Source organism: Thermosipho ferrireducens, assembly GCF_017358165.1.
Lineage (GTDB): Bacteria > Thermotogota > Thermotogae > Thermotogales > Fervidobacteriaceae > Thermosipho_B > Thermosipho_B ferrireducens.
The window spans coordinates 1,614,806-1,845,491 of the sequence record NZ_CP071446.1 but is presented as its reverse complement, the minus strand read 5'-3'; the positions used below and the strand labels follow the sequence as shown (position 1 = coordinate 1,845,491).

The window sequence follows — 230,686 nt, the reverse complement described above, 5'->3', positions numbered from 1 at the left end:
TTTTTACTGGTTTGAAGTTGTTATGGAAACGTATAATTTAGGAATTGATTTATTGGAAATGTGGGTTTCTTCTTTTTATAGAGATGATGAGAACAGTTGAGGCTAAAAAATGGATGCGAAAAAATTATCCATTCTGGAGTAACTTTTCGTATTTGTTTTTAAATAAAATTGGTGGAATAAAATTGGGAGAGTTACTTGTAAGATCTGTTATGAATGTCAGAAAATTTAAGAAAACTGATTATTTATTCAAAAAGGCAAAAAAGATTTTGCTGGGAAAATTGGATCCAAACAAATATCTTGTTGGGTACGAAGATTCTACCAGAATAGAGAAGGTCAATGGTGTTATAATGGGCCATATACATCATAATAATTTTAAGATTATTAATACAAAAGAAGATACAAAATTTTATGTAAACTGTGGTTCATGGAGACCTGTAGTGGAAAGAATTAAGGGGCGAATTTTTCAAAGGAAAGCCGAGTTATTTTACGCATTGTTATCTTTTAATGGTGATATTGAAATAACAACTGGTACAATAAATAAGCTAAAAAAACGGGAAGTGATAAGTTGAAAGTTGTCACAACACATGTTTCACCAGATTTTGATGGATTTGCAGCGGCAGTAGCTTACAGGAAACTTCACCCGGAATATGTTGTGGTTGTCTCTGGAAGGTTTCAACAAAATCTGGAAGAATTTTTGCATTTGTATGAGTTTGAATACATAAGAGATAATGAAATAAAAAATAATATAACAGAACTTGTTATAGTGGATAACGCTTCGCTTGATCGGGTAGGAAAAAAGATAGCTGATTTTGCAGCTGATGCAAGTATTAAGGTTATTGATCATCACCCTGATATAAAAAAAAGTGATATGTTTTCGGATATAATTCATGAAAATGTTGGGGCAGTAACAACTTTACTTGTTTTGATGTTGAAAGATTCAGGAATTAGATTAACTTCAGAAGAGGCTACGTTATTTGCAACTGCAATTTATGAAGATACAGGAAATTTTTTATATTCAACGACTACTCCGCGGGATCTAATGGCAGCTCAGTTTTTACTTGAGAATGGTGCGCGTTTGGAAGAAATAGCGCAGTTTGTAAAGCTTGATTTAAATACCGAGCAAAAAGTGTTATTTGAAACGTTGATAAATAATATCAAAGTTCATACAATTAAGGGATATGACGTGGCTGTGGCAAGCACTGAGATAGAAAAGTTTATAGGTGGTCTTAATATAATAACGAGTAAAATATGGGCTTTTGGGGAATACGAAACTTTGATAGTTGTTACGCGAATGGGGAAAAAAGTTTTTGTAGTTGGACGTACCAAGAGTCCAGACGTTGACTTAAAGAAATTGATGAATTTTTTTGGTGGCAACGGTCATAATAAGGCTGCTTCAGCAACATTAACAAACGTTTCTGTTGAAGAAGTAATTTATAAAGTTCTTGAGAAACTTCCTGAATGTATAAATGTTTCACTCAAAGCAAAAGATATTATGTCTTCTCCGGTAAGAACGATTTTTGCATACGAAACTATAAGAAAAGCGCATGAAATAATGCAAATTACCGGACATGGGGGTTTACCAGTTGTAGAAGGTAATAGATTAATAGGAATAGTTACAAGAAAAGCGGTTGATAAAGCGTTGAATCACGGATTTGGAGAACGTCCGGTAAAATCTATAATGAATACCAAATTAGTTACCGTTAACGAAGATGAGCCTATATTGAAGATAAGAGATGTGATGATTGAGCATGATATTGGCAGGATTCCGGTACTTAATAAAGACAACATTCTTTCAGGAGTAATAACACGTTCTGATCTTCTGAAGGCGTTTGATTCTTCTCAGGTTCAAAAGCAGCTCGTAAAAAACGTGTTGAATTTTGAAGACGTGAAGGATATTCTTATCAGAAGGTTACCAAGAAGGCTTTTGAATTTGTTGCGATTATTAGGAGAATATGGTGATGATGTTAATATGCCTGTTTATGTGGTTGGAGGCTTTGTAAGAGATTTACTTTTAGGTATAGAGAATCTTGATGTAGATATAGTTGTTGAAGGTGATGGGTTAAAATTTGCGGAATATGCAGCAAAACAAATAGGTGCTAAAATGGTTCCTTATGAAAAATTTCTTACTGCATCGTTATTTTTTAAAGATGGTTTTAGAATAGATATTGCTACGGCAAGAACAGAATATTATGAAAAACCTGCAAAACTTCCCATGGTAGATATAAGCACAATAAAGAAGGATCTTTACCGCAGAGATTTTACTATAAATGCTATGGCAATAAAGCTGAATCCGCTTGCTTTTGGAATACTTTTTGATTTCTTCCAATCGCGTAAGGATTTAAAAGAGGGAATTATACGTGTTTTACATAGGTTGAGCTTTGTGGAAGATCCGACTCGTATAATAAGAGCCGTTCGATTTGAGCAAAGATTTGGATTTCATATAGAAGAAACTACACAGGAAATTCTTACAGAGACTTTGGAAGGAGGTTATTTAGAGAAAGTTACTGGCTCAAGGATAAGGCAGGAAATAGAAAAGATTCTGGAGGAACAAAGCTCGCTCAAAGCTATTAGAAGATTAGCTGAATTGAATATATTGAAGCACATTTTTCCTAAGACGTATTATACAGGTGTTATGGATAAAAAGCTTGTAAATATGTATAACTTTTTTCAAAAACTTGGTGATATATATAAAAATTATAATAAGTTCTATTGCGTTCTCAGGGTATTATTAGAATTTTATGATGAGAATTCTTTGAAAGAGGTAGCCAGGCGTTATGGAATTCCTAAAAAGTTTGTTGAGGAAACTAAGTTTTCTGAAAAAATAGTTATACCTGTAAAGGAAATGATTCACGATAAAATGTTGTTTTCTGATATATACAAAGTATTAGGGAAGCCTTCACCGGAAACAGCCTGTTACATATCAGCGTACTTAGAATGTGATGATCAGGAATATTTTTACGAGTATTTGAAAAAGGTTTATGAAACGAAACTTGAAAAAGTTTCTGGAGAATATGTGATGAAAAAGTATGGAATAAAGGCTGGACCAATTATTGGAAAGATTATGAACGAGTTGTTTTGTAAAAAACTTGATGATATGAAAATCGATGAAATTTTTGAATTGGAGAGGATAATCAAAAATTTGAGAGGTGAAGACGAATGAAATATATGATGTTTTTATTGTTGTTATTAATGTCAGTTATAGTTTTTAGTGAAAACATTTTACCAGAATCAACATATACGGTGGGTGTGATTACGCATTACAGTACAGCTACGGAACATGTTTTTAACGATGCAAAGAAGATGCTTGATGAGTATTTAGAATATGGACAAATATTGTTTTTGCAAAGTGCCACAGAAGCAACAAGTAATGTGTACGTGGAACTTTATTTAGGTTATGATGCTACCAACAATATATATAAAGCAACTTACATAGATGGTAATTATAAAGTTACATCACAATATTCTCCAGGGGGGTTTAAGAAATATTCTACTTTTTTGAAAGAAATAATTTATTATCCTCTTGAAAAAATAGCATTGTACAGGTTTAAAACGGGAGATTTTGGAAAATATTTAAGACTTACTTATCATCCTGGGGTTGATGAATATGGAGACTATTCTCCAGAAAAAGGATTGTTTTTTTTCATAACTGATCGCCTTGCTGGTAATAGAAATATAGCTTATATGAATTTTTCAGATACTACTATTAATATTTTAGCGGTGTTTGGAAGTAGTGAATATTTTCCAAAACTTTCTCCAGATGGTAGCACTATACTTTTTCAGGGGTCTCTTCATGGTTTCTGGAATATTTATACTATGCCATTTTCACCTGACTATTATAAAAAGATAAGATTAGTTTCTTCAGGTAATAAGCCAGCGTACGGTCCCACCTGGTATGATGAAAATACTGTTTTATATTCTCAGGATACAAAAACAAAAAATGAAATGTTAATGAAATCACTGAAAGGTAATTTTGTAAAACCTTTAAAAACCTATGGTGAAATGTCTTTTACACCCTTTGTACATAATGGTGAGATTTATTATACAGCACTTCACGGAGCAAATTTTGGGATTTATAAGTTAGTAGATGGAACTAACACAGTTGTTGAAGATACTTTTTTTAATGAACACGATCCGGTTGTTACGCCAGATGGTTCCTACCTTGTATTTACTTCGAACCGCGATGGAATATATAGAATCTGGATGAAAGACTTAAGTACAGGAAGTGTAACTTGCCTTACCCCTGATATTCCGTATGATGTGTTTTATCCTGAAACTGATGGAAAATACGTATTTTTTTCAGTTTATAAAGAAGGAGAGGAGCCAGATATATATGTTCGAAGGCTCGAAAGAAAATAAAGTGGATTTAGATAGCTTTTTTTCTAAAGCTAAACTTGCAGTGGGTATTGTTAATTTTGAAGGGGAAGTTGTTTTCGAGAATGCAGCATTTAAGCAATTTGAACAATTTTTGCCAAAATTGATAAATAAATTTAGAGAAGCTATAGTTCTTGAGCGACACTTCCGGTTTATTGAAAATTATAAAGGAAGGACATACCTTGTTAATGTAGAACCTGTTGATAATTCTGTTCTAATAATAGTTGATGAATATATAACAGAAAATTACCTGAAGACACTCGAGATTGTAGCGAAAATCGCAAATAGTTTATGTCAATTGTATGCATTTAAAGGGAATTTGAACTACGAAAAATTTGGAGAAAAAATGTATGGTGTGTTATCAAAATATGTTGATACCTTTGGAGTGGCAGAGAAAATCACAGGTGGAATAAAATACATGTTTTTAAAATCTCCCAAAACCATTGTAATTGAAAAAGTTTTTAAGGAACTGACGTTGGAGAGTTTTGTATTTGACAAAAAGGAACCTGTATATTTTGAAGATGTTCGAAAGTTTTTTAAGGATTTTTATATAAATGTCCATTATGACAATCTCGATGCACCGAGAAGCTATTATGCTGTTCCTATCGATAATAAAATATATATTTTTGAAAAACACGGGTATGATGTTTTCGATGACATGCTGCGTAATTTTTTATTGATAATAGCAAATCTTATGCATCTTTTTATTAGTAATATAGAAACATTTTGACGATTAAAAACAAAATAGAAGTTTTAAATTATGTATCAGAAACTGATTTTGTCAGTGCCGTACAAACATAATGAGTTGATATTTGAATGGTTTAAACTTTAAATTCTAATCTTTTGATATTGCTATTCCATTCTTTAAATTTATCTTTTGAAATAATTACTCCTTTTTTTTCTTTTGCCAGAGATAGTATCAATTCATCAGCAGGAGAATGAAAATATGTGTTTGGATGCCTGAAATATTTTGAATTAAATTTGTATTTAATATTCTTGTCGAATACAATGTAAAATGGAAAATAAAAATCCCGAATAGTTCCGAGTTTTTCAATAACCAGTTCTATATTTGCTTCATTTGGGGGAAATGACCAGAATATTATATTGCTTCCGTCCAGCACAGCGGGGCCTTTTGGTTTAGAAAACAATGCCCTTTTTATGTAAGGATGCACAGTTAGTTTTCTAATTTCTTCTTTTGAAATAGGATCCAGATAAGTGATAAGTTCTCTTAGCCATTCTACATCGGAGAGATCTTCATATATACTAAGTCTTTTAACTTCTTCTTTGATACTTTTTAATAAAGAATCCTCATGTTTTGAGCAGGTGTCGTAAGCGTATAGTTCCAAAAAGTCTGAAAGATTTTCTTTAATGAGTCTCTTTTGTTCCTCTTTTAGAAATTTATAGAAACTTTTATAAGCAGGCTTTGGAAAAGGATATTTTTTTGGGTTTGCCCAGAATAATATTTCGGCAGCTTCGTTTATTGTAATTCCAATAGAATTAAATTCCAATAATCTATCTAACACTTTTCCTTTACCATACAATAGATTGTGGACATAAAAGGAAAACATTGTTGGGTCTACTTTCAATATTTTTTGAGTAATTGGTCCCTCCATATTTCGTTGAAGAACTTTAGCATAGTTTTTGTTGAACAAACTGATATTTTTTAAAATTTCATATATCACTGAGCGTTTAATCTGAAGTTCTTTGACTCTGTTTATAAAGGCATTTGAATATATCATCAAAGAACCTCCACGTGAAATTTTCCATTCACTTTGAAAGCGAATACGTCTTTGAAAATATCTAAGCCTTTGTTGTTTAAAAAAACTATTAGTTTACCATTGGAATAAATTATTCTTTTCGAAAACCCTACAGGTATATTTTTATAAAAGCCCAGAAATTTTATATTTCTTGAGCCTGCTGAGTTAAGAATTTTTTGTGTAGCTTTTATGACCTTGCTTCTGTCGACAAATTTTTCGGGATGAAACACTATAATTAATAATGGGGGCAATGCACTATTACTCAAAATCCTGGTTTGAAATTTTATTTTGCGTTCCTTTAATCCTGGGTTTAAATTAATCTTTTTTGAGAAAATTGTTACTTCCTCTTCTATTTTTGGAAGACTTTTTAAATCACTTTCTTGAATTTTTAAACTGCTATCATTTAGGATGAAAGATTCATTTTGAAATATTCCGCTTTTTATACGGATATTCGAACCTGTTATCTGAAAATTTTCATGGATGGTGACGCTGTTTTTTAAAGAAGAATCCAGTACTTTCGGACAGGAGAGAGAGATTTTAAAAAGGCTTACAGAATAATCAACCTGGATATTAAATATATCCGGCTTTTTAATCAGATTAGTCTGCTTTATGTTTATAAGTCCTAATTCCATTTTTAATGTATCTATTATGTTTCTTGCGATTCGCATACAAAATTCAACGCCTTTTCGAGTCTGTCGAATGGTTCAAGTACATCCATTTTTTCTGTAAGTTCTTTGATTTTTTCAACTATAGAAGCTGGATTTTCTAACCCAGAAACTCTAAAAAATCTGTTGTTTATTTTCAGCAAATTCTCTGTTTCCTGAACCCTGCTACCTGGGACTTCGTTTAAAAGAAAAGTTTTTTTGTCTATAATCAATCTTTGGTCATCTACAAGAACAAATTCCGGTTGATTTTCAATTTTTGAAAGTAATCCTTTTCCTATTATTTCACTACTTAAATACTCCTCGAGTGAAGAACCGTAAATAATTTTTTGAAGGCCAGTAGGAATTATTGGATCTGTGTATTTGAATTCTACAGGTATTCCACGTTCATTAACTATAAGAAGCCCTCCAATATACCTGTTGTCTAACTTTTTTACAGAAAGATAGCCAATCATAGTCTCACATCCAGAATATGAGAGGACTCCTGATTAATAATATTTTTATTTTTTTTCTTTTTACCACTTTGTGAATACTGAAAGTATTCACCTTTGCTTTTTCCATCTGTAGCACTTCTTGTTATATTTTGCTCTGTTTTTTGAATGATTGTTGGAGATGCTTGCTCTCGTTTAATTCTTTCATTAATTTGCTGCGCAGATATTTCTGCCGCAATATTACTATAGTTTTGTAATTGGCTTATTTGTTGAGATCTTTCCACACTTGATCTCAAATAGATGGGGTGAAGATCTATAGGTTCCATACTAACTTCCCCCTAAGAATTTTTTTAATTTTGCTATAGCAGAACTAATTATTTGTGATATTCTTGACTCTGTTACTTCCAGAATTTTTCCTATTTCTTTGAGTGAAAGTTCATATTCAAATCGTAAACTTAAAACCATTTGCTCTTTTTTGTCTAATTTTTTTATCGCCTCTTTCAGCTTTTCTTTCAATAACTCCTTAAACGCATTTTCTTCCGGATTATCATCTGAGGCTATAGTATCGACTGTGGTTAAATCTTCTGTAATATATTCATCGAGTCTTAGAAATTGCTTTCTGACCATTTCGTTATAAGCTCTAACAACGTTTTCCTTTGTCAACCCAGTTTCTTCTGCTAATTTTTCAAATGATATTTCCTTTCCTTTTTTTTCGAGGCTGAGTATCGCTTCTTCTACGAGTTTAATATTATGACGTAAATTTTTTGGCATCCAGTCAATACTTCTTAAATAATCATACATTGCCCCTCTGACTCTTGTAAGTATATAAGAACGAAGTTTTGCTCCTTTTCGCGGATCGTATTTTTCTACTGCCTGTAGTAATGCAAGAAGTCCTTCTTGCACTAAATCATCCACTTCAACGTTGTGAGGCAAGTTCTTTTTTAAATCTAAAGCGATTTTTTTTACATATGGTAAAAACTCTTTTACCACAGATTCTTTGTTGATCAAATTTCTTTTACCTCCACACTTTCCCCTGTTTTGACTTTCCTGACCATTAACTTTCCTGTTTCTATATCATATTCAATACTTCTTGCTTTATTTCCTCCTGTATCCTCAGCTACCAGCTTTACCCCGTAAATTTTCAGGTATTTTTTTACGGCTTCTATATTTCTTTTTCCAACATCTATGCTGGAATTTGCAAACATTGCAGCTCCACCTGCAATTTTTGCTTCAAGATGTGTTTTAGATGCACCTTTTTCCAGTAAACCTTCCACAACAGCTTTGATACCTGTGTCTGCATATTTTCCAGGGTTTTTAACCTGTTTTCCATCACTTTCAGGTAACATCACATGAACCATTGCCCCTATTTTGGCAACAGGATCTCGCACGCATACTCCAACACACGATCCGAGTCCAAGTGTAACCAATATCGTGGGATTTGAAGCAATAGCATACTCACCTATACCTATAACTAATTTTCTTTTCTGAGTCACAAATTTCACATCCCTAATTTTTCCAGGATTTTTCTGAGGGATTTTTTATCGGGAAGTAAAAGTAAATATCCTTTAAGGCTCCTTTCACTTCCCTCAATAAATATAGAAGTTTCAACAAGTAAAATATAATCTTCATCTGGGGATATGGAAAGTGAAACTTCAGCTATTACAGCGCTTATCATGTCAACACTTATTTCAGGTGGTTCTGGATTGATGTAAAACCCGGTAAAACCTGCAAGTGAAGTCACATATGAACCGCACATAATATTTCCAACTTCTTTCATCATGGAAAGGCTCATTTCATCAAGTTGAGTGATATCTTCAGGTCCTGCGCCCATGAAAGTGGCAGCGATTTCTCGCACGGTATCTGCGCTTAATATGAGTAATATTTCTCCAGTAACATCTTCTTGAAGTTTCATTTTTATGGCACAGACGATTTCTTCAGGTTTTTCAAATATAAAAGGTACTTTGGATATAGGAATCACTTTTGCATCTGGCACAGATATTTCCACTTTTTTATTGAGCATGGTAGAGAGAGCAGTTGCCGCGTTTCCTGTTCCAATATTACCAATTTCTTTTATCACATCCAGTTGAGCATCAGTCAATTTTTCCAGCATTTTTTTACCTCCATTTCTATTTAGCTTTTCTCATTTTTACTTCTTTTTGAAATACGAACCTTACAAGTTTGCTTTCCAGGTACATTGGAAGGTCAAGAAACTGTACCCCGTACGAAAATCCTTCCTCCTCTTTGGGATCTACTCTTACAACTTTAGATTTCCAATCAACAAGTTCCAGTTCGTCATCTAATTTAAGATTTACATATATTATATCATTTATATGAAGGACATAATTTGTGGTAATTTTCATTCCACCTGCGCTAAAATCTTTTGTCATGAAACTGATTTTTTCTGCATCTTTTTCTGGCGATAGCTTAAATGATCCGTAAATATATAGTGGAATTCTTGCAAAACGACGCCTTTCAGTTTTTCGAAGCTTTTCTGGAATCGGAACAGGGATCATATAGAGGTTATCACGTTTTATTACACCAAGTGAGACAGTATCAAACGTGTATAGAGAGCTTTTGTCAAAAATTCTTATAGACATTCGAATGCCTTTTGGTATGGGAATAAAACGTCCTTTAAATGTTGGAATGGAAAGAAAAAGGATATTTTTATTAAGATCTATATCACTAACGTTTGTTTTGTAAGAGCCCTCAAGTTCTTTTGACATGGTTATATCAATAATACCAGGAAGTCCTATCTTTAGTACCTTCTTTGCTTCAACAAGAGTTACATAAGCCATTTAATTACACCCTTTCGTTAAACCTTACGAATTTTTTTAAGAGATTTTTCCAGGATTCTGGGGGAGAGCTCATAAAAAAACCACATCTGTAAACTTCTTCTTCATTCATACTCCAGACTATTTTTATTTGAACGATTTCATTATTTATTGCAAGTTTATACTCCTCGTTTATTTTGGGATTCAACGTGGTTATTATTTGTCCGCCATTTTCTGAGATATCAATTAATACTCCTTTTTCATTTTCAAGACTTATATCTACAAAACATGCGTATCTTGGTTTTGTTCTTCTCTGGATTAATCCCGCTTTTTGATTCAACGTTAATTTATAGCGCTTATCGGTTGTTTCTGTAACCTGGCCAACAAATGCCGCCACAATCCCGTTTATAGGAATTTCGATTTTTATAGTTGATCCTATAAGAAGCTCTTTTTCACTTTCTATTTCAATAAATCCTTCTTTTTCTAATCTTATAAATCTTATAGGAAATTTATTATCCTGCAAATCTCTTGCCATTACATACATTCCACTTATGTTTTTGTTGAGATATTCACTGACTCTCATATACTCACCTTCTAACAGCAAAACTTAGAATCCTTTCAAGAATATTCTTTGTTTTTTCTTTTTGAATAGGTGTTTTTGTCAATATGGAAGCTATTCTATGCACAGCATAACTTGGTTGAATGTTTTCAAATTTTATAACAAATGGTTCTCTTAAATAAATACTCTTTTCAACGTTATGGTGTTTTTTTATAATTGTTAGTGAGCCAAGCTTTTCTCCAGTGAACTTTTCAAGAACTCTGGAAAATTGCTCCAATGTTCTTGTTGAATCCTGAACATTTTCTATCATGTTCCCTACAAGGTGAATATTGTTTGACAAAATTCCTTTCATTATCAGGACTTTCACGAAAGTATACGAATTTACAAGAGATGTTGGATGAATAGTAGTCATAACAAGTGTGTGGGAGGCTATTGTAAAAAATGGGGCATAAACTTCAGAATATCCAGGTGGTAAATCGATAATTATGTAATCATAGTTTTTGGCAATGTTTATAAAATGTGTGTAAAATTCCTTTACACTATTTTCATTAAAATTTATAATGCTTTCAATGTTACTTCCCATACTTACGAGATCTGGCCCATAACCTGTTGGGGTAATGACATCGAAAGTATTGCATGAACCTTTAATTAGATCATTCATGGTATGTTCAGGATGAAGATTAAGCAATACATCAGAGTTAGTAAAACCAACATCAAGGTCAAAGATTAATACCCTGTAACCCATTTTGTTTAAAACAACTGATAAATTAACCGAAATTAAGGTTTTTCCAACCCCGCCCTTTCCGCTTCCAATTAATATTACTTCTCCAAAATTCACAAGATTTTTAGCCTGATTTTGCATGTTTAAGCACCTCTCTGGCGATTATAATTGATAATTCTTTTCTGTTTGCTTCAAGTATGTCATCTGGAACCCTTTGTCCGTTAGTTATAAAAGCGATTGGTATGTGAGTAAAATGCGATACGTTCAGGAAATGTCCATAGGAGGAAGTTTCATCCATTTTTGAAAGTATAACGTGAGTGGGTGAAATTACACTGAACTTTTTAGTTATGGCTTCCATGTCTGTGCTTCTATACTGCATTCCAACCACAAGGAACCGATAATCAGGATTTATTATTTCGACCATAGCTTTAATTTCATTCATTTGCAATTCATTTTTTTGACTTCGTCCCGCAGTATCAATTAAAATCAGGTCAAAATCCGACATTGCTTCAAGTTCGAGTTTTGCTTCTTTTGGGGTATAAGCTATACGCATAGGGATATCCATAAGTGTAGCATAAGTTTTAAGCTGTTCGGTTGCTGCGATTCTATACGTGTCAAGGGTTAATATTCCTACTTTTTTATGTTCATTTAAAGAATATTTTGCTGCGAGTTTTGCAAGGGTTGTCGTTTTTCCTACACCGGTAGGACCGATAAACATTATTCTTCCAGTCATTTCCGGGAGCTCCGTTTGAATAAAAGGGAGGAATACCTCAGAAAGAACGAATCTACTATTTTCATCATCGAAGTCTAATTGCCCATATTTTATCCTTACATACTCAATTATTTTATCTATTATTTCTGTGTTTACATCATGGAAATTTAAAGCTTTTCTGAATAATTTTGCCCATTCTGGTTCATTTTCATTTCTTTGCACCGAAATCATAGACTTTAGTTCATACATCATTTTTTTCAGCTCTTGTAAATCTTCAGAAGATTGTGGTTGTTTATTTTTCACCAACAATTCTTGAAGTTTGTATATCTGATTTTTCTCCTGTTCGACATTTCGTTTCATTTCTGTCTCTTCAATTGCTGCTGTAACTTCTAAATATGTTTTTGCGCCTATTCCTAAAAATCCACCTTTTTTGATTTTTCTGGTGCTCAAGATAACTGCATCTTTTCCAAGTTCTATTCGGATTTTTTCAAGAGCCTCTTTTATATCTTTAACTGTGTATTTTTTTACTATCATAATCTCACCACACCTTCTATTCTAAGAGTCACATTTTCTGGAATTTCCTCGTATGAAATAATAATCACCCCCGGAATGAATTTTAATACCATATCTGCTATAGAAGAGCGTAGAGGACCCGAACATACAAGGACAGGACTATATCCTTTTTTCATTAAATTTTCTAAAGAATTAGAAATGCTTTCAATAAGTTCTCTCATTATTTCTGGGTTTATGTCAAGATATCTTCCTTCATCAGACTCTTTTAAAGATTCCATGAGATTTTTTTCAAAATTACTGTCAATTGAAACAGCATGTAAAGTTCCATCAGGTGAAACAAGAGGAGCAGTAATTTGACGCCTTAATGCTTTTCTGGTAGCTTCTGTTAAATAATCTAAATTTCTCGTTTTTTCGCCACTTTCCAGCAATGTTTCGAAAATTAGTGGCAAATTTCTTATGGAAACCCCTTCTTTTAGAAGTTTTTGTAAAACCTTTTTTACTTCCGTTGGTTTTAGAACGTTGAAAAGGTCATCAATTAATTTTTCAAATTTTGTTCTTAATCCTTCTACAAGCAATTCAAATTCCTTGCTTCCAAGGAGTTCAGAAGCATGTTTTTTTAATACTTCTGTTAAATGAGTTGCAAAGACTGTAGGAGGATCAACTACTGTGTATCCAAGTTTTGTAGCTTCTTCCTTTTTACTTTCGTCAATCCAGAATGCCTGGAGTCCAAAAGCAGGTTCTTTAACTTCAATTCCTGCGATTTTTTCTGAAACTGCTCCAGGATTTATAGCAAGCAATCTGTTAGGCATTAATTCATATTTTGCAACTTCAGCTCCGCGAACATATATAGAATATTCATTGGCTTTAAGTAACACACTGTCTCTAACCCGTATAGGCGTTACTACAAGTCCTAATTCATAGGCTATTTGCTTTCTAACCATTGTCACTCTTTCTAAAAGATCTCCTCCCTGACTGGTATCTGCAAGTGGGATTAATCCGTATCCTATTTCTACCTCAACTGTGTCAGTCTGAATAACTTCCGATATTTCTTGCGGAGTGGATAAAATAGGTCCACTTGGCGCCTGTGGCCCTGGCATCTCTCCAGTTGGAGCTATTCCTTCTGCTGGGACTAATTCTTCTTTTTGTTTTATCAAAATACCCATTAATATGAACAATCCACCCAACAACACAGCGGTGAATGGTATAGGTGTAAATATACCAAGAAACGCTAATATACCCCCGGTTAATATAATAACCTTTTTTTCTGCTGATAGTTCCTTTACAAGCTCATTTCCAAGATTATCTTCTGATGCTGCCCGTGAAACCAATATACCTGTTGCTGTGGACACCATCAGAGCGGGTATCTGGGTAACCAATCCGTCTCCAACTGTAAAGAGAGTGAAAGTTTGTGCTGCTTCTACAACAGACATTTTGTGAGTGATTACCCCTATTATAAGACCACCAATGATATTTACAAGTACTATTATTATACTCGCAATGGCATCACCACGAACAAATTTTGATGCACCGTCCATTGCCCCGTAAAAATCAGCTTCTCTTCTTATTTCTTCTCTCCTTTTTCTAGCCTCATCTTCTGTTATGAGACCAGCATTTAAATCGGCATCTACACTCATTTGTTTTCCAGGCATAGCATCGAGTGTAAACCTCGCGGCGACTTCTGCTATTCTTTCCGAACCTCGTGTTATCACTATAAATTGTATTATTACAAGAATTAAAAATACAACTAAACCTACGACATAATTTCCACCTACAACAAAGTCTCCAAAAGCCCTTATTACCTTTCCCTGAAAACCCGGCCCTTGCAAAAGTATTAACCTTGTAGAGGCTACGTTTAATCCCAATCTGAATAATGTGATTACAAGTAAAATAGTAGGAAAAGATGCAAGTTCTAATGCCTTTCTAATATACATTGTGGAAAACAAAATAACCAGCGACAAAGAAAGATTTAAAAGTTGAAAAAAATCCAGTAAAAATCCTGGAATTGGAAGGATCATTAACAAAACTATCGCGGCTATCATTACCGCAACAATTATATCCGAACCTTTACCCACATAACCACCTCACAAAGTATTTACAAACAATATTTTACCATAATTATCGAGATAATCTAATGTTTTTAGTGAGAAAAAACATAAAAAAATTTCGAATTAATAATATAAGCCGTTAATATTGTTAACTTCAGTTTGTTCTGTCTGTCAGTTAAACTTAACAGAAAACGACTTGACAAAAAAAGTTTTTCTGATAATATAGTTATTGGTTTTTCACTAACGCGATTTGAAATTAAGAATTTTAAAGCCCCCATCGTCTAGCGGTCTAGGACACTGGCCTTTCAAGCCAGAGGCACGGGTTCGAATCCCGTTGGGGGCGCCAGAAAGAAGGGCGCGTAGCTCAGAGGGAGAGCGCCTGCCTTACAAGCAGGAGGTCGTAGGTTCAAGTCCTGCCGCGCCCACCATAAGTTGTTTAAGTTAATAAATTAAAAACAAACCTAATGGTGGCGAGGTAGCTCAGTTGGTAGAGCAGTGGACTGAAAATCCACGTGTCGACGGTTCGATTCCGTCCCTCGCCACCAGATTTTTTATAAAAAATTTGCAACCAAAAATACCTTACCCCTGCCAATCTTGCCATTTTTTGTCATCCTGAGGAGCGGGTAGGCGGAGGATCTTATTTTACCAACACTTGTCAATCTCGCTAACCATCGCTAATAATAAGATTCCTTGTCACTACGTTCCTCGGAATGACACGAAGGGGAAATTCCTCGCCTTTCTCGCTTCCAGGTATGACATTCTCCTCTTTTGTCATCCTGAGGAGCGGGTAGGCGGAGGATCTTATTCCACCAACTCTCGCTAACACTTGCCAACCTTGCTAATAATAAGATTCCTCACCCTTCGGGTTCGGAATGACAGGGGCGATGGATTCTTCGTCGCTACGCTCCTCGGAATGACATGGGTGAAGGCTAACCTCGCCAAATTAACGTAATTTTATTTTCTATTCTTGTAATTTTCAGTGTGTTATAATATTTTTAAGACTTATCAAGGAGGTTGGTTTATGAATTTAACAGCGACGGTTTATGGCGTTGAATTGGCACCGCTTGGGCCAATAATATATTACACAGACAATGGAGAAAACATAGAAATTGGTGACATAGTAATTGTTATGAGTGAATTTGGCATGGATTATGGAAAAATTCGTGTAGGGAGACGTGAAATGAGTATAGATGAAATTGGTTATGATTTAAAGCCAATAATAAAAAAGGCTACTGAAACGGATCTTAAAGAGATAAAAAAGAATGAAGAAGACGCTGAAAGAGCAGTTAAAATTACAAAGGAGCTTGTAAAAAAGCATGAACTTCCTATGAAGATTTTATATGCAAAGATGATGGTAGATCGTTCAAGACTTGTTATATATTTCAGTTCGAAAAATAGAGTGGATTTCAGAGCGCTTGTCAAAGATATTGCAAAAGAATTTAAAATGAGGATAGAACTTAGACAGGTTGGTGTGAGAGATGAAATGAAACACGTTAAAGGCCTGGGATTATGCGGATTAAAGTCATGTTGTTCATATTGGCTCAGAAAGTTTGATAGCGTAACTTTAAAACATGCAAAAAGGCAGCAAATGATGATTAATACGGCAAAAATCACAGGCCCCTGTGGGAGGCTTCTGTGCTGTTTGATGTATGAGCATGATTTTTATATAAAAGCATTGAAAAATATTCCAGACGAAGGTTCAACAATTTTGTATGAAGGCAAACAAAGTAAAGTTATAACTGTGAATGTTTTTCTTTCAAGAGTTACTATATATACCAGTGAAGGTGAAACTATCTCTTTACCATTTTCCTATTTCAGAGGTGAGCAAAATGGGAATAGGAAAGTTACTGATAGTAACAGGGATAACGATACTGATAATAGGGATACTTTTCTATCTAATGGAGAAAGTTAATTTATTTCATTTACCAGGGGATATTGTGATAAAAAGAAAGAACATAACGATTTTTATCCCTGTAACGAGTATGATAATTATAAGCATAATTTTAACAGTGATATTTAATGTTTTGTTTAGAAGGTGAAAGTCCAAATGAAAGAAATCATATTTGATCTGGGAGAAATGACCAAAAAGGCTATGGAAACTTTTGCTTTTGAGTTTGCTAAAAATGTTGATGAACATAATCTTATACTTTTGATAGGCGAAATAGGCGCCGGGAAGACAACCTTTGTAAAGGCTTTTTGTAAGGGTTTTGGGGTAGACCCGGAAATTGTCAGTAGTCCCACTTTTACCCTTGTAAATGTCTATGAAACTTTATCAAAGTCTATTTATCATGTAGATGTTTACCGTTTGACGAATGTAGAAGATCTTTTTTATCTTTTAGAAGATCAGATAGAAGATAATGATTCTATTCTTATAGTTGAATGGGCAGATCTTTTTCCAGAATTTTTTCAGGGTGACAGGATAGAGATTTATTTAGAACATTCGAGTGATCATTTACGAAACGTTTCAATAAAGGTTGTAGGTGAAAGTGAGAGAATTTTGAGTTTTCTCAGGAGGTGGAGAAATGCCAAAAAAATCAAAATCTAAATTCGAGAAACTGGAAAAACAGGTGGCAAAGTTTAATGAAGAAGAAATAGAGATTCCTGATAAACTGCCTGCTATAGCGATGAGGAGTAACGTGGTTGTATATCCAAACACGGTGATGCCGTTTTATGTTGGTCGTGAAAAGTCACTTTATGCTCTGGAAGAAGCTATGGAAAACTATAATCAACTACTATTTGTTGTAAGTCAGAAAGATCCAGTAATTGAAAATCCAAAAGAAAAGGATCTTTACAAAATAGGAACTGTTGTTAGAATAATGCAGATAGGTAAACTTCCAGATGGCACATTTAAAGTGTTAGTTGAAGGATTGGTTAGAGCAAAAAGAAAAAAAAGTCTTGAAAAACGCTTTTTTAAATTTGAACTGGAAATCTTAAAGAAGCGTTATCAAAGAACAAAAAGGTTAATAGCATTAATGAGAGTGGTTCGAGATGAAATGCAAAAATATGTGCAATTCTCTCGTAAAATCCCCACAGAAGCTCTTATGTTTCTTGAAGATATGGAAGATCCAGATGTCTTTGCAGATTTAGCGGCTTCCATATGTCCTGGAACACTTGAGGAAAAGCAAGAATTGTTGGAAACGCTGCATCCAGCTGAGAGGTTGGAAAAAATATTAGCCCTCATTTCAAAAGAAACAGAATTACTTGAAATTGAGCATCAGCTGGATCAAAAGGTAAAACAAAGAATAGAAAAATCTCAAAAAGAATATTTTTTAAGAGAGAAATTACGAGTGATTAGAGAAGAACTTGGTGGCGAAGAAGACGCGGAGATTAAGGAACTTCGAGAGAAAATTGAAAAGGGCGATTATCCAGATTATGTTAAGGAAAAAGCAGTATTTGAACTTAATCGATTTGAAAAAATGTCACCTTATTCACCAGAAGCCAATGTTATAAGAAACTATTTAGATTGGATACTTAATTTACCGTGGAATGATGAAACAGAAGACAATCTTGATATAAAAAATGCTCGTAAAGTCTTGAACAAAGAACATTATGGCTTAGATGAAGCCAAAGAGAGAATTCTTGAATTTTTGGCAGTTAGGAAGCTTTCGACTTCGCAAAAGGCTCCTATCCTTTGTTTTGTAGGGCCTCCCGGAGTAGGAAAAACATCACTTGGACGTTCTATAGCAAATGCATTGGGAAGAAAATTTCTGAGAATGTCGCTTGGAGGATTGCGTGACGAAGCAGAAATAAGAGGACATAGAAGAACTTATGTAGGAGCTCTTCCTGGAAGAATTATTCAATTAATTCGAAAGGCCGGGGTAAAAAATCCTGTAATTTTACTTGATGAAGTGGATAAAATGGGAATCAGTTTTCAGGGAGATCCGGCTTCAGCTCTTCTGGAAGTTCTGGATCCAGAGCAAAACAAAGATTTTGTAGATTTGTACCTCGAACTTCCTTTCGATTTGTCAGATGTGTTATTTGTGACAACGGCAAATACATTGTATAACATACCAATTGCCTTAAAGGATAGAATGGAAATTATTGAAATACCGAGTTATACAAATGTAGAGAAGTTTTATATAGCCAAAGATTATATAATTCCAAAAGTTTTATCTGAATTGGGAAATGCAAAAAGTAAAATAAGATTCAGAAAAGAGGCTATAAAAAAGGTTATATCAGATTACACTCTGGAGGCTGGAGTTAGAGAGCTGGAAAGGAAAGTAAGAACAATAGTAAGAAAAGCTGCTCTTGAGCTGGTAGAAAGTAAAAATTCAATAATAATTACAAATAAAAAAGTGGAAGAATTTCTTGGAGCGCCTCGTATAAAAAATGAAGACAAATTACAGGAACCAACAGTTGGTGTGGCAACAGGTCTGGCGTGGACACCGTATGGTGGCTCAACACTATTTGTAGAAACTATATTGTATCCTGGCAAAGGAAATTTACTAATAACGGGCCAGCTTGGAGACGTTATGAAAGAATCGGCAAAATTGGCTTTGAGTTTAACAAGAAAAATATGCGGAAATAGTTTTTCTGAAAAATTCAGTCAAAACGACATACACGTTCATGTTCCTGAAGGTGCTGTGCCTAAGGATGGGCCAAGTGCCGGGGTTACCTTAGTCACCTCGCTTGTTTCTGCGGTAAAAGAAACTCCTGTTGATAATAACATAGCGATGACTGGTGAAATAACTTTAAGAGGTAGAATATTGCCAGTTGGAGGTATAAAGGAGAAAGTTTTAGCAGCTTACAGAAAAGGTATAAAGAAAATAATACTGCCAAAACAAAATGAAAGCGATATAAAAAAAGTTCCCGAATACATTTTAGAAGAAATTGAACTTGTTTTTGTTGAGAATATAGAGGAAGTTCTGGAGGTGGCTTTGTCAGGTGAAAATAAATGATATAAAACTTGTTAAAACAATTTATGGGAAGAATGACACATATCCACCCCCGTTGAGTGGTGAATACGCATTTGTTGGACGATCGAACGTTGGAAAGTCTACTCTTTTGAATATTTTAATGAATCGGAATATGGCAAAGGTTAGTAAAAAACCTGGTAAGACGAGATCTATAAACTTTTATTTGATTAATAACAAATTTTACTTTGTGGATCTTCCGGGATACGGTTATGCGAAAGCTTCGATTTCTGAAAGGGAGAGATGGAAAAAAATAATAGAAAATTACTTTAAAAGCAGAAAGTGGAATATAAAAATTTTGTTTGTTTTAATAGATGGAAGACATGAACTGCAAAAAAATGATAAAGTTTTAATCGAATGGTTGAAAAGTCTGGAAATTCCCTTCTGTGTTGTTTTAACGAAAATGGACAAGCTCAAAAATTCTGAAAGAAAAGGGTCAGTTAAATATTATCAAAATATTTTGAAAGAATTTGGTGAGTATATAATCATACCATACTCTTCTGTTACAAAAGAAGGTGTTGAAGAGATACTGGAACTTATAGAAACATTTGGAGGTGTTTAAATGCTCAAAAAGATGATCAAAGAAAAAGTTTTAAGTGTAATTTATGAAATGGGTGAAGAATACAATTTTAATGTAGAGATACCTGATGAGAAATTTGGAGATTTTTCTACAAATGCTGCTCTTGTTGGTGCTAAGTATTTCAGAAAGGCTCCCAGAGAGATCGCCAATATTTTTTCAAAAAAGTTGTCTGATAATCCTATGTTTGATGATGTTTCAATAGCAGGGCCGGGATTTATAAATTTTAAAATTTCTAAAGAGATTTATCGAGATTTATTAATAAAGATGTTAAATGAAAAAGTTAATTTCTGGAAGAAAAAACAAAATAATCAGAAAGTGCAGTTTGAATATGGAAGCGCCAATCCAACAGGTCCATTTACAGTGGGGCATGGAAGACAAATAGTTATTGGTGATGTTTTAGCAAATGTTTTCGAGTTTTTAGGGTACGATGTTATTAGAGAGATGTATGTAAACGATGCAGGAAGACAGGTGAAACTCCTTGGGCGTTCACTTTGGGTGCGATACAACGAATTGTTTGGAGAAAAGTATGAGCTACCAGAAGATGGGTACAGAGGAGATTATCTTATAGAAATTGCTGAAAAATTAAAAGAAGAAATAGGTGATAAATATAAAAATTTGTGGGATGAAGATGTTGAGAACTTTTTCAAGACATACGTTGTAAAAAATATTTTGGAAAAAATGAATGAAACTCTTAAAAGTATTGGAAGCGGATTTGATAAAATTACTCGAGAATCTGATATCATAGACGAAGGATTAGTTGAAGAGGTTTTGGAATTTTTTGAGAAAAAAGGGTATACTTATGAGAAAGAGGGGGCTTTATGGTTTAAAGTTTCTGATTTTGTTGACGATCAAGACAAAGTTTTGGTAAGAAGTGATGGCACATATACGTACTTTTTGACAGATATAGCTTATCATTATGATAAATATAAAAGAGGATTTGATATGGTTTATGATGTCTTTGGAAGTGATCATCAGGGACATATTCCCAGAATGATAGCTGCTATGAAGGCTTTAAACGTTTCAGAAAGTTTCTTAAACTTTGTTGTTCATCAATTTGTTACACTGAAAAGAGGAAAAGAAGTAGTTAAAATGAGCACAAGGGCTGGAAATTTTGTTACGCTCGACGATTTGACCAGAGAAGTGGGGAAAGATGCTACGCGATTTTTCTTCACAATGGTTGATGTTAATAGTCATTTAAATTTTGATTTAGAGCTTGCCAAAGCAAAGAGTAATGAAAATCCTGTTTATTATGTACAATATGCTTATGCGCGTATAAACAGCATTTTCAGAAATGCGAAAGAGAAAGGAATAGAATTTCATGAAATGGAAAATATAGAATTGTTAAACGAAGAGCAAGAAATGAGTATAATAAAAATGCTGGACGTATTTGAAGATGTGCTGCAAGAAATTAAAGAAAAACTTTCTCCACATTATTTGTCTAATTATTTGAAAGTACTTGCTGAGAAATTCCATAAATATTACAATGATTATCGAGTTCTGGATGAGAATAACAAAGCACTTTCAAATGCCAGGTTAAATCTTTTAAAAGCTGTGAAAATGGTATTCGAAATAGGATTTGAGCTTTTGGGGGTTTCGGCACCTGAAGAAATGTAGAAAAGTGGGTGATTATTTTGGAAATTGAAATGCTTTTTTCTACTTTTATGCTTGAAATATCAAAAGCACGTACCGAGAAAGAAGTTTATACTGCACTTTTAAAAACTATTAAAAATGTCATAAAATACAATAGAGCTTTTGTAATAAAAGATAGTAATGTTATCTTATCAGATCCTCTGGAAGCCCGTATAGATCTTTCTTCTTATGCTGACTATCTTGAGTGGTTAAAAGAAAGACTTTTGCCTGCTTTTGTTCCTGAAGATGAAAATAAAGTCATAGGATTTATTCCACTTGTTAAACAGGATAAACTTCTTGGAATTGCCGTTGTCGAGACAAATCAGGAGCCTACTTTTGAGGTGAGTAATACTTTGCAGACTTTTGCATTTTTGACAGGCATCACTGTTGAGAATCTCGTGCTTTTAGAGCAGGTCCAGGATTCTGAAAAATATATAAAAGAGATTTTAAATTCGTTATCCGATGGAGTGTTTGTTGTTGATAAAGGTGTAATAGAATTCAAAAATAAAAAGGCTTTAGAACTCCTGGAAAAATATAACGGGCTTGATGAGATAATCATAGAAATTGCACAAATAGGTGAAAAAACAGGGATATTAACAAAAGAAATAGGAAATGAATACTTTGCAATAATAAAGAATACAATAGATTATCTTGGAAGTGAGAAGCAAATTATAAATGTAAGTAACGTTACATCACAAATGGAATTAGAAAAATTAAAGCAGCTTGATCGAATGAAGACAGAGTTTGTTGCCAACGTTTCTCACGAACTTAGAACACCACTTGCAGCAATAAAAGCTTACACTGAGACTTTGTTGAATATGGAAGTTGATCCAGAGAGTAATAAAGAATTTTTAGGAACGATAATGGAGCAAAGTGAAAAACTTGAGATGTTATTGAATGATCTTCTGGATTTTACCCTTGTAGAGTCTGGAACTATGGAATTAGAATTTTCTGAATTTGAAATCTGCAAGTTGGTTGATTCTGTGGTAAAAAAGTTGATAAAACTTTCCGAAAAACTTGGAGTAAAGGTTCTTGTTAACTGTGATAGTTTTGAGGTTAAGGCCGATAAAAAAAGAATTTTTCAGGTAATTTATAATTTACTTGACAATGCTATAAAATTTTCCGATAAGCAGAAAGACGAAAGAATAGCAAAAATTGCAGTAAAAAAATCTGAAGATGATTTAGTTATAATTGTTGAGGACAATGGTATAGGAATATCACCAGAGGATAAAGAAAAGATTTTCGAGAAATTTTATAGAGGAGATAGAAGCTTAACTTATGAAGCTTCAGGGACAGGTCTGGGATTAACTATTGCCAGAGAAATAATAAGATTGCACGGAGGAACTATAGAAGTTGAATCTCAGAAAGGAGAGGGTTCAAAGTTTATTGTTAGGATTCCTCAAAGGGCGTGAGTATATTGTTAAAAGAATTTATTTTGGAAATTGAGGAGATACCTACCCCGGATTTTCAGGTACAACAAATAATAAATATTGCGTCAAATCCCGAGGCAAGTGTGAAAGATATAGAACGGGCTATTTCATTGGACGCAGCACTTTCTGCGAAAGTTCTGAGGCTTGTTAATTCTGCATATTACGGATTGCCTCGAAAAATTACAAAACTCAGCGAGGCGGTCATGATTCTTGGCTTTAAAACGGTTCGTAATCTGGCGTTGAGCATCTTTACTTATTCTACCCTTCAAAAAGGAAATTCTAATGTAAATAAGGAAAATCTCTGGAAGCATTTTATGGCTACTGCTATAATTTCTGAAACTATAGCCAAACATATAGGATATCCTGAGCGAGAAGAAGCGTTTATGGCGGGACTTTTACATGATATAGGCAAAGTGGCTCTTGACATTACTTTTCCAGAAGTTTTATCGTTGCTTGAAAAAGCAAGCCGCGAAACAAATAGACCGTTTCACGTTATAGAAAGAGATTTGGAGTTTGAATCGCATACCCTGTTGGGACAAACTTTATTAGAAAAATGGACACTTCCAGATTTATTTCAAGTTGTGTCACAATTTCACGAAACACCATCAGAAAATGAGAATAAAACGTATAATGAAATTTTGTATATAGTGCATCTTGCAAATTTTATATCTAATTTGATGTATGAAGGATATTCACTCTCTCATGGGCAGCCTATACTTGAATCTGAGACGTTTAATGTGTTTGGTATAAAACCTTCGAAATTGATAAGAATAGTGGAAGAATCTGAAAGAAATCTTTTGAAAGCTGGTGACCTGCTGGAAGGAGGTAAGGAAAATGAAACCTGAATATAGAAAAAAAAAGTTAGAGGAACAAATCCGTAATTTAATATTTGAGGCTTTAAGAAGGTTAAAAGAGCCAGAGGTAGAAAACTTCAAAGACTTTGTAGTTGTATCAAGAGTTGAGTTGTCAAAAGATAAAAGATATGCAGATATTTTTATAAGTTACATAGGAAATTCAGAAATGAGGGAAAAAGCAGTTAAATTTATGAAAGACAGGAAAGGATATTTTAGAACGTTTGTGGCAAAAAATACCAGATTATATGTGGCTCCCGAGATAAGATTTTATGAAGATAAAGGAATAGAGACAAGCATAAGAATTAACAAGCTCCTTGACGAAATATCATCTAAAAAACATGAAAAGGAATCCGATAATTAATATGAAGGATTGTGAGGGGAGGGAAACCCCATGGATGGGATATCTAAGATTGACAACAGTCAAATTGAAATCAAGCAGATGGAGAACCGTGTCAGTAATGTAAAAACTGTTAAACCTTCAGAGGAACTTCAAAGTGCCAATGTGGATCCGAAAAAGGCGGCGGAAAATTTTAAAGAAAATCTTGAAAAATTAAAAAAGCTTTTTAGAGGTGAAGCAGAATTTAAAATAGATAAAGAAACAGGAATAATAGTTGTGAAGATCAAGGACAAAGATTCAGGTGAAATTATCAGACAAATTCCGCCGGAAGTTGCGTTGAAATTGGCCAAAAATATAGCTGAGTTATTAGGAATAATATTTGACGAAAGGGCGTGAGATTATGGATCTTTCCTCCATTGCCCAAAATATAAATTATCGTTACACTTCAAGTCAACCGCTATTTCAGTTTGGTGGTGTAGCAAGTGGTTTGGATACTGCGTCTATAATTGATAAATTAATGGAGATAGAATCTCAACCGCTTAACAGACTTAATGAAAAATATACAGAGCTTGATAGGCAGCAAAAGGCGTATAACGCTGTTTCAGACAAATTGCGCGAATTTATGGATTATTTGTCTGACTTTAGATTGCAATCGAGTCTGCTGCCAAAAGGTGCTACCAGTACAAATGAAAATGTTTTAACAGCAACAGCTGCAGCTTCTACACCAGATGGAACTTATACAGTGAATGTGGTTCAACTTGCATCGAGAAGCTATTATATGGGGACCAAATTAGGGCCTGATATAACTACTACGACAGCTTTTTCTGATATAAATCATAATTATACTCCTCAAGATTCTTCGTTAACACTTACTGTCAATGGAAATACCGCATCTATAAATATTTTAACTACTGATACAATAAACGATATAATAACCAAAATACAAAATGCTTTTACAACAGCTGGAAGCTCTGCAACTGTTACTTATGATGATACAAACAACAAACTTTCAATCCAATCTTCAGATGTGTTTCAACTTACCCAGGATTCCGGTAACTTTTTAGAAGTTTTCAGGCTGGATAATGCGAATCTTGTAAGTTCTGGAGGAAATTATACACTTACAAGTACGGGGGATATAGGTGTATATAGCACTTCCAAACTGCTTTCTGATCTTGGAGTTACAGGTACTAACTCTTTTACAATAAATGGTACTACTATAAGTTATTCAGATACCGATACTATAGCTGATTTCATTAGTAACATAAATAGCAATGTGAGTGGCGTCACGGCAAGTTATGATGATATTAACAATCAAATATTAATAACAGCAGATGACACAGGTGACGTTATAATAAATATTTCTGGAGGGCCAGCAGAGCTTGGGCTTTCTTCAGGACAGTTTATTCTTGGAAATGTGGCTTATGCTCAAATTACAATGGATAACGGTGTTACATATGATGTTTATTCCGATACAAATACTCTTTCGTTTCAGGGAATGCAGATAGATGTTGTGTCAACCGGTACGGCAAATATAACAGTATCGACTGATATAGATGCCATTGTAGATAAAGTATCAGAATTTGTTGAAAAATGGAACGATACAATGGATTATCTTTATACTAAGCTTACTGAGAATGAGGTAAAAGATAAATCAGAAGATGAAATGACGGAAGAAGAGAAAATTCAAGGTGTTTTAAAGAACGATTCTTACTTGAGAAAAATATTCGATAAAATACGTTCATATTTGTATGAAGAAGTTAATGGGACATATTTGTGGGAATTAGGAATTTCTTCTGGAGATTCTGGCGGTAGCTATGAAAATACAATGAAAGGTAAAATAGAACTTGATGAAGATAAGTTAAGGGATTATATTTCGAACAATGGAGCAAGCGCCGTGTGGGAATTTTTTGGAAGTGATACAACCAGTGTTCAGGGATTTGCTACTCAGTTAAAAGATTATTTATACGATTTGACAAAGTTTAATGGTGAGATCGACCAGGTAGCAGGTGTTTCTGGTCGTATAGAAAGAGAGAAAAGATCTTTAGCAAAACAAATAGTAAATTGGATAGAGATTTTAGAAAAGAAGCAACAGGATTTGTGGCAAAAATTCAGTGCAATGGAACAGGCACTGTCAAGATTAAATATGCAGGGAGCTTATTTATCTCAGGCATTTTCTTCTGGAAAATAAATTCAATGATATTAGAGTAGATATTTAATTGCTGAAACTACAATCATTACAAATACAATAAATCTTACAAACTTTGCTCCGCTCTTGAGAGCAAAAGAGGTACCAATCTTTGCACCAGTCATTGTTCCAAGAGCAAGAATTAATCCTTTAATTATATCTACTTTCCCGTTCATAAGAAAGATTACAAAGGAAAATGTGGTATAACACATTACAATAAAGACTTTTATTGCATTAGTTTTCACAATATTATATCCCTCTATAAAAATAAGGCTCATTATTAAAAAAAAGCCTACACCTGCTTGAATGAATCCTCCATAAAAGCCAACAAAATAAAATGCAATAAAGCTAATAATATTATTTTTCTCTACTTTTTTTCCTTCCTCCCAGATTTTTGGTTTGTATAAAATGAAAACACTCATGATTAAAAATATTGCACCCACTATTTTTTCAAGTAAACTTTTGTTTATGGCGAGAACAGTAAACGTTCCAGAAATTGCTCCAAGGGTTGAAGGGATTGCCAGAAAAGTGGCCCTTTTCAGATCCAACATTTTACCTTTTTTAAATCCTGTGGATGCCACTATATTTTGCAAAAGAATTCCCACACGATTTGTTCCATTAGCGACTGATATATCAAGACCAAGTAAAGTTAAAGCGGGAAGTGTTAGCATTGACCCACCACCTGCAAGAACATTTACAAACCCCGCGCCCAATCCGGCCAGAAATAAGAAGAAATAGAGAATTATTCCCATTAAAAACCCTCCTCTACTATGGCTATTATTAATTTTTCTAAGTTTTCAAGGTCATTTTTATGTACCATTTCCACAGTGGAATGTAAATATTTTACAGCTACGCTTAGAGCAACCATGGGAATTCCTTTTTCAACAAATATGCTCGCATCTGTACCTCCACCAGTAGAACCAATTTGTACAGGGATGGATTTTTCATTGGCGATTTGCATAATTTTTTTGGCATGTTTATAAGAAACAATCCCTGAATTATCAACAAATCTTATCACTGGCCCTTTTCCAGGAATTATGTGATTATTTTGTTTTGAACAACAGGCAAAAGAATCCACAGCTATTGCAAGAGAAATATCACTGAGACTATTTGAAAGTGCTTTAGCACCTTTTAAACCTATTTCTTCTTGAACAGTCCAGGCGAATAAAACTTCATTTTTTGGATTCGATTTTTTGTATACTTCCTCAAGAATGTGGCACCCAAATCTATCGTCGAGCGCTCTGCATGAGACAAATTCTCCTATTTCGTGGAATTCTTTGGAAAATACCGCATAATCCATTATTTCAATATTTTTCATTTTTAATTCTTCTCTTGAAACAACACCTACGTCCGCCAATAACTCAAAATTTAAACCGTCTTTTTTTAGATGAGGTGGAACACTTCCTATAATACCCTTTACAGTTCCGCTGGATGTAATTATATCAATGAATCTGCTTTGAATAATCTCATCTGGAATTCCACCAACTTTTCTGAGAAATAATTTTCCATCTCTGGTTGTATTTATAATATGAAAACCTATTTCATCCATGTGTGCCATTAAGAGCAGCCTTTTACCTTTGCCTTTAGGAATAATTAGATTGCCTATATCATCAACCATGTGGTTTTCAGGATTTATTTTTGAAAGTATAGAATTTCTCACTTTTTCCTCACGAGAAGAGATACCTGGTATCATACAAAGTTCTTTTAACCTTTGAATGTCCATAATTTTCCCTCCTGAATTATTAGCTTTACTAACTTTATTTTACCATAAAATTAGTAGGAATTTTGTAAAATTATACGATGTCTCTGTCAGATAATTTGGTACTAATCTGGCGAGATTGGCAAGGGTTGGCGAGATTAGCGAGGTTGGTAAAAAGAATAAGATCCTTCGTCACTTTGTTCCTCAGGATGACATCCCCCTCACATACGTTCGGAATGACAACAAAAAAACTTTCGTTGCTATCGCTCCTTACCAGTGTACAGAACCTTCTTATTCACCCCATCCCACCGATTTGAGATAACGTGGGATTCTTCTTTGAAATTGAAAAGATTCTTGGAATCATCTCCATTATTGCTGTCAAAGTGGTCTAACGATGCTTTCTTTTAAACAATCCAAACCAGAGAATGATCAAGAAAATAACGTATAAGCTAAAGTAAGTCTCTCCTACAATTACCCATCCGAAAAATATTACAGAAGTGAACAAAGCCAGTGCGCTAATTATAAAGAAGAGAACTTTTTTGGAGCCTGAAAGGATTTTTTCAATTAATACCTCAAATCTGGCAATACATGAATAAGTTCCCATAACTATTGCGCTATATAAGAAATAACGCCACCATCATTAAGAAAACCAATAACGGCTCCACCAATAGCTCCAAGAGCTCCTGAATTCATACCTTTTTTTAAAGCAAATTTTGATACAGTTTTTCATGCATAAGCACGTGCATGCTGATACATTCTATTAAACCTTATATGTTCTATCTGCTCCCTCGTATAATATCCACGGTTACCCCCTAAAAAGCTTATCCTGCCTGACACTGGTATCGCCATTGCTATCCCTCCTCATGTATAATGTAGTAGAGAAATTTGTATTTTTAATCCAACTTTGAGTTATTATATGACTAAAGTAATTTAGTTACGTAATATCTGCCTGTTATTTGCAAAATAATTATATTCAAGTGTAATGTGATAATTCATACGATTTGAACATTTATATTATCTCAACAAAAAGATTACAAAATTGAAATCGATTTGTCAATGCCAAATAGTTAGTGATATTTTCAACTAAACAAAGCGAATACAGATAATGTTGCTATTCTTTAATTTTTATATACTTTTAACTCTCAAAAAATTTATATTTAATTCAAATGTAATTATAATGTTTTTTATAGAAGGCAAAATATCGAGGAGCATAGACTCTATTTTTCCAGTTCTTACTAACCTTGCCAGCATTTACAAGATCCTTCGTATTCCGTGTTCAGGACAGACCTTGCCAATCTTGCTAAATACAGGATTCCTCACCCTTCGGGTTCGGAATGACAAGGGCGGTGGATTCCTCGCCTGCCTGCTCCTCGGAATGATATGAGAAGGGGATTCCTTGCTTTCCTGCTCCTCAGAATGACATAAAAAGAAAGTGTCATCCCAAGGAATGAAATGATGAGGGGGATGTCATCCTGAGGAGCGAGAGCGACGAAGGATCTTATTTTTTTACTAACTCTCGCAAGATCCTTTGCACTTCGTGATCATGACAAGCTTTGCCAACCTCGCTAACTCTTGCCAATCTTGCTAACTTCGCCAGAATAGTGTCAGGTTACCTGACAGGAACCTGTTTTTTTAAGTAATTGACTTTTTAAATAAAATAGGTTATTATATTGAGTGACCCCTACTCGGTTGTGGGCGTTGGCCCCTACTTGGTAGAGGGAATATGAGTGGTGGAGGTGTTTTAAGTGAACAAAGAGGAAATTATCAGGGAATTTCAAATTCATGAAGGTGACACAGGAAGCGCGGAAGTTCAGGTTGCGCTGTTAACTGCGCGTATAAGACATCTTACTGAGCATTTGAAAAAACACCCAAAAGATTTTCACTCTCGAAGAGGGCTTATGAAACTTGTTGGAAGACGAAGAAAAATATTAAAATACCTCAGAAACAAAGATCCAGAATCGTACAAAAATGTTATTCAAAAGCTCGGATTGAGGAAATAATTCATGTGACAGGAGAATCAGGGGAGGGGAACCTCCCCTTTTTGTTAATTTGTTAAATGGAGGGATTTTATGGATGTAAAAGAATTTGACTACAACCTTCCAGAAGAACTCATTGCACAAAAACCTGTAGAACCAAGAGATTTATCGAGATTAATGGTTATGAATAGAAAAGATAAAAGTATAAAGCACAGGGTATTTCGAGAAATAATAAAATACTTAGGCCCGGGAGATTTAATGGTTAGGAATGTTACTAAGGTCATTCCTGCAAGACTATTTGGAAAAAAAGAAACAGGCGCTAAAGTCGAAGTGTTTCTTTTAGAAAAAATAGAGAATAGTACCTGGAAATGTCTTGTTAGACCGGGAAGTAAAGTGAAGAAAGGTACGAGGATAATTTTTAATGAGGTGCTTGAATCTGTATGTATCGATTGGGGAGAGGATGGCACAAGAATAATGGAGTTTAACACAAAGGACGACAGAGCAATTTTTTCTGTGGGGAATTTGCCTCTCCCGCCGTATGTGAATAATCCAGATATACCCTTTGAAAGGTATCAAACTGTGTATTCAAAAGAAAATGGTTCAGTTGCAGCTCCAACAGCGGGACTGCATTTTACTAAAGAATTGTTGAAAGATTTGCGGGAGAAAGGTGTAGAGTTTGCAGATGTGATTTTGCATGTAGGGATAGGAACATTTAGACCGGTAAAGACTGAAAAAGTAGAAGAGCATAAGATGCATTCAGAGTATTACTATGTTCCAGCAGAAACTGTTCGTAAAATCAGAAATTATAGAAAGAAACGTGGCAGGATTATAGCTATTGGTACCACAAGTGTTAGAACACTTGAAACAATAGCACGTCTGCCTGAAAAAGAATTTTATAGAGGAAAGACTGAAATTTTTATATACCCTCCTTTTGACTTTAAATTAACCGATGCACTGATAACCAATTTTCACCTGCCACGTTCCACATTGCTTATGTTAGTTTCAGCTTTTGCCGGTAAAGATTTTGTAATGGAAGCTTATAGAATAGCTGTTGAGCAGAAGTATAGATTCTTTTCTTTTGGTGATGCCTGTTTTATTTACTGAAAAGCAATTGTTTGAAAACGGAACGAAAGATTAGCTTCCCTAATTGTAACTTAGGTAGCCAAAATTTAATATTTTGAATCTAAAAGTGGTGTTTTGCTTATGCTATAATTGGTGTGAATATGCATGCAATTGGAGGTGGCAGTGTTGCTTATACAAAAAGAGTTACAAAATTTTGTTAATTATGTAAGCACTCAAAAAGTTTCCGATAAAACAAGAAAAAATTACATTGCAATGGTTGAATCATTTTTAAATTTTGTTGATGGAGAAGTAAATACAGAGAATGTAATGAAATGGATAGAGAAAATCAGAAGCACTTATAAGCCAACGGCATGGCGTCAATACTTTGTTCCTTTAAGATCGTTTTTGCAGAGATTTTATCCACTGGTTTTTTCAGAAGTTGTGGAAGAGTTAAAAGTTCCGTATAAAAAAGCAAATTATGAAATGATATCGTTTTTGGATTTCTGGAAGTTGTACGAAGAAGCGGAAAAAATGGCGAAAAAGGGTAATGAGAAATATGTATTGCTTGTGGGGCTTGCTGGTATTCTTGGCTTAAAATCTGGTGAGATTGTGGAATTGAAAGGTACTGATATAAAGAATGGTAAAATTTATGTTCAGAGTGATAATACATACGTTGATATAATACCTCCAATAGATAAGTGGATTTATAAGTATGAAGGGAAAGATGAATATTTGATTTCAACAGCAGATGGTAACCCGGTAAAACCTTCGTATCTTGCTCTAATGCTTCGAGGTCTTCAGAAAAAAACTGATATAAAGCTTGGCAAGCCATTGTCTGTTGAGATATTGAGAAATGTGGCTATAGGTAAACATGTAATTTCTCAACCATCACTTCCTTACGTGATGGATTTGTTTAAATACAATTCTACTAAAACAATAGAAGACATAGCAAGATATATGTCAGAAAGTGGAGATTTAAGAACAATTCTTTCTGTGGAAGTTGTGGATGATATACAGCCTATTGTTGAATTTTTTTCAAAGTTATCTATTCCGGTGAGAAAAATTGAACATGCTTACATTGTTTCAAGAACAGCTTACATAAGAAAAGGGGAAAAATTTTCAAGATTAAACACAATTTTTGTGGTTAGAAACCTGGACGAATGGCAAAAGTTTGTTGAAAAGCTTGGATATGAGACAAAAAGAAAACCAGGAGAAAATTACTTTATAACACTTGTTGGAAAATTAAGAGTAGGATTTTTAGAAGTATGATTTTTGCGATGTATAAACAAACTCCCGCAAATGCGGGAGTTTGTTGTTTTTGGTGTTATAATTATTATGTAAAAATTTTTCCAACATAAGGACTTGTAAAGGCTCGAAGAGCACAACCATAAGATAAACGGAATTTTACAATATCTCCAATATTATAGCTTGTTTCTGAATCAGTTATATCAATTAAAGTATGATCACTTGAAGCGTGTAATATATTTAATTTTTTATCGAATGGTTTCAAACCAGATGGATCAATATCCTGTTCTCCTATTGCAAGTATAATTCTTTTTCGCCAGCCTTTATCTTCGAAATGAGGAATTCTTCCCATGGCATCATGTCCAATTTCTCCCACAGGAACAGATGGTTTATAATCAACTTCTATTACTTCTGCTTCCAGTATTACTGTATCCTGTGAAAGATATGGGATATTCCTGTGGTTAGTTGCGTCTGTTCCAAGAATTATTGCCTCGCCTATTCTAAATTGAGTATCTCCTTCAAAAGTTATGTTGTTTTCCAGTAACCTGAGTGAAGCTGTATTACCTCCTGAAATAACTAATTTTTTGTTGAGCATATTTTCCAGTTCATTTTTTATTTGGGCTAATATTTTAGTATTTTCTTCACTTGGAATAACTCCACCAAAGCATCCAAGGTTCGTTCCTATTCCTCTAAGCGTGGCCTTTTTTAGCATAGAATCTACCCTTTGAATCTCTAAAGCAGCTTCTTCATACCACACGCCTTCTCTTAAATCACCAACGTCTATCATGTAAATGATTTGTATGTTTTTATCATATTTTTCTGCTATTGTGTCCACTGCCCTTGCAATTTCTGGTTGGGATACAAGAATTTCATCTACGAGGGCAACTGCTTTTTCTAATTCAGAAAGCATGGGAATTCTCAAAAGTTGAAATGGTCCTGGTACACCATTTTTTTTCATCTTTTCGATATTCTTGAGTCGTGAATCTCCTATTTTATCCACACCAGCTTCTTTGAGAATACGAGCTATTTCTGGATTTCCAAGAATAAGTTTGGTAACGGCAACGAGCTCAATGTGTTTTTCATGACATATTTTAGCAATTGTATAGGCATTTTGAAAGATTTTTTCAAGATTAATTATCAACCGTGGAAAACTCACAGAATCCCCTCCAGACTTTTGGTTAATGGTTGTTATATGCTATAATTAATTGTATCAGAGGAGGTGCAAAAAGTGAAGGAAAGTATAGAACGTGCAAAGAAATATATTACTGAAAAGGTAGAAATAACGCCAGAAATTGGTCTTATTCTTGGCTCTGGGTTAGGATTTGTGGCCGATGATATTGAAAACGCAGTTTTACTCGAATATACTGAGATACCTGATTTTCCTCATTCAACAGCACCTGGCCATGAAGGAAAGCTTGTTTTTGGAAAATTAAAAGGGAAAAATGTTGTGGCATTGAAGGGGAGATTTCATCTTTATGAAGGGTGGAATCCGGAAACAATAAAGTTTGTAATATACGTGTTGAAATCTTTGGGTGTAAAAAAATTGCTTATTACCAATGCAGCGGGTGCAATAAACAAATCTTACAATCCTGGAGAGATTATAATAGTTAAAGATTTAATAAATTTTCAGTTTAAAAATCCTTTAAAGGGTCAAAATTTAGAAGAATACGGTCCAAGGTTTCCAGATATGTCATCTGCAGTGGATTTAGAATGGGCCAGCAAATTAAAGGAAAAAGTTAGGAAGTTAAGAGAAGGAGTTTACATAGCGGTCCTTGGTCCAAGCTATGAAACACCTGCTGAAATAAAGGCTTTTAGAAAACTTGGAGCTGATCTTGTTGGGATGTCAACTGTTCCAGAGGTTATTGTAGCAAATCATTGTGGCATAAAGTGCCTGGTTCTTTCATGTGTAACGAACATGGCGGCTGGAGTCCTTGAAACTCCTCTGTCTCATCAGGAGGTTATGGAAGTGGCAAAGAAGGTAAAAGAAGAGTTTTCGAAAATAGTTTTTCATGCTCTGGAGGTGCTTTAATGAACGCAATGAACGAGTTTTTAAATATTGTTGCTGAGATAAATAATGCGAAAAAAGTTCTCGTCCTTGGTCATATAATGCCAGATGGTGATGATATAAGTTCTGTTCTTTCACTTACTATGGGGCTTGAAAAGCTGGGCAAAGAAGTTGAAGCTGCTATAGACTGGAAAATTCAATCTTATTTTTATGAACTACCTGAAGTTCAGAAGATAAGAAATTTTGAACAGGTAAAAAATTATGATCCAGATTTAATTGTAATAGTCGATGCATCAAGTCCTGACAGAATAGGACAATTTGCACAATTGTTGGAAAAATATAAAGTAATAGTAATTGATCATCACGGGACAAATACGTATTTTGGAAATTTTAATTGGGTTGATACATCCTTTGGAGCTACCGCACAAATGGTTTTGAGGATAAATAAAGAGCTTGGTGTAAAATATAATGAGAGATTAGCACTTATAAATTTAATGGGAATCCAAACAGATACGGGTTTCTTTAGATATGCAAATGCTGATGAAAGGGTTTTTCTGGACGCAGCAGAACTTATAAAATTCGGTGCCAGCCCAAATGTAATTTCCAGAATGATCCTCGAGAACAAAAAAATAGAACAATTTAGATTGCTGGCTACCATGGTAGATCATTTGAAGATCGATTGTGATGGACTTCTGGCTTATTCCTATTTATCTTCCGAGGATTATGCTGCTAACAATTGTACTGAAGAAGATAGTGGAGGATTTGTCAGTGAAATTAGATCAATAAAAGGTGTGGAAGTTGCAATATTTCTTTCAGAATATAATCCAAATGAAGTTCACGTTAGTTTTCGTTCAAAAGAGTGGTTTGATGTGAGCAAAGTAGCGGTAGTTCTTGGAGGCGGGGGACATCCAAGAGCAGCGGGTTGTACAATAGAAGGAGATATAAAAGATATATTAGAAGAAGTTGTTAAGATTACTCGTGTAACTTTAAAGAGTGAAAGTTTAAGGGGGCGCAGTTTTGGAAATTAAAAAACTTATAAGAGAAACCTATACGGGGGAAGAATACCTTGCAGAAGAAAACGGGAAGCTTAAAAGGATAAAAATATTGAAAGAAGGTATTATTACAAACACAAGAAAACTTGGTATATATTTTAAGCTTTTAAAAAGGATAGAGGGAGTTTTAACTCCCGAAAGTTATTCATTTGATGAAAGAATTACCCTAGTTTTTCCATATAGTGAAGAAAAAGAATTTAATGTGGACGAATATGATGTGAACGTGCGAAATTTTTATGCTACACGGCTTTTTCAGATTGCAAGGGAAGCATATCATGTTCCGAAGTTATATTTTGCTGTTTTATCACTTGATGATCTATTAATAACTAAGGAGAACATTTATCTTCTTCCGCCGTTGTGGATGAATTATGATATTTTGCCGGAAGAAAGCGAGAGCATATTTGTTGCACCAGAGGCAAAAAGAGAGAAAAAAGTTATAGAGAGTTCCACGCTTTATGTTTTGGGGAAAGCTATTGAAGCGTTAAGGCCAGGTGATGAAATACTGACTCTTGTAAAGAGATTAACTCACGAAAATCCTGAGAAGAGAACAATACATTTTAATATGCCTTTTTCTGTAAATTCTTTTTTAAAAAAATCATTTGTACTTCCTACGATAAAGAGATTTGAAGAAAATAAGATCATTGATATAGTGTGCAATAAATCTGGTATAAAGTTTGTTGGTGTGGTAGGACCACAAAGAATAGGGAAAACGACGCTTCTTGATTCAATTCAATCAACTTTGATACAAAAAGGAAAAACTGTCATCAGGCCTCAAAATGGTGAAGATTTGATATTGCAAATTCTTCAGGTAAGCTCAGACAAACTGGATGAAGGAAGCCTTATGGAACTCATGGGATGTTTGAATAGATCGTGCAAAATTGATACTATCTCCCCTCTAATAGGAGCGGCTATGGAAAGTCTGGAAAGCGTTGTTATAATGGTAGATGATTATCAGGAAATTTATGAGAATTTTAAAGCGTTACTTTTAAGTCTGAAAAGTCTGAGTTATAAGGGGAAGCATACCATCCTTGCGTTTTCCACAAAGGAGTTTGAGGATTTTGATTACGTGATAAATTTAGAACCTTTTGATAAAAATAGAGTTTTAGAGCTGGTGAACAACACGTTTCCGAAGCTAGATAACCCCAGTCCACTTGCATCTTATATATACAGGCTTTCCAAGGGATTTCCCGGATTGATTAGCGAAATATTAAGAATATTAGTTGATAGAGAAATTATTAGGAAAAATGTAGAGGATGGTAGCTGGACGTATGATGCTGATGCGCTTTCCCAGATAACTTTGGAACAATTTTCAATGGAAGTTTTTGATTTAGATGAAGAATTGAAGGAATGTTTAAAGTATATTTCAATTCTTGGACAGAAATTTTCTTACGATGATCTTGAAAGCCTTAAAAGTATAACAAACTGTAATATTACTCATGCGTTGATGGAAGCTCAAAAATACGGTTTGATATATAAAGAATATGAGCGATTTCGTTTTACACTGAATCAGTACTGGGAAGAACTTTATAATTTGATTCCTGAAAATTTGAGAAAAAAGTTGCATTTGAAGATAGCAGAAAGCGCTTTAAATTTTACAAAAAAGGGCTCCGTGTATTTAAGACAGGCCTGGCATTACAAAATGGCTGGGGAATTTCTAAAAGCACTTGTTATATATTTAAAGGTTATAAAAGATGGAATAAATAAATACTTTTCGCCGAGTTTTTTGCATAAATTAATAAATGAAGCCGAAGAATTGGTTCCAGAGGGCAAAATTTCTTATATGCTTGTTAGAATGAAAGTAGAAATTTATTATAGAATGGATAAAAGAATAGATTTTGAAGTTCCAGAAGGCGAAATTTTTGAATACTGGCGACTTGGGGCGAAGTTCGTGAATTATCAATATAGAGAAATTATTGAGACGTTTGAAAAGAATCCTGAGAAACTTAAAGGGTTAGGACCTATAGGAACTTTAAGAAGGCTTCTTTTGTATTACACTGCAAAAGTAAATTCAGGATGTATGTCTGAAGTTCAGGTTCACAAAGTGCAGGAGATTATTGAAAATTTAAATCCTAAGATTGAAACAACAGCAGATGTCCTTGCAAGGGCCTACATACTTCTTTCAAGATTGGTAAGTGATCGAGACGTTTCTATAAGTATGGATTATCTTGAAAAAGCAAAAAATGTGGCAATGAAATGGAACTTGCAACATTTGCTGCCAATGATTTATAACAATATAGCAGTTCAAATGAACAATTTAACATTGGCTATTAACTTTCTGGAGAAATCTATAACTTCCGCTGAGGAAGCAGGACTGCCCAATCGTTCATTGATGGCCAAGCTGAATAAAGTTCATTTTCTTCTTTATATGGGGAAGATTCAAGAATTTTTCGATCAACTTTCTCGATTGAGAAAATTATTAGAGTTAAAAGAGATGAAAAGAGAACTTGGATATTCTTATTTGTTAGAGGGGTATTACCATGCATACAACGGAGAGTACAAAGAAGGTCTTGAGGACCTGGAAAAAGCAAAAGAGATTTACGATACTCTTGGCGATGAACAGCCATATTTAAGGACGTTAATTTTTCTTAATTTATTTTCAGGACGTATTAAAGATGCAAAGCAAATATTGTTAGATAACAGGGATAATGTTTCGCTAAAAACAATGGGATTTGATAAGTTTTCAAAAATGATCCTTGCCCAAGATGATGCTCAATTTAAAAAAGCGTGGTTGGAATTCAGAGATTCAAATTATTTTTTGTGGCGTGAAGAAACATTTGCACTATTTGGTAAGAGAATCGCAAAAGTTGATCCGGAGGGTTTCAAAGAGCAGTTGAAAATGTTTGAGAGTGATTATTCTTCTCAGGATTTAAAACTTCCGTTAGCTCTTATATATGAAGGATATAGTTATTATTACAGGGAAGTGGGAAAAGAATACAGGGTACAAAGTTATCTTTCAAAAGCATATTCTTTATATAAAGAAATAGGTTTGGAAAATGCTGCGAAGCGTCTGGGGGAGCTGTATCCGGAGATAACAGAACAATGGAACAAAGTTTTAGAGTATAGTAAATTAGCCAGAAATTCTAAGTTTAGTAAAAGTATAAAAGAATTTTTCGAACGTGCGCAGTTCAGTTATTCGGTATTAGAAGGAATGAAAGCATTAGATCCATTGCTGGAACCAGGTTACATTATAAATTATTTTGCAGGTAAAATTTTGGAATATTTACCAGCTGAAGAAGTGTATATATTTGCTGAAGATAAAAGAATCGAACGTGATTTTCATTTCAGCAACGTAGAGGGTAAAATTCCTGATAAAGACATAGTTAATTCTAACCCTCTTGAAATTTTCATTACTGACGAAATAGATAGGTATCTTAGTTATGGAATCTATGTCTCTAATAAATCGTTAAAACTTTCCAAAGATGAAATGACGAAATTTCTTAGTTTACTTGAAATAGTAGAGTATGGATTAATAGCTATGTTAAAAGGTGCTTTTGCGCGTTTGAGAAGCCTTTCAGATCCACTTACCCTTCTCTTTACAAGGTATTATATAATAGAAAAATTGAACTCTGAGTTTGAAATGGCAAAAAGGTTTAATACTCCGCTTTCTGTGATAATGGCTGATATTGATCACTTTAAAAAAATAAACGACAGTTATGGACACCTGTTAGGTGACGAAGTTTTAAAAGAGATAGCAAAGGTTTTAAAAAACAATGTACGTTCACAGGATGTTGTTGGAAGATATGGGGGAGAGGAATTCATAATAATTTTACCTCATACAAATGTTAGAAGTGCAAAAGACATAGCTGAGAGAATAAGGGAAAAAATAGCGTCAATAAATAAATTTCCTGAGAAGGTAACAATGAGTTTTGGAGTCGCAGGATATCCAAACGTAAAGGTAGAAAAAGTGGAAGAACTTGTCAGATATGCTGATGATGCACTATACAGAGCTAAAGCACTTGGAAGGAATAGGGTGATACAGTTTGGAGAAAGTTCTTGAGAGGTTGATGCAATCAGGTATTGATGTGTATATTAATGAACCTCTAAGATGTCATACAAGTTTTAGAATAGGCGGGCCTGCAAAATATTATGTTGTTCCGTATACAGTTGAAGGATTAATTGAAACTCTGAATATTTTAAAAAGAATAATTCCAGTAAAAATTTTAGGACGAGGTACGAATGTTTTACCATCTGATGAAAGCATGGAATTAGCAGTAGTAAGCACCGAAAAGTTAAATAAAATTTCAATAGAGGGTAATTTTATAACATGCGAAGGTGGAGTTCCTTTAAAAAAACTTTGTCTGGTTGCCAAAGAAGCGTCGCTATCTGGACTGGAAAGAGCCTTTGGAATACCAGGAAGCGTTGGTGGAGCGATTTTTATGAACGCTGGAGCGTTTGGCTGGGAAATAGCAGAAACTCTGGTATCTGTGAGAATATATGATGGGAATAAGTTCGTGGATTTAAAAAAAGAAGAAATGCAATTTGGCTATAGGACAAGCATTTTCAAGAAAAGAAGGGATTTTTTAATATTGAGCGCTACTTTTAAATTAATAGAGGGAGATAGAAGAAATATAGAAAATGAAATGGTAAAAATAATGAAAAAAAGATATGAAAAACAGCCCTTAGAAATTCCAAGCGCTGGAAGTATATTTAAGAGACCTAAACCGGATTTTTACGTTGGAAGTACTTTAGAAAAACTTGGTTTTAAAGGTTTTAGAGTGGGTGATGCAAAAGTTTCTGAAAAGCACGCTGGTTTTATAGTAAATTGCGGGAATGCTAAAGCAGAAGATGTTAAAAAACTTATAAATATTATAAAAGAGAGGGTAAAAAAAGAGTATAATATTGTTCTTGAAACAGAAGTTGAAATCTGGTGAAAGGAGTGAAATAGGTGAATTTATGGCGTGAAAGAGATTTAGTTGAGATTGAAAAATTCAGCAAAGATTATAGAAACTTTATAGACACAGCGCTTACTGAGAGACTCGCGATAGACTTTTATAAAACTTTTCTGGAGATTCATGGATTTATAAGTTTGGACAATTACACTGGCAAGGAAGAAAAAGTGTATTATGTAAATCAAAATAAATCTTTAATTGCAGCGCGAATAGTTGGAGAACTAAAAGATGGGGTTAATATTGTTGCCGCTCATGTGGATGCTCCAAGGATAGATTTAAAGCCTAACCCTCTGTATGAAGATGAAAAGCTGGCTTTTTTCAAAACACATTATTATGGGGGGGTTAAACTTTATCAGTGGTACAATATTCCACTTGCAATTGTGGGAGTGGTTGTGAAAGAAGATGGAACAAAAGTTGATATAAAAATAGGATTAGAAGAGAATGATCCAATATTTGTAATTCCGGATCTTTTACCACACCTTGATCGTAAAGATGATAAAATAAGCGAAAAGTTTCAGGGAGAAAAATTAAATCTTCTGGTAGGTTCTATTCCTCTGGAAAAAGAGGAAAAAGAATCTGTTAAGAAAAATATTTTGAAAATTTTAAAAGAAAAGTATGATATTGAGGAAGAAGATTTTGTTAGTGCTGACCTTGAACTTGTACCTGCGTTTAAGTCACGGGAAGTAGGATTGGATAGAAGTTTTATAGGAGCATACGGTCATGACGATAGAATATGTTCTTTTGAAGCGATTAGAGCTTTAGTAGACGCGGAGAATTTGGAGAAATCTGCAGCAGTTATATTGTTTGATCGCGAAGAAATAGGAAGCGAAGGAAATTCTGGAGCTAAAGCCCGTTTTTATAAGCTATTTTTTAGAAGAATTTTAAAAATAAGTGGTGAGACAGATACAGAATATGCGTTTGATATTATGATTGAAAATTCGTTTGTTGTTTCAGCTGATGTTGCTGCGGTAATTAATCCAACCTTTAAAGATGTCCATGATAAATATAATGCCCCGGTAGTTGGTGGTGGTGTTACGCTTGTTAAGTACACAGGAGTTCGCGGAAAAGCAGGAGCAAGTGAAGCAGATGCAGAGGTTGTTGCTCACGTGAGAAAGGTATTGAACGAGGCGGGGATTAAATGGCAGGTTGGAACACTTGGAAAGATAGGAATAGGAGGCGGCGGAACGGTTGCAAAATTTTTGGCCCAGGAAGGTTTTAAAGTTATTGACATGGGGCCTGGTTTGATGAGTATGCATTCGCCATTTGAAATAGTATCAAAAGTGGATTTATACGAGAGTTATCTTGCATACAAAGAACTTCTTTCTAAGAGGTGATAGCGTGGCAAAAAATTTAGAAAAGATACTTAGAGAAATATGTTTCAAAATAAAAGTAAAAGGCCGAGAGGTATTGAAAGATTATCCTATTACACCTGCGCAATTTGATTTAATGCAAAATATATATTTTAAAGGGCCAAAAACCATGAGCGAACTCAGTAAAGCTCTTGGTATAGCCAAAAGTACAACTACCGGTCTTGTTTTCAGGCTGGAAAAAGATGGTTTTTTAACAAAAACTCGTATGGAAAAAGACAAAAGAATACATTTAGTTACTCTCACAAACCGTGGTGAGCAAATTATAGAGAAAGTAATTGAAAAAAGGATTATTTTTGTTAATAAGGTTATAGAGAATATGCCACAGAAATTTGGCGAAGAACTTACAGAAATGTTAAAAGAGTTTGGAAAAGCAATAGATAAGCTTTTAAGTGGTGACGATAAATGAAAAAAGCGGTGTTATTTTTACTCTTTTTAAGTTCCATTTTTATTGCTGGAACACTGGTTGTAATATCGGAGCCTGGCGCCCTTGTTTACTGGAATGAAAATTTAGTTGAAAAGATACCTGAAACTGGAAAACTTGTTATTGAAAATCTGGAGTATCCTGGCCTATTAAAAATAGTAAAGCCAGGATATGCTCCCTTTGAAACTTCTGTAGCAACAGATGGAGTTGTGAACGCCAGTCTTGTGTTACCGGCTTATCTTGCATTGAATACTATTCCATCAAGAGCGAAGGTTTATATAAATGGGAGTTTTTTAGGTGAAACTCCAGGGGTATTTGAGGTTAGTAGCGGAGAACTTATTCTGGAAATACAAAAAGAGGGTTATTTGAAAAAAAAGATGAGACTGAATTTAAAACCTTCCGAATTAAGAAAGATAGAAGTTACGTTAAAAAATAAGGTGACACTTATTTTAAAAAGCTCAAACAATATAAAAGCTTTGTTCAATAATAAAATAATTGATATTCCAGCAAAACTTGAAGTTGAGCCAGGGAGTTATACGTTGAAGATTCTTGAAACCTTTTATGCATCACCAGTTCAGGTTATACATGTGCCTGAGGAGGAAATTTATACCTATAATGTTAATGAAACGCAGTATTCGCATTTATTAATTTACGGATATCCGGAAAATGCCGTTGTTACAGTGAATGCAATTACTAAAAATGCGCCGGCGGAATTTGTACTTCTTCCAGGGACGTATACGATAAAAGTATCAAGTGATGGTTATAAAGAAATTGAAGAATCTCTTGAGATACAGAAAGGTGTTCAAACTTATAGTTATAATTTGCGAACAGCCGTTTTCTCAAAGATTAACAATAACATACAAATTTATCTTGATGGTGTGCCTGTAAGCAGCAAGAAAGTTCCGCAGAGACTTTATTTTACAAGGGTTGTATCAGAAAAGGGCCAGTGGTATGGGTTTACAGATGGTTCTATAGAAGAATATCCTGAGTCTTTAAGTGTTGTTGTCATGCAGGATGGTTATGTTGAATACAAGGGATTTAGGTTTAAAACACCTGCGTTGTTAAATGTTGAATCTGGTGAAAGTATAAGAGTTTTGAGCGATAAAGAAGAGAAGACTTTAACCATATTGAATAACATTGTTTTTGATGATAGTGATAAGTGTGCTGTCAATTTTTACGCTAACGGAAGATTTGAAGTTTATGTGGATGGGAAATTAATAGGAAGAACTCCAATATATATTTATCCTTTATCTTCTGGCAAACACAAGGTAGAATTTTATTATGGTGGAAGAGTTGTATCATCCAGAGAAGTAGTAATACAACAGGGAGTAATAAACGAGGTGTATGGAGGGGATTATAAATGAAAAAAATTTTAGTGTTTCTGTTTATTCTGACATTGGTAAGTGTATTTGCAGCTGAAGTTAGCATATCGGACCTTTCCCCGCTTGTTCCTGAGTATAAAGCGGTACAATTTTTAGTGGAGAGTCGTATTATGGAACTTGATGAAAATGGTAATTTTAAACCATCACTTCTCATCACGAAACTCGATGTTGCCAGGTATTTATATACAATTATTCAGAATTTCAATCTTCTTGCAATAAAGAATATAGAAAAAAGAATTGCTTCTATAGATGATGATATAAATCTCAATAAAAGTCTTATTTCAGGCGTGGATGAAAGATTGAGTAGAGTTGAACAACAGCAAAAAAATATGCTAAATGATTTATTACGTGTTGAAAAGTTTATGTCATCTGCGTCTGATGTGGTTCTAAAAGTGAATCAGATAGAAAGTATGCTCACGGCTATACTGGAAAAAAATAGTTATATTGAAAGTCAGATCAAAAATCAAAACATTGTTGAACTTTCAAAAAAAGTTGGTTTTATAGAAAATGAATTGAAATCTAAGTACGTAACACTTGATGATTTAAATTCTATATCTCTGGAACTTACAAGACTTTCTGAAGCTTATAGCGCACAATTTAGAAGCTTGGATGAAAGATTGAAGAAAGTAGAAGATCTGGGAGATTTAAGCAAGAGAATAAGTATCCTTGAAAAAGAAACAAACGAATTAAAAACAAATTTTCTTGAAGAACAGGCAAAGAATATGTCTTATATAAGTGATATAAACAAAAAAATAGAGAACCTTCCTGCAGAAGTGTCAACGTTAAATGAGAGGATAGCCGAAGTTTCAACAAGATTAGCGTTAGTTGAAAAGCTTTACACTTCTTTGAAAAACATAAAACCTTCACAGTTATCATATGTTAGTAAGATACCAGATCTGGAAAGTAAAGTTGATGAATTAGAGACAATGCTTTCAAACTTGCAGGCTATTTCCGGGGATCTCGATATATTGAGGAAAAAATTGGAGGGAATAGATGTTCTTACAGTTCGAAATGTTGTTAATAAATTCGCAATCATTGAAAACAGGTACGACCAGATAGAATCCAGAACGCAATTTTTGGAAAAAAAGATATATGATATTGATGCTATAAAAAATCAAATAAATGAACTAAATGCCCGTTTGTCTACATTCGAAAGTAGCGGAATTGGTGTTGAGAAACTCAGTACTCTGGTTGATGATGTTGAGCAATTAAAATCGTTTGATAAAAAAGTTGAAAATACTTTTGACGTAGTTACGGAAAAAATGACGAATTTAAGTGATGATATAAAAACATTGTGGACGTTAACTATTATTTCTGGAATAGCTGCTATTTCCGCTATTATATTAGTTTGGGTTAAACAATAAAATTTTTAGTAGGTGAGAGAATGATAATAGATGTGCAGATTTCCCAGGATAGAATGAGTGCAAGTGTTATGCTAAGAAAAACCAGGGATGACGATAAAGTTACTCCAAAAGAAATATATGAAGCTTTGTCAGAAAAAGGAGTTGTTTATGGGATAGATAAAAATGCTATTGTTAGGCTTTGCGAGTTTCCAGAATACGAAGTTCCTATAAAAGTAGCGGAAGGTACACCACCACATGATGGAAAAGATGGAAGGGTAGAATTTGAGGATTTCCATTCAGAAAATGTGGTAACTGATAAAAAGGTAAATTTTCGTGAGTTTCTGACACATAAAAGAATAATAGTAAAGCCAGGTCAGAGGATAGCTACTATTATTCCTCCAACCCCTGGTGAAGCCGGGAAAAATGTACTTGGTGAAGATGTTCCACCTACTCCAGGCAAAGAGGCTGAAATTAAATTAGGAAGCAATGTGGTGTTGTCTGATGATGGTAAAATTATCACTTCAAAGATAGAAGGAATGTTACGGGTTGACAAAGAAGAAAATTTTATAGATGTAGACGAAACTCTCGAAGTGGAGGGTAATGTTGATTATTCAACCGGCAATATAGATTTCCCTGGTACAGTTGTGATAAAAGGTGATGTGAGGCCGGGGTTTGTTGTGAGAGCAAAAAGTAATATAAACATAGAGGGTGTTGTGGAAGCTGCTACAGTCATTTCTCTGGAAGGAAACGTGACAATTTTTGGCGTGAAAGCACGTGAAAAAGGGTTAATAAAAGCCAGTGGTGATGTTTTTGTAAATTATGCGGAAGGGGCGAATATTGAAGCGAGAAATCTTTATTTTACTGATCAACTTTCAAACTGTCACGTGAAAGTAACAGGGAGTATAATTTCTAAAGATGGAAAGGGAGTTGTTGTGGGAGGAGAGTATATAGCTGGTCTTACGATAGAAGTTGATGAAATAGGCTCTGAAATAGCTGTTTCAACTCACGTGGAAGTAGGGATTCCTCCATATATTATTGAAGAAATGAGATTGTTGAAAACACAAATAGCATTAGACAAATCAAACGTGGAGAAGTTGTTAAAGGTTGTAAAGCAGTATAAAAAACTGAAAGAAGCTAAAGTAGATATTCCCGAAGATAAGATGAAACTTTTTTCAAAATCTGCTTCCACTTTAATAGCAGTTCGAGAGCAACTGGAAAAAAATATTAAGAGGTTGCATGAAATAGAAGAGATTATTACCAATACCAAAAGTAATGCGAAAATTGTGGCGAGAAAAATTATTCATCCAGGTGTAGAAGTGGTGGTTCAAAATTTGAAACATTATATAAACGTGGCTTTGAAAAAGGCCGTTTTAAAGTTAGAAAACAACAAAATAGTAGTGGGAGGGTACAAAGAATGAATCCTGCGCCGTTTTTTCGAAGAATGGTATGGGGTAATCCTGAAATTAATAATATTTTTGGATTGGACGGCGAACCAGTAGGTGAAATATGGCTCGTTTCAGGTCATCCACTTTTTACAACGATTTTAGAAGGAGAGAGTATTAACAAGAAAAGCCAGGAGATTCTGGGGAAAAAATTTTCTCGATTTCCGCTTCTGGTTAAATTAATATCTACTTCTTCCTGGCTTTCTGTGCAGGTACATCCAGATGATGAGTATGCAAAAGCAGTAGAAAATGAACCGTGGGGAAAAACTGAGGCATGGTATTTTTTAACAGATGGAAATATCGCAATATGTGAAGATCCATCGCTTATCCCTGAAGCAATTTCAAATAATACTTGGAGCAAGGCGTTGCGAATAGAAAAGATAAAAGCAGGAACTTTTGTATATATACCCGCAGGTACAATTCACGCTCTTGGTCCAAATTCAACTGTTATTGAAGTTCAACAGTCCTCAGACTTGACTTATAGAATATACGATTGGGGAAGACCCAGAGAAACGCATATTGACAAAGCACTGGAAGTATCAAAGCCTGTGAGATTTGAAGATTTAATAAAACATAAGATTTCTTCAAAATATTTTGAGATGTATTCGGTAGAAAATAGTGACGTTCAAGGATTCTCAATAACTGTTCCAAAAAATATTACAAAGGATTACTCTGCAAAGATAATACCTGTTAATGCTAAAAGCAAAGTCACAAACTCAATAGTAATCAGGCTTGGGGAATTCTTCTGGAGTTTATAAACAGCTTTGTTCCTTTAGGGACTCCAATGTAATTTGCTACTACTTCACATTTTGCAACAAGTGCAAAATAAAGATTTTCTCTTTTTTCATCTGAAAGTCCCTCAAAATTTCCCTGGCCTTTTGCGATTACAATGTCATAGTCAAAAAAAGCTCTCCGAAAACTATCGGAAGCTTTTTCGACAGTTGTTCCAGCAGTTTTTAATTCTGTATTTATTATTTCAGCAACACTGTTGATACCTGAATAAATTGCGTCATCAACAGTCGCGTCATTTATTATAGGAGCTCCTTTAACAGCTACAGCAATGTAGAGCTCTGGGTTAGTTTGTTTCATTATTTCAATAAAAAATTTATCGAACACAATTTCACCTGCATTGTCAGCTACATAAAGGAGCGTGGAAGAATCTAAGAGCCTTTCTTTAAATTCTTCTATGTCTTCCATACCAAAAGGTTCGTTCCATAATTCTAAAACCCTTGTAATTAATTTTTCGTGGTTCTCTTTGAAAGTTCCAAAATCAATAAGGTTACCTGTCACAGCAAGTTTTGCAGCTTCATACAAAGGATCAGCAGAATCTAAAATCTCATCTTCTAAGATTTCAACAGCTCTGGAAGCAATTTTGTTAGATAGTTCCTTTTCCTTTTTGTAAATATCATTTATACCTATGTATTCCTCTAATTTCGTATATAAAATTTCAGCAATCTCTATAGGTTTCAACCCGTATTTTGTGTTTGATAAATCTTGGAGAATCCTTTGCATTAAAACCCACTTTTCTTCTTCACTATGTATGAATTTATCTAAAACACGTTGTGCCTGCTCTACATGGCAGAGCAAGCACCGTGCTTTTGAAAGCATATTATTCCTCCTCTTTTTCTTTGAGCTTGTTTTCAATTATATCAATTACGTCTGATACGGAAACTATTTGTTCGAGCTCATCATCTTCTATCCTGATGCCAAACTCATCTTCTAAAATCATGATCAAGTCAACCACATCTAAAGAATCCGCTCCAAGATCATCGATTATATTCGAACTTTCATCAATTTCTTCAATAGGAATATCAAGTTTTTCCGCAAGTACTCTGCTAATTTGTCTGAGTAATTCTTCCCTTTCCATGCTATGACCTCCTTTAGAGTTTTATTTGTATCATTTTACATTAAACACTAAAATCTAATATTGTCAAGAGATGCTAACTGGAAAATTTGTTATAAATCTCTTTTATAAAAGATGTTATTAAAACTTTTTTTAATATAATACCATATAAGCGGGGATTTGAAAAAATAGTGGTAAGTTTGTCCTTCGTTGAGCAAAAAAAGAAAAAATGACGTAATTAGCGAAATGTATCCTGTTGCTTGAATTTGACATTAAAAACTGTACATAAGGTAAATATTAATAATTTTGAAATAATAAGAAATTTTGTATTAATTTGTAAGTAACAGGAAAAGGTTAAAATATAAATACCCCCCATATAGGGGGATAAATAATCTGATTTGGAAGGAGAGGACTTATGAAAAATAAAAATTTGTTCAATTTTATTATTAAGAATCGAATTTTGATTATCGTCATTTCAATATTTCTTACGATATTTTTTGGTTTTGTTTCTTTGAAAACCAAAATAGATATGGGGACGTATAATCTTTTACCTGGAAATGATCCTGAAGTACAAAAATTTGAGCAGATTGCGAAAAATTTTGGTGGATTTGATAATTTGATAATAAGCGTAAGTGGGAAAAATAATCAGAGGATGGAAATGGCAGTCGAAGAAATAGTAAACATAGTGAAAAATTTAAACAAATATGTCAAAGATGTAGATTATAAATTTCCTCTGACTTTTATAAAAAGCAATTTCCTGTTGTATTTGAGCGAGGATACATTTGATCATATCACCAAAATAATTGAAGATAATACAGAGCTGTTAGCTTTATCTAAGGACAGAAATGTTATATCAAAAATGTTGCTATACACAGTTTTAAAAAATAAATTTGATAAAGAAGTTATAGATTTTACATATGATTATTTAATCAATGGGAAGTTTGCAGGTAACGAAATAGAGAAAAATTTAGCAATGCTTAACAGCGAGTATTATTATAATAATATGCGAAATAACATTCTTATACTTTTAAGACCAACCAACGCAGAACATAATATGATTTTCTTCGAAAAAATGGTAAAAACAGTTGAGAATGCTTTAAAACCTGTGATTCAAAGATATTCAGATTTAAGTATTGGAATTACAGGTACGGCAAAGGTAATGCAGGAGCAACAGGAAAATTTAAATTCCAAATTATCCATAATCTCTTTGATGGCGTTGGTTATAATATTTTTCCTTTTTTTAATCTGGTTTAAAAAAATTTCCGCTCCATTTTATATTGTTATTCCGGTTTTACTTGCTATAATATGGACACTTGGAATAAATTATCTGGTGATAGGCAGATTGAATATAGTTACAAGTATATTTGCTGTTATGCTGCTTGGACTTGGAGTGGATTTTTCTCTACATTTTTTAACAAAATTTTATTATGAAATAAACGCTGGAAAAGATGTATTGGAAAGCATTAGAAAAGTATTTGAACACACTTTGCCAGGAATTTCAGCAGGAGCGATTACAACAGCTGTATCTTTTTATATTTTAATGTTCTCAAAATTCAAAGGATTGTATGAACTTGGCTTTATTGCTGGAACTGGCATTTTAATGTGTTTGTTAGCTGTAATGTTTTTGTTACCTTCGATATTGTATTATACAAAACCTAAAACAGAAAAAATCAGGTCGAATACGAATTTTGTTAAGAAGTACAGTAATTTTCTTTTAAACAACAAATTTTTAATAATGGTTATAATGTTTGTTGTAATATTTTTCCCGTTTTTTAATGGATTTGAAATTAAATTTAATTATAACGCATTTGATTTATTACCAGATATTCCTTCTGTTAGAATGCAAAATAAATTAAAAGAAGAATACGATAATTCTTTTGAATATAATATATTGAGAGCGTTTTCTATTGAAGAAGCAAGAAAACAATACGAAGCATTGAAAAACACGGATATTTATGCGACAATTGATTCTCCTGTATTGTTAGTGCCTGAGAATCAGGATAAAAAATTAGAGGTATTAAAAAAACTTTATAAAAAATACATTAATGCAAAACCACCGAAGCTGGCAAATGTTCCGCTGAAAATAGAAATTTCTATATTACTTAATCAGCTTGATAATCCGGCTTTAAAACAAAAATATTCTCCAGATACATTGAGTAAAATAAAGTCAATACTTGTTTATCTTAAAGGATTAAATAACAAAGAGTTAGAACAGCTTCAGGAGAAACTTGATACAGTCCTGAGCATGATAATAGAAAGTATGAGAAACAGTGTAGGTAAAGGGAAAATAACTCTTGAAACTCTTCCAGATTATGTTAAAAAGAAATATGTGGGAAAGGATGGTTCAATAGCAACATTTGTTTTTGTTAAAAGAAACATGTGGGATGAAGCGTCTATGAAAAAGATTTATAGAGTTCTAAAAAATATAGATGATGATGTTTCAGGAACAACATTTGTATGGATTAAGCTGCTTGATTATATCAGAAGTGATTTACTTCAAAGTACTATGATGGTATTATTAGCACTTGTTATAATAGTGGTTATACATTTTAAAGATTTAAAGCTGGCTCTTCTATCTTTAGTACCGGTAGTTCTGGGAACGTTATGGCTTTTGGGATTTATGAGTTTATTTGATATAAGATTTAATATTGCAAATATTGTTGCGATTCCTCTTATATTAGGGATAGGAATTGATGATGGAATTCACATGTTGCATAGTTACATATCGAATCGGAAAAATAGTATTATTCCAATGTTAGAGCAATCTGGAAAAGCAGTTATTATTACTTCGCTGACAAGCATGATTGGATTTGGCCTTCTTTATTTTGTCAAAGATCCATTAGTTTCTCAGCTTGGAGTTTTGTTGTTTTTTGGTATTTTATTTTGTCTGATAACATCCATAGTAATTCTTCCGATCTTTCTAAAATTGTTTGGAAAAAAGGTTGTTGAAAAGGTTTTTGATGCAAAAGTTTAACATAGAAGTTAAAATGTGACTTCTTATATTAATTTTGGTGGTATTGACGTGAGGATAAAGATATGATAAATTATGAAATGTGTTGTCTGGGGCCGTAGCTCAGCTGGGAGAGCGCTACCTTCGCACGGTAGAGGCCGTGGGTTCAAATCCCATCGGCTCCACCAGAAAAGCCCTCCATTACGGAGGGCTTTTAGTTTTGGAGAATATGCAAGTTTACAATTCCTGGAGAATTTTATCTACTATTATTTGTCCAACTCTTAACTGTGCTTCTTTTGTTGAAGCACCAATATGAGGGGTTGCTACTACATTTGGCAGGGAAAGGAGTTTTCTTCTTAATTCATCTTCAGGAGGTTCTACTTCAAAAACGTCAAGGCCTGCAGCATAAACTTTTCCTGAAACAAGTGCTTCGTACAGCGCTTCTTCGTCTAAAACTCCGCCACGAGCGGCATTTATGATAATCACACCGTCTTTCATTTTGTCTATAGCTTCTTTGTTAATAAGATGTTTGGTTTCAGAAGTCAAAGGAACATGGACGGTTATAATGTCTGCTTCTCTGTAAATTGTGTCTAAATCTACTAATTTTACGTCAAGATCAGTTTCTTTAATGAATGGATCATAAGCAAGTACGTTCATCTCAAATGCCAGCAATCTTTTGGCTACTTCCTTGCCTATATTACCAAATCCAATAATTCCGACTGTTCTTTTGTAGAGTTCATGTCCTTTAAGTTCTTTTTTAGTCCATTTGTTGTTTTTTAAATCTGCAGTACCTCTTGCTATGTGTCTGGAACAGGCGATCATAAATCCTATTACAAGTTCAGCCACAGAAATGCCATTTGCGCCGGGAGTATTTAGTACTTTGATTCCTTTAGATTTAGCAGCCTCTACATCAACGTTATCGAGACCTGTACCAGCTCTTGCAATAATTTTTAATTTTGTTCCAGCGTTTATAACATCTGCAGTAACTTTTGTGGCACTTCTTACAACTAACACGTCTATATCCGGGATTTCTTTTATAAGTTCTTCTTTTGCCAGATGTTCTTCGGTTACTATATGTCCAGAGTTTTTAAGCTTTTCCATCGCACTCTTATCAAGGGGATCGTTTACGTGAATTCTCATTGTTGGCCAACCTCCTTGAACAGCACCTCCTGTGCTGCCTTCACACCTTTTCCAAACTCTACTTTATATCCTAATTCATTGAGAACAAACTCAAGTGCAGCTATTCCAGTGATAGTATCAAAGATACTTAAGTAACCAAGAGTTGATATTCTAAATATTTTTCCTTTAACATGTGCCTGTCCACCTGCTATGGTAACACCGTATTTATCTCTCATTATTTTTGTTAATTTTTTACCATCTATTCCCTCAGGAACTTTAACTGCCGTTGCAACATTTCCAGGACGTTTGGAAAAGAGTTCAAGTCCAAGAGCCTTTACTGCACTTCTTGTGGCATCTGCAAGAACTCTATGTCTTTCCCATATATTTTCAATTCCCTCATCTTTTACCAGCTTTATAGCTTTTCTTAACATGTAAATAAGATTAACTCCTGGAGTCCAGGGGTTGTCCGGATAGGATTTTCTGTAAGCTTTCAAATTAAAGTAGTATTTTGAATTTTTAGATTGTTCTACAAGCTTCCAGGCTTTTTCGTTGAGAGTTATTAAGGCAAGCCCGGGTGGTAACATTAAGCCTTTCTGTGAACCTGTTACTACCACATCTATTCCCCATTCATCGGTTTTTAAAGGTTCTGCAAGGAGAGCACTAACGGCGTCTGTAACCAGAACAACATCTGTATTTCTGGTTACTTTAGCGATGCCTTCAAGATCTATAACTGTTCCTGTGGAAGTTTCACTGTAAGTTGTGAATACTACTTTAGCGTCTGGATTATCTTCGATAGCTTTTTTAATTTGTTCTGGAGTTACGGCTTCCCCCCATTCAAGTTTTATAGATACAACATTAACATTATATGCCTCAGCAATTTCTCTCCATCTTTCCCCAAATTTTCCAGCTTCAACAATAATAGCTTTGTCACCGGGGCTTAAAAGATTTGCTACAGCAGCTTCTAATGCGCCAGTTCCTGAAGAAAGAAAAGCAAAGACGTTGTTTTTTGTCTGGAACAAATATTTTGCCTCTTCAAGTGTTTCTTCCAGAATGCTTACAAATTGAGGAGTTCTATGATGAATTGTTTCGCGGGCTCCTTCCAGAAGTACGTCAAATGGTACAGGTGTTGGTCCTGGTGATAACAAATAGTTCTTTTTGATCATGTTTTCTCCACCTCCTGAGTATAAGTTTATACATTTAAAATTTTAAGGCAAAGCGTAAAAATACAAAACAATCTTAGCGTAAAATAAATGACAATAAAGACAGTTAATTAGAAGTATGTTAGCTATTTCTCACGTTTTTAAAGATTATCATGTTTCATATTATATTGTACAATTAAGTTGAAATAATTAAAAGTATTTTGATTTGCATATTTTTGCATGCAATTCATTGCAAAATGCATTTTTTTGCATAGTGGCAAAAAGGTGAGTTTTTGCAAGTTAAGATGGGATTATAAAAAAATATATGTTTGGCATGAAATTGCTATAATTAAAAGTGGAACGCAAAAATATTCTGGAGGTGATGTTTGTGGATTTTGAGACTAAGTATTCAAAATTGGGAAATAGTTTACAATCTTCGCTAATCAGAGAACTTTTAAAATACGCCTCTGTTCCAAATGCTATATCTTTTGGTGGTGGAGTGCCTGATCCAGAAACATTCCCAAGAAAAGAATTATCGCAAATAGCATCAGAGATAATAGAAAAAGAGTATGCTTACGTTTTGCAGTACAGTACAACTGAAGGCGATCCGGAGCTTGCCAATCAAATTATTGCTATGCTGGAACGAATTTATGGTATATCAAATCTTAGCGAGAACAACATAATGTTCACTACTGGTTCTCAAGAAGCTCTGGAACTTGCGGGGAAAATTTTTCTGGATGAAGAAAGTATAGCTATTGTTGAAGATCCTTTTTATCTTGGGGCAGCGAGTGCTTTTAAAATGAGATTTCCTAAATTTGTAACAATTCCTCTGGAAGATGATGGAATGAATGTTGATGTATTGGAGAAAGAGCTTAAAAGTCTGGATGAAAAAGGTCTTATTAAAAAGGTGAAGTTTATTTACGTGATACCAAACTTTCATAATCCTGCTGGTGTAACTCTTTCTTATGAAAAGAGAAAAAGAATAATTGAACTTGCTGAAAGGTATGATTTACCTATAATTGAAGATGATCCTTATGGATTATTAAGATTTGAAGGAGAACCGTTAGATCCTATTTTTAAAATGGCTGGACCGGAAAGAGTAATTTTACTCAACACGTTTAGCAAAATTTTGGCCCCTGGTTTGAGAATAGGTGTTGTAATTGGTTCTGAACAAGTTGTAAGAAAATTTGTTTTAGCCAAACAGGGAACGGACCTGTGTAGTTCTGCTCTGACGCAAAGATTAGCAGCGAGGTACTTTGAAAGATACGATATTCTTCAACAAATAACACCTACGATTAAACTGTATAAATCTAAAAAAGATACTATGATGCAGGCCTTTGAGGAATATTTTGGTGATATAAAAGGAATAAAATGGGTGAAACCTGAAGGTGGACTGTTTACCTGGGTAACGTTGCCAGAGGGTTTTGATACTATGGAAATGTTTGAGATAGCAAAGCAAAAGCTGGTTTTCTATATACCCGGACAACCATTTACTCCAGACAATAAAGTTTCTCCTTCTATGCGCATGTCTTTCTGCTTACCACCTCATGAAAAAATTGTAGAAGGAGTAAAAAGATTAAGGGATACCATCCTGGAATATGGTAAAACCAAGGGGTTGATATAAGTGTTGATACTGGTTATAAATCCTGGGTCTACCAGTACAAAAGTGGCCATATTTGATGGTGACAAAAAAATCGTCCAGAAGAGTTTGCGTCATGATATAAAAGAGCTTGAAAAATTTGACGATATTATGGAGCAGGAAGAGTTGAGAAAAAAAGCAATAATAGATTTTGTTAAAGAAGAAGGCTATGATATAGCAGATTTTTCAGCTATAGCATGCCGTGGGGGAATTCTTCCCCCGTTGCAAAGTGGTACTTATGAAGTAACAGCAGAGATGGTCGATTATTTGAAATTTAAAACACCAGTAAAACATGCCTCTAATCTGGCAGCGGTAATTGGTTATTCTATTTCAAACGGAAGTATACCGGTGTTTATTACTGATCCTGTTTCAGTAGATGAAATGGTAGAAGAGGCTCGACTTTCAGGAATACCAGAAATAAGCAGAAGAAGCCTTGCACATGCTTTGAATATAAAGGCAGTTGCAAGAGAGGTTGCAAAAGAACTTGGAAAAAAGTACGAAGATTTGAATATGGTAATAGCCCATTTAGGGGGAGGTATATCCGTTACTGCGCATGAAAAGGGAAAAATGATAGATGTAAATAACGCTAACGATGAAGGGCCTTTTAGTCCAGAAAGGACGGGAGAGTTACCTGTAGGTGATGTTATTAGATTGTGCTTTTCTGGAAAGTTTACTAGAAATGAGATTAAGAAAATGTTTGTTGGAAAAGGTGGAGTCGTAGCTTATCTTGGAACCAATAATATGCAGGAAGCTATTGAAATGGCAAAAAAGGATGAGAAAGCAAAACTTGTAGTGGATGCTATGGCTTACCAGATTGCTAAAGAAATAGGAGGAATGTGTTCAGTTTTAAAAGGTAAAGTTGATGCTATAGTGATTACTGGAGGTATAGCACATAACACAAAGTTTGTTGAGAAAATAAAATGCTATGTTTACAAATTTGCTCCGGTGTTTAACGTGCCAGGAGAGTTTGAAATGGAAGCTCTTGCAAAAGGCGCATTACGCGTATTAAAAGGTGAAGAAACAGCAAAAAAATGGGGTGAAATGTATGAAACAGCTTAGAGAACTTTTAGAAAAGGCGAAGAACTCGGGGCCAAAAACAGTTGCCGTTGCTGTTGCTGAGGATGACGTGGTTTTGAATGCAATTGAATCTGCAAGAAAAGAAGGTATAATAAATGGAATTTTGGTAGGTACCAGAAGTAAAATAATTCAGTTAGCAGAGAAAAATGGGATAGATCTTGGCAAATATGAAATTTTAGATGAACCTGTTGAGTCTAAGGCGGCGGATGCTGCAGTAAGACTTGTAGCTGAAGGTAAGGCAGATTTCTTGATGAAAGGAAAAATAAAAACAGGAGACTTAATGAGAGTGGTTTTAAAAGAAGAGTATGGGTTGAGAACCGGGAAAACATTGTCACTTGTGAGTATATTTGAAATTCCAAATTATCATAAACTTTTAGTCGTGTCTGATGCTGGAATGACAATAGCACCGGAACTTAAGCAGAAAGTCGATATTATTAATAATGCAGTATTGGTCTCCAGAAAAGCAATTGGTATTGACCTTCCTAAAGTGGCTGTCCTTGGAGCGGTTGAAATAGTGAACCCTAAAATGCCGGCAACAATTGAAGCTGCGATACTTACCAAGATGAATCAAAGAGGACAGATAAAAGGCTGTGTAGTTGATGGACCATTTGCTTTAGATAATGCAGTATCTATTGAGGCAGCCAGACATAAAGGAATAGAGAGTCCAGTTGCTGGAGATGCTGATGTATTGATAATGCCAGATATAGAAGCAGGAAATATATTCTACAAGGCAATGGTATTTTTATCAGGCGCAAAAGTGGCTTCTACTATTATAGGTGCAAAAGTTCCGGTAGCGTTAACTTCAAGGGCTGATTCTGATGAAGCTAAATTGTTGTCTCTTGCACTAACAAATTTAATGGTAGGTGGTTCTTGATGTTTAAAATTCTTGTAATAAATCCAGGTTCCACAAGCACAAAATTAGCTATTTTTGAAGAAGAAAGACAGATAGCGAGTGAAACTTTACGACATAAAGCTGAAGAATTAGAACCATTTGAGAAACTTATAGATCAATATGAGTTTCGATTTGAAGCCATTCAGAGTTTTTTGGGAAAAATGGGTTATAGTTTTGCAGATTTTGATGCTGTTGTTGGACGTGGAGGTCTTGTCCGGCCTATTTCAAGTGGGACTTATGAGGTTGATGAGTTAATGGTAAATGAATTGAAAGAGGGTAAATACGGAGAACATGCATCTAATTTGGGTGCTGTAATAGCGTATGAAATAGCAAGGAAATATGATATACCAGCTTTTATTGTTGATCCAGTTGTTGTAGATGAGATGGAGCCAATTGCCAGGATTACAGGGCATCCTCTTTTTGAGAGAAAGTCTATTTTTCACGCTCTTAATCAGAAGGCAGTTGCAAGAAAGGCAGCGGAAGATCTTGGAAAAAAATACGAGGATTTAAATTTAATAGTTGTTCATATGGGAGGCGGCATATCAATAGGAGCTCATAAACGGGGTAAAGTCGTAGATGTGAATAATGCACTTGATGGTGATGGACCATTTACTCCTGAGAGAAGTGGAACATTGCCTCTTACGCAAATAATTGATATGTGTTTTTCGGGAAAATATTCTTATGAAGAAATAAGAAAAAGAATAAAAGGTAAAGGTGGTCTGGTAGGTTATCTTGGGACCAACAATGCACAGGAAGTTCAAAACGCTATAAGAAAAGGTGATAAGAAAGCTTTGCTTGTTTATAAAGCAATGGTATATCAAATAGCAAAATGGATTGGGAAAATGGCAGCGGTGTTGAAGGGAGAAGTTGACGCAATAATTCTTACTGGTGGATTGGCTTATGATGAAGAATTTGTAGTTGCCTGGTTAAAAGATTATGTGAGTTTTATAGCTCCAGTGCTTGTCTACCCTGGTGGCGATGAAGAAAAAGCGCTTGCCTTGGGTGCCCTTAGAGTATTAAAGGGATTTGAAAAGGCAAAAAAATATGCAAAAGAGGTGCAAGATTGTGACTAAAAATTTTGTTTTTGTAGGATTGTTTGGGAGTGGAAAGACTGAAGTAGCTATTAACTATGCTTTGTTTTTAAGAGAAACATATGAAAAAGTAGCTATAGCTGATGTTGATACAATATCTCCTTATTTTAGAACAAGAGATGTGGTTGACGAGTTAGAAAATTCTGGAGTTAAAGTGATAACACCTCCAGGTGCGTTGAAGTATGCTGATCTTCCAATAGTTACAGGAGCTGTCGCCGGATATCTTAGTAATCCTGATTATAAAACTGTATTGGATGTTGGTGGCGAGGAAAATGGTATTGTTGTTGTGGGATATTTGAAACCATATTTGGAAAATGCGGAAATTTCTTTAGTAATAAATACTAAAAGACCTTTTACGTCAACCGTGGATGGAATTGTAAAAACATATGAACAACTTAGCAAAGTAGCAAACATAAAAATTAGTTATTTGATAAATAACACCAATCTTTCTTATGAAACAACTTCTGATGTTGTACTTGAAGGTGAAGATATTATAGCGAAGGCTTCAGAGATATTAAATATTCCTGTAAAATTTTCTGTTGTTCCTGATTTTGTTAAGACGTGTGAATGTCGCTTCCCGGTATTCAAAATTAAACGATTCATGAAGATGGAATTATAGTGTTGATAAGGAGGTTGTAAAAATGCCTAAGGTAAAAGGGTACATTGAAATTGACCAGGAAAGGTGTAAAGGGTGTGGGCTCTGTATTCATGCATGTCCAACAAAAGTGATAGATTTTGCAGAAGGTTTCAACACAAAGGGTTATCATCCAGCTGAGGCAAAATACCTTGAAAAGTGTATCGCGTGTGGTTTTTGCTACAGAATGTGTCCTGAAGTTTGTATAACAGTTTATAGGGAAGAGTAAGGAGGGGAAATAATGGAGAAAGTGATGGTTAAAGGAACAGAAGCAATTGGAGAAGCTGCTATTAGAGCCGGATGTAGGCACTTTTTTGGATATCCAATTACTCCTCAAAGTGAACTGCCTGAATATATGTCAAAACGCTTGCCAGAAGTTGACGGAGTTTTTTTACAAACTGAAAGTGAAGTAGCTACGGTGAATATGTTATATGGCGCGGCATGTACCGGGACTCGGGTTATGACATCAACTTCTTCGCCAGGGTTCAGTTTGATGATGGAAGGTGTATCTTACATTGCCTGTGCTCAATTGCCGGCAGTTTTTGTAAATGTTGTTCGTGGTGGTCCAGGATTAGGTGATATCCAGCCAGCCCAAGGTGATTACTGGCAGGCTACTAAAGGTGGTGGACATGGGGATTACAAACTTATTACGTTAGCGCCATCCACCGTTCAAGAAGCAGTTGATTTAACTGTGCTTGCGTTTGATCTGGCGGATAAATACAGAAATCCTGCTTTGATACTCGCTGATGGGCTTTTGGGTCAGATGATGGAACCTGTTGTTTTTCCAGATTTTAGAGATTTGTCGACTCTTCCTGATCATAGCAGCTGGGCAATGACAGGTGCAAAAGGTAGAAAACCTCATTTAATAACATCTTTTGATATAGATCCTTACGTTCTTGAGAAAATGAATCTTGTACTTGTCGAAAAGTATAAAGAGATTGAAAAGAAAGAAATTAGGTGGGAGGAATACAAAACAGAGGATGCCAATATAGTTATTACTGCATTTGGAACTATTGGAAGGATAGCAAAAAGTGTTGTTGATATGGCGAGAAAAGATGGAATAAAAGTAGGACTTTTCAGACCAATTACTGTTTGGCCATTCCCATATGAACCACTTGAGAAATTAGCTGATAAGGTTGATATGTTTTTCGATGTTGAAATGAATATGGGACAAATGTTGGAAGACGTTCTCATAAGTATAAAAGGAAGGAAACCTGTGAAATTTTATTCCAGAATGGGTGGAGTAGTTCCTACACCAAATGAGATTTACGAAGCGTTGAAAAAGGAAATTGGGAGGTGATTTTAATGCAGGTTATTTATAAAAAGCCTGAAGCACTTGGAGAAAAAGAGTTTACATATTGTCCAGGATGTCATCATGGAATTATTCATAGACTTGTTGCAGAAGTAGTTGATGAACTTGGTATAAGAGAGAAAACATTGGTAGTCGCACCTATAGGATGTTCAGTTTTTGCGTATCAGTTTTTTAACATGGATGGTACAGTAGCACCTCATGGTAGAGCTCCTGCAGTTGCTACTGGAATTAAAAGATCAAGGCCGGATTTAATGGTTTTCACATATCAGGGAGATGGAGATTTGGCCGCCATAGGAACAGCTGAAATTATTCATGCTGCAAATCGTGGAGAAAAAATTACGACAATATTTGTGAATAATGCAATATATGGTATGACAGGTGGTCAAATGGCTCCAACAACCCTTCTTGGTATGAAAACTACCACTACTCCATATGGAAGAAAAGCAGAGAATGATGGCTATCCAATGCATATGTGTGAATTTTTGAAAGAGGCTAAAGGTGTAGCCTATCTTGCAAGAACTAAAGTTACAACACCGCAGGATGTGGAAAAAACCAAAAAGGCTATAAAAAAAGCATTCCTTGCCCAGATTAACGAATTAGGGTTTGGAATGGTAGAAATACTTTCAACCTGTCCAACAAATTGGGGTATTGATCCTATAACCTCAATGAAGTGGCTTGAAGAAAATATGATTCCAGAGTATCCCCTTGGAGTCTTTGTGGATAAGGTTGGTGATGAGAAATGAGATTCATTTTTGCAGGTTTTGGTGGACAAGGTGTAATGTTAATGGGACAGATTTTATCATATGCTGGGATGATAGAAGGTAAAAATGTTACATGGATACCTTCCTATGGCCCAGAAATGCGCGGAGGAACTGCTAACTGTACAGTTGTAGTAAGTGATGAAGAAGTAGCTTCTCCTGTGGTGGATAAAGCTGATGTGGTTGTAGCTATGAATATCCCTTCTATGTTGAAATTCCAGAATTTTGTTACAAAAAATGGGTATCTGTTCCTTAATGAATCGGTTATAGATCGAGAACCTGATGTAAAAGATGGAATAAGCATCATAAAAGTTTCGTGTAACGAGATAGCGGATAAACTTGGAAATTTAAAGGTTGCAAATATGGTTATGTTAGGAGCAGTTATTGCAAAAACTGGTATCGTGTCTAAAGAAAGTATAGAAAAAGCTTTCCAGAAGAAACTTACTGGAAAAAAATCTCATCTTATAGATTTAAATAAACAGGCTATTGAAGAAGGTATGAAAATTGCTAAAGGCTAAGCGAGCAGTAGGCGGATGAGATAAAGCCCTCATTATCGGGACCGTTACGTCGGTCCCACCTTTTTTACAGAAAATCTGAGAAATAAGAAAAATTTTTTTGATTTTTGTTGAGAATCGTGTATAATTAATTTACAGGAGTGATAATTTTGCCAAAAAGTATGACGGGGTATGGAAAGTTGGACTATGTGGATGAAAATTACAGAATCTCATGTGAAATCAAAACGGTAAATTCAAAAGTCCTTGATGTTAGTGTTTCTTTGCCTTATTATTTAAGTGGAAAAGAAAATTTGGCAACTTCAATAGTGTCTAAATACGTTAAAAGAGGTAAAGTTCACGTAAAAATTAATACACGCTTTTTAAAGCCAGTTGAGTTAAAGATAGATTTTGCCATGGCAAGGTCGTATTTTGAAGTACTTGAAAGTATAAGAGAGAGCTTAAATATTCAATCTTCAATAAATTTGTCTGATATTCTTGTATTTCGAGAGATCTTTCATTCTGAGCTGGATTCTGATGAAATCGAGAGACTCTGGAATAAAGTTGTTAAAGTTCTTGAAAATACGTTAGAAGTGGTTGATAAGGAAAGGCAAATTGAAGGAGAAAAGTTATCTAAGGATTTAAAAAAGCTGGTAGATAAGCTTATGGATATTTCAAATGAGATAGAAAAATATTCCCATCTTTTAAAGCAAGAAATAGCAAAACGTATAAAGGAAAATGTTGAAGAAATATTACCGGAAAATGTAGAGCTTGATGCAAATCAATTTGAAACAGCTGTGGCTCTAATAGCAGATAAAGCTGATATTAGAGAAGAGATTGTAAGGTTGAAAAGTCATTTAAACAGGTGTAAAGAACTTTTAAACCAAAATAATCCAGTGGGTACTCTCTTGAATTTTCTTTCTCAGGAGATTCATAGGGAACTGAACACTATTCTTTCAAAAAGTCGTATGCTGGAAATTAGTAATTTAGCAATAGATGGGAAGTTTGTAAATTCTCAAATTAAAGAACAAGTACAGAATATTGAGTAATCCGGGAGGTGTTGGTATGTTTGGGCTCATAAATATAGGATTTGGTAATGTTATAGCAGGTGATAGAATTGTCGCAATTGTTAATCCTGAAAGCGCTCCTTTAAAGAGATTGAAAGAGGATGCAAAAGATGAGGGGAAACTTATAGATGCAACTTATGGTAGAAAAACAAGAGCGATACTTATATCAGATAGTAATCACATAATTCTCAGTGCAATTCAACCTGAAACTATTGCTCAGAGGTTTATGCAGTCTTTCTTTGAAATAGAAGAACAGCTTGATAAAATAAGAAGAAAGGGATAGAGATGAAAGGAACGCTTTTTGTAGTAAGTGGTCCTTCTGGAGTTGGTAAAACAAGCATAATTAGTTCTTTGCTAAACAAAATGGATAATCTTGTATTTTCGGTTTCCTGTACGACAAGGCCACCTCGACCTGGAGAGGTGAATGGAGTAGATTATTTTTTTATCGATAAAGAAACTTTTGTTAGAATGCAGCACAATCAGGAATTTTTAGAATGGGCAGAAGTTCACGGAAATTTGTACGGGACGCCAAAAGGATTTGTAGTTGATAATATAGAAAAAGGAAAAAGTATTATATTGGACATAGATGTGCAAGGAGCGTTGCAGGTAAAAAAGAATTTCGAAGAGGCGGTGTTTATATTTGTGGCTCCACCAAGCTACGAGGTTTTGAGAGAGCGTCTTATAAAGAGAGGAACTGAAAGGCCTGAGTCGTTAATGAAAAGATTGGAAGATGCGAAATGGGAACTTTCAAAAATGGTAGAGTTTGATTATCTTATAATCAACGACGATTTAGAGAAATCTATAATGGCAATGAAGTCTATTATAATAGCTGAATCACATAAATTAAGTAGAGTGCTGAAATCAGAGATAATCCGAAAACTTTTTAAGGGGGTATAATATGCAGCCAGTGATTAATTACGATGACTTGATAGAACGAATTCCTTACAAATTTGCAATACCTGTTGCTGCTGCAAAACGTGCAGAGAATTTAAGAGAGTTTGCACAACCATATGTCACAACATGGGATAAAAATTATGTGAGCATAGCTTTAAAAGAGCTTAGTGAAGGATATATAAGAATTAAAAACGAAGAAATTCTGAAAATCCTTATTCCAAATGTAAAATAGGAAAACAAAACAGGTAAAAAAAGGGCATGAAAGCTAAAAATCATGCCCTTTTGTTTATTATCTCTATTTTATTATTATATAGGACTTTTTTCGAGGAATGTTTTAATTAAGAGGTATGTATTATTGTAATCTGAAAGGTTTATTACCGAAAGAGGACTGTGAATGTATCTTGAAGGTATTGAAACAACACCGGCTGGTACACCGTAAATACTTCGAGCATATCTTGCTGCATCTGTTCCCCCGGCTGTTCTTCTTTTATACTGGAAAGGAATGTTGTGCTTTTGTGCTGTTTTGACAAGCGCTTCAAATATTCTATGATCTATTGCATAACCAGAATGTAAAAAAGTTATGGCTGGGCCATCTCCCAGATGTGTGGCCCAATGTTCTTTTTCAAGCTCAGGGTTATCCCCGGCAGTTGTTGTTTCTAAAGCAATTGCAAAGTCGGGCTTTATCTGTTCCGATACTACAGCTGCGCCCCTTAATCCTGTTTCTTCCTGTACAACAAAAGCAAAATATAGGTCATAATCACTCTCAATGTTATTAAAGATAATGTCTAAGAGAATACTGCATCCTCCTCTGTCGTCGAATGCTTTTCCCGTGGCAAAGTTACCAATCTCTCTGTATTTTGTGAGAAACGATACATAATCACCTATTTTTACCTTTTTTTCAGCTTCGCTTTTTGAAGAGACACCTATGTCTATACTGAGCTGAGAATATTCGGGTGTACGTAGATAGTCATCCTTTTGAAGGTGTATGGCTTTATAACCTATGACACCTTTTACTTTATCATTTATTATAACTTTTTTACCTATGATAACTCTTGGATCAACTCCTCCAACGGGAGCAAAAGCTAAACTTCCATCGTCATTTATATTAACTATCATAAGTCCAACTTCATCCATATGTGCATCTAAGACTACTTTTGCTTTCCCTTTTCCTTTTTTATAAGCTATAAGATTACCCATTCTATCTACCCACAACTTATCTACTTTGTCTTTTATTTTCTCTTTTATAAACTCTCTTACTTTCTCCTCATTTCCAGAAACCCCGTTTAATTCAGATAATTCTTTTAAAAACATTTATTGCACCTCCAATTCCATGATAGAGAATGTCATCAACTTTGCGGTGTTTTCTATATCGTTAATAGAAATTTTTTCAACAGGGGTGTGCATATATTTTAGAGGAATTGAAAGCAGTTGCGTTTTTATGCCTTTCCTCACAAGTTGCACAGCATCAGTATCTGTTCCAGAACGTCTTGGTATAGGTTCAAATTGTATTTTTATATTGTATTTTTTAGCAATATCCTGAACATGTTTGTTGAAATCTTTATTTATAACCGGGCCTATTCCAACTGCAGGCCCTTCACCTATCTTTATTTTTACATACCCAGGTACATTTTCATCACCGTGAGTTACATCAATTACAAAAGCATAATCTAAGTCGCAATAATAAGCACTTGTTGGTGCTCCAGGGCCTCCAATTTCTTCCTGTGTAGAGAATATGAAATAAACATCGTATTCGTGTGACATTTTTTGTAAAAGTTCTGCAGTTTTGATTATAGCTGCGCAGCTGGCTCTATTATCTAATGAAGGAGCAAATATAAAGTTATTTTGTTCAAACCCATCAACATCATCTAACGTTACAATATCACCAACCTGAATATCTTTCCAGTTGTCATTTATGCTTATATCAAGAAAAAGTCCATCTAAATCTGGCATTTTTTTTCTTTCAGAACTCTTTTGTAAATGTGGTGCAAGAAAGCCAAATATTCCTGAAAATAATCCTTTCTGTGAGTAAATTTTTGCTCTTTGTCCCGCAATAACTTTTGGATCCCATCCACCTATACTTGAAACGTAAGCGTAGCCTTTTTCATCTATTTTTGAAATTACAAAACCTAATTGGTCTGCATGGGCTAACATTCCTATTTTTCCTTTACCAGTTCCATTTTTTTTGCAAATTAAACTGCCAGTTTTTGTTATATAAGTTTCGTCTACATAGGGGCTCATTATATTTTTAATCTCTTCTATAACTTTGTCTTCATATCCAGATGGTCCATCAATAGATGTTAGTTTCAATACGAGTTCTTTTGTATCCAATGTCATCCCTCCCGTTATAAACGTTTAAAGCATCAACAATTAATTTTAACACAAATTTATAATACTCCAAAGTCTTAAACAGATATGTTTCTGCCAGAGAATGAGGATAAATCTGGCGAGGTTGCCCCCCACCCATGCCATTCCGAGGAGCGGATGCGACGAGGAATCTTAATTTGGCAAGATTGGCGAGATTAGCGAGTGTTAGCGAGATTAGCGAGAGTTGGCTCCCACTCATGTCATTCCGAACCCAGAGGGTGAGGAATCTTAATTTAGCGAGGGCTATTAAAAGATAAGATCCCTCGCATATGCTCGGGATGACAGGGCATTAGCAAGGCTGGCGAAGCCTGTCCTGAGGGACGTAGCGACGAAGGATCTTGCGATGTTGAGAAAAGAGTAAGAGCCTTATATAAAATGGGTAATTTTCATATTTTTTAAGTTCTATTAAAATATCTGATGGTATACTATATTCGAAAAAGGAAAAAGAAAAAGCATAAAGGAGGGAAAAGTTCTTTATGCAAAGACCTGAAATTGTAGAATTTGAGATTACTACTGCATGTAATTATTCATGCAGACATTGTTATTGTAATGCAGGAAAAAAATCGCGATATGAATTGACAACTCAAGAAGCAAAAAAGGTTATTAAAGATTTAGTGGATGCAGGTGTAAAGATTATCGATATTGTTGGTGGCGAACCTTTTTTAAGGCCAGATCTTGAAGACATTATACTTTATGGAAGATCTCTTGGTGCAAGAATGATGATAAATACAAATGGGTCTCTTGCAACCTGGGAGAGGGTGAAGAAATTAAAAGAGATTGATAAAGAAATATTGATAGGTGTTTCTTTGGATGGTCATATAGCGTCGCTCCATGAATTTGTTAGGGGAAAGAATACATTTCAACGAACGATGGAAGGCTTAATGAATTTTCTTAAAGCGGGTTTTGAAGTTACGATTTTACATGTTATAAACGCGAGAAATTATTCATATTTTGAAAATATGGTTTTATTTGCTAAAAAGCTTGGGGTAAATCTTTACGTTGACAGATTTGTCCCCGTTGGCCGTGGAGAACTTTATAAAGATGAACTTCTTCCAACAAGAAAGATGATAAAATATGTTCAGAGCATAATAGATAAATATCGAAATGATGTGGTTTTTTATGTTGAGGAAAATATCAAAGGAGGGCTCTGTACTGCTGGGCGTACCCATGCTTCAATTCTTGTTGACGGAACAGTCGTTCCCTGTGGACACTTTCGATTTGATAAAGAATTTTATATGGGAAATATAAAAAATAAAAGTTTTGGTGAGTTATGGAAATCTTACGATTCTGAAATTCTCATAAAGGATTGCAAAGAATGTTTGTTTTTTAACAAATGTTACGGTGGGTGTAGAGCATTTGCGTATAAGATAAATAAGAAAATCGATCCTATTTTTTGTCTGGTTGGTGATCAAAATGTTTGAAAAAGACATACAGTTTAGAAAATTTCAAATGTATGGTTTTTTAAAGAATCTGAGATTCTTTGAACCATTTCTTATTCTGTTTTTTCTGGAAAGTGGGTTAACTTATTTTCAAATAGGTATATTATTTTCTGTTAAGAGTATTACAACCAATCTACTTGAAGTTCCTACAGGAATAATTGCCGATGTATATGGTAGGAGAAAGTCTATGTTATTCTCAATGGGATCGTATATAATAGCGTTTCTTATTTTTTACTTTTTTCCGGTGTTTCATTTATATATTTTTGCAATGATATTGTACGCATTTGGAGAGGCATTCAGGACAGGTACGCATAAAGCGATGATTTTGGACTATCTTAAAATAAAAAATATGGAAAATTTAAAGGTTCAATATTATGGTGCGACAAGAGCTGCGTCTCAGTTTGGTTCAGCGTTAAACTCTCTGATAGCTGCCACAATAGTATTTTATAGTGGAAATTATAGAGTGATATTCTTTGCTGCTATTGTACCTTACATATTTAATTTTATTAATCTTGCTACATATCCAGCACAGTTAGATGGCACTTTAAGCAAGAAGACCAAAAAGGCAACCTTAAAAGATTTCATAAATGCTGTAGTAAATATTAGAGTCCTCAGGATATTGTTGAACACCTCTTCGTATAGTGCAGTATTTAAGAGTTTAAAAGATTACTTACAACCTATATTGGAAGCATTTGCATTGTCATTGCCTGTGTTCTTATTCTGGGAAGATAAAAAAAGATCCGCTGTAGTTATTGGAATAGTGTATTTTATATTGTATTTTTTAACGAGCATTGCTTCGAAAAATTCCTGGAGAGTAAACCAAAGGTTGAAACATCCTTCAAAAGCCTTAAACACTACTCTGATTGCGGGAGCATTAATTATAACGGCCGCTGGATTTGCGTATAAAATTAATTTGAGTATTCTTTCAATAATATTTTTTATATTACTTCATGTTTTAGAGAATATCAGAAGACCCATTTCTGTGGCATATGTTAGCGATAACGTTGAATCAACAGCTATGGCTTCCGTTTTATCAGTAGAGTCTCAATTCACAACGTTTTTGACTGCAATTTTTTCTCTTATAGCTGGTTATCTTGCAGATAAGTTTGGACTTCCATCGGCCATAATGATCGTTGGGCTAATTCTTTTGTCCCTTTCCATGATTTTAAGAATAAAACCTTCGACTTCCAAATGAGTCTTTCCTCACTTCTTAACATTTCTTAATAAAATATAATAGCTATTAAACAATAATATCCGACAATATAGTCGGCAACTGACTATTTGGAGGTGAGGATATGAAGCAAATTTTTATTCTGGTATTGATAGTTTTTTCAATTTTGTCTTTTTCAAAAACACTTGTGATTAAAGGTTCAAACACGGTTTTTCCTATTGCTCAACTCTGGATTGAAAAGTTTAAAAAAATGTATCCAGATGTTGAGGTTACTTTAGAAGGTGCGGGATCTTCCACAGGTATAGCAGCTTTGTTTAACGGAACAGCAGATATTGCTAATTCAAGCAGGTGGTTGAAAGAAAAGGAACTTAAAAAAATGAGTGAAAAAGGAAAATATTTTATCCCCATTGTGGTTGGTTATGATGGAATAGCAATAATTGTTAATCAAGAACTTAATATAAACGAGATATCTCTGGAAATTCTTTCGAAAATTTATACGGGAAAAATAAGATACTGGAATCAGGTTAATCCAAATTTGCCTAAGAAAAGAATAACAGTATATTCAAGAAATACTGCTTCGGGCACTTATGAAACATTTGAAAAGAAGGTTCTCAATAATTTGAAAATGGCTCCATGGGTGAGATTAGTTGAAAGTACTCAGTTTGAAATAGAAAGTGTTGCAAAAAATCCTTATGCAATAGCTTACGTGGGAGTGGGTTATGTTACGGAAAAGGTCAAAGTATTAAAGATTGGAGGAGTACTTCCTACAAAATCAAATATACTAACAGGAAAATATCCCATTTCAAGGCCTCTTTTCATGTTTATTGATGCGACAAAAGGATATCCTGAATCTGGTGTAATTAAAAATTATATTACCTTTGCTCTTTCTAAAGAAGGACAGGAATTGGTGGAAAAGGCAGGGTACGTTGCGGCTTACGGGTTCTAAATAGCAACACTTTAAAGGAGGGAATTGCATTTGCAAAGGAAATTAGGATATTATTTTCAAACTTCATTGATTTTCGTTTTGGCGGCCACAGCCACAGTGGCGCTGTTTTTTCTGATTTATTTTATGATAAAAGAATCATATCCTGCTTTTATAACTGTTGGAAAGGAGATATTTACAAGTACCAACTGGTATCCTACAAGTTATGAAGCAGAGTATGGAATGCTTGCAATGATAGTTGGGACATTTCTTTTGACACTTTTTTCCTCTCTTATTGTTTTGCCTCTGGGGTACTTTATAGCGTTGTATCTTCATACTTATGCATCTTCCTGGGAAAAAAATATTATTAAGTCAGGTGTGGAATTGTTATCTGGTGTTCCTTCAGTAATAATAGGCGCTTTTATTTTAATGTATATTTCCCCGATCCTTATTTATTTTGATATATGGTCAACTGAAAATTTTCTTTTAGCATCAACTGGGTTAATATTTTTGTCTCTTCCTTATGCAGTTTCGCTGATGACGGAAGCTATGGATGCAGTTGATCGCTCACTTGAAGAAAGTTCATTAGCACTTGGTGCGACTAAATTTATCACGACATTTAAAATTACCACACGGGCTTCTATTTCTGGACTTTTTAATGGGGCTGTTCTTACAGTAAACAGGATTATAGGCGAAACCATGGTTGTGTTGCTTGTTGGAGGTGGGGCTGCAATGATACCTCGATCTTTATTTGATCCTGTGAGACCGTTAACAGCGGTAATTGCAAGTGAAATGGGAGAAGTTGAACTTGGAAGTATGCATTATCATTCATTATTTGCTGCTGGGGCGATTTTGCTTGGAATTTCAATAGTACTAACATGTATTTCAAGGAAATTAACAAGAAGGTGGTCGATTTGAAAAAAGATATTATTTTTACAATAATTTTGAAAAGTTTATCTTATATTGTTTTAACAATAATAGTATTATTTTTTGGGCTGGTAATTATAAGTGGTGTAAAGTACTTCACACTTTCGTTTTTCACTCAATGGCCAAGTAATGGAATGAAAGAAGGAGGAATTTTTCCCGCGATATTAGGAAGTTTGTTGATGGTTTCGTTAAGTGTTTTATTTGCTGTTCCATTGGGGATTATAACAGGTGTTTTTCTTTCTGAGTATGGAACAAATAAAATAGCTCGTTTAATTGACATTTCTGTTACTTCACTGAGTGGTGTTCCTTCGATAGTTTACGGTCTTTTCGGGTTGTCTTTGTTTGTGATTACGATGAACTTTAGAACGTCGTTACTTTCTGGAGCATTAACTCTTTCATTGTTGATTCTACCTGTTATCGCTTCGGCAAGCGCAGAAGCGTTAAAAAGCTTACCAGAAGAATTGCGGGAATCTGCGTATGCCCTTGGTGCAAGAAAAAATGAGGTAATATTTAAGGTGCTTATCCCCGCAGCTAAGAAAAGAATAATTACAGCATCTCTTGTGGGAAGTGGGAGAGCTATTGGTGAAACTGCACCAATTATGTTAACAGGAGCAGTGTTTTACGCCACTCAGTTACCTAAAGGACTATTTTCACCTGTGATGACCCTGCCCACGCATATCTATTACATTGTGGCTGCTTATGGTGAAAGTGCTCAGTGGATGGCTAAAGCATCTTCTGCAGTTCTCATGGTGTTTGTCTTGATATTATATTCAATTGCATTTTTAATCAGGAGGGATGCAAGTGGAAAAAATAATAGAAGTAAAGGATTTTAGTGCATATTATGGAGATAAAGAAGCGGTGCGTAACATTACAGCGGATTTTTGTAAAAATAAGATAACAGCTATTATTGGTCCATCTGGGTGTGGTAAGTCTACACTTTTGAGATCAATAAATAGAATAAACGATACTATTCCAGGTTTTAGTGTAAAAGGAAAAATATATTTTGAAAACAAAGATATATATTCAGAGGATATAGACGTTACTTTGTATCGAAAACGGGTTGGGATGGTTTTTCAGAAACCCACACCGTTTCCAATGTCTATATTTGATAATGTTGCTTTTGGTCCAAGACTACATGGGATAAAAAATAGAAAAAAACTTGAAGAAATTGTGGAAAGGTCATTGAAACAGGCCGCACTCTGGGATGAAGTAAAAGATGAACTTCATAAACCGGGGACAGCTCTTTCGGGTGGTCAGCAACAAAGGTTATGTATAGCAAGAGCTCTTGCAGTTGAACCCGAGGTTCTTCTTCTTGACGAACCTACGTCTGCTCTTGATCCAATAGCTACTCAAAAACTTGAAGTACTTTTAGAACAACTTTCTGAAAATTATACTATAATAATAGTTACCCATAACATTGCTCAGGCAATCAGAATATCTGATTATTTGATTTTTATGTACAGAGGGGATTTAATAGAATCTGGTGAAACAGCCGAAATTATTAAAAAACCAAAAAATGAACTTACTGAAATGTATTTAAATGGAAAGATAGGATAATCAAAAATACGTAATTCTGGCAAAAAGGAGGAAAATATAATGGATGTAATGCATTATGAAAGAGAATTTACAATACTAAAAGCAGACATTTCAAAAATGCTTTCGCTGGTTTCAGATTCTTTTGAAATGTCAATCCAGTCTCTGGAGTTTTCAGATACTACTCTTGCAAAAAGAGTATTCGAATTAGATGATGATATAGATGCGCTGAATAGAGAAATAGAAGAAAAAGTTTATGAAATTATAGCAAGGTATAACCCTTTAACCAGAGATCTTAGATACGTAATAACAATGATAAAATTTGCAAACAACCTTGAACGTATAGCAGACCTTGGGTGCAATATGGCTGAAAAGGCTCTTAAAATCAGAGAAAAAAACATTCCCTTTAAATTAACAAAAGAATTAAAAGATATGTTTGGAACAGCATTGAAAATGCTTCACGATACGTTTCTTGCTTTTTCAAAAAGAGATGCAGAGCTTGCAAAGAAAATATGGAAGCAGGATGAAGAGCTGGATAATCTTGAACTGGATATAAGAGAATTTGTTATTTCAAATATTTGCGAAGAAGATTTTTCTAAAGAAGTTGGAACATTGTACGTTTTAATAGCACGAGATTTAGAGAGAATAGGAGATCACCTTACAAATTTATGTGAAGAAATAATTTATATAGAAACAGGAGAAAATACAAAAGATGTTTTTGAGGTGTAATGCATATGTTCAGGATATTAATCGTTGAAGATGATGCTGGCATCAGAGAAATTTTAAAAAAGTATTTGGTAGCTGAGGGTTTCGAAATAGAAGAAGCGGGGACTCTTTATGAAATGAGAGAAAAAATTTCTCAAAAAAGCTTTGATGTAGTTTTACTTGACATAATGCTTCCTGATGGTTATGCAACAAGTGAAATACCGGAGTTTAGAGTAGAATTTCCGGAGACAGGTATAATTATAATATCGGCAAGAGATACTGATATGGATAGAATATTTGGTATAGAGCTTGGGGCGGATGATTATATAGTAAAACCGTTTAACCCAAGGGAAGTTGTAGCGCGTGTTAAAGCGTTTATAAGAAGAACCAGAGGTGAAAGTGAAGTGATAAGGTTTCGAGAGTTAGAAATTTATTGCGATGAGTATTTAGTGAAACTCAATGGTAAAAAAGTGGATTTAACTGGAAAAGAATTCGAAATTCTCCGATTGCTTGCTAAAAATTCAAACAGGGTTTTTTCTCGCGATGAAATACTGGACAAAATATGGAAAGATGAGTTTATTTCAGACAGAGTCGTGGATGTTCACATAAGTAGTTTAAGAAATAAAATAGGGAAAGACTGGATAATTACAGTTCGTGGGATAGGCTACAAGTTTTCTACAAAGGGGACTATAAAGTGATAAGTAAAAATTGTCTGGATTATTTTGATGAGTTAATCCTGATGCTGGATGGAGTGAAAGTTACATATGCAAACAAACGAGCCAGAGAATATGGAATAGAAATTAACATGGAGATTTTTACAATTTTTACGTTTAATTATATTGGGGAATATACCGAAAAGATACTCGATGAGCAAAGTTTTGAATTAGAGACGAGGGTGTATTTTTTCAAACTTTCCGCCTATAGAGATGTGGTTATAAAATACTTTCACAAAGATAAATTGATGATAATAAAGGATATTACAGAGGTAAATCAATTAAAACAGGCCAAAAGCGATTTTACAACTGCTATTTCTCATGAACTTTTTAACCCGCTTTCTGTAATAGAAGGAAATGTCTATAATTTATTGGAACAAAATCTTCCGGAAAACATTAAAGAATCTTTGCTTAACATAAAAAGGGCATCTAAAAGAATGGAAAGAATCATAAGACAGCTTAAAATGCTTTCTATGGTGCAGCTTGGTTTGTATCAACCAAAAAGTGTTGATTTAAGCTCTCATAAGGTTTTGAAAGAAGTCATTGCAGAATTGTCAGACAAAATCTCTCAAAAGAAAATGGAAATAATCCCTGTCATAAAAACAGAAGTAATAAAAGGAGATACTTTTGTAATATATACAATTTTGAAGAACCTGTTATCAAATGCTATAAAATATTCATACCCAAATTCGCAAATTTACGTAACTTTAGATTCAGATAAAATAGAAGTACAGGATAATGGCATAGGAATAAAAAAAGAAGAATTGAATAGGATATTTGAAAGGTTTTACAGAAGCGCTGATGCTGTCAAAATGGCTACAGGTTCCGGGTTAGGCCTATCGATTGTGAAGCATCTTTGCAATTTATGTGATTATACGTTAAAGGTTGAAAGTGATTATTTAGTCGGTTCCAGATTTTCTGTATTTTTAAACCCTAAAGATCAGTAAAAAGTATGTGTTCTCTTAAAGCGTCAAGTGCACTGCCATATTCTATATTATTTTCCAGTCCCCTGTGTACTATTCCAAGTGTTAAACCAGAAACTGCATAAATTTTCTTTTGAAGACTCTGCGTAAACCATGGAGAAGTACCCTCTCCACATATTACAACTTTGTCTGGCTCTAAAAGTCTCACAATGTTTCCTAAAAACACAGATAGGTGATTAAGTGTCTCTTCATATAATATTTCAGCTTTTCTTCTATAATATTTGTACATGTGTCTTATTTCTTCAAGATCTTTTTCGAAATCTTCCTGGTGGAGTATAAAATGCACAATATCCAGATTCCTGTATTTGTATTTTTTCAGAACCGCATAATCTGATGCAACAGTTTCAAAACAACCAGTGCGCCCGCAATAACACTTTTCATTACCCCCAGCGTAAAAATGCCCCAGATCTATGACTTTCCTTTCACTTTTTTGGTAAATTCCATGAGACTCATAAAAACAGGCTCCTATCCCTGTACCGTAATTTATAACTAAAATTTTCTGCCCACCGTGCAATACAAATTCTTCTGTGGCGATTGCTTCTACATCGTTCAAAATTGTTACTGTTGAGTCTGGAAAAACACTCTTTACAATTTCTTTTGGATTAAAATTTTCTAATTTCAATATATGTGAGTTTACCGTGTCAAAACTCACTTTCCCTGAAAATGCCAGGCCTACTGCGTTTACTGGGACTTTTGAAATTTTTTCAAGATTTTGTTTTAATAATTCACCAATTCTTTTATTTCCCATATCACTGCTGGTTAATCTTATGCTTATTTTTTCTTTTACGTCAAAAATTCCGTTGAATAAAGTGGAATTTATGAATTCTCGTCCTATTCTAATCCCTATAATGTTCCATTTTTCAGGGTTAAGACTTATGATTTGCTTTGGACGTCCCATTGAAATAGTTTCACTTGATTTTATTTCAATTAATTTCAAAGAAGAGAGTTTGTTTAGAAGGTAGGTAAGAGTTGAAGGAGAGACCTTCAACTCTTTTCCTAATTCATTTCTGTACAATGATTTTCTAAAAGCCAGATTTAGTAATATCTTTTTTAGGTTAGATAGTTTCATTTGCCACCTCACTGATTACTTTTAAATATCTTTTTAAATGAGAAGTTGTGAGAAATTTCTTTCTTACTGTCTCTTTAGCATTTATTCCAAAAGTTTTGCGTTTTTCACTATCCTTTATAATGTCAATAGCCGCTTCAGCAAGTTGCTTAATATCATAACGTAAATAACCATTAATACCATCATCTACCTGAAGCTTAATACCACCCACTGGACGAGCAACCACAGGATTTCCTTTCCACATCATTTCAGAGATTACCAATCCAAATCCTTCTTTTGTGGCTGTATGAAGACCCAGAGTAGAAATAGTCTGGATAGCGTTAACTTCTTTGTGACTGACACCTTTTAAATCGGTAAGAAAAAGAATGTCTTTATCAGTTCCTGCATATCGCAATACATCTTCAAAAAAAGTCCAGCCTTCTGGATCATCTTTGGCCATAGCAGATACAATTAAAAGTTGTACATCCAGTACTTTTTTAATTTCTCTATAAACATCAATTGCTCCAAATAAGTCTTTCCATGGATCAAACCGAGCGACAACAGTAATAATTGGCTTTTCCACATCTATACTGTACCTATTAATTATATCAGATAATTCTATTTTTGATAAAGTTCTATTTTTTTCACTTAATGGATCAATACTTGGAGGAAATTCTATACCAATGTTATCAAAAGGAGAATTTATGTAATCGTTTAGGTGAAATAATGCTTTTTTGTAATATCCTTTCATCTTTTGAGTTAATCTTTCCCATACATCTTTATCTGGACTTGAAGTATCAATGTGACACCTCCATATGTAATTACCTTCTTTGAAGACTGGTATTAAAGCTGGTTGCGGATCATGTATAATTACTACGTCTGCGTCGAGATCAAGTTTTTTTGCGTTTTCCATATTTATCTGTTCATAAAGTTTGAATTCCTCATCTGTGATGTCGATTGCTGCTCCCTGGAGAGCGTTATGGAACTTTTTGGTCACATTGTAAAATTCGTTTGGGGCTTCAAGAACTTCCCATTTTGCATTTAATCCGAGGTCTTCCATAAGTGGAACAAGTGTATAGAGTAGCTCAGCCACACCTCCCCCATAAGCTGTAGCATTAACATGTACGACTTTTAGTCCTTTGAGATCTTTTGTAAGTTCTATTAATTCTTCCACATCTTCTGGCGCTATTTTTGAATATTCAGTTATTCTTTTCTTTGGAACTTCTACCGTCATTTGAAACACCTCCGGCACTTTTTTTGAATTTCGAATAAATGATATCACATCATATTGATGAATGTTAGCATAGAAACCGGTTGTTTTCAAGAGATATTATACGAAAAAATGAATCAATCAGTAATAAAACGATAATTTGTATATTATTGTCGAAAAATACCTGATTTTATAAATTGTTGAAAAATTTTCATTGATAAATGAAAATATTTCCAATATGCATTATTCATGATTATCAACGGATATTTGTAAATAATCGTAATTAACATTATGATACTTTATCACATCAAATTTAGAAAATAAGACGTATTTATGCTAAAGTTTTTTTGAACATTGAAATTAATTTGAAGTTTTTAACCATAAACTGAAGGAGGTGTTGGTGTATGAAAAAGTTACTGGTTATTGCAAGTTTATTAATGGTATCTCTTATGGTATTTTCAATCACCACTATTACCATGACATCTGGCGGTGTGGGGAAAGAACTTGAAGTACTTTATGCTCAATTGAAGGAATTTATGAAAGAAAATCCAGATATAGTTGTTACAGTTATCCCTATGCCAGATTCTTCGACAGAAAGACATGACCTTTATGTCACGTATCTTGCAGCAGGAGAAACTGATCCAGATGTTCTTATGCTTGATGTAATTTGGCCACCTGAATTTGCTCCATTTCTTGAAGATTTAACAAAAGATTATGACTATTTTGAACTTGACAAATTTCTCCCGGGAACAGTAAAATCTGTAACAGTTAATGGAAGAATAGTTGCTATTCCATGGTTTACAGATGCGGGTCTTTTATACTATAGAAAAGATCTTCTTGAAAAATATGGCTATAAAAATCCACCTAAAACATGGGATGAACTTGTTGAAATGGCATCAAAAATATCAAAGGCTGAAGGGATTCACGGATTTGTATGGCAGGGTGCAAGGTATGAAGGACTTGTGTGTGATTTTATGGAATATGTTTGGTCTTTTGGAACAGATGTTCTTGATGACAAAGGAAAGGTTATAATCAACAATCCAAAAGCCGTTGAGGCTTTACAACTTATGGTTGATCTTATTTACAAATATAAAATTTCCCCAGAAGGTGTAACTACGTATATGGAAGAAGATGCAAGAAGAATTTTCCAGAATGGAGAAGCAGTATTCATGAGAAATTGGCCATACGCATGGTCCTTAGTTAATAGTGATGAATCTCCAATAAAAGGAAAAGTTGGCGTTGTGCCTCTTCCAAAGGGTCCTGGTGAAGAGGGAAGACATGCAGCCACACTCGGTGGATGGAATCTTGGAATTAATATATTCTCTTCAAAGAAAGAAAAAGAAGCAGCTAAAAAGCTTATAAAATTCCTTACAAGCTATAATCAACAGTTGTACAAAGCAGAAAATGCCGGACAAAATCCTACTTTAAAAGCCGTTTACAACGATCCAAAACTCAAAGAAGCTGCTCCATTTATGGTAGAATTGTTCGATGTATTTATCAATGCTCTCCCAAGACCAAGAACTGCAAACTATGCCGAGGTGTCTGATGCTATTCAAAGGTATGTTCACGCAGCGCTTACAAAACAAATGACACCTGAAAAGGCGATAGCCGGACTTGAAAAAGAATTAAAACTCCTTCTTGGACAGTAAATGAAGTATTTATTTTATATTTCGGGAGGCAAATGCCTCCCGTTTATAATGCATAATGAGTGGTTTTTTTACAATAATGCAGTGAGGTGAGAGGTGTGCAGAAAAGAGATCCTTATACGGCATTCTGGATGATTTTTCCTGCAATTTTGGTTATTTCAGTAATAGCATTTTTTCCTTTATTTAAAACATTTTATGATAGTTTTTTCAAGTTTGGATTGAATCCTATTTTTGAAAGACAATTTGTGGGAATTAATAATTATGTACGTCTTTTTAAAGACCCTCGCTTTTTAGATGCATTAAAAAATACGATAGTGTTTACTTTGGTTTCAGTAGCTTTAGAAACTGTGTTGGGATTGATGATAGCGCTTGTAGTTCACCAACCTATAAAATTTAGAGGAGCTATTAGGGCGGCTATGCTTATTCCCTGGGCAATTCCAACAGCTATTTCATCCCAAATGTGGCGCTGGATGTTTAACGATCAGTTTGGAATAATGTCCAGATTTCTGGAAGCCTTGCATATAATTCAACCTGGAACACCTATTCTCGGAAGACCAGGTATGGCTATGGCTGCTATCATAGCGGTTGATGTCTGGAAAACAACCCCATTTATGGCACTTCTTATTCTTGCAGGTTTGCAGTTAATTCCTGAACAATTATATGAGGCCGCAAGAATTGATGGAGCAAATGCAATGCAGAGATTTTTTAGAATAACTCTACCTATGTTAAGACCTACAATAGCAGTTGCTTTGATTTTTAGAACTCTCGACGCTTTAAGAGTATTTGATGTTGTTTATGTGATGACTCGTGGAAGTGTGGGAACGGAAACATTGTCAGTTTACAATAGACACGTTTTAATGGACAGAGCATTTACAAGTGCGTCTTTTGGTTATGGGTCCGCCATTTCTGTTGCAATATTTGTAATAATCTCAGTATTTGCTATTATTTATATAAAATCACTCAAACTTGAACTGGATTAAGGAGAGTGAAAGCATGAGTATATCTACGAGAAAAATATTAAAAAATGTTATTTTATATACACTTGTAGCTTTTATTCTTATATGGTGCATTTTTCCGTTTTATTGGGCTGTAATATCCTCTTTAAAGCCAGACAAAGACCTTTTTGAAGTGAATCCCAGACTTATACCTGCAAGAGTTACATTTGAAAATTATATAAAGGTATTTACAGAAAGGCCCTTTCATCAGAATATATGGAACAGTATAGTTGTGGCAGGAAGTACTACATTACTTTCTCTTGCAATAGGTTCGTTAGCAGCATATGCTATAGCGAGGTTAAAGTTTAAAGGGAAAGTTCTGGTAATGACATTGATATTAGCTGTTAGTATGTTTCCACAGGTTTCAATTCTTGGGGCCCTGTTCGTTTTATTGAGGAATATGAAACTTATCAATACTTATCCAGGACTTATTGTTCCGTATATTACATTAACCTTGCCGCTTACCACGTGGATACTGCAAAACTTTTTCAGGGAACTCCCGAAAGAAGTGGAGGAGTCTGCGGCAATAGATGGTTGTTCGAGGTTGAGAACATTATGGTCTATTGTACTTCCCATGGCTGCGCCAGGGTTGGTGGCAACAGGGCTTCTTACTTTTATCGCTGCCTGGAACGAGTTTTTGTTTGCACTTACTTTTATGCAAAGACCTGAGATGTACACAGTTCCAGTTGCTATAGCTTTGTTCAAAGGACGTTCTCAATATGAAATCCCATGGGGTCAGATAATGGCCGCGGCGGTTATAGTAACAACCCCACTGGTAATATTGGTTCTTGCATTTCAGAAAAAGATTATTGCGGGGCTCAGTGCAGGTTCAGTTAAAGGGTAATTGTTGAATTTAGGATGGTGAGAAAATGGATCTTAGAAACTTAACTATTTCCAGGGCTAATGAACTTTTTAACGAAAAAAAGCTTACTTCGGAGAAATTAGTAGAGTTTTATCTTGAACGAATATCAGAATATTCTCATTTAAACGCGGTTCTTGAATTAAATCCCGACGCACTGTTTATCGCAAAGGCCCTTGATAAAGAGCGTGTAAGTGGTTTTGTGAGAAGCAAATTACACGGTATACCAGTAATAATAAAAGGGAATATAGATACAGCGGATAAAATGCAAACTACAGCAGGAGCAAAAGCTCTTCAAGGAAATTACGCGACAAAAGATGCTTTTTTGGTGGAGAAACTAAGAAAAGCGGGGGCAATAATTCTTGGGAAAGCGAATCTAACTGAATTTGCAAATTTTGTATCTTTTAAAATGCCAAATGGGTATAGCAAGCTTGGAGGACAGACAAAAAACCCTTATGGAGATTTTGACACTGGCGGTTCGAGCTCTGGTTCTGCGGTGGCTGTTGCTGCTGATTTATGTCTGGCGGCTATTGGTACGGAAACTTCTGGTTCAATACTTTCTCCATCAAGTTCAAATTCATGTGTTGGATTAAAGCCAACGGTGGGGTTAGTTAGTAGGGGAGGTATAATTCCAATATCTTATAGTCAGGACACTGCAGGACCAATTACACGAACAGTTCAGGATGCATTTGAAGTTTTGAGGGTCATTTCAGGTTATGATGAAGATGATCCAGCAACGTATATCATAAAAAGTAGAAAATTTTCAGCCGAAATTAAAAAAATAGATGATTATTCTGGTATGATTTTTGGATATAGTGAACAATTGTTTGAGTGGTTGAGTAAAGGAGAAATTTTGTTATTTAAAGAAACAATAAAAAAGATAGAGAGTTTAAATGGAAAAGTGGTAAAAGTAGAGTTTGAAGACCTCGAAAAAATTAATAATATAAATGTTTTATTTTATGAGTTCAAACACGGAATAAATAATTATTTGAAAGATAAAAGTCTAAAAGTAAAAACATTAACTGATATTATTAGATATAATTTCAGAAATGCAGATGCAATGCCATATGGACAGAGTATTTTATTGCGTTCTGATGCAACAGATATTAATGAAAAAGAATATATTGAGTCGTTATTAAGGGATATAAAATACGCAAAGGGAAGCATAGATAAGTTATTTGAAAGATATAATTTAACAGCACTTTTATTTCCTGCAAATTATGGAGCACATATAACGGCAAAGGCTAAGTATCCCTCTATAACTATTCCAGCTGGTTATACAGATACAGGGCCGTTTGGCGTAACGTTTTCAGCGCGAGCTTTTGAAGAAGAAAAATTGTGTGCTTTAGCCTGCGTTTTTGAGAGAGAGTTTCCTGAAAGACAACTTCCGCCTATCTAATTGGGAATGATTTTGAATCGAGAATTAAAAAGCTGTTGGCAAGTTTTTTAAAATTAAATCTTTGTATAATATATGGAGGAAGACAATGTCAGAAAAACGCTCGCTTAAATTTCTCGTGCTTAGCGGAGGCGGAATAAGAGGAGCTGCACATGTTGGTGTAATTCGTGCCCTTGAAGAAAGGGGATTTGTTCCGGATGCAATATTAGGTGTTAGTATTGGGGCTATAGTGGGGGCAGGATATGCTGCTTTGAAAGATGCGCATCTTCTCTGGGATTACTCGATGAAATTCTGTAAAATGTACAGGCACTTTTTTAGATTTTTCCCATTTAATTTTATTTCTTCATCTTCCACAAAATCGAAACCCGGTAAATTTTTTGCAAAGATGAGTTGTTTTTACATAACAAGAAAACAATATATGATGTTTACTAAAATTTATTTTAAGATACTGAAAAAGTACTTTGGAAAATTACATTTTGAAGATTTGAAAATAAAGTTTTATTGTATATCAACTGATTTAAATACTGGAAAAATTGTTTTACATTCATCTGGTGGACTTTTTAAAGCTCTTTTAGCATCAATGGCGATTCCAGGTGTTTTCCCCCCTGTTAAATCTGGAAATACTGTTGCTGTTGATGGGGGAACGTTAAACAACTTACCAGCTGATATTGCCAAAAATCTTGGTGCAAATTATGTTGTAGCAGTTGATTTATCGAAAATAGAAACTTCCCTGGTTATTCCGGAAACTTCAAATACAATATTAAATATTTTAAACAGCATATGTGAAAATAAAATGCTATCCTTTTTAAGGAGAGAGGCAGATTTTATCATTTATCCTCCTATTGAGGAGATAAATGATGTTAGTAACTGTTTTGAAGTTATGGAAAACGCTTACAAATACACGCTTAATCTCGCACTTCCTGGGGAGTTGTTCAAATGAGGATACATGCCGGAGGATTTTGTTTTCAGGGATTAACAGTAATTCCAATTTTAGAAAGATTTTTGTTAAAACAAAAAGAAAAAATGGAAATAATCTCCAATGGATTGGCTGGTTTTTATGCGATTCTTTTTGAACACTTTGGAAAATTTGAGGCACGTCGAAGACTTCAAAAATTTATAGAAAAATTTGAATTTACGTTTCAGATTATACACAGGAAAAAGAAAGGCTATGATAAAAATAATAGTGCTGGAAAAAAGGTTCAAATAGCCCATTGTATTAAATGGAGTACTTCCCCTGCCATTTATTCATGGAATCAGGTTGAAGAATTTTTAGTAGGTTTAAAGGGAGAAACATGTGTTAAGGCCGAAATGGTAAATCTTTTTGAAAGAACTGTTGAACTTTTTGAAGGTTCATCTAAAGAAATAGCAAAGGCATGTTTGGCATTTCCAGGTGTGTTTCCTCCCCTTTACGAAAAGTATGTAAATACAACCTATCTTACTCAAATTCCAGTATCGTTTCTTGAAGATGGTGATATTGTATTGGTTAATTTTAGAGATTTGTCGAATGTTGAATTTGAAAGTATTGGAGAGATTATTTTACAATCCATGGAATGCAGGATGATAGAACTTGCAAAACGATTACTAACGGAAAAGGACGTTAAATTAGTAAAAGTTGAAACGCAGATTTCATTGAAAGATATAGCGAATTTAAAAAATAATAGCTGGGAATTTTTAGAATCAGTTATAAATTTACCCTCATTTAACGACATTTAAAACTTTTTTGTTTTTAACATTCTTGTAGATTGGCTAATGTTTATTTTTTCCACATTTTGTTTATTTTATTTTCAGAAGTATTTTGATGCCCTTCTCTAATCTTTCCAGTTTTTCCTCACATTTTTCATAAAATAAATTACAATAATCAGCTTTATTTTAATTGAATAAAGAATATTTGAGAGTATTTAAATTTGTTTATGATTTTGGGTAAGGGAAGCCGAAATTAATTCTTTTAAAATAATTAATTTTATGATATCATAATAAGATACTTCTTTAATTACTGGATGCTTACTGGGGGGATTCGATGTTTTTCTACATTTTACCTGCAATTTTCTTTGGTTGGTCACTTGGAGCAAATGATGCTGCGAATATTTTTGGAACAGCTGTTTCAAATAGAATTATTAAGTACAGGTTGGCGACAATAATTTCAGCAATTTTTATAGTTATAGGAGCGGTATTGGGTGGAGCAAAAGGTATAGAAACAATAAGTAGTATTTCGAGTGCCAACATTATGCTTGCATCAATATCTGTCTTATCTGCTGCTCTCACAATGACAATAATGACTTATCTTGGAGTGCCAGTTTCATCATCGCAAGCTATCGTTGGTTCCATTATTGCTACTGGTCTCATAGCTGGTGGGGTAAACTGGGGAATCATGATAAAACTTGTGCTTGCATGGGTTGGAACACCTCTTGGTGGGATGATATTTGGTTTTTTAACGTATAAAATATTTTCCGTTCCTTTTAATAAAATAAAATCAATTTATCTCAGAGAAAAAATAATACTGGTGGGAACGATAATTATAGGTGCGTATGGTTCATATTCTCTGGGTGCAAATAATGTAGCAAACATTACAGGAGTATTTGCAAATGAAATAGGAGTTCAATTAGCTGCGCTTGTTGGAGGATTGAGCATAGCTTTTGGTGTCTTGACTTACAGTTATAAAGTTATGATGACAGTTGGAACACAGATAATAGAACTTGATTATTTTTCGGCTATGATAGCAGTTTTGGGAGAATCTATAACAGTCTGGATATACGCATTAATTGGTATTCCTGTTTCTACTTCTCAGGCGATTGTGGGAGCTGTTATTGGAGCAGGATATGCAAGAGGTTCGAGGTTAATAAACAAAAAAATAGTTTTTAAAATAATTAGTGCCTGGGTTAATACCCCTGTTTTTTCAGGATTGATAACTTTTCTGATATACTTGTTATTGAAAGTGGTGTTCAAAATAGAGTTTTAGGGGGTGGAGAATGTGAGTTTGTTCTTTGGAAAAAAAGAACAGGCAGTTATTGAGTTGTTTCATGAACATTTAGATGCTGTTGAAAACACCATAAGGAAGCTTTTGGAATTGATACAGAGTATGAAAAATGCTTCGAGCGATAAAATAAAAGAGCTTGCTGAAAGGGTTCGTGAAGCAGAGACAGCTGCAGATAAGGTAAGAAGAAAAGCAGAAATGGAAATGTACTCCGGGGCATTCCTGCCGAATTTCAGAGGTGATTTGTTGGGAACAATTGAGTCACTTGATAGGATAGCGAATAAAGCGGAAGCTGTAGCAGACGAAATCGATTTACAAAACTTGAAGATTCCTGCGGAACTTTTTGAGGATTTTGAAAATCTTGTTAAGAAATCGTTTGAAACATACATGGCGTTGAAAGATGCTGCCAAAGAAATGTTTGAAGATTTCGAGAGTGCCAATGAAAAAATTATAGATACAGAAAAATTTGAGCATGAGACGGATCAAATAGAGCGAAAAACCATACGGAAAATTTTTTCCATGGAAAATCTCCCGCTTGCTGAAAAAATTCAACTGAAAAAGCTGGTTCATAGAATAGCAGACATTTCTGACACTTCCGAAGACGTTTCCGATAGAATCCAGATAATTTTATATAAACGTAAAGTGTAAAAGAGAAAAATATATTCAGGTGAAAGCGCATAAATATGTTTAAAAAATCCAATATAAAATTGCACTTTTGTGTAATCTCTTTGTTATAACCTCTTTCCGGGAACGGGTTTTTTTGCCTGTAATTTTCCTTCCTGATAGTGCGACATATCTTTTACAGTTTTTAATAGTTCTTAAAATTTGAATAAAAAACTTCAGTAATAATAATATTGAGGTTTTTGATTTAAACTGCTTATTTTTGATTATTATAAAATATTTATAAATATCGTTGGTTTCCTCTTATTTTCAAGATAGAAAAAACTCCGGGACTTTTTGTATAATTGGAATACATCATTTATGGGGAGGGGTATTTATGAAAAAGGTATTTATTGTATTGCTTGTTTTAATTAGTATATTAAGTTTTTCAAAAGTTACTATCGAGTTCTGGCATGCTATGAGTGGATGGAGAATAGGTCTTTTGGAAGACATGGCAAAGGAATTTATGGCAACACATCCAGATATTCAGGTAAACGTTCAATATACAGGTTCTTACAGAGATACGTTTAACAAAGCTATTGCCGCTGTAAAAGCAGGTAATCCGCCTCATGTGGTTCAGATTTATGATATTGGTACAAGAGCCATGATTGATGGTAACATAGCTGTTCCTATAGGAGATTTAATTGAGAAGGATCCAACAATCGATTTAGGAGCATTTTTACCACAGGTGCTGAACTATTACACAGTTGGAGGTAAATTGTACTCGATGCCTTTCAATTCTTCTAATGCGATTTTATTCTATAATAAAACGTTCTTCAAAGAAGCGGGACTTGATCCAAATAAACCTCCAAGAACATTTGACGAATTAATTGAATATAGTAAAAAGTTGGTGAAAAAGGATGACAAGGGAAATATTATCAGATATGGTCTCACCTGGCCGACACACTCGTGGTTTTTTGAACAACTTATGGCTGTTCAAAACGCTCCTCTTGTGAACAACGACAATGGTAGAGGTGACAAAAGACCAACAGAGGCAGTGTTTAACAGTCAGGCAGGAAAAAACATATTTGAATTGCTTGCCAGAATGACAAAGGAAGGATTATTGATCAACACGAAGAGAGAAGATTGGAGTGGCGCAAGACAAATATTCCTTTCTGGAAAAGCGGCTATGTTATTCTACTCAACTTCCGATGTTAAATTTATAACTGAAACCGCGAAAGAGAATGGCTGGGAAATTGGAACAGCGTTTTTACCAAAACCTGATCTATCCGTTCAGGGTGGAGTGGTGATTGGTGGAGGCTCATTATGGATATTGAAAAATCATCCGCAAAAAGAAATTGACGCTGCATGGGAATTTGTAAAATGGATGACAGAACCAGCCCAGCAGATCAGATGGCATCTTGAAACAGGATATTTCCCCGTAAGAAAAGATGCTGTTGAACAATTACTTATGGAGGGTTTTTACGCTGATCATCCAAACTACTTAACGGCAATATTCCAGTTGCTTCTTTCAAAACAAACACCTAATACGAATGGTGCGATTATAGGTGTGTTCCCTGAAACCAGGGAAATAATAGAAACCGCGTACGAGAAAGTAATAAATGGTGAATTGACAGTTGAACAAGCTCTTAATTGGGCAGCGAAAGAGGTTACCAGAGCTCTGAAGAAATACAACAGGTTGTATGAATAGTAAAAAATTAATATTCGTTATAGCGCCCCTTCCGGGGCGCATTTAAACAATTAGGAGGTGTGTTGTTTGAGAAGATTAACACCTTATATTCTTTTGATACCAACTTTTGTAATTATTATATTTTTTATTTACTTTCCAGCTTTCAGCTCGTTCAAGCTGAGTTTTTTTCAAGAATCGTTTTTCGGAGACAGGTCTATTTTTGTTGGACTGGATAATTATATTGATTTGTTCACAGATAGTGAGTATTACAAAGTACTAAGAACAACTTTTATATATTCATTTTCAAGTGTTGGAATAACAATATTTTTAGCTTTTTTGATTTCTCAATTGTTGGTTCAAAATATTCCGGGAACAAGGATATTTAGAACTTTGATGTTTTCCTCCTATGCAGTTTCTCCTGCTATTTCTGCCACGTTGTGGGCGATGCTTTTTACTCCAACAGCTGGACTTGTGAGTTACTTATTTCAAGTAATATTTAATATAAATGTGGATTGGTTAACCACTGTTCCATACGCAATGATCGCACTTATAGCGGCAACTGTCTGGAAAATGTTGCCTTTCGATTTGATTTTTTATATAGCAGCTCTTCAAAACATTCCAGAGTCTATTTTAGAGTCTTCTATGCTGGATGGTGCAAGTGGGTGGACCAGAATGTGGAAGATAAAGTTCCCACTTGTTACGCCTATAACCTTTTATTTATTCATCATGAATTTTACAACAACTATGTTTTCATCATTTGGTATTATTGATATAATGACTCGAGGAGGACCTTTGGGTAGTACGACAACAATGATTTATCGATTATATCTTGATGGCTTTGCTTTTCAGGATAACGGTCTCGCAGCATCAGAGTCTGTAGTTATGTTTGGGGTTATGTCTGTTATTACGTATTTGTATTTTAGATTTGTAGAAAAAGGCGTTCATTATCAGTGAGGTGATAATTGTGAGGAGAAAAAATAAAGTTTACTTTATAATTTCCGAGATTCTTCTGATTGTTATTACATTTGTCATGTTTGCTCCAATACTCCTGGCATTTTTAATGAGCTTTATGAAACCAGCTGAGGTCTTTAGTTTTCCTCCAAAAGTAATTCCAAGCAGTTTTTATTGGGAGAACTATAGAGAGGCATTAAAGCTGGTTCCACTTGGCAGGATGCTTTTAAATTCTGCTATAGTAGCAATTTTTATTACACTGGGAAAATTAATAACAGGTGTTCTTGCAGGTTATGCATTTGCAAATTTTAATTTTAAAGGGAAAAAGGTAGCTTTTTCTACTTTGTTTATTACTTTATTTTTACCTGCAGAGACAGTAATGATAGTTCCTCTATTTTTACTTATGAAAAGTCTTGGATGGGTAAATACTTATTTGGCTCTTATAATACCATTTACTGCAAGTGCCACAAATACTTTCTTGATGAGGCAACATTTTAGAACAATTCCTCAAGAATTAAGTGACGCTGCCCGGATTGACGGAGCAACTTCTATGCAATATCTTATAAAAGTGTTATTACCTTTGTCCAAGGCGATGATTGGAGGAGCTGCGATGATCAATTTTGTTTACGCATGGAACATGTACCTATGGCCGCTGGTAATTACAATGGAAGATAAAATGAAAACTGCTCAGATAGGTGTAAAAATGTTAATAGACGCGGAAGCGGCTAATAATTGGGGAACGATAATGGCAGGTACCATGATTGTGCTTGCACCGACTTTATTGGTGTTTTTCCTGATACAGAATTTATTTGTTAAGAGTTTAGTAAGCAGCGGGTTAAAGGGTTAGCATGAATTGAGGCTTAATTCAAAGAGCGTAAGCAATGAAAAAATTAGGACAAAGGTCTGGTGAGATGAATGTATATTTTAGGTCATAGAGGCTATCCAAAAAAATATACAGAAAATACTTTAAAATCGTTCAAAGAAGCAGTTAGATTAGGTGCTGATGGTGTAGAGCTTGATGTATGGAAAACTGAAGATGATGTACTTGTAATATCACATGATGAAAATTTAAAAAGAGTTTTTGGTGTGGAGATACACATAAAAAAATCTTTATTCAATGAGATAAAAAGTAAAGCATCTGTGCCTGCACTTTTTGAAGTGTTAGAAGTTTTGCCGAAGGGAAAAATAATAAATATAGAGTTAAAAGATGTTGAAGCAGGTGATAGTGCAGTAAAACTTGTTAGGGATTATAATTTGTCTGAATTTGTAATTTTCAGTTCCTTTGAGCATGAATTAATTAAAGGACTTTCTAAAGTGTATAAAGGTGAAAAATTTGGATACTTGTTTGATGAGAGACATTTTAATATCACTATGGATACCCTTGAAGATTTATTTTCCCCGGAAGAAATTTACAGTGCACATATTCCCGTTGAGTTATTGCACTACAATAAAGATCTGTTTTTTAAATTAGCCGATTTTTTCAAGCGATTACATAAAAAGATAGTTTTGTGGACGGTTAATGATAAAGATATTATCAACAACATCCCGGTTGATTATATTATTACAGATGAAGTCGAAATAATGGTGAATACTTTCAAACATGGTTTAAAATAGCAAAATTTTATGTTTATTGTTTCAAATTATCTGTCATTTTTCAGCTTTAACCCTGTCAACACTTGCTAATCATGAGACTCCTCGCCTCCCCGCTCCTCGGAATGACATGCTGGGGAAATGTTAACGCTTGCTGTTTTCTGTCATCCCGAGCGTATGCGAGGGATCTTATCTTTTAGTAGCCCTTGCTAAATTAAGATTCCTCACCCTTTGGGTTCGAAATGACATGAGTGGGAGCCAACACTCGCTAACCTCGCCAGATTTAATGTCCACACGCATACTTATGCATACTTATGCATAAAAAAGTATAAAAAAGTATAAAGTGTATAAAAAAGTTTAATTTCTAAAAAGGTTGGTTGATAACTTCAAAATTTTTAGATATACTTTTATTGTCTGAATAATGCTATTATAATTTTAAGATTTAGGAGGTGCAACGATGGCAAAGAAAAAAGTTATTATAATGGGAGCAGCTGGACGAGATTTTCATAATTTCAATACGTATTTTAGAGACAATCCTGATTATGAGGTAGTTGCATTTACCGCCACACAAATTCCAGATATTGAAGGACGAGTTTATCCAGCGGAACTTGCTGGAGAACTTTATCCAAACGGAATTCCTATTGAACCTGAGGAAAAGCTCGTAGAACTTATCAAAAAATATGAAGTTGATGAAGTAATACTTGCTTATAGTGACCTTCCTCATCAGTATGTGATGGAAAAAGCTGAAACGGTTCTATCTGCTGGGGCTGATTTTAAATTAATGGGTCCAGGAAACACAATGGTTGAGTCCACCAAACCTGTAATTTCCATATGTGCCATAAGAACTGGTTGTGGAAAGAGTCAGACAACAAGAAGAGTTCTCGACATTTTGAGAGCTTTTGGAAAGAAGGTTATTTCAATAAGACATCCTATGCCATATGGAAATCTTGTTGAGCAAAAAGTTCAAAGATTTGCAGACTATGCTGATCTCGACAAGTACAAATGTACAATCGAAGAAAGAGAAGAATATGAACCTCATATAGACAGAAAAAGTGTAATTTATGCAGGTGTTGACTACGAAGCAATATTAAGAGCTGCAGAAGCAGAGAATCCGGATATTATACTCTGGGATGGTGGAAATAATGACTTCCCATTCTACAAAACGGATTTACTTATAACAGTTGTAGATCCACACAGGGCAGGTCATGAAATAGCGTATTATCCAGGAATGGCAAATCTTTTAATGGCCGATGTAATAGTTATAAACAAAGAAGAAACAGCTAATATTGAAGGAATAGAGATTGTAAGAAAGAACATAGAAAAATGGAACCCGAATGCTATAGTGGTTGATGCATCTTCACCTATTTTTGTAGAAGATCCAGAAGCAATTAAAGGCAAAAGAGTATTGGTTGTTGAAGATGGACCAACGCTAACACATGGTGAAATGAGATATGGTGCGGGATATGTTGCAGCGAAAAAGTTTGGAGCAGCTGAAATTATTGATCCAAGACCATACGCTGTAGGTTCAATAATTGATACATATAAGAAATATAACCATCTTGATAGAATACTTCCTGCAATGGGTTATGGTGAAAAACAGATGAAAGAACTCGAGGAGACCATAAATAGAGCAGAAGCTGATCTTGTTATCATTGGCACGCCTATTGATTTAAGAAGGGTAACCAACCTTAATAAACCGGCTGTCAGAGTAACTTATGAACTTCAGGAAATTGGTAAACCAAATCTTGAAGATATTTTGAAAGAATTTTTGCAAAAGAAAGGACTTTTATGAAAGTTTAAATAATCGATGAGCGGGGATATTCCCCGCTTCGTTTTTGGACTTATATATTAAAGAAGGAGGGAACTTTTATGGGAATGAATTTAAAGGGGCGTTCTTTACTTACACTTCTTGATTTTACTCCAGATGAAATAGGATATCTTTTGGAGATATCAAAAACCTGTAAGGCAGACAGTCGTTCCGGGATAATCCACCAGCGATTTGTTGGTAAAACTCTTGCTATGATATTTGAAAAACGCTCTACAAGGACAAGGGTGGCTTTTGAGACAGCTTTTGGTGAGGAAGGGGGGCATCCTTTATTCCTCTCTGTCCAGGACATTCAACTTGGTGCGAAAGAATCAATTGAAGACACAGCAAGGGTTCTTGGAAGAATGGTAGATGCTATAATGTTCAGAGGGTTTAAACAGGAAACAGTAGAAATTCTTGCAAAGTATTCAGGAGTTCCTGTTTATAACGCTTTAACGGACCTTTATCACCCCACTCAGGTTCTGGCTGATCTTATGACAATAGAGGAAAATTTTGGCAAACTCCGTGGAATAAAGATGGTTTTTATGGGTGATGGTAGAAACAATATGGCGAACTCGTTAATGATAGGTTCGGCAAAAATGGGCCTTCATTATGTGATTTGTTCTCCAAAAGAGTTAAGGCCAGAAGGAAAACTCGTGGAAAAGTGTCTTGAAGTTGCAAAAGACACGGGTGCAGTAATTGAGTTTACTGACAATGTGGATGAAGCGGTAAAAGGTGCAGATGTAATTTATACAGATGTATGGGCATCAATGGGGGAAGAGAGTAAAGCAGAAGAAAGAAGAAGATTACTTTCTCCTTATCAGGTAAACGAAAATGTGATGAAAAAAACAGGGAAAAGAGAGACAATATTCATGCACTGCCTCCCCGCTGTGAAAGGTGAAGAAGTAACATTTGAAGTTATTGAGGGCAACCAGAGTAGAGTGTGGGATGAAGCAGAGAACAGAAAACATACTATAAAAGCCGTTATGCTTGCAACAATTTAATTGTTTCGAAGGCGACAAAACGGCTCCTTTTAAGGAGCCGTTTTGTTATGTTTTAAATTTGTGGGCTATTTCAGCCAGTGACGTTGATAATTTTAATAGTTCTTTTGCCGCTGTGTCTACCGTATTTGAGAAGTTGTATTGTTTCTTTGTTAATGAGACTATTTCGTTTATATCTTCTGCAACACTGGTTATTGCTTTTGCAGCTGAGTTAATAGCTGTTGATATTTCCTCAGCAGCCGCACTTTGTTCCTGTGTAGTAGCCGATAAATCGTCTACCATTTTTACAATGTTTTCTATTTCAGAAATTATATTTAAGAATTCTTTCTCTGCTTCTGAAGATTTGTTTCTTGTTTCCAGAGTATTTTCCACAGTTTGTTGTGAAAAGTCAGAGGTCATTTTTGTGTATTCTTGAACTTCTTCAAGTATGTCTATAATGTTTTGCGTGGCTGTTTTACTATCTTCAGCTAATTTTCTAATCTCGTCTGCTACTACTGCAAAGCCTTTTCCAGCTTCCCCGGCTCTTGCAGCTTCTATAGCTGCGTTTAAAGCCAGCAAATTAGTTTGCTCAGAAATAGTATTTATGGTCTGGATAACTTCACCAATATTTTTTGTCCTTTTTATTAATTCTTCTACTATATTCTGAGTTTTAGATGCCATTTCTGCGTTTTTCTCCACCATTGAATCTACTTTGAGGAGAATTTCCTTACCTTTGGATGCAGCATCCAACACCATATTAGAATTTTTCAACAATTCTTGAACTACGTTTGATATTAACTGTATGCTTGAGGCAACTTCTTCAGTCGAAGAATTAATTTCTTCTACTGATGCAGAAATGTTTTGAATATTTTCATTTATTTCTGATACTTTATCATTTGTTGTCTCCCCTACTGAAGACAGTTCCAGAGAAGATTTTGAAAGCTTTTTTGAATGATCTTCTAATAATTCTGAAGTTGTTTGTATGCTTTGAATATTCTCCCTTAATTTTTTGGTCATTTCTTTGATGTGGAGAGTTATTCTTCCAAATTCATCGTTACGTTTTACGTGTAAATCTTCTGTTAAATTGCCAGATGCGACACTTTCTATAAAATCTTCTATTTCCTTTGTTTCTTTTCTAATATTTTTTCCCAGGAAGAATATTACACTTATTACTATTATGGAAGCTGCCAGGGTTGTGTACATAATAGGGATAAGTACTTGATTGGCAGCAGCTTTCAAATCACTTGAGTAAATACCCGTGGCAATTATCCAGTTGTAGGGTTTGAATAGTTTTCCATAAGATATTTTTTTATATAACTTTGTATCATTTAATTTTGTCCAGTAATATTCTATTGTACCTTCACCATTTTTTACCACAACATTGATAAGATCTTTAATTATATATTTTCCCTGTTTATCCTGAAGGTTTAATTGATTGCCTTTAATCGAAGGATGATAAATAATATTTCCATTGGTGTCATTTATCCATACATAATTTTTCCCATTTTCATATCTAAATTTTTCTAAAAATGAGATAATCTCCTGTTTAACCTGTGCTTTTGAGATTTCACCCTTTGATTCAGCTTCATAAAGTTTTTCCAGAACAGTATAAACAGAGTCGACAAATCCTCTCATCAGGTACTTTTCAAATACACGTTCCAGACCAAAATAACTTGAGAAAAAGACCACAGTTACGATCACAGTTATCACTATTAAAAGAATTACTATGAATTTACTTACTATACTTTTCATATATCCCCCTCCTTTCTTTGGTGGTTTTAAGCGCAATGTGTATATATTATATCACAATACAATTACAATATAATTACATGACTTTTAGCTTGGTTGAAAGTGCAAATTTAAGTTGCAAAAAATGGCAAAATTATTGAAATTAACAAGATTTGTTCCGGGAAAATGGGGAAGAAGTTGTTCTAAGCAAACTCTAAGGAATCTTTAAAGACCTTCAAAGGTTTTAAAAGTACAATTAAAATGCAAACTTAATTATAAGGAGGTAGAAAGTATGAGGAAGAGGATTTTAACTATTATATTTCTGGGAGCGATTATAACAGGAATCTTATTTGCAGGAGGATGGGTAAGCAGAAGGCCAGTTGAACAGTTACCTCAGAATGTTCAGATTAGTGAAGAGGAAGAAGTTGTTGCCGGTACTATAAAAAATGTTGTAATTGAACCTGGAACTATGCCCGGTGCGATAATAACGGTTACAACAGATTCAGGAGATGTGGAAATAGTTGCTGGGCCTATCTGGAGATTTTTTGAATTAAAACCGGGTATGGAAGTGGAACTTAACGTTAGAGGAGTTTCATTTAATGATGAAACATTTAAAGTTGCTTTTGGCGCTACAGTAAACGGTGTTACAATAAAAATGCCGTACAGAAATCTTTTTAGATACGGCTTTTCTGAAAACAGATCATGGGGTCCTGGAATGTGGTATGAGAGAAGCGGTTTTGATTACGATGATATGCCATGCCATTCAGGTGGATGGATGATGGGATACGGATATAATTACCCGGGTTCAATGATGAGAGGCAATAGATGGTGAATAATAACAAATGATATTTACAAAAATCCCCCTTTGACAGGGGGATTTGTTTTAAAAGTATTTTTTCCATTCTTCAACGTTTGAGACATGAATAAATTTGATTCCAACTTTTTCAGATGCCATATCTGCTTCAGAATCTCCTATCATTATACACTCTGATGGATTTAAGTTTAACTTTTTAAGTATTTCATCGAAAAACTTTGGATTTGGTTTGAAATAGTGGGAGTTTTCCATGTAGGCGATGTATACAAAGTTTTGAGGAGTGAGGCCTACAAAACCAATTCGTTTTTCCACAGCTATTTTTGGGAACAATGGATTGGAAGCGAAAATAATTTGTCGTGTTGTTTGTTTAATTGAATCGATTAGCTCGTGATTTGGTTGTATAAATTTTTTGATTTTTAAAAATTCATTATTATAAAAGTCTTCAAAGAGCTCTATCCAGTATTTTCTCCCACGTGTATCTTTTTTTATGAGACGTTCAACGAAATCTTCATATAGTGTTTTTTGACCATCCTGATTTTGAGCCATTTCTTTTATAGTTCCCATAACAAGTGTTGCAATATGTTCAGGAGAAATACCGGACTTTTTACTTAGTTCGTAGAAGTATAGTTTGGTAAAATCTTCCTCAGGGGTTTTTACTAAAGTTCCATCATAATCCACAAAAATATACATATTATTCACCTCCAACAAAGTTATCAAAAAAGATAATTTCATTAACATTTTTTCTTTTACATTTTTTTTTGTTATCTGCTGAATATCCTACTGGTAATATAACTTCAAGTTTGTATTCTGCTGGTGTATTTAAAATTTTTGAAATTTCTTTCGGATCTGAAGGAGTATATGTTACTGTGGATAATCCCTTTTCTTCAAGAGCTAATAAAATATAGCCTATAGAGATCCATAGCGATTCTTTTGCAAATGGAGCTTTTATATATGAAAATGCTGCGATAAGGTATGGAGCTTGTGTCAAAAATTCTTTTTTCCAGTTAATATTGTTCTTTAAAAGAAACTCTTTGAGTGGTCCTTTCGCAGTTTGATAAAAACTTTTTTCATTTCTTTCGCATATTTCTCTAATTTTTCGCTTTAGTTTTTCATTTCTAATAATAACAAAAATCCATGGCTGAGAGTTCATTCCAGATGGCGCTTCTTTTGCGCATTCAATAGCGTATATCAAATCTTCGATTGGAGGGTTATCTTTTTTAAACTTTCTGATAGTTTTTCTATTTTTTGCAAGCTCAAAAATCACTGTATCACCACCTTTCAAATATAGTTTACTATCTTTTCACAGTTTATCCAAATAGTATTCGATAAATTTTGTAACAAAAGTTATATTGTTAAAGACTAAATAAAAGTTATAATTAAACTGGAGGTGAGAAAATGATAAATGTTTATTCTTACAGGGGTAAAGAACCAATTTTAAGTAATGAAAAAGTCGTTGGTACGAGGTTTTTTGAGAATGATTCTATTCAAATGGTTCACATAAAATTGAAACCTGAAGCTCTTTTGCATGCTCACAAGAGCGATGTTGATGCAATACTTTATGTTTTATCCGGGATTGTAGAGGTGGAAATTAATGGTGAACTTGCAAGATTAGAAAAAAATGAAATGATTGAATTTCCTAAAAATATTTTGCACAGTGTAAAAAATGTTGGTAGTGATGAAGCAGAGGTGCTTGTGATAAAGATACTTGGATAATATTGCCACCTCTTACTGATTATAAAGTTTTTCGCCTTTCAGTTCCTCGGAATGACATCTTTTTTCTCTGTCATTCCGATTCTTTTTACTAACCTTGCAAAATCCTTCATCACTACATTCCTCAGAACAAGCCTCGCCAACTCTCGCTAATCTCGCCAAATCCTTCGCACTTCGTGCTCAGGACAGGCCTTGCCAATTATAAGATTCCTCACCCTTCGGGTTCGGAATGACACCCTTCTTCTTGTCATCCCGAGGAATGAAATGACGAGGGGGATGTCATCCTGAGGAACGAAGTGACGAAGGATCTTCTCCTTATTGTCATTCCGAACGAATGTGAGGGATCTTGTCTTTTTACCAACTCTCGCTAACCTCGCCAATCTCGCCAGATTTACAATATGTATGTTATATTATATTTTAGTGATGTAAAAATATTTTAGAGAGGGTGAGAGAATGGTTTATACATTTAAAGATAATATCCTTTTTGTAAGATTTGATGATGGAGAGGATTTCTTTGAAACGCTGGTAAAGGTTTTAAAAGAAGTTGATTTAAAATCTGGAGTTGTAATGAGTGTGTAAATGGTAAAATACAAATGGACAAAAAGAGGAAAATAAAAATGCACAAAAATGTACATAAATGGTATCCTTCCTTTGGGAGGAGGGATACCAAAGATGGAGAAAATCAAACAACATTTGCAAATGTTAAGGGGGATGAATTTGAAACCTAACTTTTCTGAACTAGCAAGGATATATGGGATAGATAGAAGAACTGTAAAGAAGTATTGGGAAGGTTATCAGGGAAAGCCTAAAACTAGAAACAAACCCAGTAAGCTGGATAAATATTTTGAAAAAATAGCGATGTTAATGTCAATTAAAGGAATTACAATTAGAGCGGCATATGAAAGATTGAGAGATGAAGAAGGAGATGTAATTGGAACATATTCGAACTTTAGGAAATATGTAAAAAGGAAGGGGTTGAGAGCTGAGAAGAATTCTAAAGGACATCCGAGGTTTGAAACTTTACCTGGTATTCAAGCTCAAGTGGATTGGAAAGAAAATATGAGATTACATTCAAAAAGTGGTGAAGAATTTGTAGTAAATGTATTTAATTACAAATTGGGATATTCAAGATACTGTTACTTTGAATACAGACAAAGCAAAACACAACAAGATATTTTTGAATGTTTAATCAACGCATTTAAAGCTACAGGTGGTGTTCCTCAAGAAATACTATTCGACAATATGAAATCTGTTGTAGATATTACCGAAAACGGTAGAAAAATAAACAACAAGATGAAAGCTTTTGCGAAAGATTTTGGGTTTAAAATTAAATTATGTAAGCCAAAGCACTCATATACCAAAGGGAAAGTAGAATCAGCAAATAAATTTTTAAATTGGTTATTAGCATATAATTACGCTTTTGAAAGTGAGGAAGAATTAAAGGATATAATCAGAAGGATAAATAAAAAAGTCAACACACGAATAAATCAAGCAACTAATGTTCCACCACTGTTGTTGTTTCAAAAAGAAAAGGAGTATTTATTCCCACTACCAAAAAGACATATCATTGAATCATATGTAGATTATTCTGTCAAAGTTAAAGTCCAAAAAGATTCATTGATATACTACAAAGGGAATAAATACTCCGTTCCACCAGAATACATAGGAAAAATAGTTAATTTAAAAATCAATGAGAACTACATCTATGTGTATTATATCACAGAGTTAATAGCAGTACACGAAATAACAGGTAAAAAAATTAATTATCTTAATAACCATTATATGGCATTAATGAGAAAGCATATAAAAAGCGGCGAAGAATTAAAAGAAGTATGTGAGAATAATTTAAAAAATCTGGATAAATTCTTGCAGGAGGGAAATGTATGAATGTTTATATAAAATTACAAAACAATCTGGAAGAATTGAATCTGGTAAATATGAAAAATAATCTGGATAAATATATAACCCTTATAAATAATGAAGAAAAAAGCATAGTAGAAGCATTATATGAATTAAGTGAATTAGAGTTAAAAGCAAAGAGAAAAAGAGCTATTGCTTCAATGGTAAAAGTTGCTAATTTTCCTTTTTTGAAAGGAATAGAAGATTTTGACTTTGATTTTCAACCTGGAATAAATAAACAACAAATCTTAGATTTAAAAAGCTTAAGATTTGTGGAAAATAATGAAAATATATTATTTGTAGGTACTCCAGGAGTTGGTAAAACGCATCTTGCTGTTTCATTGGGAATTGAATGTGCAAAACATAGATACTCAACATATTTTATACATTTTCAAGAATTAATAGCTCAATTGAAAAAGGCTTTAAAAGAAAATAGATTAGAAGTAAGACTAAAACATTTTGCAAAATACAAAGTATTAATAATAGATGAAATAGGATATTTACCAATAGATAAAGATGGTGCAAATATATTCTTCCAGTTAATCTCAAAAAGATATGAAAAACATTCAACGATAATAACAACCAATACACCGTTTTCAGAGTGGAGTGAAATATTTGGATCCCCTGTCCTGGCTCAAGCAATCCTGGATAGACTACTGCATCATTCCCACGTAATTTCAATTAAAGGTGAATCATATAGATTAAAGGAAAAACTCGAATTTTTCTCTAATTCTTCTAAGCAATAATACTTTTTTTGTCCATTATTATTTTCCCTTTTTTATGCATTTTTATCTTGACTTTTACATGAGTGGTATAGGTATGATGAGAGAATTTAATCTTGGGTGGTTTAACGTTAATACAAAAGAATATGAGAAAGATTTTTTCAAGGAACCATATGAGCTATTAACTATGAGTGGAAACATTTCTTTGAAAGACAATGGAATTTTTCCACATATTCATGTTTCATTTTCAGGATATGATAAAAAAGTAATAGGAGGGCATCTGTTCAGTGGTACCGTTTGCAATACAGTGGAACTGTTCATAGAAAAATTAAATATAGAACTTTACAGAAAGCAAGGCGAATATTTTAGGCCGTTGATTTTCAAATAATAAGTTTTACTTTTTATCAGGAGGTGGTCTTTATGAAAAAATTTTTGTTTTTGGTGATTCTGTTACTTTTAACTGCAATTATCTTTGGTAATTGGCAGGACAAGGTACTATATTTTATAATGATTGATAGGTTTAACGATGGAAACGTTTCTAACAATGATCAGGGGATGAATGAGTATAATCCAGGGGATGGGGCAAAATACAGTGGAGGTGATTTAGAAGGAATATTGCAGAAGCTGGAATATATAAAGGGAATGGGGTTTGATGGAATCTGGATTACTCCGCCAGTTGCGAACCAGTGGTGGGATCCCTGGGTACATTATGGGGGATATCACGGATATTGGGCGCGTGATTTTAAAAAAGTAGATGAACATTTTGGAGATTTAGAAATTTATAAAAAGCTTTCAGAGGAATTACATAGAAATAATATGGTCTTGATTCAAGACATTGTGGTTAATCATGTGGGAAATTATTTTAGGTTTAAGAATGGAAAATTTGAGTTGAATACTGGAAGTGTTCCCACAAATGCTCCAACTCAATACCCTTTTAATTTAAATGATTATACCAAACCCGAAGTGAGAAAGAAAGCAATTTATCACTGGACACCTGATATTAATGACTTTTCGGATAAAAATCAAAAACTTAATTATCAACTTTCCGGTCTTGATGATTTAAATACAGAAAATCCTGAGGTAAGAAAAGCTTTAAAAGATTCTTATAAATACTGGATTAAACAGGTAGGAGTAGATGGATTTAGAGTTGATACCGCAATGTATGTACCAAAAGATTTCTGGAAAGATTTCTTTTTAAGTAAAGATGGAATATATGCACAAAAAGATAATTTTATTTCTTTTGGAGAAGTCTGGTTGACGTCAAAACCAATGGATGACTCTGCGGAAAAGGAAATAGAAACGTACTTTGATACAGGCTTTAATGCTATGCTCGATTTTCCGTTGAATGAAGAAATAAAGAGGGTAATAAAAGGAGGACAACCGACACAATACCTTGCATATAGAATTGAACGCAGAAATGAAACTTTAAAAAAAGGGTTGTTGGTAACATTTATAGATAATCATGATATGGAGCGTTTTGGTAAAGGAACAATTCCCGTAGTTACAAAGATGGCTTTAACGGTTTTAATGACGTTACCAGGAATGCCTGTTGTGTATTATGGAACGGAGCAATATTTTGAAGAGACAAGAGCTTCCATGTTTGAAAACGGATGGGGTTCAGGAGGAATAAACCATTTTGATAAAACCAGTGATATGTACAAATTTATTTCTGAACTGATATCGTTTAGAAAAAAACATACAGCAACAAGATATGGAAAAGTAAAAGCATTGATTTACGAAGAACGTGGAGCAGGTGTTTTAGCATATTCTTTAGAAGATGATAATGAAAAACTTGTTGTTGTATTAAACACAGCTGAAGATGTAAAAATCGCCAAAATAAAGACAGAATTTGAAGCCGGTACAGTGCTAACTCCAATATTCAATGTGAAAGGAAAAACAACAAAACTTGTTGTAAAAGGAAACGGAGAATTGATTACTACTATACCTGGAAAAAGTGTAACAGTGTATGAAGTTTCAAATGAAAAAAGATCTGTAAGAACGAGTAATCTGTTTGTGAAAGTCAATTTAAAAGATGGAATGTCAATAGATGATAAATTTGTTTTAACTGGAGAAACAAATGCAAAATATGTTTATATATATCTTGATAGAAAGTATAATAACAAAATAAAATTAGAGGTAAAGGATGGAAAATTTGAATATGTTATAGATCCATTGCGATTTGATCCCGGAAAGCATATTCTGCTCATAAAAGCCAGAGGAAAGTCTTTGAAAGACGTACTTTACACTGATGAGATAAGTTTTTTAGTAAGTCTTGAAGTAAGAGATTTAGCATTTGTCATTGACCCAAAAGATGATGATCATGGGCCAAAGGGGACATATGTGTATCCTACCGATCCGACTTTTAAGAGGCAAATGGATATACTGGGAGCCAGAGTTCAGGCGATAGGTCCTACATTGGTAATTTATATAAAGCCAAGGGAAATAACAAAAAGCTGGAGTCCAATACATGGTTTTGATCACGTAACATATCAAATATTTCTGGATAACCCTGAAAAAGAAGGTGCCAAATACTTACCATTTCAGAATTATAAAATAGATGATTGGGATTACGAAATATTTGTAACTGGATGGTCATCCGCTTTATATTCAGCAAAGAATGCAGATAAAAATCAATTCGGTACACAAGTAGGTTCTCCAGAATTGATTGTTGAAGATGGCTGGATAAAGATAATAGTTAAAGGAGATAATCTTGGAAATCCTGAAGATTATTCTGGATGGAAAATATACATAACAAGCTGGGATTATGATGGAGTAGAATCCAGGTTTAGACCGATATCTAAAGAACCAAAAGCGTACGTTTTTGGTGGGGGAAATAATACTGATCCATATATTATGGATGATCTCTGGATAGAAATTCAGGAATAATTTTTTGCTATTTTTTCACAGTCAGGTTGAACTTAAAAGTGCTAAGCAAGTTCTGTATATTAATAATTGTAAGTTGAGAATTTTCTATGTATTTAAATGGGATCTTCGCCATGGAGGATCCCATTTTTTCAACTTCTCATAAAACTCTGCAATAATCTCGTATCCTGTTATATTTTCCCCTGTATGTTGAATAGTGGGTTTAAAAATATTTTTGTTTTAATTATAACATCTGGTATAATATAGTTAATATAATTCGCTTACCGAACTAATATCAAAAAAAGGGGGGATAATATATGGAATTTCTAACGGTAAATCTACCCGAAAATATTTTGAGAGAAGAAAGTTCAGGAAATTTTGGAAAAGCGTTAAGGCTAATAGATAAAATGCTCAAAAAAAATTTACCAGAGTTGCTGAAAAATCGCTTGTTGTTTGAAAAAGAACGTATCAACCGGCTCTTAATAGATTATCCACATACTTTGGAAGATGCAATTAAAATAGCCAGGGATAAGATTAGAGGTTTTACCGAAGTTGATTTTGAGAGATTATTGTATGAAGGAGAACTTGATTATATTTACGTTGATGGACAACTGCGATTTGAAAAGCGATTTGCAGAAAATATAGGATTTGCATTGGAAAATTATAGAAAACAAGTTGTGGTAAAAAAGGAAGTTGAACAATCAAGAAGGCTGTTAAACAACAGATTGAAAGCTTTACTTAAGGGTGGAAAACCAAAACAATATAAAGTTCGTGCAAGAATTAATGTATTTCCTGATTACAATGAAATTTCTGGTAAGACAATAAAAGTATGGTTGCCTATTCCAAAAGATGGCTTCCAAATATCAAATGCAAAAGTAATTTCTACGAGTCATAAAAATTATAAGATATCACCTGAAACATCTCCTCAGAAAACTATTTATTTTGAAGATAAACTAAAATCCAGAAAAGAATTTTATGTGGAATTTGAGTATGAAATAAGAGAATGGATTAACAAAGTAGAGTCTGAGAAAGTAAAAGAAGATATTCCAGAATCTGTCGAAAAATATTTAGTTGAAAAACCACCTCACATTGTTTTTACGCCATACCTTAAACATCTTACAGGTGAAATAATCAAAAATGAAAAGAATCCATATGTAAAAGCAAAATTGATATATGATTGGATCACTTTAAATGTTAGCTATTCTTATGTTCGACCATATGCGACTTACGAAACAATTCCAGAATTTGTCGCGACAAATTTAAAAGGAGATTGTGGCTTTCAAGCATTGTTATTTATTACAATGTGCAGGATCGCTGGTATCCCTGCAAGATGGCAATCGGGATGGTTTATAAACAAATATCTTGCTTCTCCGCATGATTGGGCATTGTTTTATATAAATCCTTACGGGTGGTTGCCAGCAGATTTATCCTTTGGTGGGGCAAGAAAACAATATGCTAAAATGAGAAATTTTTATTTTGGAAATCTTGATGGTTTTCGAATGGTTGCTAACGTTGAGCTTATGGAACCATTTTATCCTGAAAAGAAATTCTGGCGTTCAGATCCGTATGATAATCAAGTGGGTGAGATTGAAACGGAATACGAAAATATTTATTATGACAAATTTAGTTACTCTATAAAAATACAAAATTTTTCGGAGGTGAAATAATGAGCAAGATTGTGAATGTGGAATTTAAATTAAGAACTTACGAATATTATAAACCTTTCCATATTACAGGAAGCATTTCAGAAAGTTCCACTAACATAGAGGTAGTTATAGAAACTGATGCAGGTGTTAAGGGATATGGTGAGATATCTCCTTCATTCAGGGTTAATGGTGAAAAGGTTGAAGCGCTTTATAAACTTGAAGAAGCGGTAAAAGAAAGTATTATTGGGATGGATGTAAAAGAATATAGAAAAATATTCGAAGTACTTGACAGATTTTTTTCAACACCCAGTGTAAAAGCGGGAGTACAGTACGCAGTGCTTGACGCATTTTCAGAAGAAATTGAAACTCCTGTGTATTATCTTCTTGGTGGGTTAAAAGAAGAAATCGAAACAGATAGAACAGTTGGAATGGATACTATCGAAAACATGGTAAAAGAAGCTAAGAAAATTTTTTCAGAAGGGTTTAATGTAATCAAAATCAAAGTGGGAGAAAATTTGAGAAAAGATATAGAAGTGGTCGGAGAAATAGCGAAAGAAACTAAAGGAGCAAAATACATAGTGGATGCTAACATGGGATATACTCCAAAGCAGGCAATAGAATTTGCAAGAGTGCTTTACAGAAGAGGAATTGACATCTCGGTTTTTGAACAACCTGTCGTGGCAAGTGATATTGAAGGATTAAAATATATCAGGTTTAATTCAACGTATCCTGTTGCAGCTGATGAAAGCGCAAGAAGTAAATATGATGTTTATAGATTAATAAAGGAAGAGGCTGTGGATTTTATTAACATAAAACTTATGAAATCAGGTATATCAGATGCTCTTGCAATTATTGAAATGACAAAGACAGCAAATCTCCAGCTTATGATAGGATGTATGGGAGAATCAAGTCTGGGTATAAATCAAAGTGTTAATATTGCACTTGGAACAGGAGCATTTGTATTTCACGATCTTGATTCGCATTTAATGTTAAAAGAAAATGCATTTCGCGGAAAATTTAAGCAGGAAAATGCTAAAATCAAAATTTTGTGATTTTGAGGCAGAATTTTTGAACGTATCTGTTATTTTTTACTAAACTCGTTAACCCTCGCTAATCATAAGATTCCTCGTCGCATCTGCTCCTCGGAATGACATTTTCTTTCTTGTCATCCTGAATGAAAGGAACGTCATCCTGAGGAACGAAGTGACGAAGGATCTTCTCCTTATTGTCATTCCGAACGAATGTGAAGAATCTTGTCTTTTTGCCAACCTCGCCAACTCTCGCTAACTCTCGTAAGCTCCTTCGCATTTCGTGCTCAGGACAAGCCTTGCTAATCCTCGCCATCTCTTTTGTTAGGACTATGGATAATTATGTGACAATTATTTTTTCATTGTGTGATATAATTGTAAAAGAATGTGAAAATACAGGGAGGGATAGTATGAAACATTTAATGACAAAATTATTAATACCACTTGTTGTACTTGGGATATTTATCCTTTCAATTTATTTAACCACTTTATATATTACAAATTTACAAAAAGATGACGCGTTAATTGTTAATTTAGCCGGAAGGCAAAGAATGCTTACTCAAAAGATGTCAAAAGAGTCAATGATGCTCAACATGGGATTTAAAAATTACAAACAAAAGCTTGAAAATACGGTAAAAGTGTTTGATATTACTTTGAAAGGATTAAAAGACGGGGGTAAAGTACCTCTTGATCTTGAAATGAAGACCTGGGCTACTCTTCCCGCAAATGTTTATGATGATGTTAAAGTGCAGTTAGAAAAAGTTATAAAACTCTGGGAGCCATTAAAAAAAGCTGTGGAAGAAGTAATAAAAACTAACGGGAAAGACTACAATGCAATAAAATATATCGAGTCTAATAATGAGCTTCTTCTTTCAGAGATGAACAAAGCGGTAGGTTTGCTTCAAGACCATGCAGAGAAAAAAGTATATTTAACAAAATTGATCCAGTTGATCTTTACATTAATAGGTGCAGCGATCGTAGCATTTTCAATAATCGCTATTAGAAGAGGTGTGTATAAGCCAGTTAAAAATTTACTTGATATTGTTAATGAACTTGCAGGTGGTGGAGGAGATCTTACAAGACGCCTTCCTGTGGCTACAAAAGATGAAATAGGCAAGCTTGCTGAAGGGTTTAATTTATTTTTGAACCAACTTCAGGAAATCATTACAAAATTAAAAGAAAATTCCAGAATGCTTTACGATACAGTGGCTAATATTACTGAAGATGCCAATAAATTAGATGAAAAAGCTGTTTATCTTAAAGAAGTTACAGACAAAATTACTGATAATATTCAATCAATTGGAGAAACAGCTTCAAGTATTGACACAAATGTTCAACAGGTGGCCCAGCTTGCTGTATCTGTTGCTGATTCTGCTACTGATCTTTCTAATGCAATGACCCAGATAATGAATTCTTCAAAAGATGGTATACAGGCTATAGATAATATTGTCGTTGAGGCTGTGAAAGTAAATAAAGAAGCTGAAAATATGGCGCAAAAAGTTAACCTTCTGGAGCAATCTGTTGGGGCAATAAACAAAATTCTGGATACTATTAACAATGTTGCAGAGCAAACAAATCTGCTTGCATTGAACGCTGCCATAGAAGCTGCCCGAGCTGGCGAAGCCGGTAAAGGCTTTGCAGTTGTTGCTGAAGAAATCAGAAAATTGGCAGAAGAAACGAAAAAATCTACTGAAGAAATAGGTGTAACTCTTAAGGAAATCACAACCAGTTCCAAAGAAACAGCAGAAGCGTCAAAACACGTTTCAGAATCCTTCTCGGCGTTTATCCAGGATATGAAGACAGTCAAAACTACTTTTGATAATATAGGAAAACAGGTGGAAGATGTGACAAGACGAACGGAGGATCTCGCAGCGGCTTCTGAAGAACAGAGCGCTTCTGCCCAGGAAATGTCAGCAAGTGTTCAGGATATAACGAAGCAAATTCAAAGTGCAGCTAAATTAATGGTTGAAACAAACGTGAGTATTAACGTACAAACGGAACATATTTCAAAACTTAAACAACAAATAGAAAATGTGAAAAAGGTTTCTGAACTTCTTGAAGCTAAAGCGGAGAAGTTTAAAGTGTAAAATACGTTTATTTGAAAAATAAAAGTGGGGTGTATTTATTTGAAAACACCCCACTTATTATTATTATTTATGGAGGTTTATTGTTCAAATATGTATTGCGAGATTTTCGATTCCCTCAAAAGCTCCTAACAAGGTTTCAGTTAATGTCGGGTGAGGATGTATGGAATCAGCTAACTGTTCAGCCGTTAATCCATATTTTATAGCTATAACGCCTTCCATTATCATATCTGTTGCAGATGGAGAAACTATGGTTAATCCAAGAATTTTCCCCGTTTCTTTATGAGCTATTACTTTTGCAAAGCCGATCCGTTCTTCCATTGTTCTTGCACGTCCGTTTGCTGAGACGGGGAATTTAAATATTTTTATTTCTTCCTGGTTTACAACATCTTTTTCCTTTAAACCCACAGAAGCTACTTCTGGATTTGAAAAGATTATAGATGGTACTGCTGTGTAATCCATTTCTTTCTTATCGCCAGCTATATTATGTGCTGCAACTATTCCTTCATACATAGCAACGTGTGCAAGCATGATCTGTCCTCTTATATCGCCTATAGCATAAATATTATCTATGCTTGTTTTCAATGTTTTGTCTGTTACAATACCTCTTTCTATTTTAAGACCTAACGCTTTAACATCATCAGGTATGTTTGGTTTTCTACCTACAGCGACCAATACTTTTTTAGCTGTGATAGTTTCCTCTTTATTCTCACCTGTTGTTTTTAAAACATACTCGTTGTTGTTGAAGCTTATTTTTTCAACTTTTGTTTTCTCGAGTATTTTTACTTTATTTTTTTTGAGAGCCTTTTTTATTTCTTCTGATACGTCCTTGTCTTCGTAAGGTAAAATATGTTCTGCAATTTCAACTATGGTTACATTAACTCCAAGGGCAGAGAAAAATGTCGCAAACTCAATACCTATGACGCCTCCTCCGATTATAGCTATACTTTCGGGGAGTTCAGTCATTTTAAACACATCATCACTTGTCCATATGTTGGGAACAGTGTCAAAAGGAGGAAAAATTGTTGGAATGGAACCATGAGCAAGCACTATATTTCTTCCTTCAATAATTCTATTTTCATTTTCGATTAAAACGTGTGTGGTATCTTTTATGATAGCTTTTCCATAATACAGATCCACGTTATTCTTTTTTAATAAATATTCTATTCCCTTTCTGGACATAGTAACGGATTTTGACATGTGTTTCATGATTCCGGAGAGGTCGAAACCTACATTCTCAACATTTATACCAAATTTCTTTGCTTTTTCTTTTATATCTGTGTACAAATGAGCAGCTGTTAAAATAGCTTTTGTGGGTATACACCCTACATTTGTGCACGTTCCTCCAATAAGACTTTTTTCTATTAAGGCGACTTTTTTACCAAGCTGGGAAAGTCTTATAGCGCTCACATAACCTCCAGGACCTCCACCGATAATTATTGCATCGTACACATAAATCCCTCCCCTCCAATACTGTCGAAGTAATTATAACTTATTTAATAAAAAATTGCGAGGATTATCGAGCCTATCTATATTTAGTAAAAACGATTTTTTTAACGTTAGTTGAAAACAAATACATAAATTTATAGATTGTGAACTTGTTTTTATTGGTGTTTTTGTGGTAAAATAAATATAACCGGGGGTAGGGGGGTTAAAAACGAAAGGAGTGATTTGCATGAAATACGCAATCTTAAAAGAAACTGAGTACGGATTCGACGAAGCTATTGCAAAAATTACAGACTCATTGAAAAAAGAAGGTTTTGGTATTTTAACCCGCATAGATATTGATGAAAAGTTTAAAGAAAAACTTGGAATTGACTTTAAAAAATATGCAATTCTTGGCGCGTGTAATCCACAAAATGCATATAAGGCTCTTACCGAAGAAGAAACTATTGGATTGCTTTTGCCCTGTAATATTGTAGTATATGAAAAAGGTGATAAAACAGTTGTGGCTGCGATAAAACCGACAGCTGCAATGATGGTAAGTGATAATGCAAAGGTGGCTGAAATAGCAAAAGAAATTGAGAAAAAACTTGAAACTGCTGTTGAAAATGTTTAAAAATTTTAAGATTAATATTATTATGCTAAAAAGGCCACACAAAATGTGGCCTTTTTTATTTGGTGTAAACATTAAATAATCTAATAGTAACGTTCAAAGTGTTGACAAAAGAAAAACTCTATGGGAGAATACTAACATATTAATTTAAATTATCCGATATATTAAAAGTTTTTAATGGTGAAATGAGAAAAGGAGGGGTAAGAATGACAGTAGATACAAAGATAATAAAGGAAATTAAATATAAACTATACGGCATCTTTCCGCGGTTAATAAGAGAAGAGTATAATAATTACTATTTAAGCAGTTAAGATAGAAAGACCTTGAATATATGTGAAGTCGCGGCAGATGCCGCGACTTTTTTTATTTCCTCATCCAAAAAAATATTACTATCTAAAAAATATTTTTAGTTATTGACAAAAATATTTGGTATATGATATAATAATTTTGGTTTCAGTTAACGGGGAGGTGTTATCATGTTAGGGATAAGATTTGTGTTGAGTGTTATAAAAAAGATGTTGAAGGCAGGAAAAGTAAAAGTTGTTTTAGAGGTTTTGAAAAGTTCTCAGGAATCCATGAATGATTTTTGGGTGATCAGATAGCTAAATTAAACGTAATTGAAATTATTTGGGGGTGATAAAATGTTAAAAGGTAAACTTGTAAGGTTAAGAGCATATAGTAAGGATGATCTGGAAAAAGTTTTGGAGTATATTAACGATTCTGAAGTGAAAAAGTGTTTGACGCCTGGTATTCCTTTTCCTTTTAGAAAAGAAGATGAAGAAAAATGGTATCAAAATCTTAATCCTTTTAGCGAGAAGTCGTATTCATTTGCAATAGAAACTTTGAGTGATGGGGAATACATAGGTGGGTGTGGAATTAATAATGTTTATTGGAAAAATTCTGTAGCAACTGTAGGCATTTTCCTTGGAAAACCATTCTGGAACAAAGGTTATGGAACAGATGCAATGAGAGTACTTGTAAATTTTATTTTCAATGAAATGAATATAAACAAAGTCAGACTTGATGTTTACAGTTTTAACAAAAGAGCAATAAAGTCATACGAAAAAGTTGGGTTTAAAGTAGAAGGTATTTTGAGGGAAGAAATTTTTCGTGAAGGTAAATATCATGATATATTCGTTATGGGAATTTTGAGAAATGAATGGAAGAAAATTAACAAAGCTTGATAAGAGAACATGAAAAATATTGCTCAGGGAGAAGATAACTATGGAATTTAAAGAAGATAACGGAAAACTTTATGTGATTGAAGACGAAGAGATAGTGTTGCATGTAGGAAAGTGGAAAAAGCATGAAAGGTTCTGTGGAGGAAGAGTTGTTGAAAAAAAGTTTCATGATTTTTCAAAATTTCTGAAAAGATTTTCCAGGGAATTTAAAAAAGTTTATCCAGAACATTCGCTTATTTTAAATTTTGAACAAAAGATTAATTATGAATCCAATTCAAGTGATTACATTATTCTGGATAGAATATTTATGTCCATTAAACTTGGAAACTTATTTGAAGAACCTGAAGAAAACTTCGTGCCATTAAGATTTGAAAAGTTAGAAAGTTATGCGAATGAGATATACGAAGCGATACCGTGGTATGACAAATTGTTAATGGGTGTGAAAAATCCTTACGAATTAAACGAGTTTTTTGAAGAAGTGGATAGAGGAAATTATGGATATGTGCTAAAAGAACTATCGTTTCAACTGGAAAATCCGTTTAGAGGATTTATTTTTACTCTTGAGGAAAACGATTCTGGTATTCTTATAGGGGATGTGGTTGTTTTACCTGAGTTCAGAAGACAGGGGTTGGGGACAAAATTAATAAAAAAGGTGTTATATACAGCACAAAAGAAGGGGTATAAAGAAGCTTTTTTGTTTGTAACGGACGATAATTTTGCAAAAAGACTTTACAGGAAAGTTGGTTTTGAAGAAATTGATGTGACATCGCTTTTGATAATACGTTGATACTATAAGATGTTTCCTGAAAGCGGATTACTAAAAATCGAGAAAACTTTTTGTAGAATATTTTTTGGTTAATAAAAGCTTATATAGAAAAGATTTTAGTCTTTTTTATTTTATAAAGTAAGTTTTGAGAGCTTAAATGGGGGAAACAAGGGGGATAGGTATTTGTCCACATTTTGCCATATGCAAATTTAGGTGGAAAATATATTCGATTAAAGTAATTTAAATATCATATTTTTCTTTATTTTGTAATTTCTCCTCATGATATAATTGTTTCACAGAGGAGTGATAAATTCATGGATGGTGTTGGATTATTTTCTCAGGAAATAGAGTCCATCTTTGATAAAGCGAAACCATTAGTGGAAGAGCGATGGGCTGAGTTTGAAATTCTGGGAAAAAAAGGTAGCGAAGAGGATTTGTTTTTAGAGCTTTCTTTTTGCGTGTTGACGGCAAATTGGACTGCCAGGGGCGGGATCAAAGCTCAAAAAGAAATAGGTTCCGGGTTTATAAGGTTCTCAGAAGAAGAACTTGAAGAGGCATTAAGAAAGGTAGGACATCGGTTTCCAAAAGCAAGAGCAAAATACATTGTAGAAAATAGATGGATTATTGGAAAATTACGAAAAATAATCAATTTGCCTTTATTTGAAGCAAGAGAGTTTTTGGTTAAGAATGTTATGGGAATTGGCTGGAAAGAAGCTTCTCATTTTCTGAGAAATGCAGGATTTTGTGATATTGCTATACTTGATAAGCATATTTTAAAGCTTATGAAAAAATTTAGATTGATAAATGAAATTCCTAAAGGATGGAGTAAAAAAAAGTATTTGATGTACGAAGAGAAATTGAGGGGTGTATCTAATAAGCTGGGTGAGTGTTTGGGAAAGCTTGATTTATATCTCTGGTATTATGTAAAAGGACAGGTAGATAAATAAAGGGAGGGAAACAGGTGAGTACGATTTCCGAAAAACTTTTAAAAAAAGCTCAGGAATATCTTGAAAACGAAACAATTGAGGATTTCATTGTAGGTATAGGAATCACTGCGGTAAAACTTAGTGATGGAAGGACTGGAATAGGCTTTACAAACAAACAGGATACTCTTGGAAGATGTGAGGAATTTTACAAATGCACAGGAGTTGAAGGAAATCCTCAAAGTAAAGTAGAAGTTGGAATGAAAGCTATAGATTTGCTTAAAATAGGATTGTTCTCTGGCGATCCTTTATTGAGATCAGTAGCTTATGCCTGTGTTAATGCTGTATTTTCAGTTGAAGAAATAGAAAAGCATTATATAAAAGGTGATATAAGTGAATATCTTTCAGTAACAATGGACGATATTGTAGGAATGGTAGGTGAAATAACACCATTAGTCACCTCATGGAAGATGAAAGTATGGGATCTCTTAATTTTTGATCGGAATAGGAAGGACGATACAGTCTTTCCGGATTGGGCTATAGTTGATTTATTGCCAAAGTGCAACGTGGTAGTTATTACAGGCTCTTCAGTGGTGAATGGCACAATAGATTGGGTGTTAAATTACGTAAAAACTGATAGGGTGGCTATTGTAGGACCTTCAACTCCTCTCGTTCATGGGGTGTTTCCAGTAAAAATACTTGCAGGTATGAAAGTAGTAGATTCAGAGAAAGTTTTTAAACTTATTGCACGAGGGGCAGGTACAAAGAAATTAGTTGCAGAGAAAGCTATAGAAAAAGTAAATTTGATAAGCGAGTTTTAAGATATTTCATTTTGAATTGGGTGAAAAAATGAAACTCAGGATATGGTTACCAGCTTTAATAGGAATAATTTTGTTTTTAATGTTTGTGTCTTATATTTTTTTGTATATCATTCCAGGAATGAAAAATATAGCATTTCAAGAACTACTTGAGAGAACAAAAGTAGAACTGCAAATAGCAACGAAAATAGTGGATGATTATTACAGACGTTACAAATCAGGGGAACTTTCAAAACAACGAGCAATGGAGATGGCTATATCAGAAATAGAAAAGCTTCGGTATGGTTACGAAAACCGTGATTATTTCTGGATAGTGAATTTAAATGGAGAATTGATAGCTCATCCATATTATACTTCTTTGAAAAACAAGCCACTGGAGGAGATAAATGATCCCGTTGCGCGTTCTACGATAAGTGAGATTGTTGAAGCAGCTAAAAATGGTGAAACTTTTGTAGAGTATAGATGGTATGTGTATGAGACAAAACTTGTTGAAGAAAAGATAAGTGCAATTGAAGTGTTTAAACCGTGGGACTGGATTATAGGAACAGGTGTATATGAGTATTATATGAAAAACAGATTCAAGGAGTTAACATCTACCATTTTTAGGTTTACCATTACATTTTTTGTAGGGAGTTTTATTTTGCTTGGAATACTTATATTTTTTACAGGAAAAGCAGAGGCAGAAAGAAAAGAAATGGTTTTGAGAATAGAAAATGAAAGAAAACAGCTGGAGACGCTTGTTTTATCACTTCCACAGCCAGTGGCGTTAAAAAATTCTCAACTTAAATATATTTATATTAATGATGCGTTTTCAATGTTTGCAGGGAAAGTTCGTGGGGAGATAATAGGTTACAAAGATTCAGAAATTTTTAAAGAAAAAGATTATATAGAAAAAAGCATAAAAGCTGATGAAAAAGCGCTCAAAACTGGTAACAGCGTATATTTTGAGTATTGCGTTAACTTTTCCGGCGAAAATAAATGGTACGGAGAGTGGAGAATTCCTGTTGTGGGTGAAACAGAAAAATTTAAAAGCATAATTTGTATAATCAATGAAATTACAAAGTATAGAAAAGAAACGATACTCTGGCAGGAAAAAGCTGAACTCGATGAATTAACGAAACTTGCAAATAGAACTTTTTTGAAAAGATTGCTAAAAGAATTTGATGAAGTAAAATTTCTGACAGGTAAAAAATTAGCGGTTTTGATGGCGGATCTTGATGGGTTTAAAAAGGTTAATGATACTTATGGGCATTTAATCGGAGATAAAGTTCTTGAGATTGTAGCTAAGAGACTGAAAGAATCAGTGAGAAAAGATACAATTTTGATCAGGTATGGGGGAGACGAATTTTTAATTATAATTCCAGAAATAGATAAAGAAGAAGAGGCTTTAATGGTTGCAAAACGTATTCGTGAAAATGTAAACAGGGCAATGAAAGTGGAAGGAAAGGTTTTAGAACTTGGTATATGTATAGGAATTTCAATATATCCAGATGATGGTATAACCCTTTCAAAATTAATAGACCAAGCAGACAAATTGTTATATGAAGCAAAACTGCGTGGAAAAAATCAAGTAGGATATAAAACTATAAGTTAAAAAGGTTTACAAATACAATCTGAAAAGAGGGTAAGACAGGCATTAATAACAAAGTTAAAAACCTGGCTTGTTGTCACCAAAGCCAGGTTTTTGACTTTATAAGAAATTATTTTGATTTTAATTGTTATTTATCAAAGGTTGAACTGGTCCGAATTTTTTCAGGGGCCATATTCTGAGTATGGGTCTTCCTATGACAGCTTCTTTTGGAACAAAACCGAAAAATCTGCTATCAAGGCTTTCAGAAGAGTTGTCTCCCATAAAAAAGTAAAATCCTTTTGGGATTTTTACATAAACCTGTCCATCTTTTTCCCAGACGTAATCGGAAATATTGATATCTTTCAAATATTTATCCACATATTCATGATAGGGGATACCGTAAGGTACTGGATCTAATCCTCCGATTATTCCAAAGACAAGATTTGCCAGACGGCTGCCTTTCTTTAAGCTAAGGGTGTAAAGATAATTTTTGTATTTTGCAGGATTTTTTCTGAGTCTACTGGCCTCATCTAAATATTTCCAGAAATCTGGATATTTAAATATTCCATCAAGCTGGTAACTTACGTTTTTTAAGTTCTCTGGTATTTTACCATTGACAAATAATTTCCATTTTCCATTGATTAATTTTAAAGTTAATACGTCTCCCTCTTTTCCAACCAGTCGTTTTACATATTTCACATGACCTCTAAATTCCTTTGGTGAAAAAACATCCATAAATTTGTCAAAAGGCCTGAGCATTCTTTCGGCCCGTTCATCGCGGAAAGGTGTCCAGAAGACAACTATTTCACCAATTTCAGGTTCTCTTGCTTGATAGGTGATTTTTTCAATAAAAAGACGGTCCCCGATATTTATCGTAGGTATCATGGAACCTGTGGGGACCAGCATGGTTTCGAAGACAAATAGCCTTACTATGGTTGCCGCGACTATTGCATAAAGAAAGGTTTTAACAGTTTCCCAGATTATTTCTTTAGGAGATTTTTTCATCTATTTTACCTTCTCTCTTTAATTTTCACCTTTCCGCGAATATTTCTTATGTAATAAAGTTTTGCTCTTCTCACTTTACCTCGCCTTACAACTTCTATTTTTTGGATAACTGGAGCGTAAAGCGGGAAAATTCTCTCAACGCCGACACCAGCTGCGCCGATTCTTCTTACAGTGAATGTTTTGCTGATACCTGAGCCTCTTTTTGAAATTACAATTCCTTCAAATGCCTGTATTCTTTCTTTGTTTCCTTCTTTGAATTTTACGTAAACTCTTACAGTATCGCCGGGCCTGAAATCAGGTACTTCTTTGAACTGATCCTTTTCTATGATTCTGACAAGGTTGTCCATACTCATGTTAGTTCCCTCCTTTATATATTTTCTCCTATTAATCTGTCAAGGATTATAGCAACAGCAGCGCGCACAGATAAATGGTTAAAATCACTTTTTCCCCGTACAGGTTCTAACGCATAATCACATTTTGATAATATTTCATCTGGCATTCCCCAACCTGTGCCGAATAAAATTAACACAGGTTTTTTAGTTTCGAGAATAATCTCTTTCCCTTTTTCAAACGTAATTGTATTATCTCGCCATTTTGCGGAAGTGAACATTATAATGGGATGTTCACCTTCGTTTTTAACAATTTCATCAATTACATCCTCATAATAAGATTTTAATTCAACCAGAGACAATGCTTCGGATCTACTTGGATTATACTGTGCACCAAAATCTTCACGCCAGTAGTGAAGAACTTTTTTTACAATATCCTGCTGAGCTGGTAAATTTGTAACCACGAAATACTTTTTGATTTTATATGTACGACTTGTTCTTGCAATGTCATGAATGTCAAGGTTTGTAACCGCTGTAGATATTATTTTTCCGTCTCTTCCAAGGATAGGATAGTGGATTAGTGCAACATATATTTTATTGAGCATTTTTAATCAACTCCCTGAATAATTCTAACAAGGCTTTTTTGTCTGTGATATCAAATTCTTTCTTTAAAAACAAATCTGGACGTTTTTCAATAGTTTTTTTTAAGGCCATTTTTCTTCTCCATAATTCTATTTTACTGTGATTACCGGAGAATAACACTTCCGGAACTTTTAATCCTCTAAAATTTCTCGGACGAGTATAATGTGGATGATCAAGAATATCATTATAGAAAGAATCATTTTTTACTGACTCTTCATCCACAGTTCCTGGAACAAACCTTGAAAGTGCATCCAGTATTACCATTGCAGGAAGTTCTCCACCAGTTAATACATAGTCTCCGATTGATATTTCTTTATCAACTATTTGCATTATGCGTTCGTCTACACCCTCGTATCTACCGCAAATGATTACTATATTTTTCTGGACGCTTAATTCTTTTAAAACATTGTTGTTTAGAGTCTCTCCTTGAGGAGAGGTTAATATAATATATGGTTTACTGTGTTTTTTGACGTACTCATCGTAAAATCTATAAAAAGGTTCCACTTTCATTACCATTCCCGGACCGCCACCATAGGGATAATCATCGACTGTTTTGTGTTTATCAGTAGTATAATCCCTTAGATTGAATATTTCGATATCTATTACTCGATTTTTTACAGCCTGTGCGATTACTCCATATTCTTTAATGACTTTTACCATTTCTGGAAAAATCGTCAGTACCCCTATTTTCAATCCAACCACTCCGGGAGTTTAATTTTTATTAACTTTTCTTTTTTATCAATGCTTTTTACGTATTCCTCAGTTACAGGTATTAAAATTTCCTCTTTTTCATTTTTTACAACAAACACATCGTTGCTTCCTGTTTGAAGAATTTCCTCTACAATACCCACTTCTTTTTCATTTTCGTCAAATACCTTACAGCCAATAATTTCATAAAAATAATATTCGTTTTCCTTTATTTCTGGGAGCTCTTTTTCATCAATATAAATTTTGCTTCCTGAAAGGGCTTTTGCGTTTTCTATGTTATTTATGCCTTCAAGCTTTATGAGGTAAAATTTGTTGGCCTTTCTTATTGAAGTTATTTTTGCAACAAAGAACTTTTTTTGTTTTTCGTTGTATAAAACTACTTCTTTTAAATTTTCTATAATTTCAAGAACGTTAGTAAATGGATGTAGCTTTAGTTCTCCATTGAGCCCATGAGTTTTACCTATAATTCCGACGGCTATTTTTTCACTCAAGAGCTCCTGAAGGGTTTTAATCATCTTACCACCTTCAGAATGAAATTACTTTCATCACTAACAGATGACAACAATATTTTAATTGACTTGATAGTTCTTCCATCTTTTCCAATGACCTGTCCTACGTCTTCAGAATTGACAGAAATTTCGAAAACCTTTTTTCCATCTTCAGTGAATTCCATAACAACAACCTCGTTGGGATGTTTCACAATTCCCTTGAGTATGTACTCAAGGAGCTCCTTCATTAATTATCCTCCTTCTTTTGTCTCTTTAATTCGTCAACTTTTGAAAACACGCCCACTTTACTTAATAATTTTCTAACGGTTTCACTTGGCTGTGCACCTTTCAATATCCACTCTACCGCTTTTTCAACGTTTACTTCAAGAATGTAAGGATCTTTAATAGGATTGTAATACCCCAGGCTTTCTATATAGGCACCATCTCTCCTCTTTTTTTGATCTACAACTACGATTCTGTAAAAGGGTTGCTTTTTCTTTCCCATACGTGTAAGTCGAATCCTTACCACACTAACACCTCCGGTTTTAATTTATTATGGAATAGTTAAAATTTTAATCCCCTGATTCCAAAAGGCAATTTTCCCTTCTTAAACATTTTCATCATTTTCTTCATATCTTCATAATTTTTGAGAAGTTTGTTTATATCTTGAACGGTTGTTCCACTTCCGGTTGCTATTCGTTTTTTTCTACTTGCGTTAAGTATTTTTGGGTTATTCCGTTCTTCTGGAGTCATAGAATTAATTATAGCTTCGATTCTTTTTAGTTCTTTTTCGCCTGCTACAACGTCTACTTTGGGAGCCCCTGGTAACATTTCAACTATCTTTGACAGAGAACCCAATTTTTTAATTTCTTTGATTTGCTCGCGAAAATCTTCCAGAGTGAATTCTGCCCTTATGAATTTAGAACCCAATTTTTTAATTTTTTCCTGATCGAGTTCTTTTTCAGCTTTTTCAATAAGGGTTAATACATCTCCAAGCCCGAGAATTCTTCCGGCGATTCTATCTGGATAAAATTCTTCAAAATCTTCTATTTTTTCGCCTACACCTATAAATTTAACAGGTTTATTTGTAACATATCTTATTGAAAGTATTACACCACCGCGAGCATCTCCATCCATCTTGGTTATAACGAAACCTGAAACATCTAATCTTTGATTAAAAGTTTTAGCAGAGTTTACAGCATCCTGCCCTGCCATAGCATCCACTACAAAAAGGATTTCGTCAGGGTTTGTTAAGGATTTAATTTCTTCAAGCTCTTTCATCATTTCATCGTCTATATGTAGTCGTCCAGCTGTATCGAGTATAACTACGTCGTATCCACTATTTTTAACAGATTCAACGGCTTTTTTGACGATTTTTACTGGATTTTTTCGATCACCGGTAAAAACAGGTACGCTTATTTTGTTCCCAAGGGTTATAAGTTGATCAATAGCGGCCGGTCTGTACGTATCTGCTGCAATAAGAATAGGATTTTTGCCTTTTCTTTTTAAAAAGTTAGCTAATTTTGCTACAGTTGTGGTTTTACCGCTACCCTGTAAACCAACTAACATTATGTACGATGGGTTGTGAACAATCTTCAGAGGAGCTTTTTCTCCCATGATTTTTATAAGCTCATCTTTTACTATTTTTATAAACATTTGATCTGGTGTTAATGAGCGAAGAACCTCTTCACCTAAAGCAATTCTCTTTACATCTTCGATGAATTTTTTGACAACTTTATAATTTACATCTGCTTCAAGAAGCGAAAGTTTAACAATTTTTATAGCTTCTTGAATGTTTTTTTCTGTTATTTTCCCTTTTCCAGATAATACTTTAAATGCTCGGGAAAGTTTTTCCTGAAGCCCTTCAAACAAAACTTTCACCTACCTTTAGTTACTAAATTAAGTATATTATAAAGGACGCAAAAATCAATTAAAAATACTTCACATTTGAAAAGATGTGGGAAAATTTAGGTTACTAAAAAGTTACCAAAATTGTTTCGTGTTACTTAACTTATCGGATATTCGTAAATAAATAGTAACATAATGAGGTGAGTTATAATCATAGATTATAAACAAAGAGGCAGGAAGGTTTTAAACATAAGATTCTGGGTTTTAATCTGATATTCCAGTTGAATTGCGTACACTTCTATTCCATTATCTAATGCATTAACAAATGTTTCTGCAAATCTTCTGTCAGTTTCGATGTTGGGTTTAAAGCATCTGGCTGGAGCAAAAATTAGTATTAAAAGAGCTGCTGAAAACCCTGAAGATTTAGCATGTATAAGTTCTTCAATATGCTTGGTTCCTCGTCTGGTAGGAGCGTCTGGAAAAAGAGCTATTTTGTCTCTGGAAAGTGTACACCCTTTAACTTCTATCCAGATCTTTTTACTGTCTGTTTCAACATAAAAATCCAACCTACTGTTTCCAAACATCTGTTCAGCTTTTACAAATTTTATTTTTTTTAAAGGTGAAATTTTTGGGGAGTTTAAAATGTATTCAGCTATTTTTCTATGATATGATGAATTTACAATTATCCAGTTTTTTTCTTTAACTGCAGCAACCAGGTCATATTTTGTTTTTCTTTTAGAATTGTTAATATGTTTTACAACTACATAATTTCCCGGAAATAAAAGTTCCTGAAGTCTTCCAGGATCATGAATATGCACTAATTCTTCTTTGTTATTAATGCTTACTACTCCCACAAATTTATTTAACCTTTTTATGAAAGTTCCCCTGTAATCATATGGAATATGTAAAATTTTCTCAGACATATATTATCGAAACTAAATTTTACTTCCTTCACTGAACATGTCAAAACTGTCATAATCCCTTAATTTTTCAACAAGAGTGTTTAAGTGTCTTTTTTCTTCGTTTATGACATTTTCCAGTGCCTCTTTATCTGGAACAAGGGCTTTTATTTCTGTGTAAAACAATATAGAATCTTTTTCAACATCAATCGCCTTTTTCACTGCATCTTTGAAATGTTCTGGAATTTCTGTATTTTCAAGTTTTGAAAGAATCAATTCTTCAGCATAAGCTGTGGCATATCCAGTTACTTCTTCATAAAACCAATCATTTTGATTGCTTTCTCCATAGTTTTTCAATAATTCTTCAAACTTTTTTGCATGTTCTCTTTCCTGAATAGCAAGCTCTTCAAACAACTTTTTTATTTCACCTGTTGCATTTGATGCTAATCTGGAGTAATAAGAGTATCCCATTCCTTCAATTTTTAACGCTATACCTAATAATTCATTTACCGTCATGATTTCACCCCCCCGAAAATTCAATAATAAACCAGTTTTTTACTTATTTTGCCTGTAAATATTTTATCATTTTATACATTCAAATTGCAAATAGTAGATTTAATTGAACCTCTGTCATGAATCTGGCGAGTGTTAGCATTTCCTTTTTTGTCATTCCGAGGAGCGTATGCGACGAGGAATCTTGTAATTAGCGAGGTTAGCGAGTGTTAGTAAAATAAGATCCTTCGCTGCGCTCAGGATGACAAAAAAGTAAGATCCCTCGTCACTTCGTTCCTCGGGATGACATTCTTTTTTTGTCATTCCGAACCCGAAGGGTGAGGAATCTTCTATTTGGCGAGGTTAGCGAGGTTGGTAAAATGTAAATGGTAAAATTAATATACGCAACTATTAAAAACTTAAAAGGAGGAGGTAGCTTGAAACCTATAAATAATATTAAAGAGCTGCAAAAATCATTAAGACAGAAACTTGCAGTTATTTGTTACGCCGTGAACGAGTTTGATGAGGTTTTACTTTTAGAAAGGAAAAAAGAACCTTTTGCCGGAAAATTAGTCCCACCTGGTGGGAAAGTTGAACCAGGCGAAAAAGTTTACTCAGCTGTTTTTAGAGAGTTTTTTGAAGAGACTGGTTTAAAACTTAATTCCCCAGAAATTAAAGTAGTCACCACAGAAATTGGACCTGAACATTATAACTGGATTTTGTTTATTTTTAAAGATAAAATAAAAAAAGATAGAGTAAATCATTCAGCCGAAGGTGAATTGCGGTGGGTAAAACGTTCCAGATTGAATAATGAAAATTTATCAGATATCGACAAAAAAATCATTCCATACATTTTTGAAAAGAAAGGAGTGTACCTTTTTGAAATAGAATATAACACAGATAAAGAAGCTACAATTACGAGTATAGAAAGATGCAAATTGGATATTTTATCTTTGTAAACTCTTTCAAAATTCAAAATCTATTTTCTCAGCTTCTATTGCTGCTTCCATTATAATATCTATGTAATTTTTCCAGAATTTTGCAGCTTCCTCTGTGGTAAGGTGAGGTAAGCAGATGCCATCTTTTTTAGGTTCAAGTAACAAACAACCCGATGGCCTGTGTGATGGATCAAGTTCACAACCATCTGGTGTGAGAAATGAACATTCACCGGATAATCTGTGGTCAAACAGCCAACCTTCAAAACCTTTTATGGCAGGCCTTATAAAGTACATATCTTTTTTTCTATCTATCCAGTCTATTGCCCATTTCCCTGATTTAAAAGCCTTTACAAGCTCATTGTAAAATGTTTCTTTGTTTATATTTGCTCCAAAATCTTCTGGAAGTGTAACGCCTGGGAAATATTTGCAACATTTGCCTTTGCAATTTTTACATAATTTGTCGTTTATATACAATGTTTTTCCTCCCTGTTTAAACAATGTTTATTGTATATTCATCAAGCACAGGCCTTGATTTTAAAACTGCATATTTTTTCCGATTATATTTAAATTTTACGCTTTCCATTTTTCCACCGCGTTCCAGATCATTTTCCGACAAAAATTCTTTTAAAATATATTCGACTTTTTTAAAGCCTTCATATATTGTGAGATTTTTTTCGTAAACGTATGTATATTTCCCATCAGGTACTGTTATCTTGAATACTGAGATACCGTCTGTGGCATATCCGCCTTTTACAACAATGTGAGTAGCCAGTTTTTGCTGGCGAGAAAAAGCTACACAGTAAGGTGATAAATTGTTTTCAACGTTTTCTACAGGCTTTGTTATAGGGACACCTAAAACACTATTTTCCATATCCGCTTTTTCCCATTCTTTTTCAATTTTTATATCATGTTCGAGTTTCTTTCCAAACAATTTACTTGATATGTCAAGAAGTTGTGGGTTTATACCTACTCGAAAATCTTTTAACTTTTTAAGTAATTTTCTCCTGCTGGAGGAGAAATCATCAAAAGCCCCGGCTTTTATAAGAGCTTCAATTGTGGAATAATGTAGTGTTTTATTCTTTTCAACGAAATTTTCAAAAGAAGTATAGGGAGCAGATTTCCTGATTTGTTCTTCTGTATTTTTTCCAATGCCTGATATGCACGAAAGTGGTATTATGAATTCATTTTCGTTTTCTTTCTTATTATTGATGTTTGGTAGTAATATTTTATATCCAAGTGCCTGTAGTTCGTAAATTGAGGCAGCTATTTTTTGACTATCATAACTTATAAGAACTCTGAAAAAATCTTTGGGAAAATATAACTTGAAATACGAGAGAAAATATGAAATATGAGAATATGCTACGGCGTGTGACTTGTTAAAAGCGTATTCTGAAAAATCATATATAGTTTTTATAAGATTATTAACTTCTTCCTTTTCCATTTTCTGTGAAAGATTTATTCTCAATTTTTTGATCAGACTGTTCATAAGTTCTTTATCTTTTTTTGAAACAGCTTTTCGAAGCGCATCAGCTTCTTCAGCTGAAAAATTTGCTAAATTCATTGCAATTCTCATTATTTGTTCTTGATATATAAGCACTCCTCTGGTCTCATCAAAAATATTGGATAGGGTTGAATTAGTGTTTTTTTTAGACAAAACATATTGTTTGTCTAACCCGCTTTTTAGGGGTCCAGGTCTGTTTAGTGATAACACCACAGCTAATTCTTCCAGACTTTTTGGTTTTATGCGTCGTGAAATTTTTCGTGCAATAGTGCTATCAAGTTGGAAAATTCCTGTGGTTTCCCCAGTTGAAATTTTTTTATAGACATTTTTATCATCAAGGTTTTTAATTCTTCCGAATTTTTTTTCAAGTTTTGAAAGAATAGATAATGTCTTTAACCCTAAAATATCTATTTTTACGAACCCACATTGCTGAAGAGAGTTCATATCCCATTCAAGTGTATATTCCCCTGAAATTACAGGAGCATTTAGAGGAACTGTGGATATGATTATTCCGGCGGCGTGAATACTTTTATGCAGGGGAAGTCCCAAAATGTACTCTGCAATTTTTCTGGGGATGTTGTTTTCTGAAACTATTTTTTTAATGAATTTTTCTCCTGCGTTTGAATAAGTGGTTATATGATACACATAACGATATTTTTCACGTAGTTGTTCAATTAATTCTTTTCTTCTTTCATCTTCTATATCTAAGTCTATGTCTGGAAGCTCTTTTCTACCTTCATTTAAAAATCGCTCAAACATAAGGTTATATTTTAAAGGATTAATTTCTGTTATTCCAAGCTTGTAAGCAATAAATGATCCTACTGCGCTTCCACGTCCTGGACCAACTTTTATTCCCAGTTTGCGAGCAGTGGTAACAATGTCGAAGATTGTATAAAAGTAATCTACAAACCCCAATTTTATTATAAGAGCTTTTTCTCTTTCAAATCTTTCTCTTTCATATGATTTAATGTTTGTTTCCAGCACCTTAAAAAAGTCTTTTGGAGCGCCTGGAAGTTTTTGAGAAGAATATAAATTATATCCTTTACATTCCAGAGCATCTTTGTAAGAGTTAAATTCTGCATTTTTAACAGGTTCTTTGCCAAAATAGCGTGCAAAAAACTCGTATGCCGCTTTTTGACCTGGGAGATGGTATACGAGTTTTATTTCTTCAAGTGGGATTTCAGGAAGTTTTAAATTTTTAAAATCGTTTCTATTATAAGCATTTATAAGCTGATAAAATTCTTCAGTATTTCTTGCATAAAGAACTTTATCTTTTAATCTCAAACCAATTATTGGATTAATATTGTATTTTTTGCAGCTTTTAATGAATTCAACTGTACCGTGAAAGTTTGTATCGCATAAAAACAACGTTTTAGCGCCAAGACTTCTGGCGTGTTTTACTGCAAGTTCAATTTTTAGCACAGAGCCTTCAAATGAGTATGGTGATACAATACCAGTTATCATTAATAAACACCTTATTTTCTGAAATTATCGCTTAAAGCTTTTAAATTATCGTTTTTGAATATGCCGTAACCCATAACAAGTATGTTTGCCCCCGCATCTACAACTGGATGAGCGGTTAATTCATTTATTCCTCCATCGACAGCTATGTAAAAGTCGAGTCCGTATCTTTCTTTCCACTCATGCAATTTTCTGATTTTTTCTAACGACTTTGCTATAAATTTTTGTCCGGAAAAGCCAGGATTTACACTCATTACAAGAACTCCATCAACATCGCCAATTATTTGTTCCAGTAGACTTACTGGAGTTGCTGGATTTAAAGACACGAAGGCTTCGCTGCCGACTTCTTTAATTTGCCAGATCGTTCTATGAAGGTGAGTACACGCTTCAACGTGGACGGTGATTCTTGAAACTCCTAATTGTAAAAACTTTTCCACATGAAATTCTGGATTTGTTACCATCAGGTGTACATCAATTGGAAGTTGAGTAGAACTTTTAACAGCTTCAAAAATTGGGTACGCAAATGTGAGATTTGGAACAAAATGACCGTCCATAACATCAAGATGGATTTCATCTATGTATGGTTCTACACGTTTTATTTCTTTTTCAAGTTTAGAAAGATCAGCAGCAAGTATAGAAGCACTAAATCTTACCATGACTCCTCTCCTTTCTTTGAAATTTGGATTTAATTTCGTTGCATAGAGACGCGAAAGATACTACAGACTTATTCTCCAGCAACATCTATTTCATTTACTAAAACGCTCGGGCAGATGACCGCTCTAAACGGGGCGGCATGCACGTCATTGCCCACTGTTTCTATATTATTTAATAATGTAAGAAAATTAGCAGAAATTGTTATTTGTTCCACCGCTCCAGAAAGTTTCCCGTTTTTTACTTCATAGCCTCTTGCACCCAATGAGAAATTTCCAGAAATTGGATTGGCTCCAGAGTGTATCCCATCAACTCCTATTATGATAAGTCCGTTGTCAAGTTCGTCAATTAATTCTTCAAAAGATTTGTTTCCCGGGACCAATGTCATATTTATGAATGAAATAGCGCCATTGTGTGCATTTCCAGTAGACTTTGTATTATCTTTTTTAGCAGTTTTTAGATTATATAAATATGTTTTAAGGATTCCCTGTTCAATAACAGCCTTTTCTATTGTAGGAACACCTTCACTGTCAAAAGGCTTATTTTGTATGCTTAAGGGATGGAAGGGCATATCTAAAATATTGACACATGTACTTGCTATTTGCTTTCCAATTTTCTCTTTCAAAGGTGACATGTTTTTTTGTATATTTTCGGCTGAAACCATGGAATTTAGCAAAGATAAAATATCTTGCAAAGCAGTGTGTCTTATTATAGCTCTATATTTTCCAGATTTAACAGATTTTGCTCCAAGCATGGCAAGTGCTTCATCACGGGCTTTTTTTCCTATTTTTTCCGGGTTTAATTCTGAAACTTTTTTTGCAACTGTTCCCCATATTCCTGAATGTTTACTTTTGTCGGCTGTGATAGCCATTGAAAATACTCTTGCTCCATCGCTTTTCATTTCTACTTCCAGTCCCAATGTGTTTGAAATCTGTACACTTTGTACAAAATCTTCGTAAAGTGCAAGGGGTACCATAACTATTTTTGGATCCGATTTTGCACTTTCATAAATTGTTTTAACAAATCCCAATTTTTCTTTTACTGGAAGTTTTTCAAATTCTCCATTGTACGTTTCCATTTTAATATATTTTCCAGTTCCATCGTGAAAGAAATTTTCATCTTTAGAATCGATTATTTCCCAATTTGAAATAGCCTCTTCAACATATTTTTCAGGAGTTTCTATAGTTTCTGTGTAAGAACTTCCTATTTTTCCTTCTTTTAAAACTTTTATTGAGAGATAAAATTTTCCTGCATCTGTGTATTGGTCAAGCTCTCCATTTGAAAATCGTACAGAAAATTCTTTTATTTCATGAAACTCTATTTGTGCTTCAAAACCTTTTTTTCTGGCTATTTTGAAAACTTTGTCTTTGAAATTTTTAAGATTCATTTATTTCGCCCCCCAACTGTTATCTCTGATACTCTTATTGTCGGTTGTCCAACATCAGCTGGAACAGCTCCCGAGAAAGAGCCACATACTCCCTGTCCACGTGCAATGTCGTTTCCAACCATATCTATTTTTTGAATTATTTCATAGCCCTTTCCAATGAGTGTAGCCCCTTTCACAGGTCTGGTTATTCTTCCTTTTTCTATAAGATATGCTTCGTTAACTGCAAAATTAAACTCTCCGGTTCCAGGATTTACAGAACCGCCGCCCATAGTCTTAGCGTAAAGTCCATATTCAGTTGCTGAAATTATTTCTTCCGGGTGATAGTCTCCTGGCAAGATAAAAGTATTGCTCATGCGCGATGTTGGTGGAAAGGTATAATCCTGTCTTCGAGCGCTTCCTGTACTTTCCATATTCATACGGCGTGCTCCAAGTTTGTCTATGAGATATCCCACAAGTATTCCTTTGTCGATAAGTAAATTTCTTCTCGTTGGGGTGCCTTCATCGTCGATATTTGCAGAACCCCAGGCATTTGGAATTGTGGCATCGTCTACAGCAGAGACACATTCAGCTGCCACTTTTTCCCCCAGCTTACCTGCAAATACCGAGGCGCCTTTTGCTACTGATGTGGCTTCGAGTGCGTGTCCAACTGCCTCGTGAAATATAACACCACCAAATTCATTTGATATAATTACGGGCATTTTACCAGCAGGAGCAGGTTCAGCATCTACCATTCTTGCAGCAATTCTTGCGGCTCTTTTTGCAGCTTCCTCTACATCTATCTTTTCAAAAAATTCGTATCCCATACTGGCACCTGGTCCATAGAAACCACGTTCCATGTTTCCATTGTGTTCTGCTATGGCATTAATCATTAATCTGGTTTTTACCCTCCTGTCTTCTGCCCATGTACCTTCTGAGTTTACAATCAAAACTTCCTGATCATATTCCCAGTACCATATTGCCACCTGCGTTATTAGTTTTGAATAATTTTTAGCAGCAAGATAAGCTTTTTTCATAATGTTTACTTTTAGATTTTTTTGGATATCTTCAGGATAAAAAATCACGAAGTGTTTATTTTTTATATCTTTTTTGTCGAAGTTAAATATCATATTTTCAAATTTTGTTTCTCCGAGTGCTTCACCAACACGCTTTGCCACTAACAATAAATTTTCTCTGGTTAAATCATTTGTATACGCATAGATAGCTTTTTTTCCAAAAAAACCTCTTATTCCAACACCAATAGTGTGATCACTTGAAGCAGTTTCAAGATTACCATCTTTTAGTTCAAAACGATTTGAATACTTTTTTTCAAAAAATATTTCTGCAAAATCTCCGCCGTGTTTTAAGACAGCACCTAAAATATCTTGAATTAGTCCATGTTCAAGCACCAGTTATCCCCCCTTTTTTTCTATTAATTTTAAAAGAGCTTTTGCAGCAAGCAACGTGCCATCTTTTTCATAACCTGCTATTCCAAGCATTGTTCTAATTTCACCGACTTTTATTCCTGTTTCAAACATTTTTTCAATGAATTTTTTGGCTATTTCGTGATGTTTTTTTCTCATTTGAACAGCTCCAAATGGGTTTGCAAAGTAAGAAGTGGTAATTCCAACTTCTGCTGTGGTGCCTTTTGCCATTCGCTTACCTTCAGAAAATACTTCTAAAGCTTCTTGTGGAGAATTGAAAAATTTAATTCTATCTTCATCGTTGCTGACTTCCGTATAGTTGTTTGCATACAAAAAGAAATCTATTGGTGTTGGAGTGATAACATCAGTATAGTTATTGAAAGGAACTATCACTCTTGCGTTTATTTTATCAGGATTCATGAAAATACTTCTGTCCATAGTGTGATATGCATATCCCGGTGGCAAATCATCGAGCCTTACAAAAGCGCCTGTTTCAGTGCCGTAAGCAACTATCTGGCCGTTTACAATATCAAGGCTTCCCATATCATCTATTATAATATCAACTTCAGCTACTTCATCCAATCTGTTTAGCGCATCTAATGTTTCACTTTTTCCAGCTCCACTGTCTCCTATGAACATAGCAACTGCACTTTTTCCAGATTGCAGAGTGATTCTTGCCATTGAGCCATGAATTGGAAGTCTATTTTGAGATATACGAATGAGGTTATGAACAGTGAGAGTAGTTTTTTTCATGTAACCGAAATAATCATTTTCTTTTGTTCCTGGAATAACCCCCACATAAAAATTGTTATCTTTAAAGACAACAGCATTTTTCCATCTTTCGTCATAATCAGGTATGTCTTCCGGTTTTATGCCAAATATTACAATGCCTTCAGGTTTTGTATTTTTAACAATTTTTGGTGTGGCTATTTCGAAGAGATTTGCAAGTCCTGCCCCGTGAGCTAAATATTCTCTGTGAACAAAATTATAAAATAGTAAATCGCCAACCATTATTGGAAATCTATACCATTCCCTTGGATCAAGACTAATCCTGTCAAGAATGTTCTTTTCAACTATAGGAATTATTCCTCTTCTTTTGTTGGATTTTGTGTAAAATATAGCAGGTGGATCAAAAATGGCTCCCCAGATTGTTGGGATATTATGCATCCATTGGTAATCTTTAAATTTTTCATTTTCTACATCATCAACTAAAAACATTACCTGTGCTCCGCTTGGCAGTTGTCTCATAACATTTGGAAATTCATTAGTTACGTTGGAGATTAGTTGTCTATAAAGGTTTTTTACAACTGCCTTAAATTGATCGCCTATCATGGTCATCGTATATTCAATACTTGCACGACGGTTGTAATCTTCTACGTATCTCTCTTTCCTGACCATAAATCTATGCTTACTTCTCCAGAAAGAGTAAAACGATTCTATGAATCTGGCAAGTTCTTTTGGATTAACATAATTAATTATGTTGCTTAATTCTTTGATATTTCGCATAGTAAGCAAATGTAAATATTCTACAAGTCTGTGCAAATCAATTTCATTCCCTACTTTAAAAGGATTCAAAGTTTCAAGAAGTGGGCTATTTTTTTTCTTTAAGATTTCAATAAAATCTTTAAGTAAAGATTCAAATTTTCTTTGCCCCATGATCTGACTATAGTTTGTGTAAATCACTGAACCATCAATAATCACACTTCTTTTCATTTTAACACCCCTTTCAATAAAGAATCTAAACGTTCTTGATTGGTAAGATAAAGATAACCTATTAGCACTTCAAACCCTGTGCTTTTCCGGTAGGCGGGATCATTTCCATATTTACCAGCACCTTTGCTGTTGATTCCTCTTTTTACATATGTTTTTTCCCCATCGGAAAGAAAAGGCAATAACTTATCAAGTAATGCGGCTTGAGTTTTTCTATTAACAAGTTTTTGAGATTCTTTGTGAAGATTGTAAGCCGATGTTTTTTTAAAAAGATATAGTTTTATGTATAAGTTATATACAGCGTCTCCTAAGTATGCTAAAGAATCTGTTGGTATTTCCCTTGGATCTATTTCTGGACTTAGTTTTTCAAAAATGTTCAATTCTTTTCCCCCGTTTATTTTTTATTTATATATTAGACCGTATTTCATTCCTTTAGTTTTTATAATACTAAAAAAGTCCGGTTTATGATAGGAATTTTTCTTATCTACATTTTAACATATCATTTGTGATATAATAAAGTAAGAATTTTTATTTCACAGGGGGATGTTTTTGAAAAAAGTTTTAGTGATTGATGATAGTAAATTCTGGCGTCTATTTCTTTCAGATGTTGTAAATTCTCTCGGGTGTGAAGTTAAAACGGCAGAGTCTGGTATATCAGGTGTAAATGAAGCTTTAAAGTTTTTGCCTGATCTGGTGATAACTGATTATAATATGCCTGATATATCAGGTTTGTATGTTTCGATGGTTTTAAGGAGTATCCCTGAATTTCAAAGTATTGGAATAATTATTTTAACAGGCTCTGAAGATGTTATAAATGAGTATTGGGCTAAAAAAAGTGGGGCCAATAAGTTTTTAAGCAAACTGATAGGAAAAGATAGAATAAAAAGCGAACTTTCCGTTTTTTTAGATAATGGTTTTTATGCTGGGAACTTGAATGATAATCGAAGCTTTACCTTTGAGGATATTTATCAAGTTATTGAGAAAAAAATGAAAAGCGAAATAATAAAGAGGGAAATTTTAGGATTTTTAAAATATATAAGAGATGAAAAGCACGTTATGAATTCTCTAAAAAAATTGATTAGTCATTTTACAAGTTTTACAGGTTTTTATTCGGCTTTGCTTTCTCCTTCTGAAGGTAGGATTTATAACCTTTCCGAAAAAGTTAATCCCAACCACTTAAAGGCACTTTTACTTTCGTTTTTAAATAAGCCAATAACACCCTCAAAATGGTCGTATACAGGTGCATTCGATGAAAATAGCCAGAGACGAATAAAGAATTATTACGCTCAACCAATATGTTATGAGAATGAAGAGATAGGGATAATATTACTTGAAAATCCCGCTTTTACTGTAGGTTTGCGTGAGTTTTTGAAAGAAGCTATTGAAAGCCTGGGAATGCTCTTTTCAACGTTGAACAATTTTAAAGAATATAATAATGCGGCATTGTTAGATGGTTTAACTGGATTGCTAAATAAAAAAAGTCTTATTGAAAGTATTGAAAATATGATGGAAAAATACAAAAATGATCTTACACTTGCAATGTTTGACATAGACAATTTCAAGCAGGTGAATGATATTTATGGTCATTTGACTGGAGATCTTGTTTTAAAGGAAATTGCAAAAATTTTTCTTGAAGTGATAGATGAAAAAGCAATGGCAGGTAGATATGGTGGAGAAGAGTTTATAATAGTCTTTAAATCTCCAGATATGGCAATCAAGTTTGTAGAAAAAATTTATGAAAAAATTCAAAGCTATAATTGGAAAAAAGTTATTGGAGACGATAAAAAAATAACAATAAGCGGCGGAATTGCAAGAAACCAGGAAGGTTATACTGTAACTGACTTAATTTCCGCCGCAGATATGTTGTTATATAAAGCAAAAAAAGATGGAAAAAATCGATTCTATGTTTCCATGTTTAAGACGAAAGGACGCCACTTATTGCTTTAACAGGGCATCGGCTTTCGCACAAACCGCAGCCAAAACACATTTCTTCATTAACGATTACTTTATCTTTTATTTCTATTGCAAAGTATGGACAAACCTTTTCACATATTCTACAAAGTGTACATTTTTCATGGTCGATGATTGGATGGACAGGTTCATATTTAGGAGATTCCTTTTTTAATCCGGTGTTTTTAACATCTTCAATGCTTTCAAATCCATATTTTTTAAGTTTTTCTGGAAGTTCTTTTATTATTTTTTCATATAGATCTTTTCCGTATATCAAAGCAGAGGATAACATCTGAACAGCATCGGCACCAGCAAGAAGAAACTCTATAACATCGTCAGCACTTTTAATTCCTCCAACGCCTATAATGGTTATATCTGGTAAAGCTTCTCTGAGCATGTTAACCATTGCAAGAGCCAGGGGTTTTATAGCAGGTCCAGATAACCATACCTGACCTTTTTCATTTCCAAGTAGAACGTTTCTTTTTTCAATATTTATTTTCATAGTGGGGCCTAATGAATTGATAGCAACGACTCCATTTGCTCCATTTTCTACAGCAACTTTTGCAAAACCTATCGGATCAGGAATATGTGGACTCATTTTCATAAATATTGGTTTTTCAGTATTTTTTCTTATAGCTTTTACTATTTCAGCTATAGTGTCTAAACTTTTTCCCACATAATGAGTTGATATTTCAAATGCGTCTGCAAATCTATCGAGCTCTGGAATTAATGTTTCCATATCCTCTTTTGAGTATCCGGCACTTACAATTATGGGAACATCCAGTTTGCTTTTTATCTCTGGAAGTATTTCGTTAATCCATTTTTCTGGAGGCAATTCAGACCATAGTTCGGCGTTCATGGCAAATTCTCTTTCACCATAAATACATGGTCGTGGTACTACTGCAGCTTTCGTTGAAATAGTTTTTGTAACTATCGCCCCTACACCAAGATTTGCTATATAGAGTATTTTTTTGGAATCTCCAACCAGCGGTCCAGAGGCTGGCATAAGAGGATTTTTAATTTTTATTCCAGCTATGTTTGTTAAAAGTTCCATTTATAATCCCCCCTCAAAGTCTTTTCCACACCGTTTCGGCGATTTTAGAAGCTTCTTTATAAATAATTTCTGTTTGAAGAAGTACGTTAAAATTATCGATTAATGTTTTTCCATTGACTATCACATGAGATGGTTTAAAATTATCCAGCACACCAAATATAAAATGTCCAATAATATTTGAAGAATTCATAGGTGTAGGTATATCATATGGAATTATAAGTAAATCTGCGGCATAACCAGGTTTTATTTTTCCAAGTTTTACTCCTAAATATTTTCCAGCAAGTTCGTACGTATTGTTAATGATTTTTATGAAGTCATTGAAATCAAATGAAATAGGAGAATTTCCCGCCAGTTTCATAGAGAAGAAAATATTGAGTAGATCCCTTGAAAAGTTAAATCCTAACCCATCATTTCCCGCTATCACATTTATTCCATATCTTTTCATCTTCTGATAATCTGGAAGTCCAACTGCGTTGTTCATGTTAGACGTAACGTTATATGCTACATAGCATTTATATTGCGAAATTAGTGCCATTTCCTCTTCATTAACATGTACACAGTGTGCTAAAATAGAATTCTCTCTCAATAGACTATGTTTTTCCAGCCTTTTTACTACTCTCATACCATATTTTTCGATAGAATCTTTTTCATCATCAGGACTTTCGGCAACATGTATATGTATTGGGCCCTCGTAGTGTTGACTTACCACTTTTAAAGTTTCTTCGGAGAGACTTAAAGAGGCATGAAGTCCAAAGATTCCAGCATGCATCTCATTACTGTGAGCTGCGAATTCTACGTTTTCTTCTACGCATTCTTTAACGTTAAATCTATCGCTTGTTTCAAAACAAAAGATGCCACGTAATCCTATCTCTTCGCAAATTGCCTGTTTAAGTGTCGACAAACTCCCTTTGATTTGTAAGCCACTTGCGTGATGATCTATCACTGTGGTTACCCCATTTTTTAAAAACTCAAGCCCCGCAACAAGAGCACTGTAATAGTTTGCTTCCTTGTCAAGTTTGGCGTCTAATTTCCACCATAATTGTGTTAAAATGTCCTTGAAATTTTTCGGATTAAAGGGGACAGATAATCCTCTTGCGAATGTAGAGTATATGTGTGTATGTCCCACCACAAGTCCTGGTATTACCAGATTACCTTTAGCATTGATTTCAAATAAAGCTCCTGGATAATCTTCCATTTTTCCTGTTTCAAGAATTTTTTTATCGTAGAGTATGTATCCGTTTTCAATGTAATTTTCAAAATCGTATATTTTAGCATTTATAATGGCCTTCATAATTTACCTCCTCAAAAAATTTCCTGGAGCGGTTTTCACAAGTTTTTCGTTCTCAATTATTAGGTTTCCTGACTTGAAGACTTTTTCTACTTTTCCTTTCACTTTTGTGTTAATATAAAGGTCATAATCAGCATTTGTGTGAGTGGATTTAATAAATCCCGAATAATTTGGATTAAAAATTACAACATCTGCATCGGCACCTGGATACAATGTACCCTTTCTGGGATAAAGGTTAAACATTTTTGCAGGATTTAAAGTAAATTTGTCTATAATTTGTTTTCCAAATAATGTGTACATTAAAATAAACGAATGCTCAATTCCACCTATGCCCATTGGAATGTCCCCGGTATATTTTTTGTTCTTTTCCTTGGTATTGAAAGTACAGTGATCAGTACCAATTGAAAATATTCCAGAGATATTTTTAATAAGCTTTTTTTGTTCATTTTTTGAACGAAGCGGTGGTGTCATTGTGTACAGATAACCGTTTTCTTTTAAATAAGCTTCAGAATTAAAATAAAAATAATGCGGACAGCTTTCGATGAATAGTTTTTCATTGAGTATATCTTTGAACCTCAGCGAGAGTTCTTCAATTATGGTGCCACATGTGGTATGCACTATGTAGACTTTAGCTCCAGTATGTTTCACCATTTCAGCTATTTTTATGATTTGAGTTATTTCAGACATCTCAGGTCTTGCTTTTGAATGTTCGTAAACTGGCACATTTTCTATTATCATTTCTTCATTTTCGGCATGTATTAAAATGGTTAAGTTGTACTTTGAGGCAGCTTCCATAAGACTGTACAAATACCCATCAAATGTCTTTCGATTGCTTGAAGAATAAGCGGTAAAAACTTTTATCGATGGAAGTCCAGACTCAATAGCCTTTTTAATAAAATTTTCTGCAGATTCTTTTGTGTTTGCTAATGTTAGGTGAAAAGAGTAATCGGCATAAGAAGATTGTGCCTCTTTTAGCCTTTTTGAGAATGCTTTCTCAAATTCTGAAACAGTTGTTATGGGGTCAAGGAAATCTATAAAAGTTGTAACACCACCAAAGAGCGCGCTTATTGATCCCGTTTTAAAATCATCAACTGATGTATATTTTCCAAGGTTTAAAGAAAAATGGACATGAGGATCAATAAAACCAGGGAGAACCCACTTCTCCCTGGCAGTATACTCTTCTTTTGCTGCATAATAGTTAGTTGTTATATCAACAATTTTACCCTTACTTATATAAATATTTGCTTCTAAAAAAGTGCCTTCGAGATATACTAATCCATCGACTATGCCTAAATCATGAGTTCTGGACATGTTTTAGAAACGTCCTCCCATGAGCAGTGTCATTACAGCTTTTGCTGTGTGCAGTCTATTTTCCGCTTCGTCATATACAACAGAATGTGGTCCGTCTATTACACTATCGACAACTTCTTTTCCTCTATCGGCTGGCAAAGCGTGCATGTAAATAGAGTGTTTTTTGGTGAGTTTCATTAAATCTTCAGTACAAATCCAGTTTTTGTGTTTCGCCTGTTCGGCACGAATCTCATCCGGATTATCTGATACGAAGAAACCGCCCCAATTCTTTGGTATGACTACATCTGCGTCAACAAAGGCGTCTTCCATTTTGTGGCTTATTTTTAAGCTACCTCCAAATTTTTCTGCATTTTTCTTGGCCTGTTCAACGATTTCTGGCATTAAATCAAATCCTTCAGGATAGGCAAGAGTGATATCCATCCCAAACCTTGTGAATAACAGGATCTGCGATTGGGGAACAGAAAGTGGTTTCAGATGACTTTCGGCGTATGCCCAGCTAATACCGACTTTTAATCCTCTAAGATTTTTTCCGAATCTTTCCTGAATAGTCATTAAGTCTGCCAATACCTGGAATGGATGGTACACGTCGTCCTGCAAATTCATTATTGGAGCTTTAGAATGTGCAGCCATTTCTCTAAGGTATTTGTTTCCCTGACCAAATTTACAAAATCTTATACCAATACCATCCCCGAACCTTGAAAGAATAATACCCGTGTCTTTTGCCACTTCTCCGTGGGCGATCTGCATTTTGTCAGGAGTTAAGAATATACCTGTTCCACCGAGCTGAGCTATACCTGCCTGCATACTATTTCTTGTCCTTGTACTTTCATCGAAGAAAATTAAAAAGAGCGTTTTGTACAGCAAGTAAGGTGTTGGTTCGCCATAGCTGAATTTGATTTTCAGTTCTTTTGCAAGGTCAAGCATCATCTCTATTTCCTCGTTTGTAAAATCCTGAGTGGTAATAAGGTGCCTTCCCCGGAAAAATGTTGACATTCTAATCCCTCCCTTTCGAATTTAACATACTGATTATTTTTTTAGGGAAAGTAGCGTAAAAAGCAGCAGCCTTAATAAGATGTTCAATTGCCACTCTTTCGTTGGGGGCATGTGCAAATTTCTCTTCGCCTGGTCCAAAACCAACTGTAGGAATTTGATAAACCCCTGCAGTAACTGTACCATTTGTGGAAAATGTCCATTTATCTACAACTGGTTCTTCACCAAAAGTATCTTTGAAATTTTCCTTTGCTGCCTGGACAATAAAACTATCTTCTGGAAAACTCCACACCGGGAAATATTTTTCCACTGGATAAACTACACCAGTATAAGATGGCTTTTTGTATTCAAGTTCTATAATTTCTGCATCTTCAATTCCTGCCCTTTTAAATACCCTTTTGATTTCCTCAAAAACGGTTTCTTTTGTCTCTCCTTCAGTTATTCGTCTGTCAATTTGAATTTCACATTCATCAGGGACGGCGTTATGTGAAGGGGATTTAAAAAAGATCTGTGAAACAACGATTGTACCTTTTCCCAGGAAAGAATCGCTTTTAAGTTCTTCGTTTAGTTTTTCTATTTCGTTGATAATTTTTGCCATTTTATATATCGCGTTCACACCTCTTTCTGGTGCGCTTGCATGAGCAGATAAACCGGTTGTTCGAATTCTGAACTCAATTCTTCCTCTATGTCCTCTATAAATTTTTAAAGAAGTTGGTTCTGTGATAACAACAAAATCTGGTTTTATACCCTCTTTTTCAATAATGTATCTCCAGCACAGTCCGTCACAATCTTCTTCCATAACAGTTCCTGTGATGTACAGGGTGAAATCATCAAATAAATTCAGCTCTTTTAGTATTTTTGCTCCATAAACCATTGAACACATACCCGCTTTTTGATCTGACGCACCTCTCCCATAGACCCATTCATTGTCATATTCACCGCTGAAAGGATCTCTTTCCCACAATTTTTCATTTCCAATGTCAACTGTGTCAATATGAGCATCCATAGCTATTATATGCTTTCCATTTCCTATTCTTCCAATTATATTACCGAGTTTATCTACTTTGATATCATCAAAACCCACTTTTTCCATTTCAGACTTTATAACCTGAATAACTTTTTGTTCTTCTCCAGAATAGCTTCTTGCCTGTATTAATCGACTCATAAAGTTTACAATATCTTTTTTATAGTTTTTTGCAAATTCTAAAGCATGATTCAAGGAAAAACACCTCCCCCGTTTGTTTTACCAGTATTATATTTGTGTCTGGGAGAGTTTAAAAATGCTATTAAATTTGCGCAATAGTGTAAAATAAGGAAAATTTTTCATCTAAATCTTTTATTTAACCTTTCCAGGACTTATAAGGTCGAGATACAATTTTTCCACTTTTTTTAGATAGTGTAAACAATGTTGGACCAAGTTTGTCCTGGATTTTAATTGTTTCGTCGTAGATTTGGATAACAACACCCGGGAAGCACTCTTCGGAGGCAAGTACATAAGCGTTTTGGGTTATTTTTTCCCTATAACGTTCTATTTTTAAGGCAGTTATAGCAGTTTTTATTTTTCTCATATCATTTATGATCTTATTTTTCGCATGATTAATCTTTATTATAGTTAGTGACAGTTTTTCCTTTTCTTTTTTATTTTCTGTGGAGCGTAGTAAATCTAATATTCTCTTGTATGCCAGTGAAAGTTCCGATAATTTTTTAAAATTCATTGAAAGCTTAAAATTTAATTCGGTATATCTTTTTTGATACTCAAAATTTATTCCTACTCTCAGGCTTGTTTTAATACCGCTGAAATTTCCCAATGTTTTTGTAATAATAGAATATCCAGCTGATATTTCGCCACCTATTATTAAACCTTTTCCTGAAACAATTACATTATTTTTAGCAACTATTGTTGAATTCATTATATACTCTCCTGTCTTAACTTCATTTCCAGCCAGTATAATTGTTTCATTTATAAATTTTGCAATAACGTTTTTTTCTGCTTCTAACTTTCCGATGCCTCTTCCAAATATCCCTTTTTTTACAATGACACTTTCGTTTGCCTGTAAATTAAATCCTCCGCTTAAAATACCATCAATGTAAATATCTTTTTTGGAAACTAATTTAAAATCACCTTCTACGTTTCCTTTAATCCATATTGTTCCAGGAAAGTCTATGATTTTTGTTTGATAGGTTTCATAGGTCAAATTCCCCTCTATTACGAGAATTTCCCTTACATTTACTTTTCCATCTGACGATATATAAGGCTGGCCATTTACATCCGAAAGTATTTTTGTGCCATCTTCAGATAATCTGGTATTTTTCCCTGTGTAAAGGTTCAAATTAATATCTTCTGGAGCAGTGGCAGGTATTGTTTCACCTAACACGTTATAACCTGGTTTTCCGTATAATGGAGGATTTTTTTTAACTAAAATATCATCTTTTTTGCATGTAAATATATTAAATTTGCGCTCAAAAGATTCTGAATCATTGGAAATTGAAATTCCATCTTTTGGAAACAAAAATTCAAGAGTAGCATCCTTTGACGGTGTGGGTGCTACTCCACGAGCTACAATCACGGGTTTTAGTGTAATTTTCTCTTTTACAATTTTTTCAATAGCATTTTTGTCAATACCCGCTTTAATTCCAGCATCTTTTAATGCTTTTATTAATTCTTCATAGGTTGGCACTTCTTTTACCAGACCAGGTATTATTGTTAAAAATGCTTCCATTTTATCTTCAGATATTGACACATCTATTTTTGGTTCGGAATGTTCTTCTAAGAGCTTTTCAAAGTTTTCTTGTGAAATCTTTTTTGCATCTATTTCTTCTGGTAATTTTATTTGTGAAATGGTTTTATCAGAAACTTTTAGCTCGGAGATAGGGGTTAATTTTGCGACAATTTTTCCATCTGGTTTTTCATTTATATCTATATGATAGGTAAGCCACCAATTAGGACCATAATCTTTTTCGATTTTGCTGTATAATTCTTCAAGAGAATTTGCTATTATTTCGCTCATAGTAATTCTCCTTTCCAGAGAATTATTAATTAAATATTTTATCATATATATTTTGCGATTGTTTTAAGAAATTAAAGGTATATTTTCTAAACAGTTAAGTATGGATTTGTTAAAGAAAATGGTATAATATTGATACTATAAAGTACAAGATTTATTTTAAAACGGTAATTTCAAATTAACTGTTCATATGCTTTATGGTAGTCTTCTTCCACCATTTCATCGAGGCTTTGTTCTAATTCCCTTTCCTTTTATTTGTTCATATGAATTACTGATCTATTGAAAGTAATATAGTCTTTTGAATTTGAATGGAGTGAAAATATGACAGAATTTTTGTTAGCAATTATTGTTTTTATGGCGTTATTAATTTTTTATCTTTTTAGAAGATTGAAATTGAGAACGCAGAGAAAAAAAGATAATCAAATGTATGATGAACTGTTTCTCATATTTCACGAAATATTCAGGAAAATAGAACTTGGTATAGGAGTCTGGAAACGTTGCAAACTTGTATATAAAAATGATGTCTTTGATGAATTTCTGAAAACCATAGAGGTGGATACGAAAGACTTTGAGAATGCACAGGAGTTCGTAGAGTCATGGGAGAGGCTGTTTGAAAAATATCCGAAGTTTAAACTTTTAGAAGATGTTTTAGATACGATAAAAGGCAACCTTGATTCTAATGATGTAAGTTTAAATTGGATTAGAGAAATAGACAAAACTGCCTTTATGATTAATTTTACTAGGTTTATGCTGGGTAAGGATTTATATACAACTGTGAACATTAAAAACATTACTCAGGAGTTTACAGGTGCCCAGCTTAAAACTGCTGAAGTATTTTCAAGTGTTGTTACCAATGTAATACCTTTAGTCCTCGAAAACAGGCAGATGCGTGAGATAGGAAAAGCTATATACAATAATCTTTATTCTGCGAAAGTAATCGATTCTTTTATTATAGGAACAATAGATAAAAGAGGAGAGATTACTGTTCGTTTTGGAATTGTGGGAAATAAGGAGATTTCAGGTTTAAAGGTTCCAAAAGAGGAAAAAACACTTCTGAGGTATTTTATTGATAAAGGTAAACCAGAGTACTTTTCAAACATACTGAAAGTTAATCTGACAAATGGATATAAACCAAAAATCATAGTGAAAAAAGATTATTCTATATACGGTGTTCCTATATCATTTCGGGGGGATGTTTTTGGAGCGGTTTTATTTGAAAAGTCTGGAGAGAATTTATTCAGTCCTGCAACTTTTCCAGTTTTTGAACATCTTGCCAATATTATAGCTATAACTTTGAAATTAAAAGAGTATTATGACATAGCTTTAAAAGAGAGAGACAGGTATTACAATATGTCAATAAAAGATACTATGACTGGAGCGTACAATAGAGCATTTCTTGTTGAATATCTTATAAAAATGCATGCAAGGATAAAAAGAAAGCCGGAAAAGTTATGCATAGTATTTATTGATATAGATGATTTTAAAAGTATGAATGATAAGTACGGACATCTTTTTGGTGATAGAGTGTTAAAAGATTTCGTGAGAATAACTCAAAAAAATATTAGGACTATGGATTTTGTGGTAAGATATGGTGGAGATGAATTTATTCTTTTACTCCCGACAATAAATTCTAAAGAAGCGGAAAAAATAGTTTCAAGGTTAAAGAAAAAATTAAGTAGCCTGGAATTTCCAATAAAATTTTCTTATGGTATTGTAGAATTTGATCCAGATGTTTCAGTTGAAGATAATCTTCGAAAAGTTGATGAAAAAATGTACGAGATGAAAAACAGAAAGCCCCGATAGTTTTCGGGGCTTTCTTAAAATAATTTTTTATCTTATTGGTTTGTCTTTAGTTGCTTCTTCAAGAGCCAGGAGTCTTTCCCACCTGCTTGTTACATACTCCTGAATTTCGTTTACGATATCATCTGCATCTGCTTTTTTCAAGAGAGGTTTGAACCTACCTTGTGCTTCAATAAATTGTCTGACAGGTTTTAATTCTTTTAAACGTTTTGTAATTCTATAGACTCCCCTTTCTACTTCATAGAGAGGCCAATAGCCTGTTTCAATGGCAAGTTTCGATATATCAACTGCTTTATCATCGCCAACTCTCCAGAACCTTACACATGGTGAGAAAGCGGCGATAAACGATGGCCCATCAAATTCGAGAGCTTTTTCAATTTTTTTGAAGAAATCCATAGGTTCTGAGGTTGAAACTGTGGCTACATAGACATTTTCATGACCAGCCATTATTTCGACAATATTTTTCTTTATCTGAACCTTACCTGAAAGTTTTTTTCCAACTGGAGCGGTAGTGGTTTGAGAACCTGGAGGAGTTGAACCAGAACGCTGGTTTCCTGTGTTCATGTATCCTTCGTTATCATAAACTATATAAATAAATTTATGACCCCTTTCAATAGCTCCAGATAGTGATTGAAGTCCTATGTCATATGTTCCTCCATCGCCACCAAATGCAAAGAACGCGTATTTTTTATCTGGATCAACTAATCTTCCTCTTCTGGCAAGAGCTCTATACGCGGTTTCTACACCACTTATTGTAGCTGCAACGTTTTCGAATGCATTATGTATATAAGGAACGTTCCATGCAGAGTATGGATAGATTGTTGTAGAAACTTCCAGACATCCTGTTGCAAGTCCAACTACCGGTTCAAAACCCTTAGCTTTCGCTATCATGAGTGCAAATTTAACAACGTTTGGCGCGGCACATCCTGGACAGAGTCTATGACCCTGAGTTATTCCAGGATTTTTATCAGCAAACAATGTAGCAAGCTGCATTATATTAAGAGCCATCCATTACACCTCCTTATTCTCTGAGTCCCAGGTATCTTTCTTCATCTGCTATAAGGTTACCTTCGAACGCATCTTCAAATGCTTTTCTTATATCCTCAACTTTTATATCCCTTCCACCGAGTCCATAAACGTAGCTTCCAATTTGTGGTCTTACCGCAGCTTCATATAAAGCACTTTTTACAGCTTCATAAAGCGGTGCTTCAGCTCCAAATGAGGCAGCTCTGTCAAGAACAATTACAGCTTTACGTCCGTTTAAAATTTCCTGAAGTTCTTCTTTTGGGAATGGTCTGAAGACCCAGGGCTTAACAAGACCAACTTTGTGTCCCTCTTCTCTTAAAAGGTCAACAGTGTATTTTATGGTTCCAGCAGTAGATCCGAGCGCAATCATAATATATTCAGCGTCATCTGTTTTGTATTTCTCTATAATATCGTATTTTCTTCCGGAAATTTTCTCGAATTCTTTGGCAACCTGTTTGAACACATGTTTCACGTGTTTCATGGCTTCTATCTGCTGGCGTTTGTGTTCAAAATAATAGTCGTATAGATCAAGTGGACCATATGTAACGGGATTATTCAGGTCAAGGAGTGGGTATTTTACTATAGGTTTTCCTACAAACTTTTTAGCAGCTTCATCATCTATAAAATCCACCACTTCAACTCCGTGTGAAATTATAAAACCATCAAGATTAACCATCACTGGAAGTCTTACATCTTCATGTTCGCCTATTTTTATAGCCATAAGTGTAAAATCATAGGCTTCCTGTGCATTTTCTGCCCATAATTGAATCCATCCAGAATCTCTTTCTGCCATAGCATCACTGTGATCACAGTGGATGTTTATTGGACCGGAAAGAGCTCTATTGGCAACTGGCATAACAATAGGAAGTCTCAAAGATGCTGCTATGTAAACAATTTCATGCATGAGCGCAAGTCCATTTGCAGCAGTTGCAGTCATTGCACGAGCGCCTGATGCTGCTGCTCCAACAACAGCACTCATTGCACTATGCTCACTTTCAACAGGGATCATTTCTGTATCTGCAAGTCCGTCTGCTACGTATTGAGCAAAATATTCAACAATTGGTGTTTGTGGTGTGATGGGATACGCTGCAACCACATCGGGATTTATTTGACGCATGGCATTAGCCACAGCTTGTGCACCTGTAACAGCCTGTCTGTTTTTTACTTCTGGCACGTCATACACCTCCTCATTCCTGGAATTCCGTTTCGGGTTTCATGATAATGGCTCTCTTGTCTACAGGGAGTTTATCGTTGGTTTTTGGACAGACATTTGCACAAAGTCCACAGCCTTTACAATAATCGTAATTGTAACCTTTCATTTTTGGTTTTCCATCAACTATTTCTATTACAATCGCCTGATCAGGACAATACAACCAGCACATCATACAATGTATACAATTTTCAATCTGGTGAACAGGTCTGATAACTCTCCAGGTACCTGTTTTATATTCTTTTGCAGTGGCAGGTTTATCAATAATACCACCTATTGGAACTTCTTTCCATCCTTTTAGTTCAGGCACTGCAGTTCACCTCCTCAAAACCTCGACGTAGAGCCCTAATGTTAGCTTCAACTATTTCTTCAGAAAATTTCTTCCCAAATGTTTTTCTTATTCTTTCTTCAGCACTTTCAAGTGTAATGACTCCTGTAACTTTTGCTATAGCGCCAAGCATAACAGTATTTGGAATACCTTTCCCGAATTCTTCAAGGGCAATATCTGTAGCAGGTATTGTGCATACCTTACCTTTGAAACCAGTTTTTGCTCGTACAAAATCTTCTCCTCTAACAGTGTTTACAATTAAGACGCTATCATCTTTCATACCTGATACTATATCTGGATTTCCTAAAAGTGTGTCATCAATAACAATTACGACATCGGGATTTTCCACAGAACTATGAACAAGGATAGGTTCATCTGACACTCTGTTAAAAGCCTTCATTGGTGCGCCTGTTCTTTCAGCACCATATTCCGGGAAAGATTGAACATATTTTCCCATTTCAAGCGCTGCTTCAGCGAACATCTGAGATGCGCTTTTAGCACCCTGGCCTGCTCTTGCGTGCCATCTCAGTTCAAAATATTTTGCCGGCACTTTTATCCCTCCTTACCGAGATTTGTTAGGTTTTTAGGTACATAGTATAATCAATTTCCGGGAATATATCGTCAACCCATTCATAATGTGAAAGTCTTCCCATATCTATTTTACCACTCTTTACCATATCGTACAAATCTAAAAAACGTTTCACATGTGTTTTAGTTCTGTTAACAGCATAATCCACACTGGTCTGAGTCGTCATAATGAAGGCCCAGTCACTTGATTGGGCAAGAAGCAATTCTCTTGCCATCTGGCACAATGTTCTTCTTATTTTTGGGTTGGTGTTTTCAGGAACGGGATAAATTTTCGCAACTTCTGTCATTTTTTCAACCAGTTCATGAAGATGAGGATATATCCAGTCGTTACTTCCATTAAGCCAGACTTCATTGTAACCGTTTGCTCCCCAGGTAGAAGCCGCTGGCGTTACTATCTGAACTTTTTCAGTAATGTCAACAACATCGCACGCTTTTAAAGCGCGAACTTTTGAGCTTTCAGAGACATAGCGCATAAATTCTTCCAGAAACACTGGCCCTTCATACCACCAATGGCCAAATAATTCCGCATCAAATGGTGCTACTATAACCGGTTCAAGGCCCTCGAAAAGTTTCATTAAACGTGAAACCTGACTTTCTTTTTTTCTTAAAAAATCCCGAGCATGCTCTCTGGCAGCTGTCTTTGCCGCATCTATATCGTAATAATCTTTCATATTAAGAGGAACATCTTTTCCAGTGATTCTATGATACTTTATACCAGTGTTTGTTCTTGTTCCAATAGGATCGATGTATGGTTTTATATAGTCAAACTCTCTATCAAAACCAATATCTCTGTAAAATTCTCTATATCTTGAATCACCGGGATAACCTATTTGAGAACTCCAGACCTGCTCGCTGCTTTTAGGATCTCTTGCGAAAACAAAAACATTGCTCGGTGTAATAACCGGTCTGTAGACGCCATAACGAGGCCTTTCGTCTGCATACCATAATCCGTGAGAATCTACAAAAAAGTATTCAATACCATACTCTGCAAGGTATTTATCAAGTCCTGGAAAATAAGCACACTCTGCCAGCCAGATACCACGTGGTTTTCGTCCAATGTGTTTCTCATAAGTTTTTATTCCCTGCTCGATTTGCGCGCGAATTGCCTGGGGATATTGTTCCATAAATGGTAGAAAACCGTGCGTAGCATTACAGGTAATAATGTCAAGATAATTTTTGTCTAAATACTCTTTAAAACCGTTAAGTATATTGTTCTGGTATATATCTTTAAATATGTAAAGAATTTTCTGAAAATCCTCATAATAAAATTTTGCCATTTTATGTTTAAGGGGATGTTCAGATTTTGTTCGTTCAATTTCTTTGCGGGCAAGATCTATCATTAATTCCATGTGTTCAACATATTTATTTTGAAGTTCTTTATTGGCCAGCATTTCCATGAGGGGTGGAGTTATGGACATTGTGAGCCTGAATTTCTTGCCTTCGCTTTCTAATTTTCTGAACATTCTAAGAAGTGGTATGTAAGTTTCTGTTATAGCCTCAAATAACCAGTGTTCCTCCAGAAAATAATTATACTCTGGATGATGAATATATGGCAGGTGCGCGTGGAGCACAAAAACAATATTTCCCTTTGGCATATTTTATATCCCCCTTCCACTTCGTAATATACTGATCAATTGCCACAACATTCCTTCACCTGAAACAGCCTGGTGAATTATTTCTCTGTTTATACCAAACATTGATCCTGCAACATGTTCAATCTCTTTTATGACAGGACCTTGAGATGGTGTGACTATTTTTCTCTTTTTTCTTATATCAAGCCATCTTTCCCTGGAGCTTGGACTCGGGGAATTTGCCGGGGTTTTGCAAACATTTGAACGAAGCAGGGGGACAAATCTTCTATCTTTAGTAATGTATCCTAATTCGGCTAAATAGTTTGCATCTGGCATTGGAACATTAAAGTAATAATTTTTTGTTTTTCTTACATCAACAATTAATTCGAATGTTCTATGTGCGTTGTTACCATCGAATCGAATGTAAGTCACGTCGTAAATTCGAAGGGCCGTTCTTGAACCATATGGTAAATCTGATAAAATTTTTTGTGTTCTAATGGAAAAATCCCAGTAAATATGAATCCAGTTAGGATTCACAGGCATGAGAATAAGTTTGTCTTTGCCGTAAGTTTCCGGGAGAGTAATTTCTTTTCTTTCTAAAGGCTTGATTTCTTTTTCGTAGGAAGGTTTTATCTGTGATGAAGAGGAAGAGGGACTTTTTTCTCTGTTTTCTAACTCTTCAATGTACTGCTCAAAAAGTTTTATAACTTCTCTTTTTTTCATCATTCGTTTCACTCTTAAACCTAAATCTTTTGCCATTTTTTTAAGTTCCTGGATTGTGGGATTGGTATTCAACCAATCTTTTAGTTGTGTAACTTCGTTCTTTTTTGACATATTAAGTTCCCCCTTTCAAAGAACCTTGATGTTATAAAAAATGTTACAACACTTTCACCAAAAATTATAACATATTGAAAATATGTTGTAAATGAATGTAATATACTATATTCGATGGTTAATCGTCTATATTTTCTTATATTTAAGTGTTATTGTTGTTAGTTGCTGAAATGTCTTATGCTTTCAATTAGTCTTCTGGCAGTAGGAGTTGCAGCAATACCACCTTCACCAGTTTCTCGAAGAGACTCAGGGAGTGATTTTCCAACTATTCTCATGGCATCAACCACTTCATCCAGTGGGATTTTACTTTCAATATTTGCTAAAGCCATTTCAGCAGATGAAATGGCAACATTAACAGCATTTCCATTTCTCTTTACACATGGAACTTCTACAAAACCTCCAACTGGATCACACACAAGTCCCATAAGAGATTTCAAGGCTAAAGATGCAGCGTGACCTGCTTTTACACCATCTCTGGACACATAATAAACAAGCCCGGCTGCGGCCATTGCCGTTGCCGTTCCTATTTCAGCCTGACAGCCTCCTGCTGCACCAGAAATGGTGGCTTTTTTTGCAATTATATTTCCCACTCCACCTGAAACTATAAATGCTGGTAAAAGTTTTTCTGTTTTTTCTTTAAATTCTTTTTTTAAAGCGTAAAAAATACCAGGTATAATGCCGGAAGCCCCTGCAGTTGGGCATGCTACTATTTTTCCCATAGCAGCGTTACTTTCTGATATTGAAAGAGCTGTTGTTGTTGCGATATAATTAAATCTTCCGAAATATGTAGGACTTGTATTTGCAAGTTTATAAGCGTTATTTCCAGTAAGGTTTGTCAGAGTCTCCTGCTTTTTTCCAAATTGCTTTTCTGCTTCTTCCATCATTATGGAAAGCAAATTTAGAAGCTCTTTTTTTATAATTTCTGGATCATCTCCTGTTTCAAGCATTTCTGCTGTTAGTATAACTTCGTGAAATGGCATTTCTGATGATTTCCAGAATTCAATCAACTCTTTCCATGTGTTCATTAAATATCCCTCCTGATGAAGTAACATTCATAAATATATGGTAGTTTTTTGATGTGTGAAAGGTCTTTGATGGGTTCATCAAGTTCTATTATGGTTAATGCCCTTTCTAAAAGTGCGTTGATTCTTCTTAGATATAGATTGGCAACGTTAACATTTATTTTTTCGAGTATTTTTTCTAATATACCCGGGGCGTCTTTGTTTACTATTATTAATGTGTCGTAATCCCATGATAGTTCACATGCCACTGAATCTATAAATGTTATTTTTATTGCTCCTCCTCCAATTGACGCGCCCTCTATTTCATGGGTTATGCCCGATTTATATGTCTTTATTCTTACAGTATTTGGGTGAACGTCGCCCAAATCTTCGAACACAAAGCGGTATTTTATCCCCGTTTTATCTGCTATTTTGTATGCCTCTTTTATTTTGGGATCGTCCTGTTTTAGTCCCATAATACCCGCAAGTAATGCTCTATCAGTACCATGACCTTTGTACGTTTTTGAAAATGAACCGTGCAGGACGAATTCTACATTTTCCGGGATTCCTTCAGAAAGTTTGTGTGCGAACCTTGCAATTCTCAGGGCTCCAAGAGTGTGCGAACTGGATGGGCCAACCATCGCTGGTCCCATAACATTTAATAATCCCATAGTATCTCCTCCAATTATTCAAATAATTTCATGTTGATTTTAGCACAGTTTTTGTATTAAGTCTCTGGAAATTTTAGAATAGTTGCGTGAAAAAATGTGTAAAAGCGTTAAAGAAACAAATTTTAAAACAATTAGTTTAAATCGATGTTGTATCTTTCATTTGCCTGTGTTAAAATCACCGTGGAAAATCAGTTCAAAGAAGGAGGGATATGATGGTAGTAAGACCTTTCAAAGGTTTAAGACCACGTGAAGATATGGTTGAAAAAGTGGCTGCGAAACCTTATGATGTGGTAACAACTGAAGAAGCCAGAAAAGAGGCTGAAAAGAATCCGTATACGTTTTATCGGGTGACGCGTCCGGAGATAAATTTTGATAGTGAAGTTGATACTCAATCTGATGAGGTTATTTTGAAAGGAAAAGAAATTCTTGAAATGTTTCAAAAAGAAGGTGTAATGATACTTGAAGATAAACCTGCATTCTATATATACAGAGAAACTATGGGAGATTATTCGCAAATAGGAATATATGCAACGTTTTCTACAAAGGAATATCAGGAAGGAAAAATAAAAAAGCATGAGTTAACAAGAAAGGATAAAGAAGATGAAAGAGCAAAACATGTTCAGCTTTTAAAGGCTCATGCTGGACCGGTGTTTTTAATGTATAGAGCAAAACCAGAAGTTGATGAGCTTATAATCAAGCATACGGAAAAAACACCGGTTTACGATTATACTGATGATTCAGGAGTTCATCATACCTTGTGGGTTGTAAAAGATGAAAATGAAGTCAAGGAGATTGAAGAAGCTTTCAAAAATATAAACGCATTCTACATTGCAGATGGTCATCACAGAGCAGCAGCTGCCGCACGAGCTGCCGAGGCTTTTGCTAAAGAAAACCCAGGGCATACAGGTAAAGAAGAGTATAACTATTTTCTTGCAGTTTTATTTCCTCACAATCAATTGAACATACTTGATTACAATAGAGTAGTGAAAGATTTAAATGGTCTTGGTGAAGAAGAGTTTATAGAAAAACTGAAAGAAAAATTCCTGATAGAAGATGCTCCAGAGTCTCCTTATAAACCTCAGACAAAGCACGAATTTGGTATGTATCTAAGCGGAAAATGGTATAAACTAACGGCTAAAAAGGGTACATACGATGAAAACGATGTGGTTTCGTCACTTGATGTATCGATTCTTCAGGAGAATCTTTTGAAACCAATTCTTGGTATAGAAAATCCAAGAACTGATAAAAGAATTAGTTTTGTTGGAGGAATAAAGGGAGTAAAAGAGTTGCAGAGACTTGTGGACAATGGAGAGTTTAAAGTAGCTTTCTCTATGTATCCAACTTCAATAGAAGAATTACTTGCGGTTGCAGATGAAGGAAAGATAATGCCTCCAAAATCAACCTGGTTTGAACCAAAGTTGAAAAGTGGGTTAGTTGTTCATTTGATTTGAAGTTAAATTGAAAAAGCGGGGCAGTCCCCGCTTTTTTTAACATTTTCCTATGTAATCCAGAACATCGTTGTCAAACTGTTTAACTGACAGAGTTAGTTTCTCAACTCTATCTATAGTTTCTTCGACGTTTTTTGCAACAATTCCATTTCCACATGGGACATTTATCCCGGCTAATGCTAATCTGGCGCTCTGAAGCGCAACAAATGTTCCTGTTCCTGCTTTTAAAGCACATCCACGTTTGGCACCGTCACATGTTAAACCAAAAAGTGTTCCAAGTGTGTCGTTTATTGCATTTTTTATCTGTTCTTTTGTGCCATTATTCAAATATGTAAGGCCTGCAGCTGCTCCGGCAGCGGAAATAACCCCTGCTCCACAAATGGGAGTTAGAAGTCCAGTGTGGGCTTTTATATAAATAGTGGTAAGTATGCTGAGAAGAACAGCTTTTATAATTTTTATTCTGGGAAAATTTTCAATTTCAGAAGCTACTGGAAGGATGCACGATAACCCCTGGTTACCACTTCCAGCTACAGTCATAACAGGCATAAGTGCGCCATCCATTCTCGCTTCAATGCCTGCCTCAACGAATTTGATATTATTGTTTGGTGCAATTTTGGAGAAACTATTGTGATTTTCCAATCCAAATTTTGCTATGTTAAGATTCATCTCTATTGCTTTTTCAACATGTTTGATAACGTCTTCTTCAGGATTTTCTATGTAACCTATAATGTCATCTAAGGTGTACTGTTTGATTTTCTCCAGCAAGGTTCCGTTGTTTTTGAAGGGTTTATCTAAGATTTGTTTTCCTTCAACTTCTATGTGAACAATATTATCATGTTTTCCTTTGACTGTGACTCTAACGGTATTTTCTCCTTTTAATGTGACATCTATTGAAAGAGTGGGACTTTCTTTTGCGATTGAAACATTAAACTTTTTGACGTGCTTTTTGGCTTCTAAAGTACAATTTTTATCAACGTGTTTTAATACTTCAAGACCAAGTTCTGGATTTCCGCAAATGTATGCTAAAGCCCCGGCAATTTCCAGTCCCGAAAAATGTGTTCCTGGTATAGTAACTACAAGACCATTTTTGTATGTGTTTTTGTCCAGGGTTATATAAGCTTCTTTTAATTCGCCTTTTAAGTATTTTTTTCCAGTTGCAACTGCAAGGGCTACTGCTATTGGTTCAGTACATCCATAAGCGGGCCTCACCTGATCAAAAAATATGTCTTTTAACATGTAATACCCCCTTTATTCTCTGGGATGTTAAATAATACTTCTGGAGATTCTATAAATTGTTTCAAATTGTTCTTCGAAAATGTCCCTTATTACATTTTTAAATGATGCGCTTTGAAAATTTTGCTCTGCTTTAGCAATATTTTTAAGTTCGTTGAAAATCCTTTTATCCAGCTTACCGGAATCTACTTCTGATTTAATTATATCCAGAGCTTCTTTATAATGTAAAGCTTTTTTATACGGTCTGTTCTCTATTAAGGCTGCGTAAACATCAGCAACCTGTAATATTCTCTGGTATATACTCATTTGCTCACCTTTTAATTTTTGAGGATATCCCGAACCATCGAGCCTTTCATGATGGGCGTAACAAATGTCTGCTATAAATTCTATATTGGAATCTATAAGGATATCATAGGTGTCAACAACATGTTTTTTCATTAATAACCATTCTTCTTCTGTAAGCCTGTCTTTTTTATGGAGTAATTTTAACGGGACTTTTAATTTGCCCAAGTCGTGAAAATATCCTGCAACTTTCATTAATTTTCCATCAAAACTTCCCAGCATGTTTTCTCCTATTTTTTGCGATATTGAAGATACAAGAAATACATGATTTCTTGTTATGAAACTTCTTGTTCCCTGAATTAAAGAAATAATTTTAGCAAACCTTATAGCCTGCTCCATACTGAGTTTTTTGTTAAAATCTCCAAAAATTTCGAAATGTGGGTCATTTTCAATTAATGTTTCTATAAGTCTGTAATTTCGCAATAACTCTCTGGCAATTTTTTTAAGATATTCTGGAACTTTTTCGTTGTCTATTTTTTTCCAGGTCTGTGGAAGAATAGTTGCATAGTCTTCGTAACTTTTTATTAAAGAAAACTTTCTTGATATCATATCCGATAATTTAAGGATACTTCCTATTAATCGCTCTTTGTTAACATCTGAAAAATTTGCGTGATGGAAAAGTATCCCTTTTACTTCTTCCTCTTTAAATAGTCCTGTTTGTTTTAACAAATGATAGGAAACTACCGGATGGATTCTTTTGAGTTCAAACGTGTCTATGATATTTTCTATATTTTTATTATCCTGCAAAAATATGTGGTAAGCGTCTTTTTCAAGATCTCTTAATAAAAATCCAATATCGTGAGCAAGGCCAAGAATATAGACGTTTTCATGGTTTAAACCTAATTCTTTTGCAATAAGTGATGAGATTTTGGCCACCTGAAAAGAATGCAGAACAAAGTTTTCATACTCATTGTGCCCGATTTTTTGAAAAATTGATATAAAGTTGTTTAACTTTAACATAATTAACAAGCTCCTTTACCTGTCAATTTTTGCGAGTTTCTTTGTTGTATTTTTAAATGTTTCATTTAAGATTATAGCATGTTATGCTGATGTAAAAAACACTTTAGATTACTGGATGCATGTTATAATAAATACTAAGAAAGTGTAAGAATTAAAGCCGGTAAAAGGAGGTGTCTGGACATGAGTTTAAAAGTGAAATTTCTTTTGCTGGCCCTGATACCTCTTTTGATTTTATTTGGTGTTGGTATGTTTTCTGGGATTTTTATGAACAGGAACAATCATGATGTTTTAGTTGCTATTAAAGAATATGAGGTTGCAGTTGATGCTCTTGATAAACTTTCAGAGCTTCAATCAAGTGTAAAAGCTTATGTAAATGGTGCTGAAAATTTTGAAGAACTGGATAATCTTTTTTTTGATTTAAAAAAGGTGGCAGATAAGATTTCTTCTTTAAAAAAGAACATGGATTTACTTGCAGAAAACATAAAAGAAATCAAATATGGAAACAGTAACGTTGTTTCAAATCTGGAGCAATTGACAGAAAATGTGAAAAGAGATATTCTTTCAAACCTTGAGCAAAAAAGGTTGAAACTTGAAAACACGGTAAATTATACTGGTTCATTAATTAGAGTTACGTTGTTTATAGTTCCAGTAGCTATTGTTGTACTTTCTGGAATTGGTGTTGTAATACTTGTTTCTAAAATTTTGAAAATGCTTTCTCCTGTGATGATCGCGTCAAGGTCTTTGAGAGCAAATGATTTGACAGTTGATATAAAATCAGTCAGAGCGAAAGATGAGTTGGGGATTCTTTTAAATGAATTTAAGGCTTCTATTGAATATCTTCGTGGCAATCTTAAAGAAGTGCAGGAAGAAGCTGTAGGTGTGTCTGAGAGTATTGAGGAGATATCAATTGCCAGTGAATCTGTCTCAGAACAGACTGAGAACATTGTTGAAGAGCTTGATAAAATATCGTCAAGAATCCAGGCTATATCCGCTTCTATTCAGGAAACTACAGCTGGTTCTGAGGAGATAAGTTCTGCAACAAGGCATATAGCTAACAATGCTCAGGATTCAGCACTGTTTGCAGAGCAAAGCACAAATCTTGCGAAAGATGCGGGGGAAATTTTGAAATCTGTTATAAATATAACAAGAAAAATATCAGATTCAGCAAAAGATGTTGAAAGAGTGGTTGATAGTTTCAATAGAGGAGCCCAGGATATAACGCAATTCATTGAAACAATCAATGCAATAGCAGAACAAACAAATCTTCTCGCGTTAAACGCTGCAATAGAGGCGGCAAGAGCTGGAGAGGCTGGCAAGGGCTTTGCTGTGGTAGCAGATGAGATAAGAAAACTGGCTGAAGAGAGTAAAATTGCGTCAGAAAAGATAAAAGAAGTAGTGGATGAAATAGGAGGAATAGCAAAGGAAGCGCAGAATGTTTCTCAGGAAATTACCGCTCAGGTTGAAGAGGGTACAAAACTAACCGATGTGGCAGATAAAAAACTTGATGAGATAATAGGGGCAATTGAGAAAATTAACGAAATGTTGCAAAATATAGCAGCATCAGTGGAAGAACAAACGGCGGCTGTGGATGAGATATCAACTGCTATGACAGAAAATGCAAAAAGTGTTGAAGAAATTAATGTCAGCATACATACAATTGGTGGAGCGCTTCAGGAAACGAGTAGCAGTATTGAAGAAATAACAACGCAGGTGAAAAACATAAGGGATAACGCTGTAAAACTTAAAGACATAGTTTTAAGGTATAAAATCTAAAAAATTAAAGTTCTGTCAGATATTTCCAGTATCTTAAGGGCATATACTGACGTTGTAATTTAAGATTTTTTCGTTCTTTTATGGTAACAGAATTAAAATACTCTTTCCATAGTTTTTGAAAGAAAACTTCGTCATGTGGAAGTTGCTCTTTTTTCAAAACCGGGATGTCTGAAGAAAATTTTAACAGAGTAGATGCTGTGTCTTTATTGTAAAATAAAGCAATATTTCTTCTCAGATCATGAATTATCCAGTTTTGCGTGGGGAAGCGTTTAACAAAATGATTTCGAAGTAATGGAATGATATTGTGGTCAGGTTCGAAGGGTGCATAATAAAGCTCATTTGAAATTTTTCGAAACCTCAGTAGCCCGGTAAACTTGTGGGCTTCTTTTTTTACTTTGTGTAGTACCCTTTTTAATTTTATGACACAGTCTTTTTTTATAAACATTTCTGCGTTTTTATTTAAATTTATACATAGAAAAAAGTATTTTACAATAGTTGCTTCTATGTTTTCCATATCAGAAAGATAGCCTAAAAAAATATTTTTTAAGACATTCAGATCAGTTTTTTGAATAATGAGGTTAACGACGAATTTTGAATCTTTTTGGTTTGTTTTTATCTCTTTGTGAATCTCAAAAATATCAAAAAATCCCGGTGAGCATTCTTTGTATATAAAATCCGGTAAAATTTTTTGTTTGTAACAATAGGAAATCAACGACAAAAGTCCCGCAAAAGTTCCGTCATAGGTGAAAATTTTCATAATCATCACCTTTCAATAAAGTTATATGAGAATAAAGGCATTTTATTTTTACCTGTTAATTCTTCTCTTATTCTTTCCGGGCTTAGTGGTGTGTTTTCCAAATATTTTCCATGGCATGTTATAAAATATTTTGCTCTTTTTAAAACAACCCCAATATTTTTAAGTTCTTCGAAAGAAATTCGAGAATATTTTCGAGCCTTAATTATTATTCTGGCTGATTTGATGCCTATTCCCGGAACTCTCAATAATTCTTCGTAACTTGCTTTTGTAATTTCTAAAGGAAAGTATTGATAATTTCTAAGAGCCCATGTGGTTTTTGGATCAAGATCTTCATCTAAAAATTGCTCAGATTCATTCAGTATTTCATTGACAGAAAATTTGTACAATCTCAGCAGAAAATCTGCCTGGTATAATCTATTTTCCCTTTTTAAAGGCGGAGTGGTTTTTGGAAGTCTGCTGTCTTTTGTTACAGGAACAAAAGCTGAATAATAAACTCTTTTCAAATGGATATTTTTATACATTTTTTCTGCAAGTTTTAAAATCTGGAAATCGCTTTCAGAAGAAGCACCAACTATCAACTGTGTAGTTTGACCTGCCGGGGAAAAAAGAGGAACTTTTTTGTACTTTTTTCTTTCTTCAATGTTTGAAAGTATATTTTTTCCAACAAAATTCATCGGTTTTATAATATTTTCTTTTTTCTTTTGAGGAGCGAGTAATTTCAGGCTTTTTTCACTTGGTAGCTCAATGTTTACGCTTAATCTATCAGCATACAGTCCCGCTTCTTTTATTAATTTTAAATCAGCTCCAGGAATGATTTTTAAATGTATATATCCATTGAATTTTTCCTCAATTCTAAGTTTTTTTATTACCCGCAACATTTGCTCCATTGTATAATCCGGATTTCTAAAGATAGCCGAACTCAGAAAAAGACCTTCAATGTAATTTCTTTTGTAAAAGTTTACTGTGAGGTTAACAAGTTCGTCGATTTTAAATGTTGCTCTTTTTGTATTATTTGATACTCTGTTAATACAGTAAGCGCAATCGTAAATGCATATGTTTGAAAAAAGAACTTTTAAAAGAGATATGCATCTACCATCACTTGTCCAGCTATGACAGATTCCATTTATGGAGGTATTACCGACACCATTTTTTTGCCTTTTTCCTGTGCTACCACTTGAAGAACAGGTTACATCGTACTTTGCTGCCGAAGAAAGTATTTTCAGTTTCTCTATAAGGTCCATACAAACGACCTCCTATATACATATGTATAGTATCATATTATGATTTTACTATTTTTAAGTGGAATTATGCATTTCAAAAAAATTAAGATTGTGTTAATGATTGGCGAGCTTGGCGAGGGCGGCTCCCACTCATGTCATTCCGAACCCGAAGGGTGAGGAATCTTATAACTTGCGAGGTTAGCGAGAGTTGGCGAGAGTTAGCGAGGTTGGTAAAAAACAAGATCCTTCGCTACGCTCAGGATGACAAAAAAAAGAAAATGTCATTCCGAGGGGCGGGCAGGCGAAGAATCTTATAATCGGCAAGGTTTGTCTTGATGAACATAGTGACGAAGGATCTTGCGAGAGTTAGTAAAAAGAATAAGATCCTTCGTCGCTGACGCTCCTCAGGATGACAGAAAACAGCGAGAGTTAGCGAGGTTGGCAAGATTGGTGAACTTAGTAAAATTAGCAAGCACTGTCATACATACCATTCGTTTTTGAGAGGACGTGACATAAGGCTTATCATCGATTCCTTTGGAGTTTTTCCTCTGTATATTATTTCGTATACTTCTTTTGAAATGGGCATATCTATTTTTAATCTTTTTGCAATTTTCATTACAGCATCAACGGTATACATACCTTCGGCTATCATACGAGTTTGTGAAAGTATCTCTTTTATGTTTTTACCTTTGGCTATTTGTTCGCCAAGCCATCTGTTTCGACTGTGTTTACTATTACATGTGACCATTAAATCACCAATCCCGGAAAGTCCCATAAAGGTTTCGTGTTTAGCTCCAAAGGCTTTTCCAAATTTAATCATCTCGTATAGAGCTCTGGTCATTAAAGCAGCTTTGGCATTGTCCCAGTTCCCAAGTCCGTCGAGAATCCCAGCAGCAATTGCCATAATATTTTTTAATGCTCCAGCAAGTTCAACGCCTGTAACATCTGAAGATGTGTATACTCTAAAGAAGTCATTGCTTATGTCTTTTTGTAAGCTTTCTGCATATTCTCCCGCAATAGTAACTGCTGTCGGGATTTTTTGAACTACCTCTTCAGCGTGTGAAGGTCCCGAAAGAACCGCGTAAGAAACATTATCAAAGAATTCATAAATTATCTCAGAGACACGTTTACCGGTGGAAATTTCTATCCCTTTTGAAAGATTAAGTATAATTTTAGAATCTATTTTGTGTTTGTCAATTTGCTTTAAAATATTCCTTAAATGCTGGACAGGAATCGCTATTATTATAACGTCTGAGTATGAAATGCATTCGTTTAAATCTGTGGAACAAAAAACATTAATATTTGTCTGTGGTAAATAGGGAGAAAATTTTTCTTCATTTATTTTTTTGCAAATTTCTTTACGTCGAGCCCAGAGTATTACACTCTTTCCGTTATTGTGCAACATGTTTGAGAAGGCGGTTCCCCAGCTTCCTGAGCCTAAAACGCAGTATTTCAAGAAAGCACCTCCATTAATTTTTTTACTGACCATTTTACAGCAGGAGTTCTATATGGATTTGAAGTGCTATCTAACTTAATTACCCAGGTACTATCCGGGTTATCGAATTCCTGGGGGTATGCTACTAAAAAGTAGTGCTGAGAGAAACTATCATCTGAGGAAATTACTTTCAATATATGTGCGTTTCCATCGAGTGATTTATAAATTCCTTTAACTACAAATGACATTTTTTCTTTTTTAAACACAGAATTTACTATAGAGTAAAATTTTTCCGGATTTATTTTGCCAGTTGAATGAGGCATTTCATGCACACCTCCTATTAATCTTTCGACAGGTTCATAACTTTTCTTTTCGATAATTAAGCGATAAATATTCCGACCGTATTTGAGCCATTTTGTTTCGTACCTGGTCATTACGCGTCTTTCTGGATTTTTTTCGATTTTATATACCTTAAAATTTCCATTGGAAAAAGCGTTTTCCTGAGCTTCTTCTGCGTACCATTTTTCATCTGTCATAAGTTCAAATGTTCCGCCGACTTTTAAGACTGCTGCCAGGGTTCTAAAAAAGTCTGCGACAATAATTCTTCGACGTGCATGTGATTTTTTGTGCCATGGTACTGGAAAATTCATAATAATGTGTTCTATTGAGTTGTCGTGAAAGAGCTCTCTTAAACCAAATCGTGCATCGCATAATATTATTCTGGCGTTTTTAATATTCGTTTTTGCTAATTTTTTTTGCGCTTTTATCATCGAAGTTATTGAAAGTTCAAAACCTATATAATTTACGCTTTGATTTTTTTGACAATATTTTTCCATGTATTCTCCGTTCCCAAAACCCAGCTCCACGTGTAGTGGGTTATCGTTTTCGAATATATGTTTCCATTCTAATGGAAGATATGGTTCAAGTTGTGGCTTAATCTCAAATTTTGAAAAAATTTTCATATCTACCCTCCCAATTTATTGATGAAATAGTGAGCGTGTGGAGTGTATAAACTATCTGGAAATCTTAATACAAAATCTTTAAAAAGGATATAGGCATTTTCTATATCTCCCATTTCGTAATATATAAGTGCTCTATAATAAAAGGCATCATCGATAAAGTAAAGATTTAAACCACTTGAAGATTCTATAACTTTATCAATAAGCTCAAGAGCAAGTTTGTAATTTTTTATTTTGTAGTATTGATAACCTAATAACCAGAAAACTCTGAGCATTTGTGTATTTCTCGGCGTTGGTAAGAATTTTTCTAATTCTGTTGGAGTGGGGGGTGTTAATGAAACCTGCAATTTCATGTTTTTAACATTTCTTTCCAGGTTTGAAATGGAGAGAGATAATTCTACGACTCTTTCTGATAAAGAATTTAATAGAAACTTTTGGTCTGATAGTTTTTTATTAAATTCTGCAAATTGATTGTTTATGACATTTTCAAGTTTTTCTGTTGAAAACGTGGTTTTTATGGTATTTTCCATATCTGATTTTAGATCATCCATTTTTGTTGTAACAAGTGTTTTTAAAGAGTCCATCTTGTTACTTACAATAGCCGTTTTATTTGAAAGTTCCGTTTCTAAGTAATCCAGGTTGGCTTTCACATTGGTTATTTCCTTATTTAAACTCAAAATGATAGGGTTGAAAAGAGCAATCAAACTTATTGTTATAATAACGATTAAGAGACTCATAATTACTATATTTGGTTTAGAATCCGTTTCCTTTTTTAAAAGTCCAGGATGAGTTTTATCTATTTGTTCAAGAATTTTTGATAATTCTTTTGCCCTTTTTTTGTCTCCTTTTCTTCGTGCTGCTTCTAATTCTAATGCAATCGCTTCTACAACTTCGGGAAATTCTTTTTTTAACTCTTCAAGAAGAATAACAGAAGATGTGTAATTTTCGGAACTTATGGTTTCTATAACAGTCTCAAAATCTTCAGTTGGAAAGTTTTCAGCCTTTTTTTCATAATCCTGAACATTGTATAATGTTTTGTAGTTTTCTGGAAGTTTTTTGTAAATTTCCATGGCGGTTTTATAGTTTCCAGCGGCAATTTCTACTTCAAATTTTAAAAATGGATATTCTGATTCAACAATGCTTACAATATTTCTCGCAAGAGTAATCTCTCTCTTTTTTATAAGGTCTCTAACAAAATGTACTAATAGGTCATTCATGAGACCACCTCCCTGATTGCTTGTGGAATTAAATCCAGAATTTCTGTTATTTTGTTTCTGCCTTCAAAGTCATACAATTCTGCTGCTCGTCCAAGAATATAGCTTGCCGCGATGGTACTGTCAAGCAAACTTCCCCCCTGAGAAATAAATCCCGCTATTAATCCACTCAATATATCTCCACTTCCCCCTTTGGAAAGAGAAGTGTTTCCTGTTATGTTGAAATAAACATTTTTTCCGTTGGTAATTATAGTCGTAACATCCTTTAGAGCCAGTATTGTATGATATTTTATGGCTATTTCCTCTGCCAGGATATAATTATATTTTACTTTTTCCACGCTGAGGTTTTCAAAACGTGCTAACTCACCAGGATGAGGTGTAAGAACAATATTTTGTTTCGAACCTAATATATCTTTGAAATTTGATAAATGGTACAAACCGTCTGCATCAATTACCATAGGAACACTTAAATTTTGAAGCACCTTTTTTACAAAATCTTCAGTTTCTTTTTCCCTGCCAAGGCCAGGTCCCAGAACTATTACAGTTTTTTTATCGACAAATCTTAAAAGATAGTCGAAAGCCTTTTCGGTTAAGTAATTATCATTAAAAGGACAGGCGATAATACCTGGTTCAAATTGTACAGCGTTGTAAACAACTTTTTCAGGTCCAAATAAATAAACAAGCCCGGCTCCAGCTCTTATTGCTCCTAACGCACTTAAAAGCGGTGCACCTATGTAATTTGGTGAACCGCCTACAATTATAACTTTTCCAAAGGTACCTTTGTTGCTTTCTCTAAGTCTTTCAGGAATTTTTATGGTATTGGGAGTGATTAAAAAGCGGTCACTTGGAAGTATGTCCTGCAAAGCGCGCGGAATACCTATTTTGGCTATTTTTAATTTTCCAGTAAGTTTGCGTCCAGGAAACAGTATATGGCCAACTTTTGGAAACTCAAACGTTACAGTAAGATCAGCTTTAACCGCGGCGCCCAGGATTTTTCCAGTGTCGGCAGAAATTCCTGAAGGCAAATCTACAGAGACAGTATATTTTGAATATAAATTAACAAGATCTATTATTTCATTGTAAGGTGAGGTTACTGGTTTCGATAAACCGGTTCCAAATATTGCATCCACAACGACGTCGTAATTTTCTATTAGTTGAGCTATATCATCATAATTCATATTCTGGATATACATAACCTCTCCACCAACATTTTTAAATAATTCAAGATTTTTTCTGTTATCATCAGAAAGCTTTTCAGATGAATCAAATAGCAGAACTTTTACAGCTTCGGTAAAGTTTAAAAGTTCGCGAGCAATTACTAAACCATCGCCACCATTGTTTCCTTTCCCACAAATGATTAAAAAGGATTGGTTTGATAGATTTCCTAATTCCCTCCAGAGCGCTTCCACAACAGAAATTCCCGCTCGTTCCATTAACACTAACGATGGAATTCCTATATTCTTTATTGTTTTTTCATCGAGTTTTTTCATTTCGGAGGCTGTTACAACTCGCATGTTTATTCATCTCCTATACAGAATTTTGTATATGGTATAAGCTCTTTTGATTTTGTGTAAATACCGCATTCCAGCGCTTTTTTTAATATCTTCTCTGGCATACGGTCCAGTGTTATAAGAGATCAGAGCTTTATCTAAATTTTCATATTTTTCTAAAAGATATTCCAAGTATAATATTCCAAGTGCGATGTTCCCTTCTGTATCAAGGTAATCAAAATCTGTACCGAAAAAATCATTGATCCACTTTGCTGTCGAAGGCATAATTTGCATTATTCCAACTGCTCCAAGAGGAGAAATAGCTTCCTGTCTAAAATTACTTTCCACATGCATGACACTTTGAATAAGTAATGGATCAATGTTTTTCGTGTGATTTATCACTACATCATAATACATAATAGGAAATGTTTTAACAAGTAAATACATTCCTATATATAAAAATAAAATAATGAAAAGAATCCAGATGCGCATAACATCACCTTTTTATATTTTAACACATAGGACTATACATGTAATCCAAACATTAGAATATAACCGGATAAAGCAATAAATGGCCCAAATGGGATCATCTTTTTTCCTGAAAAGATCGTGTAGACAATACCACTTATCGAGGCAATCAACATCAGGTATATTCCCCATGGGAACCCTACGAGGAAGACAAAAGATGGCATTAAAAGAACGTCTCCCATTCCAATTCCTTCTTTGTAAAGTATCTTAAGAATTAATAGTATAAAAAAAATAAAAGATGCCAGAAGCATATTGAGGAGAAAATGTTTGTTTATCAAAGAATATATCACAGCAATTAACAATATTGATATCCATGCAAAATCTGGAATCAACATTTTTGAAAAGTCTATATATACAACAGCTATGGTAATGAAAATTACAACATTTAATATTCCGGCAATTAGTGGCTGGAAAATGATAGAGTGTATTAAAAAGGCAATTCCAAGTGTAAGTTCAATAGTTGGGTAGCGCTTTGAAATAGATACACCACAGTATCTACATTTTCCTTTGAGCAGAACATAACTTAATACGGGTATGTTGTCGTACCATTTTAAGGTAGTACCGCAGTTAGGACAAAAGGAACGTGGAGGGTTCCATAGTTTAATTCCCTCCACGCTCCTGTATAAAATAACATTCAAAAAACTTCCAAATATTAAGCCAGCTATGAAATTTAGGCTATACCACAAAGTTCCTTCTCCTTTTTGGTTAAAAATTGATCGAATATTTCTTTTTTACTGTAAGCATACCAGAAATCATTATCTTTCACTTCTTCGAACAATTGTCTTGCTTTTGTGATATCTCCTAACTTTGTGTATGGCACTATCAGTAAAGTTTTAAGATGAAAGGCTTCTTTTTTCTGGTTAATTAAAGGTTCTATTACCTTTATAACTCTTTCGTATCTCTCGTATTTTAATTGAACACGAGCCCAGATTTCTATGCCATTTGGATCTTTTGGTTCAGAGTTTAGAATTTCCATTTCTATTTTTTTCGCTTCATTTTCTTTTCCTATTTTTCGATATAATTCTGCAAGTTCGTACATTGCAATTATATTAGCATTGTCAATTTCAAGTAGTCTATTTAAAATTTCAATAGCTTTTTGGTATTCTCCAGCTCGTGTAAAGGCATCTGCCACCATGAAATAGGTGAAAATATCGTTTGGAGCGTATTCAATCTCTTTTTCCCAGTACTTTATCGCCATATTGTAATTTCCCATATTGTAGAAAACCTCGCCCAGGGTTGAGTAAGCCTGAACGAGCCAGGGATCTATTTCAATTGCCCTGTCAAGATACTTTATTCCTTCAGTAACTTTTCCCTGTTCCACAAGCAATGTTCCAAGAAATTCATAAGCTGGGGCATAATTCCTGTCAATTTTTATAGCATATTCCAGTATATCTTTGGCATCGCCAAATAAAGACTTGTCTGCGTATTCTATGGCTAAATCATACAAACCATCTGGCGTGGCGTTTTGCATGATTTTCCAATCGATGTTATTTTCTGTTAAAAAGCTTCTGAGTTCAGACCAGATAATTGGTTCATAAAAAGTTTCATCTAAAATCGCCACGTTTTTTTCTAAAAATTTTAGAGAATTTATTTGTTTTAAGTATTCACCTTTCTGGAAATCTTTTTCCATTCTTTCCCATGCACCACCATAAAACAAATCCCTTAACATAATAAAAAATGGAGTTTCTTCGGTAATTATTATCGATTCATTTTTGATTATCATTTCGACCTTCATAGCTATCACCTCCGAAAATGCAATGTTACTTTTCATTTACATTATAACATATAATGTAAAAAATGAAAACAACACTTTAGAACTCAAGATGCTAAAATACTGTCAAATAATACGGAAAATGGATTTAATTAACGTTAAAACTATTTTATATATATTTAGCAAAACACAGGAGGTGAAAACGATGAAAAAGCATCTGGCAATGTTCTTTGTCGTAATTTTAGGAATTGTTTTGTTTGCATATGTAAATCCTGACTATGAAAGTCCTATTGTTAATGTGGTTGAAGAGGCGGCGCCTGCTGTTGTAAAAATCGAAGCAACAGTTTATTCAGCAACATATATTGATCCGTTTATCCAGGATTTCTTTAAAAGATGGTTTGGAGATATTCCAAAGCAGTATCAACAAAGAGGTACGAGTTTAGGTTCAGGATTCATCTTTGATAAAGAAGGGTACATTTTAACCAATCAACACGTTGTAGATGGAGCAGAAAACATAAAAGTCACTTTGCTCGATGGGACCACGTATGAAGCGGAATATATAGGAGGAGATAAAGAATTAGACATAGCTATAATTAAAATAAAAAATAGAAACGCTGAACTTCCAACTCTGGAACTTGGTGATTCTGCAAGTTTGAAAATAGGTGAATGGGCAATAGCTATTGGTAATCCTCTTGGTTTTCAGCATACAGTAACTGTTGGAGTTATTTCAGCTGTTGGGAGAAAGATTCCAAAACCTGACAACAGCGGGTATTATACGAATTTAATTCAGACAGATGCGGCTATAAATCCTGGAAACAGTGGAGGACCACTTCTAAATATCCACGGCCAGGTAATAGGAATAAATACAGCTATAATTGCTCCTTCTGAAGCAATGAATATAGGTTTTGCTATTCCAATTAATACAGCAAAAAGGTTTATAGACAGTATTATCAAAACTGGAAAGGCGCAAAAAGCTTATCTTGGAATTTATATGCAAACTGTAACGGCGGAATTGAGAAAAGCACTTGGCTTGAAAGTTGAAAAAGGTGTCTTTGTAACTCAGGTAATAAAAAACTCTCCTGCAGAAAAGATAGGTATAAAAGCTGGTGATGTAATTATAAGAGTGGAAAATCTATCTGTATCAAGTGCAAGTGAACTTGCATCAATAATTCATAACTATACTCCTGGCTCAAAAGTTAAGATAGTGGTTAATAGGAAAGGAAAAGAGTTAGAATTCAATGTAGTGTTAGGTTCTGCTGAAAAAGTTGAAAAAGAAACGTTACAGGCGACAAAATTTGCAGGGCTGCAGGTTGCTGAGATCTCGCTCGGTGATAGAGAAACGTATCAAATTCCCGAAACAGTTAGAGGAGTAATTGTAAAAGAATCAAGCAACGCATACATAGAGAAAGGTTATGTTATATTCAGGATAGCAGTAAATGGAAAAAGTTACGATATCAATTCTGTAAATGATTGGAACAATGTTGTGCGAAAAGTTAAAAAAGGAAATTACGTTGCTATATTTTACTATTTTAAAGGAGCAACGGGGATATTCTCTTTTGGTTATTAAAAAAACATTTATGATATAATTTTATTGCAGTTTACAAAATTGGGGGTGTTATTGTGAAGTACAAATGTACAGTTTGTGGATACATTTATGACCCAGAAGTGGGAGATCCAGATAACGGTGTTGAAGCGGGGACAGCTTTTGAAGACCTTCCAGAAGATTGGGTTTGTCCTGTATGTGGTGTAGATAAAAGTATGTTTGAACCTATTGAATAATTGTTAAAAGTGTTGAATGAAAGAATTTATTGACAAACACCCTGTAAAAAAACATCTGGGCTCAAGCCCAGATGTTTTTATGGACTAAACTTCTTCTGTACGAAGAAATAAGAATAATCCTATGGCGAACAAGAATAAAATGCTAAAGACTCCCCATCTGGAAGTACCTGTTATTTGTGTAAACACTGCAACGAGAAATGGTCCCAATATGGATGAGAATTTGCTAAATACACTATAAAAGCCAAAAAATTCCGCGGAATTTTCTTTGGGTATCATACGTGCGTAATATGATCTACTGAGTGCCTGGATACCACCCTGGGACGATGCTACCAGAATGGCCAATATCCAGAACTGGAGAATAGTTTTAAGAAAGAGAGCATATACAGTTATAAATATGTATATGAGAATAGCAATTGTAATCATAAATTTTGCGTTTGTTTTGTTTGACAGCCATCCGTACAACAGGGCAAAAGGGAATGCTACAAATTGAACCACAAGAAACACTAGTAAGAGAGCATTGGCGTCCAATCCAACATCTATCCCATAAACCGAAGACATTTTTATTATAGTATTAACTCCATCTATGTAGAAAAAATATGCTATTAAGAAAAGAACAACATTTCTGTATTGTTTTATTTTTTTTAGCGTGTGTATTAATCTTTTAAATGCACTTTTTATTGGGTGGGGCGAAGGTTCCACAAAATATTTTTGTTTTACATTTTTTAATATTGGGATGGAGAAAATAAGCCACCATGAAGCTGTTATTACAAATGCTAATCTGGTAGCGGTGACAGTGTCAATTCCAAGAAGTGATGGTTTTGAAATAAATATAATACTGATGATAAAAGGAATAGTACTCCCAATATATCCCCAGGCAAATCCACTCGAGGAAACCATATCCATTCTTTCTGGAGATGTGACATCGGTAATAAAAGAATCATAGAAGATATTTGCTCCGGAAAATCCTGCGAGTGCAAAAAGGTAAAAGATAAGGCATTTCAACCATTCTCCCTCTTTTACAAAGAAGAACGAAAAAGTAAAAGTAATTCCAAGAAACAAAAAAAAGCTTAAAAATCTTTTTTTCATACCTCGATAATCTGCGATTGTCCCCAGTATAGGGGCAAGAAGAGCAACTATGAGTACTGCGATTGTATTTCCATACCCCCAGAAAGCAGTAGATGTAGCTTTGTCAAGGTTATTTGCAGCCACATTTTTAAAATAAATGGGTAGAATAGCAGTTGTAATGGCAACCGAAAACGCTGAATTTGCCCAATCGTACATAATCCAGCTTTTCTCTTCTTTTGTAAACATAATATCCCCCCTGTTGAAATATTTTATAAAGGAATATCGATATTTTTGATGATATCGCTGATGTTTTTCGGAAATATTTTACCCTCTTTTGTGTTTAAAAAAAGTTTGAAAAACTCAGGACTGCCTTTTACTAAGCAGTCAGCAATTGCTTCGTTGCTATAGTTTTGCTCTATTATGTGTGACATATAATGTCCAAGAGCGTAGAAAGGTCCGTTAGATCTCAATCCTTCATTTAATAGAGTTTCAAGTTTTTCATATTCTTTTTTCTGGAAAATTGTTTTATATATTTCGTTAAAGATATTTACAGCGGCTTGAACATCAGGAATGCTTTTGTTAGAGAACGCTCCTTTTTGCACATGTGTAGCTGTTCCTTCAAGAAATACATAGGTCATTGCTTTATAAAAAGCGTCTAATTTTTTATCCTGCAGTGGTTTTTCCAGCATGGTAAATTCTTTATTATTGTTACCTGGATAAAGCACCGCCTGAATTCTATGAAATGTTTCATGAATTATAGTGTCAATTAGAAATTTGTAGTTGTCCTTGACATGTTCGATATTTACACCACCAAATTTATCTGTTGCCCATCCTCTTATAGCCCATTCCACTCCAAAGACAAATTTTTCTTGAAATTCAAATCCTTCTGGAGTATATTTTTCTAATTTAAATGAAATGTATGACTCAATATCTTCTTTATTTTTTTCCAAGGTTTCAATAAGTGTTTTGTATCTTTCCTTGTTGGAATAAATATCAGCAAAGTCAAAAAAGTTCCATGGATTTATCCATTTCCAAACTTCGTAGACAGGTTTTTTACTGGCAGCGAAAAACAAAAAATCTGCCAGATACTGTGTGGTAAACTCTGGACCTGGAACATATCCGAGAGAGTTTCTGTGTTTTACCATTTCTTTGAAAATTTCGTTATTTGCTATTCTATAAGCTTCATTGTATGTTGGATTTTTGCTGAAAAAATATGCTAAAACTTCCTTTATTGCTTGAAAATCTAAAATGATTTTTATTTTACTATTTGATAGGATATTCTTTTTTGGAATGTAGCTGTCTCCTGAAAACTGAATAGGAAATCCTACGCTTGAAACTGCTTCTCTCTGCATCTTTCTAATATGGAGAAGATATGAAATAAGTTCTAAAAAATTTTCAGGAGAATCTGGTACAGGTATTTCCTCTGGGTGCTTAATTGGTTCTGGAATAATACCGTAAAATCCCCCTCCAAGCTCTGCCTGTTTTTGCTGGATATAAAAAAGTTCTTTTATGTTTTCAGGAGCATCAAGCTGATTTATTAAATTTGCAATATATTCAATTTCTGATATACTGTATTCTTTTTCAAGATTTTTAATTTTTTCTTTATAAGAAGAGAGACTGTGTTTAAGTTTATTCCACTCATATTCATCGTGTGAATTTGAGCACATTATTTTTGCCTCCTTTTTTGTTATTGACTGTTAGGTATACTCTTTTTCTCCTTCGTTGTTTAAAATATTTAACTTTCCTGTAATTAAAAATGGAATAGTTACTATAACAGTTAAAATTAATGCTAAAAGGACCAGGTAATGAGCTGGCATATTGTCAACTAAAAAGCCGTAGAGTGCTGTTCCAAGTGGAACTATGAGCTGTGAAAGAACGGAAAGCACTGAAAAAACACGTGAGCGCACGTTCGTAGGAATAGACTTTTGAAAAAATACGTTCAAAGGAGTGTTTACAAAGGCATTTAGTGTACCTGTTGTTACAAATATAAAAGCAATTACTCCCAGATAGGTCCAGGTAGCTCCTCCAAAAAAGTTTTGACTCCACGGGAACATCAAAATGTTGAAAACAAAATAAGCAAATATTTGTCCAAAAAGACCTATATCAAAGAGTTTTCCAGGTGAACTTTTTGAAAAAAACGAGGCAATTAATAGGTTTCCAATAAGACTTCCAACCACCCAGCTTGAATTTAAAATACCGTACTGTTGACTGCTGAATCCCACTATTGTTCTTGCAAAGTATGGAATTACAACAAAGATTACTGGAGCAAGCAAGAAGTTTGTTAACATTGCAAATAACATTATTAAAGATATATCTGAGCGTTTTTTCAAAAATACAATTCCTTCTTTTAAATCACTGAAAAATTGTTTTGTGGACATTTTTACCTTTTTGGTAGTTTGTTTGTATTGTATAAATATTTCACTTATTCCTGAAATTATGAAAGAAGTAGCGTTTAATATAAAAACCATACCTATTCCAAGGGGATAAAGAATACCACCAATTGCAGGACCTATAATATAACTAAAACTATTTATAGCTCCGAGAATGGAATTTGCCCTTGTAAGATTTTCTTTTGGAACAATTTCTGGAAGCATAGCACCAGTAGCAGGATCAAAGAAAATATCCATAGTAGAAATTATAAGTTGAGAGATATAAATGATGGTTAATGTTAACATATTTTCATAAGCGATAAATGCCAGCGCAGCTATTAATAACCCACGGGCAAAGTCCATGTAAATCATAATAGCTTTTCTATTAAACCTATCGCCAATAACTCCAGCAATTGGTGCGAAAAAAAGTCTTGGAAGCATTGAAACTACTAAAAAGGTTCCCATCATTGTTCCAGAACCAGTAACATCAAGGATATAAAGAGATAAAGCAAGTGCCTGTATCCCACTACCAGTTAAAGACACAAGTCGGCCAAGAGCGTACAACCAGAAATTTCTAAAATAGTGCGATTTCATGAACGAACCCCCTTATGATAAATTTTTAGTAAAAGTTTATACAATGTTATCATAATTACTATTTTATTTCAAACATTTTTTAAATAATTTCCACCACTTTCCATTTATTCATGTACTTATGACGAATAGCGCGAAATACCTCATTGTTTCACGCATTGGAACGGAGCTTTTTTCTGCTATCTTGAGGAGCCCCTGCAACGAAATGGAAGTCATCCCGAAGAACGCAATGACGAAACAGATGTCATCCTGAGGAGCGCAAGCGACGAAGGATCTTATTCTTTTTACTAACTCTCGCAAGATCCTTCGCACTTCGTGCTCAGGACAGGCCTTGCCAATCTTGCCAATTTTAATTTTTTTTCAAAAGTATTATAATAGACTTAAACGAAAAATAGAGAGGGTGGGATTTTGCCAAGTATTCTTGCGCATGTTTTGTTTTCTACAAAAATGGTTCCTTCAAACAAGTGGGGACCAGTAGCTTTTATGGCAGCTCAGGGTCCAGATGTATTTTTTTATTTACAAAGTCAAAGATTCCAGAAAATTGGTAATGAATTACATAAAGTGCCTTCAAAACAATGGAAGACTTTTTTATCAGACTTACCAGAGGATTTTAGAGAAGGGTTTTATTCTCACTTACTTCTTGATGAAATTTTGCATCCTGAAATAATGAGATACTATCCGTCTGGGAAAGAGCATACTAAGTTTGAATTTGAATTTGACGAGCTTTTGTCTAATAGATATTTTAATATTTCGTTTGCTGAACATAAGTGGTGGAAGCTGTTAGATATTAGAATTTTTTCAGAGTATAAATATATATGTGAAATGTTTGATGAGGTTGTATACAACAATTTGGGTTTGAAAGTAAATTATAAAGAAGCCGTAGAAGCGATGATTAAATCTCTCAAACTGCTTTACAATTTGTATCCAATTAAACGTAAGTTGTTTGCGCCTATTTTAAAAATATTTGGAAAAGATTATACGTATCTTTTTCCGGAGGTTTCTAAAGATGATCTGGGAAAGCTCGAAAGTTTATATGAAATTTTTTTAAATGTTATGGAAGAATAAAAAACGCACCCCTGCGGAGTAAAGGGTGCGTTGATTTATGTAAGTTCAAAAGTTAAGATTTACCTTTATACTTTGTATGGAACTGTATATTCATCAATTAATTCAGTATAGTCATCAAACCAGAGAGCTTCAGGATTTCTTTTATAAATCATAACCTTACCAGCATTTTCTGGTGCATGTGCTCTATGGTATTTGAAGATAATGTATTTATCTGTCAAAGCAGCTATTTCTATTTTACCAGTTTTGTGAGACATTGCGTATCGCAATCTCTTTGCAAGTCCCGAAACGTTCATAACTGCTTTTGTGAATATTGTATAGCCTTCTTCTATTGGTACTGCAAATTTTCGGTTGCCCAAAACAGGTCTATTTTGAAAGACGTAATATGGTGTAACACCAATGAAAGATAGTTTTCTTATAAGTTCAGCCAGTATTTCTGGTTTATCATTAATTCCTTTTAGAAGAGGTGTTTGATTTGAAAGAATGGCTCCGGCTTTTAACAACATATTAACAGCTTTAATTGCTTCTTTTGTGATTTCTTTTGGATGATTAAATTGTGTCATAATGTAAATTTTCTTTTCATCAGTGCTGTATTTTTCTATTACCTTCAGCAGTTCAGGATCATCAATGATTCGATAAGGATTAAATGCAACCATTTTGGTTCCAATTCTGATGATCTTTACGTGTTCTATTTCTCGCAAACTTTTTATAATATTTTCAAGTTTTGATGTTGCGAGTAAAAGAGGATCGCCGCCAGTTAATAACACATTTGTAATTTCTCTGTGGTTTTTAATATAGTCAAGTTGTGGTGTTATGTCCCTGATAACTTCGGCACCCACATTTATAAACAATCTTTTCCTGAAGCAAAATCTACAAAATCCTCCACAAACATCATTTACCAAAAATAAAGCAGTATCTTTATACTTATGTTGAAGGCCTTTTGCTACAGTATAAGTACTTTCACTTGATGCATCTAATGCACCCCATTCTTCAAGCTCGTCTTCTTCTGGAATTATAATTTTTCTAATTGGATCATCTGGATTATCCCAATCAATTAAACTTAGATAGTAAGAATTTGCCCTGAATCTAAATTTTTCTTCTACTTTTTTTAGTTTTTCAATTTCTTCAGGGGTAAGTTCTTTAACCTTATCGATTTTAGCAATATAAGTTACTGCCAACAATGTCACCTCCTGATTTTGGATTTTATATTAACAAAATATGATTATTTAATAACATATAGAAGGAAACCAATTCCTATTATACCATATAAATAACCAGTTTCGATAAACTGTATCATAATTTTTCATGACTGTTTTTTGAAATTATATGGTTAAATAAATATTTATTATTAATATTCAGGATGGATTTGAAAGTTATTTGAAGTTTACCTTTTTTAATTTCCGGCGATTACAATTAATTATGGGCTGTTTTTATGGAAATATTCATTGTAGTTAATTTTTTCTTGACATAGCTATGAACCGAAGGTACAATAAAAATGGTTTTTTGTCTGGAATGCATTTGGAAACGTTTCCGATTGGAGGGTGCAAAGATGAAAAGTTTAGTGAAGGTTATGGAACTTTCTGAAAAGTCTCGAACAGCTTCTGGCACACGGGAAGTTCAAAGAAATTTTATAGAACATTTGAATCTTACTCTTGGAAAAGATGTGAAAAACTCGACTAACTGGGATAAGTTTTATGCTCTTGCATTGCTTGTAAAAGACAGAGTTGTGGAGCGATGGTTGAGAACTCAAAAAAAATATTATTCAAAAGATGATATTAAAAGGGTTTACTATCTTTCGATGGAATTTTTAATAGGAAGACTTTTGTACAATAACTTACTTAATTTAAAACTGGAAGACGAAGTTAAGAAAGCTATAGAAGAAATAGGGTTAAATCTTGACGATTTATCAGAGTTAGAACCAGATGCCGGTCTCGGTAATGGAGGGCTTGGCAGGCTTGCTGCGTGTTTTCTTGATTCTATTGCAACGCTTGGATATCCTGGTTATGGTTATGGTATAAGATATGAATATGGGATATTTAAACAGGTTATAGAAAATGGATTTCAAAAAGAATTGCCGGATGATTGGCTGAAGAATGGAAATCCCTGGGAAATTGAAAGAAAAGACAGAACAGTTAAAGTAAGGTTTTATGGAAGAACTGAAAGTTATACTGATGATAATGGGAATTTAAGGTTTAGGTGGGTTGATACCACAGATGTACTGGCAGTTCCGTACGATACCCCTGTTATAGGTTACGGAAATAATGTGGCTAACACTTTGAGATTATGGTCTGCAAAGGCGATACATGAGTTTGATTTTGATAATTTTCAACGCGGCAATTACGTAAAATCGATGGAAGCTAAAGCTATAGCGGAAGCTATTTCAAAAGTTTTATACCCTAATGATGCATTTTATGCAGGAAGAGAGCTCAGAATAAAACAGGAATACTTTTTTGTTTCAGCTTCACTTCAGGACATTATAAGGCGTTTTAAAGCTCAATTTGGAAACAGATTTTATCTTTTCCCACAAAAAAATGTTATACAGCTTAACGATACTCATCCGGCACTGGCTATACCAGAACTTATGAGAATACTTCTGGATGAGGAAGGATTAGGATGGGAAAAGGCCTGGGATATTACCACTAAAACTTTTGCGTATACAAATCATACAGTTATGCCAGAAGCGCTGGAAAAATGGGAAGTGCAACTGTTCGAAAAATTACTTCCAAGGCATCTTGAAATTATTTATGAAATAAATGCCAGATTTTTAAATAAGGTATCAGAAATGTTCCCGGGTGATTTAAACAAAATAAGAAATGTTTCCATCTTCGAAGAGGGGAACATCAAACAGGTTAGAATGGCAAATCTTTCTGTTATAGGTTCTTATTCTGTAAATGGTGTTTCCAGACTTCATACAGACATTTTAAAGGAAAAGGTGTTTAAAGATTTTTATGAAATCTGGCCTGAAAAGTTTAACAATAAAACGAATGGTATAACTCAAAGAAGATGGTTACTGCAATGTAACCCGGAGCTTTCTAAGCTTATAACGGAAGCGATAGGTGATAGCTGGATACTGGATCTGGAGCGTTTAAAAGATCTCGAAAATTTTGTAGAGGATAAAACGTTTCTTGAAAAGTTTTACGAGATAAAACACGCAAATAAGAAAAAGCTTGCAAAGTATGTAGAAGAACATCTTGACATTTCTCTTGATCCATATTCCATATTTGATGTACAGATAAAGAGACTTCATGAGTATAAAAGGCAGCTTTTAAATGTAATGCACATAATTTATCTTTACAATTTGCTTAAAGAAAACCCATCCCTGGATATTCATCCACGAACATTTATATTTGGAGCAAAAGCTGCTCCAGGTTATAAAATGGCGAAATTAATAATAAAACTCATAAACAGTGTTGCGGATGTTGTGAATAAAGATCCTCTTATTAATAAAAAATTGAAAGTAGTGTTTATCCCAAACTATAATGTTTCTCTTGCCGAAAAAATTATTCCAGCTGCTAATGTAAGCGAGCAAATATCTACAGCTGGTAAAGAAGCTTCAGGAACTGGTAACATGAAATTAGCTTTAAATGGAGCTTTGACAATAGGGACGCTTGATGGCGCGAATGTTGAAATAAAGGAGCGCGTAGGCGACGAAAACATCTTTATTTTTGGATTAACGGCAGAGCAGGTTTACAGGATGAAAGAAAGTCAGCTATACAATCCTTATGACATTTACAATAGTAACGAGCAAATCAGAAAGATACTTAATATGATCAACGAGGGATACTTTAATCCAGAGAATCCGGACTTGTTTAAAGACATATTTCAATCTATTTTGTTTGGAATAAATGGTGGGCAACCTGACGAATACATGTTACTTGCAGATTTTGATAGTTATAAAAATACACAAAAGAAAATTGATGCGCTTTACAGGGAAAAGTATGAATGGAATAAAAAGGCTTTGCTTAATGTGGCAAGAGTTGGTGTTTTTTCAAGCGATAGAACTATTAAAGAATATGCAGAAAATATATGGAAAACAAAAACTGTGTAATAAGATCATGGAGTAATAGGCGGAAGTACTTTCCGCCTTTTTTATTGTTCATCATTAAATCTTTTTATTTCAATTAACATAAATAACACAACCACGATAAAAGAATAAATAGTATTTAGAGCCCGTGCTTCTGGAATTTTTCGTGCACTTAAAAGTCTATAAATTGCTACTGAAAATGTTGAAATAGGCGGTTCAACGGTGGTTATGGTAGCTGACATTTCTCCCACGCTTATTGTGAATGCATAAACAAAAGCAGTTAAAAGGTGATATTTCATAAGTGGAAATCTGATTTTTGTATTTAAAATTATAGTGTTTGCTCCGTCAAGTTTTGCAGCTTCTTCTATATCTTTATTTATGGTTCTCCATCCGTTTTCGAGCAGTCCAAATACTATCGGAAGAGTTATGAGTGTGTAAATGAATATTAAAGAAAAAAATGGTTTTATTCCCATAATAATATACCCAAATGCTATTGTTACAGGAGATATAGCAGCAGGTAGCATGAAAATATAATCCAGTTTTTTTCCACGAGAAGAGTGAAATGCGCCAATAGCGGAAAGTAAAACTGATATTAAACTGGCGATTCCAGGAAGTATAATAGAGTAGCCAACAAGTTGTTTGAAAGTTGCGCCTATAAACCTTGTAATATTTAAATTGAAAAGTCTTTTAAAATTCTCTACTCCAAATCCTCCACCATATTTTATAAATCCCGAAAGTAGAGAATACGCCAGCGGGACAAAAATCATAATAGTGGCAAGTATTAAATAGAAATATCCCCAGGCTGGGAACTCGTTTTTAAGTGATTTTCCGCTGATAAAACTTCCTTTTTTGATCGATAAAAAATAAGAAATTATTGAAATAAAAAGCATTTGAAAAATAGCAAGCGTAAATGCGCTTTTGAAATCAAACAAAATTCTGGTATACATATATATTGATACTTCAATTGTTGAAAATCTTATACCACCTAAAATGAGAACTACAGCAAAACTTGTAAATGTATATATATAGGTTAGCAAAAATGCTTTTAAAATAGCAGGGAGTATTAATGGGAGCTCTATTAAATAAAAGGTTTTCATATTATCTGCACCGTCTAATTTTGCTGCTTCGGAAAGAGAACCTTCAATTTTTTCCCATGTTTCTCCTACAATTCTTATAAAAAGAGGGAAGTTGTAAAAAACGTGTCCTATTATTACCGCCGTGAATGTGTACAGAATTCGTTTGTTGTATCCTATATTATGCAGGATTTTTGTAAAAATTCCTTCTCTGCCGAAAGTTAATAAGAAACCCATAGCCATGGTGACTCCTGGAAGTACAAATGGAACAGCTGAAAGAACACGAAAAACGGATTTTACAAAGCGGTTCAGATTGGTTCTGGCTACAATATACGCACCAGGTATTCCGATAATCCCTGTAATTGTTGAAGAGAGCAGTGCCTGAAAAATGGTAAAACGTATTACATTCACATTTTCAGTTAAAACCTGTGGATTAAATCCACCGGCGAATAATATGAGATATATAAAGGGGAGGATAATCCCCCCCAAGACAAAGATAATAGGTACAATTATCCACCAATTATAACTTTTGTCCATTCTTTGAGAATCTCCTCAAGGTTGTCGTAAATTTCATCTGATACCTGGAGCGTCTTTTTGATTTCCGGAACGTAACTAAACGCTTCTGGAAGCTCTGTTTGAGTAACTGGAAGCATCCATTGATTTAACGGGACTTCTTTCTGGAAATAGTTCATGAGTATAAATTCAAGAAATCTTTTAGCAAGTTCAGGGTTTCTGGCGTTTTTGATCAAAGAAGCATATTCAACCTGAACAAATGCTCCTTCTTTCATTATTACAGGAACGTAAGTTATTGAGCCATAGTAATAGTAACTATATGCACCATCTGTGGCATAACTTACCATCATTTCAGCCTCTCCAGATTCAAGCATTTCAAAAGCTTCATCCCATCCCGGTGTTATAGTAAGGATATTGTCTTTGAATTTTTTCCAGAAATCCAGGTATTTGTCCCCGTACACTGCTATTGTCCATAGCAAAAAACTCAGTCCTGTACTTGAAGTTCTGGGATCTTCAACAACTATTTTTCCTTTAAATTGAGGATTTAATAAATCATTAAACGATTCTGGTGGGTTTTGAATTTTTTCTTTGTTATAAACTATTGCAATTGAGCCAAAATCATACGGGACACCATATTCATTGAATAATTCTTGGTATTTCAAAAGTGAAAGGTTCACAGGGGTGTACCTTTCCAGTACACCTGCTTTTATAGCTTTTGGAAGTAAACCCTGATCCAGTCCAATTATTACATCTGCTCTTGGATTCTTTTTTTCTGCTATTAACCTTGCAAGGACTGCTCCTGCATCACCGAAAGAAAGCAACTTTACTTTGCAACCATACATTTTTTCAAATACTGGAACGATTTTCTGTCCGATTCCAGAAACAAAACTATCGTAAGTGTAAACAACAAGTTCATTTGCAAAAGCTATTAAAAAAACAAAAAAGACACTTATTGTTACAAGTAATTTTTTCATTTTAAAAAACCTCCTTTTAAAAAATTAATCCCTCCAGCTGGAGGGATTAGCATTATTGATTTATATATTCTCTTCCCAATCCCTCCGCCGGTATTACCCGGTTCAGGTTCAAGGGGTCGAAGACTTCCGTCTTCCTCTCAGCCCCGGATCAGGAGCTCCCCCTGGGTTACCGTTATTCACTTTACTAACTTCATTATAGCACCTTATCTCAAAAGTTCTGAAGAAATATTATGTAAAGAGTTGGTTAAATTTTCTGTATGACTTTTGCTCTCAACAGTCTGACATAATTAAAATTGTCAGGTTGTACATTGGTTTGATTCATATGATAGCAAAAAGCAGTATTGCTAAAGTGCTTTTTAGTAATACTGTTTGTCAAAAACGTAGGTGTTGATTATTTATTAGTAACAATAACGCAATATTAAATAATTAATATGTAATCTTGTAGTAAAAATATTCTTTTAAAATCTTGTGTGTCAAAACTCATTAAAGTTAATTTGTAATCTTATGTAAATTATACGTAATTTAATAGCTTTTTGTGTAATGTTATAGCAATTATTATTAAAACATTTTTGAAAAGGAGGGATATGTATATGAAAGTTCGAACAAAGATATTTTTGATGGTAATAGTTCCTGTGGTGACACTGTATATAATCAGTGTTGTTAGTTATTTGAATTTTAAAGCTGTCCAGGCTTCCCTCCCTGATATTCAATATGCTTTCAAAGAAGTCCAGGATATGAGTGATGCAATTTTTACTGCAAAAGAAGTTCATTTGAATGTTCTTAAGTACGTTTATAATACTCTTGAAATAAAATCACTTGAACAATCAATTGAAAAGTTTCTGGAAAAAGCGAAACTGGTGGACTCTGGTGTGGATCAAAAGATCTTTTCTAATTTATCCAGATCATATGAAGCTTTAAAATCAGGAGACAAAAATGCAGTGTATGAAATAGAAAAAATTATCGGTGATGTTGTTGTACAGCTTGATAAAGAAATGGAGAAGTACAATAAAAATGTTTACGATAAAATAGAGGTTTCAGAAAACAAAATCTCTTTTGCTCTTTCGTTTTTGCTGTATATACCTTTGATAGTGATAATACTGAGCGCAATATTTGTATTGCTGGTAACTTCTAAAATGATAAAGGCATTAAAGAAAGTAATGGAAGCTTCAAGGGCGTTATTAAAAAATGATTTGACTATTGATATAAAAGCTTCAAAATTAAAGGATGAATTTGGAGAACTTGTTAATACCTTTAAAAAGGTTATAGAATATTTGCGAGAAAATCTTTCAACTATAAAGGTTGAAACAAGATCAGTATCTAACGAGATGGATATCACAACAGAGGCTCTTGAGGAAATTACACAACGAAATATTTCAATTACAACAAATATGGAGAAAATAGCAGGTGTAATGGAAAATATTTCTGCATCAATTCAGGAGACAACAGCAGGTTCCGAAGAAATAAGCAGTGCTACAAAAAATATTGCAGATAATGCGCAAAAATCAGCTGAATTTGCAAGTCAGAGTGCCGAACTTGCAAAAGATGCTGGAGACGTTCTTAAAAAGCTTATAGAATCCACACTGGAAATCGCGGAAATATCCAGAGATGTAAAAAACGTCGTAGAAAGTTTTAACAAAGGTGCAAGAGATATTACAGAATTTGTTGAAACTATAAATGCTATATCTGAACAAACAAATTTGTTAGCGCTTAACGCGGCTATAGAAGCTGCGCGGGCAGGAGAAGCTGGTAAAGGGTTTGCAGTTGTTGCCGATGAAATAAGAAAACTTGCAGAAGAAAGTAAAATAGCTTCTGAACAAATTCAGAAAGTGGTGGATGAAATAGCCGATACATCGCAAAGAGCCGCGTTGGTTTCTGAGAAAATTATGGAAAAAGTAGAAACTGGAACAAGTTCAGCTGAACATGCTGATGAAAAATTAGGACAAATAATTTCAGCTGTTGATAAGATTGGGAAGATGGTTGAAAATATAGCTGCAGCTGTTCAGGAACAAACAGCGGCTATTGATGAGATAACACAAGCTATGGTTTCCAACACTAAATTAGTAACAGAAGTGAATAGTAATGTTCAGGAAGTGTATGCTTCAACAGAAGAAATCACCGCGAAACAGGAAGAAGTGACATCATCAATAAAACAGGTGAGAGAGAATGTGAAAATGCTTGACGAAATAGTGGATAGGTACAAAGTTAAGAACTAAACTATTTACAGGTGTGACTGTAATTTACAATGTTGATTAATAGGAACCTGCCTGGAAACAGGCAGGTTCCTATTTATATAAAAAAATTCATATAACAGGCTAAGCTTTTTTAGAGAAAAAGTGTTCGATCAAAAAACCTGTTCCTGCACCAATTAGTACAGATGCCAGAAAGTAATAAGGCGAATTTTTCAGGAAAATAAATCCTATACCTATTCCAATAAGTGTTGTACCTTCGATTATAAAACTTTTTCTTTTTACCATGAATTTTCCCCCTTTTTAGAGTTTTAAGCAGTATTTGAAAAAATAAAAGAAACTATAAGATTTTGTTAGATATACCTGTATATACAGGTATAAACAACAATAAATCATTTCCACAAACTTTGACTAAAATCATATCAAAATATACAATGATGTCAAGTACCAAAAATAGGGGAGGTGTTTTTATGAGAAAATTTTTGGGGTTATTTTTAAGTGTTTTACTAACAGGTATTTTATTTGCTCAGACTGAGATTGTGTTCTGGCATGGGTTATCGAGGGATCCCGACAAAAGCAGTATTGATGAAATCGTTGCAGCTTTTGAAAAAGAAAATCCCGATATTAAAGTAAAAGTGGTAATTGTTCCTGCGGCTGAAACAGATTCAACGAAGCTTTTAACTGCTGTTGCTGCTGGGACAGGTCCAGATTTAGTTTATCTTGATAGATTTACTGTTTCTCAAAGGGCGGCTAATAATGTTCTTGAGCCTATGGAAGATTATTTAAAAAAGATAGGTATTGACATTGCTGAAATGAAAAAACAGTTTTATGATTTTGCAATAGAAGAATGTATTTTTAACGGTAAAATGTGGGCTCTTCCTTTTGATACAGATGTTAGGATCCTTCTTTATAACGCTAAATTACTGAAGAAAGCAGGCTACGTTGAACCACCAGATAATGTGTATGACATGATAAAAGTTGCTGATATTTTAACAGTAGAAGGAAAACGTGGGAGGTACGAAACAGTAGGCTTTATTCCATGGTATGCCCAGGGATGGCCATATACCTGGATTTTTGCTTTTGAAGGGAAAGTTTTTGATAAGAACACTGGAAAGTTTGTATTTGCTACAGATAAAGGCGTTATAGAAGCGTACGAGTGGCAGAAAGAATGGGCAGATAGGTTCGGTTATGAAGCGTTAAATGCTTTCGGTTCACTGCAGATAGGAGATTTAAACCCTTTTACAGCAGGGAAACTGGCTATGATTGTTGATGGAAACTGGACCATTTCAGGTTTGAAAAAATTTGCTCCAGAAGATTTTGAATATAAAATTAGTGGTATTCCAACAAAAAGTGGAAAACCAGTAACCTGGGCTGGAGGATGGAGTCTGGCAATTCCAAAAGGTGCAAAAAATAAAGAAGCAGCGGCAAAATTGGCTTATTATATTGCTACAAAAGGTCAGGTTCAATACAGCGTAGATACTTTACATATTCCAACGTACAAGCCCGCTGTTGAGGACTTTCTGAAAAAAGATCCGTCACAAGAAAAATTTGTAAAATTACTTGACAATGCAAAAACGAGGCCACCACTTCCCGTTGGAGCTTTGCTATGGGATAAACTGGTAGAAGCAAGAGATTATATATTAACCGGTAAAAAAACAGTGAAACAGGCTCTGTTAGACGCTCAAAAGGAAGTGCAGGAAGCTTATGATGAAATAATGGAAAGGTTTAAAAATAAATAATATGACAGGAAGGAGGTAATTTCATGAAAAGCAAATTTTTTGTGTTTTTACTTATTTTTGTATGGTCTACACTGTTTTCGTTTATTCCAGAAAGTTCATACTGGTATCCCAATGACATTGTTGACTGGTCGCCTGAGACCGATGTGAATGCTATTTATAATGTTTCACACGTACCGCTTGCAGAAAGAGTATATGGCGAACCTATTACAAAACAGGCAAGAAAAGATGTAAAGATAATGATACTATCTATAATGAATTCATCTACAAGTGGAATGCCATCACAGGGAAGTAATAATTCTTTTAAAAGATATCCATTTACATTCTGGCAATACGTTGATTATCTGGTTGCCTGGGCTGGATCAGCAGGTGAAGGAATAATTGTTCCACCAAGTGCAGATGTAATAGATGTTGCTCATAAGAATGGTGTTTATGTGCTTGGGACAATATTTTTCCCCCCAAATGTTTATGGGGGAAGGAGAAATTGGGTTGATCAATTATTAAAGAAGGAAAATGGGGAGTTTATAATAGCAGATAAACTGATAGAAATAGCGAAATACTATGGTTTTGATGGATGGTTCATTAATCAGGAAACAAATGGAACTAAGGAATTTCACGTGAAAAAGATGATAGAGTTTTTGAATTATATGAAAAGAAAAGCTCCCTGGATAAAGCTTATCTGGTATGACGCTATGTCAGCTACAGGAGCCGTTGAGTGGCAAGGTGAGTTGAATGAAAAAAACGTAGTATTTATGATAAACAATGGAAAAAGAATATCGGATGCTATATTTGTGGATTTTAGATGGCATTCTTTAAAAAGGCCGGATACGGTGATTAACACAGAGAAAACTATGAAAAAGTATGGAATTAGCAAGAGTGATGTGTTTATGGGATTTGATCTTCAGGCGCGCGGTTATTATACTTATTCTAATTGGCCAAAACTCATTAATGAAGATGGTTCATTAAAAGCTTCTTTGGGGTTATACTGTCCGAGCTGGAGTTATTATTCTTCAAAAGAAATAGAAGAATTCTGGAAAAAAGAAGAAACTTTGTGGATAGCAGACCATCCTGTTTTGAAATACAACGGTAAAGAGGATTTTTTCAAAATTGAGTGGAACAAAGATTATGAGCAATATAAATGGCAGGCGCCATCGAAATTCGTGGTTGAGAAATCTCCTGTGACAAAATTGCCGTTTGTTACGTTTTTCAACGCAGGACATGGTAAAGCGTTTTTTGTGGATGGTGTAAAAGTATCAGAACATGAATGGAATAATAGAAGTTTAACAGACGTATTTCCTACGTATAGGTGGAAAGTAGATGGAGTAATGCCAGAGATATCAGTTGATTATTCAAAAGCATATTATGGGGGAAGTTCTTTAAAATTTTCTGGAAAGCTTGAAAAGGGAGAAGAATCCCTGATTACATTGTATTTTACAAAGCTAAAGATAGATACGTTGAGCAGTTTTGAAGCGGCTGTAAAAGGTAAGGGAAAAGTGCGAGTTTCGTTGATATTGACTTTTTATGATAACTCTGAGGAAGAATTCCTGCTAAAACTTGGAGAAGATTGGGAGAAAACAACGTATAATCTTCTGGCTGGCAGAACAATAAAGTATATATCGTTGAAAATAAAGGCTTTAAACTCTACCAATTATAGTATTAACCTTGGAATGATTGGTGTTATTCCCGAAAAAGAATATGACGTTAAAAATGTTAAGGGTGTGCAAATAGATGATGTACAATTTGAAGAAGGATTGTATGCCCAAATAAACTTACACTGGGATAAATCTAATGCAAAATATTATGAGATATACAGAATGTTAAATAATGGGGAAAAAGAACTCATTTGGGTAACTTATAACAATTATACATATATAACAGAAATTAAGCGAGATGGGAAAGAGAAAGAAACGACTCTGGAAATAATAGGGGTATCCGAAGGTTATACAAGATCAGAACCCACAAAAGTCACATTCACATGGCCGCCTTATCCAAAACCAAAGGCAGATTTTGAAGTTAGCGATACAATAGTATTTCCTGGTAGTAAGGTAACTTTTAAGAATCTTTCGTCTGAAGTGACAGAAAAAGTTTTATGGATACTTCCAGGTGCCTCTCCCAATGTTTCATGGGATTTGACCCCTACAGTAGAATATCCAGAAGAAGGAGTATATTCTGTAGCTCTTGTTGCAATTAATACTGAAGGGGAAGACGTAAAAATATTAAACCCATTGATGGTTGTAACAAAGAAAGCGGATAAAATTAGAAATCTTGCTTTGGGAAGAAGAGCTTATGCCAGTTCAAATGTACCTACAGAAAAACCATCTATGGCAGTCGATGGAACAGTTGAGAATAACAGCAAATGGTGTGCCGTTGGGGAATTGCCGCACTGGATAGTTATTGATTTTGAAAAAGAAGTAATCATTAGTAAGGTTGTTATAAAACATGCAGAGGCGGGTCACGAAGCTGCCGATTGGAATACAAAAGATTTCAGATTGCAGGTAAGCAATGATGCAACAAACTGGAAAGATGTCGTTGTGGTAAGAAATAATACAAAAGGAATCACCATACATTCTTTTGCTCCGGTAAAAGCGAGATATTTCAGACTTTTTGTAGAAACTCCTACACAAGTTGGCGATAGAGCTGCAAGAATCTATGAGATAGAAGTGTATGGCCTGGATTCGTATTGATATCTTTAATTTTATTATCCTCCATGCGGCATCTTGCCGTATGGAGATTTTTGGGAGGGAATTTGATGAAAAAGAATAAGCAGCTAAGAGAAAATATAAAAGGGTTAATTTTTATATCTCCATGGTTAATAGGTTTTGTCGTTTTTACACTTTTTCCGTTTGTTGCTTCCCTTTATTACTCTTTTACTCAATTTAGTATTACGACTGAAATAAAATGGGTTGGTGTTGAAAATTACAATAAACTTTTTAAAGATCCTCTTTTCTGGAAGAGTTTAAAAAATACTTTAGTATTTGCCGTTGGTCTGGTTCCGTTAGGTTTAGTAGTTGCTCTTGGAATAGCATTTTTATTAAATAAGCCTTTGAAAGAAGTGTCATTTTACAGAGCAGCGATATACATGCCATCAATAGTGCCAGCATTCGCATTTTCCGCTGTAATAATATGGTTTTTTCAACCTTATCTTGGACTTGTAAATAATGTCCTGGATTTTTTTGGGATAAACGGTCCATTGTGGCTTGATAGTGAAAAGTGGGTTAAACCGACTATTATAATAGCGGCTCAGTGGGGCGTTGGTAGTGCTATGTTAATATTTTCTGCAGCTCTTAAAGATATCCCGAGGGAATTATACGAATCTGCAAAAATAGATGGAGCAGGAAGTTTCACAATGTTCAGAAAAATTACTTTGCCATTAATAACGCCTACTATTTTATATTATCTTATTACATCAACAATAGGTGCATTGCAAATTTTTGATCTTCCAATGCTACTTACCGGGGGAGGACCTGCCAATGCAAGTTTGTCTCTTGGAATATACATATACAAACATGCGTTTACTTACACAAATATGGGATATGCTTCCGCTCTCTCTTGGATTTTGTTTATTTTGACGTTTATTTTAACTGTAATATATTTTATTTCTTCCAAAAAATGGGTTTATTATTTTGGTAATTAAAGGTGGTGTTAGGACATGAAAGTGAAGAATTTATATGTTATTAGGCGGTCAATTCTTTTAATAATTACTTTTATATATTTGTTGCCTTTTTTCTGGATGATAGGTACATCACTTAAACCTGATAGTGAACTACTGGCATATCCCCCAACAATATTTCCAGAAAATCCAGATTGGTCTAATTATGAAAAAGCTCTGAATAAATTCCCTTTTTTTACTTACTTGAAAAATAGTATAATAATTACCATAGGAAATCTTATAGGAGTTCTGATTTCTGCTCCGTTTGTTGCGTATGGTTTTTCCAAGATCAATTGGAAAGGGCGGAATTTCTTATTTGCGGTGATGATGGCAAGTGTTATGCTTCCAGGAGCGGTGACAATGATTCCCGTATTTTTAATATATAAGCGTCTGGGGTGGCTTGATACTTTTCTTCCATTAATAGTTCCTGCGTTTTTAGGTGGTGGGGCGATGAACGTTTTTTTGATTCGTCAGTTTTTTAATACTATTCCCAATGAACTTTTAGAAGCTGCAAGAATAGACGGGGCAAGTGATTTTAAAATATTTTTTAAAATAATGTTACCTCTGTCAAAACCCGTATTGGCTTTGATATCTTTATTTACGTTTACAGGAAGCTGGAACAATTATATAGGTCCCCTTATTTACATTACCAGCGAGAATAAGTACCCACTTGCGCTTGGAATGCCAATGTTTATGAGTAGATATGGCACTTATTGGAATCAAGCAATGGCAGCAGCTACACTGACACTTATTCCAACTGTTGTATTTTTCTTTATAGCCCAAAAGTATTTAATTGAGGGAATAAAATTGACTGGTTTAAAATAAAGGAGGATTGTTGCTATGATTCCATGGGAGGATAGACCTCAAAATAACGGTGACGTTTTGTGGCGTTATTCTAAAAATCCTGTTATATTAAGAGATCAGGCGAAAAATTCGAATAGTATTTTTAATAGTGCAGTTGTGAAATTTAGAAATTCATTTGCTGGAGTTTTTAGAGTGGATGATAAAAATAGAAATATGAACATTAGGGTAGGGTTTAGTGAAAATGGAATTGATTGGAAAATAGCGGATGGTCCCATAGAATTCATTAAAGAAAATGATGAAATAGAAAGTGAGTATAAATATGATCCAAGAGTTGTTTTTATAGAAGATAGGTACTGGATAACCTGGTGTAATGGATACCATGGACCTACCATAGGTGTTGGATATACATTTGATTTTGAACGGTTTTATCAAGTAGAAAATGCATTTTTACCGTATAACAGAAACGGTGTCTTATTTCCAAAAAAGATTCGTGGAAAGTATGCTATGCTAAGTAGACCTTCTGACAACGGACATACTGCGTTTGGTGATATTTTTTACAGTGAAAGTCCTGATATGATTCATTGGGGAAAGCATAGATTTGTTATGGGAAGAGGGTATACCCCATGGCAATCTTTGAAGATAGGACCGGGCCCCGGTCCTATTGAAACAGATGAAGGATGGCTTTTATTTTATCACGGTGTACTTCTTTCATGTAATGGATATGTATACAGTTTTGGTGCAGCTTTATTGGATCTTGATAAACCCTGGAAAGTAATAAAACGTTCAAAAAGTTATCTTTTATCTCCTCAAAAGTTATATGAACAGATAGGCGATGTTCCAAATGTTGTTTTTCCAGTATCAGCACTTGTGGAGAACGATAAAATAGCCATTTATTATGGAGCGGCTGATACTGTAACTGCTCTTGCTTTTGGTTATATCCCGGAAATCATAGATTGGCTAAAATACGAAAATTAACACAAGGAGGTTAATATATGATTCCGCTTTATATGAAAATAGCTAATTATTTAGAAAATATGATTTTGAAAGGTAAATATTCTCCTGGAGATAAAATTCCATCTGAGAATGAATTAGCCGAACAATTTCAAACTACAAGAACGACAGTAAGAAAAGCATTATCCGAGTTAGAAAAGAAGGGTATTATTACGAAAGTATCTGGAATAGGTACTTTTGTCACTGAAATAAATATAGTGTCAAGAAAGAAAATAGGAATAATAGTCCAGAATACTCAGATAATATACGGAATAATAAAATTTTGCTCGAAAATTGGTAGTAAATGTTTTGTAGTGGAGAGAATTTCAGATCTTGAAGCGGAAAAGAATGCTATTAAGGAATTACTTTCCATGGGGGTCGATGGAATCATAATGGAACCCACGGTAATGAGTATGGCAAATGATATTTTAAAATCGTTGTTAAAAGATAACTTCCCTGTAGTTTTTGTTGATAGGAATGTTGATATAGGCTTTTCTATTCCTGTTGTTGTGAATGATAATTATCATGGTGGAAAAGTTCTGGGAGAACACATGCGCAAAAATCATAAAACTAAAAAAGCTCTTTATGTAATAAGTGAAGATTTAGCCATATCAAGTGTCAACGAAAGATACAAGGGAATATCTGACGGTTTGAAGTTTTCTCCTCAGGTGGTGAAAGTACAAAAAATCGATGGAGATTATTCAATGTTAATACCTTTATCAAAAAAAGTAGATACTATATTTTTCTGTAATGATATGATGGCTGTTCGTGGGATTACCACACTTTTAAACGCAAAAATCAGAATACCAGATGACGTCAAAGTGGTGGGGTATGATAATGATTATGTATCAAAAGTACTTTCACCCAAACTTACAACAGTTGAGCAAGATCTATCATTAATTGGAGAAACGGCGGCATCAATAATGGTGAGATTAATAAAAAAGGAGGAATTTGAGTTTGAAAATAAAATTCATTCAAAGTTGGTTGTGAGAGATTCGTGTGGTTGTGGGAAATGTGATAGAGGTGGTGTTAAAAGATGATGCAAATGTATAGAGGAAAAGATAAAGAAATAGCTCATTTAAAAAGGATGCTTTCAGAGATATATCCGTATAGCATTTTAGAAAGAATAATTTATAAAGGCTGGAATGTTAAAGGTAAAGAAATTTGTTTACCATACAAATGGAGTGGGGATAGAATTCTTTTTGAAAATAAATTCAAAATAGGTGATAAGAAAGTTTACATGAAAGCATGGTTTGGTGGAGAAAGTCTTATATATATAGATGGGAAACCAGTGGGTGAGATAAATATCTTTCACACAGAATTTGATCTTGCACCGTTTTGCGATGGAAATTCCCATGAAATAAAGGTAGAAACTGTTCCCAGAGGCTTATTTGGAACAAAAGAAGAATCAATATTTAAAGAGTCTTATTTAATAGTTTACGATGAAGAGTTAAAAAAAGCACTGAATTTTGCTTACAATGTAATACAGGTAGCTGAATTTACCGAAGATATTTATCTTTCAAAAAAATTGATGAAATTGTCTGAGGAGTTTTTATCATCTGTTTATATTCCAAGAGACACTGAGGAATACCTTAAAAATGTTTTAGACAACCCTGCAATTATTCAGGAAGTGTCGAGTGTCTGGAATCCACCAGAACTTGAGTATTCTCTGAAACGTGAGAATAAAATTGTGAAAACCAGCTTTTTTAAATACTTTTATAAATTTAAAGAAGAGGTTGAAAGATTAGATTTACCAAAATATGGTGTTGTTAATCTTGTTGGACATGCCCATATTGACTATGCTTGGTTGTGGCCGATAGATGAAACGAAAAGGAAAATTATAAGGACATTTTCAAATTCAGTTACGCTTTTAAAAAAATACAGGGAGTTTATATACACACAATCTTCGGCAAAGATGTATAAAGATTTGAAAGAATCCTGTCCAGAACTTTTTGGTGAAATTAAGGAATTAGTAAAAGAGGGTAGATGGGAGCCGGTAGGTGGAATGTGGGTAGAACCAGATTGCAATATACCTTCCGGCGAGTCGCTTGTAAGACAATTTTATTATGGTCAGAAGTTTTTTGAAAAGGAATTTGGAAAAAAATCGAAAGTTTGCTGGTTACCTGATGTATTTGGTTTTTCGTGGATTTTGCCACAAATTATAAAAGAGGCGGGAATGGAATATTTTATAACCACGAAACTGTATTGGAATGAGTCAAATGAATTTCCCTACGATTTGTGCAGGTGGCGGGGAATAGATGGGAGTGAAATTGTATATTATAGTTTTAAAAATTTAGAAGAAGGATATAATGGAAAAATATCCGCAAGGTCTATAATCAACACCTGGGAAAATTTCAGACATAAAGATATTACTTCCTCAATTTTACTTTCATTTGGGTATGGCGATGGTGGTGGGGGGCCAACAGAGGAAATGTGTGAAAATTATTATTCGTTGAAAAAAATACCGGGTATTCCGTACATAAAATATTCTACTGTAGAAGATTTTGTTAAAGAATTACCTGATGAGGACATACCTGTCTGGGATGGAGAATTATATCTCGAACTTCATAGAGGAACACTCACGTCTCAGTCTCGAATCAAAATTCTCCACAAAAAGTGTGAAGATAAACTGCGGGAAGTAGAGATTTTAAATACTATTTTTAATGAAAATTATCAAAAAGAGATTGATGGGTTATGGGATGTTGTCCTGTATAATGAGTTTCATGATATTCTTCCAGGTTCATCAATAAATGAGGTTTACAAAAGAGCAGAGAAAGAATTGAACGAAATATTAGAAAGAGTGAAGTTTATAAAAAATAAGATAGTTAATGAGAAAATTAAAGATACAATATCAATTTTTAACCCATCTTCTTATCCACAGAAGATTCGATTTGAACTTGAAAGTTTATTAAATCTTGAGTATAAAGGTAAAAAATTAGATGTTCAAAAAACGTTTGATAAAAAATATATTTATTATTTAGATGAAGAAATTGAACCATTAACTTTTGCAAATATAAAGATAAATAATGAACCTGCCAGGTTAGAAAGCAGGCCTTTTGAGAGTGATTCCCTTCAGGTGAAAATCTTTGATGACGGAAGTTTTAACGTATACCATAAAAAATCAGGAAAATATCTTTTCAAAGAAAAGGGAAACATACTTATGTTGTATAAAGATATCCCATATTACTGGGACAACTGGGATATAGATGTTAATTATGAAAAATCTGGTGTCCAGCTTAAAGCAAATAACGTTAAAACAGTCGAAGAGGGACATTTAAGAAAAGTGATTAAAGTAGAGTATAAAGTAGAAAATTCAAAAATTACCCAATTTTATATAATCTGGAAAGATCTGGAATTGGTTGAGGTAAAAACAATTATAGATTGGCACATGAGAAAATCACTTTTGAAAGCTTTGTTCCCCACAAATGTTTTAAGTAGATACGGAAAGTACGATCTGGATTTGGGATACATTCAAAGACCAACTCACAGGAACACTAATATTGAGAGAGCCAAATTTGAGGTGTTGGCGCACAGATGGGTTAGTATAGAACAACCCGATTTTGGGGTTTCCTTGATCAACAATGGAAAGTATGGGCATCGTATTAACGAGAATATCATAGAAATTTCATTGATAAAAGCTGGAACGTACCCGGATTTTTTTGCTGATGAGGGGTTACATGAATTTTCTTATGCGATATTTCCAGCGTTCAATGTAAAAGACACCATAAAAGTAGCGGACAATTTTAATAAATGTATAACGACATTTCGTAAAAGTCGCAATCAAAACTTCAGGGTGAAAGTGTTTTCAGATAATTTTAAAATTATGTCTTTTAGAAAAATATCAGGAGATAAAATTGTATTAAGAATAGGTGAGGTTGTTGGAACGAGTGGTAAAGTTAACATAGAGTGCAGTTTTGCGAAAAAGGCTTTTGTTACCAATATTTTGGAAGAGATAAAACGTGAAATTCCTATAAGAGATAACAAAATAACAGTAGAATATGAACCTTTCAAGATATATACTTTTATGTTTGAGTTGAAAGATAATTTAAAGTAAAGAGGTACCTCTTTAATTTCATTTACAGATTTAAAAGCCTTGCGTTGTGCAAGGCTTTTTTGATTATCGAAAAAAGACACGAAAAGAAAATTTTGGTGGTAAATCTGTAGCTTCTGAATAGATTAATAAAATGTATCTTTTATTAACCAAATTTTTAGTTTAAACTCTATATACAACCATAATGATAAATGGATAAACATTTTTATTAAGACATGGAATAATTATCAAATGACTTTGATAATATGAATTTAAATATAACTATTCGTATATTTGACAATTTTTTACCAGACTTGCTACATTTATTACAGATTAATCGGAATTTTTTATGAATGTCTTTAAAGAAAAGGCCAAAAAACCTGGTTGTCCGTTTTAAAACAAAGAAAAGATTATCAATTTGTAAAGAAGTAATACTTTTGTAGTGTTAAAATAGTCTATAGAAATTAAGTAATTAGATTTTGGAAATTTTAATTAATAAAAGATACAAATTATAAACCGTATAGAAAAGCATTACTGAGTAAACAGTAATATAATTTATTAGAAGGTGGTAAAATGTTTGATTTTTTGTACGAATATGTTGAAGATATTGATTTAGTAAGCATATTAAAAGAAAAAAGATATGGCTTTAAAAAGCCAGTGTTATTATTGGTTGTAAAATTTCCTGTTAAGAATGAAAATTTTGATAATGTTTTTGAGAGAAACATGAAAAATAAATTGACAGCTGAATTTGAAAGTATTTTGTCTAATTTTTTCAAACCAATTTTTACAACAATAACACCTTATTATGAGTTTATCAGTGTGTGTGAGATTAGCGGAAAATATGGGAATAGATATCGGTTTGAAAAAAAGATTGAAGATTTTGAAAATGTGATTTTAAACTATTTTATTGAAAATGTTATTGTTAAGATAAGTGAAAACAATTTAAAAAGCTTTCCTGAAATAGTCTCATTATATTTGGATTTTGCTGTTGGATATTCTTTTATAACATCGTGGAATAACATTTATCTGGCACTGGATGTTGCCATTGAAAGAGCCAAGATCAGGGCAAAAAGTAAAGTAATTAAACTTTCCGATAGATTTCTGGATTTATTTTTGAAACAGGAGTTCGACATTTGCTGGCGTCCTGTAATTGATATAAAGAAGAAAAAAATAAAGGCCTGTGAACCACTTATTGTTGGTTCAAAGGGGACCGGTTTAGAAATGCCGGAAGTTTTACAGAAAATAGCAGTTGTTAATAATTTTACAGAGAATTTGAACACGCTTTTTTTTAAAAAAATTTTTGAAGAATTTGTTAAGTTAGAGAAATCGGTAAAAATTATAATCAATATAACTATGTATTCTGAAGATTATTTAAAAGAATTAAATGATATTTTCGAAGAATATAATATACCTTTTGAGCGTGTGATTTTAAGTTTTTCAGCAAAAGATCAAGATAGATTAGATTTTAGAATAATGGAAATGCTTATAGATAAAAATTTTTACCTGATGCTAAACGTAAATAATTTTGAACTATCTTTGAATATATTTAAAATGTTTCTTCACGAGAAAAATGTGTTTGTCAGAATTGAGCAAAATATAACTTTTGATCTGCACTTTAATGTCAAAAAGCAAGATTTTATTAAAAAAATAACTAACTGTTTCCCAAATGTTATTATTCAGGGAAGAGATGAAAAAACTTTTGAAATAGCTTCAAAAGTTGGTTGTAAATATTATCAAAGTAGTTGTGGTTGTTTTGAAAATTATCAACTGTTTTTAGATGAAGATATTATAAAAAAGCTATAAACTTGTAATTGTAAATATTGTGAAAAATAGGGAAGTTGTATAGGATAAATTGAAGGTTAGAGTGTTTACAAATTAATTTGTGGTTTGATAACATATTCTGTGGGGTGATTTTTTGGCGGGAAGAAAAGTGGTAAAACCTATTCGCGACAAAAAAATTATCGAGAAAGTAAAGAAGGAAATTTTGAAAGATAAGAATTATAAATTATACGCTTTATTCGTTGTAGGAATAAACACGGGTTTACGTATAACTGATTTGTTACATCTTAAATGGGAAAATGTTATTAATGATGGAAAATTATTGGACAGAATAGTACTTTTTGAAAGTAAAACGGGAAAACGTCAGGAAATACCGCTGAATAATAGTAGTAAGAAAGCTTTAAAACTTTTTGCAAGTCATACCATTACTAAAGGTTATATATTTAAAGCGGAGAAAGATAACAGAACCAAAAGTAATGGAAAACCATTAAGTTATGTTTATGTTCATAAAATGTTGAATTATTATATAAAAAAGAGAGCTGGCTACCAGGAGCCAGTCGGAGCCCATACTTTGAGAAAAACTTTTGGATATCAGGCATACATTGCCGGCTGGGATATATATAAAATTCAAATGTGTTTAAATCACTCCTCCCCTTCAATTACACGGCGTTATATAGATCTTTCGCAGGATGATAAAGATAAGGTTTATTTAAGTCTTGAATTATAATTTAAAAATTAAGTAGTAGTTCACTTTGTATGTGGTGCTTTTTTTAAATATTTCAAGAAAATATCGTCCATAAATTCATCCCATAATTTTTGAAAATCGACATTTATACCGTAAGAAACATATATACATAATGCATCAAAAAGCATCCAGATTTTTTGAGCAAGAAGTCCTAAGTCGTTTTCTGGATCTATATTGTCAAGTTTATATAAAGAAGACTTTATCAGCTCTATTCCAATCTTGTACATTTTTAACACTGTTTTTTTAACATTTTCATTTTTCATGGATTGGAAGAATATATCCAGCGAAAATTTGTTGATATAATTATTTGTTTTGTAATCTTCGATTAACTCTTTTCCAAATTGTTTTATTGTCTCTATAGTTTCAAAATTTTTCTCAATAGCAGAATTTATGTTTCTGAAATAATGTTCTATTACTTTTAAATATAGTTCTTCTTTGCTGGAATAATAGTGATAAATTGCTCCTTTTGAAACTCCGGCTTTTTTAGAGATCATATTTAAACTTGTTCCATCGTATCCATATTCTGCGAACATTATAAAAGCGGCATCTAAAATTTTTTCATGAGTTTTCATTTTTATCCCTCCAGATTGATATAATTGATGGCACAATAAATATTGTTGCTAAATAGCACAGGAAGATTCCAATAAAGAGTAGCATCCCAAAACTAACGAATCCTCTGTATTTTGCTATCATTAAAGAACCAAAAGCCGCTGCGGTTGTAAGTGTGGTCATAGTTATTGCTTTACCTGTACTAAATAGCGCCAGGTTTAAATCTTTTTCCCTTTTGTATCTGTGAACAAAGTGAATTCCATCATCTATTCCAATTCCTATTATTAAAGGAAGGACTATTACATTGACTGGATTAAACTTTATTCCAAACCACCCCATAATTCCAAGCAACACAATCACAGAGAAAATTAATGGTATTATAGTTATAATTGCGTATTTGAGACTTTTGAAATCTATTAAAAGTAGTACAAAAATCAATGTTATTGTTAACATAATTACTTTTTTCCCATCATTGATGGCTATTTCCATGACTTTTAAGAAAATTAAAGCACTTCCTGTTGTTTCTTTAACGCTAAGTTTTTTTAATGTTTTTAAAAATTTTTGTTGGAAATCCATGTCCCACATGTCTCCTGAAGGATACGCGGCTGTTAAAAACATGTCATCTTTTCCAATATAATTTAATTTATAATATTCTGGTAAATCGTTTAAAGTTATTATCTGACTTAGATTCAATTTTGAGCGTATTTCCTTTAAGGCTTTTATCATTGCATTTTGATATGTGAGAAGCTTTTCAGATGGCAGGTTTGCTAATCTGGATAAATTGATTTTTTTACGGAAAGTTGCTATTTCATCTGCAAGTTTATTTAATCCCATTGCGCGAAGAGCTATTGTTTCTGTAATTAGTGCACCATTTAATTTTAATATTTCACGCGTTAAAGAGTTTTTATTTATAGTGGATCTATATGGTAGCTTTTCCAGTTTGCTTTTTGCGTAATTCATTCTTTCAATTTGTTTGTTTGTTTCGGGAAGAAGGGGAGCGATGCTATCTATAAATGAAAAAGTATCGTATTTTTTTAATTCGTTGTACAGGTTTCTGGTATCTTTAAGACCTTTTGTGATAAACATTGTACTATCTGGTGAAAGGTTGAACTTCTTTACCAGAACTTTGTTTAATTCAACACTTTCCAGCCCCTTTGGTTCAATTTGGAGCATATCTTTTTCAAACTGAACGTCACCTATCTTGAGCACAGAAATTATAAATATTAGAAGCGAAACTACTAAATAAAGCGTCCTGAATTTTAGAAAGTTAAAATCCTTCTTTTTCTGAGGAATAGTTTTATTTTTAATTTTTTTATCAAAAACAAGAAGAAGAGATGGTAAAACGTAAATAGCTGCAAATAACGTCAAGATAATCCCAAGGGCTAAAACCACTCCAAATTCTTTAAAAGCTGGAGAATCGCTTACTATAAACATAATAAATCCAATTGCAGTTGTTAATGCACCTGCAATGACACCCTTTATAACTCTTGAGAATACTTCTTTTACAGCTTCGGCAGCGTTTTTGCCTTTTTTTCTATATTCAACGAATATTGAAATAATATGAATCGAGTAATCGATTCCAAGCCCAAACAATATGGCTGCCATCATCATTGTCATTATATTAAGTTCTTTTAAAGTGAGCGTTATAATTCCAAGAGTCCAGATAATTCCTAAAACTAATGGAACAGTTGCAAGTATTGTGTATCTTATAGCTTTAAACCCTGCAATGAATATAAGAATAATGAGTGTTATTGAGAGAATAGTTGCATATGTTGTATCTTTTGTAGTAACTACCATTTCATCTCTTGCTATTACTAAAGAACCTGTGAGACCTGCTTTAATACCGTATTGTTGTGCTAAATTTTTGGCAATTTTTTCAATATTATTTACAAATTCTGCTATTTGATATACATTGTTTGTATCAATGGAAGGTGTCACGATAAGCATTCCCATTTTCCCATCTTCCGAAAGAAAATATTCTTCACCGTAAAATAATTGCTTTACATGTTGGTAAACACCGTTGGGATTGTCGTTCAGCATATTTTCAATAATTGAAGACAATTCATTAAAAAATATTTTTGCCTTTTCCTGATCAATTTCTCCTTTGAATTTTAGGGTGTTTAAGTTTTTGAAAAAATCTTCAAGACTTCCAGAATTTAAAAGCGAAAGAATAAGTTCCGCTTCATTTTTATCAGATAAAAGAAAGATATTTCTTAATAAAAAATCAACGGGCATTTTGTATAAAACTTCCTCTACATTATCAAGTTTTTTAAGGACTGGAGCAAGTGTTTCAAAGTATTGTTTTATATTTTTACCTTCAGCGACTAATATAACACTGTCAACGCCATTGAAATATTTGGTAGCTTTTTTGTATGTCTTGAGATAAAGATCGTTTGAAGGTAATAAAGAAAGCATTCCAGGATCCACTTTGAGATTAAGCGATAATATCAAAGATATAATTGTTACTATTAAAGCTATCAAAAGTATTCGTTTGTAATGATTTACTATGAAATTTGCGAGCTTTTCATACCCCATTAATTACACCTCCTTATTAGTACCGACCGGTTGGTATAATTTTACAAAAAAATTTGTGCACGATAGCGTGCACAGATATCTACTTGTTATAATTTTTTTAAAAGATCCTCGATATTGTCAGCAATTATCAATTTTTCATTTTTTATAAGGAAGTATTTATCACGACATATTTCACATTGATCAAGACAATTTTCAATTACAAATTCATGCTGCTTCTTGTTTAAATGTTCGATTATTCTTTCTAATTCTTTACAATTTTTGCATACCTTGATCATGCTCTAAACCTCCTTCTTATCCCCATACCGGGGGGTCTATATTAATTATATCATTAAGGTTTAGATTGTCAAGAATGTGAGGAAAATTTTGCGAGTTTGGCTCCATTCATGTCATTCCGAACCCTAAGGGTGAGGAATCTTGAATTTGGCGAGATTAGCTAGGTTAATATGAGTTGTTCTGAAAGAAAGTATATATAAAAAAGTGGGGACTTTGGATTTCCCCACTTTTTATTTTATATAAGTTTTGTATGGAAATCTATTAATACTTACGAACGTTCATCTCCATTACAATACAGTTCATATGAGATGTGGAAATCAAAGAATCTTTACTCACTCCTATAAAGTCTTTGCCAAACATGTCATAGATATGAGACTCAATTACAATTTCTGGTAATCTACCTATAAATTTTCCATTTTCCCACAGTAATGGAACCTGAACAGGAGCTCCAAATTTTCCGTCTGGTGTAAAATCACCACCGCTTGTTATTAAAACAAAAATTCCTTTTCTGCCGTTCATTAATTCTTGAAGCGTTTTTTGAGATGATTTTACATGCAAGCTCACATATCCTATATCAGGAACGTCATCGTAATCTCCTCCAGCAGCCCCGGTTAATGGTAAGTTGAAAATTTTTGAGTATTTTTTCGAAGTGTAAGGAGATTTGAGGATACCATTTTCTATGAGATTGTATTTGAATTCGTTGTTTACTGTACCTTCTGTATCAAAAAAGGGACCAAAATACCCATCCTCAGGACTTTTTGTCTGATAAAAAGTGAAACTTTCATTAAATAGTTTTTGATTTAGCTTTTCAGAAAAAATAGAGCTTCCACTTCCAAAAACAAGTCCGTGCAATGCCTGGTACATTTTTGTTTTGTAAGCCATATCACTTTCTAAAAATATTACGGGGTATTTTCCATCATTAAATGAATCTAATTTGTTTCTAAATGCTTCTAATATTTCATTCGATATTTTCAAAAATTCTTCTTTATTGTATTCAAAACCATCAAGTGCTACGTAACCATCTATTATATTGGCAGATTCTCTGTGTTTGAATAAGAAAACAAGTTCCGTAAAAGAAGCTTTATATTCCAGGTTTAACCCTGCACTATTTTCCATATGGGCGTAAGTATTTAATAGTTTTTGCTTATTTGAGAAAATAAAATCTTGATTTTCCTGTTTTAATTTGTTTAATATATCTTCAACATCTTTGAAGAAATTCTCTTCATCTGGTAATTTATTTTCAAGAATCAATTTTTTATTAATATCCCTGGTAGGTTCAAAAGGATAGCTTATTTTGAATGATAATTTATTAAGAGCCTGCTTTTCTAATTCTTCTATGGAGGTGGAACCTATTTTTCCAGCTACACCGATTAAATTTTCTTTGTATACCCTGACACTGGTTTTTTCTATTTTTTTTCTTCTCACATCATTTATTTCATTATTGGATATTCCTATCGTAAATTCATTATTTACAACTTTATATATTTCCCTTATCATTTTTTCCCCTCCCTATTGAACATTCAAAGTTTTGACTCTCACATGAGGTCCTCCAAAACCTACTGGTAGTGGAAATTGTTCCCATTTTCCACACCCGCCAAGGACAAAAGAGAGAAGTTTTAGCTCTTTTGAAAGTCCTTCTATATTGTAAAGTGTTTCAAAGACGCTTCCTGATACAACAGAAATCTTTACTGGCTCTGCAATCATTCCGTTTTTTATTTTGTAAGCAAGTGATGGAGCTAATGTGAATGTAGACATTCCGGAACCATGCTTTACAGTTTCTATATAAATTCCTTCTTTTATATCGGAAATTAATTGCTCGAAAGATACGTTTCCAGGTTCAATATAAGTTGTTGTCATACGAACAATTGGCTCAAATTCAAAAGATACTGCCCGTGCGTTACCAGTTAATTCTTCGTTGAGAGATACAGCTGTAGTAGCGTTATGTAGCCTTCCAGAAAGTATACCATTCTTTATCAAATATGTTTTTTTGGACCTTGTTCCTTCATCATCAAATGGTGTATATCCTGTGCCCAGTACGTTGCCATCATCAACGATCGAAAGTATTTCAGCTCCCACTTTTTTTCCAAGTTCCCATTCTTTTTTCATATTTTCGTCACCTATCATGAAATCCGCCTCACTTTTATGACCAAAACTTTCATGTGCGAAAACTCCAGCAGCCTCTGGTGAAAGTACAACTGTATATTGACCGGGGTTTATATTAACAGAATTTTTGAGGAATTCTACACTTTTTCTGATATGTGTCTCCATATCTTTGATATCTACATTAAGTTCTTGGAATGTATTTCCCGCTTTCTCAAATCTTTCATTGAATTTTTTATCACCGTCTGACATTTCAAACGATATTCTAAATCCAGCTCTTTGAGTATCAAACCTTAGATTTGCTCCCTTTGAGGAGTAAAATTCCTTTTCAACTCTTTTGTCTACATATTGAGCTCTCCAGAGCTTTATATATTTGTTCTGGGGGAAGAAACGTTTTAAAAGAGAAAATTTATCATCTAAAGATACTTGAGAAATATCATTTGTATCAAACTTGAGAAATTCTCCTTCATTTACTTCAAGTTTTTCTATAAGCGGATGTCCAGAAATATTAGTAGATTTTGCGTACCTTGAAAGTTCATCAATGCTTTTTTGAATGTTTTCTATGTCAGTGGTGGTTGTATAATACCATCGTGTTCCATCATATAATCTTATGAAAGCAGCTTTGTAACTTCTCTCTTTAATATCATCCACTTCGCCCATAGTTACTTTAATGTGAGTTTCAAAAACATTTTCGATCCTGACATCGGTATATAAACCTTTTGGAAATTTAAACATAACACCCCTCCTCGTGTATAATGTAGTTGAGAAATTTGCAAATCAATCCAACTCTGAGTTATCATATAACTAAAGCAATTCAGCCCCTCCTTGCACATAAGTGTTTGGTTTAGTCCGACTAAATTTAATTGATTTATAGCTTCCACATCTAAGATTTTAACATGTTTTAAAAAAAGCGCAACATTTATAAAAACATTATTAAATAATTTTTTTGAAATCATCAGTCAGGTAAGTAATGTGTAAATCAAAAAATAAAACGATGTATTACTTTGAAAGTTGAGTTCTTTTTAACATATGGTTCGTAAAAAAAATTAAACTTGACAATTCCACTAAGCTATGGTATCTTTAATTAGGCAAAACTAACAAGGAGGCGATTTTTTATGGGGTGCATTTTTCTGATAGATCACAAAAGGTTCTAAAAGATGTAATGTACAATGCTCATCTGATAGTGTCTTTTCCTTCCGTTAAAGGAAGTACCTCTTTGCTTCCTTCCAAAAATTGTCCAGTGGAAAGTTTAAACCAATGTTCCATCAATATTAGAGCCTACCAATTGAGAAATTGGTATTGTTGTTGTTGAATATAACTTTAAGATAAAAGTAAATATATTTTTTGTACACAGGGAGGGATATGATGATAAGTAACGTGAAATCTGGGATTTATGATAATGTTGTGGAAATTATAGGAAAAACTCCGATAATTAGACTAAAAAAGATAGAGGAATATTTTAAAGTTGAAAATGAAATTTACGTTAAAGCAGAATTTTTGAATCCTGGAGGAAGTATAAAAGACAGAATAGGAAAATACATTCTTGAAAACGCCGAAGTTGAAGGAAAGATTGATAAGGGTTCAGTTATTATTGAGCCCACATCTGGAAACACAGGGGTTGGATTAGCTTTGTATGCAATATCAAAGGGATATAAAACGGTGTTTACTATGCCGTCTAAAGTAAGTTTAGAAAAAGAGCTTTTGTTGAAAGCTTTAGGGGCTTTTATAGTCAGAACTCCTACAGATATTAAGCCAGAAGCTCCGAATTCATATTATAAGGTTGCTGAAGTTATTAGAAATTTGATTATAAAAAAACAAAAGTTCTTAAATGACAATGAGTTGTCAGAAATTGTTTCGTATGTTCAGCAACTTGTCAGAGAGAATAAACTTGATAAACTTCAAAACATTTTAAATGAAAAAGTTGAAAACGCACTTTTTGCTTATATTCCAAATCAATATTCAAATAAATATAACCCATTGACTCATTATGAATTTACAGCACGTGAAGTATGGGAACAGTTTAATGGAAAAATTGATTACGTATTTGCAGGAGTTGGAACAGGTGGAACTATAACGGGAATGTCAATGTATTTAAAGGAAGTAGGAACAGTAAAGGTAGTTGGTATAGATCCAGTTGGCTCAATTTATAATCTTGTGAAAAATGGAATGAAAATAGAGGAAGCTTTAAAACAAGCGCACACGTATCTTGTTGAAGGAATTGGAGAGGATATAATTCCAGCGACTGTAAATTTAGATCTGGTAGATGATATAGTAGTCGTTAATGATCAGCAATCTTTTTCAATGACACGCTTTTTAGCCAAAGCTGAAGGAATATTGGCTGGTGGTTCTTCCGGATCTGTGTTATTTGGAGCGTTAAAGTATTTAAAAGAAAAAAATGTGAAAGGAAAGAAAGTTGTGCTAATTTTTCCTGATACAGGTAGAAACTACCTTACAAAAGTGTATAACGATGAATGGCTCTTAAAGCATAATTTAGAAATTGATGATGAAAAGATTCTGGAGGTGTTATTATGAAATTTTCGACGAAGGCAATTCATGTGGGTGAAAAGCCAGAAGAATTTCAACATGGGGATGCAGTTTCACCAATTCATCTTGCCACAACTTTTGCTAAATCAAGTATTACAGAAGTGGAAGAAGGATATGTTTACTCGAGAAGTGGAAATCCAACAAGAGATAATCTTGAAAAAAAGTTCGCTGCTCTTGAAAATGCAAAATATGGGTTAGCTTTTTCTTCGGGATTATCTGCAGAAGCGACAATATTGTTATCTTTGCTCAAGGCAGGCGATCATGTTATTGCGTTTGATGATTTGTATGGTGGAACTAAAAGATTATTTAATCAGGTTATGAAACGTTTTGGAATAGAATTTAGCTATGTTGATGTTAGGAACCTCGAAAATGTTGAGAGGGAAATAAAGAAAAATACCAAAATGATCTGGCTTGAAACCCCAACAAACCCATTACTAAAACTTGCTGATATTCAACAAATATCAAGTATTGCTAAAAATGAAGGAATAATTGTAGTTGTGGATAATACTTTTGCAAGTCCTTATTTTCAAAATCCACTCGAGCTGGGAGCGGACGTTGTGGTGCATAGTATTACAAAATACATAAGTGGACATTCAGACGTTGTTGGAGGCGCAATAATGGTTAATGACGAGGAAATCTATGAAAGATTGAAATTCAATCAAAATGCTGTTGGTGCAATATTACACCCTTTTAGCAGCTGGCTTGTAATGAGAGGAATTAAAACCCTTTCAGTTAGAATGGAGAAACACGCAAGTAATGCTATGAAAATAGCAAGATATCTGGAAGATAATCCTATGGTTGAAAAAGTTTATTATCCAGGTTTGCCTTCTCATCCTCAACACGAGCTCGCGAAAAGGCAGATGAAAGGATACAGTGGCATACTCTCTTTCGAACTTAAAGGGGATTTGAAAGTAGCTGTGAAATTTGTTGAAAGTCTACAGATTTTCTTCTTAGCAGAAAGCCTTGGTGGTGTGGAATCATTGATAGAACTTCCTGCATTAATGACGCATGCCTCGGTTCCCGAGGAAGAAAGGGTTAAGGTTGGAATAAAAGATTCTTTGATCAGGGTTTCAGTGGGAATAGAAGATGTGGAAGATTTAATAGAAGATTTAGAACGCGGATTTAAGGCGGTGAAACAATGATTATTACAAATGATGAGATAAAACTGTTTTTGAAAAAACTTTCTTTTGATGATGATTATATAGAAGAATTTATAGAGCAGATAAATTATTTTGAAGGCGAGGCAAAAATAAGAGACGATATTGTAAAAAGTTATCTTAATGATGAGTGCATAGAAGTAATTACCAATGAAATAGTTTATGAGCTATTAAAGCTTGATAAAACCAAATTGACTATTCTGGATGTTGCAGCAGGTTCAGGTTTTTTTACAAAAAGAATTAAAAATAAGCTGGAAAAGAAAGGACTAAAGGTTGAACTTTTTGGACTTGATATAACTCAAAGCATGTTAAAAAATCTTCGGCAAAAAGGCATCTTTTCTGTTTGGGGAGTCGCTGAAAAAATAAAAAAATCAATTGAAATATTTAATGAACATTATAAGACGGATGTTCCTGAAAAATTTGATGCAGTTTTTTCTACATTAGCTTTTCATCACTTCTTACAACCTGAAAAGGTTTTAAGCAGCATGAAAGAAGTTTTAATAGAAGATGGTAAAATTATTATTGTGGATGTGCTTAAACATGATTACGAAGAATTTTCGGAAACTCTTAAAGATACGCATCTTGGATTCTCAAAAGAGGAGATTAATAGTATGGGTTCAAAATTATTTGCTAAGGTGAAAGTGGAGCAGCTTGGAGCTTATTGTAGAGTAGACGACAAAAAAGTACATCTTTATAAAGCAGTATTTGAATAATTTTTTACAGGGAGGAGAAAATATGAGTATGGGAAGAAAGAAAATAGAATGGGTAGCAAACTATATGCCTCTTCTTAACGAGATTGGTAGGCTTGGGAAACCTTTTAAAGGCTGGAAAATAGGGATGGCAATTCATATGGAAGCAAAAACTGCTTATCTTGCACTTACATTAAATAAATTGGGTGCGGAAGTGATTGCCACAGGATGTAATCCTCTTTCTACTCAGGATGATGTTGCAAAAGCTTTAAGTGAGATGGGAATAACCGTTTACGCAAAAAGAACTCACGATGAAAAAGAATATTTAAAAACGATTCATAATGTTTTAGACCACAAGCCAGATTTAATTTTAGATGATGGTGCTGACTTAACGGTGATAGCCCATACAGAAAGAACGGAAGTTCTGGAAAATCTTAAAGGTATTTCAGAAGAAACAACTACAGGAGTGAGAAGAATAAAAGTACTCCAGGATGAAGGTAAATTAAAAGTTCCGGTTATAGCAGTTAATAACGCTCGAATGAAACATTTATTTGATAACAGATATGGAACCGGTCAATCGACGTGGGATTCTATTATGAGGAATACAAATTCATTAATAGCAGGTAAAAATGTAGTGGTAGCAGGATATGGATGGTGTGGTAGAGGCATCGCAATGAGAGCGAAAGGTTTAGGCGCTCATGTAATAATTACAGAAGTTGATCCAGTAAAAGCAGTTGAAGCGTTGATGGATGGCTTTGAAGTTTCAAATATGGATAGAGCAGTTGAAAAAGCAGACATAATAGTTACATCTACGGGAAATAAAGACATAATAAAAGAAGAGCATTTGCTGAAAATGAAAGATGGTGTTATTCTGGCAAATGCAGGCCATTTTAATGTAGAAATTCCTATGGAGCAGATAGAAAAAATGGCAGAAGAGAAGTTTGAAGCGCGTCAGAATGTTACGGGATACAGGATAAAAGGGAAAAGAATATTTGTAATAGGTGAAGGGCGACTTGTGAATTTGGCCGCTGCTGATGGACATCCAATAGAAATTATGGATCTGTCTTTTGCGCTGCAATCTTTTTCCTTGATGTATTTGTCAGAAAATTACAAAAATCTTGAAAATAAGGTGTATGAATATCCAGAAGAGCTTGATAAAAAAGTTGCATATATGAAGCTTAAAACTCTTGGAATAGAAATAGATTATTTGACTCAGTCTCAAATGGATTACCTGAAAAAGTTTTAAATCAAATTAACTATAAAATAGTATAAGAGGCCCTTTTCTAAAGGGCCTCTTTTTAAACATTAGTTAATTTTACACGGAAACCATAACTTTTTCCAACGTTTCGACTTAATCCCTTAATCATACCTTTTACACATTCCACACAGGCTGTGTCTGCTTCAAAAAGACAAATCTTTCCTGGATATAACGTGTAATTTGGTCTATAAGGATTTGGTGTGAGGTTTGGCATTATAACATTAGCTCCACATTTTAGTGCTTTTTGTCTGCCAAAAGGATGTATACTTCCCATCGCAGTGGTGGCAGGAATATTTGCTGTAGGTAACAGCAAGCGTGTCAAAGCAATGACTTTTAGTGTGGTGTTTAAATCACCACCTTTTTCATTTTTTAGTGGTGTATCTGGATTTGGAATAAATGGTCCAATTCCTACCATGTCAGCATCTAGTTCGCGAGTAAAGAGTATGTCCATTGCAAGTTCACGCGGGCCCTGCCCGGGCAATCCTACCATAGAACCTGCTCCTGTTTCATAGCCGATTTTCTTAAGTTCAAAGAGATGCTTTTTTCTGTTTTCAAAAGAATCATCTGGATGAAGTTTGTTGTATAACTCAGGACATGCTGTTTCATGTCTCATAAGATATCTATCGGCACCTGCGGTTTTCCATATTCTGTATTCTTCAAACTTCCTTTCGCCTATACTTAAGGTTATTGCTACATCAAACTTCTTGATCTCTTTTATTAAATATTCTATTATTTCAGTTGTATAGTATGGATCTTCTCCTGATTGCAAAACAATTGTTTTGATACCTTTTTCTGCTATTAATTCAGCTCTTTTTATTATTTCTTCAGGAGACATTCTATACCTTTTTAGCTTTTTATTTTCCGCTCTTAACCCGCAGTAAAGACAGCTTTTCGTACAAATATTTGAAAACTCAATAATGGCCCTTAAGTGCACTTCTTTTCCAACATATTTTTCTCGAATTTCGTCCGCTTTTTCAAATATAATCTCATCGTATTTTTCCGTTGAAAGTAGATATTCAAGGTCTTCAAGAGTTACTGAATCTCTTCTGGTTACAAGTTTATCTATTATGGACAAGGTAAATCACCTCTTTTAATAAGGTGTGAAATTCATCGTTTGTTTCTGTCAGGTTTTCGGTAAATATTATTATTTCATTATCTTCGTAAACAATTTGAGGTGGCATGAAAAATTCTTTTCCTGCTTTGAGCCCTTCTATAAAGGAAATTCTTTTTCCTATTTTTTCACATATCCAGATTTTGCAGTTATACTTTCTTGCTATTTTTTCCAGAATTTCTTTAATTTTTTTAAAATCTGACATCTCTTTCACCTTTATCTATTTTTTTGAGTCCGTCGATTACGGAAGATTTTCGTTTTTCATCAATTTTTTCAAGTTCTTTTTCAATAAGTTTATATCCAATTTCTTTAGTTTTTTGTGAAGCATAATCATTCAAATACTCTCTTAAAGTAAATATAGCGTTTGGGGTACAAAATCTTTTTACAAAACCTGGAATAGCAAATTCCATAAAATGTTCCCCTGTTCTTCCAGCTCTATAACAGGCTGTACAGAAAGAAGGTATGTAATCTTCCTGAAGCAGTTCTCGAATTACTTCATCAAGTGAACGATTATCGCCAAGAATAAATTGACTCTTTTTAATTACCTCAGGATCTTTTTCAGAATATGAACCCACTCCTATGCTTGATCCCGCATCTATTTGAGAGACTCCAAGTTTCAGCACTTCCCTTCTTAAATCGGCAGGTTCACGTGCTGTTAATATCATACCGGTGTAGGGTACCGCTAATCTTAAAACAGCTACTAACTTTTTGAATTCTTCATCGTTTACTTGATATGGAGGTCTTTGTGCAACAGGCGTACCTACAGCTGGTTCTATTCTCGGGAAAGATATAGTATGTGGCCCCACGCCAAAACGTTCTTCAAGATGAATCGTGTGGTACAACAATCCCATAACTTCGAATTTCCAGTTGTATAAACCAAATAATGCTCCTATTCCAACATCGTCTATTCCTGCAAGCATAGCTCTGTCAAGCCCATAGAGTCGCCACGCGTAATTTGATTTTGGACCTCGCGGGTGCATTTTTCTATACGTTTCTCTATGATATGTTTCTTGGAAAATTTGAAATGTGCCTATCCCAACATTCTTAATTATTTTGTATCCTTCGACGGTTTGTGGTGCGGCGTTAACATTTACCCTTCTGATTTCGCCGTTACCAACTTTTGTGTTGTAAATAACATCAATTGTTTTGGCTATAAACTCCGGGGAATATTTGCTGTGTTCGCCATAAACAACTATGAGTCTTTTATGGCCTTTACTGACAAGGGCTTCAACTTCTTTTCTCAAATCATCTATACTTAAAGTTTTTCTCAGAACCTCTTTATTAGAAACTCTGAAACCACAATATTCACAGTCGTTGTAGCATTCGTTACCAATATATAGCGGCGCAAACAAAACAATTCTGTTTCCGTACACTTTTTCTTTGAGCTTTCTAGCAGCTGAAAAGATTTCTTCCCACAGTTCTTCACTGTCAGCATTTAAGAGAGTGCTTACTTCTTCTGGTTCTAATCTTTGCTTGTTTAGTGATTTGTCAAGAATTTCTCTTACTCTTTTAGGATCAGGTTTTTGTGTTGTTTCTAAGAGCTCAAATATCTTTTCTTCAGGTATAAATGTTTTCTCTTCAAGTTTTTCTTTCACAAATACAAACATTATGTATCACCTCACTTTGTTATAGGAATGCTTTTTACACGCACATTTTGGATTTGGCCAAGTTTTCCTGTAAAATTTCCAAGAAGATCATTTGTGGCTTTAAATATGATAAAGATTACTGCGAAGTTCTCTTCAATTACGGGATAACCAACTCGCAGTTTTATATATTTTGCAAAATCATGGAGTATTTCATTTACCTTATCATACGCTTTGTCTCTGTCATTCACAATTATGTCTACTGTGTAATACCTTTCACTTGTATTCACTATAAATAACCCCCTTCCTTTATTGACACCAAGGAAGGGGGTATAATAATTTTCTTAAAGTTTTGATTTCCCCTTTCCTTGGTGTCAGGTTAAACAGATAACCCTTCACCTCAGAAAGAACTATTAATTTTTATTTTTTTATACACAAAATTTATTGTGAAACTTCCACTTTTTTCTTTGATCTATCAGTATAGTACGTGTGTAGTAGTTCGTGTGCAAGATGGCTATTAGGTTCTTTCAAGAATTCTTCGTAAAGTTGTTTTATGTATGGATTTTCGTGTGATCTTCTAATTGTGCTTCTCTCATCAAGACTATAAATAGCTTCAGCACGTTTTCTTAAGATTTCTGGATCAAGACTCTTAGGTTGTCCGCCACCACCTATACAACCACCGGGACATGCCATGATTTCAATAAAGTCGTAATATCTTTTACCTTCTTTTAAATCATCAAGCAGTCTTCTTACATTTGCCATCCCATGAGCAACTGCTATTTTTATTTTTTTACCTTTGACATCAACTTCAGCTTCTTTTACTCCATCAAGGCCTCTAACATCTTCGAAGACAACTTTTGGTAATTTTTCATTTGTGAGAATTTCGTATGCGGTTCTCAGTGCCGCTTCCATGACACCACCTGTAACACCAAATAGGATAGCAGCACCTGTTGAAGCGCCAAGTGGATTATCGTACTCTTCATCTGGCAATCCAGAGAAGTTAATTTCTTTAAGTTTTATGAGCTTGGCAAGTTCTCTTGTAGTAATTACATAATCTGTTGATTGTATATCGTTGATTTTTTGCTGCGGTCTTTTAATTTCATCTTTTTTCGCGGTACATGGCATAACTGAAACTATTATTATATCCTCTGGTTTCACGCCGATTTTTTCTGCAAAATACGATTTTATAACAGCACTCATCATTTGCTGAGGAGATTTTGCACTGGATACATTTTCAATGAATTCCGGGTAGAGTTTTTCGAGCAAATTAATCCAGCCTGGACAACAGCTTGTAAACATTGGGAATGGGCCACCTTCTTTGAGCCTTCCAATTAATTCTGTTCCTTCTTCTACAATAGTTAAGTCAGCGGCAAAGTTAGTGTCAAATACATAGTCAAACCCCAATCTTCGTAAGGCTGCTACCATTTTACCGGTGCTTACAGAACCAGGTTCCATTCCAAATTCTTCCCCTATTGCAACTCTTGTTGATGGAGCTGTTTGGGCTACGAGTATTTTTTCTTTTCTTTCAAGGATTTTAAGTACCTTTTTCCAGTCGGGTGTTTCGTATATGGCACCAACAGGACAGATGTATGAACATTGACCACAGGAAATACAATCTGTTTCGTAAACGGGAGCATCAAATGCAGTTTGTGGAAGTGTATGGTAACCTCTATCAATCATTGAGTATACATTTATACCCTGAATTTCACTACATACTCTTACACATCTTTGACATTTAATACATTTTGATAAGTCTCTTTGAATAGAAGGACTACTATCATCGAATATGTCAGGAATATCTGATTTTGGGAAAATTTCTTCTACGTCAAATTTGTGGACAAGTTTTTTTAGTTCACATCTTGCATCAGCTTCACAATACATACAATCATTGGGATGATTTGCCATGATAAGCGAGAGATTGAATTTTACAGCATTTTCCACTCTATCGGAATAAGTTTTTATTTTCATACCGTCAACTACTTTTGTTGTACAGGCCGGCTGGAGTGTTCTGGAACCTTCAATTTCAACAACACATACTCTACATGCACCTATTGGTTCTAATTCCGGATGATGACACAAAGTGGGGATTTGTATACCAACCTTTTGAGCAGCTTCCAGTACTGTAATGTCTTCCGGGACCTCATATTCACGGTTGTTGATGTGAATTTTAACCATTCATATCCCTCCTTAGGTATGTTATTAATGATTTTTTTCACATGCAATAGCAGAAAAACAAAGCAACTCGGTAGTTATACATCATTTCAAGTACATTATATCACAAATTAGTGAAAATTAAACACCTGTAATTAAAGATTAAGTTAATACAATTACAAATAAAATAACATAATCTTCAAATTCAGCAAATTTCACAAATTAAAATATTTGTTCGAGAACAAAAGCCCAGATTGGCAAGGTAATAATGGATAAAAGAGTTGTTACTGCAACACTCAAACTCATTGAAGGTGTGTCACCTCCAAGTGCATCCATTAAAATCACACTATTTACAGCAACAGGCATGGCACTTTCAAGAACGAAGACTTTTCCAAATTCTCCATGCATTTTATACACCTGTGAAAATATTAAGCCAAATACTGGAATTATTATTAACCTTAGTAGACTACTGAGTGAAATAGTTAACATTGAACCCTTAGAAAATTTTATTCTTGAAAGTGATAAACCTACGAATAATAGGAGAAACGGAATTGCGGAATCTTTTAACATTAACAGTGAATTTAAAAGAGGTTCAGGTATGGATCTATAACTGATTCCGAGATGGCCGAGAATGAAAGCCACTATTAGTGTATAAAAGTATGGAAGTTTTAGAATGTTTTTAAAGTTTACTTTTTTCCCTATAAATATTGGCAGTAATAAGCTTCCAATTAATATATTCATTAAAGAATAAATCACTCCATATGCCATAGCACGTTCTCCCCAGAGAGAATACAACACAGGATATCCAAGGTATCCAGAATTGACATAGACTGAGGATACAAGAAATATATCTTTTTCTTTTGAAAAATAAGTGATTAAAAGTGAGATAAAGAAAAGAATAATCATTCCTATTCCATAATCTTTTAGCTGGCTCAATGTTGGAGTATAATCATTTATGAACGTGAAAGTAACTATTGTAGCCATGAGCCATAATGCTGTTTTTGAGACTATCTTTAAATCGTACGGAAAAATTTTTCCAAAAATAAAACCAATTAAGATAATAAGAAAAGGGGTTAAAACAGCAGAAAATGTTGATATAATCAACTTTTCTCACGACTCCATATTACTTTTTCTCCGTCAAAAATTTTGAGAATTTCATCTGGAAATTTTATATTTTTTCTTTCTAAAATTTCAAGAATTAAATCTTTTGGAAGGGATGTTTCTATCCATAATTCCTCCAGGCTTACTTCTTCTATCCCTCTATTAGCAAAATCTTTAAGGATTTTTGTAAGGGCTTTTTCGTATCTTTCCCATGTTATATTGTATTCTTTGAATTCATTTTCCATGAATCAAACCTCCCTGGAATTTAATATTAATTTTACCGCCTTTTCCGCTGCGATTTTTTCTGCTTCTTTTTTGGAAATTCCCTGTCCAATACCGTACACTGTCCCATTTATAATAACTTGCGAAGTAAATCCCCTTTGGTTTTCAACAGTTTTGTACTTTGGAAGGCATTTAAAAAGTTCTTGAGTTAATTCCTGAAGTTTTGTTTTGTAGTCAAAAATTTTTTTGCCACTAATATAATCAAGTATGTAATTATCCAGGTATTTTTTTAGAACATTCTTTACTGTTTGAAATCCACCGTCTAAGTATAAAGCGGCTGCAATTGCTTCAAGGGTATCCGCAAGAATAGAATTTCTTGTTCTGCCACCAGTTTTTTCCTCACCTTTACCCAGAAAAAGGAAATGACCTAAACGTATTTTCTTTGCTATTTCAGATAGAGTTTCTTCGCTTGCTACTGCCGATTTTACCTGGGACATTTCTCCCTCAGAACTTTCAGGAAACTCTTTATAAAGAGTTTCACAAACGAGCAATTCTATTACAGCATCCCCTAAAAACTCCAATCTTTCATTACTTTCAATGGCCCTATTTATCTGATTCATTTCATTTGCATAGGAGGTATGGCAGAGGGCCGTGAACAACAACTTTTTGTCTGTGAATTCGTATTCGATGATTCTTTCGAGCTCTTTAAGTACAGCTCTTTCTCCATTTCGTAATTCTTCCATTCTTCCACCCCAACTACGTGAAAAGTCCTTAATTTGTTATTTTTCGATTCTTTCCATTCAATCTTGATTGGAACGGCAAATTCAGGTTGCAGTTTCCCTTCTAATATCCATTTTTTGGAATTTTCTACTCTGAATATAGAAGGATTTGCAATTATTGTTAATTTTAACGGTTTTTTTGCAATTATAACTTCATCAATTACGTCAATTTTTGATATTTCGCTGGCAATGTCGTCAATATTTTCCACCATTGGTTCCACATTGATTATGGCAATGTTTTTCGAAAGTGGTCCAACGATCTTCACATTTGCAATTTTCATTCCTCTTGGTACCATTTTTAGCAATATCTCATTAGCATAGTCAACAGCTTTACCATGATATTCCGGGTTTGCCATAATCTTCAGAAGATGTTTCAATTTACATCCTTCTCTTGTTGCATGCTCACCTATTCTTTCAACTTTGAAGTTGTAATAGTCAAGAACTTTTTTTATCATTGTTTTGTTCAAATCTCCAAGTGGAGCGTACATACCGTTAAAGAGTTTAAGCCCAGTTTGCCCCCATGTGTCGCATGCATTGGAGCCTGTTATTATCAATCTTCCTTTAGCATAATTTTGAACAGTTCCCATTTTTACAATGCGTGTACACATATTACAGGATGGACCGTGTTTCCAGATCTCAATTTGTTTTCTGGATTCAACAAATGTTAATTTTAACCCCATTTTTTTTGCAGCACTTTTGACTATTTCTATGCTTTTAGAATAGGTAAATGGACCATACAATACGTTGACAAGTTCAACATGCTCAGCACCTAACGCCTCTTTCATCAACAACGAAGCAGCGGTACTGTCCATTCCTCCTGAAAAAGCCACTACCACGTCATTGTATGTCTGATTTCCTACTATTTCCTTGATTTCATCAATAATGTTCTGGATAACTTCCTTTATATCTGTATTTATGATGCTCCCTCCTTTATTTGAGTGTATTATTAAACAGTACCTTCAAGTTCATGAATGCTTCTTATACTTTTTATTGTTAAACAATCCTGAACTATCATGTAATCTTTTTCAATTTTTAGTATAAGTATTTCTCTGTTATTTATTATAATTCTATCTCCTTCTTTAAACAAGAGATATTTTTTCCAATTTTCTGTGAGAAGAGTTGGAGTGTTTTTATATTTTGCGTGTAATGTTCGTAGTTTTTTCAAGAAATTATTTAGAAAACGCAAAGGGTTTATGCGTCTTTCTATTAATTGTTTTATGGAGATGGCTGTATTCTTAAGGTGTTCTGGGATCTCGTTGTTTACGTTAAGGCCTATGCCTATAATAACAGCTTCTAATTCCCCTTTGTATACAGCTTCTGTTAAAATTCCGCATAATTTTTTCTTGTTCACATATATATCATTTGGCCACTTGATTCTGGCATTTATTCCATACTTTTTTAAAATGTTAATTAATGCCAGTGAAGAAATTTTGGTGTAAAAGTCACCAGGTTGTGGCTTTCTGGGTTTTAATAATATAGAAAACCACAACCCACCTTCTGGAGAAGCCCAATTTTTACCATAACGCCCTTTACCATTTGTTTGAGTTGTGGCTACAACTACTGTTCCATTTGGAAGTTTTTTGTAATTTTCTTTTAAATATTCATTTGTACTGTCAATTTTATTGAATATTAGAATTTTTTCTCCAAGCATTTAGAACACTCCATATTCTTTTTCTAAAAAGTATAAAAGAAGTAACAAAATAAATTGCTGTACCAGTTCCTATTGTAAAAAATAGCCAGTATTTTTGCGAGGAGAGTTTATTTGTGAATATTACAACCATAATCATAATACCAGAAGAAATGGCTATTTTAACACTATCTTTTATTGGAAAAACCCTGGTTCTGGTAAAAAGATAAACAAAACCGGCTGCTCCGGCTATGCTCGTAGCGATTGCTATACCAGTTGGTCCATATTTTAAACCAAGAATTACATCCAAAATAATATTTATTAACGCAACAAGGATAGTTGCAAAAAAGGGTGTTTTCATATTTTTGATTGCGTGATTTGCCCGAGATAAAGTTGAGTACAGTCCATAAAATGGCAATCCTAAACTGTATCCAACTAAAACAGAGGAAGTTATTATTGTGTCTTTTCCAGTAAACTGGCCGTGTTCGTAAAAAAACCTTATTATCGGTGTTGAAAGAACTATTAAGCCAAGTGTAGCTGGAAATGTAAAAAATAAAGCGGTGGACATAGCATTTTTAAGATGTGCTGAAAAATTGTCTCTATCTGATGCGATTTTTGGTAAAACAACAGTTGATACTGATACAGCGAAAAGACCGTATGGAAGCATGTAAAATCTTGACGCATACTGGAGATATGAAACACCACCTGTTCCATAAAAAGATGCGATGTTCATGTCTACTATTGTGTTAATTTGAGAAATTGTCATTGCAAAAAACGACGGAAGGAAAAGTTTTAAAAAGTTTTTAAAATATTTTAGAGTAACGTAATATTTATGATGAAGTAGTATTTTTGAAAGAGATACAAACATTAATATACCACCAGATAAAAATCCAAGAGATGGAGCGAGTATTCCATAATTTTTTGAAAGTAGTATTCCAGAAATGATTGTAATATTTGCAAAAGCAGGAGTAAGTGCTGGCCAAAAAAAACGGCCATGAGTGTTCGCTATAGAGTAAGATATTGCCCACAAAAATATGAAGAAAATAAAAGGAGAGGTAATTTTTGAAAGTTTAGAGGCGAGATTTTTTGTCTCAAAAGATGCTCCACTACCAAAAATTGCTGGAATGATACCTGGATAGAGAAATACGATGATCAGCAAAGAAAGTATTATGATTGTAAAACCGTTTATAATTGAAGATACAAATTTATCTTTTTCTTCTTTATCTTTAAATTCAGAATATAGAGGAACAAAAGCAGATGTCATTGCCCCTTCGGCAAATACCCGTCTTAAAAAGTATGGAAACATGATTGCAATAAAATATGCATCAAGTTCATAAGAAGCTCCGAAATATTTTGCAAACAAAACATCCCTTACAAGTCCTAAAATACGGGAAAAGAAAGTGGCAGTTGCAAACAATAAACTGCTTGTGAATATGGACATTTTTAACCCCCAGAAAAGTGAAGTCTAAAATATTTTAGCATATAAAAAGAAATTTAGCGAGTGTTAGCGAGGCTTGTCCTGAGCACAGAGTGCGAAGGATCTTGCGAGTGTTAGCGAGGTTGGTAACAAAAAATAAGATCCCTCGTCATTACATTCCTCGGGATGACAAAGAAAGGGATTGTCATTCCGAACCCGAAGGGTGAGGAATCTTAATTGGCGAGTGTTAGCGAGGTTAGCAAGATTAGCAAGGCCTGTCCTGAAGAGTGAAACGATGAAGGATCTTGCGAGAAATGGTGAAATTAGTGAAAAAGAATGAAAAGGGAAAAATAGTATCAAATTATTTGACAGAGACACTCTGTACATATTATATTTGTGAATGAAAAGTTTGTGTTAAAATATTATTGAAGAAAATGTTTGGGAGGTGATTTTTGTGGTGGTAGTATATTCGGCGCTTGTTATGGGAGCTCTTGGATTGGCTTTTGGACTTTTTTTAGCGTACAGTAATGAAAAGTTCAAGGTTGAAGAAGATCCAAAGGTAAAAATGGTTCTGGAAGTACTTCCCGGGATAAATTGCGGGGCATGTGGATACCCTGGATGTGAAGGTTATGCAAATGCAGTGGTGAAAAAAGGAGATTCTTATGATAAATGTTTGCCTGGTAGGAAATCTGGAGTTACCGAAAAGATAAAAGAAATAATGGAGTCATAATGGATAATATAGAATTAGCGATTTTATATTCTCAGGGTTTTTCAGTTAAAGATTTAGAAGCGTATAGAAATTTAAACGTTAAGTTTGAAAGTGTGGTAAAAAGAACAGGAAAAATAGAAATAGAAGATATTTATCAAAAAATTAAACAGGATTTGAAAAATCAAAAGTATGGAATTGTAAGTTTCTGGGATGAGGAATACCCTGAGTTGTTGAAAAATATTTGGAATCCACCAGCTATTTTATTTTATAAAGGTGATTTTTCTCTTTTAAATAGTGAATGTTTTGCGGTAGTAGGAACAAGAAAAGCTACACAATATGGAAGAAGAGTAACTGAAACATTTGTGTCGAAATTATCCAAAAAATTTGTTATAATAAGTGGATTAGCTTTTGGTATAGATACTATTGCTCATACGATTGCCTTAAAAGAAGGGAAGACTGTAGCGGTTCTTGGTAGTGGTGTGGAATACTGTTATCCGCGCTCAAACTCTGTTTTATACGAAAATATAATCTCTAATGGTTGTGTAATAAGTGAATATTTACCATGGAGTCGACCGAAAAAGTACACATTTCCAGAAAGGAACAGATTGATTGCAGGAGTTTCAAAGGGAGTTTTAGTTACAGAGGCCGGAAGGAAAAGTGGAGCAATTATTACTGCTAATTTTGCGGCTGATTTTGGTCGTGATGTATTTTCCATACCAGGAGATATTTATAGAGAAACTTCCACAGGAACTAATTATTTGATAAAAAATGGAGCTCAGCCGGTGACTGATCCAGGGGAGATTTTAGAGTTTTATGGGTTTGTGGCTAAGAAAGAGAAGATTGAAATTAGTAAAGTAGAATGGCAAATTCTGGAATTATTAGAAGAGAAAACTTTTGATGAGATAGCGATTTTTATGAATATGTCTGTTAGTGATTTGCTTATACAATTGACGGTTTTAGAACTAAAAGGACTTGTGTATAAATCTGAGGATGGCACTTACAAAAAGGGGGCAATTTTTAATGGAAGTCATCAAGTCTATACAGGAGATGAAGGAGATTTCAACTAACTTTTTTAGAAAGGGTAAGAGCATAGGGTTTGTTCCTACCATGGGGTATCTACATGATGGCCATCTTGCCCTTGTGAAAAAAGCGCGGGAAGACAATGAAATAGTTGTTGTAAGTATATTTGTGAATCCTACCCAGTTTGGTCCAGGGGAGGATTTTGAAAATTATCCCAGGGATTTAGAGAGAGATCTGGAACTTTTGAAGTCTTACAAAGTGGATTTTGTATTTGTTCCCGATGTTTTTGAAATGTATTCGAAAGATTTTTCAACTTATGTTGAAGAGCAGCAACTTTCAAAGAGTCTTTGTGGCCGTTCAAGGCCTGGTCATTTCAGGGGAGTTTGTACTGTAGTAACCAAACTGTTTAACATAGTAAAACCAACAAGGGCATATTTTGGCCAGAAGGATGCCCAACAATTTAGAGTTATTCGAAGAATGGTCAGGGATTTGAATATGGATGTGGAATTAATTGAAATGCCTATTGTTCGAGAGGTAGATGGTTTGGCGATGTCTTCTCGTAATACTTATTTAAATGAGAGTGAAAGAAAAGAAGCTGTGAGACTATACAAATCCCTCATGAAGGCTAAGGAATTATTTGAAAAAGGAGTTGTTGATACGAAAAGTATAAAGAGTGAAATGATGAAGATTCTAAATCATCCTCTTTTAAAAGTGGATTATGTAGAAATAGTTGATGAACAGACTCTGGAACCGGTTGATCGCATAGAAAATAAAGTTCTTATTGCGTTAGCTGTTTTTGTAGGAAAGGCAAGGTTAATAGACAATATAATACTGGAATAAAGAAAAATTGATAAAGGAGTTGTTGAAATGTCTATTTATAAGTTAGTTTACGGGATTCCAGATGTTGATAGCGAAGCTGTGGTAAATAAAAGAATAGCTGTAGAATTAGAATGTTCTGATGAAGGTCTTTATAAAATTGAGAATATTTTTGAGGATATTGAGTTCTTTTCAGAAGATGGGTTTCTTGTGTTAAAACGGAGAGTTTCAGAAGGATTAGTTTATGGGTTTGGTGATAAAGTTGGAGCACTTAACAAACGTGGAAAAAGATACACATTCTGGAATACAGATAATTATACTCATCATCCTGGTACTGATCCTTTATACAAAAGCTTTCCATTTTATATATTTATAGACTCTAATGGTATTAAGCACGGAGTGTTCACTGATTATCCTGGATATTTAGAGATAGATTTAGATAGCGAAGGAAATGGCGAATTTACGTTTAAAATAAAAGGTAGAGGTTTTGTGCAGTACGTTATTACCGGGAAAAGCATAAAGGAAATTGTTTCAAGTTATGTAAAACTCACTGGAAAAAACACAGCTTTCCCTATATGGGCCTTTGGCTATCAGCAGAGTAGATGGAGTTATTTTTCTCAGAAAGAAGTTTTGGAGATTGCTAAAAAGTTTAGAAGCAGGCAAATTCCATGTGATGTTATCTGGCTTGATATTGATTATATGGATAGTTATAAAGTTTTCACATGGAATCCTAAAACCTTTTCTTCTCCGGAAAAAATGGTGGGAAAACTTCATAAGATGGGATTTAAAATAAGTGCTATTATTGATCCAGGTGTTAAGGTGGAAAAAGGTTACGAGGTATTTGAAAGTGGAAAAAACAAATACTTTTTGAAAGATAATTCCGGGAAAGACTTTGAAGGCGCGGTGTGGCCTGGAAGAGTAAGGTTTCCTGATTTTAGGGAGAGGAAAGTCAGGAAATGGTGGGGAAGATATGTGAATGAATTTTCGAAAATTGGTATTGATGGATTCTGGAACGATATGAATGAAATATCTGTATTTGCTACTGAAAAAGAATTGGAAGAAATAAGAAATTTGTTTAAAAATTCTACACTTGAAGAAGGTGTAAATTTAGCTATTAAGGCTGGAACAGTTGGCGAAATTGGAAGAAGAGGTAGGGGCGAGGATATAGTACATTTAGATGGGGAACCTCATTATAAAGTTAGAAATGTATACGGATTCAATATGAATCGTGCAGCGTTTGAAGGGATCAAAAGTAATAAAAGAAAATTTTTAATAACAAGATCAGCTTACAGTGGAATTCAACGTTATGGTGGTGTTTGGACAGGAGATAATCATAGCTGGTGGGAACATATTTTTCTTGAAATGATAAGACTTTCTTCTCTTAGTTTATCCGGGGTGTTTTATTCAGGATGCGATGTTGGAGGATTTGGAGGAGATGTAAACGCAGAATTACTGATAAGATTTATGCAATTTGGAAGCTTTATTCCTATGTTTAGAAATCATTCCGCCATTGGGACGCGAAATCAAGAACCCTGGGCTTTTGGAAAAAAATATGAGGATATTTTGAAAAAAGTTATACAGAATAGATATACTCTTATACCGTATATTTATACAGAATATATGAGAGGTATATTGAAAAATGTTCCACTTTTAGTGCCTTTGTTCTATCATTTTGAGAAAGATAAATTAACATACAATATAGAAGATGAGTTTATGCTGGGGAGTTCATTATTGATAGCTCCTGTATATAGACCTGGTCAATATTACAGGGTAGTTTATCTTCCAAAAAGAGCTCTGGAATTGAACAATAATAAATTTTTCTCAAAAGGCTGGCATTGCATTGATGCACCTCTTGAGATTATCCCTTATTTTCAGATAGATGGTACAATAGTACCACGCTGGAAGGCAATGAATTACCTGTTTGAAAAAGAGCCCGAATTTGTAAACGCAACGGTAGTCGCGTACAGTGGAAAAGCGGCGGGATATTTTTATGAAGATGATGGGATAACAAAAGAATATAAAAAAGGTAAGTATAATCTGTACAAAATATTTTACAAAGACGGGGACATTTATGTGAAAGCACTTAAAGAGGCTATTCCACATAAATCTCGCAGGTGGATTTTCAAAGTATTTACCAAAAATAATGTAGAAACGTTAGAAAAAATTATTTGATTGGTAAATAGGAGGTGTGTGAAGTGATAAATGTAAAAGAGTGGAAAACGAAATTATTTGGAAGAGATCTAATAGTTCAATATGGTAAAGTTGCAAAACAATCATCAGGTTCAATCTGGCTGCAGTTTGGCGAAAGTGTGGTGCTGGCTACTGTTAATATTTCGGATAGAGTTATTGAAGGAATTGATTTTGTCCCGTTAACAGTTGAATATCAGGAAAAATTTTACGCTGCTGGAAAAATTCCAGGAGGATTTATTAAAAGAGAAGGAAAACCTACAGAGTCTGGTATTTTGTCTGCAAGACTAATCGATAGGCCCATTCGGCCTTTGTTCCCAAAATATTTGAGAAATGATGTGCAATTAATTGTAACAGTATTATCAGTGGATAACGATGCTCCACCGGATGTTGCAGGGATTATAGCAGCCTCTCTTGCTCTAAATTTGTCTAAAATACCGTTTGATGGTATTGTCGCAGGAGTGAGGGTTGGTTATGTCGATGGTGAATTTGTTATTTTTCCTACAGAAACTCAATTAGAGAAAAGTAAGCTGGATATAGTTGTTGCTGGAAGCGAGGAAGCTATAACGATGGTGGAAGGCGAAGCAAAAGAAATAAGTGAAGAAGAAATGGTAAGGGCTCTTATGGTGGCTCATGAAGCGATAAAGAAAATAGTGGATTTTGAGAAAGAAATATTAAAAGAATTTGATGTTGAAAAAATTACTATAGAAGAGCCAAAACCGCTGGAAGAAGTGATAAAAAAATTCGAAGAAACACTTAATGTTCAGGAGTTAAGACAGCGACTTCTTGTGAAAGAGAAACTTGAAAGGTCTAAGAAATTAAACGAGTACAGGGATGTTGTAATAGAAAATATTTTAAATGATATAGAGCTTGAAGAAGACGAGAAAAAGTTACAGGAATCCTTATTGAAAGAGCTGTTTGATGAAAAGGCAAAAAAACTTATGAGGAAAATAATAATAGAAGAAGGAATAAGAGCTGATGGGAGAAGGCCAGAAGATATAAGACCTATTACATGTGAGTTAGGATTGTTGCCACGTGCGCATGGTTCTGCGCTTTTTACCCGTGGAGAAACGCAGAGTCTTGGCATTGTGACACTGGGAGCACCTATGGAAGAACAAATAGTTGATACTATAATGGAGGAAGGAACAAAACGGTTCATTTTACATTATAATTTTCCACCTTTTTCAGTTGGTGAAGTGAAACCATTACGTGGGCCTGGCAGAAGAGAAATTGGTCACGGACATCTGGCTGAAAGAGCGCTGAAGGCTGTTGTACCAGACGAAGATGATTACCCTTATGTTGTAAGGGTTGTTTCTGAAATTTTAGAGTCAAATGGTTCTTCATCGATGGCAACAGTCTGTTCTGGTTCGCTTGCCCTTATGGATGCAGGAGTTCCCATCAGGACACACGTTGCAGGGGTTGCCATGGGATTGATAATAGAAGATGATAAAGCCGTTATTTTAACAGATATTCAGGGACTTGAAGATCACTGGGGAGATATGGATTTCAAAGTCGCCGGTACACGAAATGGTATAACGGCGTTTCAAATGGATTGTAAAGTTGCCGGAGTTGGAGAAGAACTTTTAAATAAAGCGCTTAATCAGGCTAAAGAAGCGAGAATGAAAATACTGGATAAATTGTTTGAAACAATAGAAAAACCGCGTGAAAACCTGTCTCCACATGCTCCACTTATAGTGACTATACATATTGATCCTACTAAGGTGGGGGACCTAATAGGACCAGGTGGAAAGGTTATTAAGGCGATAATTAAAGATTACGATGTTGAAATATCAATAGATGATGTTACTGGAAAGGTGTCTATTTATGGAAAAGATCAGGGTAAAGTTAATGATGCTGTTGAGTATATTAAAAACATAACTCAGGAGATAGAAGTTGGTAACGAATATACAGGAAAAATAATTAGAATAGAACCATACGGTTTGTTTGTTGAAATACTTCCTGGAAAAATAGGACTTGCTCATGTAAGTAAACTTGGAGAAGATTCTAAAGTATTTACTAAAAAATATAAAGTAGGAGATGTTATAAAAGTGGAAGTTATTAATATAGATGAAGTTGGAAGAATTCAGCTTGGAAAATCAAAAAGCTAAGTAAAAGGAGAGATACATGTGAATTTTGAAAGGTTTGACACAGGTATAGAAACTTATTATTATCCTATGGATAATATTCGTTCTGTTACAATAGCTTTTAATATAGGAGTTGGAGCAGTGTACGAGCCAACTTCTTTGTTGGGAATATCTCACTTTATTGAACATGCATCTTTTCGAGGAACAAAAAATTTTACGATGCATCAATTGAAGCATATAATAGAATCAGTTGGTGGTATATTAAATGCGTGGACCGATAAAGAAAATACGCTTTTTTATGCTAAAGTCCCTTCTTTTCAGGCTAAAGAATCTTTTGATGTTTTAAAAGAAATAGTATTTTCTCCTCTTTTTAGTGAAAAGGATATAGAATTAGAAAAGGAAATTATTTATCAGGAATATCTTTCGCATAAAGAAGATCCAGTAAGTAATGTTTATGAATTAATGTATAGCAATCTCCTCAAAGGGCCTCACACGAAAAGTGTTATTGGAACAGAGGAAACAATAAAAAAGATTTCAAGAGATGACCTGTTAAGTTTTCATGATGAAATGTACGTACCTTATAATACCAAAGTTATAATAGTGGGACATTTAGAAAACGAAGCTCTCAGCTATATTAAGGAAAAACTTAATGAAAAAGGTGGAGCAAGAACTATAAAGCACACGTCAAAAGTTCTCACAGGAATTGTAAAGGGAAAGAAAATGGAAAATGCTAAGCAGGTGCACCTTTTATATGTAAGACCTGGATTATCTCTTCTTTCGGAAGAACGTTATTCAGCGATGGTTCTTAATACTCTACTGAGTAGTGGAATGAGCTCATTTTTATTTGAAGAAATTAGAGAAAAACTTGGATTGGTTTATGATATATATTCTATGAATATGTTTCAGAAAGAATGGGGGCTGTTTGCAATATATGTGGCTACTTCCTTGGATAAATTGGACATTTTAAACGAAAAATTGTTTAATTTATTTTCAAATTTCAAACTTAGTGATACTCTCTTTGAATATGGAAAAAAGAGACTTATTGGAAAACTCGAGCTTTCTACAGAAAGCACATCTACAATTACGACAATGATCGTTGATTATTTGACCAACGATATCATTCCTGAATCTCCTGATCAATTGATTGAAAAAGTGAATAATGTTACAAAAGACTCTGTGGAAAGGGTATTTGAGAAGATTTTCCTGGGGGATTGGTCGGTTGTTTATGTGACGCCTGAAAATGAAAACTGGCATCCAAAGAATCTGGGGGTTAGATAATGATCAGGTGGAAAAGAATAGAATATGTTAAACCAGGTGAAGTAGTTTCCGAAGATGTTTACGATCCATCAGGCTTTGTTATATTAATAAAGGGTGGTACAGCTCTTCGTGAGGGAGATATTGTCCTTTTGAAAAAAAGAGGAGTTTCGCACGTTCCTATAGAAATTGAAAGTTTAGATTTATCCAATCCAGAGATACCATCTGCTATCAAACCTGAAATGTATTTTGAAATTGTCGAAGAATATTCTTCACTTCTTGAGGAAGCGAAACAGGGAGTTATTAAATTGGAGCACATAGTAAAACAGGCAGAAAAAATAGTATCCGGAGTTCTTGAAAACATAGATAAGCAGATATTAAATATATTTACGAAAGACGACTTACCACTTGTGAGACATGGAATAAATACATCAATAATTTCGACAATGATAGGTTATGAATTAGGATTTGATGAAGAATCACTTGTTAAAATTTCCACTGCAGCACTTCTTCATGATATAGGATATCTAAATGATATTTTGAAAAGAGATATTGAGTTGTTATCTGATCCTCATCCTATCCGTGGAGCTTCCCTGTTAAAGAGCCGTCTCAAATATAATGATGAAATTTTACTTGCTGTTTTGCACCATCATGAGAGATATGATGGGAGAGGCTTTCCAAGGGGATTAAAGGAAGAAACTATACCGATTTATGCGAGGATTGTAGCAGTTGCTGATGCATACGATACGATTATTTCAAAAGATTTACCGGGGGTGGCTGGAAATCCTTACAAAGCGGTAAAGTGGATAGTACACAGCGCAGGTCATTATTATGATCCGAACATTGTTTCAGTATTTGTTAAATATGTTGGGATTTATCCAACAGGTACGAAAGTGATTTTGAGTAACGGTAAAAAAGGAACTGTGATTAAAGTTGGTAAAGGATTGTTTCCGTACGTCCTTGTAGAGGGGAAAGTTGTAGATGTGGTCAAAGAAGGAATCACAATTAAAGAAATTGTAGATTAAAAAATGGGGAGGTAAGTTAAATGACTAAAAATTTCGATCAATTAACTCCAAAAGAAATTGTTGCTGAACTTGATAAATATATTATTGGTCAGCGTGATGCAAAAAAAGCTGTTGCTGTTGCTGTAAGGAACCGTATTAGAAGGCAAAAGTTGCCTGAGGAGTGGCGAAAAGAAATTACTCCAAAAAATATTTTGATGATAGGTCCAACAGGTGTTGGAAAAACTGAAATAGCTCGTAGACTTGCCCAGCTTTCTGGTTCACCATTTTTAAAAGTAGAAGCTACGCGGTTCACAGAAGTTGGATATGTGGGTAAAAATGTTGATTCTATGATAAGAGAACTTGTGGAAATATCAGTTAATATGGTTAAACAAAAAAAGATGAAGGAAGTGGAAGAAAAAGCTAAACAAAATGTTGAAAATCGTATTTTAGAAGTTTTAATACCTTCAAAAAAACGTCCCTCTCAAATACCATTTGCAAATATATTTGGTATTCAAGAACCGGCACAACCTGTAGAAAACGCAAGAGAAGTTCATGAAAAAAGAGAGGAGTTACGGGAAAAACTGAGAAATGGGGAATTAGATAACGAAGAAATTGAAATTGAAATTGAATCAGGGAATCCTCCAATAGGTTTTATAGGGATACCAGAAATGGAGGATATGGGGATGGATCTTTCCCAATTGCTGGGTAATATTCTTCCAAAGCATAAGAAAAAAAGAAAGGTAAAAATATCCGAAGCAAAGCGTATATTACTTCCTATTGAGGAAGAGAAACTCGTAGATATGGATGACGTTATTCAGGAAGCGCTGAAACTTGCGCAAAATCGTGGAATAATATTTATAGATGAGATGGATAAAATAGCTGGAAATGGAGGCCATGGCCCCGATGTTTCACGTCAGGGAGTTCAGAGGGATCTTTTACCAATTGTTGAGGGAACGACAATAACAACAAAGTACGGTCCTGTAAAAACGGATTTTATACTTTTCATTGCTGCTGGAGCGTTTCATGTTTCAAAGCCTACAGAATTAATACCAGAACTTCAGGGAAGATTTCCAATAAGAGTTGAACTTGAACCTTTAAATATGAAAGATTTTGTGAGAATTCTTACAGAACCTGAAAACGCTTTAACCAAACAATACCAGGCTCTTTTGTATACAGAAGGAGTTCGGCTTGATTTTACAGAAGATGGTATAGAAGAGATAGCAACAGTGGCTTATAATCTTAATCAAAAGCTTGAAAATATAGGTGCACGCAGGCTTTATACTGTTATGGAAAAAGTTCTGGAGGAGGTGATGTTTGAGGCTCCGGAAACTGACGAAAAAATTACTGTTGACAGAGAGTTTGTAAAGGGAAAATTAAAAGGAATTGTTGAAGATGAAAATTTAAGCTCATACATTTTGTGAGGTGGGATGGATGGTTGTCTCTAAAAAGAAAAGAATGAGGGAAACTGCTCTTGCATATCTTTTTTTATTACCATCATTAATAGTATTAGGTATATTTGTTTTCTGGCCAGTAGGTTTTTCTTTTGTTTTAAGTTTCTTTAAGTGGGATTTTAGAAACATGAATACTCCTTACTTCCATGGATTGAGCAACTACCTGGAGATATTTAGGTTTGATTATCCTCCAAAATTTTCTTTCATAACGGGATTTTTGTTCTCGTTAAATTACGTGGCATTTTCAATAATTATCATCCTTTCAATATTTGCTTTTGTTGAATTTGTTAAAACTAAAGGAAAAGCATTTGCTACATATTTGGCAATAATTTTACTTTCTTTATTAAGTTACAAGGCACTTACTGTTAATACTGTGTGGATTGCAAGTGTTCTTTTGTGGGGATTTTTAGCTTATGAACTTCTGAAAAACAAAAGCGCTTTTAGAATTAGAGCTTTTAAATCACATATATGGATATCTGTCGCGGCTATTATCCTGTTGTATGTTATTTTTGAAATGAGCGTGGCCAATGAAAAAAGCGTTTTTGCTTTTCTTATTGATGCAAAAGATAAGAATTTATTTCTTAAAGCTTTAGTCAACACATTCTACTATGTTATTCTTACAGTACCTATTACATTAGCTTTAGCCTTGGGACTTGCAGTATTACTTAACAGTAATGTGAAATTCAGGATATTCTTTAGAACTGCATATTTCATACCGTTTGTTACATCAGTTGTTGCAGTGTCGTTAGTGTGGAAATGGATTTTTAATGATGAATACGGGTTATTAAATTATTTTCTTTCCTGGTTTAATGTGGACCCAATAAGGTGGTTGAAAGACGAAAAATGGACAATTCCTACAATAGCGATTGTTTCTATATGGAAACAACTGGGATATAACTCTATAATTTTCTTAGCTGGATTGCAGAACATTGATCAATTTTACTACGAAGCTGCCGAGGTTGATGGAGCTAATGTCTGGCAAAAGTTTACAAAAATTACCTGGCCATTACTTTCTCCAACCACTTTTTTCCTTCTTATTGTGTCAATGATAGGTGCTTTTAAAGTCTTTGCTCAGGTTTATGTTCTTTATGAAGGATTACCTGGTCCGTATAATAATAGTGGAATTACAATGGTATACTATGTTTTTGATTTATTCTACAGGCAGCAGAGAATGGGTCTGGCAAGTGCTGCTGCGTATTTACTTTTTGCAGTTATACTTGTGTTTACTATTATTCAGTACAGGGTTGGAAATAAAGTTGTAGAATACGTATCATGAGGTGATAGCTGTGAGAAAACTGATAATATATTTGCTCCTTTCATTTGGTTTTGTAATAATGATTATGCCGTTTGCATGGATGCTTGTAACCTCTTTCAAATTACCAAGTGAGGTTCAGGAGTGGCCACCAAAATGGATCACAAAGAATTTTTTTGGCGAAAGAGATGTAAAAGTAGAAATCAAATTGGGAGGAATAAAGACTGTAAGGGGTTTGAGCTTAAGTGAAGCGCTGAGTTATTCAGCGGCTGCTATTGAAGATGAAAATGTTTTAAATATAATAATCAATGACGATCCATTTTATCGTGGTACAATGAGGATTGATACAACGGGATTTAAGTACACTAATTTTGCAGATAAAGAGAAATTTTATAATTGGTTAGAAAATTTAGAATTACCAGAAACTTTTGATACTGAGTCGCCTGAGAAGTTTTTTGAAGATGTTTTTCTTTACTATAAAAGTGGTGCTTCTCCATACTTTTCCAGAGTTGAATTCGTAAGTAGTCTGACAAAGAAATTGGAATCTGCTTTAAAAGGTATAAGTCTAATTGAAAAATTTGTTGATAGAAGAATCAAAGATGAAAATGAAGCTGTTCAATTCAAAAGATTTCTGGAAAATGTTAAGGTGAACCTGGATAATGTCCGTTCAGATGTATTAAAATACAAAGCAGGAAAAGAGTTAATATTAACCGATGGAGAAATAGAGAAAATTCTGGACATATTGAAAAAATATGATTTTGAATACACCGGTTCTAATCCTCTTGTTTCTGTTTATAATACAAAAGTTGTCAACCCGGTTATTTCGGAAAAAAAACATGTTGAGTTTTATACGAAAGTCCTGAAGTACTTTAAAACTTTGCAGACGTCTGTTGTTGAAAAACCCATAGTTGCTCGTATTTTAAGGAAAGATGAAAGAATTGCACTTTTGAAAAAGAATCTGGAAGCTTTTCCTGATAAGACTACACTTAACGAAGTGTTAAAGTCAAATGGTTTCGAAAAACTTCCGGAGAATTATTCTAAAAAAGTGGATGCTCTTATGCTTGAGAAATATAATATTACCAATACAGAACTTGTGAACCTAAAAACTGTGGTTGTATCTTTGAAAAATTTGCTGGTGGAAAATAAAATAGATTATTATTCGATAGTACTTAATGAAGGATTTAGTAAACTTTTAGAGATTTCTCAGGATAAACTACAAAATAGCAGCACGTATAAGATAGTCCGAGCCAAGCTAAACGCTTATAGTGACTTGAATAATTTCGAAGCACTTTTAAAAGATCTGATACTTTATTCGGAGTACGTCGAAAGGCTGAGAAAAATATACGTAAACTCTATGAATGCATGGCAGATAATAGAAGCACCTGATTTTGTGAAGGCTATTCGTGTACGTGATGGGAATTTTGTTGAAATAGAACTTGATAACGTTAGTCCAGTTTATTTAAGTGATGATAATCTTAAAACTATTAAATTGAAGTTTTCATTTGGGGAAATTTTCGCAAATGTATTTCAAAATTATGTAGATGCCTGGAATGAAGCTCCTTTTGGAAGATATTACTGGAATACATTTTTTGTGGCAACTGCTACTACCATTCTTGAAGTTATTGTTGCTTCAATGGCTGCGTACGCTTTTTCGTGGATGGTATTTCCTGGAAGAGATTTGTTATTTGGAATCTTTCTGGCTACTATGATGATACCAGGTGAGGTTTTACTTGTGCCTAATTTTATAACAATTGCAAAATTTGGCTGGATAGATACATATTACGCACTGATTGTTCCATGGATTGTAAGTGTTTTTGCTATTTTCCTGATGAGGCAGCATTTCTTAACTATTCCCAAGGAATTATTTGATGCTTCGAAAATAGATGGATGCTCGCATTGGAGATTTTTATGGCAGGTTGTGGTACCTCTTAGTAAACCGGTGATTATTACAGGAGCGTTGTTAAAGTTTGTTGGAAGCTGGAATGCATTTTTATGGGTTTTGATAGTAACAAACAGTGATAAGTATAGAACTTTGCCAGTTGGTCTTCAAAATTTCAGTTCAGATGTCGGAACTCTTTACAATCATTTAATGGCTGCAGCAACGTTCTCAGTTTTACCAGTTATAATTCTTTTCTTGTTTACACAACAATATTTTGTCAGAGGAATTGCAAGAACTGGTTTGAAATAGTCCCTAAAAACGGGAGGTGTAAATATGAAAATTTTTCTTGACACAGCCAATATTGATCAGATCAAACAAGGCGTAGAGTGGGGTGTAATAGACGGGGTCACAACGAATCCTACTCTGGTTTCTAAAGAAAACAGACCTTTTGAAGAAACTATTAAGCAGATTTGTGAACTTGTCCAGGGACCTGTTTCCGCTGAGGTGATTTCTTTAGATTGGAAAGGAATGGTGGAAGAGGCGAGGAAATTGTCACAAATAGACGAACACGTTGTTGTTAAAATACCAATGACACCAGAAGGAATAAAAGCTGTTAAAATTCTTTCTTCGGAAGGAATAAAAACCAATGTGACTCTTGTGTTCAGTGTTAATCAGGCTTTGCTTGCGGCAAAAGCAGGTGCAACATACGTTAGTCCATTTATTGGAAGGATAGACGACATAGGAAATGATGGATTAAAAATGCTTGAAGAAATAGTTGTGGTTTATAACAATTACGCATTTGAAACAGAGATAATTGCTGCGAGTATCAGGCATCCCATGCACGTGGCGGAAGCTGCTATGATAGGTGTTGATGTAGCAACTGTTCCTTTTAATGTTTTAGAAAAATTATTTAAGCATCCTTTAACAGATATAGGTATTGAGAGGTTTTTAAAAGATTGGGAGAAATATAGAGCAGGTAGGTGATGGTATTGTATAGGACTCATACATGCGGAGAACTTAGAAGTACTCACGTAGGCGAAATTGTAGAAATTGCAGGGTGGGTTGAGCGAATAAGAGATTTGGGTGGTATAAAGTTCATAATACTCAGAGATAGATATGGAATAGTTCAGGTTGTTGTTACACCTGAATCTGAAGCGTATTCTCCGGCTCTTGAGATTGGTAGAGAATGGGTGATAAAAGTAAAAGGAGTGGTTAAAAAAAGACCTGAAGAAACAATAACAGAAACACCTACAGGAGAAATAGAAGTTTATGCCGAAAACCTTGAAATTCTTTCTAAAGCTGCTTTGCCGCCGTTTTACCCAGGAGAAAAAGTTTCAGAAGATTTAAAACTAAAGTATAGATACATTGATCTTCGTTCAGAAAATATGAGAAGAAATATAGTGCTTCGTCATAAAATGGCCCAAGCTGCAAGGGAGTTTTTAAATTCCCATGGGTTTATTGAAATTGAAACCCCTGATTTAACTAAAAGTACCCCAGAAGGTGCGAGGGATTTTTTGGTGCCTTCTCGCTTGCAAAAGGGAAAGTTTTATGCTTTGCCACAATCACCGCAATTATTCAAACAACTTTTAATGGTAGCAGGTTTTGATAAATACTATCAATTCGCCAGATGTTTTCGTGATGAAGATTTAAGAGCTGATAGACAGCCAGAGTTTACTCAAATAGATATTGAAATGTCGTTTGTAGAAATGGAAGATATCCTGGAGATAATGGAAAAATTTGTGAAATATGTTTATTCAAAAGTTGGAATAGAGCTTCCTGAAAAATTTGACAGGCTTACTTATGATGAAGTAATGGAAAAATACGGTTCAGATAAGCCGGATAGACGGATAGGAATGGAATTAACTGATTTTACAGATTATTTTAAAAACACTGATTTTAAAATAATAAGGAACATAATTGACAACGGAGGTTCTGTTAAAGGATTTGTTGCAAAGATACCAATAAGCCGAAAGATTGCATCTGAATATGAAGAAGTGGTCAAAGAATCCGGGCTTGGTGGATTGTTATGGTTTAAAGTAGAAAAAGTAGTTGTTTCACCTACGGCAAAATTTTTAGGTGATGAGTATAAAAAAATCTCTGAAGATTTTGCATTAGAAGAAGGAGAAGTCGTTTTAATAGCTGCTCATAAAAACCGCGAAATTCTTAATACTGCGTTGGGAAATCTGCGCATAAAGCTTGGGAAAAAATATTTCAAAGATTTAATGAAAGGTTTTGATGCGTTCTGGGTTGTAGACTTTCCCTTTCTTGAGTGGGATGAAGAAGAAAATCGATATGTTGCCAGGCATCACCCATTTACCATGCCTCATGTAGAAGATTTAAATAAAGATCCCGCGCAAATAAAGGCCTATGCTTATGACATGATATTAAATGGCAATGAACTTGGTGGTGGAAGCATAAGAATTCATAAGAAAGAAGTTCAAGAAAGAGTTTTTGATATAATAGGATTGTCTAAGGAAGAAGCTGAAACAAAATTCGGTTTCTTGTTGGAAGCACTTCAGTATGGAGCTCCTCCACACGGCGGGATAGCTTTTGGCTTTGACAGAATGGTTGCTATAGCCGCGGGTCTGGATAACATAAGAGAGGTTATAGCTTTTCCAAAAACTTCAAGTGGTGCCTGTTTGCTTACTGGAGCTCCATCCAGAGTTTCTAACGAACAACTAAATGAGCTTTCAATAAAGATAGATGGAGGTGAATCTTATGAAAACGACAAAAGTTGAGTTTAAGGAAATTGAAGAGAAAGTTATAGCCATTATATCTGGAGATATTGATGCTTACCATTCGGCGGACATAAAGAAAGCAATCAGGGAGAAAATGCTTGAAACGAGTGTTTCAAAGTTTGTGATTGACCTTTCAAATGTTTCATACATAGATAGTGCAGGTCTTGGAAGTCTTGTGGCGATTTTAAAAGATGCCAGGATGAATGATAAAGAGCTTATTTTGGCTGCCCCAAAACAGGCTGTTATGAGAGTATTTGAAATGACAAGATTGGATAAAGTATTTAAGATTGTTTCTACAATGGAGGAAGCATAAAGGAGGTCTCTTATGTCCTGTAAAATAGCAATAGATGGACCAGCTGGTTCTGGAAAGACTACTGTAGCAAAAAAACTTGCTGAAAAACTGGGATATTATTATCTTGATACTGGAGCAATGTACCGGATAGTTGGCCTATATCTTCACAGTAAAGGTATTACCCCTGAGGATGAAATAACTCTGTCAATGTTAGAAGATATTGATTTAAAATTTATAGAGGGCAAATTCTTTTTTTTGGGAAAAGAAGCGGGAGATGAAATAAGAACACCAGACGCTGGTAAGTATGCATCATTGTACGCAAGACATCCCGTAGTTAGAAAATATTTAACGTCTTTACAGAAAAAAATAGCTCAATCTGGAAATATTGTTGTAGAGGGCAGGGATATAGGCACTGTTGTGATTCCTGATGCAGAAGTTAAAATTTTTCTTGAAGCTTCTCCTGAAGCAAGAGCACGTCGGAGGTTTGAAGAATTAAAAGCAAAAGGTTTAAATGTAGAGTATTCTGAGATACTGAATGAAATATTATTAAGAGATAAGCAGGATTCTGAAAGGGATATAGCACCATTAAAACCTGCAGAAGATGCTTTTATAATCGATACTACAAATCTTTCAGTATCTGAAGTTATTGAGAAAATTCTTGAGGTGGTTAAAATCAAATGCAGATAATAGTAGCCAGAAATATAGGTTTTTGTTCTGGAGTGGATCGCGCTGTTAAAAAAACAAAAGAACTTCTGGAAAAAGGATATAGAGTTTTTACTGATGATGATATAGTTCATAATAAAAATGTCATGAATG

215 protein-coding genes, 4 tRNA genes and 1 riboswitch (2 of these 220 cut by a window edge) are annotated in these 230,686 nt (G+C 34.1%); of the genes, 125 read left to right on the top strand and 94 right to left on the bottom strand.

Going from position 1 to position 230,686, the window contains the following annotated elements:
• The 5 genes in view from JYK00_RS09880 to JYK00_RS09020 are tightly spaced (at most 13 nt apart) and all read left to right on the top strand, a layout consistent with a single transcriptional unit that may run on beyond the window.
• Nucleotides 1–100: the 3' portion of a metallophosphoesterase gene (locus JYK00_RS09880; protein WP_323128247.1), read on the top strand. 614 nt of this gene lie to the left of the window's left edge; 100 of the gene's 714 nt are visible here — the last part of the coding sequence; the start codon falls outside the window, past its left edge; the stop codon is at nt 98–100.
• A gap of 13 nt (nt 101–113) precedes the next feature.
• On the top strand, nt 114–569 hold the full coding sequence (locus tag JYK00_RS09875) for a hypothetical protein (protein ID WP_323128246.1): 456 nt from the start codon (nt 114–116) through the stop codon (nt 567–569).
• Entirely contained in the window at nt 566–3,160 is a 2,595-nt protein-coding gene (locus JYK00_RS09030) for a CBS domain-containing protein (RefSeq protein WP_207566572.1), read from the top strand. Before JYK00_RS09875 ends, JYK00_RS09030 begins: the two co-directional genes overlap by 4 nt.
• Nucleotides 3,157–4,356, top strand: coding sequence for a TolB family protein (locus JYK00_RS09025; protein WP_207566571.1), 1,200 nt, complete (start codon nt 3,157–3,159; stop codon nt 4,354–4,356). Before JYK00_RS09030 ends, JYK00_RS09025 begins: the two co-directional genes overlap by 4 nt.
• Nucleotides 4,331–5,101: a hypothetical protein gene (locus tag JYK00_RS09020; protein ID WP_207566570.1), complete on the top strand. Its 771-nt coding sequence runs from the start codon at nt 4,331–4,333 to the stop codon at nt 5,099–5,101. Before JYK00_RS09025 ends, JYK00_RS09020 begins: the two co-directional genes overlap by 26 nt.
• A 91-nt stretch (nt 5,102–5,192) precedes the next feature.
• On the opposite strand, the gene JYK00_RS09015 is transcribed toward JYK00_RS09020, so the two are convergent.
• Genes JYK00_RS09015 through flhA form a run of 12 tightly spaced genes read right to left on the bottom strand, consistent with a single transcriptional unit; the run spans nt 5,193 to nt 14,536 of the window.
• A complete protein-coding gene (locus tag JYK00_RS09015) occupies nt 5,193–6,110 on the bottom strand; it encodes a hypothetical protein (RefSeq protein ID WP_207566569.1) in 918 nt (305 codons plus the stop codon).
• A complete protein-coding gene (locus tag JYK00_RS09010) occupies nt 6,110–6,796 on the bottom strand; it encodes a hypothetical protein (RefSeq protein ID WP_207566568.1) in 687 nt (228 codons plus the stop codon). Before JYK00_RS09010 ends, JYK00_RS09015 begins: the two co-directional genes overlap by 1 nt.
• Nucleotides 6,775–7,245 carry a hypothetical protein gene (locus JYK00_RS09005; protein ID WP_207566567.1) on the bottom strand — a complete coding sequence of 157 codons (471 nt, stop codon included), beginning with the start codon at nt 7,243–7,245 and terminating at the stop codon, nt 6,775–6,777. The genes JYK00_RS09010 and JYK00_RS09005 overlap by 22 nt, the downstream gene beginning before the upstream one ends.
• Nucleotides 7,242–7,547, bottom strand: coding sequence for a hypothetical protein (locus JYK00_RS09000; RefSeq protein WP_207566566.1), 306 nt, complete (start codon nt 7,545–7,547; stop codon nt 7,242–7,244). Before JYK00_RS09000 ends, JYK00_RS09005 begins: the two co-directional genes overlap by 4 nt.
• Nucleotide 7,548: 1 nt before the next feature.
• Complete coding sequence (locus tag JYK00_RS08995; protein ID WP_207566565.1) at nt 7,549–8,229, bottom strand: sigma-70 family RNA polymerase sigma factor; 681 nt, start codon at nt 8,227–8,229, stop codon at nt 7,549–7,551.
• Complete coding sequence (cheD, locus tag JYK00_RS08990; RefSeq protein WP_207566564.1) at nt 8,226–8,714, bottom strand: chemoreceptor glutamine deamidase/glutamate methylesterase CheD; 489 nt, start codon at nt 8,712–8,714, stop codon at nt 8,226–8,228. The genes JYK00_RS08995 and cheD overlap by 4 nt, the downstream gene beginning before the upstream one ends.
• 5 nt (nt 8,715–8,719) lie before the next feature.
• Nucleotides 8,720–9,331 carry a CheY-P phosphatase CheC gene (gene cheC, locus JYK00_RS08985; protein ID WP_207566563.1) on the bottom strand — a complete coding sequence of 204 codons (612 nt, stop codon included), beginning with the start codon at nt 9,329–9,331 and terminating at the stop codon, nt 8,720–8,722.
• A 16-nt stretch (nt 9,332–9,347) separates the two neighbouring features.
• On the bottom strand, nt 9,348–10,016 hold the full coding sequence (locus JYK00_RS08980) for a flagellar brake protein (RefSeq protein ID WP_207566562.1): 669 nt from the start codon (nt 10,014–10,016) through the stop codon (nt 9,348–9,350).
• A gap of 4 nt (nt 10,017–10,020) precedes the next feature.
• The gene (locus JYK00_RS08975) at nt 10,021–10,575 is read right to left on the bottom strand and encodes a PilZ domain-containing protein (protein WP_207566561.1); all 555 of its coding nucleotides are present in this window, start codon (nt 10,573–10,575) and stop codon (nt 10,021–10,023) included.
• 4 nt (nt 10,576–10,579) lie between these two features.
• Nucleotides 10,580–11,413 carry an AAA family ATPase gene (locus JYK00_RS08970; protein ID WP_207566560.1) on the bottom strand — a complete coding sequence of 278 codons (834 nt, stop codon included), beginning with the start codon at nt 11,411–11,413 and terminating at the stop codon, nt 10,580–10,582.
• Nucleotides 11,397–12,518 (bottom strand): flagellar biosynthesis protein FlhF, encoded by a 1,122-nt coding sequence (flhF, locus tag JYK00_RS08965; RefSeq protein WP_207566559.1) that lies wholly within the window; start codon nt 12,516–12,518, stop codon nt 11,397–11,399. Before flhF ends, JYK00_RS08970 begins: the two co-directional genes overlap by 17 nt.
• Complete coding sequence (gene flhA, locus JYK00_RS08960) at nt 12,515–14,536, bottom strand: flagellar biosynthesis protein FlhA (RefSeq protein WP_407701735.1); 2,022 nt, start codon at nt 14,534–14,536, stop codon at nt 12,515–12,517. Before flhA ends, flhF begins: the two co-directional genes overlap by 4 nt.
• A 276-nt stretch (nt 14,537–14,812) precedes the next feature.
• Here flhA and JYK00_RS08955 point away from each other — a divergent pair.
• From JYK00_RS08955 to fliD, 14 genes are all read left to right on the top strand, one after another.
• Nucleotides 14,813–14,888, top strand: a tRNA-Glu gene (locus tag JYK00_RS08955).
• Between the two features lie 7 nt (nt 14,889–14,895).
• A tRNA-Val gene (locus tag JYK00_RS08950) sits at nt 14,896–14,970 on the top strand.
• Nucleotides 14,971–15,011: 41 nt separating this feature from the next.
• Nucleotides 15,012–15,087 (top strand) — tRNA-Phe (locus tag JYK00_RS08945).
• Nucleotides 15,088–15,563: 476 nt separating this feature from the next.
• Complete coding sequence (locus tag JYK00_RS08940; RefSeq protein ID WP_207566557.1) at nt 15,564–16,454, top strand: PSP1 domain-containing protein; 891 nt, start codon at nt 15,564–15,566, stop codon at nt 16,452–16,454.
• Nucleotides 16,372–16,581 carry a DUF2905 domain-containing protein gene (locus tag JYK00_RS09915; RefSeq protein ID WP_207566556.1) on the top strand — a complete coding sequence of 70 codons (210 nt, stop codon included), beginning with the start codon at nt 16,372–16,374 and terminating at the stop codon, nt 16,579–16,581. Before JYK00_RS08940 ends, JYK00_RS09915 begins: the two co-directional genes overlap by 83 nt.
• Nucleotides 16,582–16,589: 8 nt before the next feature.
• Nucleotides 16,590–17,087, top strand: a complete 498-nt coding sequence (gene tsaE, locus JYK00_RS08930; protein WP_207566555.1) for a tRNA (adenosine(37)-N6)-threonylcarbamoyltransferase complex ATPase subunit type 1 TsaE — start codon at nt 16,590–16,592, stop codon at nt 17,085–17,087.
• Nucleotides 17,065–19,440, top strand: a complete 2,376-nt coding sequence (gene lon / locus JYK00_RS08925) for an endopeptidase La (RefSeq protein WP_207566554.1) — start codon at nt 17,065–17,067, stop codon at nt 19,438–19,440. The genes tsaE and lon overlap by 23 nt, the downstream gene beginning before the upstream one ends.
• Nucleotides 19,427–20,017 carry a ribosome biogenesis GTP-binding protein YihA/YsxC gene (yihA, locus tag JYK00_RS08920; RefSeq protein ID WP_207566553.1) on the top strand — a complete coding sequence of 197 codons (591 nt, stop codon included), beginning with the start codon at nt 19,427–19,429 and terminating at the stop codon, nt 20,015–20,017. The genes lon and yihA overlap by 14 nt, the downstream gene beginning before the upstream one ends.
• The gene (argS, locus tag JYK00_RS08915; RefSeq protein WP_207566552.1) at nt 20,018–21,649 is read left to right on the top strand and encodes an arginine--tRNA ligase; all 1,632 of its coding nucleotides are present in this window, start codon (nt 20,018–20,020) and stop codon (nt 21,647–21,649) included.
• 8 nt (nt 21,650–21,657) lie between these two features.
• A complete protein-coding gene (locus JYK00_RS08910) occupies nt 21,658–23,076 on the top strand; it encodes a sensor histidine kinase (protein WP_228288158.1) in 1,419 nt (472 codons plus the stop codon).
• Nucleotides 23,073–23,939: an HDOD domain-containing protein gene (locus JYK00_RS08905; protein WP_228288157.1), complete on the top strand. Its 867-nt coding sequence runs from the start codon at nt 23,073–23,075 to the stop codon at nt 23,937–23,939. The genes JYK00_RS08910 and JYK00_RS08905 overlap by 4 nt, the downstream gene beginning before the upstream one ends.
• Nucleotides 23,929–24,309, top strand: a complete 381-nt coding sequence (gene rbfA / locus JYK00_RS08900) for a 30S ribosome-binding factor RbfA (RefSeq protein ID WP_207566549.1) — start codon at nt 23,929–23,931, stop codon at nt 24,307–24,309. Before JYK00_RS08905 ends, rbfA begins: the two co-directional genes overlap by 11 nt.
• Before the next feature lie 30 nt (nt 24,310–24,339).
• Entirely contained in the window at nt 24,340–24,681 is a 342-nt protein-coding gene (locus tag JYK00_RS08895) for a flagellar protein FlaG (protein ID WP_207566548.1), read from the top strand.
• A gap of 4 nt (nt 24,682–24,685) precedes the next feature.
• Nucleotides 24,686–26,473: a flagellar filament capping protein FliD gene (gene fliD, locus JYK00_RS08890; protein ID WP_207566547.1), complete on the top strand. Its 1,788-nt coding sequence runs from the start codon at nt 24,686–24,688 to the stop codon at nt 26,471–26,473.
• A gap of 11 nt (nt 26,474–26,484) precedes the next feature.
• Here fliD and JYK00_RS08885 read toward each other — a convergent pair whose 3' ends face one another.
• The 4 genes from JYK00_RS08885 to JYK00_RS09845 form a co-directional block, all read right to left on the bottom strand.
• Entirely contained in the window at nt 26,485–27,222 is a 738-nt protein-coding gene (locus JYK00_RS08885) for a sulfite exporter TauE/SafE family protein (RefSeq protein WP_207566546.1), read from the bottom strand.
• Entirely contained in the window at nt 27,222–28,193 is a 972-nt protein-coding gene (locus tag JYK00_RS08880; protein ID WP_207566545.1) for a M42 family metallopeptidase, read from the bottom strand. Before JYK00_RS08880 ends, JYK00_RS08885 begins: the two co-directional genes overlap by 1 nt.
• Nucleotides 28,194–28,895: 702 nt before the next feature.
• Entirely contained in the window at nt 28,896–29,018 is a 123-nt protein-coding gene (locus JYK00_RS09850; protein WP_266097019.1) for a hypothetical protein, read from the bottom strand.
• 276 nt (nt 29,019–29,294) lie between these two features.
• On the bottom strand, nt 29,295–29,420 hold the full coding sequence (locus tag JYK00_RS09845; RefSeq protein WP_266097018.1) for a hypothetical protein: 126 nt from the start codon (nt 29,418–29,420) through the stop codon (nt 29,295–29,297).
• A gap of 494 nt (nt 29,421–29,914) precedes the next feature.
• On the opposite strand from JYK00_RS09845, the gene rpsO reads away from it, so the two are divergent.
• The 3 genes from rpsO to JYK00_RS08865 all read left to right on the top strand — a co-directional run bounded on the left by rpsO (nt 29,915) and on the right by JYK00_RS08865 (nt 32,476).
• Nucleotides 29,915–30,169, top strand: a complete 255-nt coding sequence (gene rpsO, locus JYK00_RS08875) for a 30S ribosomal protein S15 (protein ID WP_207566544.1) — start codon at nt 29,915–29,917, stop codon at nt 30,167–30,169.
• 69 nt (nt 30,170–30,238) lie between these two features.
• A complete protein-coding gene (queA, locus tag JYK00_RS08870; protein WP_207566543.1) occupies nt 30,239–31,249 on the top strand; it encodes a tRNA preQ1(34) S-adenosylmethionine ribosyltransferase-isomerase QueA in 1,011 nt (336 codons plus the stop codon).
• A 141-nt stretch (nt 31,250–31,390) separates the two neighbouring features.
• On the top strand, nt 31,391–32,476 hold the full coding sequence (locus tag JYK00_RS08865) for a site-specific integrase (protein WP_228288156.1): 1,086 nt from the start codon (nt 31,391–31,393) through the stop codon (nt 32,474–32,476).
• Between the two features lie 64 nt (nt 32,477–32,540).
• On the opposite strand, the gene JYK00_RS08860 is transcribed toward JYK00_RS08865, so the two are convergent.
• Nucleotides 32,541–33,608 (bottom strand): alanine/ornithine racemase family PLP-dependent enzyme, encoded by a 1,068-nt coding sequence (locus tag JYK00_RS08860; RefSeq protein WP_207566541.1) that lies wholly within the window; start codon nt 33,606–33,608, stop codon nt 32,541–32,543.
• A 72-nt stretch (nt 33,609–33,680) separates the two neighbouring features.
• Between JYK00_RS08860 and JYK00_RS08855 the strand changes: the two genes are divergently transcribed.
• The 10 genes from JYK00_RS08855 to JYK00_RS08810 are packed head-to-tail and all read left to right on the top strand — an operon-like array spanning nt 33,681 to nt 47,114.
• Nucleotides 33,681–34,481, top strand: a complete 801-nt coding sequence (locus JYK00_RS08855; protein ID WP_207566540.1) for a purine-nucleoside phosphorylase — start codon at nt 33,681–33,683, stop codon at nt 34,479–34,481.
• Nucleotides 34,481–35,485, top strand: coding sequence for a DHH family phosphoesterase (locus JYK00_RS08850; protein ID WP_323128245.1), 1,005 nt, complete (start codon nt 34,481–34,483; stop codon nt 35,483–35,485). The genes JYK00_RS08855 and JYK00_RS08850 overlap by 1 nt, the downstream gene beginning before the upstream one ends.
• Entirely contained in the window at nt 35,475–39,506 is a 4,032-nt protein-coding gene (locus tag JYK00_RS08845; RefSeq protein WP_207566539.1) for a GGDEF domain-containing protein, read from the top strand. Before JYK00_RS08850 ends, JYK00_RS08845 begins: the two co-directional genes overlap by 11 nt.
• On the top strand, nt 39,490–40,380 hold the full coding sequence (gene murB / locus JYK00_RS08840; protein ID WP_207566538.1) for a UDP-N-acetylmuramate dehydrogenase: 891 nt from the start codon (nt 39,490–39,492) through the stop codon (nt 40,378–40,380). The genes JYK00_RS08845 and murB overlap by 17 nt, the downstream gene beginning before the upstream one ends.
• A gap of 14 nt (nt 40,381–40,394) precedes the next feature.
• A complete protein-coding gene (locus JYK00_RS08835) occupies nt 40,395–41,732 on the top strand; it encodes an aminopeptidase (protein WP_207566537.1) in 1,338 nt (445 codons plus the stop codon).
• A 4-nt stretch (nt 41,733–41,736) separates the two neighbouring features.
• Entirely contained in the window at nt 41,737–42,174 is a 438-nt protein-coding gene (locus JYK00_RS08830; protein ID WP_207566536.1) for a MarR family winged helix-turn-helix transcriptional regulator, read from the top strand.
• On the top strand, nt 42,171–43,553 hold the full coding sequence (locus tag JYK00_RS08825) for a PEGA domain-containing protein (protein WP_207566535.1): 1,383 nt from the start codon (nt 42,171–42,173) through the stop codon (nt 43,551–43,553). The genes JYK00_RS08830 and JYK00_RS08825 overlap by 4 nt, the downstream gene beginning before the upstream one ends.
• Nucleotides 43,550–44,935 (top strand): S-layer homology domain-containing protein, encoded by a 1,386-nt coding sequence (locus JYK00_RS08820; RefSeq protein WP_207566534.1) that lies wholly within the window; start codon nt 43,550–43,552, stop codon nt 44,933–44,935. The genes JYK00_RS08825 and JYK00_RS08820 overlap by 4 nt, the downstream gene beginning before the upstream one ends.
• Nucleotides 44,936–44,955: 20 nt before the next feature.
• A complete protein-coding gene (locus JYK00_RS08815; protein ID WP_207566533.1) occupies nt 44,956–46,332 on the top strand; it encodes a DUF342 domain-containing protein in 1,377 nt (458 codons plus the stop codon).
• Nucleotides 46,329–47,114, top strand: a complete 786-nt coding sequence (locus tag JYK00_RS08810) for a type I phosphomannose isomerase catalytic subunit (protein ID WP_207566532.1) — start codon at nt 46,329–46,331, stop codon at nt 47,112–47,114. The genes JYK00_RS08815 and JYK00_RS08810 overlap by 4 nt, the downstream gene beginning before the upstream one ends.
• Here JYK00_RS08810 and JYK00_RS08805 read toward each other — a convergent pair.
• Nucleotides 47,083–47,964: a damage-control phosphatase ARMT1 family protein gene (locus JYK00_RS08805; RefSeq protein ID WP_207566531.1), complete on the bottom strand. Its 882-nt coding sequence runs from the start codon at nt 47,962–47,964 to the stop codon at nt 47,083–47,085. The genes JYK00_RS08810 and JYK00_RS08805 overlap by 32 nt on opposite strands.
• 1 nt (nt 47,965) lies before the next feature.
• Nucleotides 47,966–48,223 (bottom strand): acyl carrier protein, encoded by a 258-nt coding sequence (locus tag JYK00_RS08800; RefSeq protein ID WP_207566530.1) that lies wholly within the window; start codon nt 48,221–48,223, stop codon nt 47,966–47,968.
• Between the two features lie 391 nt (nt 48,224–48,614).
• On the opposite strand from JYK00_RS08800, the gene JYK00_RS08795 reads away from it, so the two are divergent.
• Together JYK00_RS08795 and JYK00_RS08790 are read left to right on the top strand one after the other, a co-directional pair.
• Nucleotides 48,615–51,173, top strand: coding sequence for an efflux RND transporter permease subunit (locus JYK00_RS08795; RefSeq protein ID WP_207566529.1), 2,559 nt, complete (start codon nt 48,615–48,617; stop codon nt 51,171–51,173).
• Nucleotides 51,174–51,261: 88 nt separating this feature from the next.
• Nucleotides 51,262–51,337 (top strand) — tRNA-Ala (locus JYK00_RS08790).
• A gap of 49 nt (nt 51,338–51,386) precedes the next feature.
• Here the strand turns inward: JYK00_RS08790 and JYK00_RS08785 are convergent.
• Both JYK00_RS08785 and JYK00_RS08780 read right to left on the bottom strand, forming a co-directional pair.
• Entirely contained in the window at nt 51,387–52,289 is a 903-nt protein-coding gene (locus JYK00_RS08785; RefSeq protein ID WP_207566528.1) for a hydroxyacid dehydrogenase, read from the bottom strand.
• Entirely contained in the window at nt 52,286–53,431 is a 1,146-nt protein-coding gene (locus JYK00_RS08780; RefSeq protein WP_207566527.1) for a pyridoxal-phosphate-dependent aminotransferase family protein, read from the bottom strand. Before JYK00_RS08780 ends, JYK00_RS08785 begins: the two co-directional genes overlap by 4 nt.
• A gap of 364 nt (nt 53,432–53,795) precedes the next feature.
• On the opposite strand from JYK00_RS08780, the gene JYK00_RS08775 reads away from it, so the two are divergent.
• From JYK00_RS08775 to rpoZ, 13 genes are all read left to right on the top strand, one after another.
• Nucleotides 53,796–55,031: an aminotransferase-like domain-containing protein gene (locus JYK00_RS08775; RefSeq protein ID WP_207566526.1), complete on the top strand. Its 1,236-nt coding sequence runs from the start codon at nt 53,796–53,798 to the stop codon at nt 55,029–55,031.
• Nucleotides 55,032–56,105, top strand: coding sequence for a butyrate kinase (gene buk / locus JYK00_RS08770; protein ID WP_207566525.1), 1,074 nt, complete (start codon nt 55,032–55,034; stop codon nt 56,103–56,105). It abuts the gene before it with no gap.
• Nucleotides 56,092–56,997 carry a phosphate butyryltransferase gene (locus tag JYK00_RS08765; RefSeq protein WP_207566524.1) on the top strand — a complete coding sequence of 302 codons (906 nt, stop codon included), beginning with the start codon at nt 56,092–56,094 and terminating at the stop codon, nt 56,995–56,997. The genes buk (JYK00_RS08770) and JYK00_RS08765 overlap by 14 nt, the downstream gene beginning before the upstream one ends.
• Complete coding sequence (buk, locus tag JYK00_RS08760; protein WP_207566523.1) at nt 56,997–58,088, top strand: butyrate kinase; 1,092 nt, start codon at nt 56,997–56,999, stop codon at nt 58,086–58,088. The genes JYK00_RS08765 and buk (JYK00_RS08760) overlap by 1 nt, the downstream gene beginning before the upstream one ends.
• Nucleotides 58,081–58,725 (top strand): cobalamin biosynthesis protein CobQ, encoded by a 645-nt coding sequence (locus JYK00_RS08755; protein WP_207566522.1) that lies wholly within the window; start codon nt 58,081–58,083, stop codon nt 58,723–58,725. Before buk (JYK00_RS08760) ends, JYK00_RS08755 begins: the two co-directional genes overlap by 8 nt.
• A 22-nt stretch (nt 58,726–58,747) precedes the next feature.
• Nucleotides 58,748–58,969, top strand: a complete 222-nt coding sequence (locus JYK00_RS08750; protein ID WP_207566521.1) for a 4Fe-4S dicluster domain-containing protein — start codon at nt 58,748–58,750, stop codon at nt 58,967–58,969.
• Nucleotides 58,970–58,981: 12 nt separating this feature from the next.
• Nucleotides 58,982–60,040 (top strand): 3-methyl-2-oxobutanoate dehydrogenase subunit VorB, encoded by a 1,059-nt coding sequence (locus JYK00_RS08745; RefSeq protein ID WP_207566520.1) that lies wholly within the window; start codon nt 58,982–58,984, stop codon nt 60,038–60,040.
• 5 nt (nt 60,041–60,045) lie between these two features.
• Nucleotides 60,046–60,795 carry a thiamine pyrophosphate-dependent enzyme gene (locus tag JYK00_RS08740; RefSeq protein WP_207566519.1) on the top strand — a complete coding sequence of 250 codons (750 nt, stop codon included), beginning with the start codon at nt 60,046–60,048 and terminating at the stop codon, nt 60,793–60,795.
• Entirely contained in the window at nt 60,792–61,328 is a 537-nt protein-coding gene (locus JYK00_RS08735; RefSeq protein WP_207566518.1) for a 2-oxoacid:acceptor oxidoreductase family protein, read from the top strand. The genes JYK00_RS08740 and JYK00_RS08735 overlap by 4 nt, the downstream gene beginning before the upstream one ends.
• A 146-nt stretch (nt 61,329–61,474) precedes the next feature.
• Nucleotides 61,475–62,350: a YicC/YloC family endoribonuclease gene (locus JYK00_RS08730; protein WP_207566517.1), complete on the top strand. Its 876-nt coding sequence runs from the start codon at nt 61,475–61,477 to the stop codon at nt 62,348–62,350.
• 16 nt (nt 62,351–62,366) lie between these two features.
• Nucleotides 62,367–62,651, top strand: coding sequence for a DUF370 domain-containing protein (locus tag JYK00_RS08725; protein WP_073072363.1), 285 nt, complete (start codon nt 62,367–62,369; stop codon nt 62,649–62,651).
• Nucleotides 62,652–62,653: 2 nt separating this feature from the next.
• A complete protein-coding gene (gene gmk / locus JYK00_RS08720; protein ID WP_207566516.1) occupies nt 62,654–63,265 on the top strand; it encodes a guanylate kinase in 612 nt (203 codons plus the stop codon).
• 1 nt (nt 63,266) lies between these two features.
• Entirely contained in the window at nt 63,267–63,494 is a 228-nt protein-coding gene (rpoZ, locus tag JYK00_RS08715; RefSeq protein ID WP_207566515.1) for a DNA-directed RNA polymerase subunit omega, read from the top strand.
• A gap of 74 nt (nt 63,495–63,568) precedes the next feature.
• Here the strand turns inward: rpoZ and JYK00_RS08710 are convergent, their stop codons facing one another.
• Both JYK00_RS08710 and JYK00_RS08705 read right to left on the bottom strand, forming a co-directional pair.
• Entirely contained in the window at nt 63,569–64,573 is a 1,005-nt protein-coding gene (locus JYK00_RS08710) for a M42 family metallopeptidase (protein WP_207566514.1), read from the bottom strand.
• Nucleotides 64,574–65,596 (bottom strand): M20/M25/M40 family metallo-hydrolase, encoded by a 1,023-nt coding sequence (locus tag JYK00_RS08705; RefSeq protein ID WP_228288155.1) that lies wholly within the window; start codon nt 65,594–65,596, stop codon nt 64,574–64,576.
• A gap of 506 nt (nt 65,597–66,102) precedes the next feature.
• Here JYK00_RS08705 and JYK00_RS08700 point away from each other — a divergent pair.
• The 9 genes from JYK00_RS08700 (at nt 66,103) to JYK00_RS08660 (ending at nt 73,983) form a co-directional block, all read left to right on the top strand.
• The gene (locus JYK00_RS08700) at nt 66,103–67,047 is read left to right on the top strand and encodes a radical SAM/SPASM domain-containing protein (RefSeq protein ID WP_207566512.1); all 945 of its coding nucleotides are present in this window, start codon (nt 66,103–66,105) and stop codon (nt 67,045–67,047) included.
• Nucleotides 67,040–68,260: an MFS transporter gene (locus JYK00_RS08695; protein WP_207566511.1), complete on the top strand. Its 1,221-nt coding sequence runs from the start codon at nt 67,040–67,042 to the stop codon at nt 68,258–68,260. Before JYK00_RS08700 ends, JYK00_RS08695 begins: the two co-directional genes overlap by 8 nt.
• A 100-nt stretch (nt 68,261–68,360) precedes the next feature.
• A complete protein-coding gene (locus JYK00_RS08690) occupies nt 68,361–69,182 on the top strand; it encodes a phosphate ABC transporter substrate-binding protein PstS family protein (protein WP_207566510.1) in 822 nt (273 codons plus the stop codon).
• 30 nt (nt 69,183–69,212) lie between these two features.
• Nucleotides 69,213–70,076: a PstC family ABC transporter permease gene (locus tag JYK00_RS08685; protein WP_228288154.1), complete on the top strand. Its 864-nt coding sequence runs from the start codon at nt 69,213–69,215 to the stop codon at nt 70,074–70,076.
• The gene (gene pstA, locus JYK00_RS08680; protein WP_207566509.1) at nt 70,073–70,918 is read left to right on the top strand and encodes a phosphate ABC transporter permease PstA; all 846 of its coding nucleotides are present in this window, start codon (nt 70,073–70,075) and stop codon (nt 70,916–70,918) included. The genes JYK00_RS08685 and pstA overlap by 4 nt, the downstream gene beginning before the upstream one ends.
• Nucleotides 70,887–71,642, top strand: a complete 756-nt coding sequence (gene pstB, locus JYK00_RS08675; RefSeq protein ID WP_207566508.1) for a phosphate ABC transporter ATP-binding protein PstB — start codon at nt 70,887–70,889, stop codon at nt 71,640–71,642. The genes pstA and pstB overlap by 32 nt, the downstream gene beginning before the upstream one ends.
• 36 nt (nt 71,643–71,678) lie before the next feature.
• The gene (phoU, locus tag JYK00_RS08670; protein ID WP_207567679.1) at nt 71,679–72,347 is read left to right on the top strand and encodes a phosphate signaling complex protein PhoU; all 669 of its coding nucleotides are present in this window, start codon (nt 71,679–71,681) and stop codon (nt 72,345–72,347) included.
• A 5-nt stretch (nt 72,348–72,352) separates the two neighbouring features.
• A complete protein-coding gene (locus JYK00_RS08665) occupies nt 72,353–73,021 on the top strand; it encodes a response regulator transcription factor (RefSeq protein ID WP_207566507.1) in 669 nt (222 codons plus the stop codon).
• Nucleotides 73,018–73,983, top strand: coding sequence for a sensor histidine kinase (locus JYK00_RS08660; RefSeq protein WP_228288153.1), 966 nt, complete (start codon nt 73,018–73,020; stop codon nt 73,981–73,983). The genes JYK00_RS08665 and JYK00_RS08660 overlap by 4 nt, the downstream gene beginning before the upstream one ends.
• Here JYK00_RS08660 and JYK00_RS08655 read toward each other — a convergent pair.
• Nucleotides 73,970–75,088 carry an ROK family protein gene (locus JYK00_RS08655; protein WP_207566506.1) on the bottom strand — a complete coding sequence of 373 codons (1,119 nt, stop codon included), beginning with the start codon at nt 75,086–75,088 and terminating at the stop codon, nt 73,970–73,972. The genes JYK00_RS08660 and JYK00_RS08655 overlap by 14 nt on opposite strands.
• Complete coding sequence (locus JYK00_RS08650) at nt 75,075–76,298, bottom strand: glycosyltransferase (protein WP_207566505.1); 1,224 nt, start codon at nt 76,296–76,298, stop codon at nt 75,075–75,077. Before JYK00_RS08650 ends, JYK00_RS08655 begins: the two co-directional genes overlap by 14 nt.
• 413 nt (nt 76,299–76,711) lie before the next feature.
• Between JYK00_RS08650 and JYK00_RS08645 the strand changes: the two genes are divergently transcribed.
• The 14 genes from JYK00_RS08645 (at nt 76,712) to argF (ending at nt 91,780) form a co-directional block, all read left to right on the top strand.
• A complete protein-coding gene (locus JYK00_RS08645; RefSeq protein WP_407701734.1) occupies nt 76,712–77,923 on the top strand; it encodes an ABC transporter substrate-binding protein in 1,212 nt (403 codons plus the stop codon).
• 128 nt (nt 77,924–78,051) lie between these two features.
• Nucleotides 78,052–78,900 (top strand): carbohydrate ABC transporter permease, encoded by an 849-nt coding sequence (locus JYK00_RS08640; protein ID WP_407701733.1) that lies wholly within the window; start codon nt 78,052–78,054, stop codon nt 78,898–78,900.
• 13 nt (nt 78,901–78,913) lie between these two features.
• On the top strand, nt 78,914–79,759 hold the full coding sequence (locus JYK00_RS08635) for a carbohydrate ABC transporter permease (RefSeq protein ID WP_207566502.1): 846 nt from the start codon (nt 78,914–78,916) through the stop codon (nt 79,757–79,759).
• A gap of 25 nt (nt 79,760–79,784) precedes the next feature.
• Nucleotides 79,785–81,173 carry an amidase family protein gene (locus JYK00_RS08630; protein ID WP_207566501.1) on the top strand — a complete coding sequence of 463 codons (1,389 nt, stop codon included), beginning with the start codon at nt 79,785–79,787 and terminating at the stop codon, nt 81,171–81,173.
• Between the two features lie 85 nt (nt 81,174–81,258).
• Complete coding sequence (locus JYK00_RS08625; RefSeq protein ID WP_207566500.1) at nt 81,259–82,110, top strand: patatin-like phospholipase family protein; 852 nt, start codon at nt 81,259–81,261, stop codon at nt 82,108–82,110.
• Entirely contained in the window at nt 82,107–82,883 is a 777-nt protein-coding gene (locus JYK00_RS08620; protein ID WP_207566499.1) for a hypothetical protein, read from the top strand. Before JYK00_RS08625 ends, JYK00_RS08620 begins: the two co-directional genes overlap by 4 nt.
• A gap of 304 nt (nt 82,884–83,187) precedes the next feature.
• A complete protein-coding gene (locus JYK00_RS08615) occupies nt 83,188–84,126 on the top strand; it encodes an inorganic phosphate transporter (protein WP_207566498.1) in 939 nt (312 codons plus the stop codon).
• Between the two features lie 12 nt (nt 84,127–84,138).
• Nucleotides 84,139–84,789: a TIGR00153 family protein gene (locus JYK00_RS08610; protein ID WP_207566497.1), complete on the top strand. Its 651-nt coding sequence runs from the start codon at nt 84,139–84,141 to the stop codon at nt 84,787–84,789.
• A gap of 349 nt (nt 84,790–85,138) precedes the next feature.
• Nucleotides 85,139–86,452: an ABC transporter substrate-binding protein gene (locus JYK00_RS08605; protein ID WP_207566496.1), complete on the top strand. Its 1,314-nt coding sequence runs from the start codon at nt 85,139–85,141 to the stop codon at nt 86,450–86,452.
• A gap of 66 nt (nt 86,453–86,518) precedes the next feature.
• Nucleotides 86,519–87,385, top strand: coding sequence for a carbohydrate ABC transporter permease (locus JYK00_RS08600; RefSeq protein ID WP_207566495.1), 867 nt, complete (start codon nt 86,519–86,521; stop codon nt 87,383–87,385).
• A 10-nt stretch (nt 87,386–87,395) separates the two neighbouring features.
• Nucleotides 87,396–88,229 (top strand): carbohydrate ABC transporter permease, encoded by an 834-nt coding sequence (locus tag JYK00_RS08595; protein ID WP_207566494.1) that lies wholly within the window; start codon nt 87,396–87,398, stop codon nt 88,227–88,229.
• A gap of 68 nt (nt 88,230–88,297) precedes the next feature.
• Entirely contained in the window at nt 88,298–88,996 is a 699-nt protein-coding gene (locus JYK00_RS08590) for a glycerophosphodiester phosphodiesterase family protein (protein ID WP_207566493.1), read from the top strand.
• Between the two features lie 433 nt (nt 88,997–89,429).
• Nucleotides 89,430–90,764 carry a cyclic 2,3-diphosphoglycerate synthase gene (locus tag JYK00_RS08585; protein ID WP_207566492.1) on the top strand — a complete coding sequence of 445 codons (1,335 nt, stop codon included), beginning with the start codon at nt 89,430–89,432 and terminating at the stop codon, nt 90,762–90,764.
• 77 nt (nt 90,765–90,841) lie between these two features.
• On the top strand, nt 90,842–91,780 hold the full coding sequence (argF, locus tag JYK00_RS08580; RefSeq protein ID WP_207566491.1) for an ornithine carbamoyltransferase: 939 nt from the start codon (nt 90,842–90,844) through the stop codon (nt 91,778–91,780).
• Between the two features lie 45 nt (nt 91,781–91,825).
• Here the strand turns inward: argF and JYK00_RS08575 are convergent, their stop codons facing one another.
• On the bottom strand, nt 91,826–93,508 hold the full coding sequence (locus tag JYK00_RS08575; protein ID WP_207566490.1) for a methyl-accepting chemotaxis protein: 1,683 nt from the start codon (nt 93,506–93,508) through the stop codon (nt 91,826–91,828).
• A 268-nt stretch (nt 93,509–93,776) separates the two neighbouring features.
• On the opposite strand from JYK00_RS08575, the gene JYK00_RS08570 reads away from it, so the two are divergent.
• On the top strand, nt 93,777–94,316 hold the full coding sequence (locus tag JYK00_RS08570; protein WP_207566489.1) for a hypothetical protein: 540 nt from the start codon (nt 93,777–93,779) through the stop codon (nt 94,314–94,316).
• Nucleotides 94,317–94,367: 51 nt separating this feature from the next.
• On the opposite strand, the gene JYK00_RS08565 is transcribed toward JYK00_RS08570, so the two are convergent.
• Nucleotides 94,368–94,988 carry an HAD family hydrolase gene (locus tag JYK00_RS08565; RefSeq protein ID WP_207566488.1) on the bottom strand — a complete coding sequence of 207 codons (621 nt, stop codon included), beginning with the start codon at nt 94,986–94,988 and terminating at the stop codon, nt 94,368–94,370.
• A gap of 1 nt (nt 94,989) precedes the next feature.
• The gene (locus tag JYK00_RS08560; RefSeq protein WP_207566487.1) at nt 94,990–95,562 is read right to left on the bottom strand and encodes a nitroreductase family protein; all 573 of its coding nucleotides are present in this window, start codon (nt 95,560–95,562) and stop codon (nt 94,990–94,992) included.
• A gap of 131 nt (nt 95,563–95,693) precedes the next feature.
• On the opposite strand from JYK00_RS08560, the gene JYK00_RS08555 reads away from it, so the two are divergent.
• From JYK00_RS08555 to JYK00_RS08520, 9 genes are all read left to right on the top strand, one after another.
• Complete coding sequence (locus tag JYK00_RS08555) at nt 95,694–96,011, top strand: cupin domain-containing protein (protein ID WP_207566486.1); 318 nt, start codon at nt 95,694–95,696, stop codon at nt 96,009–96,011.
• A gap of 450 nt (nt 96,012–96,461) precedes the next feature.
• Nucleotides 96,462–96,587, top strand: a complete 126-nt coding sequence (locus JYK00_RS09800; RefSeq protein WP_228288152.1) for a DNA-binding protein — start codon at nt 96,462–96,464, stop codon at nt 96,585–96,587.
• A gap of 93 nt (nt 96,588–96,680) precedes the next feature.
• The gene (istA, locus tag JYK00_RS08550) at nt 96,681–97,895 is read left to right on the top strand and encodes an IS21 family transposase (RefSeq protein ID WP_207566283.1); all 1,215 of its coding nucleotides are present in this window, start codon (nt 96,681–96,683) and stop codon (nt 97,893–97,895) included.
• Complete coding sequence (gene istB / locus JYK00_RS08545; protein WP_207566088.1) at nt 97,892–98,653, top strand: IS21-like element helper ATPase IstB; 762 nt, start codon at nt 97,892–97,894, stop codon at nt 98,651–98,653. The genes istA and istB overlap by 4 nt, the downstream gene beginning before the upstream one ends.
• Before the next feature lie 34 nt (nt 98,654–98,687).
• Nucleotides 98,688–99,017, top strand: coding sequence for a PPC domain-containing DNA-binding protein (locus JYK00_RS08540; protein WP_323128244.1), 330 nt, complete (start codon nt 98,688–98,690; stop codon nt 99,015–99,017).
• A gap of 32 nt (nt 99,018–99,049) precedes the next feature.
• A complete protein-coding gene (locus tag JYK00_RS08535) occupies nt 99,050–101,515 on the top strand; it encodes an alpha-amylase family glycosyl hydrolase (protein ID WP_207566484.1) in 2,466 nt (821 codons plus the stop codon).
• Nucleotides 101,516–101,808: 293 nt separating this feature from the next.
• The gene (locus tag JYK00_RS08530) at nt 101,809–103,158 is read left to right on the top strand and encodes a transglutaminase-like domain-containing protein (RefSeq protein ID WP_207566483.1); all 1,350 of its coding nucleotides are present in this window, start codon (nt 101,809–101,811) and stop codon (nt 103,156–103,158) included.
• A complete protein-coding gene (locus JYK00_RS08525) occupies nt 103,158–104,189 on the top strand; it encodes an L-Ala-D/L-Glu epimerase (protein ID WP_207566482.1) in 1,032 nt (343 codons plus the stop codon). Before JYK00_RS08530 ends, JYK00_RS08525 begins: the two co-directional genes overlap by 1 nt.
• A 386-nt stretch (nt 104,190–104,575) precedes the next feature.
• Entirely contained in the window at nt 104,576–106,252 is a 1,677-nt protein-coding gene (locus tag JYK00_RS08520; protein WP_207566481.1) for a methyl-accepting chemotaxis protein, read from the top strand.
• 84 nt (nt 106,253–106,336) lie between these two features.
• Here the strand turns inward: JYK00_RS08520 and lpdA are convergent, their stop codons facing one another.
• Nucleotides 106,337–107,701, bottom strand: coding sequence for a dihydrolipoyl dehydrogenase (gene lpdA / locus JYK00_RS08515; RefSeq protein ID WP_207566480.1), 1,365 nt, complete (start codon nt 107,699–107,701; stop codon nt 106,337–106,339).
• A gap of 223 nt (nt 107,702–107,924) precedes the next feature.
• On the opposite strand from lpdA, the gene JYK00_RS08510 reads away from it, so the two are divergent.
• The 7 genes from JYK00_RS08510 to JYK00_RS08485 all read left to right on the top strand — a co-directional run bounded on the left by JYK00_RS08510 (nt 107,925) and on the right by JYK00_RS08485 (nt 113,587).
• Nucleotides 107,925–108,308, top strand: a complete 384-nt coding sequence (locus JYK00_RS08510; RefSeq protein ID WP_207566479.1) for a DUF302 domain-containing protein — start codon at nt 107,925–107,927, stop codon at nt 108,306–108,308.
• 473 nt (nt 108,309–108,781) lie between these two features.
• Complete coding sequence (locus tag JYK00_RS09840) at nt 108,782–108,907, top strand: hypothetical protein (RefSeq protein WP_266097017.1); 126 nt, start codon at nt 108,782–108,784, stop codon at nt 108,905–108,907.
• Nucleotides 108,908–108,946: 39 nt separating this feature from the next.
• Nucleotides 108,947–109,489, top strand: coding sequence for a GNAT family N-acetyltransferase (locus JYK00_RS08505; protein ID WP_207566478.1), 543 nt, complete (start codon nt 108,947–108,949; stop codon nt 109,487–109,489).
• A gap of 40 nt (nt 109,490–109,529) precedes the next feature.
• On the top strand, nt 109,530–110,273 hold the full coding sequence (locus JYK00_RS08500) for a GNAT family N-acetyltransferase (RefSeq protein ID WP_207566477.1): 744 nt from the start codon (nt 109,530–109,532) through the stop codon (nt 110,271–110,273).
• 293 nt (nt 110,274–110,566) lie between these two features.
• Entirely contained in the window at nt 110,567–111,199 is a 633-nt protein-coding gene (locus tag JYK00_RS08495) for an N-glycosylase/DNA lyase (protein WP_207566476.1), read from the top strand.
• 14 nt (nt 111,200–111,213) lie between these two features.
• A complete protein-coding gene (locus JYK00_RS08490; protein WP_207566475.1) occupies nt 111,214–111,996 on the top strand; it encodes a Rossmann-like domain-containing protein in 783 nt (260 codons plus the stop codon).
• A 28-nt stretch (nt 111,997–112,024) separates the two neighbouring features.
• Nucleotides 112,025–113,587 (top strand): diguanylate cyclase, encoded by a 1,563-nt coding sequence (locus JYK00_RS08485; RefSeq protein WP_207566474.1) that lies wholly within the window; start codon nt 112,025–112,027, stop codon nt 113,585–113,587.
• Nucleotides 113,588–113,704: 117 nt separating this feature from the next.
• On the opposite strand, the gene lepB is transcribed toward JYK00_RS08485, so the two are convergent.
• The 10 genes from lepB to JYK00_RS08435 all read right to left on the bottom strand — a co-directional run bounded on the left by lepB (nt 113,705) and on the right by JYK00_RS08435 (nt 119,998).
• Nucleotides 113,705–114,568, bottom strand: coding sequence for a signal peptidase I (gene lepB / locus JYK00_RS08480; RefSeq protein ID WP_207566473.1), 864 nt, complete (start codon nt 114,566–114,568; stop codon nt 113,705–113,707).
• Nucleotides 114,569–114,573: 5 nt separating this feature from the next.
• The gene (gene rplS / locus JYK00_RS08475) at nt 114,574–114,921 is read right to left on the bottom strand and encodes a 50S ribosomal protein L19 (RefSeq protein ID WP_207566472.1); all 348 of its coding nucleotides are present in this window, start codon (nt 114,919–114,921) and stop codon (nt 114,574–114,576) included.
• 14 nt (nt 114,922–114,935) lie between these two features.
• Nucleotides 114,936–115,502, bottom strand: coding sequence for an RNA methyltransferase (locus JYK00_RS08470; protein ID WP_207566471.1), 567 nt, complete (start codon nt 115,500–115,502; stop codon nt 114,936–114,938).
• Nucleotides 115,492–116,232: a tRNA (guanosine(37)-N1)-methyltransferase TrmD gene (gene trmD, locus JYK00_RS08465; RefSeq protein ID WP_207566470.1), complete on the bottom strand. Its 741-nt coding sequence runs from the start codon at nt 116,230–116,232 to the stop codon at nt 115,492–115,494. Before trmD ends, JYK00_RS08470 begins: the two co-directional genes overlap by 11 nt.
• Nucleotides 116,229–116,762, bottom strand: coding sequence for a ribosome maturation factor RimM (rimM, locus tag JYK00_RS08460; protein WP_207566469.1), 534 nt, complete (start codon nt 116,760–116,762; stop codon nt 116,229–116,231). Before rimM ends, trmD begins: the two co-directional genes overlap by 4 nt.
• Nucleotides 116,759–116,983, bottom strand: coding sequence for a KH domain-containing protein (locus tag JYK00_RS08455; RefSeq protein WP_207566468.1), 225 nt, complete (start codon nt 116,981–116,983; stop codon nt 116,759–116,761). The genes rimM and JYK00_RS08455 overlap by 4 nt, the downstream gene beginning before the upstream one ends.
• Nucleotides 116,983–117,264, bottom strand: coding sequence for a 30S ribosomal protein S16 (gene rpsP, locus JYK00_RS08450; protein ID WP_207566467.1), 282 nt, complete (start codon nt 117,262–117,264; stop codon nt 116,983–116,985). The genes JYK00_RS08455 and rpsP overlap by 1 nt, the downstream gene beginning before the upstream one ends.
• Before the next feature lie 35 nt (nt 117,265–117,299).
• Complete coding sequence (ffh, locus tag JYK00_RS08445; RefSeq protein WP_207566466.1) at nt 117,300–118,607, bottom strand: signal recognition particle protein; 1,308 nt, start codon at nt 118,605–118,607, stop codon at nt 117,300–117,302.
• 194 nt (nt 118,608–118,801) lie between these two features.
• Nucleotides 118,802–119,506 carry a DNA/RNA nuclease SfsA gene (sfsA, locus tag JYK00_RS08440; RefSeq protein ID WP_207566465.1) on the bottom strand — a complete coding sequence of 235 codons (705 nt, stop codon included), beginning with the start codon at nt 119,504–119,506 and terminating at the stop codon, nt 118,802–118,804.
• A gap of 12 nt (nt 119,507–119,518) precedes the next feature.
• Nucleotides 119,519–119,998 carry a ferritin family protein gene (locus JYK00_RS08435; protein WP_207566464.1) on the bottom strand — a complete coding sequence of 160 codons (480 nt, stop codon included), beginning with the start codon at nt 119,996–119,998 and terminating at the stop codon, nt 119,519–119,521.
• A 413-nt stretch (nt 119,999–120,411) separates the two neighbouring features.
• Here JYK00_RS08435 and JYK00_RS08430 point away from each other — a divergent pair, with 413 nt between their 5' ends.
• Nucleotides 120,412–120,933 (top strand): NUDIX domain-containing protein, encoded by a 522-nt coding sequence (locus tag JYK00_RS08430; RefSeq protein WP_228288150.1) that lies wholly within the window; start codon nt 120,412–120,414, stop codon nt 120,931–120,933.
• Between the two features lie 6 nt (nt 120,934–120,939).
• Here the strand turns inward: JYK00_RS08430 and JYK00_RS08425 are convergent, their stop codons facing one another.
• The 7 genes from JYK00_RS08425 to JYK00_RS08395 form a co-directional block, all read right to left on the bottom strand.
• Nucleotides 120,940–121,386, bottom strand: coding sequence for a hypothetical protein (locus JYK00_RS08425; protein WP_207566462.1), 447 nt, complete (start codon nt 121,384–121,386; stop codon nt 120,940–120,942).
• A 16-nt stretch (nt 121,387–121,402) separates the two neighbouring features.
• The gene (locus JYK00_RS08420) at nt 121,403–123,877 is read right to left on the bottom strand and encodes a helix-hairpin-helix domain-containing protein (RefSeq protein ID WP_207566461.1); all 2,475 of its coding nucleotides are present in this window, start codon (nt 123,875–123,877) and stop codon (nt 121,403–121,405) included.
• An 11-nt stretch (nt 123,878–123,888) separates the two neighbouring features.
• The gene (gene rpe / locus JYK00_RS08415) at nt 123,889–124,530 is read right to left on the bottom strand and encodes a ribulose-phosphate 3-epimerase (RefSeq protein WP_207566460.1); all 642 of its coding nucleotides are present in this window, start codon (nt 124,528–124,530) and stop codon (nt 123,889–123,891) included.
• Nucleotides 124,531–124,598: 68 nt separating this feature from the next.
• The gene (locus JYK00_RS08410; protein WP_207566459.1) at nt 124,599–125,912 is read right to left on the bottom strand and encodes a TldD/PmbA family protein; all 1,314 of its coding nucleotides are present in this window, start codon (nt 125,910–125,912) and stop codon (nt 124,599–124,601) included.
• Nucleotides 125,909–127,297, bottom strand: a complete 1,389-nt coding sequence (locus JYK00_RS08405; protein WP_207566458.1) for a TldD/PmbA family protein — start codon at nt 127,295–127,297, stop codon at nt 125,909–125,911. The genes JYK00_RS08410 and JYK00_RS08405 overlap by 4 nt, the downstream gene beginning before the upstream one ends.
• Before the next feature lie 3 nt (nt 127,298–127,300).
• Entirely contained in the window at nt 127,301–129,025 is a 1,725-nt protein-coding gene (locus JYK00_RS08400) for a phosphoenolpyruvate carboxykinase (ATP) (RefSeq protein ID WP_207566457.1), read from the bottom strand.
• On the bottom strand, nt 129,022–129,402 hold the full coding sequence (locus JYK00_RS08395) for a Mini-ribonuclease 3 (RefSeq protein WP_207566456.1): 381 nt from the start codon (nt 129,400–129,402) through the stop codon (nt 129,022–129,024). Before JYK00_RS08395 ends, JYK00_RS08400 begins: the two co-directional genes overlap by 4 nt.
• A 169-nt stretch (nt 129,403–129,571) precedes the next feature.
• On the opposite strand from JYK00_RS08395, the gene JYK00_RS08390 reads away from it, so the two are divergent.
• Nucleotides 129,572–130,969: a GGDEF domain-containing response regulator gene (locus tag JYK00_RS08390; protein ID WP_207566455.1), complete on the top strand. Its 1,398-nt coding sequence runs from the start codon at nt 129,572–129,574 to the stop codon at nt 130,967–130,969.
• Here the strand turns inward: JYK00_RS08390 and JYK00_RS08385 are convergent.
• From JYK00_RS08385 to JYK00_RS08360, 6 genes are all read right to left on the bottom strand, one after another.
• Nucleotides 130,938–132,026: a 4Fe-4S binding protein gene (locus tag JYK00_RS08385; protein ID WP_207566454.1), complete on the bottom strand. Its 1,089-nt coding sequence runs from the start codon at nt 132,024–132,026 to the stop codon at nt 130,938–130,940. The two genes, JYK00_RS08390 and JYK00_RS08385, sit on opposite strands and share 32 nt — an antisense overlap.
• Before the next feature lie 13 nt (nt 132,027–132,039).
• Nucleotides 132,040–133,317 (bottom strand): amidohydrolase family protein, encoded by a 1,278-nt coding sequence (locus tag JYK00_RS08380; protein ID WP_207566453.1) that lies wholly within the window; start codon nt 133,315–133,317, stop codon nt 132,040–132,042.
• Nucleotides 133,318–133,320: 3 nt separating this feature from the next.
• On the bottom strand, nt 133,321–134,625 hold the full coding sequence (locus JYK00_RS08375; protein ID WP_207566452.1) for a dihydroorotase: 1,305 nt from the start codon (nt 134,623–134,625) through the stop codon (nt 133,321–133,323).
• Between the two features lie 3 nt (nt 134,626–134,628).
• Nucleotides 134,629–135,618 (bottom strand): ornithine carbamoyltransferase, encoded by a 990-nt coding sequence (locus JYK00_RS08370; protein ID WP_207566451.1) that lies wholly within the window; start codon nt 135,616–135,618, stop codon nt 134,629–134,631.
• A 1-nt stretch (nt 135,619) separates the two neighbouring features.
• The gene (locus JYK00_RS08365; RefSeq protein WP_207566450.1) at nt 135,620–136,834 is read right to left on the bottom strand and encodes a YgeY family selenium metabolism-linked hydrolase; all 1,215 of its coding nucleotides are present in this window, start codon (nt 136,832–136,834) and stop codon (nt 135,620–135,622) included.
• Between the two features lie 121 nt (nt 136,835–136,955).
• Nucleotides 136,956–138,623 (bottom strand): DUF342 domain-containing protein, encoded by a 1,668-nt coding sequence (locus tag JYK00_RS08360; RefSeq protein ID WP_207566449.1) that lies wholly within the window; start codon nt 138,621–138,623, stop codon nt 136,956–136,958.
• A 318-nt stretch (nt 138,624–138,941) separates the two neighbouring features.
• On the opposite strand from JYK00_RS08360, the gene JYK00_RS08355 reads away from it, so the two are divergent.
• Nucleotides 138,942–140,423 carry a GGDEF domain-containing protein gene (locus JYK00_RS08355; RefSeq protein ID WP_207566448.1) on the top strand — a complete coding sequence of 494 codons (1,482 nt, stop codon included), beginning with the start codon at nt 138,942–138,944 and terminating at the stop codon, nt 140,421–140,423.
• 27 nt (nt 140,424–140,450) lie between these two features.
• Here JYK00_RS08355 and JYK00_RS08350 read toward each other — a convergent pair whose 3' ends face one another.
• From JYK00_RS08350 to sdaAB, 8 genes are all read right to left on the bottom strand, one after another.
• Nucleotides 140,451–141,428, bottom strand: a complete 978-nt coding sequence (locus JYK00_RS08350) for a thiamine pyrophosphate-dependent enzyme (protein WP_207566447.1) — start codon at nt 141,426–141,428, stop codon at nt 140,451–140,453.
• Between the two features lie 13 nt (nt 141,429–141,441).
• Entirely contained in the window at nt 141,442–142,620 is a 1,179-nt protein-coding gene (gene porA, locus JYK00_RS08345; protein WP_266097016.1) for a pyruvate synthase subunit PorA, read from the bottom strand.
• Nucleotides 142,621–142,633: 13 nt separating this feature from the next.
• Nucleotides 142,634–142,966 (bottom strand): 4Fe-4S binding protein, encoded by a 333-nt coding sequence (locus JYK00_RS08340; protein WP_207566446.1) that lies wholly within the window; start codon nt 142,964–142,966, stop codon nt 142,634–142,636.
• Nucleotides 142,959–143,534, bottom strand: a complete 576-nt coding sequence (locus tag JYK00_RS08335) for a 2-oxoacid:acceptor oxidoreductase family protein (protein ID WP_207566445.1) — start codon at nt 143,532–143,534, stop codon at nt 142,959–142,961. Before JYK00_RS08335 ends, JYK00_RS08340 begins: the two co-directional genes overlap by 8 nt.
• A gap of 25 nt (nt 143,535–143,559) precedes the next feature.
• A complete protein-coding gene (locus JYK00_RS08330; RefSeq protein ID WP_207566444.1) occupies nt 143,560–145,167 on the bottom strand; it encodes a glycoside hydrolase family 57 protein in 1,608 nt (535 codons plus the stop codon).
• 3 nt (nt 145,168–145,170) lie between these two features.
• A complete protein-coding gene (locus JYK00_RS08325; protein WP_207566443.1) occupies nt 145,171–145,977 on the bottom strand; it encodes a DUF4912 domain-containing protein in 807 nt (268 codons plus the stop codon).
• Between the two features lie 158 nt (nt 145,978–146,135).
• Nucleotides 146,136–147,002: an L-serine ammonia-lyase, iron-sulfur-dependent, subunit alpha gene (sdaAA, locus tag JYK00_RS08320; RefSeq protein WP_207566442.1), complete on the bottom strand. Its 867-nt coding sequence runs from the start codon at nt 147,000–147,002 to the stop codon at nt 146,136–146,138.
• Complete coding sequence (gene sdaAB, locus JYK00_RS08315; protein WP_207566441.1) at nt 147,002–147,649, bottom strand: L-serine ammonia-lyase, iron-sulfur-dependent subunit beta; 648 nt, start codon at nt 147,647–147,649, stop codon at nt 147,002–147,004. Before sdaAB ends, sdaAA begins: the two co-directional genes overlap by 1 nt.
• A gap of 212 nt (nt 147,650–147,861) precedes the next feature.
• Here sdaAB and JYK00_RS08310 point away from each other — a divergent pair, with 212 nt between their 5' ends.
• Nucleotides 147,862–149,100, top strand: a complete 1,239-nt coding sequence (locus JYK00_RS08310) for a DUF1015 domain-containing protein (protein ID WP_207566440.1) — start codon at nt 147,862–147,864, stop codon at nt 149,098–149,100.
• A gap of 36 nt (nt 149,101–149,136) precedes the next feature.
• Here JYK00_RS08310 and JYK00_RS08305 read toward each other — a convergent pair whose 3' ends face one another.
• Complete coding sequence (locus tag JYK00_RS08305) at nt 149,137–150,333, bottom strand: L-cysteine desulfidase family protein (protein WP_207566439.1); 1,197 nt, start codon at nt 150,331–150,333, stop codon at nt 149,137–149,139.
• Nucleotides 150,334–150,360: 27 nt separating this feature from the next.
• A complete protein-coding gene (locus tag JYK00_RS08300) occupies nt 150,361–151,632 on the bottom strand; it encodes an HD domain-containing phosphohydrolase (protein ID WP_207566438.1) in 1,272 nt (423 codons plus the stop codon).
• A gap of 180 nt (nt 151,633–151,812) precedes the next feature.
• Between JYK00_RS08300 and JYK00_RS08295 the strand changes: the two genes are divergently transcribed.
• On the top strand, nt 151,813–153,405 hold the full coding sequence (locus JYK00_RS08295; RefSeq protein ID WP_207566437.1) for a methyl-accepting chemotaxis protein: 1,593 nt from the start codon (nt 151,813–151,815) through the stop codon (nt 153,403–153,405).
• Between the two features lie 4 nt (nt 153,406–153,409).
• Here the strand turns inward: JYK00_RS08295 and JYK00_RS08290 are convergent, their stop codons facing one another.
• The 9 genes from JYK00_RS08290 to JYK00_RS08250 all read right to left on the bottom strand — a co-directional run bounded on the left by JYK00_RS08290 (nt 153,410) and on the right by JYK00_RS08250 (nt 162,743).
• Entirely contained in the window at nt 153,410–154,162 is a 753-nt protein-coding gene (locus JYK00_RS08290) for a TIGR03915 family putative DNA repair protein (protein ID WP_207566436.1), read from the bottom strand.
• A 5-nt stretch (nt 154,163–154,167) separates the two neighbouring features.
• The gene (locus JYK00_RS08285; RefSeq protein WP_207566435.1) at nt 154,168–155,403 is read right to left on the bottom strand and encodes a putative DNA modification/repair radical SAM protein; all 1,236 of its coding nucleotides are present in this window, start codon (nt 155,401–155,403) and stop codon (nt 154,168–154,170) included.
• Between the two features lie 457 nt (nt 155,404–155,860).
• Entirely contained in the window at nt 155,861–156,838 is a 978-nt protein-coding gene (locus tag JYK00_RS08280; protein WP_207566434.1) for an NAD(P)H-dependent glycerol-3-phosphate dehydrogenase, read from the bottom strand.
• The gene (gene trmB / locus JYK00_RS08275; protein WP_207566433.1) at nt 156,835–157,779 is read right to left on the bottom strand and encodes a tRNA (guanosine(46)-N7)-methyltransferase TrmB; all 945 of its coding nucleotides are present in this window, start codon (nt 157,777–157,779) and stop codon (nt 156,835–156,837) included. Before trmB ends, JYK00_RS08280 begins: the two co-directional genes overlap by 4 nt.
• A 2-nt stretch (nt 157,780–157,781) precedes the next feature.
• Nucleotides 157,782–158,993 (bottom strand): tetratricopeptide repeat protein, encoded by a 1,212-nt coding sequence (locus tag JYK00_RS08270; protein ID WP_207566432.1) that lies wholly within the window; start codon nt 158,991–158,993, stop codon nt 157,782–157,784.
• Nucleotides 158,990–160,504 (bottom strand): NAD(P)H-hydrate dehydratase, encoded by a 1,515-nt coding sequence (locus JYK00_RS08265; protein ID WP_207566431.1) that lies wholly within the window; start codon nt 160,502–160,504, stop codon nt 158,990–158,992. The genes JYK00_RS08270 and JYK00_RS08265 overlap by 4 nt, the downstream gene beginning before the upstream one ends.
• 6 nt (nt 160,505–160,510) lie before the next feature.
• A complete protein-coding gene (locus JYK00_RS08260; RefSeq protein ID WP_207566430.1) occupies nt 160,511–160,972 on the bottom strand; it encodes a lytic transglycosylase domain-containing protein in 462 nt (153 codons plus the stop codon).
• A gap of 32 nt (nt 160,973–161,004) precedes the next feature.
• Nucleotides 161,005–161,694 (bottom strand): prepilin peptidase, encoded by a 690-nt coding sequence (locus tag JYK00_RS08255; protein ID WP_207566429.1) that lies wholly within the window; start codon nt 161,692–161,694, stop codon nt 161,005–161,007.
• Nucleotides 161,679–162,743 (bottom strand): tetratricopeptide repeat protein, encoded by a 1,065-nt coding sequence (locus JYK00_RS08250; RefSeq protein ID WP_207566428.1) that lies wholly within the window; start codon nt 162,741–162,743, stop codon nt 161,679–161,681. The genes JYK00_RS08255 and JYK00_RS08250 overlap by 16 nt, the downstream gene beginning before the upstream one ends.
• A 181-nt stretch (nt 162,744–162,924) precedes the next feature.
• Between JYK00_RS08250 and JYK00_RS08245 the strand changes: the two genes are divergently transcribed.
• Both JYK00_RS08245 and rd read left to right on the top strand, forming a co-directional pair.
• Nucleotides 162,925–164,286 carry a Do family serine endopeptidase gene (locus tag JYK00_RS08245; RefSeq protein WP_207566427.1) on the top strand — a complete coding sequence of 454 codons (1,362 nt, stop codon included), beginning with the start codon at nt 162,925–162,927 and terminating at the stop codon, nt 164,284–164,286.
• A gap of 53 nt (nt 164,287–164,339) precedes the next feature.
• Nucleotides 164,340–164,498 (top strand): rubredoxin, encoded by a 159-nt coding sequence (rd, locus tag JYK00_RS08240; protein WP_456119865.1) that lies wholly within the window; start codon nt 164,340–164,342, stop codon nt 164,496–164,498.
• An 84-nt stretch (nt 164,499–164,582) separates the two neighbouring features.
• Here the strand turns inward: rd and JYK00_RS08235 are convergent, their stop codons facing one another.
• From JYK00_RS08235 to JYK00_RS08225, 3 genes are read right to left on the bottom strand one after another with little or no spacing between them, the layout of a single operon-like run.
• Nucleotides 164,583–165,809: an MFS transporter gene (locus JYK00_RS08235; RefSeq protein WP_212715426.1), complete on the bottom strand. Its 1,227-nt coding sequence runs from the start codon at nt 165,807–165,809 to the stop codon at nt 164,583–164,585.
• 23 nt (nt 165,810–165,832) lie between these two features.
• The gene (locus JYK00_RS08230; protein ID WP_207566426.1) at nt 165,833–167,230 is read right to left on the bottom strand and encodes a DUF5700 domain-containing putative Zn-dependent protease; all 1,398 of its coding nucleotides are present in this window, start codon (nt 167,228–167,230) and stop codon (nt 165,833–165,835) included.
• A gap of 30 nt (nt 167,231–167,260) precedes the next feature.
• On the bottom strand, nt 167,261–168,526 hold the full coding sequence (locus tag JYK00_RS08225; RefSeq protein ID WP_207566425.1) for an MFS transporter: 1,266 nt from the start codon (nt 168,524–168,526) through the stop codon (nt 167,261–167,263).
• 405 nt (nt 168,527–168,931) lie between these two features.
• Between JYK00_RS08225 and JYK00_RS08220 the strand changes: the two genes are divergently transcribed.
• Nucleotides 168,932–169,588, top strand: coding sequence for a hypothetical protein (locus JYK00_RS08220; RefSeq protein ID WP_207566424.1), 657 nt, complete (start codon nt 168,932–168,934; stop codon nt 169,586–169,588).
• Between the two features lie 65 nt (nt 169,589–169,653).
• Here the strand turns inward: JYK00_RS08220 and JYK00_RS08215 are convergent, their stop codons facing one another.
• Nucleotides 169,654–170,763 carry a KamA family radical SAM protein gene (locus tag JYK00_RS08215; protein WP_207566423.1) on the bottom strand — a complete coding sequence of 370 codons (1,110 nt, stop codon included), beginning with the start codon at nt 170,761–170,763 and terminating at the stop codon, nt 169,654–169,656.
• A gap of 371 nt (nt 170,764–171,134) precedes the next feature.
• Between JYK00_RS08215 and JYK00_RS08210 the strand changes: the two genes are divergently transcribed.
• Entirely contained in the window at nt 171,135–173,633 is a 2,499-nt protein-coding gene (locus tag JYK00_RS08210) for a glycogen/starch/alpha-glucan phosphorylase (protein ID WP_207566422.1), read from the top strand.
• A gap of 41 nt (nt 173,634–173,674) precedes the next feature.
• Here JYK00_RS08210 and JYK00_RS08205 read toward each other — a convergent pair whose 3' ends face one another.
• The gene (locus JYK00_RS08205) at nt 173,675–175,219 is read right to left on the bottom strand and encodes an ABC transporter permease (RefSeq protein WP_207566421.1); all 1,545 of its coding nucleotides are present in this window, start codon (nt 175,217–175,219) and stop codon (nt 173,675–173,677) included.
• Complete coding sequence (locus tag JYK00_RS08200; protein WP_207566420.1) at nt 175,192–176,169, bottom strand: thiamine ABC transporter substrate-binding protein; 978 nt, start codon at nt 176,167–176,169, stop codon at nt 175,192–175,194. The genes JYK00_RS08205 and JYK00_RS08200 overlap by 28 nt, the downstream gene beginning before the upstream one ends.
• Nucleotides 176,170–176,230: 61 nt before the next feature.
• Nucleotides 176,231–176,341: riboswitch (TPP riboswitch) on the bottom strand.
• Nucleotides 176,342–176,759: 418 nt separating this feature from the next.
• Here JYK00_RS08200 and JYK00_RS08195 point away from each other — a divergent pair.
• Nucleotides 176,760–178,382 (top strand): methyl-accepting chemotaxis protein, encoded by a 1,623-nt coding sequence (locus tag JYK00_RS08195; RefSeq protein ID WP_207566419.1) that lies wholly within the window; start codon nt 176,760–176,762, stop codon nt 178,380–178,382.
• A gap of 99 nt (nt 178,383–178,481) precedes the next feature.
• Here JYK00_RS08195 and JYK00_RS08190 read toward each other — a convergent pair whose 3' ends face one another.
• Nucleotides 178,482–178,643: a multidrug transporter gene (locus tag JYK00_RS08190; RefSeq protein WP_207566418.1), complete on the bottom strand. Its 162-nt coding sequence runs from the start codon at nt 178,641–178,643 to the stop codon at nt 178,482–178,484.
• A gap of 182 nt (nt 178,644–178,825) precedes the next feature.
• On the opposite strand from JYK00_RS08190, the gene JYK00_RS08185 reads away from it, so the two are divergent.
• The 9 genes from JYK00_RS08185 (at nt 178,826) to JYK00_RS08145 (ending at nt 192,070) form a co-directional block, all read left to right on the top strand.
• The gene (locus JYK00_RS08185) at nt 178,826–180,094 is read left to right on the top strand and encodes an ABC transporter substrate-binding protein (protein ID WP_207566417.1); all 1,269 of its coding nucleotides are present in this window, start codon (nt 178,826–178,828) and stop codon (nt 180,092–180,094) included.
• Between the two features lie 23 nt (nt 180,095–180,117).
• Nucleotides 180,118–182,775 carry an endo-beta-N-acetylglucosaminidase gene (locus tag JYK00_RS08180; RefSeq protein ID WP_207566416.1) on the top strand — a complete coding sequence of 886 codons (2,658 nt, stop codon included), beginning with the start codon at nt 180,118–180,120 and terminating at the stop codon, nt 182,773–182,775.
• Nucleotides 182,776–182,840: 65 nt separating this feature from the next.
• Nucleotides 182,841–183,725 carry a carbohydrate ABC transporter permease gene (locus tag JYK00_RS08175; protein WP_207566415.1) on the top strand — a complete coding sequence of 295 codons (885 nt, stop codon included), beginning with the start codon at nt 182,841–182,843 and terminating at the stop codon, nt 183,723–183,725.
• Nucleotides 183,726–183,740: 15 nt separating this feature from the next.
• Nucleotides 183,741–184,565, top strand: a complete 825-nt coding sequence (locus JYK00_RS08170; protein ID WP_228288149.1) for a carbohydrate ABC transporter permease — start codon at nt 183,741–183,743, stop codon at nt 184,563–184,565.
• Between the two features lie 15 nt (nt 184,566–184,580).
• On the top strand, nt 184,581–185,519 hold the full coding sequence (locus JYK00_RS08165) for a glycoside hydrolase family 130 protein (protein WP_207566414.1): 939 nt from the start codon (nt 184,581–184,583) through the stop codon (nt 185,517–185,519).
• 17 nt (nt 185,520–185,536) lie between these two features.
• Entirely contained in the window at nt 185,537–186,574 is a 1,038-nt protein-coding gene (locus JYK00_RS08160) for a GntR family transcriptional regulator (RefSeq protein WP_207566413.1), read from the top strand.
• A gap of 5 nt (nt 186,575–186,579) precedes the next feature.
• A complete protein-coding gene (locus JYK00_RS08155) occupies nt 186,580–189,588 on the top strand; it encodes an alpha-mannosidase (RefSeq protein WP_207567673.1) in 3,009 nt (1,002 codons plus the stop codon).
• A 549-nt stretch (nt 189,589–190,137) separates the two neighbouring features.
• Nucleotides 190,138–191,367 carry an EAL domain-containing protein gene (locus tag JYK00_RS08150; RefSeq protein ID WP_207566412.1) on the top strand — a complete coding sequence of 410 codons (1,230 nt, stop codon included), beginning with the start codon at nt 190,138–190,140 and terminating at the stop codon, nt 191,365–191,367.
• Between the two features lie 112 nt (nt 191,368–191,479).
• On the top strand, nt 191,480–192,070 hold the full coding sequence (locus tag JYK00_RS08145) for a tyrosine-type recombinase/integrase (protein WP_207566411.1): 591 nt from the start codon (nt 191,480–191,482) through the stop codon (nt 192,068–192,070).
• 20 nt (nt 192,071–192,090) lie between these two features.
• Here JYK00_RS08145 and JYK00_RS08140 read toward each other — a convergent pair whose 3' ends face one another.
• From JYK00_RS08140 to JYK00_RS08120, 5 genes are all read right to left on the bottom strand, one after another.
• Complete coding sequence (locus JYK00_RS08140; RefSeq protein WP_207566410.1) at nt 192,091–192,660, bottom strand: TetR/AcrR family transcriptional regulator; 570 nt, start codon at nt 192,658–192,660, stop codon at nt 192,091–192,093.
• Nucleotides 192,647–195,172, bottom strand: a complete 2,526-nt coding sequence (locus JYK00_RS08135; protein ID WP_207566409.1) for an efflux RND transporter permease subunit — start codon at nt 195,170–195,172, stop codon at nt 192,647–192,649. The genes JYK00_RS08140 and JYK00_RS08135 overlap by 14 nt, the downstream gene beginning before the upstream one ends.
• Before the next feature lie 86 nt (nt 195,173–195,258).
• Nucleotides 195,259–195,447 (bottom strand): DUF1450 domain-containing protein, encoded by a 189-nt coding sequence (locus tag JYK00_RS08130; RefSeq protein WP_207566408.1) that lies wholly within the window; start codon nt 195,445–195,447, stop codon nt 195,259–195,261.
• 259 nt (nt 195,448–195,706) lie between these two features.
• The gene (locus JYK00_RS08125) at nt 195,707–196,942 is read right to left on the bottom strand and encodes a metallopeptidase TldD-related protein (RefSeq protein WP_207566407.1); all 1,236 of its coding nucleotides are present in this window, start codon (nt 196,940–196,942) and stop codon (nt 195,707–195,709) included.
• A gap of 12 nt (nt 196,943–196,954) precedes the next feature.
• Nucleotides 196,955–198,280, bottom strand: coding sequence for a TldD/PmbA family protein (locus JYK00_RS08120; RefSeq protein WP_207566406.1), 1,326 nt, complete (start codon nt 198,278–198,280; stop codon nt 196,955–196,957).
• A 630-nt stretch (nt 198,281–198,910) separates the two neighbouring features.
• Between JYK00_RS08120 and JYK00_RS08115 the strand changes: the two genes are divergently transcribed.
• From JYK00_RS08115 to JYK00_RS08100, 4 genes are read left to right on the top strand one after another with little or no spacing between them, the layout of a single operon-like run.
• The gene (locus tag JYK00_RS08115; protein WP_207566405.1) at nt 198,911–200,077 is read left to right on the top strand and encodes a PLP-dependent cysteine synthase family protein; all 1,167 of its coding nucleotides are present in this window, start codon (nt 198,911–198,913) and stop codon (nt 200,075–200,077) included.
• A complete protein-coding gene (locus tag JYK00_RS08110) occupies nt 200,074–201,231 on the top strand; it encodes a cystathionine gamma-synthase (RefSeq protein WP_207566404.1) in 1,158 nt (385 codons plus the stop codon). Before JYK00_RS08115 ends, JYK00_RS08110 begins: the two co-directional genes overlap by 4 nt.
• Nucleotides 201,228–201,959, top strand: coding sequence for a class I SAM-dependent methyltransferase (locus JYK00_RS08105; protein WP_207566403.1), 732 nt, complete (start codon nt 201,228–201,230; stop codon nt 201,957–201,959). The genes JYK00_RS08110 and JYK00_RS08105 overlap by 4 nt, the downstream gene beginning before the upstream one ends.
• 22 nt (nt 201,960–201,981) lie before the next feature.
• Complete coding sequence (locus tag JYK00_RS08100; protein ID WP_207566402.1) at nt 201,982–203,181, top strand: adenosylhomocysteinase; 1,200 nt, start codon at nt 201,982–201,984, stop codon at nt 203,179–203,181.
• Between the two features lie 52 nt (nt 203,182–203,233).
• On the opposite strand, the gene hydE is transcribed toward JYK00_RS08100, so the two are convergent.
• The 11 genes from hydE to murJ all read right to left on the bottom strand — a co-directional run bounded on the left by hydE (nt 203,234) and on the right by murJ (nt 213,208).
• A complete protein-coding gene (gene hydE / locus JYK00_RS08095) occupies nt 203,234–204,262 on the bottom strand; it encodes a [FeFe] hydrogenase H-cluster radical SAM maturase HydE (RefSeq protein WP_207567672.1) in 1,029 nt (342 codons plus the stop codon).
• Nucleotides 204,252–204,509 (bottom strand): hypothetical protein, encoded by a 258-nt coding sequence (locus tag JYK00_RS08090; RefSeq protein ID WP_207566401.1) that lies wholly within the window; start codon nt 204,507–204,509, stop codon nt 204,252–204,254. The genes hydE and JYK00_RS08090 overlap by 11 nt, the downstream gene beginning before the upstream one ends.
• A complete protein-coding gene (hydG, locus tag JYK00_RS08085; RefSeq protein ID WP_207566400.1) occupies nt 204,496–205,911 on the bottom strand; it encodes a [FeFe] hydrogenase H-cluster radical SAM maturase HydG in 1,416 nt (471 codons plus the stop codon). The genes JYK00_RS08090 and hydG overlap by 14 nt, the downstream gene beginning before the upstream one ends.
• An 11-nt stretch (nt 205,912–205,922) precedes the next feature.
• On the bottom strand, nt 205,923–206,180 hold the full coding sequence (locus JYK00_RS08080; protein WP_207567671.1) for a TM1266 family iron-only hydrogenase system putative regulator: 258 nt from the start codon (nt 206,178–206,180) through the stop codon (nt 205,923–205,925).
• Between the two features lie 148 nt (nt 206,181–206,328).
• Nucleotides 206,329–208,062 (bottom strand): NADH-dependent [FeFe] hydrogenase, group A6, encoded by a 1,734-nt coding sequence (locus JYK00_RS08075; RefSeq protein ID WP_207566399.1) that lies wholly within the window; start codon nt 208,060–208,062, stop codon nt 206,329–206,331.
• Between the two features lie 198 nt (nt 208,063–208,260).
• Nucleotides 208,261–209,142, bottom strand: a complete 882-nt coding sequence (locus JYK00_RS08070) for an AEC family transporter (protein WP_228288148.1) — start codon at nt 209,140–209,142, stop codon at nt 208,261–208,263.
• Nucleotides 209,139–209,384, bottom strand: coding sequence for a hypothetical protein (locus tag JYK00_RS08065; protein WP_207566398.1), 246 nt, complete (start codon nt 209,382–209,384; stop codon nt 209,139–209,141). The genes JYK00_RS08070 and JYK00_RS08065 overlap by 4 nt, the downstream gene beginning before the upstream one ends.
• Before the next feature lie 3 nt (nt 209,385–209,387).
• Entirely contained in the window at nt 209,388–210,020 is a 633-nt protein-coding gene (gene rnc / locus JYK00_RS08060; RefSeq protein ID WP_266097030.1) for a ribonuclease III, read from the bottom strand.
• Nucleotides 209,978–211,024: a 7-cyano-7-deazaguanine synthase gene (locus tag JYK00_RS08055; RefSeq protein WP_407701732.1), complete on the bottom strand. Its 1,047-nt coding sequence runs from the start codon at nt 211,022–211,024 to the stop codon at nt 209,978–209,980. The genes rnc and JYK00_RS08055 overlap by 43 nt, the downstream gene beginning before the upstream one ends.
• Nucleotides 211,025–211,086: 62 nt before the next feature.
• Complete coding sequence (locus JYK00_RS08050; protein WP_207566396.1) at nt 211,087–211,791, bottom strand: biotin--[acetyl-CoA-carboxylase] ligase; 705 nt, start codon at nt 211,789–211,791, stop codon at nt 211,087–211,089.
• Nucleotides 211,760–213,208, bottom strand: coding sequence for a murein biosynthesis integral membrane protein MurJ (gene murJ / locus JYK00_RS08045; protein WP_207566395.1), 1,449 nt, complete (start codon nt 213,206–213,208; stop codon nt 211,760–211,762). Before murJ ends, JYK00_RS08050 begins: the two co-directional genes overlap by 32 nt.
• Nucleotides 213,209–213,638: 430 nt before the next feature.
• On the opposite strand from murJ, the gene JYK00_RS08040 reads away from it, so the two are divergent.
• The 15 genes in view from JYK00_RS08040 to ispH are tightly spaced (at most 27 nt apart) and all read left to right on the top strand, a layout consistent with a single transcriptional unit that may run on beyond the window.
• A complete protein-coding gene (locus JYK00_RS08040; protein WP_207566394.1) occupies nt 213,639–213,914 on the top strand; it encodes an RnfABCDGE type electron transport complex subunit B in 276 nt (91 codons plus the stop codon).
• Nucleotides 213,914–214,960, top strand: coding sequence for a DNA-processing protein DprA (dprA, locus tag JYK00_RS08035; protein WP_207566393.1), 1,047 nt, complete (start codon nt 213,914–213,916; stop codon nt 214,958–214,960). Before JYK00_RS08040 ends, dprA begins: the two co-directional genes overlap by 1 nt.
• On the top strand, nt 214,914–215,753 hold the full coding sequence (gene panC, locus JYK00_RS08030) for a pantoate--beta-alanine ligase (RefSeq protein ID WP_207566392.1): 840 nt from the start codon (nt 214,914–214,916) through the stop codon (nt 215,751–215,753). The genes dprA and panC overlap by 47 nt, the downstream gene beginning before the upstream one ends.
• A gap of 27 nt (nt 215,754–215,780) precedes the next feature.
• On the top strand, nt 215,781–217,901 hold the full coding sequence (locus JYK00_RS08025; RefSeq protein WP_207566391.1) for a glycoside hydrolase family 31 protein: 2,121 nt from the start codon (nt 215,781–215,783) through the stop codon (nt 217,899–217,901).
• A gap of 26 nt (nt 217,902–217,927) precedes the next feature.
• Nucleotides 217,928–220,024 (top strand): polyribonucleotide nucleotidyltransferase, encoded by a 2,097-nt coding sequence (gene pnp, locus JYK00_RS08020; RefSeq protein WP_207567669.1) that lies wholly within the window; start codon nt 217,928–217,930, stop codon nt 220,022–220,024.
• 18 nt (nt 220,025–220,042) lie between these two features.
• A complete protein-coding gene (locus JYK00_RS08015) occupies nt 220,043–221,278 on the top strand; it encodes a M16 family metallopeptidase (protein WP_228288147.1) in 1,236 nt (411 codons plus the stop codon).
• A complete protein-coding gene (locus tag JYK00_RS08010; protein ID WP_207566390.1) occupies nt 221,278–222,279 on the top strand; it encodes an HD-GYP domain-containing protein in 1,002 nt (333 codons plus the stop codon). The genes JYK00_RS08015 and JYK00_RS08010 overlap by 1 nt, the downstream gene beginning before the upstream one ends.
• Nucleotides 222,280–222,299: 20 nt before the next feature.
• Nucleotides 222,300–223,679 (top strand): ATP-dependent protease ATPase subunit HslU, encoded by a 1,380-nt coding sequence (hslU, locus tag JYK00_RS08005; RefSeq protein WP_207566389.1) that lies wholly within the window; start codon nt 222,300–222,302, stop codon nt 223,677–223,679.
• A gap of 10 nt (nt 223,680–223,689) precedes the next feature.
• Nucleotides 223,690–224,985 carry a carbohydrate ABC transporter permease gene (locus tag JYK00_RS08000; RefSeq protein WP_207566388.1) on the top strand — a complete coding sequence of 432 codons (1,296 nt, stop codon included), beginning with the start codon at nt 223,690–223,692 and terminating at the stop codon, nt 224,983–224,985.
• Nucleotides 224,986–224,995: 10 nt separating this feature from the next.
• On the top strand, nt 224,996–227,149 hold the full coding sequence (locus JYK00_RS07995; RefSeq protein WP_207566387.1) for a carbohydrate ABC transporter permease: 2,154 nt from the start codon (nt 224,996–224,998) through the stop codon (nt 227,147–227,149).
• A gap of 24 nt (nt 227,150–227,173) precedes the next feature.
• The gene (gene fsa / locus JYK00_RS07990; protein WP_207566386.1) at nt 227,174–227,824 is read left to right on the top strand and encodes a fructose-6-phosphate aldolase; all 651 of its coding nucleotides are present in this window, start codon (nt 227,174–227,176) and stop codon (nt 227,822–227,824) included.
• Between the two features lie 5 nt (nt 227,825–227,829).
• Complete coding sequence (gene aspS, locus JYK00_RS07985; RefSeq protein WP_207567667.1) at nt 227,830–229,578, top strand: aspartate--tRNA ligase; 1,749 nt, start codon at nt 227,830–227,832, stop codon at nt 229,576–229,578.
• Entirely contained in the window at nt 229,559–229,891 is a 333-nt protein-coding gene (locus JYK00_RS07980; RefSeq protein WP_207566385.1) for an STAS domain-containing protein, read from the top strand. Before aspS ends, JYK00_RS07980 begins: the two co-directional genes overlap by 20 nt.
• Before the next feature lie 12 nt (nt 229,892–229,903).
• Entirely contained in the window at nt 229,904–230,557 is a 654-nt protein-coding gene (gene cmk / locus JYK00_RS07975) for a (d)CMP kinase (RefSeq protein WP_207566384.1), read from the top strand.
• On the top strand, nt 230,548–230,686 hold the start of the coding sequence (ispH, locus tag JYK00_RS07970) for a 4-hydroxy-3-methylbut-2-enyl diphosphate reductase (RefSeq protein WP_207566383.1). It continues 686 nt past the right edge of the window; only the first 139 of its 825 coding nucleotides appear in the window; the start codon lies at nt 230,548–230,550; its stop codon lies off the right edge, out of view. Before cmk ends, ispH begins: the two co-directional genes overlap by 10 nt.

Bases quoted from the DNA above. Each gene is read 5' to 3' on its own strand.
- JYK00_RS08565 (WP_207566488.1), bottom strand. From the start codon at position 94,988: ATGTATATTTTTGTGGATTATGATGGAACTTTAGTAAAAACCCCTGAG.
- JYK00_RS08225 (WP_207566425.1), bottom strand. From the start codon at position 168,526: ATGAAATCGCACTATTTTAGAAATTTCTGGTTGTACGCTCTTGGCCGA.
- JYK00_RS08655 (WP_207566506.1), bottom strand. From the start codon at position 75,088: ATGAAACTATCTAACCTAAAAAAGATATTACTAAATCTGGCTTTTAGA.
- JYK00_RS08625 (WP_207566500.1), top strand. From the start codon at position 81,259: ATGTCAGAAAAACGCTCGCTTAAATTTCTCGTGCTTAGCGGAGGCGGA.
- JYK00_RS08190 (WP_207566418.1), bottom strand. From the start codon at position 178,643: ATGGTAAAAAGAAAAAGTTTTATAATCGAAGGTACAACACTTATTGGA.
- sfsA (WP_207566465.1), bottom strand. From the start codon at position 119,506: ATGTCTGAGAAAATTTTACATATTCCATATGATTACAGGGGAACTTTC.
- JYK00_RS08690 (WP_207566510.1), top strand. From the start codon at position 68,361: ATGAAGCAAATTTTTATTCTGGTATTGATAGTTTTTTCAATTTTGTCT.
- istA (WP_207566283.1), top strand. From the start codon at position 96,681: ATGGAGAAAATCAAACAACATTTGCAAATGTTAAGGGGGATGAATTTG.
- buk (WP_207566523.1), top strand. From the start codon at position 56,997: ATGTTTAAAATTCTTGTAATAAATCCAGGTTCCACAAGCACAAAATTA.
- JYK00_RS08010 (WP_207566390.1), top strand. From the start codon at position 221,278: ATGATCAGGTGGAAAAGAATAGAATATGTTAAACCAGGTGAAGTAGTT.
- JYK00_RS08230 (WP_207566426.1), bottom strand. From the start codon at position 167,230: ATGTGCTCAAATTCACACGATGAATATGAGTGGAATAAACTTAAACAC.
- JYK00_RS08615 (WP_207566498.1), top strand. From the start codon at position 83,188: ATGTTTTTCTACATTTTACCTGCAATTTTCTTTGGTTGGTCACTTGGA.
- JYK00_RS08815 (WP_207566533.1), top strand. From the start codon at position 44,956: ATGATAATAGATGTGCAGATTTCCCAGGATAGAATGAGTGCAAGTGTT.
- JYK00_RS08155 (WP_207567673.1), top strand. From the start codon at position 186,580: ATGTATAGAGGAAAAGATAAAGAAATAGCTCATTTAAAAAGGATGCTT.
- JYK00_RS09840 (WP_266097017.1), top strand. From the start codon at position 108,782: ATGTTAGGGATAAGATTTGTGTTGAGTGTTATAAAAAAGATGTTGAAG.
- JYK00_RS08570 (WP_207566489.1), top strand. From the start codon at position 93,777: ATGAGGAAGAGGATTTTAACTATTATATTTCTGGGAGCGATTATAACA.
- JYK00_RS08180 (WP_207566416.1), top strand. From the start codon at position 180,118: ATGAAAAGCAAATTTTTTGTGTTTTTACTTATTTTTGTATGGTCTACA.
- JYK00_RS08435 (WP_207566464.1), bottom strand. From the start codon at position 119,998: ATGACGGTAAATGAATTATTAGGTATAGCGTTAAAAATTGAAGGAATG.
- flhF (WP_207566559.1), bottom strand. From the start codon at position 12,518: ATGATAGTAAAAAAATACACAGTTAAAGATATAAAAGAGGCTCTTGAA.
- JYK00_RS08810 (WP_207566532.1), top strand. From the start codon at position 46,329: ATGAATCCTGCGCCGTTTTTTCGAAGAATGGTATGGGGTAATCCTGAA.
- rpoZ (WP_207566515.1), top strand. From the start codon at position 63,267: ATGCAGCCAGTGATTAATTACGATGACTTGATAGAACGAATTCCTTAC.
- JYK00_RS08205 (WP_207566421.1), bottom strand. From the start codon at position 175,219: ATGGACAAAAGTTATAATTGGTGGATAATTGTACCTATTATCTTTGTC.
- JYK00_RS08530 (WP_207566483.1), top strand. From the start codon at position 101,809: ATGGAATTTCTAACGGTAAATCTACCCGAAAATATTTTGAGAGAAGAA.
- hydG (WP_207566400.1), bottom strand. From the start codon at position 205,911: ATGTTTGTATTTGTGAAAGAAAAACTTGAAGAGAAAACATTTATACCT.
- JYK00_RS08665 (WP_207566507.1), top strand. From the start codon at position 72,353: ATGTTCAGGATATTAATCGTTGAAGATGATGCTGGCATCAGAGAAATT.
- JYK00_RS08635 (WP_207566502.1), top strand. From the start codon at position 78,914: ATGAGTATATCTACGAGAAAAATATTAAAAAATGTTATTTTATATACA.
- JYK00_RS08740 (WP_207566519.1), top strand. From the start codon at position 60,046: ATGCAGGTTATTTATAAAAAGCCTGAAGCACTTGGAGAAAAAGAGTTT.
- rpe (WP_207566460.1), bottom strand. From the start codon at position 124,530: ATGGTAAGATTTAGTGCTTCTATACTTGCTGCTGATCTTTCTAAACTT.
- JYK00_RS09005 (WP_207566567.1), bottom strand. From the start codon at position 7,245: ATGATTGGCTATCTTTCTGTAAAAAAGTTAGACAACAGGTATATTGGA.
- JYK00_RS09845 (WP_266097018.1), bottom strand. From the start codon at position 29,420: ATGCTGGCAAGGTTAGTAAGAACTGGAAAAATAGAGTCTATGCTCCTC.
- JYK00_RS08820 (WP_207566534.1), top strand. From the start codon at position 43,550: ATGAAAAAAATTTTAGTGTTTCTGTTTATTCTGACATTGGTAAGTGTA.
- JYK00_RS08170 (WP_228288149.1), top strand. From the start codon at position 183,741: ATGAAAGTGAAGAATTTATATGTTATTAGGCGGTCAATTCTTTTAATA.
- JYK00_RS08800 (WP_207566530.1), bottom strand. From the start codon at position 48,223: ATGGAAAGGGAAGAATTACTCAGACAAATTAGCAGAGTACTTGCGGAA.
- JYK00_RS08410 (WP_207566459.1), bottom strand. From the start codon at position 125,912: ATGAATCTTAAAAATTTCAAAGACAAAGTTTTCAAAATAGCCAGAAAA.
- fsa (WP_207566386.1), top strand. From the start codon at position 227,174: ATGAAAATTTTTCTTGACACAGCCAATATTGATCAGATCAAACAAGGC.
- JYK00_RS09025 (WP_207566571.1), top strand. From the start codon at position 3,157: ATGAAATATATGATGTTTTTATTGTTGTTATTAATGTCAGTTATAGTT.
- JYK00_RS08700 (WP_207566512.1), top strand. From the start codon at position 66,103: ATGCAAAGACCTGAAATTGTAGAATTTGAGATTACTACTGCATGTAAT.
- hslU (WP_207566389.1), top strand. From the start codon at position 222,300: ATGACTAAAAATTTCGATCAATTAACTCCAAAAGAAATTGTTGCTGAA.
- JYK00_RS08750 (WP_207566521.1), top strand. From the start codon at position 58,748: ATGCCTAAGGTAAAAGGGTACATTGAAATTGACCAGGAAAGGTGTAAA.
- JYK00_RS08470 (WP_207566471.1), bottom strand. From the start codon at position 115,502: ATGCTCAATAAAATATATGTTGCACTAATCCACTATCCTATCCTTGGA.
- JYK00_RS08100 (WP_207566402.1), top strand. From the start codon at position 201,982: ATGAGTATGGGAAGAAAGAAAATAGAATGGGTAGCAAACTATATGCCT.
- JYK00_RS08250 (WP_207566428.1), bottom strand. From the start codon at position 162,743: ATGAAGGTCGAAATGATAATCAAAAATGAATCGATAATAATTACCGAA.
- JYK00_RS08135 (WP_207566409.1), bottom strand. From the start codon at position 195,172: ATGGGGTATGAAAAGCTCGCAAATTTCATAGTAAATCATTACAAACGA.
- JYK00_RS08880 (WP_207566545.1), bottom strand. From the start codon at position 28,193: ATGGACATTCAAAGGTTAAAAGAACTTTGTATGATACCAGGTATCTCT.
- JYK00_RS08420 (WP_207566461.1), bottom strand. From the start codon at position 123,877: ATGATAACTGGTATTGTATCACCATACTCATTTGAAGGCTCTGTGCTA.
- JYK00_RS08125 (WP_207566407.1), bottom strand. From the start codon at position 196,942: ATGATAAGGGAAATATATAAAGTTGTAAATAATGAATTTACGATAGGA.
- JYK00_RS08500 (WP_207566477.1), top strand. From the start codon at position 109,530: ATGGAATTTAAAGAAGATAACGGAAAACTTTATGTGATTGAAGACGAA.
- argS (WP_207566552.1), top strand. From the start codon at position 20,018: ATGCTCAAAAAGATGATCAAAGAAAAAGTTTTAAGTGTAATTTATGAA.
- JYK00_RS09875 (WP_323128246.1), top strand. From the start codon at position 114: ATGCGAAAAAATTATCCATTCTGGAGTAACTTTTCGTATTTGTTTTTA.
- flhA (WP_407701735.1), bottom strand. From the start codon at position 14,536: ATGATAGCCGCGATAGTTTTGTTAATGATCCTTCCAATTCCAGGATTT.
- JYK00_RS09915 (WP_207566556.1), top strand. From the start codon at position 16,372: ATGGGAATAGGAAAGTTACTGATAGTAACAGGGATAACGATACTGATA.
- JYK00_RS09850 (WP_266097019.1), bottom strand. From the start codon at position 29,018: ATGGCGATACCAGTGTCAGGCAGGATAAGCTTTTTAGGGGGTAACCGT.
- istB (WP_207566088.1), top strand. From the start codon at position 97,892: ATGAATGTTTATATAAAATTACAAAACAATCTGGAAGAATTGAATCTG.
- JYK00_RS08885 (WP_207566546.1), bottom strand. From the start codon at position 27,222: ATGGGAATAATTCTCTATTTCTTCTTATTTCTGGCCGGATTGGGCGCG.
- JYK00_RS08895 (WP_207566548.1), top strand. From the start codon at position 24,340: ATGGATGGGATATCTAAGATTGACAACAGTCAAATTGAAATCAAGCAG.
- JYK00_RS08065 (WP_207566398.1), bottom strand. From the start codon at position 209,384: ATGGAAAATGAATTCAAAGAATACAATATAACATGGGAAAGATACGAA.
- JYK00_RS08780 (WP_207566527.1), bottom strand. From the start codon at position 53,431: ATGATCAAAAAGAACTATTTGTTATCACCAGGACCAACACCTGTACCA.
- rplS (WP_207566472.1), bottom strand. From the start codon at position 114,921: ATGAGTATGGACAACCTTGTCAGAATCATAGAAAAGGATCAGTTCAAA.
- JYK00_RS09020 (WP_207566570.1), top strand. From the start codon at position 4,331: ATGTTCGAAGGCTCGAAAGAAAATAAAGTGGATTTAGATAGCTTTTTT.
- JYK00_RS08745 (WP_207566520.1), top strand. From the start codon at position 58,982: ATGGAGAAAGTGATGGTTAAAGGAACAGAAGCAATTGGAGAAGCTGCT.
- JYK00_RS08325 (WP_207566443.1), bottom strand. From the start codon at position 145,977: ATGTCAAAAAAGAACGAAGTTACACAACTAAAAGATTGGTTGAATACC.
- JYK00_RS08505 (WP_207566478.1), top strand. From the start codon at position 108,947: ATGTTAAAAGGTAAACTTGTAAGGTTAAGAGCATATAGTAAGGATGAT.
- JYK00_RS08150 (WP_207566412.1), top strand. From the start codon at position 190,138: ATGTTTGATTTTTTGTACGAATATGTTGAAGATATTGATTTAGTAAGC.
- JYK00_RS08355 (WP_207566448.1), top strand. From the start codon at position 138,942: ATGACAGAATTTTTGTTAGCAATTATTGTTTTTATGGCGTTATTAATT.
- rimM (WP_207566469.1), bottom strand. From the start codon at position 116,762: ATGATTAAAACCCTTCAGGAGCTCTTGAGTGAAAAAATAGCCGTCGGA.
- JYK00_RS08195 (WP_207566419.1), top strand. From the start codon at position 176,760: ATGAAAGTTCGAACAAAGATATTTTTGATGGTAATAGTTCCTGTGGTG.
- JYK00_RS08765 (WP_207566524.1), top strand. From the start codon at position 56,092: ATGAAACAGCTTAGAGAACTTTTAGAAAAGGCGAAGAACTCGGGGCCA.
- JYK00_RS08110 (WP_207566404.1), top strand. From the start codon at position 200,074: ATGAAATTTTCGACGAAGGCAATTCATGTGGGTGAAAAGCCAGAAGAA.
- JYK00_RS08850 (WP_323128245.1), top strand. From the start codon at position 34,481: ATGAACGCAATGAACGAGTTTTTAAATATTGTTGCTGAGATAAATAAT.
- JYK00_RS08090 (WP_207566401.1), bottom strand. From the start codon at position 204,509: ATGTCAGATTTTAAAAAAATTAAAGAAATTCTGGAAAAAATAGCAAGA.
- JYK00_RS07980 (WP_207566385.1), top strand. From the start codon at position 229,559: ATGAAAACGACAAAAGTTGAGTTTAAGGAAATTGAAGAGAAAGTTATA.
- JYK00_RS08705 (WP_228288155.1), bottom strand. From the start codon at position 65,596: ATGACATTGGATACAAAAGAACTCGTATTGAAACTAACATCTATTGAT.
- cmk (WP_207566384.1), top strand. From the start codon at position 229,904: ATGTCCTGTAAAATAGCAATAGATGGACCAGCTGGTTCTGGAAAGACT.
- JYK00_RS08115 (WP_207566405.1), top strand. From the start codon at position 198,911: ATGATAAGTAACGTGAAATCTGGGATTTATGATAATGTTGTGGAAATT.
- JYK00_RS08075 (WP_207566399.1), bottom strand. From the start codon at position 208,062: ATGGTTAAAATTCACATCAACAACCGTGAATATGAGGTCCCGGAAGAC.
- argF (WP_207566491.1), top strand. From the start codon at position 90,842: ATGGGAATGAATTTAAAGGGGCGTTCTTTACTTACACTTCTTGATTTT.
- JYK00_RS08980 (WP_207566562.1), bottom strand. From the start codon at position 10,016: ATGGCTTATGTAACTCTTGTTGAAGCAAAGAAGGTACTAAAGATAGGA.
- JYK00_RS08130 (WP_207566408.1), bottom strand. From the start codon at position 195,447: ATGATCAAGGTATGCAAAAATTGTAAAGAATTAGAAAGAATAATCGAA.
- JYK00_RS08310 (WP_207566440.1), top strand. From the start codon at position 147,862: ATGGTAGTAAGACCTTTCAAAGGTTTAAGACCACGTGAAGATATGGTT.
- queA (WP_207566543.1), top strand. From the start codon at position 30,239: ATGGATGTAAAAGAATTTGACTACAACCTTCCAGAAGAACTCATTGCA.
- JYK00_RS08300 (WP_207566438.1), bottom strand. From the start codon at position 151,632: ATGTTAAAGTTAAACAACTTTATATCAATTTTTCAAAAAATCGGGCAC.
- JYK00_RS08175 (WP_207566415.1), top strand. From the start codon at position 182,841: ATGAAAAAGAATAAGCAGCTAAGAGAAAATATAAAAGGGTTAATTTTT.
- JYK00_RS08245 (WP_207566427.1), top strand. From the start codon at position 162,925: ATGAAAAAGCATCTGGCAATGTTCTTTGTCGTAATTTTAGGAATTGTT.
- fliD (WP_207566547.1), top strand. From the start codon at position 24,686: ATGGATCTTTCCTCCATTGCCCAAAATATAAATTATCGTTACACTTCA.
- JYK00_RS08645 (WP_407701734.1), top strand. From the start codon at position 76,712: ATGGTATCTCTTATGGTATTTTCAATCACCACTATTACCATGACATCT.
- JYK00_RS08940 (WP_207566557.1), top strand. From the start codon at position 15,564: ATGAATTTAACAGCGACGGTTTATGGCGTTGAATTGGCACCGCTTGGG.
- JYK00_RS08370 (WP_207566451.1), bottom strand. From the start codon at position 135,618: ATGTCAACATTTTTCCGGGGAAGGCACCTTATTACCACTCAGGATTTT.
- JYK00_RS09800 (WP_228288152.1), top strand. From the start codon at position 96,462: ATGGTTTATACATTTAAAGATAATATCCTTTTTGTAAGATTTGATGAT.
- murJ (WP_207566395.1), bottom strand. From the start codon at position 213,208: ATGTCCATATTCACAAGCAGTTTATTGTTTGCAACTGCCACTTTCTTT.
- JYK00_RS08140 (WP_207566410.1), bottom strand. From the start codon at position 192,660: ATGAAAACTCATGAAAAAATTTTAGATGCCGCTTTTATAATGTTCGCA.
- lon (WP_207566554.1), top strand. From the start codon at position 17,065: ATGCCAAAAAAATCAAAATCTAAATTCGAGAAACTGGAAAAACAGGTG.
- JYK00_RS08385 (WP_207566454.1), bottom strand. From the start codon at position 132,026: ATGGAACTTTTAACAAACATAGCTGGAATAAAAATTAAAAATCCTCTT.
- sdaAB (WP_207566441.1), bottom strand. From the start codon at position 147,649: ATGGGATTATTAAATGTTATGGGACCAGCGATGGTTGGCCCATCCAGT.
- sdaAA (WP_207566442.1), bottom strand. From the start codon at position 147,002: ATGAACACATGGAAAGAGTTGATTGAATTCTGGAAATCATCAGAAATG.
- JYK00_RS09000 (WP_207566566.1), bottom strand. From the start codon at position 7,547: ATGGAACCTATAGATCTTCACCCCATCTATTTGAGATCAAGTGTGGAA.
- lepB (WP_207566473.1), bottom strand. From the start codon at position 114,568: ATGAAAAAATCTCCTAAAGAAATAATCTGGGAAACTGTTAAAACCTTT.
- JYK00_RS09015 (WP_207566569.1), bottom strand. From the start codon at position 6,110: ATGATATATTCAAATGCCTTTATAAACAGAGTCAAAGAACTTCAGATT.
- JYK00_RS08695 (WP_207566511.1), top strand. From the start codon at position 67,040: ATGTTTGAAAAAGACATACAGTTTAGAAAATTTCAAATGTATGGTTTT.
- JYK00_RS08520 (WP_207566481.1), top strand. From the start codon at position 104,576: ATGAAACATTTAATGACAAAATTATTAATACCACTTGTTGTACTTGGG.
- JYK00_RS08735 (WP_207566518.1), top strand. From the start codon at position 60,792: ATGAGATTCATTTTTGCAGGTTTTGGTGGACAAGGTGTAATGTTAATG.
- JYK00_RS08305 (WP_207566439.1), bottom strand. From the start codon at position 150,333: ATGTTAAAAGACATATTTTTTGATCAGGTGAGGCCCGCTTATGGATGT.
- JYK00_RS08725 (WP_073072363.1), top strand. From the start codon at position 62,367: ATGTTTGGGCTCATAAATATAGGATTTGGTAATGTTATAGCAGGTGAT.
- JYK00_RS08330 (WP_207566444.1), bottom strand. From the start codon at position 145,167: ATGCCAAAGGGAAATATTGTTTTTGTGCTCCACGCGCACCTGCCATAT.
- JYK00_RS08160 (WP_207566413.1), top strand. From the start codon at position 185,537: ATGATTCCGCTTTATATGAAAATAGCTAATTATTTAGAAAATATGATT.
- JYK00_RS08970 (WP_207566560.1), bottom strand. From the start codon at position 11,413: ATGCAAAATCAGGCTAAAAATCTTGTGAATTTTGGAGAAGTAATATTA.
- JYK00_RS08555 (WP_207566486.1), top strand. From the start codon at position 95,694: ATGATAAATGTTTATTCTTACAGGGGTAAAGAACCAATTTTAAGTAAT.
- JYK00_RS08200 (WP_207566420.1), bottom strand. From the start codon at position 176,169: ATGAAAAAATTACTTGTAACAATAAGTGTCTTTTTTGTTTTTTTAATA.
- JYK00_RS08105 (WP_207566403.1), top strand. From the start codon at position 201,228: ATGATTATTACAAATGATGAGATAAAACTGTTTTTGAAAAAACTTTCT.
- dprA (WP_207566393.1), top strand. From the start codon at position 213,914: ATGGATAATATAGAATTAGCGATTTTATATTCTCAGGGTTTTTCAGTT.
- JYK00_RS08260 (WP_207566430.1), bottom strand. From the start codon at position 160,972: ATGCGCATCTGGATTCTTTTCATTATTTTATTTTTATATATAGGAATG.
- JYK00_RS08585 (WP_207566492.1), top strand. From the start codon at position 89,430: ATGGCAAAGAAAAAAGTTATTATAATGGGAGCAGCTGGACGAGATTTT.
- JYK00_RS08350 (WP_207566447.1), bottom strand. From the start codon at position 141,428: ATGGCTCTTAATATAATGCAGCTTGCTACATTGTTTGCTGATAAAAAT.
- JYK00_RS08270 (WP_207566432.1), bottom strand. From the start codon at position 158,993: ATGAATGACCTATTAGTACATTTTGTTAGAGACCTTATAAAAAAGAGA.
- JYK00_RS08380 (WP_207566453.1), bottom strand. From the start codon at position 133,317: ATGAAGGCCATTATAAATGCTAAAATATACGATTTTGAAAATTACATT.
- JYK00_RS08050 (WP_207566396.1), bottom strand. From the start codon at position 211,791: ATGCTTGGAGAAAAAATTCTAATATTCAATAAAATTGACAGTACAAAT.
- JYK00_RS08620 (WP_207566499.1), top strand. From the start codon at position 82,107: ATGAGGATACATGCCGGAGGATTTTGTTTTCAGGGATTAACAGTAATT.
- JYK00_RS08120 (WP_207566406.1), bottom strand. From the start codon at position 198,280: ATGTTTAAATTTCCAAAAGGTTTATATACCGATGTCAGGATCGAAAAT.
- tsaE (WP_207566555.1), top strand. From the start codon at position 16,590: ATGAAAGAAATCATATTTGATCTGGGAGAAATGACCAAAAAGGCTATG.
- JYK00_RS08235 (WP_212715426.1), bottom strand. From the start codon at position 165,809: ATGTTTACAAAAGAAGAGAAAAGCTGGATTATGTACGATTGGGCAAAT.
- JYK00_RS08290 (WP_207566436.1), bottom strand. From the start codon at position 154,162: ATGAAAATTTTCACCTATGACGGAACTTTTGCGGGACTTTTGTCGTTG.
- JYK00_RS08805 (WP_207566531.1), bottom strand. From the start codon at position 47,964: ATGCTTTCAAAAGCACGGTGCTTGCTCTGCCATGTAGAGCAGGCACAA.
- gmk (WP_207566516.1), top strand. From the start codon at position 62,654: ATGAAAGGAACGCTTTTTGTAGTAAGTGGTCCTTCTGGAGTTGGTAAA.
- cheC (WP_207566563.1), bottom strand. From the start codon at position 9,331: ATGCTGGAAAAATTGACTGATGCTCAACTGGATGTGATAAAAGAAATT.
- JYK00_RS08400 (WP_207566457.1), bottom strand. From the start codon at position 129,025: ATGAAAAGAAGTGTGATTATTGATGGTTCAGTGATTTACACAAACTAT.
- JYK00_RS08575 (WP_207566490.1), bottom strand. From the start codon at position 93,508: ATGAAAAGTATAGTAAGTAAATTCATAGTAATTCTTTTAATAGTGATA.
- panC (WP_207566392.1), top strand. From the start codon at position 214,914: ATGGAAGTCATCAAGTCTATACAGGAGATGAAGGAGATTTCAACTAAC.
- JYK00_RS08285 (WP_207566435.1), bottom strand. From the start codon at position 155,403: ATGGACCTTATAGAGAAACTGAAAATACTTTCTTCGGCAGCAAAGTAC.
- JYK00_RS08485 (WP_207566474.1), top strand. From the start codon at position 112,025: ATGAAACTCAGGATATGGTTACCAGCTTTAATAGGAATAATTTTGTTT.
- JYK00_RS08590 (WP_207566493.1), top strand. From the start codon at position 88,298: ATGTATATTTTAGGTCATAGAGGCTATCCAAAAAAATATACAGAAAAT.
- rbfA (WP_207566549.1), top strand. From the start codon at position 23,929: ATGAAACCTGAATATAGAAAAAAAAAGTTAGAGGAACAAATCCGTAAT.
- JYK00_RS08510 (WP_207566479.1), top strand. From the start codon at position 107,925: ATGAAATACGCAATCTTAAAAGAAACTGAGTACGGATTCGACGAAGCT.
- JYK00_RS08360 (WP_207566449.1), bottom strand. From the start codon at position 138,623: ATGAGCGAAATAATAGCAAATTCTCTTGAAGAATTATACAGCAAAATC.
- JYK00_RS08605 (WP_207566496.1), top strand. From the start codon at position 85,139: ATGAAAAAGGTATTTATTGTATTGCTTGTTTTAATTAGTATATTAAGT.
- JYK00_RS08025 (WP_207566391.1), top strand. From the start codon at position 215,781: ATGTCTATTTATAAGTTAGTTTACGGGATTCCAGATGTTGATAGCGAA.
- JYK00_RS08710 (WP_207566514.1), bottom strand. From the start codon at position 64,573: ATGTTTTTAAAAGAATTATCTGAATTAAACGGGGTTTCTGGAAATGAG.
- JYK00_RS08265 (WP_207566431.1), bottom strand. From the start codon at position 160,504: ATGCGAGTTGTAACAGCCTCCGAAATGAAAAAACTCGATGAAAAAACA.
- JYK00_RS08185 (WP_207566417.1), top strand. From the start codon at position 178,826: ATGAGAAAATTTTTGGGGTTATTTTTAAGTGTTTTACTAACAGGTATT.
- JYK00_RS08795 (WP_207566529.1), top strand. From the start codon at position 48,615: ATGAAAAATAAAAATTTGTTCAATTTTATTATTAAGAATCGAATTTTG.
- JYK00_RS08640 (WP_407701733.1), top strand. From the start codon at position 78,052: ATGATTTTTCCTGCAATTTTGGTTATTTCAGTAATAGCATTTTTTCCT.
- JYK00_RS08495 (WP_207566476.1), top strand. From the start codon at position 110,567: ATGGATGGTGTTGGATTATTTTCTCAGGAAATAGAGTCCATCTTTGAT.
- JYK00_RS08535 (WP_207566484.1), top strand. From the start codon at position 99,050: ATGAAAAAATTTTTGTTTTTGGTGATTCTGTTACTTTTAACTGCAATT.
- JYK00_RS08975 (WP_207566561.1), bottom strand. From the start codon at position 10,575: ATGAGAGTCAGTGAATATCTCAACAAAAACATAAGTGGAATGTATGTA.
- JYK00_RS08650 (WP_207566505.1), bottom strand. From the start codon at position 76,298: ATGACGGTAGAAGTTCCAAAGAAAAGAATAACTGAATATTCAAAAATA.
- trmB (WP_207566433.1), bottom strand. From the start codon at position 157,779: ATGAAAATTTTTTCAAAATTTGAGATTAAGCCACAACTTGAACCATAT.
- JYK00_RS08825 (WP_207566535.1), top strand. From the start codon at position 42,171: ATGAAAAAAGCGGTGTTATTTTTACTCTTTTTAAGTTCCATTTTTATT.
- JYK00_RS08375 (WP_207566452.1), bottom strand. From the start codon at position 134,625: ATGTCCAGAACTCATGATTTAGGCATAGTCGATGGATTAGTATATCTC.
- JYK00_RS08210 (WP_207566422.1), top strand. From the start codon at position 171,135: ATGAAAAGTTTAGTGAAGGTTATGGAACTTTCTGAAAAGTCTCGAACA.
- JYK00_RS08295 (WP_207566437.1), top strand. From the start codon at position 151,813: ATGAGTTTAAAAGTGAAATTTCTTTTGCTGGCCCTGATACCTCTTTTG.
- JYK00_RS08540 (WP_323128244.1), top strand. From the start codon at position 98,688: ATGCATTTTTATCTTGACTTTTACATGAGTGGTATAGGTATGATGAGA.
- JYK00_RS08785 (WP_207566528.1), bottom strand. From the start codon at position 52,289: ATGAGAATTCACGTAAACGATCCCCTTGATAAGAGTGCGATGGAAAAG.
- JYK00_RS08630 (WP_207566501.1), top strand. From the start codon at position 79,785: ATGGATCTTAGAAACTTAACTATTTCCAGGGCTAATGAACTTTTTAAC.
- JYK00_RS09010 (WP_207566568.1), bottom strand. From the start codon at position 6,796: ATGCGAATCGCAAGAAACATAATAGATACATTAAAAATGGAATTAGGA.
- JYK00_RS08525 (WP_207566482.1), top strand. From the start codon at position 103,158: ATGAGCAAGATTGTGAATGTGGAATTTAAATTAAGAACTTACGAATAT.
- JYK00_RS08000 (WP_207566388.1), top strand. From the start codon at position 223,690: ATGGTTGTCTCTAAAAAGAAAAGAATGAGGGAAACTGCTCTTGCATAT.
- JYK00_RS08455 (WP_207566468.1), bottom strand. From the start codon at position 116,983: ATGAAGGAGCTCCTTGAGTACATACTCAAGGGAATTGTGAAACATCCC.
- JYK00_RS08165 (WP_207566414.1), top strand. From the start codon at position 184,581: ATGATTCCATGGGAGGATAGACCTCAAAATAACGGTGACGTTTTGTGG.